224 protein-coding genes, 1 tRNA gene and 2 pseudogenes (2 of these 227 only partly in view) are annotated in these 225,487 nt (G+C 70.0%); 89 read left to right on the top strand and 138 right to left on the bottom strand.

What is annotated here, in order from left to right:
- Window positions 1–358 carry the 5' portion of an SCO1664 family protein gene (locus tag AB0A63_RS22375; RefSeq protein WP_360394443.1) on the bottom strand. 431 nt of this gene lie to the left of the window's left edge, so 358 of the gene's 789 nt are visible here — the first part of the coding sequence; it begins with the start codon at window positions 356–358; its stop codon lies off the left edge, out of view.
- Window position 359: 1 nt separating this feature from the next.
- On the bottom strand, window positions 360–926 hold the full coding sequence (locus AB0A63_RS22370; protein ID WP_360394440.1) for a DUF3090 domain-containing protein: 567 nt from the start codon (window positions 924–926) through the stop codon (window positions 360–362).
- Window positions 927–1,004: 78 nt separating this feature from the next.
- On the opposite strand from AB0A63_RS22370, the gene AB0A63_RS22365 reads away from it, so the two are divergent.
- Together AB0A63_RS22365 and AB0A63_RS22360 are read left to right on the top strand one after the other, a co-directional pair.
- The gene (locus AB0A63_RS22365) at window positions 1,005–2,897 is read left to right on the top strand and encodes a prolyl oligopeptidase family serine peptidase (RefSeq protein ID WP_360394437.1); all 1,893 of its coding nucleotides are present in this window, start codon (window positions 1,005–1,007) and stop codon (window positions 2,895–2,897) included.
- A 19-nt stretch (window positions 2,898–2,916) separates the two neighbouring features.
- The gene (locus AB0A63_RS22360; RefSeq protein ID WP_360394435.1) at window positions 2,917–3,765 is read left to right on the top strand and encodes an LD-carboxypeptidase; all 849 of its coding nucleotides are present in this window, start codon (window positions 2,917–2,919) and stop codon (window positions 3,763–3,765) included.
- 71 nt (window positions 3,766–3,836) lie between these two features.
- Here the strand turns inward: AB0A63_RS22360 and AB0A63_RS22355 are convergent, their stop codons facing one another.
- The 3 genes from AB0A63_RS22355 to AB0A63_RS22345 are packed head-to-tail and all read right to left on the bottom strand — an operon-like array spanning window position 3,837 to window position 6,850.
- Window positions 3,837–5,354 (bottom strand): tripartite tricarboxylate transporter permease, encoded by a 1,518-nt coding sequence (locus AB0A63_RS22355; protein WP_360394433.1) that lies wholly within the window; start codon window positions 5,352–5,354, stop codon window positions 3,837–3,839.
- Entirely contained in the window at window positions 5,355–5,885 is a 531-nt protein-coding gene (locus AB0A63_RS22350) for a tripartite tricarboxylate transporter TctB family protein (protein WP_360394431.1), read from the bottom strand. It lies immediately after the preceding gene.
- A complete protein-coding gene (locus AB0A63_RS22345) occupies window positions 5,882–6,850 on the bottom strand; it encodes a tripartite tricarboxylate transporter substrate-binding protein (RefSeq protein WP_360394851.1) in 969 nt (322 codons plus the stop codon). Before AB0A63_RS22345 ends, AB0A63_RS22350 begins: the two co-directional genes overlap by 4 nt.
- A gap of 130 nt (window positions 6,851–6,980) precedes the next feature.
- Between AB0A63_RS22345 and AB0A63_RS22340 the strand changes: the two genes are divergently transcribed.
- Window positions 6,981–8,510: an ATP-binding protein gene (locus AB0A63_RS22340; protein WP_360394428.1), complete on the top strand. Its 1,530-nt coding sequence runs from the start codon at window positions 6,981–6,983 to the stop codon at window positions 8,508–8,510.
- Window positions 8,507–9,178 (top strand): response regulator, encoded by a 672-nt coding sequence (locus AB0A63_RS22335; RefSeq protein ID WP_360394425.1) that lies wholly within the window; start codon window positions 8,507–8,509, stop codon window positions 9,176–9,178. Before AB0A63_RS22340 ends, AB0A63_RS22335 begins: the two co-directional genes overlap by 4 nt.
- On the opposite strand, the gene arfB is transcribed toward AB0A63_RS22335, so the two are convergent.
- The 6 genes and pseudogenes from arfB to AB0A63_RS22305 form a co-directional block, all read right to left on the bottom strand.
- The gene (gene arfB, locus AB0A63_RS22330; protein WP_360394422.1) at window positions 9,161–9,583 is read right to left on the bottom strand and encodes an alternative ribosome rescue aminoacyl-tRNA hydrolase ArfB; all 423 of its coding nucleotides are present in this window, start codon (window positions 9,581–9,583) and stop codon (window positions 9,161–9,163) included. The genes AB0A63_RS22335 and arfB overlap by 18 nt on opposite strands.
- A gap of 696 nt (window positions 9,584–10,279) precedes the next feature.
- Window positions 10,280–10,741: pseudogene (locus AB0A63_RS22325) on the bottom strand (SigE family RNA polymerase sigma factor); the annotation flags it as partial.
- 61 nt (window positions 10,742–10,802) lie between these two features.
- Window positions 10,803–11,864 carry a phosphoribosylformylglycinamidine cyclo-ligase gene (purM, locus tag AB0A63_RS22320; protein WP_360394420.1) on the bottom strand — a complete coding sequence of 354 codons (1,062 nt, stop codon included), beginning with the start codon at window positions 11,862–11,864 and terminating at the stop codon, window positions 10,803–10,805.
- Between the two features lie 29 nt (window positions 11,865–11,893).
- Window positions 11,894–13,399 carry an amidophosphoribosyltransferase gene (gene purF, locus AB0A63_RS22315; protein WP_360394417.1) on the bottom strand — a complete coding sequence of 502 codons (1,506 nt, stop codon included), beginning with the start codon at window positions 13,397–13,399 and terminating at the stop codon, window positions 11,894–11,896.
- Between the two features lie 180 nt (window positions 13,400–13,579).
- Complete coding sequence (locus tag AB0A63_RS22310) at window positions 13,580–13,903, bottom strand: hypothetical protein (protein WP_360394415.1); 324 nt, start codon at window positions 13,901–13,903, stop codon at window positions 13,580–13,582.
- Window positions 13,903–14,649: a maleylpyruvate isomerase N-terminal domain-containing protein gene (locus AB0A63_RS22305; RefSeq protein ID WP_360394412.1), complete on the bottom strand. Its 747-nt coding sequence runs from the start codon at window positions 14,647–14,649 to the stop codon at window positions 13,903–13,905. The genes AB0A63_RS22310 and AB0A63_RS22305 overlap by 1 nt, the downstream gene beginning before the upstream one ends.
- 95 nt (window positions 14,650–14,744) lie before the next feature.
- Here AB0A63_RS22305 and AB0A63_RS22300 point away from each other — a divergent pair, with 95 nt between their 5' ends.
- Together AB0A63_RS22300 and AB0A63_RS22295 are read left to right on the top strand one after the other, a co-directional pair.
- The gene (locus AB0A63_RS22300) at window positions 14,745–15,068 is read left to right on the top strand and encodes a type VII secretion target (RefSeq protein ID WP_360394409.1); all 324 of its coding nucleotides are present in this window, start codon (window positions 14,745–14,747) and stop codon (window positions 15,066–15,068) included.
- Entirely contained in the window at window positions 15,065–17,050 is a 1,986-nt protein-coding gene (locus tag AB0A63_RS22295; RefSeq protein WP_360394407.1) for an alpha/beta hydrolase, read from the top strand. Before AB0A63_RS22300 ends, AB0A63_RS22295 begins: the two co-directional genes overlap by 4 nt.
- On the opposite strand, the gene AB0A63_RS22290 is transcribed toward AB0A63_RS22295, so the two are convergent.
- Complete coding sequence (locus AB0A63_RS22290) at window positions 17,047–17,436, bottom strand: sterol carrier family protein (RefSeq protein ID WP_360394405.1); 390 nt, start codon at window positions 17,434–17,436, stop codon at window positions 17,047–17,049. The two genes, AB0A63_RS22295 and AB0A63_RS22290, sit on opposite strands and share 4 nt — an antisense overlap.
- Before the next feature lie 58 nt (window positions 17,437–17,494).
- Between AB0A63_RS22290 and AB0A63_RS22285 the strand changes: the two genes are divergently transcribed.
- Window positions 17,495–19,048, top strand: coding sequence for a hypothetical protein (locus AB0A63_RS22285; protein ID WP_360394402.1), 1,554 nt, complete (start codon window positions 17,495–17,497; stop codon window positions 19,046–19,048).
- Window positions 19,049–19,193: 145 nt separating this feature from the next.
- Here the strand turns inward: AB0A63_RS22285 and AB0A63_RS22280 are convergent, their stop codons facing one another.
- The 5 genes from AB0A63_RS22280 to AB0A63_RS22260 form a co-directional block, all read right to left on the bottom strand.
- Window positions 19,194–20,837: a glycosyl hydrolase family 28-related protein gene (locus AB0A63_RS22280; RefSeq protein ID WP_360394399.1), complete on the bottom strand. Its 1,644-nt coding sequence runs from the start codon at window positions 20,835–20,837 to the stop codon at window positions 19,194–19,196.
- Between the two features lie 56 nt (window positions 20,838–20,893).
- Entirely contained in the window at window positions 20,894–21,700 is an 807-nt protein-coding gene (locus tag AB0A63_RS22275; protein ID WP_360394396.1) for an ESX secretion-associated protein EspG, read from the bottom strand.
- The gene (locus tag AB0A63_RS22270) at window positions 21,697–22,977 is read right to left on the bottom strand and encodes a PPE domain-containing protein (RefSeq protein WP_360394393.1); all 1,281 of its coding nucleotides are present in this window, start codon (window positions 22,975–22,977) and stop codon (window positions 21,697–21,699) included. Before AB0A63_RS22270 ends, AB0A63_RS22275 begins: the two co-directional genes overlap by 4 nt.
- A 17-nt stretch (window positions 22,978–22,994) precedes the next feature.
- Window positions 22,995–23,294 (bottom strand): transcriptional regulator, encoded by a 300-nt coding sequence (locus tag AB0A63_RS22265; protein WP_360394387.1) that lies wholly within the window; start codon window positions 23,292–23,294, stop codon window positions 22,995–22,997.
- A gap of 178 nt (window positions 23,295–23,472) precedes the next feature.
- On the bottom strand, window positions 23,473–24,066 hold the full coding sequence (locus AB0A63_RS22260) for a DUF3558 domain-containing protein (protein WP_360394384.1): 594 nt from the start codon (window positions 24,064–24,066) through the stop codon (window positions 23,473–23,475).
- Between the two features lie 151 nt (window positions 24,067–24,217).
- Between AB0A63_RS22260 and AB0A63_RS22255 the strand changes: the two genes are divergently transcribed.
- Window positions 24,218–26,860, top strand: a complete 2,643-nt coding sequence (locus AB0A63_RS22255) for a glycoside hydrolase family 2 TIM barrel-domain containing protein (protein WP_360394381.1) — start codon at window positions 24,218–24,220, stop codon at window positions 26,858–26,860.
- On the opposite strand, the gene AB0A63_RS22250 is transcribed toward AB0A63_RS22255, so the two are convergent.
- From AB0A63_RS22250 to AB0A63_RS22240, 3 genes are read right to left on the bottom strand one after another with little or no spacing between them, the layout of a single operon-like run.
- On the bottom strand, window positions 26,853–28,646 hold the full coding sequence (locus AB0A63_RS22250) for a glycoside hydrolase family 15 protein (protein ID WP_360394379.1): 1,794 nt from the start codon (window positions 28,644–28,646) through the stop codon (window positions 26,853–26,855). The genes AB0A63_RS22255 and AB0A63_RS22250 overlap by 8 nt on opposite strands.
- Before the next feature lie 20 nt (window positions 28,647–28,666).
- A complete protein-coding gene (locus AB0A63_RS22245) occupies window positions 28,667–30,832 on the bottom strand; it encodes an EAL domain-containing protein (protein ID WP_360394376.1) in 2,166 nt (721 codons plus the stop codon).
- A 60-nt stretch (window positions 30,833–30,892) separates the two neighbouring features.
- Window positions 30,893–31,717 carry an SAM-dependent methyltransferase gene (locus tag AB0A63_RS22240; protein ID WP_360394373.1) on the bottom strand — a complete coding sequence of 275 codons (825 nt, stop codon included), beginning with the start codon at window positions 31,715–31,717 and terminating at the stop codon, window positions 30,893–30,895.
- A gap of 455 nt (window positions 31,718–32,172) precedes the next feature.
- On the opposite strand from AB0A63_RS22240, the pseudogene AB0A63_RS22235 reads away from it, so the two are divergent.
- A pseudogene (locus tag AB0A63_RS22235) lies at window positions 32,173–32,655 on the top strand (pentapeptide repeat-containing protein); the annotation flags it as partial.
- A 117-nt stretch (window positions 32,656–32,772) separates the two neighbouring features.
- Here AB0A63_RS22235 and AB0A63_RS22230 read toward each other — a convergent pair.
- Window positions 32,773–33,666, bottom strand: coding sequence for a LysR family transcriptional regulator (locus AB0A63_RS22230; RefSeq protein ID WP_360394371.1), 894 nt, complete (start codon window positions 33,664–33,666; stop codon window positions 32,773–32,775).
- 78 nt (window positions 33,667–33,744) lie between these two features.
- Between AB0A63_RS22230 and AB0A63_RS22225 the strand changes: the two genes are divergently transcribed.
- Both AB0A63_RS22225 and AB0A63_RS22220 read left to right on the top strand, forming a co-directional pair.
- Window positions 33,745–34,584 (top strand): aldo/keto reductase, encoded by an 840-nt coding sequence (locus tag AB0A63_RS22225; protein ID WP_360394368.1) that lies wholly within the window; start codon window positions 33,745–33,747, stop codon window positions 34,582–34,584.
- 42 nt (window positions 34,585–34,626) lie between these two features.
- A complete protein-coding gene (locus AB0A63_RS22220; RefSeq protein WP_360394365.1) occupies window positions 34,627–35,415 on the top strand; it encodes a lysozyme in 789 nt (262 codons plus the stop codon).
- 70 nt (window positions 35,416–35,485) lie between these two features.
- Here the strand turns inward: AB0A63_RS22220 and purL are convergent, their stop codons facing one another.
- From purL to AB0A63_RS22200, 4 genes are all read right to left on the bottom strand, one after another.
- On the bottom strand, window positions 35,486–37,747 hold the full coding sequence (gene purL / locus AB0A63_RS22215) for a phosphoribosylformylglycinamidine synthase subunit PurL (RefSeq protein WP_360394363.1): 2,262 nt from the start codon (window positions 37,745–37,747) through the stop codon (window positions 35,486–35,488).
- Window positions 37,744–38,418, bottom strand: coding sequence for a phosphoribosylformylglycinamidine synthase subunit PurQ (gene purQ / locus AB0A63_RS22210; protein ID WP_360394360.1), 675 nt, complete (start codon window positions 38,416–38,418; stop codon window positions 37,744–37,746). The genes purL and purQ overlap by 4 nt, the downstream gene beginning before the upstream one ends.
- A complete protein-coding gene (gene purS, locus AB0A63_RS22205; RefSeq protein WP_053739663.1) occupies window positions 38,415–38,654 on the bottom strand; it encodes a phosphoribosylformylglycinamidine synthase subunit PurS in 240 nt (79 codons plus the stop codon). Before purS ends, purQ begins: the two co-directional genes overlap by 4 nt.
- Window positions 38,655–38,887: 233 nt before the next feature.
- A complete protein-coding gene (locus AB0A63_RS22200) occupies window positions 38,888–39,427 on the bottom strand; it encodes a hypothetical protein (RefSeq protein WP_360394357.1) in 540 nt (179 codons plus the stop codon).
- A 115-nt stretch (window positions 39,428–39,542) separates the two neighbouring features.
- Here AB0A63_RS22200 and AB0A63_RS22195 point away from each other — a divergent pair, with 115 nt between their 5' ends.
- Window positions 39,543–40,523, top strand: coding sequence for an NAD-dependent epimerase/dehydratase family protein (locus AB0A63_RS22195; RefSeq protein WP_360394354.1), 981 nt, complete (start codon window positions 39,543–39,545; stop codon window positions 40,521–40,523).
- Here AB0A63_RS22195 and AB0A63_RS22190 read toward each other — a convergent pair.
- A complete protein-coding gene (locus tag AB0A63_RS22190; RefSeq protein ID WP_360394351.1) occupies window positions 40,507–41,433 on the bottom strand; it encodes a serine protease in 927 nt (308 codons plus the stop codon). The two genes, AB0A63_RS22195 and AB0A63_RS22190, sit on opposite strands and share 17 nt — an antisense overlap.
- A 267-nt stretch (window positions 41,434–41,700) precedes the next feature.
- On the opposite strand from AB0A63_RS22190, the gene AB0A63_RS22185 reads away from it, so the two are divergent.
- Window positions 41,701–42,324: an MBL fold metallo-hydrolase gene (locus AB0A63_RS22185; protein WP_360394348.1), complete on the top strand. Its 624-nt coding sequence runs from the start codon at window positions 41,701–41,703 to the stop codon at window positions 42,322–42,324.
- Here AB0A63_RS22185 and AB0A63_RS22180 read toward each other — a convergent pair.
- On the bottom strand, window positions 42,287–42,922 hold the full coding sequence (locus AB0A63_RS22180) for a DUF2334 domain-containing protein (protein WP_360394345.1): 636 nt from the start codon (window positions 42,920–42,922) through the stop codon (window positions 42,287–42,289). The genes AB0A63_RS22185 and AB0A63_RS22180 overlap by 38 nt on opposite strands.
- Before the next feature lie 65 nt (window positions 42,923–42,987).
- Window positions 42,988–43,863 carry a phosphoribosylaminoimidazolesuccinocarboxamide synthase gene (locus tag AB0A63_RS22175; protein WP_360394343.1) on the bottom strand — a complete coding sequence of 292 codons (876 nt, stop codon included), beginning with the start codon at window positions 43,861–43,863 and terminating at the stop codon, window positions 42,988–42,990.
- 86 nt (window positions 43,864–43,949) lie between these two features.
- On the opposite strand from AB0A63_RS22175, the gene AB0A63_RS22170 reads away from it, so the two are divergent.
- On the top strand, window positions 43,950–44,387 hold the full coding sequence (locus AB0A63_RS22170; protein ID WP_360394340.1) for a hypothetical protein: 438 nt from the start codon (window positions 43,950–43,952) through the stop codon (window positions 44,385–44,387).
- Here AB0A63_RS22170 and AB0A63_RS22165 read toward each other — a convergent pair.
- From AB0A63_RS22165 to AB0A63_RS22135, 7 genes are read right to left on the bottom strand one after another with little or no spacing between them, the layout of a single operon-like run.
- Window positions 44,384–45,199 carry an MOSC N-terminal beta barrel domain-containing protein gene (locus AB0A63_RS22165; protein WP_360394337.1) on the bottom strand — a complete coding sequence of 272 codons (816 nt, stop codon included), beginning with the start codon at window positions 45,197–45,199 and terminating at the stop codon, window positions 44,384–44,386. The genes AB0A63_RS22170 and AB0A63_RS22165 overlap by 4 nt on opposite strands.
- A gap of 2 nt (window positions 45,200–45,201) precedes the next feature.
- Window positions 45,202–46,620, bottom strand: coding sequence for an adenylosuccinate lyase (gene purB / locus AB0A63_RS22160; protein WP_360394335.1), 1,419 nt, complete (start codon window positions 46,618–46,620; stop codon window positions 45,202–45,204).
- A gap of 25 nt (window positions 46,621–46,645) precedes the next feature.
- A complete protein-coding gene (locus AB0A63_RS22155; protein ID WP_360394332.1) occupies window positions 46,646–47,410 on the bottom strand; it encodes a hypothetical protein in 765 nt (254 codons plus the stop codon).
- Window positions 47,407–47,940 carry a SigE family RNA polymerase sigma factor gene (locus tag AB0A63_RS22150; protein WP_360394330.1) on the bottom strand — a complete coding sequence of 178 codons (534 nt, stop codon included), beginning with the start codon at window positions 47,938–47,940 and terminating at the stop codon, window positions 47,407–47,409. The genes AB0A63_RS22155 and AB0A63_RS22150 overlap by 4 nt, the downstream gene beginning before the upstream one ends.
- Before the next feature lie 57 nt (window positions 47,941–47,997).
- Window positions 47,998–48,582: a TetR family transcriptional regulator gene (locus AB0A63_RS22145; protein ID WP_360394327.1), complete on the bottom strand. Its 585-nt coding sequence runs from the start codon at window positions 48,580–48,582 to the stop codon at window positions 47,998–48,000.
- A gap of 38 nt (window positions 48,583–48,620) precedes the next feature.
- Window positions 48,621–49,307: a hypothetical protein gene (locus AB0A63_RS22140; protein WP_360394324.1), complete on the bottom strand. Its 687-nt coding sequence runs from the start codon at window positions 49,305–49,307 to the stop codon at window positions 48,621–48,623.
- A gap of 26 nt (window positions 49,308–49,333) precedes the next feature.
- Complete coding sequence (locus tag AB0A63_RS22135) at window positions 49,334–49,852, bottom strand: SigE family RNA polymerase sigma factor (RefSeq protein ID WP_360394322.1); 519 nt, start codon at window positions 49,850–49,852, stop codon at window positions 49,334–49,336.
- Window positions 49,853–49,975: 123 nt separating this feature from the next.
- On the opposite strand from AB0A63_RS22135, the gene AB0A63_RS22130 reads away from it, so the two are divergent.
- On the top strand, window positions 49,976–50,977 hold the full coding sequence (locus AB0A63_RS22130; RefSeq protein ID WP_360394848.1) for a GntG family PLP-dependent aldolase: 1,002 nt from the start codon (window positions 49,976–49,978) through the stop codon (window positions 50,975–50,977).
- A 1-nt stretch (window position 50,978) separates the two neighbouring features.
- Window positions 50,979–51,566, top strand: a complete 588-nt coding sequence (locus tag AB0A63_RS22125) for an HAD family hydrolase (RefSeq protein WP_360394319.1) — start codon at window positions 50,979–50,981, stop codon at window positions 51,564–51,566.
- Here the strand turns inward: AB0A63_RS22125 and AB0A63_RS22120 are convergent.
- The 10 genes from AB0A63_RS22120 to AB0A63_RS22075 form a co-directional block, all read right to left on the bottom strand.
- Complete coding sequence (locus AB0A63_RS22120) at window positions 51,510–52,235, bottom strand: ion channel (RefSeq protein ID WP_360394316.1); 726 nt, start codon at window positions 52,233–52,235, stop codon at window positions 51,510–51,512. The genes AB0A63_RS22125 and AB0A63_RS22120 overlap by 57 nt on opposite strands.
- A gap of 39 nt (window positions 52,236–52,274) precedes the next feature.
- Window positions 52,275–52,424, bottom strand: a complete 150-nt coding sequence (locus tag AB0A63_RS22115; protein ID WP_360394313.1) for a hypothetical protein — start codon at window positions 52,422–52,424, stop codon at window positions 52,275–52,277.
- A 29-nt stretch (window positions 52,425–52,453) separates the two neighbouring features.
- Window positions 52,454–53,599: a pyridoxal phosphate-dependent aminotransferase gene (locus AB0A63_RS22110; protein ID WP_360394311.1), complete on the bottom strand. Its 1,146-nt coding sequence runs from the start codon at window positions 53,597–53,599 to the stop codon at window positions 52,454–52,456.
- Window positions 53,600–53,965: 366 nt separating this feature from the next.
- Window positions 53,966–55,129: a transglycosylase SLT domain-containing protein gene (locus AB0A63_RS22105; RefSeq protein WP_360394846.1), complete on the bottom strand. Its 1,164-nt coding sequence runs from the start codon at window positions 55,127–55,129 to the stop codon at window positions 53,966–53,968.
- Between the two features lie 10 nt (window positions 55,130–55,139).
- Window positions 55,140–55,445: a hypothetical protein gene (locus tag AB0A63_RS22100; RefSeq protein WP_360394308.1), complete on the bottom strand. Its 306-nt coding sequence runs from the start codon at window positions 55,443–55,445 to the stop codon at window positions 55,140–55,142.
- A gap of 21 nt (window positions 55,446–55,466) precedes the next feature.
- A complete protein-coding gene (locus tag AB0A63_RS22095) occupies window positions 55,467–55,928 on the bottom strand; it encodes an ESX secretion-associated protein EspG (RefSeq protein WP_360394306.1) in 462 nt (153 codons plus the stop codon).
- Window positions 55,929–56,021: 93 nt separating this feature from the next.
- Window positions 56,022–56,759: an ESX secretion-associated protein EspG gene (locus tag AB0A63_RS22090; RefSeq protein WP_360394303.1), complete on the bottom strand. Its 738-nt coding sequence runs from the start codon at window positions 56,757–56,759 to the stop codon at window positions 56,022–56,024.
- A gap of 23 nt (window positions 56,760–56,782) precedes the next feature.
- Entirely contained in the window at window positions 56,783–58,090 is a 1,308-nt protein-coding gene (locus AB0A63_RS22085; RefSeq protein ID WP_360394301.1) for a hypothetical protein, read from the bottom strand.
- Between the two features lie 10 nt (window positions 58,091–58,100).
- Window positions 58,101–58,694 (bottom strand): DUF3558 domain-containing protein, encoded by a 594-nt coding sequence (locus tag AB0A63_RS22080; RefSeq protein WP_360394300.1) that lies wholly within the window; start codon window positions 58,692–58,694, stop codon window positions 58,101–58,103.
- Entirely contained in the window at window positions 58,691–59,146 is a 456-nt protein-coding gene (locus tag AB0A63_RS22075) for a hypothetical protein (protein WP_360394298.1), read from the bottom strand. Before AB0A63_RS22075 ends, AB0A63_RS22080 begins: the two co-directional genes overlap by 4 nt.
- Before the next feature lie 218 nt (window positions 59,147–59,364).
- On the opposite strand from AB0A63_RS22075, the gene AB0A63_RS22070 reads away from it, so the two are divergent.
- On the top strand, window positions 59,365–60,213 hold the full coding sequence (locus AB0A63_RS22070) for an AraC family transcriptional regulator (RefSeq protein WP_360394295.1): 849 nt from the start codon (window positions 59,365–59,367) through the stop codon (window positions 60,211–60,213).
- Here the strand turns inward: AB0A63_RS22070 and AB0A63_RS22065 are convergent.
- The 4 genes from AB0A63_RS22065 to AB0A63_RS22050 are packed head-to-tail and all read right to left on the bottom strand — an operon-like array spanning window position 60,203 to window position 65,237.
- Entirely contained in the window at window positions 60,203–61,111 is a 909-nt protein-coding gene (locus tag AB0A63_RS22065; protein ID WP_360394292.1) for an ADP-ribosylglycohydrolase family protein, read from the bottom strand. The two genes, AB0A63_RS22070 and AB0A63_RS22065, sit on opposite strands and share 11 nt — an antisense overlap.
- Entirely contained in the window at window positions 61,108–62,364 is a 1,257-nt protein-coding gene (gene purD / locus AB0A63_RS22060) for a phosphoribosylamine--glycine ligase (RefSeq protein WP_360394289.1), read from the bottom strand. The genes AB0A63_RS22065 and purD overlap by 4 nt, the downstream gene beginning before the upstream one ends.
- Window positions 62,365–62,380: 16 nt before the next feature.
- Entirely contained in the window at window positions 62,381–63,358 is a 978-nt protein-coding gene (locus tag AB0A63_RS22055) for a TAXI family TRAP transporter solute-binding subunit (RefSeq protein ID WP_360394287.1), read from the bottom strand.
- On the bottom strand, window positions 63,348–65,237 hold the full coding sequence (locus AB0A63_RS22050; RefSeq protein WP_360394843.1) for a TRAP transporter fused permease subunit: 1,890 nt from the start codon (window positions 65,235–65,237) through the stop codon (window positions 63,348–63,350). Before AB0A63_RS22050 ends, AB0A63_RS22055 begins: the two co-directional genes overlap by 11 nt.
- Window positions 65,238–65,412: 175 nt before the next feature.
- Here AB0A63_RS22050 and AB0A63_RS22045 point away from each other — a divergent pair, with 175 nt between their 5' ends.
- On the top strand, window positions 65,413–66,960 hold the full coding sequence (locus tag AB0A63_RS22045; RefSeq protein ID WP_360394284.1) for a Na+/H+ antiporter: 1,548 nt from the start codon (window positions 65,413–65,415) through the stop codon (window positions 66,958–66,960).
- Window positions 66,961–67,026: 66 nt separating this feature from the next.
- Window positions 67,027–68,124 carry a glycerophosphodiester phosphodiesterase gene (locus AB0A63_RS22040; RefSeq protein WP_360394281.1) on the top strand — a complete coding sequence of 366 codons (1,098 nt, stop codon included), beginning with the start codon at window positions 67,027–67,029 and terminating at the stop codon, window positions 68,122–68,124.
- Here AB0A63_RS22040 and AB0A63_RS22035 read toward each other — a convergent pair.
- The 5 genes from AB0A63_RS22035 to AB0A63_RS22015 all read right to left on the bottom strand — a co-directional run bounded on the left by AB0A63_RS22035 (window position 68,114) and on the right by AB0A63_RS22015 (window position 73,010).
- Window positions 68,114–69,238, bottom strand: coding sequence for an LLM class flavin-dependent oxidoreductase (locus AB0A63_RS22035; protein ID WP_360394278.1), 1,125 nt, complete (start codon window positions 69,236–69,238; stop codon window positions 68,114–68,116). The genes AB0A63_RS22040 and AB0A63_RS22035 overlap by 11 nt on opposite strands.
- The gene (locus AB0A63_RS22030; protein WP_360394275.1) at window positions 69,235–70,203 is read right to left on the bottom strand and encodes an ABC transporter substrate-binding protein; all 969 of its coding nucleotides are present in this window, start codon (window positions 70,201–70,203) and stop codon (window positions 69,235–69,237) included. The genes AB0A63_RS22035 and AB0A63_RS22030 overlap by 4 nt, the downstream gene beginning before the upstream one ends.
- On the bottom strand, window positions 70,184–70,885 hold the full coding sequence (locus AB0A63_RS22025) for an ABC transporter ATP-binding protein (protein ID WP_360394273.1): 702 nt from the start codon (window positions 70,883–70,885) through the stop codon (window positions 70,184–70,186). Before AB0A63_RS22025 ends, AB0A63_RS22030 begins: the two co-directional genes overlap by 20 nt.
- Window positions 70,870–71,637: an ABC transporter permease gene (locus tag AB0A63_RS22020; RefSeq protein ID WP_360394271.1), complete on the bottom strand. Its 768-nt coding sequence runs from the start codon at window positions 71,635–71,637 to the stop codon at window positions 70,870–70,872. The genes AB0A63_RS22025 and AB0A63_RS22020 overlap by 16 nt, the downstream gene beginning before the upstream one ends.
- Before the next feature lie 83 nt (window positions 71,638–71,720).
- A complete protein-coding gene (locus tag AB0A63_RS22015) occupies window positions 71,721–73,010 on the bottom strand; it encodes an adenylosuccinate synthase (protein ID WP_360394269.1) in 1,290 nt (429 codons plus the stop codon).
- Window positions 73,011–73,120: 110 nt separating this feature from the next.
- Between AB0A63_RS22015 and AB0A63_RS22010 the strand changes: the two genes are divergently transcribed.
- A complete protein-coding gene (locus AB0A63_RS22010) occupies window positions 73,121–73,729 on the top strand; it encodes a hypothetical protein (RefSeq protein WP_360394266.1) in 609 nt (202 codons plus the stop codon).
- Between the two features lie 115 nt (window positions 73,730–73,844).
- Window positions 73,845–74,474, top strand: a complete 630-nt coding sequence (locus AB0A63_RS22005; protein WP_360394263.1) for an HNH endonuclease family protein — start codon at window positions 73,845–73,847, stop codon at window positions 74,472–74,474.
- A 159-nt stretch (window positions 74,475–74,633) separates the two neighbouring features.
- Here the strand turns inward: AB0A63_RS22005 and AB0A63_RS22000 are convergent, their stop codons facing one another.
- Together AB0A63_RS22000 and AB0A63_RS21995 are read right to left on the bottom strand one after the other, a co-directional pair.
- The gene (locus tag AB0A63_RS22000; RefSeq protein ID WP_360394261.1) at window positions 74,634–75,794 is read right to left on the bottom strand and encodes an FUSC family protein; all 1,161 of its coding nucleotides are present in this window, start codon (window positions 75,792–75,794) and stop codon (window positions 74,634–74,636) included.
- A 221-nt stretch (window positions 75,795–76,015) separates the two neighbouring features.
- On the bottom strand, window positions 76,016–76,423 hold the full coding sequence (locus AB0A63_RS21995) for a DUF3151 domain-containing protein (protein WP_360394259.1): 408 nt from the start codon (window positions 76,421–76,423) through the stop codon (window positions 76,016–76,018).
- A 250-nt stretch (window positions 76,424–76,673) separates the two neighbouring features.
- Between AB0A63_RS21995 and AB0A63_RS21990 the strand changes: the two genes are divergently transcribed.
- Window positions 76,674–77,789: a hypothetical protein gene (locus tag AB0A63_RS21990; RefSeq protein ID WP_360394256.1), complete on the top strand. Its 1,116-nt coding sequence runs from the start codon at window positions 76,674–76,676 to the stop codon at window positions 77,787–77,789.
- On the opposite strand, the gene AB0A63_RS21985 is transcribed toward AB0A63_RS21990, so the two are convergent.
- Complete coding sequence (locus AB0A63_RS21985; RefSeq protein ID WP_360394253.1) at window positions 77,782–78,171, bottom strand: helix-turn-helix domain-containing protein; 390 nt, start codon at window positions 78,169–78,171, stop codon at window positions 77,782–77,784. The genes AB0A63_RS21990 and AB0A63_RS21985 overlap by 8 nt on opposite strands.
- An 84-nt stretch (window positions 78,172–78,255) precedes the next feature.
- On the opposite strand from AB0A63_RS21985, the gene AB0A63_RS21980 reads away from it, so the two are divergent.
- On the top strand, window positions 78,256–79,095 hold the full coding sequence (locus AB0A63_RS21980; RefSeq protein ID WP_360394251.1) for an NAD(P)H-binding protein: 840 nt from the start codon (window positions 78,256–78,258) through the stop codon (window positions 79,093–79,095).
- A 68-nt stretch (window positions 79,096–79,163) separates the two neighbouring features.
- On the opposite strand, the gene fbaA is transcribed toward AB0A63_RS21980, so the two are convergent.
- Both fbaA and AB0A63_RS21970 read right to left on the bottom strand, forming a co-directional pair.
- Window positions 79,164–80,198 (bottom strand): class II fructose-bisphosphate aldolase, encoded by a 1,035-nt coding sequence (fbaA, locus tag AB0A63_RS21975; RefSeq protein WP_360394248.1) that lies wholly within the window; start codon window positions 80,196–80,198, stop codon window positions 79,164–79,166.
- 57 nt (window positions 80,199–80,255) lie between these two features.
- Window positions 80,256–81,053 (bottom strand): LLM class F420-dependent oxidoreductase, encoded by a 798-nt coding sequence (locus AB0A63_RS21970; RefSeq protein ID WP_360394245.1) that lies wholly within the window; start codon window positions 81,051–81,053, stop codon window positions 80,256–80,258.
- A gap of 10 nt (window positions 81,054–81,063) precedes the next feature.
- Between AB0A63_RS21970 and AB0A63_RS21965 the strand changes: the two genes are divergently transcribed.
- The 3 genes from AB0A63_RS21965 (at window position 81,064) to AB0A63_RS21955 (ending at window position 83,242) form a co-directional block, all read left to right on the top strand.
- Window positions 81,064–81,348: a DUF427 domain-containing protein gene (locus tag AB0A63_RS21965; RefSeq protein ID WP_360394242.1), complete on the top strand. Its 285-nt coding sequence runs from the start codon at window positions 81,064–81,066 to the stop codon at window positions 81,346–81,348.
- Window positions 81,349–81,418: 70 nt separating this feature from the next.
- Window positions 81,419–82,345, top strand: a complete 927-nt coding sequence (locus tag AB0A63_RS21960) for an aldo/keto reductase (RefSeq protein WP_360394239.1) — start codon at window positions 81,419–81,421, stop codon at window positions 82,343–82,345.
- Between the two features lie 45 nt (window positions 82,346–82,390).
- A complete protein-coding gene (locus AB0A63_RS21955; protein WP_360394237.1) occupies window positions 82,391–83,242 on the top strand; it encodes an SDR family oxidoreductase in 852 nt (283 codons plus the stop codon).
- On the opposite strand, the gene AB0A63_RS21950 is transcribed toward AB0A63_RS21955, so the two are convergent.
- Window positions 83,232–83,516: a YciI family protein gene (locus tag AB0A63_RS21950; RefSeq protein WP_360394234.1), complete on the bottom strand. Its 285-nt coding sequence runs from the start codon at window positions 83,514–83,516 to the stop codon at window positions 83,232–83,234. The genes AB0A63_RS21955 and AB0A63_RS21950 overlap by 11 nt on opposite strands.
- A gap of 39 nt (window positions 83,517–83,555) precedes the next feature.
- Here AB0A63_RS21950 and AB0A63_RS21945 point away from each other — a divergent pair, with 39 nt between their 5' ends.
- From AB0A63_RS21945 to AB0A63_RS21925, 5 genes are all read left to right on the top strand, one after another.
- Window positions 83,556–84,122, top strand: a complete 567-nt coding sequence (locus tag AB0A63_RS21945; RefSeq protein WP_065915671.1) for a SigE family RNA polymerase sigma factor — start codon at window positions 83,556–83,558, stop codon at window positions 84,120–84,122.
- Between the two features lie 128 nt (window positions 84,123–84,250).
- Window positions 84,251–85,159, top strand: a complete 909-nt coding sequence (locus tag AB0A63_RS21940) for an ROK family protein (RefSeq protein ID WP_360394231.1) — start codon at window positions 84,251–84,253, stop codon at window positions 85,157–85,159.
- Complete coding sequence (gene nagA, locus AB0A63_RS21935) at window positions 85,159–86,310, top strand: N-acetylglucosamine-6-phosphate deacetylase (protein WP_360394228.1); 1,152 nt, start codon at window positions 85,159–85,161, stop codon at window positions 86,308–86,310. The genes AB0A63_RS21940 and nagA overlap by 1 nt, the downstream gene beginning before the upstream one ends.
- Window positions 86,311–86,348: 38 nt before the next feature.
- Window positions 86,349–86,519, top strand: coding sequence for a hypothetical protein (locus tag AB0A63_RS21930; RefSeq protein WP_360394226.1), 171 nt, complete (start codon window positions 86,349–86,351; stop codon window positions 86,517–86,519).
- A 23-nt stretch (window positions 86,520–86,542) separates the two neighbouring features.
- On the top strand, window positions 86,543–87,259 hold the full coding sequence (locus tag AB0A63_RS21925; protein WP_360394840.1) for a VTT domain-containing protein: 717 nt from the start codon (window positions 86,543–86,545) through the stop codon (window positions 87,257–87,259).
- Between the two features lie 37 nt (window positions 87,260–87,296).
- Here AB0A63_RS21925 and AB0A63_RS21920 read toward each other — a convergent pair whose 3' ends face one another.
- Window positions 87,297–88,715, bottom strand: coding sequence for an FAD-linked oxidase C-terminal domain-containing protein (locus tag AB0A63_RS21920; RefSeq protein ID WP_360394223.1), 1,419 nt, complete (start codon window positions 88,713–88,715; stop codon window positions 87,297–87,299).
- A 153-nt stretch (window positions 88,716–88,868) separates the two neighbouring features.
- Here AB0A63_RS21920 and AB0A63_RS21915 point away from each other — a divergent pair, with 153 nt between their 5' ends.
- Complete coding sequence (locus AB0A63_RS21915; RefSeq protein ID WP_360394220.1) at window positions 88,869–89,528, top strand: DedA family protein; 660 nt, start codon at window positions 88,869–88,871, stop codon at window positions 89,526–89,528.
- Between the two features lie 21 nt (window positions 89,529–89,549).
- Here AB0A63_RS21915 and AB0A63_RS21910 read toward each other — a convergent pair whose 3' ends face one another.
- Window positions 89,550–90,125 (bottom strand): nucleoside/nucleotide kinase family protein, encoded by a 576-nt coding sequence (locus tag AB0A63_RS21910; RefSeq protein WP_360394837.1) that lies wholly within the window; start codon window positions 90,123–90,125, stop codon window positions 89,550–89,552.
- Window positions 90,126–90,148: 23 nt separating this feature from the next.
- Window positions 90,149–90,994: a PfkB family carbohydrate kinase gene (locus AB0A63_RS21905; protein ID WP_360394217.1), complete on the bottom strand. Its 846-nt coding sequence runs from the start codon at window positions 90,992–90,994 to the stop codon at window positions 90,149–90,151.
- Window positions 90,995–91,027: 33 nt separating this feature from the next.
- Between AB0A63_RS21905 and AB0A63_RS21900 the strand changes: the two genes are divergently transcribed.
- A complete protein-coding gene (locus tag AB0A63_RS21900) occupies window positions 91,028–92,002 on the top strand; it encodes a LacI family DNA-binding transcriptional regulator (RefSeq protein ID WP_360394215.1) in 975 nt (324 codons plus the stop codon).
- A complete protein-coding gene (locus tag AB0A63_RS21895) occupies window positions 91,996–92,730 on the top strand; it encodes a TIM barrel protein (protein ID WP_360394212.1) in 735 nt (244 codons plus the stop codon). Before AB0A63_RS21900 ends, AB0A63_RS21895 begins: the two co-directional genes overlap by 7 nt.
- Here AB0A63_RS21895 and AB0A63_RS21890 read toward each other — a convergent pair.
- From AB0A63_RS21890 to pyrE, 4 genes are read right to left on the bottom strand one after another with little or no spacing between them, the layout of a single operon-like run.
- Complete coding sequence (locus AB0A63_RS21890) at window positions 92,712–93,794, bottom strand: glycoside hydrolase family 76 protein (protein ID WP_360394210.1); 1,083 nt, start codon at window positions 93,792–93,794, stop codon at window positions 92,712–92,714. The genes AB0A63_RS21895 and AB0A63_RS21890 overlap by 19 nt on opposite strands.
- A 25-nt stretch (window positions 93,795–93,819) precedes the next feature.
- Window positions 93,820–94,485, bottom strand: coding sequence for an RNA methyltransferase (locus AB0A63_RS21885; protein ID WP_360394207.1), 666 nt, complete (start codon window positions 94,483–94,485; stop codon window positions 93,820–93,822).
- Window positions 94,486–94,495: 10 nt separating this feature from the next.
- Window positions 94,496–94,864 carry a DUF2784 domain-containing protein gene (locus AB0A63_RS21880; protein WP_360394205.1) on the bottom strand — a complete coding sequence of 123 codons (369 nt, stop codon included), beginning with the start codon at window positions 94,862–94,864 and terminating at the stop codon, window positions 94,496–94,498.
- A 58-nt stretch (window positions 94,865–94,922) separates the two neighbouring features.
- Entirely contained in the window at window positions 94,923–95,471 is a 549-nt protein-coding gene (gene pyrE / locus AB0A63_RS21875) for an orotate phosphoribosyltransferase (protein WP_360394835.1), read from the bottom strand.
- 71 nt (window positions 95,472–95,542) lie between these two features.
- On the opposite strand from pyrE, the gene AB0A63_RS21870 reads away from it, so the two are divergent.
- Window positions 95,543–96,118 carry a hypothetical protein gene (locus AB0A63_RS21870; protein ID WP_360394202.1) on the top strand — a complete coding sequence of 192 codons (576 nt, stop codon included), beginning with the start codon at window positions 95,543–95,545 and terminating at the stop codon, window positions 96,116–96,118.
- A 4-nt stretch (window positions 96,119–96,122) separates the two neighbouring features.
- Here AB0A63_RS21870 and AB0A63_RS21865 read toward each other — a convergent pair whose 3' ends face one another.
- The 7 genes from AB0A63_RS21865 to clpB all read right to left on the bottom strand — a co-directional run bounded on the left by AB0A63_RS21865 (window position 96,123) and on the right by clpB (window position 102,659).
- Window positions 96,123–96,569, bottom strand: a complete 447-nt coding sequence (locus AB0A63_RS21865; RefSeq protein ID WP_360394199.1) for a hypothetical protein — start codon at window positions 96,567–96,569, stop codon at window positions 96,123–96,125.
- A complete protein-coding gene (locus tag AB0A63_RS21860) occupies window positions 96,566–97,513 on the bottom strand; it encodes a hypothetical protein (RefSeq protein ID WP_360394196.1) in 948 nt (315 codons plus the stop codon). Before AB0A63_RS21860 ends, AB0A63_RS21865 begins: the two co-directional genes overlap by 4 nt.
- Window positions 97,513–97,863 carry a hypothetical protein gene (locus tag AB0A63_RS21855; RefSeq protein ID WP_360394194.1) on the bottom strand — a complete coding sequence of 117 codons (351 nt, stop codon included), beginning with the start codon at window positions 97,861–97,863 and terminating at the stop codon, window positions 97,513–97,515. Before AB0A63_RS21855 ends, AB0A63_RS21860 begins: the two co-directional genes overlap by 1 nt.
- A 37-nt stretch (window positions 97,864–97,900) precedes the next feature.
- On the bottom strand, window positions 97,901–98,674 hold the full coding sequence (locus tag AB0A63_RS21850) for an SDR family oxidoreductase (RefSeq protein WP_360394191.1): 774 nt from the start codon (window positions 98,672–98,674) through the stop codon (window positions 97,901–97,903).
- Between the two features lie 88 nt (window positions 98,675–98,762).
- Window positions 98,763–99,479, bottom strand: coding sequence for a hypothetical protein (locus AB0A63_RS21845; protein ID WP_360394832.1), 717 nt, complete (start codon window positions 99,477–99,479; stop codon window positions 98,763–98,765).
- A 108-nt stretch (window positions 99,480–99,587) separates the two neighbouring features.
- Entirely contained in the window at window positions 99,588–99,971 is a 384-nt protein-coding gene (locus AB0A63_RS21840; RefSeq protein ID WP_360394189.1) for a hypothetical protein, read from the bottom strand.
- Between the two features lie 102 nt (window positions 99,972–100,073).
- Window positions 100,074–102,659 carry an ATP-dependent chaperone ClpB gene (gene clpB / locus AB0A63_RS21835; protein ID WP_360394186.1) on the bottom strand — a complete coding sequence of 862 codons (2,586 nt, stop codon included), beginning with the start codon at window positions 102,657–102,659 and terminating at the stop codon, window positions 100,074–100,076.
- Window positions 102,660–102,806: 147 nt separating this feature from the next.
- On the opposite strand from clpB, the gene AB0A63_RS21830 reads away from it, so the two are divergent.
- Window positions 102,807–103,190, top strand: coding sequence for a VOC family protein (locus tag AB0A63_RS21830; RefSeq protein WP_360394183.1), 384 nt, complete (start codon window positions 102,807–102,809; stop codon window positions 103,188–103,190).
- Here AB0A63_RS21830 and AB0A63_RS21825 read toward each other — a convergent pair.
- The 3 genes from AB0A63_RS21825 to AB0A63_RS21815 form a co-directional block, all read right to left on the bottom strand.
- Window positions 103,088–104,758, bottom strand: coding sequence for an MDR family MFS transporter (locus AB0A63_RS21825; RefSeq protein ID WP_360394180.1), 1,671 nt, complete (start codon window positions 104,756–104,758; stop codon window positions 103,088–103,090). The genes AB0A63_RS21830 and AB0A63_RS21825 overlap by 103 nt on opposite strands.
- A gap of 325 nt (window positions 104,759–105,083) precedes the next feature.
- Window positions 105,084–106,154 (bottom strand): serine hydroxymethyltransferase, encoded by a 1,071-nt coding sequence (glyA, locus tag AB0A63_RS21820; RefSeq protein WP_360394829.1) that lies wholly within the window; start codon window positions 106,152–106,154, stop codon window positions 105,084–105,086.
- 58 nt (window positions 106,155–106,212) lie between these two features.
- Window positions 106,213–107,316 (bottom strand): FAD-binding oxidoreductase, encoded by a 1,104-nt coding sequence (locus tag AB0A63_RS21815; protein ID WP_360394178.1) that lies wholly within the window; start codon window positions 107,314–107,316, stop codon window positions 106,213–106,215.
- Between the two features lie 456 nt (window positions 107,317–107,772).
- Here AB0A63_RS21815 and AB0A63_RS21810 point away from each other — a divergent pair, with 456 nt between their 5' ends.
- Window positions 107,773–108,243 carry a pyridoxamine 5'-phosphate oxidase family protein gene (locus AB0A63_RS21810; RefSeq protein ID WP_360394175.1) on the top strand — a complete coding sequence of 157 codons (471 nt, stop codon included), beginning with the start codon at window positions 107,773–107,775 and terminating at the stop codon, window positions 108,241–108,243.
- Between the two features lie 4 nt (window positions 108,244–108,247).
- Here AB0A63_RS21810 and AB0A63_RS21805 read toward each other — a convergent pair whose 3' ends face one another.
- Window positions 108,248–108,814 carry a helix-turn-helix domain-containing protein gene (locus tag AB0A63_RS21805; RefSeq protein WP_360394172.1) on the bottom strand — a complete coding sequence of 189 codons (567 nt, stop codon included), beginning with the start codon at window positions 108,812–108,814 and terminating at the stop codon, window positions 108,248–108,250.
- Window positions 108,815–108,897: 83 nt separating this feature from the next.
- Here AB0A63_RS21805 and AB0A63_RS21800 point away from each other — a divergent pair, with 83 nt between their 5' ends.
- The gene (locus tag AB0A63_RS21800; RefSeq protein WP_360394169.1) at window positions 108,898–109,794 is read left to right on the top strand and encodes an SDR family oxidoreductase; all 897 of its coding nucleotides are present in this window, start codon (window positions 108,898–108,900) and stop codon (window positions 109,792–109,794) included.
- A 1-nt stretch (window position 109,795) separates the two neighbouring features.
- On the opposite strand, the gene AB0A63_RS21795 is transcribed toward AB0A63_RS21800, so the two are convergent.
- From AB0A63_RS21795 to AB0A63_RS21760, 8 genes are all read right to left on the bottom strand, one after another.
- Window positions 109,796–110,224, bottom strand: a complete 429-nt coding sequence (locus AB0A63_RS21795; RefSeq protein ID WP_360394166.1) for a helix-turn-helix transcriptional regulator — start codon at window positions 110,222–110,224, stop codon at window positions 109,796–109,798.
- A gap of 6 nt (window positions 110,225–110,230) precedes the next feature.
- Window positions 110,231–111,397, bottom strand: a complete 1,167-nt coding sequence (gene dnaJ / locus AB0A63_RS21790; RefSeq protein ID WP_360394164.1) for a molecular chaperone DnaJ — start codon at window positions 111,395–111,397, stop codon at window positions 110,231–110,233.
- A gap of 17 nt (window positions 111,398–111,414) precedes the next feature.
- Window positions 111,415–112,041 (bottom strand): nucleotide exchange factor GrpE, encoded by a 627-nt coding sequence (grpE, locus tag AB0A63_RS21785; RefSeq protein WP_360394161.1) that lies wholly within the window; start codon window positions 112,039–112,041, stop codon window positions 111,415–111,417.
- Window positions 112,038–113,906, bottom strand: coding sequence for a molecular chaperone DnaK (gene dnaK, locus AB0A63_RS21780; protein ID WP_360394159.1), 1,869 nt, complete (start codon window positions 113,904–113,906; stop codon window positions 112,038–112,040). The genes grpE (AB0A63_RS21785) and dnaK overlap by 4 nt, the downstream gene beginning before the upstream one ends.
- A gap of 188 nt (window positions 113,907–114,094) precedes the next feature.
- A complete protein-coding gene (locus tag AB0A63_RS21775) occupies window positions 114,095–114,931 on the bottom strand; it encodes a DUF4097 family beta strand repeat-containing protein (protein ID WP_360394156.1) in 837 nt (278 codons plus the stop codon).
- 83 nt (window positions 114,932–115,014) lie between these two features.
- Window positions 115,015–115,569: a hypothetical protein gene (locus AB0A63_RS21770; protein ID WP_360394153.1), complete on the bottom strand. Its 555-nt coding sequence runs from the start codon at window positions 115,567–115,569 to the stop codon at window positions 115,015–115,017.
- Window positions 115,570–115,574: 5 nt separating this feature from the next.
- A complete protein-coding gene (locus tag AB0A63_RS21765) occupies window positions 115,575–116,150 on the bottom strand; it encodes a TetR family transcriptional regulator (RefSeq protein ID WP_360394826.1) in 576 nt (191 codons plus the stop codon).
- Window positions 116,147–116,470, bottom strand: a complete 324-nt coding sequence (locus tag AB0A63_RS21760) for a multidrug efflux SMR transporter (RefSeq protein WP_360394150.1) — start codon at window positions 116,468–116,470, stop codon at window positions 116,147–116,149. Before AB0A63_RS21760 ends, AB0A63_RS21765 begins: the two co-directional genes overlap by 4 nt.
- A gap of 144 nt (window positions 116,471–116,614) precedes the next feature.
- On the opposite strand from AB0A63_RS21760, the gene AB0A63_RS21755 reads away from it, so the two are divergent.
- Window positions 116,615–118,876, top strand: a complete 2,262-nt coding sequence (locus AB0A63_RS21755; protein WP_360394147.1) for a (Fe-S)-binding protein — start codon at window positions 116,615–116,617, stop codon at window positions 118,874–118,876.
- 61 nt (window positions 118,877–118,937) lie between these two features.
- On the opposite strand, the gene AB0A63_RS21750 is transcribed toward AB0A63_RS21755, so the two are convergent.
- Window positions 118,938–119,318 carry a phage holin family protein gene (locus AB0A63_RS21750; protein WP_360394144.1) on the bottom strand — a complete coding sequence of 127 codons (381 nt, stop codon included), beginning with the start codon at window positions 119,316–119,318 and terminating at the stop codon, window positions 118,938–118,940.
- A gap of 311 nt (window positions 119,319–119,629) precedes the next feature.
- Here AB0A63_RS21750 and AB0A63_RS21745 point away from each other — a divergent pair, with 311 nt between their 5' ends.
- Window positions 119,630–120,604 carry a cation diffusion facilitator family transporter gene (locus AB0A63_RS21745; protein ID WP_360394141.1) on the top strand — a complete coding sequence of 325 codons (975 nt, stop codon included), beginning with the start codon at window positions 119,630–119,632 and terminating at the stop codon, window positions 120,602–120,604.
- On the opposite strand, the gene dcd is transcribed toward AB0A63_RS21745, so the two are convergent.
- The gene (gene dcd, locus AB0A63_RS21740; RefSeq protein ID WP_360394139.1) at window positions 120,601–121,182 is read right to left on the bottom strand and encodes a dCTP deaminase; all 582 of its coding nucleotides are present in this window, start codon (window positions 121,180–121,182) and stop codon (window positions 120,601–120,603) included. The two genes, AB0A63_RS21745 and dcd, sit on opposite strands and share 4 nt — an antisense overlap.
- A 94-nt stretch (window positions 121,183–121,276) precedes the next feature.
- On the opposite strand from dcd, the gene AB0A63_RS21735 reads away from it, so the two are divergent.
- Window positions 121,277–121,350 (top strand) — tRNA-Gly (locus tag AB0A63_RS21735).
- Window positions 121,351–121,414: 64 nt separating this feature from the next.
- Here AB0A63_RS21735 and AB0A63_RS21730 read toward each other — a convergent pair.
- The 5 genes from AB0A63_RS21730 to AB0A63_RS21710 form a co-directional block, all read right to left on the bottom strand.
- The gene (locus AB0A63_RS21730) at window positions 121,415–122,701 is read right to left on the bottom strand and encodes a DUF4407 domain-containing protein (RefSeq protein ID WP_360394136.1); all 1,287 of its coding nucleotides are present in this window, start codon (window positions 122,699–122,701) and stop codon (window positions 121,415–121,417) included.
- A gap of 13 nt (window positions 122,702–122,714) precedes the next feature.
- On the bottom strand, window positions 122,715–123,587 hold the full coding sequence (locus tag AB0A63_RS21725; protein WP_360394134.1) for a hypothetical protein: 873 nt from the start codon (window positions 123,585–123,587) through the stop codon (window positions 122,715–122,717).
- Between the two features lie 123 nt (window positions 123,588–123,710).
- Window positions 123,711–125,795, bottom strand: a complete 2,085-nt coding sequence (locus AB0A63_RS21720; protein ID WP_360394131.1) for a hypothetical protein — start codon at window positions 125,793–125,795, stop codon at window positions 123,711–123,713.
- 2 nt (window positions 125,796–125,797) lie between these two features.
- Entirely contained in the window at window positions 125,798–126,481 is a 684-nt protein-coding gene (locus AB0A63_RS21715) for a hypothetical protein (RefSeq protein ID WP_360394128.1), read from the bottom strand.
- Window positions 126,482–126,592: 111 nt separating this feature from the next.
- Entirely contained in the window at window positions 126,593–127,276 is a 684-nt protein-coding gene (locus AB0A63_RS21710) for a Crp/Fnr family transcriptional regulator (protein ID WP_360394126.1), read from the bottom strand.
- A 353-nt stretch (window positions 127,277–127,629) separates the two neighbouring features.
- Here AB0A63_RS21710 and AB0A63_RS21705 point away from each other — a divergent pair, with 353 nt between their 5' ends.
- Window positions 127,630–128,097: a Pycsar system effector family protein gene (locus tag AB0A63_RS21705; protein WP_360394123.1), complete on the top strand. Its 468-nt coding sequence runs from the start codon at window positions 127,630–127,632 to the stop codon at window positions 128,095–128,097.
- Here AB0A63_RS21705 and AB0A63_RS21700 read toward each other — a convergent pair.
- The 3 genes from AB0A63_RS21700 to AB0A63_RS21690 all read right to left on the bottom strand — a co-directional run bounded on the left by AB0A63_RS21700 (window position 128,092) and on the right by AB0A63_RS21690 (window position 130,807).
- Window positions 128,092–128,715 (bottom strand): Crp/Fnr family transcriptional regulator, encoded by a 624-nt coding sequence (locus tag AB0A63_RS21700; protein WP_360394121.1) that lies wholly within the window; start codon window positions 128,713–128,715, stop codon window positions 128,092–128,094. The two genes, AB0A63_RS21705 and AB0A63_RS21700, sit on opposite strands and share 6 nt — an antisense overlap.
- A gap of 50 nt (window positions 128,716–128,765) precedes the next feature.
- Window positions 128,766–129,182, bottom strand: a complete 417-nt coding sequence (locus AB0A63_RS21695) for a hypothetical protein (protein ID WP_360394118.1) — start codon at window positions 129,180–129,182, stop codon at window positions 128,766–128,768.
- A gap of 122 nt (window positions 129,183–129,304) precedes the next feature.
- Window positions 129,305–130,807, bottom strand: coding sequence for a sodium:solute symporter family protein (locus AB0A63_RS21690; RefSeq protein ID WP_360394115.1), 1,503 nt, complete (start codon window positions 130,805–130,807; stop codon window positions 129,305–129,307).
- A 243-nt stretch (window positions 130,808–131,050) separates the two neighbouring features.
- On the opposite strand from AB0A63_RS21690, the gene AB0A63_RS21685 reads away from it, so the two are divergent.
- Window positions 131,051–131,689 carry a response regulator transcription factor gene (locus AB0A63_RS21685; RefSeq protein ID WP_360394112.1) on the top strand — a complete coding sequence of 213 codons (639 nt, stop codon included), beginning with the start codon at window positions 131,051–131,053 and terminating at the stop codon, window positions 131,687–131,689.
- On the opposite strand, the gene AB0A63_RS21680 is transcribed toward AB0A63_RS21685, so the two are convergent.
- On the bottom strand, window positions 131,651–132,229 hold the full coding sequence (locus tag AB0A63_RS21680; protein ID WP_360394109.1) for a helix-turn-helix domain-containing protein: 579 nt from the start codon (window positions 132,227–132,229) through the stop codon (window positions 131,651–131,653). The two genes, AB0A63_RS21685 and AB0A63_RS21680, sit on opposite strands and share 39 nt — an antisense overlap.
- 82 nt (window positions 132,230–132,311) lie before the next feature.
- Here AB0A63_RS21680 and AB0A63_RS21675 point away from each other — a divergent pair, with 82 nt between their 5' ends.
- Together AB0A63_RS21675 and AB0A63_RS21670 are read left to right on the top strand one after the other, a co-directional pair.
- Window positions 132,312–133,346 (top strand): NAD(P)/FAD-dependent oxidoreductase, encoded by a 1,035-nt coding sequence (locus AB0A63_RS21675; protein ID WP_360394106.1) that lies wholly within the window; start codon window positions 132,312–132,314, stop codon window positions 133,344–133,346.
- Between the two features lie 163 nt (window positions 133,347–133,509).
- Window positions 133,510–135,345: an acyl-CoA dehydrogenase gene (locus tag AB0A63_RS21670; RefSeq protein WP_360394103.1), complete on the top strand. Its 1,836-nt coding sequence runs from the start codon at window positions 133,510–133,512 to the stop codon at window positions 135,343–135,345.
- 86 nt (window positions 135,346–135,431) lie between these two features.
- On the opposite strand, the gene AB0A63_RS21665 is transcribed toward AB0A63_RS21670, so the two are convergent.
- The 5 genes from AB0A63_RS21665 to AB0A63_RS21645 all read right to left on the bottom strand — a co-directional run bounded on the left by AB0A63_RS21665 (window position 135,432) and on the right by AB0A63_RS21645 (window position 140,953).
- On the bottom strand, window positions 135,432–136,160 hold the full coding sequence (locus AB0A63_RS21665) for a DUF1206 domain-containing protein (protein ID WP_360394823.1): 729 nt from the start codon (window positions 136,158–136,160) through the stop codon (window positions 135,432–135,434).
- Between the two features lie 110 nt (window positions 136,161–136,270).
- A complete protein-coding gene (locus AB0A63_RS21660; protein WP_360394820.1) occupies window positions 136,271–138,244 on the bottom strand; it encodes a VanW family protein in 1,974 nt (657 codons plus the stop codon).
- Window positions 138,245–138,356: 112 nt separating this feature from the next.
- Window positions 138,357–138,650 (bottom strand): co-chaperone GroES, encoded by a 294-nt coding sequence (locus tag AB0A63_RS21655; protein ID WP_360394817.1) that lies wholly within the window; start codon window positions 138,648–138,650, stop codon window positions 138,357–138,359.
- A 36-nt stretch (window positions 138,651–138,686) separates the two neighbouring features.
- The gene (locus AB0A63_RS21650) at window positions 138,687–140,552 is read right to left on the bottom strand and encodes an NHL domain-containing thioredoxin family protein (RefSeq protein ID WP_360394814.1); all 1,866 of its coding nucleotides are present in this window, start codon (window positions 140,550–140,552) and stop codon (window positions 138,687–138,689) included.
- Window positions 140,552–140,953 carry a DUF4259 domain-containing protein gene (locus AB0A63_RS21645; RefSeq protein ID WP_360394101.1) on the bottom strand — a complete coding sequence of 134 codons (402 nt, stop codon included), beginning with the start codon at window positions 140,951–140,953 and terminating at the stop codon, window positions 140,552–140,554. The genes AB0A63_RS21650 and AB0A63_RS21645 overlap by 1 nt, the downstream gene beginning before the upstream one ends.
- Before the next feature lie 194 nt (window positions 140,954–141,147).
- On the opposite strand from AB0A63_RS21645, the gene AB0A63_RS21640 reads away from it, so the two are divergent.
- Complete coding sequence (locus AB0A63_RS21640; RefSeq protein WP_360394098.1) at window positions 141,148–142,191, top strand: NAD(P)-binding domain-containing protein; 1,044 nt, start codon at window positions 141,148–141,150, stop codon at window positions 142,189–142,191.
- A 6-nt stretch (window positions 142,192–142,197) separates the two neighbouring features.
- Here AB0A63_RS21640 and AB0A63_RS21635 read toward each other — a convergent pair whose 3' ends face one another.
- The 3 genes from AB0A63_RS21635 to AB0A63_RS21625 form a co-directional block, all read right to left on the bottom strand.
- A complete protein-coding gene (locus AB0A63_RS21635; protein WP_360394095.1) occupies window positions 142,198–142,791 on the bottom strand; it encodes a DUF6801 domain-containing protein in 594 nt (197 codons plus the stop codon).
- Window positions 142,792–142,926: 135 nt separating this feature from the next.
- On the bottom strand, window positions 142,927–144,000 hold the full coding sequence (locus AB0A63_RS21630; protein ID WP_360394093.1) for a helix-turn-helix domain-containing protein: 1,074 nt from the start codon (window positions 143,998–144,000) through the stop codon (window positions 142,927–142,929).
- 166 nt (window positions 144,001–144,166) lie between these two features.
- Window positions 144,167–144,838: a dienelactone hydrolase family protein gene (locus tag AB0A63_RS21625; RefSeq protein ID WP_360394090.1), complete on the bottom strand. Its 672-nt coding sequence runs from the start codon at window positions 144,836–144,838 to the stop codon at window positions 144,167–144,169.
- A 97-nt stretch (window positions 144,839–144,935) separates the two neighbouring features.
- Here AB0A63_RS21625 and AB0A63_RS21620 point away from each other — a divergent pair, with 97 nt between their 5' ends.
- Complete coding sequence (locus AB0A63_RS21620; protein ID WP_360394087.1) at window positions 144,936–145,709, top strand: HAD family hydrolase; 774 nt, start codon at window positions 144,936–144,938, stop codon at window positions 145,707–145,709.
- Window positions 145,710–145,712: 3 nt separating this feature from the next.
- Here the strand turns inward: AB0A63_RS21620 and AB0A63_RS21615 are convergent, their stop codons facing one another.
- Window positions 145,713–146,057, bottom strand: coding sequence for an NTP pyrophosphohydrolase (locus AB0A63_RS21615; RefSeq protein ID WP_360394084.1), 345 nt, complete (start codon window positions 146,055–146,057; stop codon window positions 145,713–145,715).
- Window positions 146,058–146,072: 15 nt separating this feature from the next.
- Window positions 146,073–147,446, bottom strand: coding sequence for a S28 family serine protease (locus AB0A63_RS21610; RefSeq protein ID WP_360394081.1), 1,374 nt, complete (start codon window positions 147,444–147,446; stop codon window positions 146,073–146,075).
- 135 nt (window positions 147,447–147,581) lie between these two features.
- Between AB0A63_RS21610 and AB0A63_RS21605 the strand changes: the two genes are divergently transcribed.
- Window positions 147,582–148,763 (top strand): hypothetical protein, encoded by a 1,182-nt coding sequence (locus AB0A63_RS21605; protein ID WP_360394078.1) that lies wholly within the window; start codon window positions 147,582–147,584, stop codon window positions 148,761–148,763.
- A gap of 5 nt (window positions 148,764–148,768) precedes the next feature.
- Window positions 148,769–149,905: a hypothetical protein gene (locus tag AB0A63_RS21600; RefSeq protein ID WP_360394075.1), complete on the top strand. Its 1,137-nt coding sequence runs from the start codon at window positions 148,769–148,771 to the stop codon at window positions 149,903–149,905.
- Here AB0A63_RS21600 and AB0A63_RS21595 read toward each other — a convergent pair.
- Window positions 149,902–150,756 (bottom strand): NAD(P)-dependent oxidoreductase, encoded by an 855-nt coding sequence (locus AB0A63_RS21595; protein ID WP_360394073.1) that lies wholly within the window; start codon window positions 150,754–150,756, stop codon window positions 149,902–149,904. The two genes, AB0A63_RS21600 and AB0A63_RS21595, sit on opposite strands and share 4 nt — an antisense overlap.
- 229 nt (window positions 150,757–150,985) lie before the next feature.
- Window positions 150,986–151,132 (bottom strand): hypothetical protein, encoded by a 147-nt coding sequence (locus AB0A63_RS21590; RefSeq protein WP_167969512.1) that lies wholly within the window; start codon window positions 151,130–151,132, stop codon window positions 150,986–150,988.
- Between the two features lie 360 nt (window positions 151,133–151,492).
- Between AB0A63_RS21590 and AB0A63_RS21585 the strand changes: the two genes are divergently transcribed.
- The gene (locus AB0A63_RS21585) at window positions 151,493–152,101 is read left to right on the top strand and encodes an SIMPL domain-containing protein (protein WP_360394070.1); all 609 of its coding nucleotides are present in this window, start codon (window positions 151,493–151,495) and stop codon (window positions 152,099–152,101) included.
- 56 nt (window positions 152,102–152,157) lie between these two features.
- Here the strand turns inward: AB0A63_RS21585 and AB0A63_RS21580 are convergent, their stop codons facing one another.
- On the bottom strand, window positions 152,158–153,129 hold the full coding sequence (locus AB0A63_RS21580) for a serine hydrolase domain-containing protein (protein WP_360394067.1): 972 nt from the start codon (window positions 153,127–153,129) through the stop codon (window positions 152,158–152,160).
- A 58-nt stretch (window positions 153,130–153,187) separates the two neighbouring features.
- Window positions 153,188–154,393 carry an acetyl-CoA C-acetyltransferase gene (locus AB0A63_RS21575; protein WP_360394064.1) on the bottom strand — a complete coding sequence of 402 codons (1,206 nt, stop codon included), beginning with the start codon at window positions 154,391–154,393 and terminating at the stop codon, window positions 153,188–153,190.
- Window positions 154,394–154,446: 53 nt separating this feature from the next.
- Here AB0A63_RS21575 and AB0A63_RS21570 point away from each other — a divergent pair, with 53 nt between their 5' ends.
- Window positions 154,447–155,682 (top strand): 3-oxoacyl-ACP reductase, encoded by a 1,236-nt coding sequence (locus tag AB0A63_RS21570; RefSeq protein ID WP_360394062.1) that lies wholly within the window; start codon window positions 154,447–154,449, stop codon window positions 155,680–155,682.
- Window positions 155,682–156,443 (top strand): MaoC/PaaZ C-terminal domain-containing protein, encoded by a 762-nt coding sequence (locus AB0A63_RS21565; RefSeq protein ID WP_360394811.1) that lies wholly within the window; start codon window positions 155,682–155,684, stop codon window positions 156,441–156,443. Before AB0A63_RS21570 ends, AB0A63_RS21565 begins: the two co-directional genes overlap by 1 nt.
- On the opposite strand, the gene AB0A63_RS21560 is transcribed toward AB0A63_RS21565, so the two are convergent.
- Window positions 156,432–157,067 (bottom strand): TetR/AcrR family transcriptional regulator, encoded by a 636-nt coding sequence (locus AB0A63_RS21560; RefSeq protein ID WP_360394060.1) that lies wholly within the window; start codon window positions 157,065–157,067, stop codon window positions 156,432–156,434. The genes AB0A63_RS21565 and AB0A63_RS21560 overlap by 12 nt on opposite strands.
- Before the next feature lie 101 nt (window positions 157,068–157,168).
- Between AB0A63_RS21560 and AB0A63_RS21555 the strand changes: the two genes are divergently transcribed.
- Both AB0A63_RS21555 and AB0A63_RS21550 read left to right on the top strand, forming a co-directional pair.
- Window positions 157,169–157,798 carry an SCP2 sterol-binding domain-containing protein gene (locus tag AB0A63_RS21555; protein WP_360394057.1) on the top strand — a complete coding sequence of 210 codons (630 nt, stop codon included), beginning with the start codon at window positions 157,169–157,171 and terminating at the stop codon, window positions 157,796–157,798.
- 12 nt (window positions 157,799–157,810) lie between these two features.
- Window positions 157,811–159,025 carry an acyl-CoA dehydrogenase family protein gene (locus AB0A63_RS21550; protein ID WP_360394054.1) on the top strand — a complete coding sequence of 405 codons (1,215 nt, stop codon included), beginning with the start codon at window positions 157,811–157,813 and terminating at the stop codon, window positions 159,023–159,025.
- Between the two features lie 142 nt (window positions 159,026–159,167).
- On the opposite strand, the gene AB0A63_RS21545 is transcribed toward AB0A63_RS21550, so the two are convergent.
- The 4 genes from AB0A63_RS21545 to pdhA all read right to left on the bottom strand — a co-directional run bounded on the left by AB0A63_RS21545 (window position 159,168) and on the right by pdhA (window position 163,841).
- On the bottom strand, window positions 159,168–160,091 hold the full coding sequence (locus AB0A63_RS21545; protein WP_360394052.1) for a MerR family transcriptional regulator: 924 nt from the start codon (window positions 160,089–160,091) through the stop codon (window positions 159,168–159,170).
- Window positions 160,092–160,207: 116 nt separating this feature from the next.
- On the bottom strand, window positions 160,208–161,605 hold the full coding sequence (locus AB0A63_RS21540; RefSeq protein WP_360394050.1) for a dihydrolipoamide acetyltransferase family protein: 1,398 nt from the start codon (window positions 161,603–161,605) through the stop codon (window positions 160,208–160,210).
- 14 nt (window positions 161,606–161,619) lie between these two features.
- Complete coding sequence (locus AB0A63_RS21535) at window positions 161,620–162,645, bottom strand: alpha-ketoacid dehydrogenase subunit beta (RefSeq protein ID WP_360394047.1); 1,026 nt, start codon at window positions 162,643–162,645, stop codon at window positions 161,620–161,622.
- A complete protein-coding gene (pdhA, locus tag AB0A63_RS21530) occupies window positions 162,645–163,841 on the bottom strand; it encodes a pyruvate dehydrogenase (acetyl-transferring) E1 component subunit alpha (protein ID WP_360394044.1) in 1,197 nt (398 codons plus the stop codon). Before pdhA ends, AB0A63_RS21535 begins: the two co-directional genes overlap by 1 nt.
- A gap of 355 nt (window positions 163,842–164,196) precedes the next feature.
- On the opposite strand from pdhA, the gene AB0A63_RS21525 reads away from it, so the two are divergent.
- The 13 genes from AB0A63_RS21525 (at window position 164,197) to AB0A63_RS21465 (ending at window position 180,950) form a co-directional block, all read left to right on the top strand.
- Window positions 164,197–165,618 (top strand): M20/M25/M40 family metallo-hydrolase, encoded by a 1,422-nt coding sequence (locus AB0A63_RS21525; protein ID WP_360394041.1) that lies wholly within the window; start codon window positions 164,197–164,199, stop codon window positions 165,616–165,618.
- Between the two features lie 75 nt (window positions 165,619–165,693).
- Window positions 165,694–167,391, top strand: coding sequence for an ATP-binding protein (locus AB0A63_RS21520; RefSeq protein ID WP_360394038.1), 1,698 nt, complete (start codon window positions 165,694–165,696; stop codon window positions 167,389–167,391).
- 63 nt (window positions 167,392–167,454) lie between these two features.
- Window positions 167,455–170,109, top strand: a complete 2,655-nt coding sequence (locus tag AB0A63_RS21515) for a glucosidase (protein WP_360394036.1) — start codon at window positions 167,455–167,457, stop codon at window positions 170,107–170,109.
- Window positions 170,110–170,367: 258 nt separating this feature from the next.
- Window positions 170,368–171,189, top strand: a complete 822-nt coding sequence (locus AB0A63_RS21510) for a transporter substrate-binding domain-containing protein (protein WP_360394033.1) — start codon at window positions 170,368–170,370, stop codon at window positions 171,187–171,189.
- A gap of 74 nt (window positions 171,190–171,263) precedes the next feature.
- The gene (locus AB0A63_RS21505; protein WP_360394031.1) at window positions 171,264–172,061 is read left to right on the top strand and encodes an amino acid ABC transporter permease; all 798 of its coding nucleotides are present in this window, start codon (window positions 171,264–171,266) and stop codon (window positions 172,059–172,061) included.
- Window positions 172,058–172,819, top strand: coding sequence for an amino acid ABC transporter ATP-binding protein (locus AB0A63_RS21500; protein ID WP_360394028.1), 762 nt, complete (start codon window positions 172,058–172,060; stop codon window positions 172,817–172,819). The genes AB0A63_RS21505 and AB0A63_RS21500 overlap by 4 nt, the downstream gene beginning before the upstream one ends.
- Window positions 172,820–172,877: 58 nt before the next feature.
- A complete protein-coding gene (locus AB0A63_RS21495) occupies window positions 172,878–174,989 on the top strand; it encodes a hypothetical protein (protein WP_360394025.1) in 2,112 nt (703 codons plus the stop codon).
- 72 nt (window positions 174,990–175,061) lie between these two features.
- Window positions 175,062–175,958: an ROK family protein gene (locus AB0A63_RS21490; protein WP_360394023.1), complete on the top strand. Its 897-nt coding sequence runs from the start codon at window positions 175,062–175,064 to the stop codon at window positions 175,956–175,958.
- A gap of 106 nt (window positions 175,959–176,064) precedes the next feature.
- On the top strand, window positions 176,065–176,757 hold the full coding sequence (locus tag AB0A63_RS21485; protein ID WP_360394020.1) for a GntR family transcriptional regulator: 693 nt from the start codon (window positions 176,065–176,067) through the stop codon (window positions 176,755–176,757).
- A 107-nt stretch (window positions 176,758–176,864) separates the two neighbouring features.
- Window positions 176,865–177,131 (top strand): DUF3311 domain-containing protein, encoded by a 267-nt coding sequence (locus tag AB0A63_RS21480; RefSeq protein ID WP_360394018.1) that lies wholly within the window; start codon window positions 176,865–176,867, stop codon window positions 177,129–177,131.
- Window positions 177,131–178,765 carry a monocarboxylate uptake permease MctP gene (gene mctP, locus AB0A63_RS21475; RefSeq protein ID WP_360394016.1) on the top strand — a complete coding sequence of 545 codons (1,635 nt, stop codon included), beginning with the start codon at window positions 177,131–177,133 and terminating at the stop codon, window positions 178,763–178,765. Before AB0A63_RS21480 ends, mctP begins: the two co-directional genes overlap by 1 nt.
- 80 nt (window positions 178,766–178,845) lie before the next feature.
- Window positions 178,846–180,111: a hypothetical protein gene (locus tag AB0A63_RS21470; RefSeq protein ID WP_360394013.1), complete on the top strand. Its 1,266-nt coding sequence runs from the start codon at window positions 178,846–178,848 to the stop codon at window positions 180,109–180,111.
- Window positions 180,108–180,950, top strand: coding sequence for a septum formation family protein (locus tag AB0A63_RS21465; protein ID WP_360394010.1), 843 nt, complete (start codon window positions 180,108–180,110; stop codon window positions 180,948–180,950). Before AB0A63_RS21470 ends, AB0A63_RS21465 begins: the two co-directional genes overlap by 4 nt.
- A 296-nt stretch (window positions 180,951–181,246) precedes the next feature.
- Here the strand turns inward: AB0A63_RS21465 and AB0A63_RS21460 are convergent, their stop codons facing one another.
- The 3 genes from AB0A63_RS21460 to AB0A63_RS21450 form a co-directional block, all read right to left on the bottom strand.
- Entirely contained in the window at window positions 181,247–181,459 is a 213-nt protein-coding gene (locus AB0A63_RS21460) for a hypothetical protein (RefSeq protein WP_360394007.1), read from the bottom strand.
- Window positions 181,460–181,574: 115 nt separating this feature from the next.
- Window positions 181,575–183,386, bottom strand: a complete 1,812-nt coding sequence (locus AB0A63_RS21455) for a phosphoenolpyruvate carboxykinase (GTP) (protein WP_360394004.1) — start codon at window positions 183,384–183,386, stop codon at window positions 181,575–181,577.
- A gap of 303 nt (window positions 183,387–183,689) precedes the next feature.
- Entirely contained in the window at window positions 183,690–184,376 is a 687-nt protein-coding gene (locus AB0A63_RS21450; protein WP_360394001.1) for a hypothetical protein, read from the bottom strand.
- A gap of 97 nt (window positions 184,377–184,473) precedes the next feature.
- On the opposite strand from AB0A63_RS21450, the gene AB0A63_RS21445 reads away from it, so the two are divergent.
- Window positions 184,474–184,854: a hypothetical protein gene (locus AB0A63_RS21445; protein WP_360393998.1), complete on the top strand. Its 381-nt coding sequence runs from the start codon at window positions 184,474–184,476 to the stop codon at window positions 184,852–184,854.
- Here the strand turns inward: AB0A63_RS21445 and AB0A63_RS21440 are convergent.
- Genes AB0A63_RS21440 through AB0A63_RS21430 form a run of 3 tightly spaced genes read right to left on the bottom strand, consistent with a single transcriptional unit; the run spans window position 184,851 to window position 188,532 of the window.
- Window positions 184,851–186,671: a dynamin family protein gene (locus AB0A63_RS21440; RefSeq protein ID WP_360393995.1), complete on the bottom strand. Its 1,821-nt coding sequence runs from the start codon at window positions 186,669–186,671 to the stop codon at window positions 184,851–184,853. The two genes, AB0A63_RS21445 and AB0A63_RS21440, sit on opposite strands and share 4 nt — an antisense overlap.
- Window positions 186,668–187,033, bottom strand: a complete 366-nt coding sequence (gene grpE, locus AB0A63_RS21435) for a nucleotide exchange factor GrpE (RefSeq protein ID WP_360393992.1) — start codon at window positions 187,031–187,033, stop codon at window positions 186,668–186,670. Before grpE (AB0A63_RS21435) ends, AB0A63_RS21440 begins: the two co-directional genes overlap by 4 nt.
- Window positions 187,030–188,532, bottom strand: a complete 1,503-nt coding sequence (locus AB0A63_RS21430; RefSeq protein ID WP_360393989.1) for a dynamin family protein — start codon at window positions 188,530–188,532, stop codon at window positions 187,030–187,032. Before AB0A63_RS21430 ends, grpE (AB0A63_RS21435) begins: the two co-directional genes overlap by 4 nt.
- A gap of 52 nt (window positions 188,533–188,584) precedes the next feature.
- Here AB0A63_RS21430 and AB0A63_RS21425 point away from each other — a divergent pair, with 52 nt between their 5' ends.
- The 3 genes from AB0A63_RS21425 (at window position 188,585) to AB0A63_RS21415 (ending at window position 191,051) form a co-directional block, all read left to right on the top strand.
- Window positions 188,585–189,022: a hypothetical protein gene (locus tag AB0A63_RS21425; protein WP_360393986.1), complete on the top strand. Its 438-nt coding sequence runs from the start codon at window positions 188,585–188,587 to the stop codon at window positions 189,020–189,022.
- 184 nt (window positions 189,023–189,206) lie between these two features.
- The gene (locus tag AB0A63_RS21420) at window positions 189,207–190,385 is read left to right on the top strand and encodes a sensor histidine kinase (RefSeq protein WP_360393984.1); all 1,179 of its coding nucleotides are present in this window, start codon (window positions 189,207–189,209) and stop codon (window positions 190,383–190,385) included.
- Between the two features lie 9 nt (window positions 190,386–190,394).
- Window positions 190,395–191,051, top strand: a complete 657-nt coding sequence (locus tag AB0A63_RS21415) for a response regulator transcription factor (protein WP_360393981.1) — start codon at window positions 190,395–190,397, stop codon at window positions 191,049–191,051.
- Here the strand turns inward: AB0A63_RS21415 and AB0A63_RS21410 are convergent.
- From AB0A63_RS21410 to AB0A63_RS21400, 3 genes are read right to left on the bottom strand one after another with little or no spacing between them, the layout of a single operon-like run.
- A complete protein-coding gene (locus AB0A63_RS21410) occupies window positions 191,048–191,965 on the bottom strand; it encodes an SDR family oxidoreductase (RefSeq protein WP_360393978.1) in 918 nt (305 codons plus the stop codon). The two genes, AB0A63_RS21415 and AB0A63_RS21410, sit on opposite strands and share 4 nt — an antisense overlap.
- On the bottom strand, window positions 191,946–192,422 hold the full coding sequence (locus AB0A63_RS21405; protein WP_360393975.1) for a pyridoxamine 5'-phosphate oxidase family protein: 477 nt from the start codon (window positions 192,420–192,422) through the stop codon (window positions 191,946–191,948). The genes AB0A63_RS21410 and AB0A63_RS21405 overlap by 20 nt, the downstream gene beginning before the upstream one ends.
- Window positions 192,423–192,950, bottom strand: a complete 528-nt coding sequence (locus AB0A63_RS21400; protein WP_360393973.1) for a helix-turn-helix domain-containing protein — start codon at window positions 192,948–192,950, stop codon at window positions 192,423–192,425.
- A gap of 48 nt (window positions 192,951–192,998) precedes the next feature.
- Between AB0A63_RS21400 and AB0A63_RS21395 the strand changes: the two genes are divergently transcribed.
- A complete protein-coding gene (locus AB0A63_RS21395) occupies window positions 192,999–193,787 on the top strand; it encodes an HAD family hydrolase (protein WP_360393970.1) in 789 nt (262 codons plus the stop codon).
- Window positions 193,788–193,813: 26 nt separating this feature from the next.
- Here the strand turns inward: AB0A63_RS21395 and AB0A63_RS21390 are convergent, their stop codons facing one another.
- Entirely contained in the window at window positions 193,814–194,248 is a 435-nt protein-coding gene (locus AB0A63_RS21390; protein ID WP_360393967.1) for a PPOX class F420-dependent oxidoreductase, read from the bottom strand.
- A gap of 131 nt (window positions 194,249–194,379) precedes the next feature.
- On the opposite strand from AB0A63_RS21390, the gene AB0A63_RS21385 reads away from it, so the two are divergent.
- From AB0A63_RS21385 to AB0A63_RS21375, 3 genes are all read left to right on the top strand, one after another.
- On the top strand, window positions 194,380–195,291 hold the full coding sequence (locus AB0A63_RS21385; RefSeq protein WP_360393964.1) for an ATP-binding cassette domain-containing protein: 912 nt from the start codon (window positions 194,380–194,382) through the stop codon (window positions 195,289–195,291).
- A gap of 5 nt (window positions 195,292–195,296) precedes the next feature.
- Window positions 195,297–196,046 (top strand): hypothetical protein, encoded by a 750-nt coding sequence (locus tag AB0A63_RS21380; protein WP_360393961.1) that lies wholly within the window; start codon window positions 195,297–195,299, stop codon window positions 196,044–196,046.
- A 90-nt stretch (window positions 196,047–196,136) separates the two neighbouring features.
- Window positions 196,137–197,039 (top strand): ABC transporter ATP-binding protein, encoded by a 903-nt coding sequence (locus AB0A63_RS21375; RefSeq protein WP_360393959.1) that lies wholly within the window; start codon window positions 196,137–196,139, stop codon window positions 197,037–197,039.
- On the opposite strand, the gene AB0A63_RS21370 is transcribed toward AB0A63_RS21375, so the two are convergent.
- A complete protein-coding gene (locus tag AB0A63_RS21370; RefSeq protein WP_360393956.1) occupies window positions 197,005–198,156 on the bottom strand; it encodes a S8 family serine peptidase in 1,152 nt (383 codons plus the stop codon). The genes AB0A63_RS21375 and AB0A63_RS21370 overlap by 35 nt on opposite strands.
- Before the next feature lie 260 nt (window positions 198,157–198,416).
- Here AB0A63_RS21370 and AB0A63_RS21365 point away from each other — a divergent pair, with 260 nt between their 5' ends.
- From AB0A63_RS21365 to AB0A63_RS21350, 4 genes are all read left to right on the top strand, one after another.
- Window positions 198,417–198,821 carry a hypothetical protein gene (locus tag AB0A63_RS21365; RefSeq protein WP_360393953.1) on the top strand — a complete coding sequence of 135 codons (405 nt, stop codon included), beginning with the start codon at window positions 198,417–198,419 and terminating at the stop codon, window positions 198,819–198,821.
- A gap of 68 nt (window positions 198,822–198,889) precedes the next feature.
- The gene (trmB, locus tag AB0A63_RS21360; RefSeq protein WP_360394809.1) at window positions 198,890–199,534 is read left to right on the top strand and encodes a tRNA (guanosine(46)-N7)-methyltransferase TrmB; all 645 of its coding nucleotides are present in this window, start codon (window positions 198,890–198,892) and stop codon (window positions 199,532–199,534) included.
- Between the two features lie 132 nt (window positions 199,535–199,666).
- Window positions 199,667–200,773, top strand: a complete 1,107-nt coding sequence (locus AB0A63_RS21355; RefSeq protein WP_360393950.1) for a nitric oxide synthase oxygenase — start codon at window positions 199,667–199,669, stop codon at window positions 200,771–200,773.
- A gap of 294 nt (window positions 200,774–201,067) precedes the next feature.
- Window positions 201,068–202,225 (top strand): histidine kinase, encoded by a 1,158-nt coding sequence (locus AB0A63_RS21350; protein ID WP_360393948.1) that lies wholly within the window; start codon window positions 201,068–201,070, stop codon window positions 202,223–202,225.
- Between the two features lies 1 nt (window position 202,226).
- On the opposite strand, the gene AB0A63_RS21345 is transcribed toward AB0A63_RS21350, so the two are convergent.
- Window positions 202,227–202,358: a hypothetical protein gene (locus AB0A63_RS21345; RefSeq protein WP_360393946.1), complete on the bottom strand. Its 132-nt coding sequence runs from the start codon at window positions 202,356–202,358 to the stop codon at window positions 202,227–202,229.
- 295 nt (window positions 202,359–202,653) lie between these two features.
- Here AB0A63_RS21345 and AB0A63_RS21340 point away from each other — a divergent pair, with 295 nt between their 5' ends.
- Window positions 202,654–203,967: an amidohydrolase family protein gene (locus AB0A63_RS21340; RefSeq protein ID WP_360393944.1), complete on the top strand. Its 1,314-nt coding sequence runs from the start codon at window positions 202,654–202,656 to the stop codon at window positions 203,965–203,967.
- Window positions 203,968–203,998: 31 nt separating this feature from the next.
- On the opposite strand, the gene AB0A63_RS21335 is transcribed toward AB0A63_RS21340, so the two are convergent.
- Window positions 203,999–204,676: an SDR family oxidoreductase gene (locus AB0A63_RS21335; RefSeq protein ID WP_360393941.1), complete on the bottom strand. Its 678-nt coding sequence runs from the start codon at window positions 204,674–204,676 to the stop codon at window positions 203,999–204,001.
- 12 nt (window positions 204,677–204,688) lie between these two features.
- On the opposite strand from AB0A63_RS21335, the gene AB0A63_RS21330 reads away from it, so the two are divergent.
- Window positions 204,689–205,864: an MFS transporter gene (locus AB0A63_RS21330; protein WP_360393939.1), complete on the top strand. Its 1,176-nt coding sequence runs from the start codon at window positions 204,689–204,691 to the stop codon at window positions 205,862–205,864.
- Here the strand turns inward: AB0A63_RS21330 and AB0A63_RS21325 are convergent.
- The 4 genes from AB0A63_RS21325 to AB0A63_RS21310 form a co-directional block, all read right to left on the bottom strand.
- Window positions 205,837–206,376, bottom strand: coding sequence for a DUF3455 domain-containing protein (locus AB0A63_RS21325; RefSeq protein WP_360393936.1), 540 nt, complete (start codon window positions 206,374–206,376; stop codon window positions 205,837–205,839). The genes AB0A63_RS21330 and AB0A63_RS21325 overlap by 28 nt on opposite strands.
- Before the next feature lie 104 nt (window positions 206,377–206,480).
- The gene (locus AB0A63_RS21320; protein ID WP_360393933.1) at window positions 206,481–208,583 is read right to left on the bottom strand and encodes a PhoX family phosphatase; all 2,103 of its coding nucleotides are present in this window, start codon (window positions 208,581–208,583) and stop codon (window positions 206,481–206,483) included.
- Between the two features lie 129 nt (window positions 208,584–208,712).
- Entirely contained in the window at window positions 208,713–210,761 is a 2,049-nt protein-coding gene (locus AB0A63_RS21315) for a PhoX family phosphatase (protein ID WP_360393930.1), read from the bottom strand.
- Window positions 210,762–210,818: 57 nt separating this feature from the next.
- Window positions 210,819–211,985, bottom strand: coding sequence for an MFS transporter (locus tag AB0A63_RS21310; RefSeq protein ID WP_360393928.1), 1,167 nt, complete (start codon window positions 211,983–211,985; stop codon window positions 210,819–210,821).
- 64 nt (window positions 211,986–212,049) lie between these two features.
- On the opposite strand from AB0A63_RS21310, the gene AB0A63_RS21305 reads away from it, so the two are divergent.
- The 4 genes from AB0A63_RS21305 to AB0A63_RS21290 all read left to right on the top strand — a co-directional run bounded on the left by AB0A63_RS21305 (window position 212,050) and on the right by AB0A63_RS21290 (window position 215,054).
- Window positions 212,050–212,676, top strand: coding sequence for an HAD family phosphatase (locus AB0A63_RS21305; RefSeq protein ID WP_360393925.1), 627 nt, complete (start codon window positions 212,050–212,052; stop codon window positions 212,674–212,676).
- A gap of 106 nt (window positions 212,677–212,782) precedes the next feature.
- Complete coding sequence (locus AB0A63_RS21300) at window positions 212,783–213,676, top strand: DNA-processing protein DprA (RefSeq protein WP_360393922.1); 894 nt, start codon at window positions 212,783–212,785, stop codon at window positions 213,674–213,676.
- Between the two features lies 1 nt (window position 213,677).
- Window positions 213,678–214,253 (top strand): phosphoribosyltransferase, encoded by a 576-nt coding sequence (locus tag AB0A63_RS21295; RefSeq protein ID WP_360393920.1) that lies wholly within the window; start codon window positions 213,678–213,680, stop codon window positions 214,251–214,253.
- Window positions 214,254–214,319: 66 nt separating this feature from the next.
- Complete coding sequence (locus AB0A63_RS21290; protein ID WP_360393918.1) at window positions 214,320–215,054, top strand: SDR family oxidoreductase; 735 nt, start codon at window positions 214,320–214,322, stop codon at window positions 215,052–215,054.
- Between the two features lie 58 nt (window positions 215,055–215,112).
- Here AB0A63_RS21290 and AB0A63_RS21285 read toward each other — a convergent pair whose 3' ends face one another.
- Together AB0A63_RS21285 and AB0A63_RS21280 are read right to left on the bottom strand one after the other, a co-directional pair.
- On the bottom strand, window positions 215,113–216,195 hold the full coding sequence (locus tag AB0A63_RS21285) for an inositol-3-phosphate synthase (RefSeq protein ID WP_360393915.1): 1,083 nt from the start codon (window positions 216,193–216,195) through the stop codon (window positions 215,113–215,115).
- Between the two features lie 30 nt (window positions 216,196–216,225).
- Window positions 216,226–216,762 (bottom strand): PadR family transcriptional regulator, encoded by a 537-nt coding sequence (locus tag AB0A63_RS21280; protein ID WP_360393912.1) that lies wholly within the window; start codon window positions 216,760–216,762, stop codon window positions 216,226–216,228.
- A 164-nt stretch (window positions 216,763–216,926) separates the two neighbouring features.
- Between AB0A63_RS21280 and AB0A63_RS21275 the strand changes: the two genes are divergently transcribed.
- The 3 genes from AB0A63_RS21275 (at window position 216,927) to AB0A63_RS21265 (ending at window position 221,947) form a co-directional block, all read left to right on the top strand.
- On the top strand, window positions 216,927–217,325 hold the full coding sequence (locus AB0A63_RS21275; RefSeq protein WP_360393909.1) for a DUF5318 domain-containing protein: 399 nt from the start codon (window positions 216,927–216,929) through the stop codon (window positions 217,323–217,325).
- Window positions 217,326–217,771: 446 nt separating this feature from the next.
- Window positions 217,772–220,213 (top strand): transglycosylase domain-containing protein, encoded by a 2,442-nt coding sequence (locus tag AB0A63_RS21270; protein ID WP_360393906.1) that lies wholly within the window; start codon window positions 217,772–217,774, stop codon window positions 220,211–220,213.
- 132 nt (window positions 220,214–220,345) lie between these two features.
- Window positions 220,346–221,947 carry a glycosyltransferase 87 family protein gene (locus tag AB0A63_RS21265; protein ID WP_360393903.1) on the top strand — a complete coding sequence of 534 codons (1,602 nt, stop codon included), beginning with the start codon at window positions 220,346–220,348 and terminating at the stop codon, window positions 221,945–221,947.
- On the opposite strand, the gene AB0A63_RS21260 is transcribed toward AB0A63_RS21265, so the two are convergent.
- Genes AB0A63_RS21260 through AB0A63_RS21250 form a run of 3 tightly spaced genes read right to left on the bottom strand, consistent with a single transcriptional unit; the run spans window position 221,859 to window position 225,074 of the window.
- Window positions 221,859–222,866, bottom strand: coding sequence for a GDSL-type esterase/lipase family protein (locus AB0A63_RS21260; protein WP_360393900.1), 1,008 nt, complete (start codon window positions 222,864–222,866; stop codon window positions 221,859–221,861). The genes AB0A63_RS21265 and AB0A63_RS21260 overlap by 89 nt on opposite strands.
- Before the next feature lie 19 nt (window positions 222,867–222,885).
- On the bottom strand, window positions 222,886–224,280 hold the full coding sequence (locus AB0A63_RS21255; protein ID WP_360393897.1) for a hypothetical protein: 1,395 nt from the start codon (window positions 224,278–224,280) through the stop codon (window positions 222,886–222,888).
- A gap of 23 nt (window positions 224,281–224,303) precedes the next feature.
- Complete coding sequence (locus tag AB0A63_RS21250) at window positions 224,304–225,074, bottom strand: deoxyribonuclease IV (RefSeq protein WP_360393894.1); 771 nt, start codon at window positions 225,072–225,074, stop codon at window positions 224,304–224,306.
- A gap of 143 nt (window positions 225,075–225,217) precedes the next feature.
- Here AB0A63_RS21250 and AB0A63_RS21245 point away from each other — a divergent pair, with 143 nt between their 5' ends.
- Window positions 225,218–225,487, top strand: the 5' portion of a protein-coding gene (locus AB0A63_RS21245) for a hypothetical protein (protein ID WP_360393891.1). Its footprint extends 666 nt past the window's final position; the window shows 270 of its 936 coding nt (coding positions 1–270); the start codon lies at window positions 225,218–225,220; its stop codon lies off the right edge, out of view.

The raw sequence follows: 225,487 nt of genomic DNA, 5'->3' as shown, positions 1-225,487 counted from the left end.
AGCCCGGTTTCACGTCGTCGACGCCGACGATGTCGACGAGCTCGTCCTCCTCGCGGGTGTCCACCCACAGCTGCACCATGCCCGAGCCGAACGGGCCGGGCCGCAGCACCGTGGGCGGCACCACGCCGACACCGGAGGCCGCCGAGATCAGGTAGGTGGCGACCTCGCGGCCGGCGAGGGTGCCGTCGGGGAAGTCCCACAGCGGCCGTTCGCCGCGCACCGGCTTGTACACGCACTGCGCGTCGAGCCCGTTGTGGGAGATCTTGCAGAACAGCGTCGCGTTGGAGGCGTCGACGAGCCTGCCCTCGACCTCGATGCGGCCGTGAGTCAGCAACTCGATGGCCGCGGCGGTGTCCACGTCAGTCTTCCTCGGTGCGGCGGTAGCCGTTCTGGCGCGGGCAGATGTGGCCGTCGGGGTCGAGCGGTTCGGCGCACAGCGGGCAGGGTTTGCGGCCGGCGTTGACGACGCGGTCGGCGCGGGCGGCGAAGGCGCGGGCAGCACCGGGTGAGAGGAACACCCGCACGGCGTCGGGGCCCTCCTCGGTGTCGTCGAGCACCACCGCCTCGTCGACCTCCTCCTCGGAGATCGCGAGCAGCTCGATCACGACGGCCTTGGACTCGGCGTCCCAGCCCAGTCCCATGGTGCCGACGCGGAACTCCTCCTCGACGGGCACGTCGAGGGGTTCGGTGTCGACGTCGTCGGGTGGCGCGTCGTCGGGCACCTCGGTGCCGAAGCGGCGATGCACCTCCTCCAGGAGCGAGCCGATGCGTTCGGCGAGGACCTGGACCTGCTGCTTCTCCAGCGCGACGCTGATCAACCTGCTCTGCTCGGAGGCCTGCAGGTAGAAGATGCGGTCGCCGGGCTGCCCGACGGTTCCTGCGATGAACCGGTCGGGTGCGCGGAATACGTGAATGACGCGAGCCATGGCACCTACGACCCTAGGCCACGCGGAGATCGTCGGCAGGTCCTCCCCCACCAAACACTCCGCGTATAGGGTCGGGTTGTGGTGAAGATCGCTTCGTACGGGACGTGGACCTCGCCGATCAGCGCCGGCGACACCTCCAAGCCGGGTGGTGGGTTCCAGTGGGCCGACCTGCACGGTGAGCAGGTGTGGTGGGCCGAGAGCAGGCCGGCCGAGGGTGGGCGGGTCGCTCTGGTGCGCGACGGGGTGGAGGTGCTGCCCGCGCCGTGGAACGCCCGCAACCGGGTGCACGAGTACGGCGGGCGGCCGTTCGTGGTGCTCGCCGAGGACCGGGTGGCGTTCACGCACTGGGCCGACCAGCGCGTCTACGTGTTCAACCCGGACACCCCGCAGGTGCCGCCGGTGCCGTTGACGCCGGAACCGCAGCGCCACCACGGGCTGCGCTACGCCGACCTGTCCGCGGGACCGGACGGCGAGGTGTGGTGCGTGCGCGAGTCGATCACCGGGGACGCGCGCACCGACGTGCGCCGCGACCTGGTGGCGATCACACCGTCGGGTGAGGTGCGGGTGCTGGGGTCGTCGCACCACTTCATGACCGGCCCGAAGATCAGCCCCGACGGCACGAAGTTCGCGTGGATCGGCTGGGACCACCCGCAGATGCCGTGGGACGGCTCCGAGCTGTGCGTGGCCGACATCGGCGAACCCGGTCACCGGGTGCTCACCGGGTCGACGACCGAGGCGGTGTGCCAGTTCGAGTGGGAGGGTGACTCGCTGCTGGCGCTGACCGACCCGCACGGCTGGTGGAACCTGTTCCGCGTCGGGCTGGACGGCTCGCGCACGAACCTAGCCGAGTGCGCGGAGGAGCTGGGCGGCCCGATGTGGCGGCTGGGCAACCGCTGGTTCGCCACCCTGGCGCCGGGCCGCTACCTGGTGGTGCGCTCGGGTCACCTGGCGGTGCTCGACGAGCGCAGCGGCACGGTCACCGACGTGGAGACCGACCTGCCGATGTGGGCGGCGGACCTGTCGGTGCGCGACGGCGTGGTGATCGACGGGGCGGCCGGGCCGACCTCGGAGTTCAACGTCGTGCGGCTGGACCTGTCCAACGGCGAGCTGACCTACCTGACCGGCGGTGAGGAACCGGCGCAGGCCGCGTACCTGCCGGTGCCGGTGGAGCGGGTGTTCGGGGAGGTCCCCGCCTACGTCTACCCGCCGACCAACCCCGACTTCGCCGCTCCCGAGGGTGAGCTGCCGCCGTACGTGGTGCACGTGCACGGCGGGCCGACCGGGCGGGCGCTGCCCAAGCTCGACTCCGACATCGCCTACCTCACCAGCCGCGGCATCGGCGTGGTGGCGGTGAACTACGGCGGCTCGACCGGCTACGGGCGGGCGTTCCGGGAACGGCTGCGCGAGCAGTGGGGTGTCGTGGACGTGCAGGACTGCGCGTTCGTGGCCCAGGAGCTGGCGAAGGAGGGCACGGCGGACCCGCAGCGGCTGGCCATCCGCGGTGGCTCGGCCGGTGGCTGGACCTCGGCGGCGTCGCTGACCTCCACCGACGTCTACCGGTGCGGCATGGTGGCGTTCCCGATCCTCGACCTGGCGGGCTGGACCTCGGAGGGCGGGGAGACCCACGACTTCGAGTCCCGCTACGTCGAGGGCCTGGTGGGCACGCTGCCCGAGGCCGCTGACCGCTACCGGGACCGGTCGCCGTCGAACAAGGCGCGGTCGGTGTCCGGTCCGGTGCTGCTGCTGCAGGGCCTGGAGGACGAGATCTGCCCGCCCGAGCAGGCCGACCGGTTCGCCGCGGACCTGGACGGTTCGGGCATCCCGCACGCCTACCTCACCTTCGAGGGCGAGCAGCACGGGTTCCGCAAGGCCGAGAACATCAAGGCCGCCCTGGAGGCGGAGCTGTCGTTCTACGGGCAGGTGTTCGGGTTCACGCCGCCGGGTGTGCCGGTGCTGGACCTGCGTTCGTGACCCTGCGCGCGGTGCGCTCGTGAGCGTTCTGGAGCGCGGGGACCGGGTCGCGCTGGTGTCACCGGCCGGCCCGGCTCTCGCGCCGCTGGTCGCCGCGGGTGTGGCGGTGCTGCGGTCGTGGGGGCTGACGGTCACCACACCTGTGGTGGACGCGTGGTCGTTGCCGTACCTGGCCGGCTCCGACGCCGACCGGGCGGCGGAGTTCGTGGACGCGTGGTGCTCGGACGTGGCGGCGGTGTTCTGCGTGCGCGGCGGGTACGGGTGCCTGCGGATGACGGACCTGGTGCCGTGGCGGTCGCTGCCGCCGCGGGTGTTCGTGGGCTCCTCGGACGTGACGGTGCTGCACGCGGAGCTCAACGCGGCCGGGCAGCCGACGGTGTTCGGGCCGATGCCGGGCACGCGGGACTTCGTCGAGGACCCGGTGGCGCAGGAGCGGCTGCGGCGGTTCCTGTTCGAGGGCGTGTCGTCGTGGACCGCGGGAACGCCCGTGGTGCCCGGTACCGCCCGCGGGGTGCTGGTGGGCGGGAACGCGGCGCTGCTGGCGGCGTCGGTGGGCGGGCCGCGGTGGTCGGTGCCCGCGCCGGGGGCGATCGCGTTGCTGGAGGACGTCGGTGAGGAGCCCTACCGGCTGGACCGGATCCTGACGCAGCTGCTGCGGGCCGGGTGGTTCGAGCCGGTGTCGGGGATCGTGCTGGGGTCGTGGACCGGGTGCGGTGACCCGTCGGCGGTGCTGCTGGACCGGCTCGTGCCGCTGGGGGTGCCGGTGCTGGGCGACTTCGGGTTCGGGCACTGCGCCGGGCAGTGGACGTTGCCTCTGGGCGTGGCGGCGGAACTCGACGCCGCCGCCACAACACTCCGCCTCCTCTGACCCCGTCTGTTCAGGGCACGCGGGGACCTTTCGTACCCCAGGAGGGTACGAAAGGTCCCCGCGTGCCCTGGTCAGGCGTCGATTTTCTCGTGCTGGGGAGAGGGAGCAGCAGGAGGGGTTGGGGTGGGGAGGAGGCGGCGGAGCAGCGGGAAGAACACGATCAGCAGGATCACGACGTAGACGACGATCGCCATCGGCGTGTTGACCAGGCCGGTGAGCGAGCCGTCGGAGAGCTGCAGTGCACGGCGCATCTGCTGTTCGGCCGCCGGACCGAGGATGACGCCGATGATCGCCGGCAGGACGGGCAGGCCGTAGCGGCGCATCGCGAAGCCCAGCAGGCCGATCACGAACATCAGCAGCAGGTCGAAGATGTCCGCGTTGACCGCGTAGGCGCCGACCGAGGCGAAGAACAGGATGCCCGCGTAGAGGTACGGCCGCGGGATGCGCAGCAGCTTCGCCCACACCGGTGCCAGCGGCAGGTTCAGCACCAGCAGCAGGGTCAGGCCGATGAACAGCGACGCGATCAACGCCCAGACCAGGCCGGACTCGCGTTGGAACAGCAGCGGGCCCGGCTGGATGCCGTACTGCTGGAACGCGGCGAGCATGACGGCCGCGACCGCCGTGGTGGGCAGGCCCAGGGTCAGCATCGTGACGAGGGTGCCGGCGGCGGAGGCGGAGGCCGTGGACTCCGGGCCCGCGACGCCCTCGATGGCGCCCTTGCCGAACTCGTCCTTGTGCTTGGAGAGGCGCTTCTCCGTCACGTACGACAGGAACGTGGGGATCTCCGCGCCGCCGGCCGGGATCGCGCCGAACGGGAAGCCGATCACCGGGCCGCGCAGCCACGGCTTCCAGGTGCGCTTCAGGTCGGCGCGGGACAGCCACGGGCGGCCGACCGGGATCGGTTCGAACGGCTTGCGGCGCAGGTGGGCGGCCACCCAGAGGGCCTCGCCGACCGCGAACAGGGCGACCGCGACCACGATGATGTCGATGCCGTCCGCGAGGTGCAGCGAGCCGAACGTCAGGCGCTGCTGGCCGGTCATCTCGTCCAGGCCGACCAGCCCGAGGGTGAGGCCGATCAGCAACGACGCCACGCCGCGGATGCGCGAGGCGCCCAGCACCGAGGTCACCGCGATGAACGCCAGCACCATGATCGCGAACAGGTCCGGTGCACCGATGTCGACGGCGTGCTTGGCGACGAACGGGGCCAGCAGCACGATCAGCAGCGTGCCGACGATGCCGCCGGTGAAGTGGCCGATCGCGGCCGCGGCAAGCGCTTGCGCGCCCCTGCCCTTGCGGGCCATCGGGTTGCCTTCGAAGGCGGCGACGACCGCGGCGCTCTCACCCGGTGTGTTCAGCAGGATCGACGTCGTCGAGCCGCCGAACATGCCGCCGTAGTAGATGCCCGCGAACATGATGAACGCGCCGGTCGGCTCCATGCCGTAGGTGACCGGCAGCAGCAGTGCCACCGCCATGGCCGGGCCGATGCCCGGCAGGACGCCGATCGCGGTGCCCAGGAGCACGCCGATCGCCGCGAACAGCAGGTGTGTCGGCGTCAGCGCGGTCGCGAAGCCGTCGAGCAGTTGTTCCACCTAGAACACCTCCATCAACGGGCCACCGGGCAGGGGGACGCCGAGCAGGTTGTTGAACACCAGGAAGGTCGCGACCGACATGCCGGCCGCGATCAGCGGGTCGCGGACCAGGTTGCGGCTGCCGAGCGCGTAGGCCGCGCCCCAGAACAGGACCGCGCCGGAGATCGGGAAGCCGACCACGCCGATGAGCGCGGCGTTCGCCAGGAAGGCACCGCACAGCAACAACACCGTGCGCCAGTCGGCGGGTGCGGTCAGGTCGACGTCCTCGCCGCCCTCGGCCTCACCGCGGCCGCCGCGCAGCACGTCGCGGGCCAGCAGCACCGCCACGACCAGCAGCAGCGAGCCGACCAGGACCGGCACCGCCTTCGGGCCGACCGGGCCGCGCTGGGCGAAGTCGGTCGGGATCTGCACGGCGTCGGTCAGCACCAGCGCGCCGAGCACGACCAGCAGGGCGCAGATGCCCAGCTCGGACCGTTCGCGGAGCCAGGTCCCCGGCCGTGCCCGAGGCCGCTCCTCCGTCTTCGTCGTCATGCGAGCCCCAAGTCCTTGAGCACCGTTGCCACCCGCTTGTTCTCGTTGTCGAGGAAGGTCCCGAACTCGTCGCCCGGTGCGAACGCGTCGGTCCACCCGTTGCGCTGCAGGGCTTCCGACCACTGCGGCGTCTTCTGCATCCGCTCGAACAGGTCGACGAGCTTGTCGCGGTCGGTCTGCGCGATGCCCGGCGGTGCGACGACGCCCCGCCAGTTGGTGAACTCGACGTCCACCCCCGCCTGCCGCAACGTCGGCGCGTCGATGCCCTGGATGCGGTCCTTGCTGGTCACCGCGAGCACGCGCAGCGTGCCGGCCTGGATCTGGTCGCGGTACTCACCGACGCCGGAGACGCCGAACGCGACCTTGCCGCCGAGGACGCTCGCGAGCAGCTCGCCACCGCCGTCGAACGGGATGTAGTTGACGGTCCTGGGCGGCAGCCCGACGGCCTTCGCGATCAACATCGGTGCCAGGTGGTCGGGACCGCCCGGCGCCGACCCGCCGCCGACGGTGACCGTGCCGGGGTTGGCCTTCCACGCGTCCACGAGCTGCTGCATCGACGTGTACGGCGAGTCCTTCGCCACCACGACGATGTCCGGTTCCTCGATCAGCTTCGCGATCGGGGTGGTGTCCAGCAGCGAGTTGGGCGACTTGTTCGTGTAGACCGCGCCCACCACGCCCAGACCCATCGACATGATCAGCTTGCCGTTGCCGCGCTCGCCGACCGTGCGGCCGAGCCCGACCGTGCCGCCGGCGCCGGGAAGGTTGAACACCTCGGCGTTGCGCAGCAGGTCGGCGTCCTCCATGGCCTTGGCCGCGGTGCGCGCCGTGATGTCGTAGCCGCCGCCCGGTGCGTTCGGCACGAGCACGCGCAGCGCCCGCACCTGGTTCGTGTCGCCGCTGTCCGCACCCGGCGTCAGCAACGGCGGCACCAGCAGGACGGCGAGCAACGCCGTCGCCACCGCCACCCACACCTTCACCGACACTGTGATCCCCGCCTCTCGTCCGCGTGGTTGGACATGTTGCTCTGGTGTAAACCTGGATGTCGCTCTTGCGCTTCTAAGGTTTCTTTCGGTCTTTCTGGTCACGGGAGGTTTCATGCGCCGCCGCCGTTCCCTGGCCAGCCAACTGCTCGTGTGGCAACTCGTAGTGGTCCTGTGCCTGCTGTTCGCGGTGGGCGCGCTGACCGTCGTCCAGACGGGCCGCAACTTCCGCTCCAACGAGGAACGCCGGATGCTCTCCGTCGCGGAGAACGTGGCCGCCACGGACGTCGTGCAGACGCAGATGGGCAACCGCGACCTGCTGGCACCGGCCGCGGAGACCGCGCGGGGCCTCTCCGGCGCCACCTACGTGCTGGTCGTCGACCTCCAGCGGCGCGTCCTCACCTCACCCGACCCCGCCCAGGTCGGGTCCACTCTGGACACCACGACCACCGCGTTCGACGGCAGGGCGTGGGTCGGCACGGCCGGAGGCTCGATCGAGGCGCACGTGCCGGTGTTCGACCCGCAGACCCGCGGGGTCAACGGGATCGTGGTCGCGGGCGTGCGCGAGCCGGGCATCTGGGCGGGCGCCCTCAACCAGCCGGTCGACGCGCTGCGCTACCTGCTGATCGCGCTCGTCATCGGCGTCACCGGGTCGCTGCTGCTGGCCAGGCGGGTGAAGAACCAGACGCTCGGACTGGAACCGCACGAGATCACCGCGCTGGTCGAGAACCGCGAGGCGTTGCTGCACGGCATCAGGGAGGGCGTGGTCGGCCTCGACGCGCAGGACCGGATCACGCTGGTCAACGACCACGCGCGGGAGCTGCTCGCGTTGCCGGGCGACGCGGTCGGGCGGGCGGTGGAGGAGCTGGAGCTCAACGACCGGCTGCGCGACGTGCTCACCGGGCGGGCCACCGGCGTCGACCAGCTCGTGCTGCGCCAAGGCGTCGTGCTCACGTTGAACCGCATGCCGATCGAGGGCGCGGGTGCGGTCGTGACGCTGCGGGACCGCACGGAGCTCCTCGCGCTGCAACACGAGCTGGACGCCTCGCAGCACGCGACGGACACGTTGCGGGCGCAGGCGCACGAGTTCGCGAACCGGCTGCACACCATCGCCGGGCTGATCTCGCTCCAGGAGTACGACGAGGTCACTCACTACATCCACCGGATCAGCTCGGCGCAGGACCAGTGGCGGGCCGAGGTCAGCTCGTCGATCGGCGACCCCGCCGTGGCCGCGCTGCTGATCGCCAAGGCGTCGCTGGCCGCCGAGCGCGGCACGGAGCTGCGGATGGCGCCGGACAGCGTGCTGGGCCGCACCGACGAGGCGTTGTCCGCCGATCTGGTGATGGTGCTGGGAAATCTCGTCGACAACGCGTTGGATGCGCTGAGCTCGTTGAACGGCGACCGGAAGTGGATCGAGGTGGGTGTGGTGCAGGTGGACGACGAGGTCCAGGTCGTGGTCCGCGACTCCGGCCCGGGAGTCGCACCGGAGCTGGCCGAGGAGGTGTTCCGGCACGGGTTCACGACCAAGGCGGCATCGCACGGGGAACGCGGCCTCGGGCTCGCGCTGATCCGGCGGGCGTGCCTGCGGCGTGGCGGGTCGGTGAGCGTGTCCGGCTCGGTGTTCACGGCAAGGCTGCCCTGGTGAAGCGGGTGCTGGTCGTCGACGACGACTTCATGGTGGCCAAGGTGCACAGCGGTTACGTCGCGCGCACCGGCGGTTTCGAGGTCGTCGGCGTCGCGCACACGGGCGCGGACGCGTTGCGGCTGGTGGCGACGCTCAAACCGGACCTGGTGCTGCTCGACGTCTACCTGCCGGACATGAGCGGACTCGACGTGCTGAAGTCGTTGCGCGCCAACGAGGACGTCGACGTCATCGTGATCACGGCCGCGACCGACGTGGACACCGTGCGCGGTGCGATGCGCGGCGGCGTCCTGCACTACCTGATCAAGCCGTTCGACTACGACGCGCTGCGCGACCAGCTCGCGCACTTCGCGTCGCTGCACGAGAAGCTCGACCGGCTCGGAACGGCCGGGCAGGCGGACGTGGACCAGGTGTTCGGTGCACGACCGTCGTCGAAACCGTTGCTGCCCAAGGGGTTGACGCCGGAGACCGCGCGGCTCGTGGAGAACGCGCTGAGGGCGCACCCGGAGGGGTTGTCGGCGTCGGAGTGCGCGTCGTCCACGGGGGTCGCGCGGGTGAGCGCGCGGCGGTACCTGGAGCACTTCGTGTCGGCGGGGCGGGCGGAGGTGCGGTTGCGGTACGGCGGAACCGGCCGACCGGAACGGATCTATGCACTACTCCCAGGAGCCTGAGCGGCCGCGTTTGGTCTGTGCCCGGCGCTTCTTGCCCGCGATGCGGCGTTCCTTCGAGCCCCTGGTGGGCTTGGTCGGCTTGCGCATCGGCGGCGGGGGTGCGGCCGCAGCGCGCAGGATCGCGGCGAGGCGTTCGCGGGCGGCGGCGCGGTTCTGCAGCTGGGCGCGGTGCTCGGAGGCGGCGATCGTGAGGACGCCGTCGACCAGCCGACCGGCCAGGCGGTCGAGCATGCGGCGCCTGAGGTGCTCGGGGATCGTGGGCGAGCCGGCGACGTCGAAGCTGAGCTCCACCCGGCTGTCCGCCGTGTTCACGCCCTGCCCGCCAGGGCCACCCGACCTGGAAAAACGTTCGCGCAACTCGGCCGCCGGCAGCACCAGCGTCCGAGTCACGGTCACGTCGTTCATGCCTCCAGGTTAGAAGGTCAGGCCCGGAAGTGTCGCGATCTTTATCAGCGTCTCGCGGTCGGGCAGCGGCGCCGGCCGGGACGTCGGGGCGTCCAGCTTCGGCGCGCCGGCCACGTTGGTGCGGAACTCGCCCACGTTGACGCTGATGACCTTGACGAACGTGCCGTCCGGCCGGAGCGCCTCCACCTGGTACAGGTGGACGCCGTCCGGCCTGCCCGCGATGCTGGACCGGACCTTGATGCCGCCGACCTCGCGCAGTTCGCACGGTGCGACCTCGGGCTCGAAGCACGTGCTGATGTCCGTGGCGTTGCCGCGGGTGAGCTCGATCGTCAACGCGCCGGTGCCCTGGGCGTCGTCCAGCAGCGCCACGGCGCGACGGCTCTTGTCCAGGTCGAAGAACTGCAGCGCACGTCCCGGCACCCCGGGGACGTCCCGCACGGTCACCCCGGCCGGGATCACGTCCGCGGCGCCCAGGACCGCGGTGAGCTGGGCGTTGCGGTCGATCGTGCCGGAGACCGCGCTGCCCGCGCTGTCGCTCGCCGTGAGCTGCGGCCGGAGTGCGACGACCACCCCGCCCAGGCCCGCGACCAGCACGAACGCGAGCGCGCCCGCGATGGCGGTGCGGCGGCGGGCGAGCTTCGTCCTGCCCGCCCGGATGACCTCGCTGCGGCGGATGCCCGACTGCGGTTCGTCGACCAGCAGGTCGCGCAACGCGGCGAGTCCCTTGGCCGCCTGGCTCTTCACCGTGCCCTCCGTCCTGCCGAGGATGCGGGCGGTCTCGGTGATGCTCAGGTCCTCCCAGTACCGCAGCACGACGACGGCGCGTTGCCCCGGTGGCAACGCGTCGAGCGCCTGGCGCAGGTCCAGGTCGGCGGTCGACGGTTCCGGTGCCGCGCGTTCGGGCACGGCGTCGACGGACCGCTCGCGCTGGAAGAACCCGCGCCGGGACTCGTCGATCGACGTGCGCACGAGCACCTTGCGCGCGTACGCGTCCACGCTGTCCCTGCGCACCCGCGGCCACGCCACGTAGAGCTTGATCAACGCGTTCTGGACGATGTCCTCGGCACGGTGCCAGTCGCCGCACAGCAGGAACGCCGTGCGGCGCATGACGAGCGCGCGTGCGTCGACGAACTCCCCGAACTCGCGGTCCCGGTCCAAGTGCCCCTCCTCGGTCGCCGCCTAGTACGCGGCGGCGACCCCGGGAGGTTGCCTCGGTAGATCAGAAACGCGGGTGGTCCCCGACGAGCGAGGCGCCGCTCTCTTCCGACCTGGTGACCTCGCCGAGCACCCACGACGGCACGTGGCGCGCGGTCAGCACGGCCAGCGCGCGGTCGACGTCCTCCGGCGCGACGACGGCGACCATGCCGACGCCCATGTTGAACGCCTTCTCCATCTCCTCGCGCTCCACCCGGCCGCGCTGGGCGATGAGCTGGAAGACCGGGGCGGGCGTCCAGGTGCCGCGGTCGAGCTTCGCGTGCAGGCCCTCCGGCAGCACGCGGGCCAGGTTCGCGGCCAGGCCACCACCGGTGACGTGGGAGAACCCGCGAACCTCGGTCTCGGCGATCAGCGCGAGGCAGTCCTTCGCGTAGATCTTGGTCGGCTCCAGCAGCTCCTCGCCGAGGGTGCGGCCGAACTCCTCGACGTGGCCCTCCAGCGGCATGCGGGCGATCTCCAGCAGCACGTGGCGGGCCAGCGAGTAGCCGTTGGAGTGCAGGCCGGACGAGCCCATCGCGATCACGACGTCGCCGTCGCGGACCCGGTCGGGGCCGAGCAGCTTCGACTGCTCGACCACGCCGACGCCGGTGCCGGAGATGTCGTAGTCGTCGTCGCCCATCAGGCCGGGGTGCTCGGCGGTCTCGCCGCCGAGCAGCGCGCAGCCGGCCTGCACGCAGCCCTCGGCGATGCCCTTGACCAGCGCCGCGATCTTGTCCGGCACGACCCGGCCGACCGCGATGTAGTCCTGCACGAACAGCGGCTCCGCACCGCACACGACCAGGTCGTCCACGATCATGGCGACCAGGTCGATGCCCACGGTGTCGTGCTTGTCGAGCGCCTGCGCGACCGCGATCTTGGTGCCGACGCCGTCCGTGGAGGAGGCGAGGACCGGCTCCTTCCAGCGGTCGAGCTTGAGCTGGAACAGGCCGGCGAACCCGCCGATGCCACCGAGCACCTCGGGCCGGTGCGCCTTGGCCGCCCACGGCTTCAGCTTCTCCACCGCCTCGTCACCTGCGGCGATACTGACTCCGGCTGCGGCGTAGGTGGCCTTGGCGCTGTCGGTCACGTCAACTTCTTCCACTTGTTCTGGAGGCCTCAGGGGCGACGCAGTGCGTCCTCGGCACCATAGCCGTTGGGCAGGACGGGAGCGGCCGAGCCCGCCACGCCCTTGAGGCCCTCCAGCAGGTGCTTGCCGATGAGCGCGTCCGCCGGGAGCTCGATCGGGTACTCGCCGTCGAAGCACGCCGAGCACAGCCGCGTCTTGGGCTGCTCGGTCGCCGCGACGAGCTGTTCGAGCGACACGTACCCGAGCGAGTCGGCGCCGACCGAGCGGCGGATGCCGTCGTCGTCCAGGCCGTTGGCGATCAGCTCGGCCCGCGAGGCGAAGTCGATGCCGTAGAAGCACGGCCACTTCACGGGCGGTGACGCGATCCGCACGTGCACTTCAAGCGCACCGGCCTCGCGCAGCATGCGCACGAGCGCGCGCTGGGTGTTGCCGCGCACGATCGAGTCGTCCACGACGACCAGGCGCTTGCCGCGGATGACGTCGCGCAGCGGGTTCAGCTTGAGCCGGATGCCCAGCTGCCGGATGGTCTGCGACGGCTGGATGAACGTCCGGCCGACGTAGGCGTTCTTGACCAGGCCCGAGCCGTACGGGATGCCGCTGGCCTGCGCGTACCCGATCGCGGCCGGCGTGCCGGACTCCGGCACCGGGATCACCAGGTCGGCCTCGACCGGGTGCTCCTTGGCGAGCCTGCGGCCGATCTCGACGCGCGTGGCGTGCACGCTGCGACCGGAGATCGTCGTGTCCGGCCGCGCCAGGTAGACGTACTCGAAGATGCAGCCCTTGGGCTCGGGGTTCCCGAACCGGCTGGACCGCAGCCCGTCGCCGTCGATCGCGATCAGCTCACCCGGCTCGACCTCGCGCACGAAGCTCGCGCCGACGATGTCCAGCGCCGCGGTCTCGCTCGCGACGACCCAGCCGCGCTCCAACCGGCCGAGGACCAGCGGCCGGACACCGTGCGGGTCCCGTGCCGCGTACAGCGTGCTCTCGTCGGAGAACACCAGGCAGAACGCACCGCGGACGGTCGGCAGCAGCTCCATGGCCGCCTGCTCGATGCCCTTGTCCGCCGCCGCGTGCGCGAGCAGCGCGGTGAGGATGTCCGAGTCGGTGGTGGCGCCGTTGCGGCTGGTCAGACCCAGCTCCCGCGCCTTCTCCCGCAGCTCGGCGGTGTTCACCAGGTTGCCGTTGTGCCCGAGGCTGAGCCCCGACCCGGCGGCGGTGGTGCGGAACGTCGGCTGCGCGTTCTCCCAGGTCGTGGACCCGGTGGTGGAGTAACGGCAGTGGCCGACGGCCACGTGGCCCTTCAGCGACTGCAGGACCTGCTCGTCGAAGACCTGGCTGACGAGCCCGAGGTCCTTGAAGACGACCACCTGCGCGCCGTCACCGACCGAGATGCCCGCTGCCTCCTGACCGCGGTGCTGCAGGGCGTAGAGGCCGTAGTAGGTGAGCTTCGAGACGTCCTCGCCAGGAGCCCAGACGCCGAAGACGCCGCACTCCTCACGAGGTTCCTGTTCGGGCTGGGAATGGTCGGCGACCACCGAGTTGGCTCCCTCACGACGGGGCTGGCTGCTACCCGAGTGTATGTGGAGCAGGGGCCTGTTCACCCCCATCGCACCCCCGTTGAGGTGATGAAACTCATGCCTTCCGGCACCCGGCGACCTCGGTTCGCACCGAGTTCGCCGGGACGACACCCCGATCGTGTACTTCCCGGCCGCGCGTCAGGCCTTCCGGCACCCGCTCAGCTCGGTGCCCTTCTGCCAGTCCGCGAACGGGCTGCCCTTCTTCTGGGTGCCCGTGCAGACCACCTCGTCGCCCACGGCCACGTCACCGCTGACGTTGCTCGGCATCAGCGACTTGGGGGTGAGGCCGTCCTGCCACAGCACCCCCTCGGGTGCGTCGCCCACCAGTTCGAGGTCCAGGAACTCGGTGGGGGTCGACCTGTCGATCGAGGCGATCCGGTAGCGCAGCTGGCCCTCCCAGCCGGACGCACCGCACCCGGACAGCAGCAGGCAGCCGAGCAGGACCGCGGTGAGCTTGCGCATCAGTGCCCCCGTCCGACCTGCAGGACGTCCAGCACGGCCCGGTCGCCGGTCATGTCCTGCAGGTTCATCCGGTTCCACAGCCAGAAGTAGACGAGCTCGGCCTCGCCGGTGACCCCGGCGTCACCCTCCTCGCCGGGGGCGGCCGCGCGGACGTCCGGCACCCCGCCCGGCGTGAAGGAGATCAGCCACGACTCGGGCACGTCGGTGGGCCGGACCACGGCGGTGCCGGACAGGACGGCAGGCGAGTCGCCGTCGAGCTTGGCGGCGACGATCGTGGTCAGCACCTCGTCGATGCCGTCGGCGCACAGGTCGGCGTCCGTGCCCACGAGCGTGCGGACGACCGTCTGCGCGTCGAACCGGCGCAGCACCGTCTCGTGCGCGATCCGGCGGTGCCAGACCCATGCGAGGTCGGGGGCGGACGGCGAGAAGGTCCACACCGGGCGGTTGCCCGGCACCGCGGTGAGGATCTCGTTCGCGGCCACGAGCTGGAGGTCGAGGTACTCGAGCGGGGACAGCCCGGTCGGCGCGGGCGGCGGCGCCATCGGGTTGCGGCTGCCGGTGCGCAGGTAGGCGGTGGAGGTCTCGAGGAAGCGCGCGAGGTGGATGACCAGGTCCTGCACGGTCCAGCCGGGCCTGGTCGGCACCTCCGCCGCCGGGTCCGCGTCCGCCACTGCCTTGCGGAACATCTCCGCCTGCTCGATGAACACAGCGGTCCACCGCTGGGCCGTCCACCCTGTCTGCACCATGCGCGTCATCGTGCCCGAAACGGTCTTCGCATGAGTGGGGAACCGGTCATGATGCTCCTGCGTCGCATGGATCGACGACCAACCAGGGGGTGGCGATGTTCGGCGTTGAGCCAGAGCTGCTGCGAACCGCGTCGAAGGAGTTCGGCAACGGCTCCGACGCGGTGCGGGAGGCAGCGGAGATGATCTCGATGCTCCAGCTCGACGCCGGTGCGCTCGGCGAGGTGGACGCGGCCGCCGAGTTCGCGGACGCCCTGTCGCGGTTCGTCGGCACCCACTCGCAGGACCTCCAGCGCGGCTCGGCCTGGTTCACCGACGCCGCCGAGGGCCTGGTGTCGAACGCGGAGGCCTACCAGCGCACGGACGACGACCACGCGTCGTTCCTGACGAAGATCATGAACGGACTGGGGGGCGGCCGGTGAGCTACACCGATCCGGAGGGCCTGTACGGCCGGCTCGCCTCGGGGGACGTCAGCCGCATCGCCGCCGCCGCGGACCCGATCACCGGTGCGATCAGCGCCGTCGGCAGGGCCGGGGAGTCGGTCGTCAACGGCGGCAGGACCGCGGTCAGCAGCTGGGTCGGCGAGAGCGCCGCGAAGTTCACCGCGCGTGCGGAGCTGTCCTCCACCGCCACGAAAGCCGTCCGCGAACGCCTCGGTGCCGGCGTGGACATCGTGCAGGCCGCCTCCCGCGCCTACGGGCAGATGCGCGGCGCCGCCGACCAGGCGATCAGCGTGTGGCGCAGCCGCCCACCGGGTCTCGACGAGCAGCAGACGCGCCAGCTGGCCAACCAGGTCAACGCCGCACTGGACCGGGTGCGGACCGGCTACGACGCCGTGCTGCGCTCCTACGCGGGTGCGCTCGCCAAAATCCCGCCGGGCTTCGAGGAGTCCGCGCGGACCGACGGCGGCTGGAGCCGGGCGGCCCAGCGCGCTGGCGGTGCGGGTGGACCGCTGCCGCCGGTGCCGCCGCCGGGAACCGACCCGAAGGCGGTCGCCGCCTGGTGGAACTCGCTCAGCGAGGACCAGCGCAAGGCGTTGCGGGACACCAGGTACCAGGAGCTCGGCCAGCTCCGCGGCCTGCCGGCCGACGTGCTCGACGAGGCCAACCGCAAGCGCATCCCCGAGGACCAGGCCCGGTTCAAGCAGCAGCGCGAACAGCTCGGGCAGCAGCTCGCCGACCGCGCGCGGGAGCTCGGCGTCGACCCGAAGTCGGCGGAGGGCCAGCGCGCACTGCGCAACGACCCGCAGGGCTCCCAGCTGATGGCGCAGTACGACGAGGCGGCCCGGCGGGAGAAGAACTCCAACGACGCGGCCAAGGCGTTGACCGACGCCAGGGACCTGGGCAAGGCGAACGGCAAGCAGCCCTACGTCCTCTACTGGAGCCCGGACGGCGCCGGTGCCAAGGAAGGCGCCCTCGCGGTGTCCTACGGCAACCCGGACACCGCGAAGAACCTCGCGGTGTGCGTGCCCGGCACGACGTCGACGCTCACGTCCTTCAGCCAGCACCAGGCCGCGCAGCTCAGCGCGGCGATGGGACCGGACGGCGCCGCGATCCAGTGGCTCGGCTACGACGCGCCGGAGTTCGCGATCGGCCAGGTCAACGACCCGGCGCAGGCCCAGGAGGGCGCGGCGATCCTCGCGAAGGACGTCGAGGGCTACCGCACCACGAACCCCGGCGCCCACGTCACGGTGATCGGCCACAGCTACGGCAGCACCGTCGTCGGCTACTCGGCCATGGACAACGGGCTCAGGGCCGACGACATCGCGTTCGTCGGCTCGCCGGGCGTCGGCGCCTCCACCGTCGACCAGCTCTCCGCCGGCCGCGGCCACGTGTACGTCGGCGGCACCGAGCACGACCCGGTCGTGCAGGCCACCAGCGGTGACTGGTTCACCAAGGACGGCTCGTCCACGGGTCCCTACGACTCGTCGTTCGGCGCCCAGACGTTCGGCACCGCCACGGACGCGAAGGTCGACTACGCGCACTCGGCCTACTTCGACAAGAACTCCGAGTCACTCGACAACCTCGCGAAGATCGCCACCGGTCGCGGCGACGAGATCAGCTCGCAACGCTGGCAGGACTCGCCCACCCCGGTCGAGGTGCCCGGCTCCGACCTGCCGGTGGCCGGTCCGATCATCGACTGGGGCGTCAACACCGGCAAGGAGGTCGCCGACATGGGCGAGGACCTCTGGAACGGCGGCGGCCGGGTCGTCGAGGACGTGTCGAACGGCAACTGGGGCGGTGCCGCCGGGCACGCCTGGGACACCGCCAAGGAGGTCGGCAGCGACGCCGTCGACGTCGTGGCGGACACCGTGGGCAACGCGGTGGAGCTGGGCCGCGACGTCGTCGAGGGCGGCGTCGGGATCGTGAAGGGCATCGGCAACACGATCGGGTCGTGGTTCTAGACCGGGTCCTGGAACTTCACGACCGGGAGCAGCGCGGACAGGTCGGCCCGGGTGCCGGACGCGGTGACCCGGGCGGTGTCCACCGCGTCGGGCCAGGTCAGGGCGCCGGTGGCCAGTTCGAGCCAGGTGCGGGCGTCGGTCTCGACGACGTTCGGGGGCGTGCCGCGGGTGTGGCGGGGGCCCTCGACGCACTGCACGGCGGCGAACGGCGGGACGCGGACCTCGACGCTGCGGCCGGGTGCCACCTGTTCGAGGGTGCGCAGGCTCAGGCGCACGGCGGCGGCGAGCACGGGGCGTTCCGGCTGGTCGGCGGTGCCGTGCAGCCAGGGCAGGACGGCTTCGACCGCGGCGCGCATCTGCGCGGGGTCGACGGGTTTGGCTGGCACGCGGGCCAGATTAGCGAAGTGCGAGCAGCCGATTTGGTGCTGTTGGTATATCTGGGCGGTGATCAGGAACTTCGCCGTCGTGGGCCCCAGGCCGGCGACGAGGGAGCGGCTGGCGGCGGCGCTGGCGGCCGCGCCGAACCTGTCCGTCTACCGGATCGGCCGGGGCGCCGACCCGTTACCGGTCTCGGCGAGCTTCGACCCGGCCGACCAGTCGGGGTGCCGCAGCCTGCTCGACTGGTTCGAGCGGGGCGCGCCGTCGGGTGCGGTGCTGCTGGTCGACGACTGGGCGCTGTGCGCGGAGATGGACCCGGAGCTCGACCGGACGGTGGAGTGGGTCGCGGCCTTCGGTCCAGGGCGGGGCGTGCAGACCGTGGTGACGGCGCGGGACTGGGACACGCTGCCCCGGCGGCTGCGCAGGCACCTGCACGGCGAGGCGACGGACTTCCTGGCGCTGCACGGGGTTTCGGCCGACCTGCACGACAAGTGGCAGCGCAGTGACTTCAAGACCGCTCTCGGCACGGATGAGCACGGCTGGCCCGTGTACCTCGACATCAGCGTGGACGGACACGGCTACAGCGGCACGTACCTCGGCCCGTTCGAGCAGCGCTCGCAATGGTTGCAGAGCGCGCTCCTCGGCCTGATGGTCACGCATTCGCCGGCAGACCTGAACATCGCGTTCCTCGACATGCAGGACAACGACGTGTTCGGCGAGCTGCCGAACGCGGGCCACACGACGTTCGAGCTGACCGGCCAGGACGACGACGAGTGGTTCGACCGCTTCACCGCAGGTCTGCACGGCGAGCTCAACCGCCGCCAGGAGCTGATCCACCGGGTTGCCCGGTGCCGCAACAGCCTCGACTACCGGGCCGCACGCGCGGCGGGTGCCGGCCTCGAACCGCTGCCGGACCTGCTGATCTGCGTCGACACCGCGGAGATCCTGATCGAACGCGGCTACCGCAACGTGCTGGAACCGCTGGTCAGGGCCGGGCGCACCCTCGGCATCCGGATGCTGTTCTCCGGCGACGCCTTCCCGCCGCAGCTGGCGCTCCAGCTCCCCGAGTGGCCGCACGCGACCCCCGCGTTCGACCTCGACGAGATGGCCGCGGCACTGCCGCATGTGCTGGTGGGCGGCCCGCCCGCGCACGAGATCGTCCTGGCGCCGCTGCACACCACCGGCGACACGCCCACCCTGGGCATGCTGCCGCCGGGCGCGATCGGCGTGCTCGACCTGCCCTACGAACAACGCCGCGGCGTGCTCGTCCCGTCCTTCACCGACGAGCTGCGGCACGGCGCGATCGTCGGCGGACCCGGCACCGGCAAGACCACCACGCTGCGCACCCTCGCGACGGTGCTCGGCGACCTCACCGGCTTCCAGCTGCTCGACGGCCCCGGCGAACCCCTCGACCCGGACCGCCACGTCGTCGTGACGGCCCGGACCTGGGACCAGGTGCCGCAGTTCGTCCTCGACAGCCTCGCGTTCGGCGTCGAGCTCCGCCTCGACGACCCGGCCACGTCACTGGTCGGGGCGCGCGAGGCCGGCCGGGTGCCGGACCGGCCGGGCTTCGGCCTGTCCGTGCCCGACCGGCTGCACGTGCAGATCGCGCTGCCGTGACCCACCGCGCCCTCATCGGCCCGCCCCACCTGACCGGACCACGAGCGCTCGCCGACGGCGGGTGGCGGAGGACGGACCCGAGTGCACCGAGCTGCGGCAGCGGACCGGTCGTGACGCGGCACCGCCCGACCGGCCCGGCCCGGGCTCAGCGGCCGCGCAGGCGCCGCTGCGCGTCGTAGAGGTTGCGCGGCACCACGTCCGTCGTGCCGTACAGCTCCAGCCGCGAGTTCAGCGGCCCGGTGAAGTCCGGTTTGTCCACCTGGCCGAAGTCGCGGACCTCGGAGATCGCCACCGTCGCGCTGCACGGGGCGACCTGGTCGATGCGGACGTTGCCGGCGCGCTGGTTGGTCACGGTGACGTTCCAGTGCGCGAACCGGGCGCCGTACAACGGGCCCGCGTCCGCGCTGCCGCCGTGGGCGCCGACGTTGTTGATGGTGATCTCGGTGCGGACGTTGCCGAACGGCAGACCGCGGTGCGTGTCGAACACGTCGTGGTCCATCCTGCCGCGGGTCCAGACGTTGCCGCAGGACAGGCCCTCGACGTTGAGACCGTGGTTGCCCGCTCCCGCCTGGGACGGTTCGGACGGGGCCTCGATCACGAAGCCGTCGGTGAGGTTGTCGTGGGACTGCTCGCGGGTGGCGTAGGCGTGGTGGTGGCCGCGGCCGGAGACACGGGTGTTCAGCAGCGAGATGCCCTTGGCGGACACCAGGAGGAAGCCGTTGTCGACGTCGTGGACGTGCACGTCGTCGGCCCAGCAGTCCCAGGCGCACTGGAACGCCACCCCGTTGTAGCCCTTGTCCTGCAGGTGCTTCGGGGTCGGCACCCGGAACATCTCGATCTTGATGCCCTCGACGCCCGCGCCGGTGACGACGGGTGCCATGGTGGTGAGCCGCGGCTTCCACTCGGGCCGGAGCTCCAGCGGCAACGGCTGCGCGAGCTTGACCCTGTTGCCGCGCACCCACTCCACCCGCACCGGCCACAGGAAGGGGAAGTAGGACAACAGCTTCGTCTTGTCGTCCCAGCGGTAGGACGTCGTGCCGGGCACGTCGCCGCACATGTGCCTGGGCAGCGAGTAGTCGGAGTCGTCCAGTCGCAACAGCACCCGCTGTCCCGCGTGGATCGACCGTCCATCCGCGACGGTCACGACGAACGCACCGCGCGGTGCGGAGCCGGTGATCCCGGTCAGCACCGAGCCCTGCTCCAGCTCGTTGCCGGTCCAGCCCTCGAACGGCCACCTCTTCGCCTGGATCGCCTCGACCAGCGGCCGGTAGCGGTCGCGGTGGCAGACCCACACCAGACCGCCCGCCCAGCTCCACGCCGAGTTCTCCGAGCCGTAGCGGCTGCGGTTGATGCCGATGATCTGCTCCAGCGACCGGGTCGCGTAGAACGTCGTCTTCGCACTGCCCGCGCCGCGCAGCACGACGTTGTCGTAGCCGATGCGGATGATGTCGTCGATGCGGTAGCGGCCCGGCGGGACGAGGACGGTGCCGCCGCCCAACCGGCCCACGAACTCGACCGCCCTGTTGATCGCGGGCGCGGCGTCGGCGGAACCGTCGCGGCGTGCGCCGAAGAACAGGACGTTCGCCAGCACCGGGCGGCGGGGCGGGCGTTCACCGGTGCGGTGGCCCGCGTAGGCGACGTTGGGGAGCTGCGGGTGGTCGTACGGGTTGGCGACGAACTCCTGCCACAGCGAGGCGGAGGACTCGGCGGCCGCCGTCCCCGTCAACGCCGGTGTCCCTGCCACCGCAATCCCCGCAGCCACCAGGAACTGCCGTCTGTCGATGTTCATTTCGCCGTCTCCAAGGGGTCTTGGCCACGGCGGCGGTGGTCAGATCAAACCAGAGATCAGTCTGCTGCGGAACGCACTGCTTCCGCGACCAGCTCGTCCACCTGGTGCATCAACCGGCGGGCGTCGGTCGGCGTGAAGGTGCTCCACGGCGGCTGGCCGTTGGTGGAACGGCGTTGCTGCAGGTAACGGCCCTCTTCGGTGTCGAAGAACGAGATCACGCGGTCGGGCCGGCAGCGCTTGCCGTACCTGTCGCGGGCCGCCGCGCCGAAGTTCCCGGTCCGCACGACGCCGGTGAACATCGTGACGAGCGCCTTCGCGTCGTCCTCGCGCAGGCCGATGCCGCGGAACGCGGCCTCCATCGACTTCGGTGAACCGTCGGTCCGCGCGGCCGCCTTCTCGATGTCCGCACTCGGCAGCGTGACCGAGAGGCCGGTGCCTGCGGGGTGCTGGGGCAGCACCGACAGGACCGCGGCGGCCAGGCCGGAGCCCGCCCACGGCTGGAACGTCAGCTGGTCGTCCCGCAACGTCGCGAGCGCGCCGTGGTCGCCGTTCGCCACGGCGAGGACGCGCAGGCCGTGACCGAGCCAGAGGCGGCCGTCCGCCTCCCGCTCGGGCTTCACGAACATCCGCAGCAGACCGTCCAGCTCGGCCGACAGGCCGCGGGAGTTGCCGAGCCGGCGGTGGTCCAGCTGCTGGTGGACGCGGTTCTCCAGCGCGATGCGCTCGTCCCGCGTCCGGCCAGGTGAGGGGACCTTGAGCACGAGCGGCATGGGACCGACGTTCAGCCGCTCCCACACCACGTCGAACTCCTCGGCGGACAGGGTGATCGGCTCCCTCTCCGCCGGGCCGCCGAACAGGCTCACTCCGACAGGCCTCCGATGACCGGGGGCGCGATCATGCGGTCGTCGCCGAACACGTCGTCGGTCTCGACCAGGTAGTCGGCCACCTTGTGCTCGATGTCGTCCTCGCCCTCGCCCTTGGCACCGTGCGCGCCACCGGCGCCCATGCCGGCTCCACCGGCGGCACCGACCTTGCCCGCGGCACCGCCGGGTCCACCGGCAGCGCCCATGCCGCCGGGGCGCAGCGCGTCGGGGCCCATGCCGGGCACGCCGGCCTTCAGGCCGCCCTGACCGGCGCCGACGCCCTGGCCGGAGGCACCGAGCGACCCGGACATCGGGCCGAACGCCTTGCCGCCACCGAGCTGACCACCGCGCACGCCACCGGTGCCACCGGGACCGCTGCGGCCGCCACCGGGCACGCCCGTGGCCGGGCGGGTGAAGACCGGACCGGGCCCCGGCGTCGGGGTCTGCTTCGGCTCGGGCGTCGGCAGGGTCGTCGGCGGGAGGTGGGTCGTGGGGGGCGTCGTGGTCGTCGACGGCGTCGTCCACGACGTGTGCGTGGTGTCACCGGGCGGCGTCCACGTCGGCGTCGGCGTCGGGGAGACCGTGCCGGTGGGCGGCGCGGTCCACGACGGCGTGGTCGTGCCCGTGTTCGTGCCGGTGCCCGTCGGCGAGCTCACGCCCGTCGGGGTGTAGCCGACGTGCTGGTTGTGCGTGCCCGTCTGGCCGGGCGGCGGCGTGTCGATGACGATCTGCGGCGGGTCCGGGAACTCGCCCAGCGTGGAGGAGTTCCACCGGCTGTCGGCCTGGTAGTCCTCCATGACCTTCACGGCCTGGGCGGCGGCGTTGTCGGCGGCCGCCTCCTGGCGCTCGTGGTCGCGCTGCTGGCCGATGACGTGCGCGATGCCGGCCGGACCGGTCAGCGCGCCACCGGCGAAGTCGAGGAAGCCGGGCTTCTCGGCGGTGATCGGGACGACCTCGGGCATCTTCTTGCGCGCCTCGGCGATGAACTCGCCCTGCAGGCGTGCCGAGCTCTCCATGGTCGTGGCGCCCTGGTTCGCGAACCCGGCCCACTCCGCCAGCGGCGACAGCGCGGCGTTCGCGGCGTCGGCGGCGTCGGACTCCCAGTCCGCGCCCATCTTCGCCAGCGCGGCGTGCAGGTTCTCGTTGATCTCCGCGAGCGAGGCGGCGATCGTCTTCCAGCCGCCCTCGACCGGGATGGAGGCGGAGACGCCGGGGCCGGAGTTGATCATCTTGTACAGCTCGGGGTGTGCGTACCCCTGGAAGCGGTGGTCGCTCATCGGTCAGTCCCCTCCTCTCAGCCCTGCAGGTGCTTTCCCCAGAGGGCGGTGTTGTCGCCCTCGACCATGCGGTACTGCTCCTCGATCGCGCGGAGCTGGTCGATGACCCCGATGAGCTGCTTCTTGTAGAACACCAGCGCGGCCAGGGCCTTCTCGCTGGTCTGCTCGTTGAACGCCTTGGAGGTCTCGCTGCTGATCGGGTCACCGGCCCAGGGCCTGGTGGGCAGCGCGTCCGACGAACGTTCGATCTTGGCCTCGAACTCGTCCAACGCGCGCTCGAACGCCGCCCTCGCCTGGGGAATGGCGGACGGGTCCACCTTCAGCCTGCGTTGACCGAACTCCGGAGGCGACGAAGTACCCCCACCATCCGCGAGATGCACGGCACACCCTCCTCAGTACGGCCCTCAGGATCGGGGCCGCGTGTGCATTTGGAACGACTTTAGCTCTGATGCATGACGCGGGTGACCGGTTCCCGGTAAAAGCGAGTAGTTCTGCTCACTTCGCCCGGAGCGCCGACCCCGCTGCCTCCGCGAGCGGCTTGGCCCTCTCACACGCGCTGTCCGCCGTGGAGTCATTACCCAGACCGGCGGTCACCGCAACCCTCAACAGCTGCCCTTCGTTGGCGTCGAGGAAGACCTCGCACTGGGCCGTCCTGTTCCCGGACCGGCCGGTGGCGAGGTAGGCGGGGTACCCGGCGACCTCCAGCTCGGTCAGCCCGGTCGCCTGGCCGACCGTCCTCTTCAGCCGGTCGGCGCCACCGTTGACCACGGTGTCGATGCTCCAGAGGAACTTGCGGTCCTCGTAGCTCGTGCCGCACCCCCTGCTGCCTTCGCCGTAGTCGGCGTCGGGCGTGCCGGGCTGCACGCTGCGGATGCCGAGCGCGGTCCTGGTCTCGGGGGTCACCAGCGTGCACGGGTCGAGCGCCAGCAGGTCGACGGCCCTGGGGCGGTTCACCGGTGCGCTCTTCGCAGACGTCCCGGTCTGCGTGCCGGTCGAGGTCTGCCCGCCCGCGGAGGGGGTGCCGGGTTCGGTGGAAGAACACCCGGTCAGGACCGCTGCCAGCAGGAACGGGACCACCACGCGACGCATGACGGTCAACGTATCGGATCGCCGAACGCGGAGTGTCGCGATTGCGGTGAGCCGAGTCACCCGCACGGCCCATTGCCGGTGACCCCCACTGAAAGGAAACCTTCTTTACGATAACCCGGAGCGCCGCCGCCCCGATGCGTCGAGGAGCGACATGCTGCGCAACCGACCACTACCGGCACTGGCCGTGGCGGCCCTGGGGCTGGCACTGCTGGTGCCCACCACGGCGGCCGCGGGTCCGGTGCCCGGCACGGGAGCGGCGCTGACCGTGACCGCACGGCCCGGTACCGCCTCCACCGTCCCCGACTGGCGCATGCAGAGCAGCGCCAGGGCCGCGCAGGCCGGTGACGTGATCTCCGGACCGGCCTATTCGGACACCGGGTGGCTGACGGTGCCCGCGCGGTCCACCGTCATGGCCGGCCTGGTGGCCAACGGCCGGTACCCGGACGTCCGGTTCTCCGAGAACATGAAGCAGGTCGACGCCGGCGACTTCAAGGTCGCCTGGTGGTACCGCAAGGTGTTCAGCGCCGACCCGCAGCCGGGCGTGCACACGTTCCTCCGGCTCAAGGGCGGCATCATCGCCCGCGGCGAGATCTGGTTGAACGGCAGCAAGGTCGCCGGCACCGACCAGGTCGTCGGCGCGTACCCGACGCACGAGTTCGACGTGACGCCGTTGCTGCGCAAGGGCGACAACGCGCTCGCGATCAAGGCGACGCCGGCCGACCCGCAGAACGAACTGCTGATCCACTTCATCGACTGGGCGCAGCTGCCGCCCGACCGCAACCAGGGGATCTTCCGCGACGTCACGTTCGAACCGAGCGGCCCGGTCTCGCTGCGCAACCCGCGCGTCGACACCGACCTGCCGCTGCCGGCCCTGACCAGCGCGAAGATCACCACGAAGGTCGACGCGCGCAACAACACCGGCCAGCCGGTCACCACCGAGGTCACCGCCGCGGTCGCCGGTCAGGTCCTCAAGCAGCGGGTGCAGCTCGCGGCCAACCAGACCAGGACCGTGACGTTCACCCAGGACCTGCGGGACCCGCGGGTGTGGTGGCCGTTCCAGATGGGCGCGCAGCCGCTCTACGAGGCCGTGCTCACCGCGAACGTCGGCACCACCGCGTCCGACAGCGCGAAGACCACCTTCGGCGTCCGCGAGGTGTCGTCGAGCCTCCGCGGCACCGGACGGCAGTTCACCGTCAACGGCAAGCCGTTCCTGGTGCGCGGCGGTGGCTGGGCCTCGGACCTGTTCCTGCGCACGGACGTGCGCTACGTCGAGGACCAGCTCGACCTCGTGAAGGCCATGGGCATGAACACCCTCCGGCTGGAGGGCAAGCCGGAGAACGACGAGCTCTACGACCTGGCCGACCAGCGCGGCATCATGATCCTCACCGGCTGGGAGTGCTGCTCGAAGTGGGAGCGGTACGACTCGTTCGACGCCGAGGACGACCGGGTCGCCGGCGAGTCCGCGGAGAGCGAGGCGCGGCGCATCCGCAACCACCCGAGCATGATCGGGTTCATGATCGGCTCCGACGCCGCACCCGGCGCCGGCCTGGAGAAGACCTACCTCGACGCATTGCAGCGGGCCGAGTGGAACCTGCCGGTCATCTCGTCGGCCAAGAACATCGGCTCGCCGCAGCTGGGCAAGCCCGGCATGAAGATGGACGGCCCGTACTGGTGGGAGCCGCCGGTCTACTGGCACACCAAGCAGCTCGGCGGCGCGGCCGGGTTCGCCTCCGAGATCGGCCCCGGCGCGACCATCCCCGAGATGGACGAGCTGAAGAAGTTCCTGTCCGCCGCCGAGATCAACAGACTCACCGACTACAACGCGACGCAGTACCACCTGTCGCCGTCGGCCACGTTCGACAAGCTGACGTTCTGGGGCACCGCGCTCGACAACCGCTACGGCAAGCCGGCGAACGCCGAGGACCTGGTCCGCAAGGCGCAGCTCGCGAACTACGAGACGAACCGCGCGCAGTTCGAGGCGTTCGGCGACAACTTCAGCGACGCGACCAACCCGTCGACCGGTGTCATCTACTGGATGCTCAACAACGCCTGGCCGACGCTCTACTGGCACCTGTACGACTACTACCTCGCCACCGCGGGGTCGTACTTCGGCGCCAAGGCGGGACTGCGGCCGTTGCACGCCCAGTACTCCTACGACGACAAGTCGCTGTCCGTCATGAACACGAGCCTGCACCCGGCCACCGGCCACCGGCTGCAGATCACCCTGTTCAACCTCGACGGCACGCAGAAGGCCGACGAGACCCGGACCGTGACCGCGGCGGCCAACGGTCCCACCAAGGCCGGCGCGCTGCCGCAGCCGTCCGGGCTGTCCACCACGTACTTCGTGCGCCTGCTGCTCAAGGACGCGGCCGGCCAGGTGGTGGACCGCAACGTCTACTGGCTCTCCACCAAGCCCGACACGCTGAACTACGGCGGTTCCACCTGGTACCACACGCCGCAGTCCGGGTACGCGGACCTCAAGGGCCTCAACGCGTTGAAGCCGGGCACGGTCACCTCGACCGTGTCGACCGCACCCGCCGGTGACGACAGGCAGGTCACCACCGTGACGCTGAAGAACACCGGCAGCACCGTGGCGTTCTTCGTGCGGGCGTCGCTGCGCAAGGGCACCGGCGGTGCCGAGGTGCTGCCGACGCGGTGGAGCGACAACTACGTGACGTTGTGGCCGGGCGAGACCCTGGCGCTGAAGGCCGAGTACCGGTCCTCGTCGCTCGGGTCCGCCCGGCCCGTCGTGGAGGTCTCCGGCCACAACGTGGCGAAGAAGTCGGTCAGCTGAGGTACCGCTCAACCACCACGGCAGGTCGCTCGACCGGTTCGCCCCGGTCGAGCGACCACGCCAGCCGCACGTACTGGGCGTGCGTCCAGGCCAGCGGGGTCGCCGACTGCGTGCCCCGGCCGTCCCACACCTGTTCGGGCAGCATCAGGCCGCTGTTCGCCGTCGCCGCGACCTCCCGCAACCGCTTGGCTGCACTCGCCTTGTCGCCCGCGAGCAGCTCGTACTCGCCGCGTTCACCGCTGAGCAACGGCCACAGCCGCCCGTACGTGCGGGTCGGCTCCGGCCAGTTGATGCCCCACGGGCGGCCGTCCGCGGTCTCGCCGTAGCCGTCCTGCGTGAACCGGTGCCAGTAGCCCTGTTCCTTCAGCTGGGCGTCGACCACGGCGACCGTGTTGCGGATGACCGGGTCGTCGGCGCGCTTCACGCCGAGCCGCACCAGTTCGAGGAAGCTCGGGTCGACGACGGCCCGCTGGTCGATGTCGGTCGGGTTGTTGTCACCGAGGTTGTACTTCGTGCCCTGGTCGGGCTTCCCGTCCTTGGTGACGCGCAGGTAGTACGGCTTGGGCGCGTACGGGCCGGTGCTCGTCGCGGTCCAGCCCTCGACCTGCCGCTGCCACGCGTCGGCCGCGGCGAGGTAGCGGTCGGCGTTCTCCCCGTTGCGCCGCAGGAGGTCCGCGAAGCACACCAGGCCCGCGACCGCGGACGCGATCGTCGCCGGCGAGTACCCGCTCTGGTTCTCCCACCGCTCCTGCTCGCTGAACGGCGCGTCCGGGTAGCTCAGCAGGTAGTCGGCCGAACGGCGCAGAGCGTCCACTGTGGACCTGTCGCGCCGGTCCAGGTGCCACGCCAGCAGCAGCGGTGCCGCGGTCTGGTCGAGCTGGACCTTCAGCCACACCGGGGTGCCGTCGACCCGCGTGTTCTGCGGCAGGTGGCCGTCCGGCTCCTGCTGCTCACGCAGCATGAAGTCCAGCGAGCGCTCGGCGAACCCGCGGTCGCCGGCGGCGATCATGGCGGTGGACACGTGGTAGAGGTCGCGCGGCCACACGAGCGCGTACGGGCCGAGCTCCGGTGCCAGCTCCCGATCGGACCCGAAGGCCCACGGGAAGCTCGGCGACGCGATGGACGCACCGGGGTGCGTCTTGTCCTCGGTCGCCGCCAGCACCATCACGGACATGTCGTAGAGCCGCCGGTCCGCCGACCTCGGCCGCTTCAACCCGTCCAGGTACTGGTGCCAGCCGCGTGCGTACTCCCGTGCCACCACGCGGAAATCGCGGTTCAGCGCCGCCCGTGCGACGCCGTCGCCGAACCCGACGGCGAACGTGCCACGAGCGTGCCGCACGGGTTCGGCGGGCAGCGTGCTCTCGACGGTGCTCGCGCCCTTCATCGGCACGTGGTCGATCGTCAGCTTCATCGGCCGCTTGGCCCAGAACTCCACGTCCGCCAGCACGGCCGGACGCTGCGGATCGGTGACGTAGGTGAGCACGGCGTGCCAGCCCTCACCGCGCAAGCGTTGCCGGAACGTCAACGACCGGTCGTCGGCGGGTTCGGTCCGCGCCTGACCGGGCCTGCCGTCGACCAGCAGCCGGGTCTCACGGGTCGCCGGGGTGCTCAGGTCGGGGTGGAAGACCTCGGACAGGCCCTGGTGGCCGAGGGTGAACCACACCGGGCTGCCACCTCTGGCCGTGCCGAACCCCTGTTTGTCCGCGGGGAGGGGGACGACCTCAGCGGCGTGCACGACCGGTGTCACCGCCACGAGAAGGAGCACGACGAGCGCCAGGATCTTCATGGCACTCGGAGTTCCCCGACCTAGAGATCACCACGCAGCAGGCTGTCGATGTCCTCGGGCGGACCGGGCCGCGCGAAGAACCAGCCCTGGCCGGTGTCGCAGCCCAGCCGCAGCAGCCGTGCGGCCTGAGCAGGCGTTTCGACGCCCTCGGCGGTGACGCCCAACGACAGCGCGTGCGCCAGCTGCACCAGCGTGGCCACGATCTGCGCGTCGACCGGGTCCTCCTCGTTCTCGGCGCGCAGGCCCTCCATGAACGAACCGGCGATCTTCAGCTCGTGCACGGGCAGGTGCTTGAGGTACGCCAGGTTGGAGTAGCCGGTGCCGAAGTCGTCGATCGCGATGCGCACACCCATGTCGCACAACGCCCGCAGCGCCTCCAACGGCTCGTCGGCGGTGCCCATGATCGCCGACTCGGTCAGCTCCAGCTGCAGGTGGTGCGGCGGCAGCGCGCACTCGTCGAGGATGCGCTTCACGTCCCGCACCAGCTCGGGGTCGCGGGACTGGCGCACGGCGAGGTTCACCGACACGAACGGTGCCGCGTCACCGAACTCGACCAGCCAGCGCCGCGCCTCCTCGCAGGCCTTGCGCAGCACCCACCGTCCCAAGGGGACGATCAGCCCGGTCTCCTCGGCCAGCTCGATGAACCGGTCCGGCGCGAGCCGCCCGAACTCCGGGTGCTGCCAGCGCACCAGCGCCTCGACACCGACGACCGTGGAGTCCTCCAGCCGCACCAGCGGCTGGTACTCGACGTAGAACTCGTCGCGTTCCAACGCGCGCGGCATCGTGGCGGACAACGTGAAGCGGGCGACCTCGCGGGCGTTGCGCTCCGGGTCGTACAACGCCCAGCGCGCCTTGCCGTCGGCCTTCGCCCAGTACAGCGTGATGTCCGCGTCGCGCATCAGGTCGGCGGCCGTGGTGCCGGACAGCTGCCGTTCGACGATGCCGATCGAGGCCGACACCGACAGCTCGTGGCCGGCGATGCGGATCGGTGCCTCCAGCTCGGTCAGCACCCGGCCGGCCACGTCGACGATGTCCTGTTCACCGGACGAGCCCTCGACCAGGATCACGAACTCGTCGCCGCCCATGCGGGCGACCAGCTTGCCCTCGCCGGACACCGAGTGGTCGAGCCTGCGCCCGACCTCGACCAGCAGCTGATCGCCGACGTCGTGGCCGAGCGAGTCGTTGATGACCTTGAAACCGTCGAGGTCCAGGTAGCAGAGGCCGGCCCGCTGGTGCTTGCCGCGGTTGTTGAACACCCGGCCGAGGCGTTCGAGGAACAGCGCCCGGTTCGGCAGCCCGGTCAGCGGGTCGTGCAGCGCCTGGTAGCGCAGCCGGTTCTGCAGCAGGTGCCGGTCGGTGACGTCCTCGATCATCGCCACCTGGTACTGCGGCTCGCCGTGGTCGTCGCGGACCAGCGACAGCGTCAGGTGCGTCCACACCTGCTCGCCGTCGGCGCGGTGGAAGCGCTTCTCGGCCCGGTAGTGGTCGCACTCGCCCGCGATGAGCTGGTCGTAGAGCCGCCACACGCTGCCCGCGTCCTCGGGGTGCATGAGGTCGCGCACGTTGTACTGGCGCATCTCCTCGACGCTGAAGCCGAGCATGTCCTGCAACGCCTGGTTGACGTCCAGTATCCGGCCGTCGATGGCGGCGATGCCGATGCCGATCGCGGCCTCGGTGAACATGGCGCGGAACCGGGCCTCCGAGGCCCGCAGCGCCGCCTCGGCTTGGTCGCGGGCGTCCAGCACGGCCGCCCTGATCGCCTCCTGCTCGGCGAGCGTGCGTTCCCGCAGCGCGCGGGCGTACCCGGCGGACAGGGCGCCCTGCAGCGCGGCCAGCCGGGACCGCAACCGCGTGTCCCCGGCCGCGCCCAGCTCGGCCAGCAGGTCGTCACCGAGCAGCTGGACCGTGCGGCCGAGGGTGTCGGTGCCGGTGAAGTGCGCGTCGACCAGCCGGGAGCCGATCTCGTAGCCGGGCTCGGTGCGGAACGGGCTCGCGTAGAGCGCCTCGACCAGCAGCACGGTCAGGTCCTGCAGGTGCTGGGCGACCTCGGCCCTGGTCATGGGGACGTAGCTGGACCCGATGACGGCCGTCGCCCAGCTGCGCGCGAACGACTCGGCACCGGCCAACACGGCCGGGTCCGAGGGAGAGCGGTCGTCGCGCACCCGGTGGTCAACCCGTTCGGTCATCGTCTCGGCCCTAACGCCACGAACGCGCAGCATACGGGCGGTTGCCGTGCGCAGTCACCTTTACGCCTTCCGGCCCAGCGCGCCGAACGCCGGGAAGGGCGTTCGCGAGCCGTTCAGGTCGTCCGGCGACTCGGGCCGCCAGACCGGCAACCGCACCACACCCGGCTCCACCAGGTCGAACCCGTCGAACAAACGGGTGAACTCAGCCTCGTTGCGGTACGTCATCGGGGTGACGTCGCGGTCGTACACGCTGCGCACGGCCCGGTACGAGCCGGTCTCCTCGTCCGCCTCGTACCCGGCGTGGGAGATGGCGAGGTGGCTGCCCGGTGCGAGCCGGTCGCGGTACCCGCCGATGATGCCCAGCGGGTCCTCCTCGTCGGACACGAAGTGCAGCAGCGCGATCATCAGCACGGCGATCGGCTCGTCGAAGTCCAGCAGGCCGCCGACCTCGGGCGAGCCCAGCACGGCCGCCGGGTCGCGCACGTCGGCCTGCAGCACGGCCACCCGTCCGTTGCCGTTCAGCAGCGACCGGCTGTGGGCCACGGCGACCGGGTCGACGTCGACGTAGACGACCTTCGCGGCCGGGTCGGTGCCCTGCGCGATCTCGTGGACGTTGCCCACGGTCGGGATGCCCGAGCCCAGGTCGAGGAACTGCCGGACGCCCGCGCCGAGCAGGTGGCGCACGACCCGGCGCAGGAACGCGCGGTGGTTGAGGATGACGTCGCGCAGCTCGGGCATGACCTCCAGGGCCCGCTGCCCGACCGCGCGGTCGGCCGCGAAGTTGTGCGCGCCGCCCAACCAGTAGTCGTAGACCCGTGCGACGCTCGGCCGTTCCAGGTCGATGTCCCCCGGTGCCCAGTTCGGCCGCTCCACCGCTACCTCCACGTCGGATCCGCGCACCCACGTCATGGGCCGATCCGCCAGCGTTGCACATCGCGCCGTTGGCAGAATGCGGACCTCGTGAGGTTCCTGCGGCTTGCCGATCGGCGCAAGCACCACCAGAAGACCGTGCTGCTCCCCACCCTCCCCGCCTCCCTCGTGGCGTTCCCACGAGCCCGACCTGCCGCTGACGTGGAGGAACTGACGTGAAGTGGCTCTTCGCCGTCATCTCGGCCGCTCTCGTCACCGCGGGCACCGCCGTGGCGCTGTGGTGGCTCAAGGCACCCGCGGTGGAGGTCGTGAAGACCGCCGGTGTCGCCGGTGGTGCCGTCATCGCGGTCTACGCGTTGTGGCTCAACGACCGCAAGCACCTGCTGGAGAGCGACAAGGTCGCCGACGAGCGGTTCGCGCGCTCGGTCGAGCTGCTCGGCAACGAGGCCGACCAGGTGCGCGTGGGCGCGATGCACGCGCTGGTGTGGCTCGCGAACTCGACGCCGCGCTACACGCAGACCGTGCTCGACGTGCTGTGCGCGTACCTGCGCCGCCCGTTCACGCACCCGTCGTGGGAGCACGACCGCGCGGACCCGGACACGGTGTTCGTCACGGTCGACCCGGAGGTCCAGCGCGAGCAGCAGGTCCGCCGCACCGCGCAACGGCTGATCCGCGACCTGCTGTCGTGGGGGGACAGGAACAGGAAGGACTTCTACGACCTCGACCTGACCGGTGCCGCGCTGGAGTACTTCCAGCTCGACGGGCGGCGGGTGCACCGGTTCGTCTGCCGGCGCGCGCAGTTCTACGGCATCACCGAGTTCCGCGAGCTGCACGTGCGCAGCCGGGCGTTGTTCTCCGGTTCGACCTTCCACGGCCGGCTCTCGGTACCGGAGGCGCGGTTCGAGGGCGGGCTCGCGTTCACCGAGTGCACGTTCCACGGCAGGGTGGACTTCCGCGGTGCCACCGTCGGCACGTTCCTGGCGCTCGTCGACCCGCCACCGCCGGAGCAGGTGGGCGAGCTGAGGTTGTTGCCCGGCACCGCTCTGCGCACGCCGGTGGAGGGCTGGTCGCTATCCGGCGGCGCGCAGGCGCCCCGCCCGCGCCTCGGCGACCACGTCCAGCAGGACGCGCGCGGCGGCGCTGACCGCGTGGCCGGTGACGACCGCGGTCTCGGCAACGGGCACGTCCCCGCGCAGGCCGACGAAGTGCGCCCTGGTGGGCTTGACCGCGAAGGACTGCGGGACGAGCGCAACCCCGAGACCGAACCCGACGAAGTCCAGAAGTGAGTGCACGTCGTTGACCTCGACGGCGACGTGCCGCTCGACCCCGGCCGCGGTGAGGGTGCGGTCGACCTCGTCGCGCGTGCCCCAGTCGGCGTTGAAGTCGACGAACGCCTGCCCCCTCAGCTCGGTCAGCTCGACGCTTTCTTCACCGGCGAACGAACTTTCCGGCGCACACGCGAGCACGAGCGGTTCACTGGCCAAAGTGGACACCCGGAGGTCGTCGGGCATCCTCGGCCGGCGCGTCACGAAGGCGAGGTCGAGCCGCCCGGCGCGGACGTCCTCGACCAGCTCGGCGTTGCCGGACTGGCGCATCCGGATCTCCACGCCGGGGTGCAGCTCGTGGAACCGCGCCAGCACGGCCGGCAGGTGCACCACGTGCAGGCACTGCAGGCTGCCGACGGACAACGTGCCGCGCAGCAGCCCCTGCACGGCGGCCACGGCGTCGCGCGCCGACTCGACGGTGCCCAGCGCGCGCCGTGCCTCCGGGAGCAGCGCGCGGCCGGCCTCGGTCAGCTCGACCTGGCGGGTGGTGCGCAGGAACAGCGGCGCGCCGAGCTCGACCTCCAGCGCGCGGATGGACGCCGACAGCCCCGACTGGGCGATGTGCAGGCGCCGCGCGGCCCTAGTGAAATGGGATTCCTCGGCGACCGCGACGAAGTGCTCCAGCTGCCGGAGTTCCACGATTCATCACCTGCGGTGCTCAATGAGATCACTTCTCTGCGTTGGACAGCTTAATGCAGGTGGAGCAGAGTGGAGGGCATGCAGAAGCGCCGAATCGGAGAAGTCGAGGTCAGCGCCATCGGACTGGGCGGCATGCCCATGTCGGTCCAGGGCCGGCCGGACCGCGCACAGGCCATCGAGACCATCCACGCCGCGCTCGACGCGGGCGTGACGTTCATCGACACCGCCGACGCCTACTCGCTCGACGACAGCGACTTCGGGCACAACGAGGAGCTGATCGCCGAGGGGTTGCGCGGTCGTTCCGAGGAGGTGTTCGTCGCGACGAAGGGCGGTCACACGCGCGTCGAGGGTGGCGGCTGGGCGCTCGACGGACGGCCCGAGTACCTGCGCAAGGCGGTCGACGGGTCGTTGCGGCGGCTGGGTGTAGACCAGATCTTCCTCTACCAGTTCCACCGGCCGGACCCGAAGACGCCGATCACCGAGTCGGTCGGGGCGCTCGCCGAGCTGCTGGACAACGGCAAGATCCGCTACGCGGGCGTGTCGAACTTCAACCCCGAGGAGATCGTGCAGGCCAACGAGGTCCTGGGCGGTCGGCTGGCCGCCGTGCAGAACCAGTTCTCGCCGTCGTTCCGGTCGAGCGAGCCGGAGCTGGAGCTGTGCGACAAGCTCGGCATCGCGTTCCTGCCGTGGAGCCCGTTCGGCGGCATCGGCAAGGCGGGCGCGCTGAGCGGGCCGTTCAAGGAGGTCGGCGACGCGCACGGGGTCAGCCCGCACCAGGCGTGCCTGGCGTGGATGCTGGCCAAGTCCGAGGTCGTCATCCCCATCCCGGGTGCTTCCCGGCCGGCGAGCACCACGGACTCGGCAGCGGCGACCCACCTGGAGCTGACCGCGGAGGAGCTGACCCGCCTGGACGGGTGAAGCCGGTGGCCGACTGAGCCGAATGGTCGCACGATCTAGTGCATGCGGACCTTGATCAGCATTGCGGCGATCGTCGCCGGGATGACCCCGGCCCCCGCGTCCGCGGTGCCCTTGCCCGAGGGCTCCGCGGACCACTTCGCGGGTTCACAGATCCTCCGGCACGAGGGGGTGGGGACCCGGACGGCCGCAGCACCACCGGCAGACGGCAAGGTGCCCGGCATGGACGTCAGCAGCCACCAGGGTGACGTCGACTGGGCGGACTCGTGGGCCAAGGGTGCGCGGTTCGCCTACGTCAAGGCGACCGAGGGCACCGACTACAAGAACCCGGACTACGCCCAGCAGTACAACGGCTCGCTCGGCGTCGGCATGATCCGCGGCGCGTACCACTTCGCGCTGCCCGACCGCTCCGACGGCGCCGAGCAGGCGAACTTCTTCGTCGACAACGGCGGGGGCTGGACGCCGAACAGCAAGACCCTGCCACCCGCGCTGGACATGGAGTACAACCCGTACGGCGACACCTGTTACGACATGTCCCAGGCGGAGCTGACGACGTGGGTGCGCTCGTTCAGCGACACGGTCTACGCGCGCACGAAACGGTATCCGGCGATCTACACGTCCACGAACTGGTGGAACAAGTGCGTCGGCGGCTCGTACAACTTCGGCGAGCACCACCCGTTGTGGATCGCGCGCTACGCCGACGAGCTCGGACCGCTCCCGGCCGGCTTCACCTTCCACACCATCTGGCAGTGGCAGGCCGCCGGCTTCTTCCCCGGCGACCAGAACCTCTTCAACGGCAAGTACGACCAACTGGCCCGCCTAGCCGCCCGTTGACCGCTCAACGCACGCGGGGAGCTTTCGTACTCTCCGAGAGTACGAAAGCTCCCCGCGTGCGGTTGAAGCGTCAGTCGAACAGGGCTGGGAGGGTGGCTTCCCAGGCCTCGCGGAGCTCGGTCAGGGGCAGCGAGCCGAGGTCCTGGATCTCCAGGGCGCCCGACTCCGGGTCGACGACGCCGACCTTGCGCCACGGCAGAGCGCGCGCGGTGCACATGTCGGTGAAGCGCTGCTCCTCGGTGCGAGGAACGGCCACGAGCACACGGCCGGCCGACTCGCTGAAGAGCTCGGTGAACAGGTCGCCCTCCAGGAAGACCCGCGCACCCGTCTCGCCGATGAGGCACGTCTCGACCAGGGCCTGGGCCAGACCGCCCTCGGACAGGTCGTGCGCGGCGGAGACCATGCCGTCACGGGAGCCCGCGACGAGGACCTCGCCGAGCAGCTTCTCGCGCTGCAGGTCGACCTTCGGCGGCAGACCGCCGAGGTGGCGGTGGACGACGTGCGCCCACTCCGACCCGCCGAACTCGGCGCGCGTCTCACCGAGCAGCAGCAGCGTCTCGCCGGCCTCGGCACCGATCCCGGTGGGGATGCGGCGCCGCACGTCGTCGATCACGCCGAGCACGCCCACGACCGGCGTCGGCAGGATCGCCGTGGAACCGGTCTGGTTGTAGAAGCTGACGTTGCCGCCGGTCACCGGGATGCCCAGCTCCACGCAGCCGTCCGCGAGGCCCTTCACGGCCTGCTCGAACTGCCACATGACACCGGGGTCCTCCGGCGAGCCGAAGTTGAGGCAGTTCGTGACCGCGACCGGCGTGGCACCGGTGGCGGCGACGTTGCGGTAGGCCTCGGCCAGCGCCAGCTGCGCACCCGCGTACGGGTCGAGCTTGGTGTAGCGGCCGTTGCAGTCGGTCGAGAGCGCCACACCGCGGTGCGTGTCCTCGCCGATGCGGATCATGCCGCCGTCGCTGGGCTGCGCCAGGACCGTGCCACCGCGCACGTACCGGTCGTACTGCTGGGTGACCCACCGCTTGGAGGCCAGGTTGGGGCTGGCCGCCTGGGACTTGATCAGCTCCAGCAGCTCGTCCTTCGCGGGCTTCGCGAGGGCGTCCGGCGTGTTCGCCTGCAGCTCGTCCTGGTCGGCGGGCCGCTGGATCGGCCGGTTGTAGACCGGGCCCTCGTGGGCGACGGTCCGCGGCGGCACGTCCACGACGACCTCGTCGTGGTACGTGATGACCAGGCGGTCGCCTTCCGTCACCTCACCGATCTCGGTGGCGATGACGTCCCACTTGCGGCAGACCTCCATGAACGCGTCGACGTTGTGCGGCTCGACGACCGCGCACATGCGTTCCTGGGACTCGCTGGACAGGATCTCCGCCGGCGTCATGCCCGTGGCCCGCAGCGGAACGCGGTCGAGCCACACGTGCATGCCGCCGTCGCCCGCGGACGCCAGCTCGCTCGTGGCGCAGGACAGGCCCGCGCCGCCGAGGTCCTGGATGCCGACGACGATGCCCTTCTCGAAGAGCTCCAGGGAGCACTCGATCAGCACCTTCTCGGTGAACGGGTCGCCGACCTGCACGCTCGGCAGCTTCTTGCGCTTGCCGGCCGTGTCGTCGAACGTCTCGCTCGCGAGCACGGACACGCCACCGATGCCGTCGAGGCCGGTGCACGCGCCGTAGAGGATGACCTTGTTGCCGGCACCGGACGCGTGCGCCAGGTGCAGGTCCTCGACCTTCATCGCGCCGACGCACAGCGCGTTGACCAGCGGGTTGCCCTGGTAGGTCTCGTCGAACACGACCTCGCCGCCGATGTTCGGCAGGCCGAGGCAGTTGCCGTAGCCGCCGACGCCCGCGACGATGCCGGGCAGCACGCGCCTGGTGTCGGGCGCGTCCGGCGCGCCGAAGCGCAGCGGGTCCATGACCGCGAGCGGCCGGGCACCCATCGCGAGGATGTCGCGCACGATGCCGCCGACCCCCGTCGCCGCACCCTGGTAGGGCTCGACGTAGGACGGGTGGTTGTGGCTCTCGGCCTTGAACGTGACCGCCCAGCCGTCACCGATGTCGACCACACCGGCGTTCTCGCCGATGCCCGCGAGCATCTTCGACTTCATCTCGTCGGTCGTGGTCTCGCCGAAGTACTTCAGGTGCACCTTGGACGACTTGTAGGAGCAGTGCTCGCTCCACATGACCGAGTACATGGCGAGCTCGGCGTCCGTCGGCCTGCGGCCGAGGATCTCCTTGATGCGCGCGTACTCGTCGTCCTTCAGGCCCAGCTCTTTGTAGGGCTGCTCCTGGTCGGGGGTGCTCTCGGCGTTCTTGACGGTGTCCACGGTCATGCCTTCACCTGCACTGCGTCGAGGAGGGACAGGAACATCCCCAGTCCGTCGTCCGTCGGGCCGGTGAGCGCGTCGATCGCGTGCTCGGGGTGCGGCATGAGGCCGACGACGTTGCCCCTGGCGTTCGTGATGCCCGCGATGTTGTTGCGGCTGCCGTTGGGGTTCTCGCCGACGTACCGGAAGACGACGCGGCCTTCACCTTCGAGCTCGTCGAGGGTCCGGTCGTCGGCCTGGTAGCCGCCCTCACCCGACTTCAGCGGCACGAGGACCTCGGCGCCGGCGTCGTAACGGGTGGTCCACGCGGTGCTGTTGTTCTCGACCTTCAACCACTGGTCGCGGCACACGAAGTGCAGCTTGTGGTTGCGGACCAGCGCACCCGGCAGCAGGTGGGCCTCGGCGAGGATCTGGAAGCCGTTGCAGATGCCCAGCACGGGCATCCCCTTGTTCGCGGCCTCGACCACCTCCTGCATGACCGGCGCGAACCGGGCGATGGCACCGCAGCGCAGGTAGTCGCCGTAGGAGAACCCGCCGGGGACGATGACCGCGTCAACGCCCTTCAGGTCGTGGTCGCCGTGCCAGAGCGGCACGGCCTCCCCGTCCGCGTACCTGACGGCTCGCTGTGCGTCGACGTCGTCGAGGGTGCCGGGGAAGGTGATGACCCCGACCCTCATGCGTCGACCCTGCGCACGGTCCAGTCCTCGATCACGGGGTTCGCGAGGAAGGTCTCAGCGATCTTGGCGAGCGTGGCGTCGTCGACGTCGTCGGCGACCTCCAGCTCGAAGTGCTTGCCCTGGCGGACAGCGGTGATGCCGTCAAAACCGAGGCGCGGCAGCGCGTTCGCCACCGCCTGGCCTTGCGGGTCGAGAATTTCGGGCTTCGGCATGACGTCGACGACGACTCGGGCCACGACAGACTGCTCCCGGGATTCGAGGGGGCTGGCGGTACCCGGAGAGCCTACCTGACCTGGGTGTTCATCAACTCGACAGGTGTTCGGGGGCACATCTTCACCGGGTTCCACCATCGGGTGAAGCAGCTTGTCCGGGCCACGGGTCCTGCTATTCTTGACTCAGCTTCGGCCCGTAAGCCGGAGAAGTGAGCACGGTGCCCGTCCGGACGGTCGGCCGCCGTGCTTCGCGCTTTCTAGGGCCTTCGCGTGTCGATGACGGTCCCGATCAGCGGTCGTGACCGGCGTAGCCAGTCACCGCCCGCGCCGTAACACCAAGCCACGATGTCCGCGATCCACAGCAACGGGTCGTTCTCGCTGGGCAGGTGCTCGTAGAACAACCCCGTGCCCCACGCGGACTTGCCGAGCGTCGTTCGGATGGTCAGCAGGTCGTGGTCGTCGCGGATCTCACGGCTGTCGAACACCAACCGCGTCACGCCGGCTTTCAGCACGTCGTCCGTCAGGCGGGAGACGCACGTCTGCCGCGCCCGCTCCTCACCCTTCCGGCAGCAGGCGAGGTAGATGTCGACCTGGACCAAGGCCGGTCCCAGAGCGGACAGGATCTGCTTGCGCCGAGCCGGTGTCTCCTTCTTGAAGTGCAGCTCGCGCTGGTTCGGCATGCGCAGGCCCATGAGCAGCTTGCGCAATTTGGTCAGTTGGCCGGGCGAGACCAGTGCGACGGCCAGCAGGTAGGTGTTGTTTCGCCGCGACTCGTCGACGAAGGCGTGCAGACTCACGGAACGTTCATCGGCCGGGGCCGAACGACACTGCAGGAAGTCCAGCCGATCGAGCGCGTTTCGCCGTCAGCGGAGTGCGCTGGCGTCCGCGGTGTTCCGGACGGATGCTGGGATCATGAAGATCCTGGTGCTCGGCGGAACCGTGTTCCTCAGCAAGGCCGTCACGGCGGAGGCGGTCCGCCGGGGCCACGACGTGGTGTGCGGCGCTCGCGGCGCCTCGGGCGAAGTACCCGAAGGTGCGCGCCTGGTCTCGATGGACAGGAACCGGCCCGGCGCGTTCGACCAGCTCGCCGGGGAGCGGTTCGACGCCGTCATCGACGTGTCGAAGTACTCGGTGACCTGGGTGCGGGACGCGTTGGAGGCGTTCGGCGCGACCACGCCGCACTGGACGTTCGTCAGCAGCATCTCGGTCTACGCCGACCACGCGTCGGGCAGCGACGAGCTGTTGCCGCCGCTCGAAGACGATCCGGCGCAGGAGTTCACGTCCGAGCGGTACGGCAGCGTCAAGGTCGCGAGCGAGAACGCGGTCAGGGAGGCCGTGCAGGGCAAGGAGTTCATCGTCAGGGCCGGGCTGATCACCGGGCCGGACGACCCGAGCGACCGGTTCGGGTACTGGCCCGCCAGGCTCAGCAGAGGTGGCCGGGTGGTGGTGCCGGACAGCCCTGAGCTGGGGTTCCAGCACATCGACGTGCGGGACCTGGCGCGGTGGATCGTGTTCGCGGCCGAGGAGCGGGTGACCGGCACGTTCGACTCGACCGGGCCGGTCATGCCGTTCCAGATGGCCATCGGGGAGATCGCCGGGGCCACGGCGGCGCCGGGGACGCAGCTCGTGCCGGTGGCGGAGAGCGTGCTCGAACAGCTCGGGGTCAACCCGTGGGCCGGGCCGCGGTCGTTGCCGCTGTGGTTGCCGCGGGAGTGGGCGAAGATGGTCGGCCGCGACGTCAGCGCCGCGCTGGCGAACGGGTTGCGGACCAGGCCGCTGGCCGAGACCGCGCTCGACTCGCTGGAGTACGAGCGCGGCCTCGGCGTGGACAGGCCCCGCAAGGCGGGACTGACGCCCGACGAGGAGGCGGAGGTCCTTACAGCAGCGGGTTGACCTGCGCGGCGACGAGGTCGATGCGCACGCCCTGGTTCGGGCAGCCGCCGAAGTGGTGCAGCCCGATCACCTTGTGCGTGCGCCTCGACAGCACCGGCGAACCGGACGAACCGCCCTCGGTGTCGCACATGTAGCTGATGTCGGACTGCGACGAGCTGCCGTTGACCCGTACGGCCCGCACGGCGCAGTAGCCGCCGCCGTTGCTGTCGTCGCGCAACGACAGCTTCTTCAGCTTCCCGGCCGGGTGGCCGACGATGTACATCTCCTCACCCACGGCCGGAACGCGCGCGTCCAGTTCGAGGTAGCCGAACGAGCTGATGGCCGCGAAGTTGTTCACGGTGAAGAGGGTGTAGTCCAGCGCGGCGCTGTACTTCAGGACCTGGGCCGCCAGCACCTTCGTGACGGTGGCCGTGGCCGTGCCGCCGCAGGTGGGGCACTGGTAGTTGAACCACACCTCGATGCCGGTGGTGCTGGTGAAGCAGTGCTCGTTGGTCAGCATGCGGTTGTTGGGGCCGACCCGCCACGCGGTGCACAGCGAGCTGCCGTTGCGCAGCAGCTTCGCCACGGCCGGCGTCTTGCCCCACTCGGTCGGGTTGCTGGACTGGTAGCAGACGGCGTCCTTGTAGTCGTTCGTGCCGCAGATGCTCTGCACGGACGGCTGCGCGGACATCTCCGCCTCGGTGTAGCCGCGGGTGAGCTTGTCGACGCGGGCGCGGCTGAGCGGGCTGCTCACCGACACCACCGCCCTGTCGCCGGTGATCGACATGGCCCAGAAGCCGGTCGCGTCGACGGTGGCGGTCAGCGAGGACTTCAGGTCGCGGGTGTAGGTGTACTTCTCGGTGCCGTCAGGGTTCGACACCGTGAGCACGTCACCCGGCAGAATGCGCAGATCCGTGAAATGCAGCTTCACGTATCCGGATCCGGGCCGTTCGACGGTCGTCGAACGGCTGAGGCCGCCCACGCGGACCGAGACGGATTCCTCGGTGCCGATTTCCTGTGACTGCGGCGATTGCGCCTGAGCAGGTGTAGACGTGGTGGTGGTAGCAGGGACAACGGTCGTCATCGGCAGGGCCAGCGCCAGTGCCGTGAGGAGTTGCAGGGTTTTCCTCATGCCCTTTGATACTTCCGACGTCACCTGACCGTGTCAGCCCGCCGAACGTCGGTAATGGAGGAATCCATGCAAGTTGTCCATTTCGGTCATGCCTGTGTGCTGCTCGACACCGGCAGCACCCGCATCCTGATCGACCCCGGCACCTTCTCGTCCGGGTTCGAGGACCTGGTGGACCTGGACGCGATCATGATCACGCACCAGCACGCCGACCACGTCGACGCCGAGAAGCTGCCCGCGCTGCTCAGGTCGAACCCGCGGGCGTTGCTGGTCGTGGACGAGGGCACCGCGCCGAGCGTCGAGCACCCGACCGTCGCACGGCCGGGTGATGTGCTGAAGGTCGGCGACACGACCCTCAAGGCCGTCGGCGGTCAGCACGCGGTCATCCACCAGGACATCCCGGTCGTCCCGAACACCGGCTACGTCGTCGGCGACGGTGCGTTCTACCACCCCGGCGACGCCCTGTTCGTGCCCGACGAGGACGTCGACGTGCTCGGCCTCCCCTCCGGCGCGCCCTGGATGCGCACCGGTGAGGCCGTCGACTTCATGCGCGCCGTGAAGCCGCGCGTGGCCGTGCCGATCCACGAGGCGGTGCTGGCCATGCCGCAGATGGCCTACCACCACTTCGAGAACCTCAAGCCGGTCGGAACCGAGGTCAGACCACTGCAGCGGGGCGAGGAGACGGAAGTCTGACGTAGGTGGTCGGCACGGCGTCGTGGGCGAGGGCCACGTCCACGGCGTCGAGCACGGCCTGCCGCGCCCCCGCACGGTGCAGGTCGCGCGCGTCCACGGTGATCCGCGTGAGCCCACCGCGCCGCGCGGACCTGGCCGCCGCGTAGACCAGCGCCAGCGACCGCAGCTCACCGAAGTTGCTGCGCTCGGTCAGCGCGTGCAGCCGCCCGAGCGTCGCGAGCCCGGTGCCGACGTCCCGCACGGCGTGGGCGTCGGCGCAGAGCTTGAACTTGTGCTTGGCCAGCGCGATCAACGTCCCCGGCGACGCCACACAACGCCGTGGCGCGAACGTGTCGACGTTCAACCCGATGGCGTCCATCTGCACACGGGCGCCCGTCAGCAGAAGCCCCGCCTCGTACGCGGGGAGCCTGCGTTGACCGAGGCCGTGCAGCACGACGGCGTCGCCGAGCGTGGCGCGCTGCCGCACCCAGTCCTGCGCCGTGGCGAGCTCGCGGGGGACCACGAGCAGCGACAACGGCACCCGCCGCGACTGGAGGGCCGCGGCCAGATCAGCGCACCGGTCGAGGGTCTGCGGACCGATGCCGGACAGTGAGACCACGAGCTGTGAGTGCACCCGACGAGTGCGCCATGCCGTGGTGACGTCCGCGTGACACCGGAGCTAACTCACGCGAGCCAGTCGGCGAAGGACCGGCCGGTCAGCAGCTCGTAGGCCTCGACGTAGCGCTCGCGGGTGGCTTCGACGACCTCGTCGGGCAGCGGGGGCGGCGGGGTGTCCGAGCGCCGGTCCCAGCCGGACGCGTCCGAGGTCAGCCAGTCGCGCACGTACTGCTTGTCGAACGACGGCTGCACCCGGCCCGGCGCGTAGCCCTCGGCGGGCCAGTAGCGCGACGAGTCCGGCGTGAAGACCTCGTCGGCGAGGATCAGCTCGCCCTGCTTGTCCAGCCCGAACTCGAACTTGGTGTCGGCGAGGATCAGGCCGCGCGTCTTGGCGTACGCGCGCGCTTCGCTGTACAGCTCGATGGTGCGGTCACGCAGCTTCGTGGCCAGCTCGACACCGTGCTTGGCGGCGATGACGTCGAACGACACGTTCTCGTCGTGCTGCCCGATCTCCGCCTTGGACGCCGGCGTGAAGATCGGCGGGTCCAGCTCGTCGGCCTCGACCAGGCCCTCCGGCAGCTCGATCCCGCACACCGCGCCGGTCTGCCGGTAGTCGGCCATGCCGGAGCCGGTGAGGTACCCGCGCGCCACGCACTCGACGTCGACCATGGCCAGCTTGCGCACCAGCAACGCCCGTCCGCGCACCTCGGCGGGAATCCGCGGGTCGTCGGCGGCGACCAGGTGGTTCGGGCCGAGCCGCTCGAACCAGAACACGCTCATCGCGGTGAGCACGCGGCCCTTGTCCGGGATCGCGGTGCTCAGGACGTGGTCGTAGGCCGAGATCCGGTCGGACGCGACGAACAGCAGCAGCTCGTCGTCGACGTCGTACAGGTCGCGGACCTTGCCCCTGGCGACGTGCTGGTAGTCAGCGAGCGTTGGCACGCCGGTCAGCCTAGCCGGGCGGGTCGGCCGGCTTCCGGCCACCGCACCACTACAGATCGGGCGTCCGGCCATTTAAGGTGCACCCCGTGCTCACCCGAAAGGCCCTGTTGATCCCGGCAACCGCCAGTGCGGGACTGCTCGTCGTGCTCGCCGTCGCGGGGTGGGGCGGCGACTCCGGTCCGCAGTCGTCCGCACCGGCCCCCGGTCTGGGCGCGAGCACGACCCAGCAGGTCAGCCTCGTGCCGACGCCCGAGCTCGCCGAGATCACGGTCAAGACCACGACCACGACGACCACCACCACGACGACCACGACCACCACGCGCAGGCCGGCGCCGCCGCCCGTGCAGCCGCCGCCACCCGCGCCGGTGGTCACCACGACGGAGCCGCCGCAGCGGGGTCTCCTCGTGAACGAAGGTGCGCGCTGTGCTCCCGAGGGTGCCGGCGGTGTCGACCTGCGCGGGCAGGCGCTCGTGTGCCGCAAGGACGACCGGCGGGCCGACCGCCTCCGCTGGCAGCAGGCCTAGGCCGGGGAAGCCGGAGGGGCCGGAGGGGCCCACTCCAGGACGTCGACCTCGTCGCCGACGGCGAGCGATCCCGCGCGGACCACGGCCGCCTTCATCCCGAAGGTCACGCCGCCGTCCGGGTCGCGCCGGTAGGAGGCGAGCGTGCGGATCGGCTCCGGGCCCGCGCGCAGACCGGTGTCCTGGTCGACCAGCGGCACCGAGCAGCGCACGCAGTCCTTGGCGTAGCCCAGCTCCACGTCGCCGATGACCGCGCGCCGCACCCGGTCCTCGGTGTGCGGCTCCGGCCAGCCGGAGATCACCACGTTGGGGCGGAAGCGGTCCATCGGCACCGGTTCGCCGCCGCGGTCCAGGACGCGTTCGTTCAGGCCGTCCAAAGAGGACAGCGACAGCACCAGCAGCGGGTGCGCGTCCGCGTAGCCCACCAGGCCCTCGGTCTGCCCGCCCGACTCCCTGCGCACGTCCTGCGGCATCCGCACCAGCCGGACCGCCTGACCGAGCACGTCGGAGAAGTACGCGGCGGCGTCGTCGCCCTGGTCGACGCCGAAGCCGTCCCACTTGTGCACCACGACCGGGATGCGCGGCCCGTCGGCGACCACCGGGAACGACTCGCCGCCGACTCGCAGCGCCGAGTCCACGAGGGACGGTCGCAGTGCGGCGAGCGCGGGCGTGTTCCGCTGCGACAGGAACACGCCGTCCTCGGCCGACACCAGCATCATCATCCGGTCGTCGCGCAGCCCGGTGAGGTCCACGGCGGACGACGTGACGGCGACGCCGCCGCACCCCTTGACCGGGTAGGCGAACAGCCCGGACACGATCACAGGATCGGCTCCGGCTCGTACGCCGGGTACTTCTCGACGACCGCGGCCACCTGCTCGACGACCGCGGCGACCTGCGCCGACGCCACGCCGGTGAACGACAGCCGGTCCGCGAGCAGCGCGTCCAGGGCCGCGCGGTCGAGCGGCAGGCGCTCGTCGGCGGCGAGGCGGTCCAGCAGGTCGTTCTGCGCCAGGCCCTCCTCGCGCATCGCGAGCGCCACGGCGACGGCGTTCTCCTTGATGGCCTCGTGCGCGGTCTCCCGGCCGACACCCGCGCGCACGGCCGCCATCAGCACCTTCGTCGTGCCGAGGAACGGCAGGTAGCGGTCCAGCTCACGGGCGACGACGGCCGGGTACGCGCCGAACTCGTCCAGCACGGTCAGGAACGTCTCCAGCAGCCCGTCGAACGCGAAGAACGCGTCGGGCAGCGCCACCCTGCGCACGACCGAGCAGGACACGTCGCCCTCGTTCCACTGGTCGCCCGCGAGCTCGCCGACCATCGACAGGTAGCCGCGCAGGATCACCGCGAAGCCGTTCACGCGTTCGCACGACCGGGTGTTCATCTTGTGCGGCATGGCGCTGGACCCGACCTGGCCGGGCTTGAAGCCCTCGGTCACCAGCTCGTGGCCCGCCATCAGCCGGATGGTCTTCGCGAGCGACGACGGCGCCGCCGCGAGCTGCACCAGCGTCGACACCACGTCGAAGTCCAGGGAGCGCGGGTACACCTGGCCGACCGAGGTCAGCACGCGCTCGAAGCCGAGGTGGCCCGCGATCGTGCGTTCCAGCTCGGCCAGCTTCTCACCGGAGCCGAGCAGGTCGAGCATGTCCTGCGCGGTGCCGACCGGGCCCTTGATGCCGCGCAACGGGTACCGCGAGATCAGCTCGTCGAGCCGGGAGAACGCCACCAGCAGCTCGTCGGCGGCCGTGGCGAACCGCTTGCCCAGCGTCGTGGCCTGCGCGGCGACGTTGTGCGAACGGCCGGCCATCACCAGGTCGGTGTGCTCGGCGGCCAGGCGCGCCAGCCGGCCCAGCACCGCCGCGGTCTTGCCGCGGACGAGCTCCAGCGACCGCAGCACCTGCAGCTGCTCGACGTTCTCGGTGAGGTCGCGCGAGGTCATGCCCTTGTGCACGTGCTCGTGACCGGCGAGGGCGTTGAACTCCTCGATGCGCGCCTTCACGTCGTGCCGCGTCACCCGCTCGCGGGCCGCGATCGACTCCAGGTCGACCTGCTCCAGCACGCGTTCGTAGTCGGCCACCGCGCCGTCCGGCACGTCGATGCCGGCGGCCGCCTGCGCGCGCAGGACCGCGAGCCACAGCTGGCGCTCCAGCACGATCTTGTGCTCGGCCGACCAGAGCGTCGCGAGCGACGTGGAGGCGTAGCGACCTGCGAGGACGTTGGCGATGCGCGGCTTGGTCACGCCGCCAGGTTAGTGCACGTCGGACTCACTCCCAGCGGATGCGGCCGTCGGTGAGCATCGTTGTGAGCACGTCCACAGACACCGGCAGCTGCGCCCGCAGACCGCTGCCCGTCGCCGGGTTCGTGGTGAACGCCGACAGCTTCACGGTGTAACCGCTCTCGAAGACGCGGGTGGACACGGCCCTGACGACCGTCGAGGTCCCGTCGAGGTACTCGGCCTCGATGATCTTCGACCCGTCGTCGACGGGCATCTCCTTGCACGTGACCGCGCCGATGCACTCCAGCCGCGAGCTCTTCGGGGTGCTCGTGGTCGTGAGCAGCAACGCGGTCGGCCCGATGTCGTCGGTCAGGTACACGTAACCGCTCAGGGACGGGTCCGGCGCGGAGCCGGGCGAGGGCGGCTTCGTCGTCGAGGTGCCCTGGACCACCTGCATGCCCGGCTGGACGTAGGCGGAGACGTCGCGCAGCTCCCGGCGCACGGTCTGCAGCTTCGCCGCGAGGGCGTCGCCGATGCGCACGCTGCGGGCGTTCGGCGACTCGGTCGACGTGGGCGCGCTGCTCTCGGTGCGCCGCGCCGCGATCTGGTCGTCGTCACCGGTCTTGGGCAGCAGCCCCGGCAGTGCGAAGGCGGACACGACGATCAGGGCGGTGGCCACTCCCACGCTGACCAGTGCTCGCCTGCGACTTTTTTTCTGCTCGGCCCGCCTCATCAGGGCGTCCGGGTCGAAGTCGAGGGGCGGCTCGTCCCAGACGGCCAGCAGCATCCCCTCGCGGATCTCCTGCTCACTCACGACGCGACCCTCCCCGAACTGCTGTCGAGCTTCTCCACGATGGTGCGCAGCGTCGCGAGGCCACGCGCCGTCTGGCTCTTGACCGTTCCCTCCGAGCACCCCATGGCCACCGCCACCTCGGCGACCGAGAGGTCCTCGAAATAACGCAGCACGAGCACCGCCCGTTGCCGTGGCGGGACCTGGAGCAACGCGGTGTGCACCAGCTCACGCGCCCACAGCTTCGCGCTGGTGTGGTCGGGGTCGACCCGCTCGTCGGCGGCGTCGGGCAGCTCCCCGTCGCGCTGCTCGGCCCTGCGCCACGGCCTGCGCTTCTCGTCCAGCCAGGTGCGCAGCAGCACCTTGCGGGCGTAGGCGATCAGGTTGTCCAGGCCCTTGATGCGCTTCCAGGCCAGGTACATCTTCATGAGGCTGGACTGCATGAGGTCCTCTGCGGTGTGCCAGTCCCCGCAGAACAGGTACGCGGTGCGGCGCAAGCTCGCGGCATTGGCTGCCGCGAACTCGCGGAAGCCCTGTTCATCGGCCTTGCGCATGCGATCCCCTCTCGCGTCCTCATCCAGGGGAACGCACCGGGGTAACGCGGGGTTGCATCACTCGTGACGCGAAAGGGCCTTTCGGAGCATTCTCGCCGCGACACCGCGTGGATCGGACTTCAGCTCGATGAACGCGTTCACCATCGTGCCGTCCACGAGCGCGATCAGCTCCTCGACCCGGTCGGCGGGCAGTGCGCGGCCGGAGCGGGCGAAGATCGCGGAGATCAGGTCCTGCAGCTCGGAGCCCATGACCCGCATCAACGGCCGCAGGTAGGGGCGGCGGCCGGTCGCGACGAGGCGTTCGTAGCGCAGCAGCATCGTCTCGGTGTCGGTGACGTCCGGGCCGACCAGCAGGTCGAGGACCAGCTGGATCAACGCGTCGTCGTCGACGGTCCCGTGCGGCAGCGCGGCCAGCTTCTCCCTGCTGCTCGCGAGCTCGGCGCGGCCGTGCAGCTCGACCGCCGCGGTCACGAGCTCGTCGAGCGAGTCGAAGTAGTACGTGGTGGACGCGAGCGGCAGACCTGCGCGTTCGGCGACCGCGCGGTGCCGGACCGCGTCGAACCCACCCTCCACGAGCAGTTCGGCCGCGGCCTCCACGAGCGCCTGCCTGCGGCGCTCCCCCTTGGGAGTTGCTGCGGTCATAGTCGGGCCAGAGTACTGGGCGAGCGGGCGCGGCCTGGTCAGAACCGGGACGCGAGTGCGTCCGCGACCCGCGTTGCCTGCCCCTTCAGCTCGCCGTCGCCCTGCGTGAAGACGTAGAGGTCCTGGCCCTTGCCGGTCTTGACCACCGCGGTGTCGGCGCGGTCGGGTGCCGTGAACTCGCTCGGGGTGACGATGGCCGTGATCGTCAGCCCGTCGACCTTGAACGCGGCCGAGCGCGACGACGGCGCGCAGCTGACGGTCGGCGGGACGGCGTCAGCGGGTGGGACCGAAAGCTCTCCGGCGAGGGCGACGGCGAGCTCCCGGTCCACCTCCGCGCAGCCCTGCACCGCGCGTTCGCCGACACTGGGGTCGGCGCTTCCCGGCGTGGCCGTGTCCCCCTGCGTGGACACGTCACCAGGGAAGTTCTTCGTCTGCATGTTCGGCGGGTCGACCGGAGCGGACAGCGGCGATTGTGCCGAGTTGTCCCCCGCCTGGCCAGCACCGGCGACGGACTCGGCGCCTTTGTCCTGGTTCACCCAGTTCGTCCCGGCCAGGACGCCGCCGAAGCCGAGCACCACGACCAGCGCGGTCCCGCCGGCGATCGCGCTGCGCCTGCGCTGGGTGGCCCTGCGCGACGCGGTGCGGACGTCCGACACGTCGAAGGCCGCCGGTGGTGCGTCGTGCGCGGCGTCGCGGAACAGGTCCGCGAGCTTGTTCTCGTCCACCTACAGCCTCCTTCCGCTGGTCGCCGTCATGACGCCGGTCGCAGGTCGTCGATCGCGCTGCCGAGCGCTTCCCGCAGTGCGGTCAGCCCGCGGGCGGTCTGACTCTTCACAGTTCCTTCCGAGCACTTCAGCACCTCGGCGGTGGCCGTCACGTCGAGCCCTTCGAGGAACCGCAGCACGAGCACCGCCCGTTGCCGCGGCGGAACCCTGCGCAGGCCCTTCACCAGCGCCTCGCGCGTCGCGACCGTGTCGCCGACCTCGTGATCGAGGGCCGGCGTCTCCGGCAGCTCGTCGGTGAACTTCTCGCGCCGCCACGGACGCCGTGACTCGTCGATCACCGCGCGCACGACGCTGCGCCGGACGTAGGCGTCGAGGGCCTGCTTGTCCCGGATCTTCCGCCACCTCCTGTGCAGTGCCACGAACGCGGTCTGCGCGAAGTCGTCAGCGCGGTGCCAGTCGCCGCACAGCAGGTATGCCGTTCGGCGCACGGCCTCACGGCGAGCCACGAAGTACTCCGCGAACTCCTGCTCGTCGCGCTGATCCACGCGGACTGCTCTCCGCTCGTTCCTCGAGTTGCACTGACCGGACGGAATCCGGGGGCCCCACGGTTGCACGAACCCGCGAGGAGAGCCACATCACCCCCTCGGTCGTGAGCCGGATGTGATGTGATCGGGGTCGTGACCCCCATTGACCTGCGCTCGGACACCGTCACCCGCCCGGACGAGGAGATGCGCCGCGCGATGGCCGCGGCCGAGGTCGGCGACGACGTGCTCGACCACGACCCGACGATGGCCGCACTGGAGGAGCGCGTCGCCGGGCTGCTCGGCGTCGAGGCCGCGCTGTGGGTGCCGTCGGGCTCGATGGGCAACCTGATCGCGTTGTTCCTGCACCTGGACCGCGGTGACCGGTTCCTGGCCCCGCTCGGCGCGCACGTGCTGGACGCGGAGCTGGGCACGGCGGCGTGGCTGGCCGGCGGCATGCCGCACGCGTTGCACTCGATGACCCCGGAGGCCGTGGTCGCGGCAGGCGGCGGCGAGTCGCCGTACTACGGGCTGCGGTCGACCCTGCTGTGCCTGGAGAACACCCACAACGCCGCCGGTGGCGCGCTCACCCCGGTCGCCGGTCATGCCGCCCTGGTGGCGGCGGCGCGGTCGGTCGGGCTGGCCGTGCACCTGGACGGGGCGCGGCTGTGGAACGCGTCGGTGGCGCTCGGGGTGCCGTTGACGGCGCTGACCGCCGGGGTGGACACGGTGCAGGTGTGCCTGTCGAAGGGGCTGGGCGCGCCGGTCGGGTCGGTCGTGGCCGGGTCGGCGTCGTTCGTCGTCGAGGCGCGGCGGGTGCGGAAGATGCTCGGCGGCGGGGTCCGGCAGGGCGGCGTGCTGGCCGCGGCCGGGCTGGTGGCGCTGGACCGGATCGCCCGGCTGGCCGACGACCACGCGAACGCCGCTGCGCTGGCCTCCGGGCTGCGGTCGATCGGCTGGGAGGTCGCGGAACCCGCGACGAACATCGTGCTGGCGGCGGTGCCGGACCTGGACAAGACGCTGCTGTCGTTGCGGGAGGCCGGCGTGCTCGCGAGCCCGATGTCGGGCAAGGTGCGGTTCGTGACGCACGGCGACGTGACCGCAGCGGACATCACCGAGGTGCTCCGCCGGGTTCGGGAAGGTGCCTGAGATGCGCTGGGTCGTGTTCGACTTCGGTGAGGTCATCAGCCAGCGCAACCCCGGGATTCCCGGCATGGCCGCGCGGCTCGGGGTGTCCGTGGAGGCGTTCGAGGCCGTGTACTGGGACCGCGACGCCTACGACCGCGGCGGCTCCGACGCGGACTACTGGGGCCGGATCGGGTCGCGGCTGGGCGTGCCGGTGGACGTGGAGGAGCTGACGGCCCTCGACAACGCGGGCTGGCTGGCCGACCCGGTGCCGGACACCGTCGCCCTGATCGCGGACCTGGCCGCCGCGGGGGTGCCGCTCGCGTTGCTGTCGAACGCGCCGGTGACGTTCGCGCGCCTCGCGGAGGAGGAGCCGTGGACCGAGCACTTCCGGCACCTGGTCTTCTCCGGTGACCTCGGCTGCGCCAAGCCGGACGCGGTGATCTGGCAGCGGCTGAAGGACGTCGTGGGCAGCTCGGACCTGGTGTTCTACGACGACCGCCAGGTCAACGTCGACGGCGCCCTGGCCGCGGGCATCGACGCGCGGCTGTGGACGTCAGCCGCCGCTGCGCGCGTTGAGCTCCGCGCGGAGCTCGGCGATCTCGGCGCGTAGGTTCCTGAGCTCCCGCACCGTCTCCAGCTCCGCCTCCTCGACGCCGCGCAGCTTCTCGACCAGCCAGCTGGCGATCGTCCCGGTGATGACACCGAGCAACGCGATGCCGCCGATCATGAGCAGCCCGGCGACGAGCCGCCCCTCGGTCGTGACCGGGTAGCGGTCGCCATACCCGACCGTCGACATCGTGGTGAGCGTCCACCACAACGCGTCACCGAACGTCGTGATACTCGCGTTCTCGGCGTGCCTTTCCGCGTCGAGCACGGCAAGGCTCGCGCAAAAAGCGACGATGGCCGTGACCCCCGCGACGTAAATGCTGACGCGCCGGCGGATCTTGTGCTGGAACTTCTTGTTCAACAGCGTGATGACGGTGATCAACCGCAGCACGCGCAACTGCCTGATCATCGGCAGCAACACCGCGGCGAGGTCGAACAGGTGCGTTTTCAGGAACCGCGGTTTGTCGACGGCGAGCGTGAACCTGACCGCGAACTCGACCGCGAACACCGCCCAGATCAGCCACAACACGACCTCGACCGGAACGTGCAGGAACACGTGGTCGTCGAGCACCTGGAACGCGTAAACGACGAGGAACAGCACGGCGAGCGCCGTCAACGGCCACTCCGCCTTGCGCTCCCACCGTTCCAGGCGGGCCTCGCTGGACTGCAACACCGCTCCATGGTGAATGTTGCGGCGGCATTGTTCCAGGGGCTAGCGCCGCGATTTCACCGCGCCATAAGCCACCGTGCCCACGAGGAGTAGCACTCCGATCACGGCGAGCCAGAAAAGGCCCTTCACGACGGCGCCGACGACGGCGAGAACGACCCAGATCGCGACGAGCCAGCCGATGATCGCCCACATGTGGTGTCTCCCCTGTTCTTCTGGTTGCTCTACAGCCAGGCCTTCAACCGCCTCAACGCTTCCTCGACGTCGTTCGTTGAACCCGCGAACGACATCCGCACGAAGTGGTGCCCGTCGACCGGGTCGAAGTCGATGCCCGGCACGATCGCGACCCCCGTGTCGTCCAGCAGCCTGCGGCAGAACCCCATCGAGTCGTCGGTCAGGTGCCGCACGTCCGCGTACACGTAGAACGCCCCGTCGGCCGGCGCGAGCTCCCCGATCCCGAGGCTGGTGAGCCCGTCGACCAGCAGGTCCCGGTTGACCCGGTACCGCTCCAGGTGCCCCGCGGTCTCCGCGTACGAGTCCGGGTGAAACGCCTCAATCGCCGCAAACTGCGACAAAGCGGGCGGACACAGCGTGAAGTTGCCGGTCAGGCAGTCCACCGCCCGCCTGAGCCGCTCCGGCAGCAACATCCACCCCAGCCGCCACCCGGTCATCGCGAAGGCCTTCGAGAACGAGTTCACGACCACCGCGTCCCGCGACGTCTCCCACGCACACGCCAACGGCTCCCCGTAGCTGATCCCGTGGTAGATCTCGTCACTGATCAACTGCACGCCGTTGTCCGCACACCACCGCGCGATCGGCGCGATGTCGGCCACCGTCCCGGTGGGATTCGCGGGGCTGGCGACGATGACCCCCTTGAGCGCCGCAACAGCGTGCTCCGCGGCAAGCATCTCCACCGTCGGCTGGAACCGCGTCGCCGGCCCGCACGCCAACTCCACCACCGAACACCCCAACGCCCTCAGGATGTTCCGGTAAGCCGGGTACCCCGGCCGCGCCAACGCCACCCGGTCCCCGACGTCGAACGCCGCCAGGAACGCCAACGTGAACGCCCCCGACGACCCGGTCGTCACCACCACGTCCTCAGCCCCGACCGCCAGGCCGTACTGCCGCCGGTAGTGCCCGGCGATGGCGGCCCGCAACTCCAGCACCCCCAACTGCTCGGTGTACCCCAGCGCCTGCTCGCCCAGCACACGCACCGCGGCATCCCGCACCGGCCGCGGCGCCGGACTCGACGGCTGCCCGGCGGCCAGCGACACCACGTCCCCGTGGGTGCGCTGCCGTTGCGCGGCGGCGGACAGCACGTCCATGACGTGGAACGGCGGGACGTCAGCGCGAGCAGCCACGGTCAGCATGGCGCCAGGCTAACTCGCCTGCGGGCCGGTGGGGCCTGAGACCTCGGGCGCACACCCACACATCTGCACACACGCACATCCACCACCGGGTCCAAACGCCACCACCTGCGCTAGCCAGGCCTCACCGGCTGCCCCCTCCGATGATCCCCATCAACCTCGCCGCGAGCCGCACCCAACCGACCATTTCCCCGTTCACCTCCCGGCCGCCCTCCCCGCGTTTCCCCTTTGCGGGCGAGCGAGCGGACGAATCAGGACAAAGCCCACTCGATCGGGTGAGCACGAACGAAACCCGGCGCATTTCCGTCATGCGAACACAGACGGAGATGCGCCGGGTCCCGGACAAAGCTCACCCGGTCGAGTGACGAATCAGTAGCCCTGGTACCCGCCGCCCTGGGACATCGCCTTCAGGCCGGGGTGGCCTTCGAAGCCGCCGTAGCGCGAGAACGTGTAGCGGACGCCGGCGATGATGTTGTCGATCGGGTTCCAGATGTCGTCGTGGCCGGGCAGCTTGTGGGCGTTGAACGTCGAGTCGATGCACTGCATGAGGCCCTTGGACGGGGTGCCCTTCTGCGCGTTCGAGTCCCAGAGGTTGATGGCGTGCGGGTTACCGCTGGACTCCTTCTCGATGATCTTCCAGATCTCGTCGATGTTGTCCTCGGTGACGGGGATGCCGTTGGCCTGCAGGATCTTGATGGCCTCGCGGATCCACTCCTCGACGTTGCCGGGCGGCGGGCTGCCCGACGGCGGACCACCGCTGGGACCCATGCCACCAACACCTCCGCCGCCACCACCGCCGCCGCCGCCGGAAGCACCACCGCCACCTCCACCGGAAGCACCGGAAGCACCACCCCCGCCACCGCCGCGGTCCTCGACGGGCGCCGGTTTCGCGTCCGAGCTGGACGTGGTCGTGCTGTCGTCCGGCGGCGGGGTCGCGGTCCACTCCACGGGCTTGCCGGGCGCGGGCGTGAAGGTCTGGGTGTTCGGGTCCTCGACGGCCGAGAACTTCGGTGCCAGCGCGCCGGGGCGGCCCTTGAGGGTGCCGGCGGCTGAACTCAAGGAGCTTTCTGCTTGTGCGACAACGGGTTGTGCGTCGGCGACGGCTTCGGCGCAGTAGCTGCGGATGATGCTGTCGACGTCTTCCTGCGGCTGGCCGTGCAGTTGCCGGCGGACCTGGCGGGCACGGCTCAGCAGGTTCTCGCAGATGCGGCTCATGGTGCTCTTCGCCGTTTCCAACGCGTTCGCGGCCGCCTCCAGGTCGGCCGCGGCGCCGTTGAGCGCGTCCGTCATCGCGGTGCCGCACCTGGTGATGTTGCCCATGTAGGCCACGAAACCGTCGGCCGACGTGCCCTCCCAGGCGCCGTCGAGCTGGGAGACGGACCGCTGCAGCACGTTCGACTGGTCGCCGCACTTGCCGGCCGCCTGCTTCCAGCGGGTGGCGATGTCGCGCACGGCTTGCGGTTGGGCGTTCTCGACCTTGTCGGCGAGCTCGGCCAGCGGTGCGCCGCCGGGCAGGCCCGCGACCTCGTCCATCGCGCTCACGTCACACCGCCCTGAAGGAGTTCCGGTTGGCGTCCTCGACGGCGGCCACGTTGGACTGGATTGCGTCGAGTGTGCTCTCCACCTTGCGCAGCACCTTCTCCGCCGCCTCGAACTCCTGCGCGCCCGCCTGCTCCATTGCACTGACCGCGCTGAAGATCGCCGCGGAGGCGCCGAACTTTCCGAAGATGTCCGAATTGCCGTGTTGATTGGAAAAGCCGTCACCGATCGCGCCGAATTGTCCGGCCTGACTGCTCACGGTTGTCCGGCACTGTTCCATGGCTTCGCTGTTGAACTTCGCCACAGCCATGCGCACGTACCCCCTCGATGTCTACTCGGAGACCTTAGAACGAATTGAGTCGAGCAGGGCGTCGATTCGCCCTTTCAACGCCGGTCGGGTGATGTCCTCGTCCACGATCACGTCGAGCCGGCACCGGCGCCCGCCATGTGTGGCGATGGCACCGATCCAGGCGCGAACACCTTGCTCCGGAACGAGTTCGACGAGTGCGGCCGCCATGTCGGCCACCTCGTCGACCACGACCTCGTCGCGGGTGAGCACGGCCCTGACCCCGCCGGCGACGACCATGGCGCGCGTCGACGTGCTGCCGATGCCGAGGCGGAGGTCGAGGGCGAGTGCGGGGGTCGCGAGCTGGTGGAAGGCCTTGGCGAGCCACGGGTCCAGCTCGTCAGACTCCACAGTGGACTCTGGCGCGTGCAGCACGATCGGCATCGCGCCCAGGTCGAGGTGGTCCCACGCCGCGCGGAACGCGGACGGGGTGAGTGCTGCTCTCACGGCGGAACTCTCCCGGCATGTCGCGGGCGACGTCCCCTGGCCCCCCAGGCCCGCGTGCGTTACGACGCACGGGCGAGCGCGGGGGTTCCGTGGTCACACTTCCTGGAGGAGCTCCCAAACGGCGGCGGCGAGCCGGTGGTTGTCGACCGGCGTGATGGTGCACCACTTGCGGCCGTCGCTGCTGGGCTTGAGCTGCCGCAGGTAGCGGCCGTTGTGCGTGTCGTGGAACGAGACCACGCGTCCCGCGCGCTGTCCGTTGCGCTGCGCACCGAACTGCCCGCGGGTGGAGGTGCCGTCGAGCATGGCGGCGAGCTCCTGCGCGTCGCCGAGGCGCATGCCCTGGCGTTCCAACGTGGTGATCATGCGCTGGGCGTCCTGCCCGACGTCCTTGGCCGCGGCCACGAGGTCGTCGTACGGCAGGCTGATCGAACGCCCGTACCCGGCCGGCATCTCACCGGCCACGGACACGGCGGCCTCGGCCAGCGCCGTGCCGCGTGCCTCGATCAGCCACATCTCGTCGCGGTCCTGCACGGCGAGGATGGCCTCGTCGCCCACGGCAGCGGCGAGCCCGCTGATCTGCCGGTCGGCCCAGACCCACAGGTCGATCGACATCGGCGCGTTCGCCAGCAACGCGAACCCGTCGGCGAGCTCGGGCACGACCCGGCCGTTGCCGGCCAGGCCGCGCGCTTCGAGCGACTCCCAGGCCCGTTTCACCACCTCGGCCTTCTCGGTGTGGGTGATGGAGGGAATCCGCGTGTCGAGCGCGACGTGGGCGGCCGGGAGGCGTTGCGCCTCCCAGACCACGGCGAACTCCACTGTGGACAGAACCACGGAACCTGGTGAGCTCAAGGGATCTACTTGTCCTTCGGTTCTTCGCCGATCACCGACTGCACCACCATGCGCTCGTCGCCGAACACGTCGTCGGAGTCGACGCCGTACTTGCGCACGTGCTCGCTGTCCTCGTCGCCCTCGCCCTTGGCCGCACCGGCCGCGGGGGACATGAGCGAGCCGGACCCCTTGCCGGCGACGGCGCCACCCTTCCCGGCGGCCGCACCGGGCCGGTTCGCGTCGGGACCGACACCCGTGGAGCCACCCGGCGTCATGCTGCCCGGCACACCCTTGCCGGCCGCACCCGTGCCACTCGCGCCGGCACCCGCGCCACCGGGGCCGCCGCCCGCGCCGGGACCACCCTTGCCACCACCGCCGATGGTGCTCGGAGCACCCTTCGGTCCGGTCGAGGCGATCGGCGTCTTGGGCGCCTGGCTGGGCCCGCGCCCACCGCCGACGACCTGCGGCCCGCGCGCGTTGCCCGCGGCACCCGCCAGGCCGGCGGCCGCTGCGGTGGCGGCGGTGGCCGCGACCGGGAGCGGGGAGCCGAAGGGCTTGGGGAGGCCGGGGCCTGCGGCGATCGTGCCCGGCGTGGAGGTGCCGGGGAGGATGCCGGTGGTGCTGCCGGGGATGTTCGGGGTGGGGCCGACGGGGACGCCGGGGGAGCCCGGTGAGCCGGGGGTGCCGGTGAAGCCGGGACCGCCGGTGACTCCGGGCGGGGTGGAGTGGGGCATGCCGACCGCGTGGCCGACGGAGGTGGAGGACGGGGCGCTGCTCACCACGATCTCCGGTGCCTGAGGCGGCGGCCGGAAGTCGTTCAGGGAGCCCTGGCTGCCGCCGACGTACCCGTTCAGCGCGTCGATGGCCTGCTGGCGCGCCTTGTTGGTCGCTGCCACCTCGGCGGCGTGGTCGGTTTCATAGCCGACGAGACCGCCGAGCTTGTCGCCGAGGTTCCGCTCGGTGTCACCGTGCAGCTTCTCCTCCTCCGGCGACCGGTAGCGGGCCTGGCTCGTGCTCTCCTGCTGCCGCGCCATCGCGTCGGAGTTCTGCGTCGTCGCCTCACCTGCCTCGGCGACGACCTTGGTGGAGGCCTGGGTCTTGTCCTGGGCGTGCTGGCCGGCCGCGCCGTCCCAGTTGATGCCGAGCTCCTTGAGCTGCAGCTGCAGCTCGTCGTCGACCGACTTCAGCGTGCCGGCCAGGTCGCGAAGCGCATCGGAGGCCGTCGAGAACTTCCGGCCGAGATCACCGTTGTTGAGGCGGTTGACCTCTGCGGCCAGCTCACCGTTCGACCAGCCGTCGAAGTTCCAGTCGGTCAGATCGTGATATCCAGACATTGCCTCCCCCTCACTTCAGCGTCTTGAGCGTGTCCAGCGCGAGGCCGGCGGCCTTCTTCGCCTTGTCACACAGCTGCTGCTGGGTCTCCTTGACAGCGCTGTCCGGCTTGTAGTCCACGATGAGCTGCTGGCCCTCGGCCACGTCCACGGCGACCGCGCAGTCCACGGCGTCGACACCGACGAGCTTGATCTCAGCAGCGCCGTACCCGGCGACGTCGATCACGTCGGCGGTCACGTTCCCACCTTCGGTCAGCCAGTAGTCGACGCCCTTGTTGGTGGCGAGGACGGCGAGGTACGAGTAGGTGAGGTTGTTGCTGAAGAAGCAGGCGGGCATGGGCGTGCTGTCGACCATCTTCGACTGCTGGGAGGACCCCTCCGCGATCTTGACCTGCTTCATCTGATCAGCGGTCAGGAGCTTGCAGGGCTCGACGCCGGTCACCTTGAGGTCAGCGGGGCGTGCGGGGAGCTTCTTCGTCGCCTGCGAAGTCGCCGTCGTCGTGGGCGGCTCCGGGTTGGGCTTGCCCGCTTCCCCGGTGCCGGTGCACGCCGAGGCCGTCACCAGCAGCAGGGCCGCGACGACTGGTCCGATGTACTTCTTGCTCACGCCTTCGGTCCGAACGTCGCGGTGATGTCTTCCTCGCTGATGTTGTACTGCGTGGCCGCGTCTCGCAGCTGGTCCGACAGAGCTTTCAGGCTCTTCACATATGCTTCGACCCGTCCCGCATAGGTGTCGGAGCCTCCGACCAGCCGGCTGTTCCACGCCTTGGCGATGTCGGCGCCCACTCGCCCGCCGGTGCCCGCGTCGGCGGGGATCTTGAGATCGCTCTGCACGAGCCCGAGCTTGGTCTCGAGCACCTTGGCCTGGTCGTGGATGAGCGCGCCGGCCTTCAGGACATTCTTCTCGTTGACCTTGAAGTGCTGTGTCGCGGGACCTGCGGACATCTTGTCCAACGCAGCAGAGGCGACCTGGAAGGCGCCCACCGCGGCCCCGATAGCGCCACCCATTGCCGCAGCGGCACCGAGAACGGCATCCGCCCCCGCGTTCTCCTGTGTCACGACGTCCTACCCCCGTACGGTTGGTGACGGTTCGGTCTCGCTTCGCAGGCTACCAACGCCCGCGTAAGACGCACCTGTAGTTCGACGAAGACCACCCCCAGTTGGTTCCACGTCACTCAGCGTTCGTTTGCGCTGGCAGAACGTGCCAAGAACCGGGGCGACCGAACCGGGCACAGGAAGTCGGGTGCGCCGGCGGGAGAGCCCATAGCGTTGGTCGCGTGCTGGAACGACTCAACCAGGCCATGGCCCACATCGAGGACAGCCTCGACCGCGAGGTGGACGTGAAGCAGCTCGCGCGGATCGCGGGCAGTTCGGAGTACCACTTCCGGCGGATGTTCTCGGCGCTCGCCGGGATTCCGCTGAGCGAGTACATCAGGCGCAGGCGGCTCACCAGGGCGGCGAGTGAGGTCCTCAGTGGACAGATGTCGTTGCTCGACGTGGCCGTCAGGTGGGGTTACGGGTCCAACGAGGCTTTTGCGCGGGCGTTCAGGGCCATGCACGGGGTTGGGCCGCAGGAGGCGCGCAGCACCAGGAAGCCGTTGCAGTCGCAGCAGGTGCTGACGTTCAAGTTGATCGTGGAGGGGAGTGCGAGCATGGAGTACCGGGTCGTCGAGAGGGACGGGTTCCGGGTGGTCGGGCGGGGGACGCGGGTGCCGTTGGTGCACCTGGGGATGAACCCGGCGATCGTGGAGTTCGTCAAGGGCATCGGGATGCCGGTGCTGGAGCGGATGAAGGAGCTCAGCGACAGCGAACCGCGTGGGCTCGTGGCGTTGACCAGCAACCAGGAGGGCAACGAGGAGGGTGACCACCTCGACTACTTCCACGGTGTGGTGACGACCGCGGAGGCACCGGAGGACATGGAGACCGTCACGGTGCCGAAGGGCACGTGGGCGGTGTTCACGACCGAGGGGCCGTACCCGGAGAGCATCCAGTACATGTGGCGGGACGTCTACACGCAGTGGTTCCCGTCGAACAGCTACGAGAGCGCCGAGGGGCCGACGATGCTGCGGACCGAGATCCACGGGGACACGGCGAAGGCCGAGCTGTGGGTTCCGGTCACCAGCTGAGGCAGAGGCGTTCGATGACGTCCCGCAGTTCCAGGACGGCGAGCCACTGGTCGGGCACCACCTCGGCGCCGTCGCGGGCGCCGAGGAGGTTGCCGCAGATGGAACCGGTCGAGTCGCTGTCGCCGGAGTGGTTCACGGCCAGGCGCACGGCCGTGGCGAAGTCGGGGGCCACGAGGGCCGCGTGCAGGCCGATGGCGAGGGCCTCCTCGCCGACCCAGCCGCCGCCGAGCTCGGACTCGACCTGCTCCGGTGTCAGGGGGCCGAGGCCGACCACCTTGTCCAGCAACGTGGTCTGCTCTTCGTGGCCGTCCCAGCGGACCAGTTCCGCGCGGGCCACGGCCACGGCCGACAGGAGGTCGGCGCCGTCCAGCAGGGAACGCACGACCGCCGCCAGCACGCCCGCGGACAGGTAGCCGCTCGGATGGTGGTGGGTCATCCGCGCCGTCCCCACCGCCAGGGTGAACACCTCGCGCACGTCCGGGGACCACACGGCGACGGGGGCGGCGCGCATGACGCCGCCGCAGCCCTTCGAGTCGTTCTTCTCGCCGTGCTTCAGCGCGGTGATGCACGTGTGGCCGGGTGCGCGGCGTGAGTGCAGGCGCCGGTCGGACATCAGCCAGCCGTCGTCGGCCACCGGCGGGCCGCCCTGGGTGTGCAGCCACCGGCCGTAGGCGGCACGCACCGTCAGCAGCGGGTCCACGCCGTACTGGCGGGCCAGCAGCAGGCCCTCCAGCGTGAACAGCACCATCTGGGTGTCGTCGGTGATCTCCAGCGACGGCAGGTCGACGACACCGTCCGGGCCGTGCCGGCGGCGGATCACGTCGATCGAGGAGAACTCGATCGGCGCACCGAGACCGTCACCGACGGCGCCTCCCAGGACGCACCCGAGCAGGCTCACGGCACCGTGATCTGGTCGTCGACGGCCTTCAGCGCGATGTCGGTGCGGTGGTGCGAGCCGGTCAGGTGGATGTCGGCCACCCTCTTGTAGGCGCGCTCACGGGCCTTCGCCAACGACTTGCCGGTGCCCACGACGGACAGCACGCGGCCGCCTGCGGACACCACGGCGCCGTCCTCGCGACGGCGGGTGCCCGCGTGCAGCACGCCGTCGGCGTCGGAGCCGGTGATCACGTCACCGGTGCGCGGGCGGCCGGGGTAGCCCTCCGCGGCGACCACGACGGTCACGGCGTAGCCGTTCTCCCACTCCAACGGCTCCAGGGACCCCAGGGTGCCGGTGGCCGCGGCCAGGAACAGCGCGGAGATCGGCGACTTCAGCAGCGCCAGCACCGACTGGGTCTCCGGGTCGCCGAAGCGGCAGTTGAACTCGATCACCTGCACGCCGTTCGACGTCAGCGCCAGGCCCGCGTACAGCAGGCCGACGAACGGCGTCTCCCGCGCGCGCAGCTCGTCGACCACCGGCTGCACGCACCGGGCGACGATCTCGTCGACCAGGCCCTCCGGGGCCCACGGCAGCGGCGCGTAGGCGCCCATGCCGCCGGTGTTGGGGCCGGCGTCGCCGTCGCCGACGCGCTTGAAGTCCTGCGCCGGGATCAGCGGCACCACGGAGACGCCGTCGGTGACGCAGAACAGCGACACCTCCGGACCGTCCAGGAAGGACTCCAGCAGCACCGGGTGGCCGCCGTCGAGCAACGTCATCGCGTGCGCGCGGGCCGCGGCCAGGTCGGACGTGACGACCACGCCCTTGCCGGCCGCGAGACCGTCGTCCTTCACGACCCACGTCGGCCCGAAGCGCCCGAGGGCGGCGTCGAGGCGGGCGGGGTTGTCCACGACCTCGCTGTGGGCCGTCGGCACGCCCGCGGCGTTCATGACGTCCTTGGCGAACGCCTTCGAGCCTTCGATGCAGGCCGCCGCCTTCGAGGGCCCGAAGCACGGGATGCCGAGCTCGCGGACCGCGTCGGCGGCCCCGACGACCAGCGGTTGTTCGGGGCCGATGACGACGAGGTCGGCCTTCCACTCACGGGCGAGGCCGGCGACCGCCGAGGCATCTGCGACGTCCACGCCGTAGATCTCGGCGTGTCCCGCGATGCCTGCGTTGCCCGGCGCGCACGCCAAGGCAGTCAGCTGCGGGTCGCGCGACAACGCGAGGACAAGGGCATGCTCACGGGCTCCAGACCCGATGACCAGGACGCGCACGGTGCCTGAGCGTAGTTCAGCCGAGGGCCTGCTTCGCTCCAGGGTGCAGCGGGACCGGGTCGGACGCCGACGCCTTGGCCCTGTCGACGTCCTTCACGGCCGGGTGCACCTTCTCCAGGTCGGCCTTCTTGTCGAAGATCAGCTTGGTCACGGCGCACGCGTTGTTCGCGGCGAAGTCGTCCCGGACGAGGAGCAGGTTCGGCACCACGATCGTGGACACTTCGGCCACGCCGTAGGTCGCGGCGGGGATCTTGGCCGTGTCGTACACGGGGCTGATCTTCTTCATCTCCGGCAGCAGCGGGGTGATGTCGATGAACTTCACCCGGTCCTTCATGGAGGTGGTGATGTCGGTGATCTGCGGCGTCGGCAGGCCGCCGGACCAGATCAAGCCGTCGATGCTGCCGTCCTTCATCCCGTCCGCGGTCTTGGTCAGGTCGAGGCGCTGGGCGGAGACGTCGGAGTCGATGTTGAGCCCGGCGGACTTCAGCAGCCGGCCCGCGATCACCTCGGTGCCCGACTTGGGCGAGCCGGTGGAGATCCGCTTGCCCTTCATGTCCGCGATCGAGTTGATCCCGGAGTCGGCCCTGACGAGCACCTGCGTGTAGTTCGGGTAGATCCGGGCCAGCGCGGAGACCTTCTGCTTGGTCGTGAACGCGCCGGTGCCGTTGACGGCGTCCGCGGCGGTGTCGGCGAGCGAGAACGCGATGTCGTACGTGCCGCCGACGAGCTGCTGGACGTTCTGCACGGACGCGCCGGTCTCGGCCGCTGACGCCTTGAGCTTCGAGTTGTCGCTGATCAGCTTCGCGAGACCGCCGCCGACGACGAAGTAGACGCCGCCGGAGTTGCCGGTCGCGATCGTGATCCGCCCGTCCGACGCCTCGCACGACGCCTGCGAGCCGCTGCCCGCGTCCGGTGTGGTGGGCGTGCGCTTGCCGCCGCACCCGGAAACCACGAGCGCCAGTGCGATCGCACCGATCGCGTACCTACGCAGCATCAGGAACCCTCCTACGAGTGACCAGGTGGACCGCCACGGCCACCACGAGGAACCCGGCCCCGATGGCGATCGTCAGCGGTTGCAGGTAGAGCAGGAACAACGCGGCCGGCACGCACAGCAGGCGCTCCGGCCAGCGCGCAGGGCCGAACAGCCAGCCGCCCGTCAGCACGGCGAGGGCGGCGACCCCCAGCGCGGACGCGGCGAACGTCCACACCGAGTCCAGCAACGAGCCGCGCAGCAGCAGCCCGGCGCCCTCGTCGGTCAGCACGAACGCGAGCGGCACCAGGAACGCGGGCAGCGTGTACTTCCACGTCTGCCACATCGTCTTCATGACGTCACCGCCGGTCAGCGCGGCCGCGGCGACGGCGGCGAGCGCGGTCGGCGGCGTCACCTCCGACAGCACCGCGTAGTAGAAGATGAACATCGCGGTCTCGGCCGGTTCGACGCCCAGCGTGATCAGCGCCGGTCCGATGACGACCCACGAGATGATGAACGACGCCGTGACCGGCACCGCGAGCCCGAGCACGGACACGGCGACGGCCGCGAGCACCGCGGTGAGCATCAGCACGACCGCGGGTTCCGAGGTCAGCGCCGACGCCAGGTCCACCAGCGAGCCCGCAAGCGCTTGCCCCAGGCCGGTCTTGGTGATCGTCGAGGTGATCACACCCGCTGCCGCGCAGACCGCGATCACCGGGAACGCCGAGCGCACGCCGGCCGACAGCGAGTCGGCGACCATCCGCGGCCAGTCGCGCCGGTGGTTGACCAGCGCGAACAGCGCGGCCACGCCCGTCGCGTACACGACCGCCCTGTAGACGGGGATGTCCAGCGCCAGGAACACGATGATGATCCCGAGCGACAGGAAGTGGTACCAGCCGAGCTTCAGCACGTCGAGGAACCGCGGCGCGTCCACGTCGACCGGCCGCGCGCCGAACCGGCGGGCGTCGGCCTCGACGGCCAGCGCGATGCCCAGGTAGTACAGCAGGGTCGGGATGATCGCCCAGATCAGCACCGACAGGTACGACACCTGGAGGTACTCGGCGATGATGAACGCCGCCGCCCCCAGCGTCGGCGGCGACAGGATCGCGCCGATGCCGGACGCCGCGAGCAGCCCGCCCGCGTTCTCCCTGGGGTACCCGGCCTTCTGCAGCATCGGCCACGTGACGGCGCCCAGCGACACCGTCGTCGCGGTGCCCGAGCCGGACACCGTTCCGAGCAGGAACCCGGCGGTCGCGGCGGTGCGGCCCGGTGCCGTGCGGGACTTGCGGAACGCGGCGAAGCTGATGTCGACGAAGAACCTGCCGGCGCCGGACGCGTTCAGCACCGCGCCGTAGATCGTGAACAGCACGATGTAGGTCGCGGCGACGTCGAGCGGTGTGCCGTAGAACCCGCTGGCGTCGTTGAAGAAACCGTTGATGATCTGGGAGAAGTCGACACCGGAGTGCGCGATCGACCACGACGGCGGCAGGAACCCGCCGTAGTAGGCGTAGGCGATGAACGCCAGGCACACCACGGGGAGCACCCAGCCGGTCGTGCGCCGGCAGGCCTCCAGGACCAGCACGAGCAGCACGGCGCCCGCGGCGACGTCGAGCGCGGTGAGCTGCCCCTGCCGGTCGAGGAACGCGTCGAAGCCCCCGAACAGCGGGTAGGCGCCGACGACGAACGCCAGGGCCGCCAGCACCCAGTCCCACCACGGCGGCTGGTGCCCGCGGCCGTAGGACAGGAACACCAGCGGCAGCGTCACCGCGAGGAAGATGATCAGGTAGTACTGGCTTCCCTTGGCGAACGGGAAGAACACCTGCTTGAGCACCAGCAGTGCGATCAGCAGGCCGGCGATCCACAGCGCCCGCTCCCACCGGGGTGAGAGCGAGCGCGACGGCATCTCCTCGTCGTGCTCCGCGACGATGCGGGCGAGGTCGGGGGTGGCCACGGACCGACCGTACTGTGGGGCCGATCACAGCCCCAGGGGATCAATCCAAAGGAACTGCAAAGAGTCACCGCGACCGTCCACACGGCACGCGCAGGACAGCGCTCCCGCCATTGCGCAGAATGAGCGCATGGTCGGGCCTGAAGTCTTGCTGTTGCTGCTCGGGGCGTTGGTCGTCACGTCCATCGCCCGTCGGCTCAACTGGTCGGCACCGCTGGTGCTGGTCGCCGTCGGGCTCGTGGTGTCGTTCATACCCGGCGTGCCGGAGTTCGAGATCGACCCGCACCTGATCCTGCTGGTCGTGCTGCCGCCGCTGCTCTACAGCGCCGCGCTGGACAGCTCCTACCTCAACATCCGCGCGAACCTGCGGCCGATCGGGCTGCTCGCGATCGGCCTGGTGCTGTTCACGACGCTCGTGGTGGGGCTGACGGCGAAGCTGGTGTTCCCCGACCTGCCGTTCGCCGCCGCGCTGGTCCTCGGTGCCGTCGTGGCACCGCCGGACGCCGTCGCCGCGGTCGCCATCGGGCGCAAGCTGGGCCTCCAGCGCCGCGCGATGACGTTGCTGGTCGGCGAGAGCCTGATCAACGACGCCACGGCGCTGACCGCGTTCAAGGTGGCGGTGGCCGCCGCGGCCGGCGCCGCCATGCACCCGGTCGAGGGCGTCGGGTTGTTCCTGCTGGTCACGGCGGGCGGCATCGCGGTCGGCCTGGCCGTGGGCGTGGTGGTCAGGTTCCTGCGCAAGCGGCTCTGCGAGGGTGTGCTGGAGAGCGCGCTGGGCCTGCTGGTGCCGTTCGGCGCCTACCTGCTCGCGGAGGAGGTCGCGCACGTCTCCGGTGTGCTCGCGGTCGTCGTGGCCGGCCTGTACGTCGGTCACCACTCGCCGCGCGGCACCTACACCACCCGGTTGCAGGACGCGGCGGTGTGGCGGGCCTTGGACGTGCTGCTGGAGTCGTTCGTCTTCGCGCTGATCGGCCTGCAGCTGTCCTCGATCATCGGTGCCGCCGACCTCAACGCGAGCCTGCTGCTGGGTGCCGCTGCGGTGCTGCTGGCGACGGTGCTGGCCCGGTTCGCCTGGATGTACCCGGCCGCGTGGATCCCGTACCGGCTGTCGAAGAAGCTGCGGGAACGGGAACGGCCGCCGCACACCGGTCAGCTCACGGTGATCTCGTGGGCCGGCATGCGCGGTGTGGTCACGCTCGCCGCGGCGGCCGCGATCCCGCCGGACGTGCCTGGCCGCGACATCATCGTGTTCTGCGCGTTCGTCGTGACGGTCGCCACGCTGCTGCTGCAGGGCACGACGCTGCCGTGGCTGATCGGCAAGATCGGCTTCGAGGGCGACGACGCGCGGCAGGACGCGCTGGCGGAGGCCCAGGTGCAGCACCGGGCGGCGCGGGCCGCGGTCGACCGGCTGGACCAGGAGGTCGACGAGGTGCCCGACCACGTGCGCGACCAGCTGCGGTCGCTCGCGGAGCACCGGGGCAACGCCGCGTGGGAACGCCTGGGGCGCCAGGACGAGGAGAGCCCGGCCGCGGCGTACCGGCGGTTGCGCCGGGTGATGCTCAAGGCCGAGCGCGACGAGTTCATCAAGGCCAGGGACTCCGGCGAGATCGACGACGAGGTGCTGTTCCGGGTGCTGCGCGAGCTCGACCTGGAGGAGGCGGCACTGTCCCGTGAGTAACCGTTCACCTGCTTTTCGTGTTGCGATGCTTGGGTGCGCTCTCAACACGAAATGGGAGGTCGAACGATGGATCCCAAGAGGGGTCGCGGCCGTGGCCTGGCCGCCGTGGTCCTCGTGTTCGCGGGTGCGGTGGTGGCGTCACTGCCCTCCGCGTCCGCACACGACGACAAGGGGCCGATCGTCATCGGGCACCGCGGTGCGTCGGCGTACCGGCCGGAGCACACGCTCGCGGCGTACGAGCTCGCCGCGCGCATGGGAGCCGATTACATCGAGCCGGACCTGGTGCCCACCAAGGACGGCAAGCTGGTCGCGCGGCACGAGAACGAGATCGGCGGCACCACCGACGTCTCCGCCAAGCCGCAGTTCGCCGACCGCAGGAAGACCAAGACGATCGACGGCGTCGCGGTCACCGGCTGGTTCACCGAGGACTTCACGCTCGCCGAGCTGAAGACGTTGCGCGCCAAGGAACGCATCCCCGCGATCCGCCCGCGCAACACGCTCTACGACGGCCGCTTCGAGGTGCCGACGCTGCAGGAGGTCATCGACCTCTCCCAGCGCCTGTCCCGGGAGCTGCACCGCGAGATCGGCATCTACCCCGAGACCAAGCACCCGACGTACTTCCAGTCGATCGGGCTCGCGCTGGAGCCGAAGCTCGTCGACGTGCTCAACCGCAACGGCCTCAACCGCCGCGGCGCCAAGGTGTTCGTCCAGTCGTTCGAGGTGGCGAACCTCAAGGAGCTCAACCGGTCGCTGCGCGTGCCGATCGTGCAGCTGGTCAACGGTTCCGGCGCGCCGTACGACTTCGTCGTGGCCGGGGACAAGCGCACCTACGCCGACCTGGTCACGCCGGCCGGTCTGCGCGAGGTCCGCTCGTACGCCGACGGCGTGGGCCTGACCAAGGACATCATCATCCCCAGGGACGCCAACGGGTTCCTCAAGGCGCCGACGACCGTCGTCAAGGACGCGCACAGGCTCGGGCTGGCCGTGCACTCGTGGACGTTCCGCAACGAGAACTCGTTCCTGCCGGCGGACTTCCGTTCCTCGACCGACCCGGCCGCGTACGGCCGGGCCTTCGAGGAGTACGACCTGTTCTTCAAGCAGGGCATCGACGGCGTGTTCGCGGACAACCCCGACACGGCCGTCGAGGCCAAGGTCAAGCGCTAGCGAGTGAGAGCGTGCGGTCCCCGTCGAGCAACCCGCGTTGCTCCAACAGGGGCCGCACGCCCTCCCCGAACCAGTAGGCCTCTTCCAGGTGCGGGTAGCCGGAGAGGATGAACTCGCTGATCCCGATGGAGTGGTACTCCTCCACGAGATCCGCTACCTCCGCGTGCGAGCCCACCAGCGCCGTCCCTGCGCCGCCGCGCACCAGTCCGACCCCGGCCCACAGGTTCGGGTGGATCTCCAGACCCCGCACACCGCGGCTGAGGTCTCCGCCGTGCAGGGCCACCATCCGTTGCTGGCCAACGGACTCCGACTTGCCCAGCTGCGCCTGCGCCTGTGCGACGGCAGCCGGGTCCAGCGCGTCGAGCAACCGCGCCGCGGCCGCCCACGCCTCGGCCGAGGTGTCGCGGCTGATCGTGTGCAGCCGGATGCCGAACCGGATCGGCCGGTCCGTCAGCGCCCGCACCCGTGCGATCTTCGCCGCGACGTCGGCGGGCGGCTCGCCCCACGTCAGGTACACGTCGGCCCTGGCGGCGGCCACCGGCAGCGCGGCGTCGGAGGAGCCGCCGAAGTAGATCGGCGGCACCGGGTCCGGTGCGCGCAGCACGGTCGCGCCCTCGACCTGGTAGTGCCTGCCGTGGAACGAGTAGGGCTGCCCGCTCCACACCCCGCGCACGACCTCCAGGAACTCGTCGGTGCGCGAGTAGCGCTCGTCGTGGTCGAGCCAGTCGCCGAACCGCTGCTGCTCGACGGAGTCGCCGCCGGTGACGACGTTGAGCAGCAACCGGCCGCGGGAGATCCGCTGGTAGGTCGCGGCCATCTGCGCGGCCAGCGTCGGCGACAGCACGCCCGGCCGGAACGCCACCAGGAACTTGAGCGTCGAGGTCTGGCTGATCAACGCGGCCGTGGTCAGCCACGCGTCCTCGCACCACGTGCCGGTGGGCGTGAGCACCCCGGTGAACCCGACCTGCTCGGCCGTCCGCGCGATCTGCGCCAGGTAGTCGATGTCCGGTTCACGGCGGGCGCCGGCGGCGGGGGCGCGCTGCGCGTGGAAGTGCTCCACGACGGTGCGGCCGTCACCGGAGGTCGGCAGGAACCAGTGCAGCGTGATGCTCATGTGAGATCTCCCTGGAACCTCGTGTCGACGAACTTCGCGAAGTCGACCTTGCCGGGCAGCGTCCCGTCCTCGGTGAACGCGTCGGCGAGCTCCTGCTCCGACCTGATGAGCGTGTCGTCGATCTTCACCGGCAGGTCGCCGTTGCGGTTGACCGCGGCGAGCGCGACCTCGTGCTTGAGCCCGGTCTCCGCGGCCCACGCCTTCGCCCACTCCTCGCGGTGCGTGTCGGCCCACTTCTGGGCCTTGTAGTAGCGGATCAGGTACTCCTTGAGCGCCGGGGCCTTCCCCTTGTCGTCCAGGGCTTTCCGGCCCGCCACCTGGAACCCGTACCCGTTGGACCTGCCCTCACCGGTGGTGAGCACGCGGGCCTTGGCCTCCTGCTGCGCCTGCGCCGTGTAGGGGTCCCACACCGCCCACGCGTCGACCTTGCCCTGGGTGAACGCGCTGTAGGCGTCGGAGGGCTGCAGGAAGTTCAGCGTCACGTCCTTGGTCGTCAACCCGTTGGCGCGCAACGTGAGCAGCACCTGGCCGTGGGCGGAGCTGCCCTTGGCGACCGCGATGTTCCTGCCCTTCAGCTCGCTGACGCTGCGCAGCGGCGAGCTCTCCGGCACGAGGATGGCGTCGGCCTCGACCTGCCCCTTCGACGCGCCGATGGCGGCGATCTTGGCGTTCGCGGCGGCGGCGAAGATCGGCGGGGTGTTGCCGACACCGCCGATGTCGATCGCACCGGCCGACGCGGCTTCGAGCAGCGGCGGACCGGACGTGAACGTCGACCACTCCAGCTCGTGCGGGAAGTCCTTCAGCAGACCGGCGGCCGTCAGCAGCGCCTTCGCCCCGCCCTTCTGGTCGCCGACCTTCAGCACGACCTCACCGGCCGGGGTGTCCTGCGCGGTCGCGGCGCACCCGGTCGTCAGCAGGATCGCGGCGAGCAGCCCGAGCAACTTCCTAGGCAGCTGTCTCAACATCCACTCCCAGGTCGGCGAGCACGCGGGTGCGTTGCTCCACAACGGAGGCCCGGCGGCGCGGGCGGGACTCGGTGACGCGGTGCTCGGCGACGATCCGGCCCTCGTCGAGCACGAGGACCCGGTCGGCGAGCAGCAACGCCTCGTCGACGTCGTGCGTCACCAGCAGCACGGCGGGGCGGTGGCGGGCCCACAGGTCCTCCACCAGGTGGTGCATGGCCAGGCGGGTCAACGCGTCCAGCGCGCCGAACGGTTCGTCCAGCAGCAGCACGTCGGGTTCGCGGACCAGCGCCCGCGCGAGCGACACCCGTTGCGCCTCTCCGCCGGAGAGCGTCAACGGCCACGCGTCGGCGTGGTCGGGCAGCCGCACCTCCTCCAGCGCCTTCAGCGCCACCGGGCGGCCGTCCGGCCGGTGCAGGCCGAGCGCGATGTTGCGCCAGACCTTGCGCCACGGCAGCAGCCGCGGCTGCTGGAAGGCGACCGACACCGTGCCGGGCACCTGGGCCGTGCCGGAGAAGTCGTCGTCCAGGCCGGCGAGGATGCGCAGCAGCGTGGACTTGCCGCAGCCGCTGCGGCCCAGCAGCGCCACCAGCTCACCCGGCGCGATCTCCAGGTCGATCCCGTCCAGCACCGTCCGCTGCCCGAAGGCCTTGCGCAGACCGCGCACCGTCACCGCGCTCGCCATCGCAGCACTCTCCTCTCCAGCAACCGCACCAGGGCGTCGGTGGACAGGCCGAGCAGCGCGTAGACCACGAGGCCGACCACGACGACGTCGGTGCGGAGGAACTCACGGGCGTTGTTGATCAGGTGGCCGAGGCCGGCGTCGGCGTTGACCTGCTCGCCGACGATCAGCGACAGCCAGGCGGTGCCGAGCGAGATCCGCAGCCCCACCAGCGTCTGCGGCACGGCCGAGGGCAGGACGACGTGCACGACGCGTTCGAACCGGGTGTAGCCCAGGACGCGGGCGGCCTCGACGAGACCGGGGTCGGTCTGCCGGATGCCGGAGTGCAGGTTCAGGTACAGCGGGAACGCGACACCGGCCGCGACCAGCGCGAGCTTGGGTTCCTCGCCGATGCCGAACCAGAGGATGAAGAGCGGGATCAGGCCCAGGTGCGGGAGCGTTCGCAGCATCTGGACGGGCGGGTCCACCAGCGTCTCGCCCCACCGGGAAAGACCCGCCGCGAGCCCCAGCGCGACACCGACCACGCCGCCGATGAGAAATCCGAAGAAAACGCGGCCCAGCGAAACGAGAAATGCGTCGACCAATTGGCCGTCGGCGATGAGCTCACCGGCCGACTCCGCCACCGTCAGCGGCGACGCCAGTTTCTCAGGCGAGAGCACACCCGTTGAGCTGGCCAGTTGCCACAGCAGAACCAGCGCCGCCGGGCTGATCCAGCGCAGCGGCAGCGTCGGTTTTCGAACAACGGAAAGGGCCACGGCGCTGAATTACAGGCGAGCCGTGGCCCTTCGTCAACGACGCCCAAATCGTGAAAACGCGTCGTACTTCGAGATAGTCGGTGTCAGCCGAGAACGTCGTGGCGGACGATCGTCTGGTCGCGGCCCGGACCGACGCCGATCGCGGAGACGCGGGCGCCGATGATGCTCTCCAGGTGCTCGACGTACGCCTTGGCGTTGGCCGGCAGCTCGTCGAACGTGCGGCAGTGCGAGATGTCCTCGAACCAGCCCGGCAGCTCCTCGTAGACCGGCACGGCGTGGTGCACGTCGGTCTGCGTCATCGGCATCTCGTCGACCCGGCGACCGTCCACTTCGTACGCCACGCAGACGGGCACCTTCTCCAGGCCGGACAACACGTCCAGCTTGGTGAGGAAGTAGTCGGTGATGCCGTTGACGCGCGAGGCGTAGCGGGCGATCACGGCGTCGAACCAGCCGGTGCGGCGCGAGCGGCCGGTGGTGACGCCGAACTCGCCGCCCTGCTTGCGCAGGTACTCGCCCTGGTCGTCGTTCAGCTCGGTCGGGAACGGACCGGAGCCGACGCGGGTCGTGTAGGCCTTCAGGATGCCGATCACGGTGCTGATGCGGGTCGGGCCGACACCGGAGCCGACCGTCGCGCCACCCGAGGTCGGGTTCGACGACGTGACGAACGGGTAGGTGCCGTGGTCGACGTCGAGCAGCGTGCCCTGCGAACCCTCCAGCACCACGATCTCGTCGCGGTCGAGCGCCTGGTTCAGCAGCAGGCGGGTGTCGGCGATGCGGTGCACGAAGTGCTGACCGTGCTCCAGCACCTGGTCGACGACCTGCTCCGGGTCGAGCGCCTTGCGGTTGTAGACCTTGACCAGCACCTGGTTCTTGAAGTCCAGCGCGGCCTCGACCTTCTGCCGGAGGATCTTCTCGTCCAGCAGGTCCTGCACGCGCACGCCGACGCGGGCGAGCTTGTCCTGGTAGGCGGGGCCGATGCCGCGACCGGTCGTGCCGATCTTCGCCTTGCCCAGGTAGCGCTCGGTGACCTTGTCGATGGCCACGTGGTACGGCATGATCAAGTGCGCGTCCGACGAGATCAGCAGGCCGCTGGTGTCGACGCCCTTCTCCTCCAGGCCCGCGAGCTCGGTGAGCAGCACGCCGGGGTCGACCACGACACCGTTGCCGATCACGTTCTTCACGCCGGGCGTGAGGATGCCGGACGGGATGAGGTGCAGGGCGAACTTCTGGCCGTCCGGGAGGACGACGGTGTGACCCGCGTTGTTGCCGCCCTGGTAGCGGACGATCCACTGGACACGCTCACCGAGGATGTCGGTGGCCTTGCCCTTGCCCTCATCGCCCCACTGGGCACCGATCAGCACGACGGCCGGCATGTGAAACTCCAAGCGCTTGGACTGGTTCGAGCGAACGCCGGTAAGCGAGGGTAGACCAGGAGATGACCGTGCACGGAATCGTGTTGGCCTGCGGAAACGCGCAGTTGCCAATGATCACAGAACGTGACGACGTGCAGGTGGTGCCCACCCGCCCCGGCAAGGAGCACGTCGACCCCTGCCTGGACGCGGAACGGCTGGTCGTCGTGGGCACCGACGCCGACCTCGCCGCCGTCGGGGTTCGGTTGCTGCGCAAGGAGAAGCTCGCGTCCGTGGCCCTCGGGTTCGTGCCCGTCGGACCGTCGGCGGTGGCCGCCCTGTGGAACCTTTCGACGGACCCGGCGCGGGCACTGGACATCGCCCTGAACGGTGACGTGGATCCCGTGCCGTTCGTGCGTGACGACGTCGGCGGTGTCCTGATGGGTCTGGGCGTGCTTTCCCCCGTTCGTGGCGTCGGTTACAGCGATGCGGAGAACGTGCTGCGCGGTCAGGCGTCGCGGATCGAGTGCACGCCCGACACCGAGGGTGGCCTGGGCCTCACCGTCCGGATCGTGAACAAGCGCCTGTTCGGGTCACGGGTGCGGGAGAGCAAGCCGCGGGCGTTCCAGCTGGGCTGCCTGCCCACCACCGCCGTGCTCGACGGGCACAAGCACCCGCGGCCGGTCGACAAGTGGACCTGGTACCGCCACACGGAAGACCTGAGGCTGGTTCGCGGTCTTTAAAAACAGGGCTTGTTCGGCGTTTGTCGTTCACTCGTGTGTCACTCGAAGGCATTGCCTAATTGCACAATGTGACCGAGGGTGGTTCCGATCACTTCCAACCAGGAAGGTCGGGACGATGTCAACAGTTAACCGGATCATCGGTGTCTCCGTCACCGCGGTGGCGCTCACCCTTGGTTTCGTCACCCCTGCACTCGCGACACCGCCGAACATCCCCAGCGCCGCCACGGCGACCGCCGAGCTCGCCGGGCTGACCGTTCGCGCCGACAGTTCGATGACGGGCTACTCCCGCGACAAGTTCCCCCACTGGATCACCCAGTCGGGTACCTGCAACACCCGTGAGGCCGTGCTGAAGCGGGACGGCACCAACGTGGTCACCGACTCCTCCTGCGCCGCCACCTCCGGCAGCTGGTTCTCCCCGTACGACGGCGCGACCTGGTCCGCGGCCTCCGACGTGGACATCGACCACGTCGTGCCCCTGGCGGCCGCCTGGAGGTCGGGAGCGGCCTCCTGGACGACGGCGCAGCGCCAGTCGTTCGCCAACGACATGTCCGGCCCGCAGCTCATCGCGGTGACCGACAACGTGAACCAGGCGAAGGGCGACCAGACGCCGGCGACGTGGAAGCCTCCGCTGACGTCCTACTGGTGCACCTACGCCAAGATGTGGGTACACACCAAGTACCGCTGGAGCCTCAGCGTGAACTCGTCGGAGAAATCGGCTTTGTCGGACATGCTCGGAAGGTGCTGATGGCGTCACTCTCCTCGCTGTTCGTGGCGGGTCCCGGCGGCGTGATGACCGACGAGGTCGGCGTTGTGACCGGCGACCTGGAACTGCGCACGGACCTTTCCGACGACGGGAAGTTCCAGGCGCTGGTCCGCTATGAAGGCGCGGAAGAGTGGTACGCCGTCACGGGCGCTGCGTCCGCCCTGACCGATCCTCGCGACCACGAGCCGGTCCACTCCCTGCTCCTGGCTCTTCTGCACCGGCCGGAGGGCTGAGCGGCGGCAACGCCTCCATCGCCTCCGCCCGGTTCAGCCCGGTCGCCTGCAGCAGGTCCACGGCGATGCTGCGGATCTGCGCCAGCACCACCTTGGACGAGAACCCGTCCCCACCGAGGCGCCGCGCGGTCAACGGCCGTGCGGCGTCCCGCACGGCCTCCCTGGTCAGCTGCGGCGTCCTGCCCCTCTCCAGCTCACCCCTGAGGCAGTCGACGGCGTCGGCGTAGCGCTGCAGCACACCGGACACGCCGTCCGGAATCCGTTCCTCGGCCTTCAGCGCCGCCATCGTCCTGCGGGCCAGCACGCGCGTGTTGCGGATCGCGTAGTCCACCGGCCCGGCCGCGGTCTGGTAGCGCTTGAGCTCGTCCTTGGACCGCCACCGGATCGGCGCGATCTTCGCGATCTCGCTGCCGGTCTGCAGCGCGGACTTGTAGTCGTCGATCGCCGACTGGCTGTTGCGCAGCTCCGCGAGCACCCCGGCCGCCTTCACGGCGTCGCGCTGGTCGATGGCCTCCGCGATGCTCCGCAGGGCCGTGCTGAGGGTGCCCGTGAGCGCTTTCGCCTGCCGGTGGGCGACCATCACCGGGTTCGCCGGGATCAGCGCGGCGACCGCCAGCCCCACCAGCCCGCCGGTGAGCGCGTCGATCATCCGGTCGAACCCGCCGCCCGCGCTGGGCGGCAGCAGCGTGGCCACCAGCACCGCGCTGCTCCCGGCCTGCAGGGCGATCACCGACCCGCCGTCGAGCAGCACGGCCGTCGACATCGCCAGCGCCACCACGAGCGCGATCTGCCAGGGTCCGCTGCCGATCCAGCCGATGAGCGCGTCGCCCACCCCGACCCCGACCGACACGCCGACGACGAGCTCACCGACCCGGCGCAGCCGTTGCCCCAGCGACACCCCGAGGCACACGACCGCCGCGATGGGCGCGAAGAACGGGTGCTGGTGCCCGATGACGAGCGTCGCCACCACCCACGCCAACCCGGCCGACAGGGCACATTGGACGATCGGCAACGCGGTCGCGCGCCACCGCGTCAACCCCCGTCCGACCGCGTCCCTGACCACGCCCACCACTGCCACCCCGTCTTCCGCCGCACCTGCCACCGTCAGTCTTCGTCCCACGGCCACCAGGCACAACCTGCGGGGACCCGGATTCGATCCGCGATGGCGAGCAGCCTCACACCGCGCGCAGCGGGACGGCGAACCGCCCCGTGCGCGAGTTGGGTGCAGTCAGCGGCGTCTCGATCAAGGGTTGGTGGTACTCGCAGACGCCTGGACAGCCAGGGGTGGGATCAGAGGCCGAGGGCGGCCGGGGCCTGGGGGTCGGACTCCGCGAGGAACTTCGAGCAGCGCTCCCACTCCTCGTCCTCCCCGATCTCCCGCGCGGCCAGCGCCAGCGCGGCGAGCGCCCGCAGGAAGCCCTGGTTGGGCCGGTGGTCCCACGGCACGGGCCCGAAGCCCTTCCAGCCGGAGCGGCGGAGCTGGTCCAGCCCGCGGTGGTAGCCGGTGCGGGCGTAGGCGTAGGCGGCGACCGGGTCGCCGGCCTGCAGCGCCCGTTCCGCGAGCAGGGCCCACGCCTCGGAGAAGTCCGGGTACGCGCGCACGATCTTGGCGGGGTCGGTCCCGCCGTCGGCCGCGGCCTGCGCTTCCGGACGGTCGGGCAGGTGGGTCGGACCGGGGCCCAGGAGGTTCTCAACCATGCGGTCCATCCTGCCGCACGGCGCGCGGCTAGGAGAGGAACAGCCGCATGACCGCGGCCACGACGGCCAGCAGCAGAGCAGTGACGAGCACACCGGCGACGATCTTCTTGCCCATGGGCGTGCATGGTGCCGTTCTGGACCAGGCGGAGCAATGACACTCACTCGTCCGTGCACACGAATTGGAAACATCAGGGTAAAACCAGGGGCGTTTCGGCAACATGATCACCCACTGTCACCTCATGATGGGCGGATGATCCAGGGGGTTAGGCAGTTCCGGGACACGTACTGGGAGCGGGGTGTGCCCGGCAGGGAGACGCCGGCGGCGCTGACCAGGCAGCTGTACCAGCTGTGGCTCGTGGGGCTGCTGCTGAAGCTGATCGGCTCGTCGTGGGACGTCTCGTGGCACTTCAAGTGGCTGCGCGACGACTTCGCACCGCCGCACCTGATCAACACGGTCGGCACGGCGATCGTGGTCGGCCTCACGCTGTTCCACACGTTCACCGGCTACGGCGCCGACAAGGCCGCGCTGCGGCTGATGCAGGTCGGGTGCGGGATCTTCCTGGTCGCGCTGCCGATCGACGTGATCAACCACCGGATCAACGGGCTCGACATCACCAGCTGGTCCGGTTCGCACGCGCTGCTGTACCTGGGGACGGCGGTGATGCTGGCGGGCGCGATCCGCGGGTGGATCAAGTACTTCCCCGCCGGCAACTGGCGGACGTTCGGGCTGGTGGCGCTGTGGTTCTTCGTCCTGGAGAACGTCTGGTTCCCCAACCAGCACCAGGAGTACGGCGTGCGCGCGTTGCAGGCCTACGACAGCGGCAAGCCGGAGGCCGAGCCGATCCTGCTGCAGTTCGCCGCCGACCAGCTGGGCGTCCCGGTCGGCCGGGAGGCGGTGGTCAACTTCGCGCTGCCCATCGCGGACTGGGTCTACCCGGTGTGGGGGCTGGTGGCCGCGGCCGTCGTGCTCGTGATCGCGCGCCGCACGACCGACCGGGTCTGGGCTGCGACGGCGGTCGCGGGCGGGTACGTGGCGTACCGGTGCCTGATCTGGCCGTTGCTCGCGGGCATCGACTTCCCGAAGTCCGCCGTGCCGCTGTTCCTGGTCGTCGTGGGGCTCGTGATCGACGCGGTGCACGTCGTGAAGATGCCGACGCCGGCCGCCGCGGTGCTCGGGTCGGCCGCGGTCACCACCATCGGGTACGTGGGGATCTGGGCGCAGCAGGAGTACCTGTGGGCGCCGCCCATCTCGTTCTCGTCCGCGGCGGTCACGGCCGTGCTGCTGGCGGTGCTGTGGACCGTGGGCGACCTGGTGATCCACCGGCCGGAGGCGCACCAGCTGGCCGCGCGGCTGAAACTCAGCTGACCGGCTGCGGCCGGGTCAGGCCGGACGCCGTGAGGTGCCGCGTGATCCGGCCGAACAGCTCCTCCAGCGGTTCGCCGAGGTCCCGTCCGAACCCCGTCAGCCCGTAGGTGACCTGCGGCGGGGTCGTCGGTTCGACGTGCCGCCACACGAGACCGTCCTCGACCAGCCCGCGCAGGGTCTGGGAGAGCATCTTCTCGCTGATGCCGCGGATGCTGTCGCGCAGCTCGAAGAACCTCAGGTCGCCGCCGCGCAGGGAGATCAGCACCCAGATGCCCCACCGGCTGGTGACGTGGTCGACCATGTCGCGCGCCGGGCAGTCGGTGTGAAACACCTCATACCGCGCCTTGACCTCGGTCTGGTCCACCTGGACACCTCCCGTCACGTCTTGAGCTTACCTCCAGGTACGTCCTTACCAGGAGTTAGCCCGGTTCCTAGCGTCGTGCCGACAACGACGAAGGAGCTGTTCATGATCGTGGTGACCGGGGCTACCGGGAACGTGGGCCGACCGTTGACGCGGGCGCTGGCCGAGGCCGGTGAGCAGGTGACGGCGGTGTCGCGGCACTCGGCGGAGGTACCGGACGGCGTGCGGCACGTGGTGGCCGACCTGGCGGAGCCGGCGGGTCTGGAACCCGCCCTGGCGGGCGCGAAGGCGTTGTTCCTGCTGCTGTCGGGCGACCTGCACGCGGTCGGCGCCAACCCGGCCGACGTCATCGGCACGGCGGTGGCGAGCGGGGTCCGCCGAATCGTCCTGCTGTCCTCGCTGGGCGTGGTGACCAGGCCGTTCGGCACGACGCGGGTCCAGCTGCGGGCGCTGGAGGACGGGGTGCGGGAGTCCGGGGCCGACTGGGCGCTGCTGCGGCCGGGCGGGTTCGCGTCCAACGCGCTGTGGTGGACGGAGTCCGTTCGCGCGCAGCGGCTCGTCGCGGCACCGTTCGGGGACGTCGGCGTGCCCGTCGTCGACCCGGCCGACATCGCGGCGGTCGCCGCCGCCTGCCTGACCGACGACCGGCACAGCGGCGGGGTGTACGAGCTGACCGGCCCGGAGGTGGTCACGCCGCGGCAGCAGACCGCGGCCATCGCCGCCGCGCTGGGCGAACCGGTGCGGTTCCACGAGCTCACCCGCGCCGAGGCGAAGGCGGGCATGGAGCGGATGATGCCGGGTGAGCTCGCCGACGACACCCTCGACATCATCGGCGCCCCGACCGAGGCCGAGCTGCGCGTCAGCCCGGACGTCGAGGCCGTGCTCGGCCGCGCCCCGCGCCCGTTCGCCGACTGGGCCACGCGCAACGCCGAGTCCTTCCGCTAGCCGCAAACGCACGCGGGGACCTTTCGTACTCTCCGAGAGTACGAAAGGTCCCCGCGTGCGGTCGGAAATCAGCCCGCGATCATGCGGCCCGACGACTTGAGGTGCTCGCACGCCTGGGCGATGCGGGCGGCCATGGCCTGCTCAGCTGCCTTGAGGTAGCTGCGCGGGTCGTAGGCCTTCTTGTTGCCGACCTCGCCGTCGATCTTCAGCACGCCGTCGTAGTTCGCGAACATGTGCGCCGCGATCGGACGGGTGAACGCGTACTGCGTGTCCGTGTCGATGTTCATCTTGATGACGCCGTACGACACGGCTTCGTGGATCTCCTCCAGCAGCGAGCCGGAGCCGCCGTGGAAGACCAGGTCGAACGGCTTCGAGCCGGCCGCGAGGCCCAGCTTCTCCGCCGCGACGTCCTGGCCCTGCTTGAGGATCTCCGGGCGCAGCTTCACGTTGCCCGGCTTGTAGACGCCGTGCACGTTGCCGAAGGTCGCGGCCAGCAGGTAGCGGCCCTTCTCCCCGGCGCCGAGCGCGTCGACCGTCTTCAGGTAGTCCTCGGGCGTCGTGTAGAGCTTGTCGTTGATCTCGTTGTCGACGCCGTCCTCCTCGCCGCCCACGACGCCGACCTCGATCTCGAGGACGATCTTCGCCTTGGCGGACAGGTCGAGCAGCTCGCTCGCGATCTGGAGGTTCTCCTCCAGCGGAACAGCAGAGCCGTCCCACATGTGCGACTGGAAGAGCGGGTTGCCGCCCTTGTCGACCCGCTCCTGGCTGATGGCGATGAGCGGACGCACGTACCCGTCGAGCTTGTCCTTCGGGCAGTGGTCGGTGTGCAGCGCGATGTTCACCGGGTACTTCGCGGCGACCACGTGCGCGAACTCGGCGAGTGCGACAGCGCCGGTCACCATGTCCTTGACCTTGGTGCCCGAGGCGAACTCGGCACCACCGGTCGAGACCTGGATGATGCCGTCGCTCTCGGCCTCGGCGAACCCGCGGAGAGCCGCGTTGAGAGTCTCCGAAGAAGTGACGTTGATCGCGGGGTAGGCGAACTCGTTCGCCTTGGCCCGGTCAAGCATCTCCGCGTAGACCTCGGGAGTTGCGATGGGCATCGGTCGTCCTCCTCAGGTGCCCTGAACGCCGTATCACCGGCATCCTACGAGGCTGGGTCACAGGCCCAACGCGGCGGCCAGTTCGGCGTAGTGCCCGTTCAGCGACTGGATGGCGACGTGGTCGGCTCCCGCGTCGACGTGCGCGCGCAACTTGGCGGCGACCTGGTCCGGGGTTCCCCACGCCACGAGTGCATCGATCAAGTGGTCAGAGCCGGTGCCGGCGACGTCCTCGGCCGAGAAACCCCACCTCAGCCAGTTGTCCGTGTAGTTGGTGAGCGTGAAGTAGAACGCGAGCTGCTCGCGTGCGATCGCCCGCGCCCGGTCCGGGTCCGCCTCGACGACGACGGTCACCTCGGGAGCGAGGACCTTGTCGCCGAGCACCTCGCGCGCGTGCGCCGTGTGCTCGACCGGGACGAGGTACGGGTGCGCGCCGCCGGTGCGGTCGGCGGCGAGCTGGAGCACCCGCGGGCCGAGCGCGGCGAGCACGAGCGACTCGGTCGGCACGTCCAGGCGGTCCAGGTACGCCACCAGCTTGTCGTAGGGCTTCTCGTACGCCTGGTCCAGCTGCCGGTGGCCCACGCCGACGCCGAGCAGGAACCGGTCGCTCGCGAGCCGGTGGAACTCGGCGGCGACCTCCTCCGGCTCCGACTGCCAGACGTTGACGATGCCGGTGGCGATCGTCATCGACCCGGTCGCGGCCAACGCCCTGCCGACCAGCCCGACGTCGGGCGAGCCACCGATCCAGAAGGTGCCGTAGCCGAGCTGTTCGAGCTCGGCGATCCGATCGACCCCGTCGGCCCACTGCACGTGCGAGCCCCACACACCGAACGTTCCGAGCGACGCTTTCGAAGGCATAGTGGAGACCATGGCAACCGCTGAGTGGAACGGCAAGATCATCGCTTCGAGCGACGACACGGTCGTGGTCGAGGGCAACCACTACTTCCCGCTGGACTCCGTGGACCCCGCGGTGCTCACGCCGACCGACCACACCACCGTGTGCCCCTGGAAGGGCACCGCGAACTACTACTCGCTGCAGGTCGACGGCGCCGAGAACACCAACGCCGCCTGGTACTACGCCGAGCCGAAGGACGCCGCGAAGGAGATCAAGGGCCGCGTGGCGTTCTGGAAGGGCGTCGAGATCACGGCCTGAGCCGGTCGGCCCGTGTTCCACCCGCCGATCTCGTCACGTGTCCCCGGCCACGGCGGACTACCGTCGGAACATGGGGATCTTGAGCACCACTGACCTGAACGTGTCCCGGCTCTGCCTGGGCGGCAACGTCTTCGGCTGGACCGCCGACGAGGACACCTCGTTCGCCGTGCTCGACGCCTACGTCGCGGCGGGCGGGAACTTCGTCGACACCGCCGACGTGTACTCGGCCTGGGCGGACGGCAACTCCGGCGGCGAGTCGGAGACGATCATCGGCAGGTGGCTCGCCAGGCGCGGCGACCGCGACGACGTCGTGGTCGCCACCAAGGTCGGCATGCTGGCCGGTTTCAAGAACCAGAAGCGCGACACGGTCCTGACGGCGGCCGAGCGGTCGCTGAAGCGGCTCGGCGTCGACCACATCGACCTCTACTACAACCACCTCGACGACCCGGACACGCCGCTGGAGGAGACGCTCGCCGCCTACGACCAGCTCGTGCGGGACGGCAAGGTCCGCTACGTCGCCGCGTCCAACTTCTCCGCCGAACGGCTCGCGGCGGCGCTGGAGGTCCAGGAGCGCGAGGGCTTCGCGAAGTTCGTCGCGTTGCAGCCCGAGTACAACCTGGTGAGCCGCGACCGGTTCGAGGGCGAGCTGCAGGCGGTCGTGGCCGAGCACGGCCTCGCGACCGTGCCGTACTGGTCGCTCGCCAAGGGCTTCCTCACCGGCAAGTACCGGCCTGGCGTGGAGGTGCGCAGCGAGCGGGCGGGTGCCGCGTCGAAGTACCTCGACGAGCACGGCCTGCAGGTGCTGGAGGTGCTCGACGAGCTGGCCGAGACGCACCGGACGACGGTTGCCGCGGTGGCGCTGGCGTGGCTCGCCCAGCAGCCGACGGTGGCGGCACCGATCGCGTCGGCCAGGACGTTGGAGCAGCTCAGCGACCTCACGCCGGCGCTGGAGCTGGAGCTGTCGCAGGCCGAGGTGGACCGTCTGAGTGCAATTTAACTTGCCAGTAGCTTACTGGGAGTAGGTTGCGTTACCGTGGCGGTCATGGACGTCACGGGCAAGGTGGTACTGATCACCGGCGCGGCCAGGGGCATCGGCGCCGAGGTGGCGAGGCAGCTGGCCGCACGCGGGGCTCGGCTCGCGCTCGTCGGGCTCGAGAAGGCCCAGCTGGAGGAGGTCGCGCGGGAGACCGGCGGCAGGGCGTGGGAGGTCGACGTCACCGACTGGGACGCGCTCGAACGCACCTTCCACGAGGTCGCCGGGCACTTCGGCGGCATCGACGTGGTGGTCGCGAACGCGGGCATCGCCGCCACCGGTTTCGTGCGCTCGATGGACCCCAAGGCGTTCGAACGGGTCATCGAGGTCAACCTGCTCGGGGTGTGGCGCACGGTGCGCACGGCGCTGCCGCACCTCATCGAGAGCCGCGGCTACTGCATGGTCGTGTCGTCGCTGGCGGCGATCGTGCACATCCCCGGCAACGCGGCCTACTCGGCGGCGAAGGCGGGCTGCGAGGCGTTCGCGGACAGCCTGCGCGCGGAGGTGCGGCACCTCGGCGTGGACGTCGGCACCGCGTACTTCTCGTGGATCTCCACGGACATGGTCAACAGCGCCGACGAGCACCCGGTGTTCGGCAAGCTGCGCCAGGGCATGCCGGGGGTCGCGGGCAAGAAGTACCCGGTCCGCAACGTCGGCAGGGCCGTGGTCAAGGGCATCGAGAAGCGGTCGAAGGCGGTCCACGTCCCCGGCTGGGTCGGCGCTCTGAAGTACTTCCGCGCGTTCACGCCGGTGGTCGTGGACCGCCAGGCGGTCGCTGAGGTGGCCGAGGCCGACCGGCAGATGGCCGCGAACGACACGTCCGGCCTGGTCGGGCCCGGCGGGCAGGCCGCTAGCCGTTGAGCCAGGAGCCGAGCAGGGCGTTCCACGGGCGGACGTCCCACTTGGTGACGACGTTCGCGGGCGTGTACGGGTCGGCGGCGATGATCTCCTGGAGGGCCGTCTCGTCCGCGGCCTCGTAGATGATCAACGCGCCGGTGTCGTCCGAGTACGGGCCGGCGGCGAGCACCACGCCCTTCTCGGCGAGGGAGGCGATGTACTCGCGGTGCGCCGGGCGCGCCGCGAGACGCTCGTCACGGTTTGAACCGAACACCAATTCGACTGCAAAGCGGGCCATGGCACCACCGTAGCGACGTGACCGGTACCGTCCTACCTCGTGGCTGGCGACGAAACCCCGCGCAGCGTGCAGGACACCCTGACCAACCTGCGCATCAAGGACGGCGTCGCAGGACCTCCCGCAGGGCCTCTGACGCTCGAAGACCTGTACAAGCAGCACCGCATGCGCCTCATCAGGCTCGCGCTGCTGCTGGTGGACGAGCCGGCGACGGCGGAGGACGTGGTGCAGGAGGCCTTCACGGGCCTGCACCGCAACTGGAAGGGCCTGCGCGACGCCCAGGCCGCCGTGGGCTACCTCCGCACGGCCGTGGTCAACGGTTCGCGCAGCGTGCTGCGCCGCCGCAAGACCGCCCGCGACTACACCCCTCCGCACGTGGCGAACGCACGTTCGGCCGAGTCGCTCGCGATGCTCACCGCGGAGCACCAGGCCGTGGTCAAGGCGCTCCAGCAGCTGCCGCCGCGCCAGCGCGAGGTGCTCGTGCTGCGCTACTACGGCGACCTGTCGGAGGCCGAGATCGCCGAGGCCACCGGCATCTCCAAGGGCACGGTCAAGTCGACCGCGTCCCGGGCCCTCGACGCGCTGCAGAAGCTCATGGCCGGCCGCTGAGGCAACGTCACACCGCCCACCGGACACCCCTTTTGCCCGATGAAGGCGATTTCCGGTCGCAGGAACACGCGCCCAATCCGGTGCTTGGTATAGACCAATAGGGCTCCGATGCCGCAGGATCACACCCCGTGGCACGCAGACACGTGGTCGCCGTCGACATCGGTGGCACCGAAACCAAGGCGGCGCTGGTCACCGGCACCTCGGAAGCCGTGGTGGCCCAGAAGCACGCGCGCAGGGCGACTCCGGCACAGCTGGAGCCGCTGCTGGACGTCCTCGCCGAGCTCGTCGACGAGCTCCGCGGGGCCTCCGAGCACGAGATCGACGCCGTGGGCATCGTGGCGCCGGGCATCGTGGACGAGGCCAACGGCGTCGGCGTGTACACGACGAACCTGCCGTGGAGCGAGTTCCCGTTCAGCGAGGTCCTGACCGAACGGCTCGGCGTCCCCGTCGCGTTCGGCCACGACGTGCGCGCCGCGGGTCTGGCCGAGTGCCGGATGGGTGCCGCGAAGGGCCTGCGCAACGCGGTGATCATGCCGATCGGCACCGGGATCGCCGGCGCGCTGCTGCTGGACGGGCAGATCTTCAGCGGCGGCGGGTACGCGGGCGAGATCGGGCACGTGGACGTCGGCCACGGCGTGCCGTGCGCCTGCGGGCAGGTCGGCTGCGTGGAGACCGTGGCGTCCTCCGCCGCCATCGCCCGCCGCTACACCGCGCGCACCGGACGGGCCGTGCACGGTGCCGCCGAGGTCGCGGACCTGGTGAGAGCCGGGGACGAGGACGCCGTCGCCGTGTGGCACGAGGCCGTGGACGCGCTCGCCAGGGGAGTCCTGGTGCTGGCGACGCTGCTCGGCCCGGAGGCCGTGGTGCTCGGCGGCGGGCTCGCACTGGCGGGAAACCTGCTGGTGGAGCCGCTCGAGGACAGGCTGGACGGCCTGATCGCCTTCCAGCGCCGACCGGAGCTTCGGCTCGCGGCGCTCGGCGACGAGGCGGGCTTCCTCGGCGCGGCGCTGCTGGCCATCGACACGCTGGAGGCGTGATGAGCACGTGGGGTGGACCGGTCGACGTGACCCTGACCGGTGGTCGGGTCGTCACGCCGGACAGGGTGCTCGAGAACGGGTGGGTGAGCGTCCGGGGCGGTCGCATCGCCGGGGTCGGTGTGGGAGCGGTACCGGACGGCCCCACGACCGACGTCGGCGGCGGCACGATCGTGCCCGGCTTCGTCGACATCCACTGCCACGGCGGTGGCGGTGACGCGTTCACCAGCAGCGACCCGGTGAAGGTCCGCAAGGCCGCGACCGCGCACCGCAGGCACGGCACCACGACGCTGCTCGCGTCGCTGGTCTCGCGCCCGGTGCCGGAGCTGGCCGACCAGGTCTCCGCGCTGGCAGAGCTGGTCCAGGAGGGCGTGGTCGCGGGCATCCACCTGGAGGGCCCGTTCCTGTCCGCGGCCCGCTGCGGCGCGCACGACCCGGCGATCCTGTGCCCACCGGAGCAGAGCGCGGTCACGAAGCTGCTCGACGCGGGCAAGGGCACGGTCCGCATGATCACCGTCGCGCCCGAGCTGGAGGGCGCGGTCCAGGCCGTGCACCAGCTCGTTGACAACGGTGTCCTCGCCGCCATCGGCCACACCGACGCGACCGAGGCGCAGGTCCGCCCAGCCGTGGACGCCGGTGCCAGCGTGGCCACGCACCTGTTCAACGGCATGCGGCCGCTGCACCACCGCGAGCCCGGCCCGATCGGCGCGCTGCTGGACGACGAGCGCGTGACCGTCGAGCTCATCTGCGACCTGGTGCACCTGCACCCGACCGCCGTCCGGCTGGCCGCCCGCCACGCCGGCCTGCAGCGCACCGTCCTCATCACCGACGCCATCGCGGCGGCGGGCGTGGGCGACGGCGTGTACGACGTCGGCGGCCTCGAGGTGCGCGTCGTCGACGGCGTTCCAACGTTGGCAGGAGGCGCCGCACTGGCCGGCAGCACGCTCACGATGGACATGGCGTTCCGCAACGCCGTGAACGCGTGCGGGCTGTCGCTCGTGGAGGCCGCGTACGCCACCGCGACCCGCGGCGCCGAGCTGCTCGGCCTGGAGACCGGCAAGCTGCAACCGGGCTGCGCCGCCGACCTCGTCGTCCTCGATGCAGAATTGAAGCCGAGGGACGTGATGAGCAAGGGCGAGTGGGTCCAGGACTGAGCTGAGGGCGGGGCATGGCGGAGGATCCGGAGCGACTGGTGACCAACGCACTGCGCGCGCAGGCGACCAGCACGAATGCCGGATTTGTCGCATCTGCCCCGGTTGTTCCTGAGCGCCCCGCACCCATGTCCACGTGGTGGGTGCTGGGCCTCGCCCTGCTGTTGGGCCTGGCAGCGGGCACGGTGGCCGCAGTGATCACGCTCGGCTGACCTGTACCGTTGTCGCCGTGACGATTGCATTGGGCCCTGACTGGCTGGACCCCACCGTGCTGCTGAACGGGCTCGGCCCGTACATGCTCATCGGGCTGTGCCTCATCATCTTCGCTGAGTGCGGGCTGCTCGTCGGTTTCTTCCTGCCCGGCGACTCGCTGCTGTTCACCGCAGGCCTCTTCGTCGCGGCGGGCACCATCGACACCCCGCTCTGGCTCGTCTGCGCGTTGCTGACCGTGTGCGCGTTCGTCGGCAACGTCGTGGGCTACTACATCGGCGCGAAGGCCGGTCCGGCGTTGTTCAGCAAGCCGGAGTCGAAGATCTTCAAGAAGGAGTACGTCGACAAGACGCAGGAGTTCTTCGACAAGTACGGGGCGCGCGCCATCGTCCTGGCCCGGTTCGTGCCGATCGTCCGCACGTTCATCACGGCCATGGCCGGCGTCGGCAGGATGGACCCGAAGAAGTACTTCACGTACTCCGCGATCGGCGGCGTGGCGTGGGCGGCGGGCCTGACGGTCCTCGGCTACTTCCTCGGCCAGGTCTCCTTCATCAGGGAGAACCTCGAGATCACCCTGCTCGCCATCGTCTTCCTGTCGATCGTGCCGATCATCATCGAGGTGTTGAAGGCGCGCAAGGAGAAGAAGTCGCTCGTGCAGGAGGAGGCGGACGACATCACGCAGGTGATGGAGGCGCAGCTGCAGGACGACTCGACGCAGATCATCCCGCGCGTCGAACGCTGAGCCCAGGACCGGGCGGCAGCCACCGGGCCGATCCCGGTCACCGCCTGCGCGCCCTGCCTCTGCCGGCATCTGCAAGGGGGTTAGGGGTGAACATCGAACCGGGGTTGAACAGGTTTTCCGGGTCCAGTGCGCGTTTGATCTCGCGGTGGACGCGGAGGCCGACCGGGCCGATCTCCTTCGCGAGCCACTCCCGCTTGACCTTGCCGACGCCGTGCTCGCCGGTGATCGTGCCGCCGAGCGCCAGCCCGAGGGCGAGGATGTCGTCGAACGCCTTGCGGGCGCGGGCGAACTGGTCGGCGTCCGCGGGGTCGTAGACGATCGTCGGGTGCATGTTGCCGTCACCGGCGTGGCCCACGACGGCGATCTTGAGGCCGGTCGCCGCGGAGATGTCCTCACAGCCCTGGATGAGTTCGGCGATGCGGGTGCGGGGCACGCACACGTCGTCGGTGAGCCACGAGCCGTAGACCTCCAGCGCCGTGAGCACGGCCCGGCGCGCGGTCAGCAGGTCACGGCCCTCGCTCACGTCGTGCGTGGCGTACACGAGGTCGGCCTCCAGGCAGATCTCCTCGATCTTGCGCAGCTCGTGGCGCGCCTGCTCGCCGCCCGCGTCCGACTGGCAGATCAGCAGCGCCGCACAGCCGGGACCGGCGCCGAGTTCGGTCCTGAGGTACTGCTCGACGGCCTCGATCGAGGTGCGGTCCATGATCTCCATCAGCGACGGCACCAGGCCCTCGCGGACGATCCGGCTGACCGCGGCACCGGCCGTCGCGGTGCTGCTGAACGCGGCGACGAGCGTGGCGGGGGCCTGCGGCAGCGGTTTCAGCGCCAGCGTGGCCTTCGTGATCACGCCGAGGGTGCCCTCGGAGCCGATGAAGAGCTTGGTCAGGTCGTAGCCGGCGACGCCCTTGACGGTGCGGCGGCCGGTCCGCAGCACCTCGCCGTCGGCCAGCACCACCTCCAGCCCCAGCACGGAGTCGGTGGTCACGCCGTACTTCACGCAGCACAGGCCGCCCGCGTTGGTGGCGAGGTTGCCGCCGATCGTGCACCAGTCGTAGCTGCTCGGGTCCGGCGGGTAGAACAGCCCGTGCTTCTCCACCGCGCCGCGCAGGTCGAGGTTCACGACACCGGGTTCCACGACGGCGAGCCGGTTGTCGGTGTCGACCTCGACGATCGCGTCCATCTTCGTGGTCACGAGCACCACGCAGCCCTCGACCGCGTTCGCGGCACCGGACAGACCGCTGCCGGCGCCGCGCGGGACGACGGGCACGCGGTGCCGCGCGCACGCCCGCACCACGGCCTGGACCTGCTCGGTGTCCGACGGGAACACCACCGCGAGCGGACTGCCGAACGGGGCGAGCGGCATCATGTCCCGCTGGTAGCCCGCCGTGACATCGGCGTCCGTGAGCACGCCCGAGTCGCCCAGTGCGGTGCGGAGTTCGCCGAGCAGGGTCTCCATGTCCGCCACGCTAGCGGGACCGGCCGGTTCCTTCGAGGGTGAACGGGCACGGGCGAGTTCACCCGGTGACCGGGCGTCCTCAACCCGGATTTGGCCGGCCCGTCGCACCGATGTCGCCGCCCTGCCGGCGGGCACGACGTAGGCTGGTTCACCGTGGCGCACGCATTCGCCTCGCTGGAGACCGCAGGTCCGGTGGCCGTGTGGCTGATCGTCCTGAGCTTCATCTTCATCGAGTGCGCATTCATCTTCGGGTTGTTCCTGCCCGGTGACTCGCTGCTCTTCGCGGCCGGGGTGGTCCTGGCGGCACACGGCAGCGAGGTCTCGGCGTGGGCGCTTTCGGCGGTCGCACTGGTCGTGGCCGTGGTCGGCAACCAGGTCGGGTACCACATCGGCAAGCACACCGGCACCCGCGTGCTGGCCCGCAAGGACGGGAAGGTGCTGAACCGGCAGAACCTGGAGAAGGCCCGCCGGTTCCTCGACCAGCGCGGGTTCTGGGCCGTCGTGCTGGCCCGCTGGCTGCCGTGGGTGCGCACGCTCGCGCCGATGATCGCCGGAGCGGCCCGCATGGACGTGAAGCGGTTCACGCTGGCCACGACCATCGGTGCCGTCGCCTGGGTGCCGACGCTCGTGCTCGCCGGCTACTACGGCGCCGGCGTCCTGGAGCAGCTGCCCTGGCTGGAGACGGCGGCACTGGTCGTCAGCGTCGCGTTCTTCCTCGTCGGCACCGGGTGGGGCGTCTGGCGCTACCGGCAGGAGATGCGCAAGCCGATCGACGAGGCGGCCGAGCTGGAGCCCTCCGCCCGCCGGAGCTGACGGCGGGGGCCCGCGGCCCGGTCAGAGCACCTCGGTGATCAGCAGGTCCGCCGAGCCCTTGGACGAGTTCACCATCAGCGCGTTGACGTGGTCGGTGCCGTGCAGCACGCGTTCCTCGGCCTCGGACAACGTGCGCCCGTACCGCAGGTGGCGGTCGATGAGCCGCTGCACCCGCACGTCCTCGTCGATGAACAGGAACCACGCCTCGTCGAGGATGATCCGGACGCGCTTCCACTTGTCGTAGTTGAGCAGCAGGTAGTTGCCCTCGGTCACGACCAGCGGGACGTCCGGGTGCACCGGCACCGCGCACGCGATCGGTTCCTCGACCTCCCTGCGGAACTCCGGCGCGTAGATCATGTCCGGCCCGCACGCCTTGATGCGGCCGAGCAGGTCGACGTAGCCGGGGATGTCGAACGTGTCCGGCGCGCCCTTGCGCTCGACCAGCCGCAACCGCTCCAGCTCGCTCTGCGCGAGGTGGAAGCCGTCCATCTCGACGAGCACGGCCTGCCCGTCGAGCGCCTCGACGAGCCTGCGCGCGAGTGTCGACTTGCCGGAGCCGGGAGCTCCGCCGATCCCGAGGATCTTGCGTTCACCCATGTCGGTGAGCGCCTTGGCCCGCTCTAGCAGCTCTTCGAACCTGACCTGCTGTCCTGCCACCGTGCCAGCTCCTCAACCCAGTCCCCGATCACACCGACCCGAACGGCGGCGGCCTGCGACGCGAAGCCTATGGCCGCGACCGGGTCGGCTCCTGACGCCAGCGCGTAGGCGTACGCGCCGTGCCAGACGTCACCGGCACCGTTCGTGTCCTTCACCTGCACCGCCGGCACGGGCACCGCCCCGGTCGAGCCGTTCCACGACCAGGTCACGGGTGCGGGGCCGTTGGTGCGAACCACCAGCGGGACCCCGTACGAGTGCACCTCGGCAGCGGACCGCTCGAACCCCGAAGCGCAAGCGGCCACGTCGACCAGCGGCAACAGGTGATCGAGGACAGGTTTCCAGCTCCCGGCGTCGAGCACCACAGGCAATCCCGCCGCTTTCGCCGCACGGGCGGCGGGCAACGCCAGTCCGTCGTGGTGCCCGTCCAAGAGCACCACGTCCGCGGCGGCCACGAGATCGGACAAATCCGGCGCGATGACCGGCACCGAGGCGTTGCGCGACACGACCGTGCGCTCCCCATCAGCATCTCTGACGACGACCATGCTCACCGGCGTCGTCCCCTCGACGGCGACGACGTGGACCGGCTCCAACCCGGCCCGCACGAATTCACCCAGTGCGTCGGCGCCCAGGGCGGTGAGAAGTGACGAAGATCCGCCCAGAGCGGCCACCGCCCGCGCCGCGTTGGCCGCCGGACCGCCGGGGGCGAGGTGCGCCTCGGCCGACCTGACCTTCTCGCCGGGAGCGGGGAACACGGCCACTCGCTGGGTGACGTCGAGAGTTGTGAGCCCGACACACAGCACGGCTGCCATCTGGCCTTCCTCCAAACGGGTAAGGTCCCGGCCATGGTCACCATGCGGGATGTCGCGGCTCTCGCGGGGGTCTCCATCACCACGGTGTCACACGTGATCAACGAGACCAGGCCGGTCGCCGGGGACACGCGCGAGCGCGTGCAGAAGGCGATCGACGAAACCGGGTACACCGGTGACGCCATCGCGCGGTCGCTGGTCATGGGTGGCACGAAGTCGCTGGGCCTCGCGGTGTCGCTGGTCTCCCACCCGTACTTCGCCGAGCTGATCGCGGCCATCGAGTCGGAGGCGACGAGAGCGGGCTACTCGCTCGTGCTGATCGACACCAGGGACACGCCCGAGTCGGAGCAGGTCGCGGTGCGGATGCTGCGGTCGCGCCGGGTCGACGGGCTGCTGCTGACGCCCTCCGCCGGTGCGGGCAGCCAGGTGCTGCCGGAGCTCAAGCGGCTCGGCATCCCGACCGTGCTGGTGGACCGCCTGACCGTGGCGAAGGACATCGACCAGGTCGGCCCGGAGAACGTGCAGGCCACCTCCGGCCTGGTCACGCACCTGGCCGAGCTCGGCCACCGCCGCATCGGCATCGTCTGCGGCAAGGCCGGCGTGGCCACGACCGAGGAGCGCGTCCTCGGCCACCGCCTCGGCCTCGGCCGCGCGGGCCTGAAGTGGGACGAGTCCCTGGTCTCGCAGAGCGGCTGGCTCGCGCCGCTGATCGACCAGGACGACCCGGTCACCGCCGTCGTCGCGGCCGACCACCTGGTGACGGTCGGCATGCTGCACGAGGCCCGCGCCCGCGGCCTGAAGCTCGGCACGGACCTGGCCGTCGTGGCCTACGACGAGGTGGAGTGGGCGACGTTGATCGACCCGCCGCTGACGACACTGGCCCAGCCGGTCGAGGAGATCGGCCGCACCGCCGTGAAGCTGCTGCTGTCGCGCATCGCCGACCCGTCCCGTCCCGCGGAGACCATCCGGCTGGCCCCGTCGCTGCTGCACCGGCAGTCCTGCGGGTGCTGATCCCCGGCCTGGTCTCGGTGACGTTCCGGCAGCTGTCGGTCGGCGAGATCGGCGAGCTGGCGCTGGACTGCGGTCTGCAGGCGGTCGAGTGGGGTGCCGACGTGCACGTGCCGCCCGGTGACTTCACGGCGGCGCGGCGCGCGGTGGACACGGGCCTGAAGGTGGCCGCCTACGGCTCGTACTACCGCGCAGGCGTGACGGACCGCGCGGAGCTCGCCGCCGTGCTGGAGACCGCGGCCGAGCTGGACGCACCGCTGGTCAGGGTGTGGGCCGGCACGGCGGGCTCGGCCGAGTGCGCCGACCGCGGCGCCGTGGTGGAGGCCCTGCGGCACGCCGTCGAGCACGCCGACGCCGCAGGCACCCGGATCGCGCTGGAGTACCACCGCAACACGCTGACCGACACGCTCGACTCGGCCGTGCGGCTGCTGGACGAGGTCGACGGCGTGGTGCCGTACTGGCAGCCGAGCGGCGGCCAGGACGTGTTCTCGGCGGTGCACGAGGTCCGCACCCTGGAACCGGTGACCGCGCACGTCTTCTCCTGGGGCCCCGGCGGCTTCACCGACCGCCTGCCCCTGTCCGCCCGCCGCGACCTGTGGAAGCCGGTCCTCGGCGAGCTCGCACGCGACGGCGTCGACCGCAACGTGCTGCTGGAGTTCGTGCGCGACGACTCCGCCGACCAGTTCCGCGAGGACGCCAAGACCCTGCTGGGCTACCTCGCCGCGTCGTGACGTTCGAGCAGGGCCGCCGCCTCCAGGCACATCCACCCGCCCAGCTGCACCGACAGGTCCCTGCTCTGCGCCTCCTCGGCCGGCACGCTCCACTCCGGACCGAACAGCGGCCCGCTGACCGCCACCGTCCGGTTGGCCCACGCCGCCTCCGCCGACTCCACCACCAGCTGACGGGCGAGCTCGGCGGCCCCCTGCTGCGCGGGGTCGAGCCGCGGCATCTCCACCGCCGCCAGGGCGAGGTAGCGCACGAGGATGCCCGCGAACAGGCCGCCGTCGCCTTCGCCCTGCCCCTTGACCACCCCACCGATGGCGAGGTCGTCGTACACGGCCGTGATGGTGCGCGCGGCCTTCTCCAGCCACTTCTGCTGCTGCCCGTGCTTGGCCAGCTCCACGCACGCACCGATGAGAACACCTTGGCAGTACGTGTAGATGTTCTTCTCGACCTCGCGGACCTCCCCGTCGGGGTGCACGTGCAGCCCGTCCCACGCGAGCCCGGAGGGGTCGACCAGGTGCTCCTCCACCCAGTCCACGATGGACCGCGCCTTGGCGAGGTCGGTCCCCTCGTTCTGCCGCGCGAGGAAGATGGCCGCGGGCCCGTTCGCCGGCACGTTCTTGAAGTCGTCGCCGCGCTTCCACCAGATCCCGCCACCGGCGTGGTCGGTCCACCCGTCGCGCAGCTGGTCCGCGATCTGCCGCACCGCCCTGGGCCGCCCGACCCCGATCTTCTCCGCCCGCTGCAGCGCCAGCCCCAGCCACGCGACGTCGTCGTAGTAGTCGTTGGTCCACCCGCTGACGTTGCGCACCCGGATGCCGCGGACCACCCGCACGATCGCCTGCCTGCGCGCCTCCAGCGGGTTGCGCTCGTACCCGTCGACCATGCAGTCGAGCAGGTGCGCCTGCCACCAGTAGTTGAACGGCGCGAAGACCTTGTCCCTGAACCTCGGCGGCCACCCGCAGGCCCCCAGGCTCGTGCCCGGCACACCCCACACCCGTCGCAGGTGCCTCGAATGCACGGCACGCTCCGCAACACCCGCCCGCGCGGCCAGCAGTTTCGCGATCACCACCCTGCAATGGTGAGTTCTTGACCGGTCAAGAAGCTCGGTGAACCGCCCAGTGGTAGAGACCCATGGCGACAGAAGTCGTCAGGTTGTAACTGCTCACCTTGGCGCGCATGGGAAGGCGGACGACCTTCGCCGCGCGCTGCCTCACCTCGTCGCTCAGGCCGTGCCGCTCGGAGCCGAACGCCAGCACGGCGTTGTCGGGGATCGGCCCCCTGAGCGGTTCGCCGTCGGCGTCGAAGGCGATCAGCGGGCCCGCGAGGTCGAGGGTGGTGGCCTTGGCGACGGGCAGGGCGAAGTGCAGGCCCGCGGATCCTCTGAGGACGTTCGGGTGCCAGGGGTCGACGTCACCGGTGGACAGGACGCCGCCGGCGTCGAGGCCCGCGGCCACCCGGATCGCGGCGCCGAAGTTGCCCAGGTTGCGCGGGTTGTCGAGGAGGACGACCGGGGCGTCGCGGTCGAACGGGAGGTCAGGGCGGTCGGCGAAGCCCGCGACACCGGTCGGGTGGGTGCGGCCGACCCGGCGGACGAACTCCTCCTTCGTCACCTCGGTCGCCCGGCAGAAGGCCTCGACCAGGTCCGGTGCGTGCGACTCGGCGAGCCCGACGGCGACGGGCCTGCTGGTGGTGACCAGCGACGTGACGTTCCCGCCGAAGCGCAGGGCGTGTTTGACGGCGTGGAACCCTTCGAGCAGCACGGACCAGACGTTACTGAACGCCCACCCGCCGGGCCGTCCTGGCACTCGCCGCGAACCCGACCCAGGACACGACCACGACCGCCCCGAGCACCAGCTGCACCACCGTCGACGCGCTCTCCGGGTACCAGACCCCGTCGATGTAGTGGTCGATGAACCCGGTCTCCAGCACCGGCATCCCGGCGGCGGCCCGCAGGTCGTTCTCCCAGGTGGTCAGCGGGCACACGGTGGGCACCACGAGGCTCAGCACGGCCCACGCGGCGAGGGCGAGGTGAGGGTAGATCAAGCGGCGCCAGTGCCACGCGAGGAAACCGCCGGCCAGCAGGAACGCCAGCACGGCGAAGTGCAGGAGCACAACGGCTCCCGCGAGGAACCCGGCCATTCGCACCACCCCGTCCTCCAGCCCAGGACGGGGTAGCTCGAACCGCGCTCGACGAAACTCAGGCGAGACCGAGGTCGTCGAGGTCCAGCAGGTAGCGGTACTGCAGGCCCTCCGCCTCGATGGCCTCGCGGGCGCCGGTGCCGCGGTCCACGACGGTCGCGACGCCGACGACCTCGGCGCCGGCCGCGCGCAGGGCCTCGACCGCGGTGAGGACGGAGCCGCCGGTGGTGGAGGTGTCCTCGACGGCCAGGACGCGCTGGCCGCGGACCTCGATGCCCTCGATCTGGCGCTGCATGCCGTGGGCCTTGGCGGCCTTGCGGACGACGAAGACGTCCAGCACGTCGCCGGCGGTGGCGGCGGAGTGCATCATCGCGTAGGCGACGGGGTCGGCGCCGAGGGTGAGGCCGCCGACAGCCACGAAGTCCCAGTCGGCGGTGAGCTGGCGGAGCAGCTTGCCGATCAGCGGGGCCGCGGCGTGGTGCAGCGTGGCGCGGCGCAGGTCGACGTAGTAGTCGGCTTCCTTGCCGCTCGAGAGGGTCACCTTGCCGTGCACCACGGCCAATTCGCTCACCAAGCGGGCGAGTTCCGACTTCGCGTTCGCGTCCAAGACCTGTTCAGTTCGCACAGGTCGCAAGCTTCGCACACGCGCCGCCGAGACGCCGCATACCCTGCATCACCGTGAACCTGTTGAGCGCGGACTCCTTCGTGGTGGACCAGCCGTGGACGCCGGTGCGGCTGATGCTGGGGTCGAGGTACTCGGTCGAGGCCTATGACGAACGCAACACCCTGCTGGGGTCGGTGCGCGAGACCAGGCGCGGGTTCGTCACCGCCCGCCTGCGCAACCTGAGCCTGTCCCGGTGGACGCCGTTCCGCCTGCTCGCCACCGGACCGGACGGCCGGCCGCTGCTCGTGATCACCAAGTCGGCCGGCGTGGGCAGGCGGCCGACGAAGGTGGCGTGGCCGGACGGGCGGCCGGTCGGCTCGATCGTGCCGCAACCGGGCCGGTACGCCCTGCTCGACGCCAACGGCACGCACCTCTGCCTGCTCGGCGACGTGCTGAAGCTCCACATCGGACAGATCACGAAGCGCAACGGCAAGCGGGTGCGCCGGGACGTCGCTCAGCTCCGCCCCGGCACCGCCGACCCCGTCCGGTCGCTCGCGGTCGCGGCCGTGGTGGCGTTCGACGTCGTCCGCGGGGTGGGGACGAACCACCTCGGCACCGGCGACGTCATCCCGGACTTCCTGTCGAGCTAGCGGCTCACCAGACTCGTTCCTTGAACACGGGCGGGCCGTCGTCGTCGCCGTCGTCACCGCGTGCGGGACGGGCCGGCGGCCGCGACGGGTTGCCCGACTCGATGATGTCGTCGAGGTCGTGGCCCTCCTGGATGGCCGTGTAGGCGCGTCGCAGGTCGGGCACGCCGGTGGCGAGCGCCTTCTGCACGCCGTCGTCCATCACGCGGCCGGCCGCGACGTCCTGCCAGCTGAACTCGCCGGAGTCGATGCGCCGCTGGAGCTCCTTGAACTCCTTGGGCGCGTTCGGGCCCTTGGCGTACCGCTCGATCGCGGCGAGGTCCTGTTCGGTCACCCCACGCGAACGCGGCTGGAACTGGGCGGCTTCCCTGCCGGTCTTCTCCACCGCGGCCGTCGTGGCGTCGAACCCGTCGACGAGCGCCTGCAACCGGGCCTGGTCGTAGGGGAACGTCACTGCTGTCCTCCGCCCTGGCCGCCGGAGGCCGACGAGCTGCCCGCCGCGGATGACGAGCTGCTGCCCGCTGCCGACGAGCTGCTCGACGCGGCGCTGGACGCGCTGCTGGTGTCGTAGCGGGTGGTGGCCTTGCCGATGTCCTTGTTCAGCTTGTAGCCGTTGAGCGCGACGCCCAGCGCCCCGGACTTGGCCGCGGACTTGCCGTCGTCGAACTTCTCCTTGCCGTCCTGGTAGCCGTCGACGACGTCGAGCAGGTCGTTGACGTCGCGGACGTCCTTCAGCTTCATCAGGGCGGTGCCCATGTCCTTGATGCCGTTGATCATGCCCTGCACGCCCTCGATCAGCGTCTGCACCGCGATGATGATCTTGCGGATGCGGTCGACGATCTGGATGCAGTCGTAGACGACCCACACGGCCTTGCCCCAGCCGACCACGGGGATCGGCGCGAGGATCACCGCTTCCATCAGCTTCTGGCACAGGTAGTCGAGCAGCGACAGCGCGAGGCCCGTCAGCGTGCGGCAGGTGTTCGCCGTCGACTTGAACTTGTCGCCGATGATGCGGGCGACCTGCGAGTCCGCCTCGATCGCGATGACCCACATGGTGTCCATGCGGCGCTCGAACGCCTGCGCGGCAGAGCCGTTCCAGTGCGGGTTCAGCTGGTCGACGCCCGCGTCGACGTTGTGCCGCACGGAGTCCAGCGCCTTCGCGACGTTGTCCCACGCCTTGGCGTTGGCGTCGATCTTCTCGAAGTCGCCGAGCAGCGGGTTGATCAGCGACTCGACCAGGTTCTCGCCGGTGACCTTCTCGTAGATCCAGTTGACGCCCTGGATCTTCCAGCCGGCCTTCTCGATGAGCTCCTTGGTGGACTGCCGGCCCGGCCGGTCCTCCGCCGCCTTGTTCAGCGCGACCGAGGGGTCCTCGACGTCCGCGTACGCCGTCGTCATCAGTTGCCCCCGACCTGCGGCGCCTTCTGGGCGCTCGCCAGCTTGTTCTGGACACCGTCGAAGAGCTTGAGGCCGATGGCGTCGGCCTTCTCGTAGTGCTCCGCGGTCTTGCGCAGCGCCTCCGAGTCCTTGAGCAGCATCTTGTTGGCGAAGTCCAGGGTCTCCCCGTACAGGCTCGCCACCCCGGTCACGACGGGGTGCAGCAACGACAGCAGGCCGGTGAACCCGCTGGTGTCACCGCCCTTGGAGATCGCGTGGTCTTTGATGGTCAGGAAGTGCTGGGCGTTGCGGTCCAGCAGCTCGCTGTACCCGCGCAGCTCCTCCGGCACGACGTGGAACTGTTCACTCACGGCTGCTCCGACGCTCGGTTGGTCTGAATGGTTCCGCTCACGTCCGGCCGCGCCCGCCGGCGAAGCGCGAGGCCATCTTGCGGACCAGCGCCCTGGGGAGCAGCTTCGTCGCGCCGACGATGCCCTTGTACTGGGAGCCGGGGATCGACAGGACCCGGCCGCGGCGCAGGTCGCGCAGCGCCTCGTGGACCAGGCGGTCGGCGTCGACGTACAGCCAGCCCGGCGTCTTCGACATGTCGATGTTCGCGCGCTTGTGGAACTCGGTGCGCACGAAACCGGGGCACAGGGCCAGGACGCGGACGCCCGAGCCGGCCACGGCGAGCGACATGCCCTCGGAGAACGCGATGACCCACGCCTTGTCGGCGCTGTAGCTCGTGCCGCGGCCGGGCAGGAAGCCGGCGACGCTGGCCACGTTGATGACGTCGCCCTTGCCGCGCGCGACCATCGGCGGGACGGCGGCCCTGCTCAGGCGCAGGACGGTGGCGACGTTGACGTCCAGCTGGGACTGGAGCTTCTCCACGTCGGTCTGGAAGAGCTCGCCGCTGGTGGCGAAGCCCGCGTTGTTCACGAGGAGGTCCACAGCGGACTCGGAGAGTCGGGCCTCGACCTTGAGGCGGTCAGCGCGGTCGCTCAGGTCGGCGGGCAGGGTGTCGACGTGCACGCCGTGGCGGTCGTGCAGCTGCTTCGCGAGCTCGTCCAAAGCGGACGCCGTCCGTGCGACGAGGACGAGGTCGTAGCCCTCGGCCGCGAGCCTGCGCGCGAAGGCGGCCCCGATCCCGACGGTTGCTCCGGTCACCAGTGCGGTTGGCATGGCTCCGCACGCTAGTCGGAAAACCGCCGAGGCCGAAGCACGCGGTTCCACGCAGAGTGAGGTATGACGTGAGTCACACCCGAACCAGCTACGTCTGCTTTCGCCCGAACGTCGGCCGGTAGACCTCTCCGCCCTCGTCCTCGGCGTCCGCGACGGGCTCGTCCCGCGCCGGGTCCGCATCGAACGGGTCGATCACGTCCGCGAGCTCGCCGACGTCGCGCAGCAGCCGCTCCAGGCGCGCGGGCGACGAGTTCGGCGGCGCGGAGGCCAGTACCCAGTCGTTCTCCAGCCAGACGACCGTGACGTCGCCACCGATCTCCTCGGCCGCGTCGATCAGGTCCGGCGTGATGAGCTTGCGCGCCGCGGGCACGTCCGTCACGAACGCGTAGCGCGACCCGACCGGTCCGAGCAGGTCCGGCATCTTGTCCCGCTGGAACGGCACAGTCGACAGCCACAGCTCGATGACCACGGACAACGCGCGGCGGCACCGCACGCCGACCAGCACCGAGTTGACCTTGCCGCCGGTCTCGTGGTCGAGCACGTAGACCTGGCGCCGCCCGTCCGCGGTGAAGGTCGAACCGGCGACCACGTCACGGGCGAGCCCGGTGCCGTAGTAGGCGATCGCGCCCGCTTCCCAGCGTGTCGGCAGCACGTGGTCTGTCTCTTCGAACTGCCAGCCGCGCAGGGCAGCCCAACGGCGCCGTTCACGATTACGCGCGGTTCGTTGCGCCCGGTCGGTCGCGAGCAGGGCGAACCCCGCCACGCCCGCCACAGCGGCGACGGTGAACCAGACCCACGCCGGTATGCCACCCACAGCTGAAGCGTAGTGGGTCGGCAGCCGAGAACGAAGATCACTTCCGCGCGTCGTGGGCCGGGGGCCGTGTTTCCACGTCGGCGGGGGTCCCGCGACCGGTCACCGGGGCACGACGACGACCTGGTCCGCGTCCTCGTAGACGACGCGACCGGGGTCGTCGGACTCCACCCTGCGCCACCGCACGCCGTGGGCGTCGAGGATGTCCAGGTAGCCGGCCACGCGCTCGACCAGGTGCGTCGCCTCGACCTTGAACCACGCGGCGGCACCGGGGTTGAGCTCGCGGTCGTACACGGCCGGGTCGACCGTCGACGGGTCGGTGTAGGCGGCGTTGAACCAGTCACCGTTCACACGGCAGTACGACTCCTGCTCCGCGGTCAGCCGACCGGCCCTGCGCAGGCCGTTCACCAGCCCGAAGACACCCGGCCAGGTGCCGCGGGCGGTCGGCTCGACCCCTTCGAACCGCACGAAGCGAAGATCCCCCATGGCGGTCAACCTATCGACCGCGGGGGATCGGGCGGGCTGGAACGGCGTCGCGGGTGTGGGTTGACCACACCCGCGACGACACCTCAGCCCAGCTCGGTGGAACTAGACGCCGCGGCCCACGATCAGGCCGGACTGGTCGTCCACCACGTCGACCTTCACCGCGTCACCGTCGCGCACCTCGCCGGCCAGCAGCTCCTTGGCCAGCTGGTCGCCGATCGCCGACTGCACCAGCCTGCGCAGCGGCCGGGCGCCGTACACCGGGTCGAACCCGTTGAGCGCCAGCCAGTCGCGTGCGGCCGTCGTGACCTCCAGCGTCAGCCTGCGCGCGGCGAGGCGCTCGGCCAGGCGGGCGATCTGGATGTCCACGATGGACGTCAGCTCCTCGGTGGCGAGGGCGTGGAACACCACCACGTCGTCGAGCCGGTTCAGGAACTCCGGCTTGAAGTGGCGCTGCACCACCGCCAGCACCGCGTCCTTGCGCTCGACCTCGGTGAGCGACGGGTTCGCGATGGCCTGCGAGCCCAGGTTCGAGGTGAGCACCAGGATCGTGTTGCGGAAGTCCACGGTGCGGCCCTGGCCGTCGGTCAGGCGGCCGTCGTCGAGGACCTGCAGCAGCACGTCGAAGACGTCCGGGTGCGCCTTCTCGACCTCGTCGAGCAGCACGACCGAGTACGGGCGGCGGCGGACCGACTCGGTGAGCTGCCCGCCCTGGTCGTAGCCGACGTAGCCGGGAGGGGCACCGACCAGGCGGGCCACCGAGTGCTTCTCGGAGTACTCGCTCATGTCGATGCGGATCATCGCCCGCTCGTCGTCGAACAGGAACGACGCCAGCGCCTTCGCGAGCTCGGTCTTGCCGACACCGGTGGGGCCGAGGAACAGGAACGAGCCGGTCGGGCGGTCCGGGTCGGCGACGCCGGCACGGGTGCGGCGCACGGCGTCCGAGACGACGCGCACGGCCTCGGCCTGGCCGACGACGCGGCGGGTGAGCTCGTCCTCCATCCGCAGCAGCTTCGCGGTCTCGCCCTCCAGCAGCCGGCCGGCGGGGATGCCGGTCCACGCGGACACGACGTCGGCGACGTCGTCCGAGCCGACCTCCTCCTTGAGCATGGCGGACTCCTGGGTGGACGCCTCCGCGGCGGCCGCCAGCTCCTTCTCCAGCGCCGGGATCCGGCCGTAGCGCAGCTCGGCGGCCCGGCCGAGGTCGCCGTCGCGCTCGGCGCGCTCCGACTCGCCGCGCAGCGACTCCAGCTGCTCCTTCAGGGTGCGGACCTTGTCGATCGAGCCCTTCTCGTTCTGCCAGCGGGCGGTCAGCGCGGACAGCTCCTCGCGCTTCTCGGCCAGCTCGGCGCGCAGGGCGGAGAGCCGTTCCAGCGACGCCGGGTCGGACTCCTTGGCCAGCGCCATCTCCTCGATCTCGAGACGGCGGACCGAGCGCTCGACGGTGTCGATCTCGACCGGACGCGAGTCGATCTCCATGCGCAGCCGGGACGCGGCCTCGTCGACGAGGTCGATGGCCTTGTCCGGCAGGAAGCGCGCGGTGATGTAGCGGTCGGACAGCGTGGCCGCGGCGACGAGGGCGGCGTCGGTGATGCGCACGCCGTGGTGCACCTCGTAGCGCTCCTTGAGGCCGCGCAGGATGCCGACGGTGTCCTCGACCGAGGGCTCGCCGACCAGCACCTGCTGGAAGCGGCGCTCCAGTGCGGCGTCCTTCTCGATGTGCTCGCGGTACTCGTCGAGCGTCGTGGCACCGACCATGCGCAGCTCGCCGCGCGCCAGCATCGGCTTGATCATGTTGCCGGCGTCCATGGCGGACTCACCGGTCGCGCCGGCGCCGACGATCGTGTGCAGCTCGTCGATGAACGTGATGACCTGGCCGGCCGAGTCGGTGATCTCCTTGAGGACGGCCTTGAGCCGCTCCTCGAACTCACCGCGGTACTTGGCGCCCGCGACCATCGAGCCGAGGTCCAGCGACACGACCCGCTTGCCGCGCAACGACTCCGGCACGTCACCTGCCACCACGCGCTGGGCCAGGCCCTCGACGATGGCGGTCTTGCCGACGCCGGGCTCGCCGATCAGCACCGGGTTGTTCTTGGTGCGCCGGGACAGCACCTGCACGACGCGGCGGATCTCGGAGTCGCGGCCGATCACCGGGTCGAGCTCGCCCTTGCGGGCACGTTCGGTCAGGTCGACGCCGTACTTCTCCAGCGCCTTGTAGGTGCCCTCGGGGTCGGCCGAGGTGACCCGCGCCGAGCCGCGCACCTTCGTGAAGGCCTCGGTCAGCGCCTCGGGCGTCGCGCCGTTGCGCCGCAGCAGGTCGGCCACCTGGCCACCGTGCTGCGCCAGGCCCACGAGCAGGTGCTCGGTGGACACGTACTCGTCGCCCATCTCGGTGGCGAGCTCCTGCGCCCGGCTGAGCACCCGCACGGCGTCGCGCGAGAACTGCGGGGCGGACACGCTCGCACCGGAGGCGCTGGGCAGCGCGCGGGAGAGCTGCTCCAGCTCCTTGCGCACCAGCGTCGGGTCGGCGCCCACCGCGGAGAGCAACGGCGCGGTCAACCCGTCCGCCTGCGCCAGCAGGGCACCGAGCAGGTGCACGGGTCCCACGTCGGGGTTCCCGTTGAGGGTCGCTGCCTGCACGGCCGCGGACACGGCCTGCTGGGTCTTGGTCGTCGGGTTGAAAGCGTCCATTCCTCCACCTCGTGGTCAGCCTGCGGCACGGACCATCATCCCGCACAACGTCAGAAAAGTTGAGCCTGTTCCGCTCAACTACGAGAACGTGACGGAGGTCGCGAAAATCGCACGTCGGTGGAGCGGGGATGGGCGAAGATCAGCGCCATGACCTCAATCATCCACAACGTCACCGTCGACGCGCGCGACTCCTACGAGATCGCGTCGTGGTGGAGCAAGGTGCTCGGGCTGCCGCTGCACCCCGACGACAACCCCGGCGACGACGAGTGCCTGATCGAACTGCCGAACGGCATCCGCTACCTGTTCGTCGCCGTTCCCGAGGACAAGGCGGTCAAGAACCGGGTGCACATCTGCCTGCAGCCGGCCGACCTCTCCCGCGACGAGGAGGTCGACCGGCTGCTGGGGATCGGTGCGACGGTCTACGACGATCAGCGCAGGGCAGACGGCACCGGCTGGGTCACGATGCGCGACCCCGAGGGCAACGAGTTCTGCGTGGAACGCAGCGCAGCCGAACGTGCCGCGACCTCATGATCGCCGTCACTCGTTCGGATCAACCGCTTGTCCACACCAGGGGTTGAGTTGTCCACAATCCGCTGGTCAGTATCCACAGGTGAGGCAAGTTCGGTGGCGACCGTCTGTGCGCCAGAACCCGTTGGGGTGATCTCCGCCGTCACGTCCACGGAGTCCCGCAGCGGCTGTTCCTTGATCAGCAGCACTGCGATGACGGTGAAGACCGCGAGCCCGGCGGCGATCAGGAACAGCTCGCCCATCGCGTCGCCGTAGGAGTTGCGCACGGCCGGGGAGAGGGAGCCGCGGTCGAGCGACGTGGTGCTCACGTGGGCGGCCAGCACCGCACCGAGCACCGAGACGCCGGCCGTGCCTCCCAGCGACCGCAGGAACGTCGCCGTGGAGCTCGCCGCGCCCAGGTCGGCCATGCCCACGCCGTTCTGCACGGCCAGCACCAGGTTCTGCATGGTCAGCCCGACGCCCACGCCGACCAGCAGCAGGTAGGCGCCCATCAGCGTGAGGTTGGTGCCGTGGTCGATCGTGCCGAGCAGCGCCAGTCCGATGACCAGCGAGAACGCACCCCAGACCAGGTAGCTCTTCCACCGGCCGCTCTTCGCGATCAGCTGGCCGCTGACGGTCGAGGAGATGCTCAGCCCGAGCACCAGCGGCACCGTGAGCAGCCCCGCCTTCGTGGGCGAGAACCCGCGCGCGATCTGGAAGTACTGCCCCATGAACACCGAGGCGCCGAACATCGCCGTGCCGACCGCGATGCCACCCAGCATCGCCAGCACGACCGTGCGGTTGCGGAACAGGTGCAGCGGGATGACCGGGGCAGAGGCCCTGCGCTCGACGAAGTAGGCGGCGGTCAGCGCGAGCACCACACCGCCCACGTACAGGGCGCTCTCACCGGAGAACCAGGCGAAGTCCTTGCCGGCGAACGACACCCACATCAGCACCAGGCTCACCCCGCCGGTGATCAGCGTGGCGCCCAGGTAGTCGATCTTCACGTGCTGCTTCTGCACGGGCAGGTGCAGCGTCTTGTGCAGCACGGCGAGGGCCACGAGGGCCAGCGGCACGCACACGAAGAAGCACCAGCGCCAGCCGGGCCAGTCGACGAGGAACCCGCCCACCAGCGGTCCGCCGACGGTGCCCGCCGAGATCACCATGCCGGTGTAGCCGCTGTAACGGCCGCGTTCACGCGGGCTGAGCAGCGCGCCGACCACGACCTGGCCGAGCGCCTGCACACCGCCCATGCCCAGGCCCTGCACGACCCGGAACGCGATGAGCTGCTCCATGTTCTGGCTCAGGCCCGACAGCACGCTGCCGATGACGAACAGCACGATGCCCGCCTGCAGCAGCTTCTTCTTGTCGAAGAGGTCCGCGAGCTTGCCCCACAGCGGCGTGCTGGCCGTGGAGGCCAGCAGCATCGCCGTGATGACCCAGGTGTACTGGGTCTGGGTGCCCTTGAGCTCGGCCAGGATCGTCGGGAGAGCGTTCGAGACGATGGTGGAGCTGAGGATCGCGACGAGCAACGCCACCCAGATGCCGGACAGCGCTTCGAGGATCTCCCGATGCGACGAGGGCCGGTTCAAGCACACCTCCAGTAGTTAGTTGATGCCATACAACTATATCGGGAAATAGTTAGCTAGAACAACTTTCCCACGGTCTCCTGCGTCACTCCTCCAGGAGTGGAGGGCACGCGGGGACCCCGCGTGCCCTCTGGGGGTACGCGGGGTCCCCGCGTGCCCTCCCAGAGGGGTTACGAAAGCTCCCCGCGTGCACTCCCGAGGGTTACGAAAGCTCCCCGCGTGCCCTCTGGGGGTACGAAAGGTCCCCGCGTGCACTCCCGGGGTACGAAAGGTCCCCGCGTGCCCTCCCAGGGGTACGAAAGGTCCCCGCGTGCACTTACGGCGGGGGTTAGAGGGAGGTGAGCAGGTCCTCGACCTCGGTGGCGATGCGTGCGAGTGCGGGTTCGTCAGCGACGGCGGTGGTCGCCCGGTCGATCCAGTCGGCGATCTGCGGCATGTGGGACGGGCGGAGGCCGCGGGTGGTGACGGCGGGGGTGCCGAGCCGGATGCCGGACGGGTCGAACGGCGTGCGGGAGTCGTACGGCACCGCGTTGTAGTTCAGCTCGATGCCCGCCCTGTCCAGTGCCCGCGCGGCCGGCTTGCCGCCGATACCCCTGGACGTCAGGTCGATCAAGATCAGGTGGTTGTCGGTGCCACCGGAGACCAGGTCGAAGCCCCGATCCAGCAACGCGGCCGCGAGCGCCTGTGCGTTGGCCACGACGGTGTGCGCGTACTCGCGGAACGCCTCGTGCAGGGCCACGGCGATGGCGGCGGTCGTGTGGTTGTGCGGGCCGCCCTGCAGGCCAGGGAAGACCGCGCGGTCGACGGCCCTGGCGTGCTCGGCGTCGCTGAGGATCATGGCGCCACGCGGGCCGCGGAGCGTCTTGTGCGTGGTCGTGGTGATCACCGGGACGTGACCGACCGGGGACGGGTGGGCGCCGCCCGCGACGAGACCGGCGATGTGCGCGATGTCGGCGACCAGGACGGCGCCGACCTCGGCTGCGATGGCGGCGAACGCCGGGAAGTCGATCGTGCGCGGGATGGCCGTGCCACCGCAGAAGATCACCTTCGGGCGTTCGGCGAGCGCGAGGGAGCGGACCTGGTCCAGGTCGACGACGCCGGTGTCCTTGCGCACGTCGTACTGCACCGCGTGGAACCACCTGCCGGTCGCGGACACGTTCCAGCCGTGGGTCAGGTGGCCGCCCATCGGCAGCGACATGCCCATCACCGTGTCGCCCGGCGACAGGAACGCGAGGTACACCGCGAGGTTCGCGGGCGCGCCGGACAGCGGCTGAACGTTGGCGTGGTCCACGCCGAACAGGGCCTTCGCACGGTCGATCGCGAGCTGTTCGACCTGGTCTACGACCTGCTGGCCAGAGCACGGCTCAGCTCCACACCGGTGCACCCGGGCGCTCGGCAGTCGCTTCCCGGTGGTCGGTTCCACCCTCGGCACGCCAGTCGCTTTCGACGTGCCGAGCCTAGTCCAGCGTGAACGGGTCGTACTTGATCCGGTCGAGCGGAGTTCCGGCGACCAGCATGCGGGACACCGTCGACCTGATCATCGCCGGGCTGCCGCAGACCAGGACGTCGCGTTCCTCCCACGCGCCGTAGCGGGTGACCACGTCGGCCAGGGTGCCCTGCTCGACACCGCGGACGCCGGGGTCCGACTCCAGCACCGGCACGACCGTGAGCCACGGGTTCGTGGTCGCGATGCGCTGCAGGTTGTCCAGGTCGTAGAGGTCCTCGCGGGTGCGGCCGCCGTAGAACAGGTGCACGCGCGGGTTGTCGCCCCACTGCGCCATCTCGTCGATGATCGCGTGCATCGGCGCGACGCCCGTGCCACCGGCCACCATCAGGATGTCCGACCCGGACGTGCGGTCGACCGAGAGGCGTCCCATCGGCGGTCCGATGCGCCACGTGTCGCCGGCCTGTGTGTGGCCGACCACCGAGCGCGACACCCAGCCGCCGTCGACGGACCGGATGTGGAACTCGATGATGCCGTCCTCGCGCGGCGCGTTCGCCGGCGTGTAGTAGCGCCACAGCCGCTTGCGCTGCGGCGTCTCGACGGACACGTACTGCCCGGCGCGGTAGTTGACCGGGTGGTCGGGCTGCAGCCGCACGACCGCCAGGTCCCACGACACGCGCTGGTGCTCCAGCACCGTCGCGTGCCAGTACGCGGGCCCGTTGTCGGCGTCGGCCGCCTCCTGCATCGCGCGGGCCATCAGCGTGTACGCCTCGGCCCAGGCCATCTCGACCTTCGGCGTCCAGGCGGCACCGGCGAACTTCTTCACCGCCGACAGCAGTGCCGTGCCGACCGCCTCGTAGTGGACGTTGATGACACCGAACTTGCGGTGGTCGCGGCCCAGCTGGCGGAGGAAGGGGATCAGGTCGTCCGGGCGGTCGACCATCTGCACCACGTGCACCAGGGCGCGCAGCAGACGGCTCCGCTGCACCTCCATGTTGGCGGGGAACATCTCGCGTGTGGCGGGCGAGAGCGAGAAGAGCATCCCGTAGAAGAACTTCGCCACTTCTTCGGAATGCGGCTCCACCACCGCGAAGCTCTCCCGGATCATCCGCACCATCGCGGTGACGCCAGGCGGGGGTTCACGGTGTGGCGGGGTAGGGATGGGGCTCAGCACAGCGTTCGCAGTCATGGTCCGCGCGCAGTCTCCACGTTCTTCGTCCTGGCACCGGTGAGGCGCCGTGCTCGTCAAACATCCGTCCCCCGACGGGGTGGACACTAACCTCTGTTCTGGCCTTCCGACTCCTTGATGCCACCTTCGAGCGAAGCATGACTACGGTACGCAACTGCTTGTTACCGCAACAGTGTGAATCTGAGGGTCCCTCCGTACCGAGTTGCGCGCTTGCGTGCAACGGTGTGGCGCGTGTCCTTGCCTGAATTGACTGGAACCACCTCACCCAACCGTGTCGAACATCCCGGCTCCCGCGGCGAGCACTTCCTCCAATGTGCCCTGGAGACCTCCGATCGCGCCACACGCTTCTACTCGGACCAGGTACTGGACCACCTCAACCCCGCGATGGCCGAGTTCGTCGGCCGGATGGAGATGGCGTTCATCTCGACCTCCGACGCCGACGGCGAATGCGACTCGACGCTGCGCGCCGGACCCGCGGGCTTCATCCGGGTGGTCGACCCGAGGACCGTCGCGTACCCCGAGTACCGCGGCAACGGCGTCATGGCCTCGCTCGGCAACATCATGGAGAACCCGCACGTCGGCATGCTGATGGTGGACTTCACCGAGGACCTGATCGGCCTGCACGTCAACGGCAGGGCCCGCATCGCGCCGCGCGAGGAGTTCCCCACCGAGGACCGCAAGGTGGAGCGCTGGGTCGTCGTGCAGGTGCAGGAGGCCTACGTCCACTGCCGCAAGCACATCCCCCGCATGGTGCCGGTGGACCGCATCCGCGACTGGGGCACCGACGACGCGAAGCGCAAGGGCGGCGACTACTTCGGGGTGAAGGCCGGCAAGGGGTCTGGCGAGGAGTCGTGAGCGGCTAGCCGAGCGTCGCGGCCGCGGTCCGCACCTCGGCGACCGACCGCCGGACGACGTCGGACCAGTCTCCGGTGGTCGTCACCCACGTGCCGTACGCGCGTTCGAAGGCGAGCACGCCGAGCTCGGCGGCCACCGCTGCCGCCAGCTCGGCGACGCCGCGGCGTTCGAGCGCGTCCTTCATGGCCACGCCGAACCCGACCATCTTCAGCGCCGACCGCTCACGCAGTTCCAGGTGGTCCTCGATCACCGCCTGCCGCTGCGGGCCGTGCGCCCGGTGCTCGTCGGTGAACCAGGTGCCGACCGCGACCAGCGCCGCCTCGACCGCGGCCAGCGGTTCCGCCTGCTCCGGCGCGCAGGCGATGCCGGTGGTGAGCACCTCGGCGAGCTGGTCCTGACCGCCGAACAGCACCTCGCGCTTGTCCCGGAAGTGCCGGAAGAACGTGCTCTTGGTGAGCCCGGCGCGTTCGGCGATCTGCGCGACCGCGGTGTTGTCGTACCCCTGCTCGCCGAACAGGTCGAGTGCGGCGCGCACCAACCGCTCCCGCGCGTCCGGCTCCCATCGACCCATGACCCCATCCTAAGTGATGCGATTAAGTCCCATCACTCTGCTACGGTTGATGAGACCAAGTCCCATCACCTTGAGGAAGTGCGATGAAGGTTTTCGTCACGGGCGCCAGCGGTCACGTCGGTTCGGCGCTGGTCCCGGAGCTGCTGGGAGCCGGGCACGAGGTCGTCGGCCTGGCCCGGTCCGACATGTCCGCCGCCAGGCTGGAGGCCTGGGGCGCCCAGGTCCGGCGCGGTGACCTCGACGACCTGGACGGGCTGCGCAAGGCCGCCGCCGAGGCGGACGCGGTGGTCCACCTGGCGTTCAAGCACGAGGAGATGTTCGCCGGCGACTACGCGGGTGCCGCCGGAGCTGACCTGGCGGTGGTCAAGGCGTTCCTCGACGAGCTCTCCGGCACCGGCAAGGCCCTGATCGGCACCAGCGGCACGCTGTCGTACGCCGACCTGGGCCGCACCGCGACGGAGGAGGACCGGGTCACCGACACCGACAGCCGCGGTGCCGCCCGCAACGCGATCGTCGACGCCGCGGACGTGCGCGGTTCGGTGGTCGTGCTGCCGCCCACCGTGCACAGCCCGCTCGACACGGCCGGGTTCATCCCGATCCTGGTCAGGACCGCGCGGGAGAAGGGCGTGTCCGGCTACCCCGGTGACGGCACGAACCGCTGGTCCGCGGCGCACACCCTGGACGCGGCGCGGCTGTACCGGCTGGCGGTGGAGGCGGCGCCCACGGGCGCGGTGCTGCACGCGGTGGCCGAGGAGGCCGTGCCGATGCGCACCATCGCCGAGGCGATCGGGCGCAAGCTCGGCCTGCCGGTCGAGAGCATTCCCGCGGAACGAGCGCAGGAGCACTTCGGGCCGTTGGCGTTCATGGTGACGCGGGACGCACCGACGTCCAGCGCGCGCACGAGGACGCTGCTGGGGTGGGAACCGCAGGAACCCGGCCTCCTGGCGGACCTGGAGACCGGGTTCTACTTCGAGCGGTGAGCTACTTGCGCGGCTTGGGCTTCCACACCACGAGCGCCGTCTCCTGCCGCACCGGGACCAGGTCCCTGCGGTAGGAGGCGTGCACGGCGGCTGCCGCGGAGTCGGCGGCGGCCAGTGCCTGGGCCAGCTCCTGGGACAGCTCGGTCACGCGGGCGCGCAGGGCGTCGACCTGGTGCTCCAGGTCGATGATGCGCTTGATGCCGGCGAGGTTCACGCCCTCCTCCTGGGAGAGGCGCTGGACCTCGCGCAGCAGCACGATGTCGCGCATCGAGTAGCGGCGGCCGCCGCCGGAGGTGCGGCCCGGCGACACGAGGCCCATCCGGTCGTAGGACCGCAGGGTCTGCGCGTGCAGGCCGGAGAGCTGTGCTGCCACCGAGATGACGAAGAACGGCGTGTCCTCGTCAGTCCCCGGCGGGAACGGAAAACTCACCGGAACTCACCGCCCTTCCAGCAGCGCGTTCAGCTCACCTCGCGGGTCGTGCTCCTTGGTCACGTCCGCGTAGCCCTCCAGGGCCGTGCGCGCCTCGGAGGACAGGTTGTTCGGGACGGCGACCTCCAGCGTGATCAGCAGATCGCCCTGGCTGCCGTCCTTGCGGGTGATGCCCTTGCCGCGCGCCCTCAGCACGCGCCCGGAAGCGGTGCCGGCCGGCACCTTCAAGGTCACCTTGCCGTCCAGCGTCGGCACGGTCAACGTCGTGCCCAGCGCCAGCTCGGGGAACGTCATCGGCGCGGTCAGCGTCAGGTCGTTGCCCTGGCGGCCGAACACGCTGTGCGGGTTGACGTGCACGCGGACGAACAGGTCGCCCGACGGGCCGCCGTTGCGCCCCGGTTCGCCCTGTCCCGCCAGGCGGATCCGCTGGCCGTCGTCGACCCCCGAGGGGATTCGGACGGTCAGCGTGCGGGTGCGGGTGCTGACGCCGTCGCCACCGCACTCGACGCACGGGTCGTCGATGATCCGGCCGGTGCCGCGGCAGTCGCGGCACGGCTCGCTGAACGCGAACGCGCCCTGCGACCGCGTGACCAGGCCGGAACCCGAGCAGGTCGCGCAGGTGTGCGGCGTCGTGCCCGGCTTGGCGCCGGAGCCGCCGCAGGTCGTGCACGCGGCCGGTGAGGACAGCCGCAGTGGCACCTGCGCGCCCCTCACCGCCTCGGTGAAGTCGAGCCGGACGTCGGTCTCGACGTCCTCGCCGCGACGGGGACGCGTGGCCGAGGCCGCACCGCCGCCACCGCGCCGGTTGAACAGGCCGCCGAGCAGGTCGCCCAGGCCACCGCCACCGCCACCGGTGCCCTGCGCCGCCCGGCCGAACAGGTCGTTGACGTCGAAGCCGCCGGCACCGCCGAAGCCGCCGGGGAAGCCCCCTCCGCCCGCGAACAGGCGACGAGCCTCGTCGTACTGCTTGCGCTTCGCCGCGTCGGACAGCACCCCGTAGGCCTCGGAGACGGCCTTGAAGCGGGCCTCCGCCTTGGCGTCGCCGGGGTTGGCGTCGGGGTGCAGCTCACGGGCGAGCTTGCGGTACGACTTCTTGATCTCGTCCGCCGAGGCGTCGGAGGAGACGCCCAGTTCGCGGTAGAAGTCCTTCTCGATCCAGTCCCTAGCACTCACCGGACGTCTCCCTCCCTTCAGCTCTCTTCAGCGGGTGCTGCCGGCTCGTGGTCCGTCACGGCGACGAGCGCCGGGCGGACGAGCTTCTCGCCGAACCGGTAGCCGCGCCGCAGCACGGCGGTGACGGTCGGGCCCTCGACGTCCGGGGACGTGCTGTGCTGCACGGCCTCGTGCACCGACGGGTCGAACGCCTCGCCCTCGTGCGCGAACGGCTCCAGGCCGGTCTTCTGCAGCGTGGACACGAGCTTGTCCGCCACCGCCTTGAACGCGCCGGTCAGGTCGCCGTGAGCGGCGGCCCGTTCGACGTCGTCCAGCAGCGGCAGGAGCTCGGCGGCCACGGACGCCTTCGCGTTGTTGATCACCGCTTCCCGGTCGCGTTCCACCCGCTTGCGGTAGTTCGCGTACTCGGCGGTGAGCCGCTGCAGGTCCGCGGTGCGCTCGTCGAGCTGGGCCTTCAGCTCGACGGCGGCGTCGTCCACGAACTCGGCGGCGACCACGGTCTCGTCGGTCTCCTGGGCTGCGCCCTCCTCCGCCGGAGCGGCCGGCGCGCGGACCTCGCCCGTTTCGGGGTCGATCCGGCGCCGGTCGTTCACGACGAGGGGAGGCTGCTGCTCGTCAGGAGCTGCGTGCCTCGGCTCGGTCACTTCTTCTCGTCCTCGTCCACGATCTCGGCGTCGACGACGTCGTCGTCCTTGTCGGACTTGGCCTGGCCGGCACCGGCCGCACCGGCGCCCGCACCGGGGGCCTCGGCACCCGCCGCGCCCGGTGCGTTGGCGTAGATCGCCTGGCCGATGGCCTGCGACTCGGTCGCGAGCTTCTCCACCGCGGCCTTGATGGCGTTGATGTCGGTGCCCTTGAGCGCCTCGTTCGCCTCGGCGACGGCGGCGTTGACCTTGTCCTTGATCTCCGCCGGGAGCTTGTCGTCGTTCTCCTTGACGACCTTCTCCGTCTGGTAGACCAGCGTCTCGGCCTGGTTGCGGACCTCGACCTCCTCGCGGCGGCGCTTGTCCTCCTCCGCGTGGGCCTCCGCGTCCTTGACCATGCGGTCGATGTCGTCCTTCGGCAGCGCGGAGCCACCGGTGATCGTCATCGACTGCTCCTTGCCGGTGCCCAGGTCCTTCGCCGACACGTGGACGATGCCGTTCGCGTCGATGTCGAAGGTGACCTCGATCTGCGGCACGCCGCGCGGGGCCGGGGGCAGACCGGTCAGCTCGAACATGCCGAGCTTCTTGTTCTGCGACGCGATCTCGCGCTCGCCCTGGAAGACCTGGATCTGCACGGACGGCTGGTTGTCGTCCGCCGTCGTGAAGGTCTCGGACCGCTTGGTCGGGATCGTGGTGTTGCGCTCGATCAGCTTGGTCATGATGCCGCCCTTGGTCTCGATGCCGAGGGACAGCGGGGTGACGTCGAGCAGCAGGACGTCCTTGACCTCGCCCTTGAGGACACCGGCCTGCAGGGCGGCGCCGACGGCGACGACCTCGTCCGGGTTCACGCCCTTGTTGGGCTCACGGCCGCCGGTCAGCTCCTTGACGAGCTCCGCGACGGCGGGCATGCGGGTCGAGCCGCCGACGAGCACGACGTGGTCGATGTCGCCGACGGAGACGCCGGCGTCCTTGATCACGTTGTTGAACGGCGCGCGGGTGCGCTCGAGCAGGTCGGACGTGATGCGCTGGAACTCGGCGCGCGACAGCGTCTCGTCGAGGAACAGCGGGTTCTTGTCCGCGTCCACCGTGATGTAGGGCAGGTTGATGGACGCCTGCGCCGAGCTGGACAGCTCGATCTTGGCCTTCTCAGCGGCCTCGCGAATCCGCTGCAGGGCCATCTTGTCCTTGGTCAGGTCGATGCCGTTGGCCTGCTTGAAGCGCTCGACCAGCCAGTCGACGACGCGCTGGTCCCAGTCGTCGCCACCGAGGTGGTTGTCACCGGAGGTCGCGCGGACCTCGACGACGCCGTCGCCGAGCTCGAGCAGCGAGACGTCGAACGTGCCGCCACCGAGGTCGAAGACCAGGATGGTCTGCTCCTTCTCGCCCTTGTCGAGGCCGTACGCCAGAGCGGCGGAGGTCGGCTCGTTGACGATGCGGAGCACGTTGAGACCCGCGATCTGGCCGGCCTCCTTGGTGGCCTGCCGCTGCGCGTCCTCGAAGTAGGCCGGGACGGTGATGACCGCGTCGGTGATCTCCTCGCCCAGGTACGCCTCGGCGTCGCGCTTGAGCTTCATGAGCACGCGCGCGCTGATCTCCTGCGAGGTGTACTTCTTGCCGTCGACCTCGTCGGTCTTCCAGTCGGTGCCGATGTGGCGCTTGACCGAGCGGATGGTGCGGTCGACGTTGGTGACGGCCTGGTTCTTCGCGGGCTGACCCACGAGGACCTCGCCGTTCTTGGCGAAAGCGACGATGGACGGGGTCGTCCTCGAGCCCTCCGAGTTGGCGATGACCGTCGGCTCACCGCCCTCGAGAACGGCGACGACGGAGTTGGTCGTCCCCAAGTCGATGCCGACTGCACGCGCCATTGGAGTTCCTTCCGCTAGTACTTGTTGAGCGTTGCTGGCTCAAGTTTGCCACCTTGCTCAACCTTGAGCCTACCCGACTCAAGCTTTCTGACTGGCACAACGGCCGGGAAGCTCCCGTTGTTCCCTCAGAACGCCACGAGGGCCACCCCTTGTGGAGTGGCCCTCGACACAGTCCCCCTCGGACGGACTCAGATGGCGAGCACCCGGACCTCGCCGGAACCGGTGGTGAGGTTGAGCTCGAGCGGTGCGTCCGGCGCGGTCGCGACCTGGATGTCGCGGTCACCGCTGCCCGACACCCCGGTGATCCGGTACGGACCGCCCGGCACCCGTACGTCCACGTCGCCGGAGCCGGAGTTGACCCGCACCGACCGCGGCTCCGCCATGATCAGCTCGACCCGTCCCGAGCTGGCGTCGGCGATCACCTCGCCGCTCAGGGACGAGCCGTCGATGTCACCGGACCTCGTGACGGCGAGCAGCTTGCCCTTCACCGTGTTCAGCTCGATGTGCCCGGACCCGAGGTCCGCGGTCACGGTGCCGCCGACCCTGGTGGCCCGGAAGTTGCCGGACCCGGTGTTCACCTTGACGTCCCCCGAGATGTCCAGGGTGGTGATGTCCCCGGAGCCGGTCGCGTACTCGACCGACGCCAGGCCCTCGACGACCGCGTCGCCCGAGCCCACGTCGCCGACGACCCTGATGCCGGCGGCGGGCACGAGCACCTCGTAGTTGGCCTCGCAGTTGTCGCCGCAGGTGTCCAGCACCAGCGTGTCGCCCTCGACCCGGTGCGTGGTGCCCCCCGGCTTGTTGTTCTTGGCGTGCTCCACCCTGCGGTGGACCTTCGTCCCGGTCAGGCCCTCCTGGTACCTGATCGTCACGTCACCCGACCCGTTGCGCGCACGCACCGACGTGAACGTTTCCGAGACGACGTAGTCATCGGAGAACTCGTACTTCACGATGCGGATGCCACAGCCCGTCAGCGCCGTGAGCACCGTCCCCGCCACCAACGCCACCAGCGCTGCCCTCATCATGGGCACAAAAGTAGAGGCGGCCGGGGTCCGGCCACACGGCAGTCAGCCCCCGGAGGCGGGGTGGGGTTCTCCCTACCCCGTGCCTAGACCAGGTCTTCGAGCACCGCGCGCAGGGCCGGTGCGGTCCGCGCCGGGTCGTTGAGGAACCGCGACGACGCCAGCACGTGCGCGGGCGCGATCCGCTCCCAGAGCAGGCCCTCGACCGGCACCTCGGCGATGTGCAGCTCCACGCTCTGCGCCCACCGCCCGATCCGCGACTCGATGCCGCGCAGCACGTCGCCGATCGGCAGCGCGGCCGGGCTCTGCACCCGGTGCAGCTCCTGGATGCCGGACTTGAGCGCGAGCACCGCCGTCCGGCTGGCCGGCCGGGTCAGCAACGCCTCCGCGTCCTCGGGCACGGCCGGTTCGGCACCGCGGGTGCACGCGTCCAGCGCGTCGGCCCACCAGCCAGGCCACTCGGCGGTCACGGCGGCGCGGTCGACCCCGGCCGGCACGTGCACCGGCAGCGACGGTTCCAGTCCCGGCACGTGCGGTTCGACGTCCACCGACAACGCCAGGCCGTCGCGCACGTAGAGCGCGGTCAGCAGCCCGAGGCTCACCCCGTGGCTGATGCCGGACACCTCTCGCGCGAACCTCATGCCGCTCATTCTCCCCGTGCGGCGGGCGTGGGATCGTCGCGACCGCGGATCAAGAAGGACACGATTGGCTCCAGCTCGTCCACGTCCGGGGCGACGTCGGCGATCAGCCCCTGGATGAGCAGGCCGTCGATCGCGGCGAGGAACGCGCGGAACGCCACGGGGTCCGCGGGCGCGGCCACCTCGGCGGCCAGGTCGAGCCAGCGGCGAGCGGCGGGCTTGAGCTCCGGTCGCCGCCCTGCCAGCAAGTACAGCTCGTACTCGGCGAGCGTGCGCGCCCGGTGCTCGTCGACCGCCCTGGCCAGGCTGCGCGCGATCTCCCGCGGGGTGCCGACGGCGATGATCTTCAGGACCTCGTCGCACATCGCCTCGGCCGACCACAGCAGCGTGGCGGTCAGCAGGTCGTCGAGCGTCGCGAAGTAGTAGGTCGGCGCCGTGGTCGGCACGCCGGCCTCGCGGGCCACGCTGCGGTGCGTCACCCCGGCGACGCCCTCGCGTTCGATGACCCGCAACGTGGCCTCGACGATGGCGCGCCGCTTCTTCTCGCCGCGCGCCTTGCGCCCGTCGACTGCCGTCGCGCTCAGTGCGTCCTCCCGAGCTCCAGGGTCACCACGCCCCCGATGATCAGGGCCAGCCCGACGACCATCGTGGGGTTGAGCGCCTCGCCGAGGAACCGCCAGCCGATGAGCGCCACGGCGGCGACACCGATCGCGGACCACACGGCGTAGGCGACGCCCACGGGCATACCCAACTTCAACGCGCGCGAGAGCGCTGTGAAGGCGATCGTGTAGCCGGCGACGACGACCACCGAAGGCCACAGTTTGGTGAATCCGTCGGAGACCTTCAGGGAGACGGTGGCGGCGATCTCCGCGACGATCGCCGCGGCCAGGTACAGGTACAACACGGCGGCCTCCGGATGCCTCGCAGAACTATCTGAACAAGTGTTCCACAAGTTTTCGATCACATTCCGGGTACTTGACCGGTACGTGACGAGACACCGGCCACGTCCAAGTGGTTACTCAGCGGTAACCTGGCCTAGACTCCCGCCATGACCCTCCAGCTGGTTCTCGGACTCGTCGCCGTAGTGGTGAGCGTCGTCGCCTGGGGCGTGTTCGTCGCCGGCGTCTGGAAGATGATCAAGATCATCCGGCTCGGCCAGCCGGACGGCACCCGCACGGGACCGTTCTGGCCGCGCCTGAAGACGATGGTCGTCGAGTTCGTCGCGCACACCAGGATGGCGAAGTTCCGCTCGGTCGCCCCGTGGCACTGGATGGTGATGTGGGGCTTCCTCATCGGCTCCGCGGTGCTGTTCGAGGCCTACGGCGAGGTGTTCGACCCGCACTTCCACTGGCCGGTCATCGGCACGTGGTCGATCTGGCTGCTGCTCGTCGAGCTACTCGGCCTCGGCACCGTCGTCGGTGGTGTGGCCCTCGCGGTCATCCGCCAGCGCAACCACCCGCGCCGCGCCGACCGCATCTCGCGCTTCGCGGGCTCCAGCTTCAGGTCGGCGTACTTCGTCGAGGCCGTCGTCATCGTCGAGGGCCTCGGCATCCTGCTCGTGAAGGCGTTCAAGCAGTCGAGCGGCCTCGAGTCCGCGCCGCTGTGGACGTCGTTCGTGACGCAGCCGCTCGCGCAGATCCTGCCGGCCGCCCCGATCTGGGTGTCGGTGATGGCGCTGGTCAAGCTGCTCAGCGGCATGCTCTGGCTGGTCGTGGTCGGCCGGAACCTGACGATGGGCATCGCCTGGCACCGGTTCTCGGCCTTCTTCAACATCTACTTCAAGCGCGAGGACGACGGTGGCGTCGCGCTGGGCGCGCTGAAGCCGATGATGTCCGGCGGCAAGGTCCTGGACCTCGAAGAGGCCGACCCGGACAAGGACGTGTTCGGCGTCGGCAAGGTCGAGGACTTCAGCTGGAAGGGCTGGCTCGACTTCTCCACCTGCACCGAGTGCGGTCGCTGCCAGTCGCAGTGCCCCGCCTGGAACACCGGCAAGCCGTTGTCCCCGAAGATGGTCATCACGCAGCTGCGCGACCACGCGTTCGCCAAGGCGCCGTACCTGCTCGCCGGTGGCTCGCGCGACATGGCCGGTGACGAGGTCGGCCTCACCGAGGACAAGTACGAGGACTACAAGAAGCGCCTCGAGTCGATCGACGTGCTGGCGATGGCCGAGTCGGAGCGCCCGCTGGTCGGCGGCCCCGGCGAGCTGGGCGTGATCGACCCCGAGGTGCTGTGGTCGTGCACGACCTGCGGCGCGTGCGTCGAGCAGTGCCCGGTCGACATCGAGCACGTCGACCACATCGTCGACATGCGCCGCTACCAGGTGCTGATCGAGTCGAACTTCCCGACCGAGCTCGGCGGGATGTTCAAGAACCTGGAGAACAAGGGCAACCCGTGGGGCCAGAACGCCAAGGACCGGCTGAGCTGGACCGAGGGCCTCGAGTTCGAGGTGCCGGTGTTCGACGGCGAGCTGGGCGACGCGGAGTACCTGTTCTGGGTCGGCTGCGCCGGTGCGTTCGAGGACCGCGCGAAGAAGACCACCCGCGCCGTGGCCGAGCTGCTGCACACCGCGGGCGTCAAGTACGCGGTGCTCGGCCCGGAGGAGACCTGCACCGGTGACCCGGCCCGCCGCGCCGGCAACGAGTTCCTGTTCCAGATGCTGGCGCAGCAGAACGTCGAGGTGCTGAACGCGGTGTTCGAGGACCGCCCGGCAGGCCAGCGCAAGATCGTCGTGACGTGCGCGCACTGCTTCAACACGCTGGCCAACGAGTACCCGCAGGTCGGCGGCACGTACGAGGTCGTGCACCACACGCAGCTGCTGAACAAGCTGGTGCGCGAACGCCGCCTGGTGCCGGTCGCGCCGGTCACCGAGGACGTGACCTACCACGACCCGTGCTACCTGGGCCGCCACAACAAGGTCTACGAGGCCCCGCGCGAGCTCATCGGCGCGTCCGGCGCGAAGCTGCGCGAGATGCCGCGCCACGAGGAGCGCTCCATGTGCTGCGGTGCCGGTGGCGCCCGCATGTGGATGGAGGAGCGGATCGGCAAGCGCATCAACATCGATCGCGTCGACGAGGCGCTGGGCACCGCGCCGTCGAAGATCGCGACCGGCTGCCCGTTCTGCCGCGTGATGCTGACCGACGGCGTGACCGCGCGGCAGTCCGACGGCCAGGCCGGTGCGCACGTGGAGGTCGTGGACGTGGCGCAGATGCTGCTGGCGTCGGTGAAGCGCAGCACGGAGAAGGCCGACACGCCGACCGACGAGGTCCCGACCGGCACGCCGCTGCCGAACGAGGACAAGGCGAAGGCCTGAGCCTGACGCGCAACGAGAAAGGCCCTCGGTCCATCGGACCGAGGGCCTTTCTCGTTGCGCGTCAGTCGTTGTCGGTGACCTTGTCGTAGACCACGTTCAGCAGCCAGCTCGCGAGCGCCACGATGATCGCGCCCCAGAAGGCGGGCCAGAACCCGTCGACGCGGAACGGCAGGTCCAGCTGCTCGGCCAGCCAGCCGGTGAGCATGAACAGCAGCGCGTTCACCACGAGCCCGATCAGACCGAGCGTCAGCAGGTAGAACAGGCAGCCGAAGAACTTCACGAGCGGCTTCACGACCGCGTTCACCAGGCCGAAGATCACCGCCACGCCGATCAGCGTGAGAATCCGCGACCCGGTGCTGCCCTCGCCCAGGTCGATGCCGGGAATGGCCGTCGAGACCCAGACCGCCACGGCAGTCAGCAGCACATGCACCAAGATGCCCATGCCGCAGACTAACCACTTCGGTCCTAAGTGGCCGGGAGCGCCGGCGTGGTGCGCCGGACGCAGAACCGCCCGCGTCCTCTCGCTGGACGCGGGCGGTTCCGTCTTACCCCCTTGGTGATCAGCGTCTCCCCCCGGAGCAGATCCCGTCCCTAAGACACCACAGCCCCCGGTGATGTTGCCCGGTTCCCCGAATGTCACTCGAATGAACCAATGAACGCCTGTGGTTCAGGGCGGTTTGTCCGGTTGCCGGGGTTCGGATCGTGCCAGGTCACAACCGGTGGAGCGGCCCCGCCGGGCCTACGCTGATCACCATGAGCGACAAGCCGCAGGGCTCTGGGGAAAGCACGCTGACCGTCGTACTCGCCCTGCTGGTGAACCTGGCGATCGCCATCACCAAGGCCATCGCGGGCGTGCTGACCGGTTCGGCCGCGATCCTCTCCGAGGCCGCGCACTCGGTGGCCGACACGTTCACCGAGGCCCTGCTGCTCACGGCCCTGCGCCGCTCCGACCGCCCGGCCGACCGCCGCCACCCCTTCGGCTACGGCAAGGAGCGCTACTTCTGGTCGCTGCTGGCCGCCGTCTCGATCTTCGCCTCCGGCGCGATGTTCGCGTTCTACGAGGGCTTCCGCACCGTCTTCGGCGAACCGGAGGAGCAGACCCGCCCCCTGGTCGGCTACATCGTGCTGGCACTGGCGTTCCTGCTGGAGTCCGTGTCGTGGACGCAGGCGTTCCGCCAGGTCCGCTCCCAGTCCGCCGAGCACGGCAAGAGCTTCTGGGCGTTCCTGCGCGAGTCCGACGACCCCACCGTGAAGACCGTGTTCCTGGAGGACTCGGCGGCCCTGATCGGCCTGGTCCTCGCGTTCACCGGCCTCGGCCTGCACCAGCTGACCGGCTCGTCGGTGTGGGACGGCCTCGCGTCACTGGCGATCGGCGTGCTGCTCGCCCTCGTCGCCTACACCCTGGCCCGCACCAACCGCGGCCTGCTGATCGGCCGCCAGGCAGACCAGGTGGTGGTCAAGGCGATCTGGAAGTGGCTCGCCGACCTGCCCGAGGTCGACGCCGTGGTGGACGTCCTGACGATGCTCATCGGCACCGACCGCGTCCTGCTGTGCGCCCGACTGGACTTCGACGACTCCATGACCGCCCACGAACTGGAACTGGCCTGCGTGCGCATCTCCGCGGACCTGCACTCGGAGTTCCCCGATCTGGACGAGATCTTCCTCGAACCGGTCCCGCGCACCGATCCCGAACTGCGCCGCCGCGTGCTGGAGCGCTACGGCTTCTAGCGGCGCGTGTCCGTCCGGTGGAAGTTCAGGTACGCGCGGCTCGGCGTCGGTCCCCGCTGCCCCTGGTACCGGCTGCCGGCCTGCGTCGAACCGTACGGGTGCTCCGCCGGGCTCGACAGCTTGAACAGGCACAGCTGGCCGATCTTCATGCCGGGGTGCAGCGTGATCGGCAGGTTCGCGACGTTCGACAGCTCCAGCGTGATGTGGCCGGAGAACCCCGGGTCGATGAACCCGGCCGTGGAGTGCGTGAGCAACCCGAGGCGCCCCAGGCTGGACTTGCCCTCCAGCCGGCCCGCCAGGTCGTCCGGGAGCGTCACCATCTCGTAGGTGCTGCCCAGCACGAACTCACCGGGGTGCAACACGAACTGCTCACCCTCCGGCGTCTCCACCAGGCTCGTCAGGTCGTCCTGCTGCTGTGACGGGTCGATGTGCGTGTACTTCGTGTTGTTGAAGACCCGGAAGAACCGGTCGAGCCGCACGTCGATGCTGCTCGGTTGGAGCATCTCGGCGTCGAAGGGGTCGAGGTGGAGACGGCCGGACTCGACCTCTTTGCGCAGATCCTGGTCACTCAGCAGCACCTGGGCAGGGTAACCGAGTTGGTCCGGCTCGCCGACGAGGACGGTGAGACGTCACGTTGCCGGGCTGTGTATGATCGGCTGCGAGCTTGCTCCTGCGGGTGTAGTTCATTGGTAGAACGACAGCTTCCCAAGCTGTAGAGGCGGGTTCGATTCCCGTCACCCGCTCCACCCGAAGGGCCCCCTTGGTCGACCACCAGAGGGGCCCTTCGTCCGTGAAACGGCAGGGTCAGCTTCAGAGCCGATGCCCGTTGACCAGCGTTTCCTGCCGCTGCGGCTGCTTCAGGAGCAGATTGGCGAGCTGATCGACTGCCCTCTCCTCCTGTTGACTCATCGTCACCTTGTGCTTGCGGAGCTCGACGTCGATCTCCGAGAACTTCTTCTGTTCGGCGACCTCGATCTCGTGCAGGGCGATCCGCGTCGCGCTCAGGCGACGTGCCTCTAGTACTCGCAGCTCGTCGCCATCGACCTTGACCGCGCTCGTGAGGCGCTCCTCCACCAGCCGGTCATAGGCGCTGACACCGCCGAAGAGCTTGACCAGCACCGGCAGGCAGTCGATCACGATGAGGAAGAACCGGATGAACCACAGGGCAGCGACGAGGAAGCCGCTGCTCCGGGTCAACTCGTCGAGCGCCTTGAAACGTTCGAGCAGGCCGATACCGTCATAGGTCTCGCGCTTGCCCCGTACCCGCTTCTCGATCTCTTCGTTGATCGCCCGCTCGTAGTCCGCCTTGACGGTGCCGGCCTGTGCTTCGAGTTCGTTGATCCGGTTGGTGACCTCGGCAAGCTGTGCTTTCGCCGGAGCGATCGGGTGGGCTGCGGCGTAGTCGTCTGCCTGCTTGCGCAGCCGGAGGCACTCAGGCCCCGCACCGGGCACGCCTGTCAGCCCTTCACCACTGCCACCGGTGCATTCGCGCCGAGCAAGGTCCTCCAGCTTGCCGTGCTCCTCGGAGTCCCGCACGATGGCGCTCTGGAGGGTGTTCGCATCGGCTCGCCGGGCGGCCAGTTCCTGTTCCACAGCGGCCGGCGTCGTGCCCGTTCGAATGCGGTCAGCTTCAGTGCAGTCACCCGATGGTGCTGCACCCGAAACGGGGTTGCAGCCTGCAAGCCTCTTCTCGAACCTCTCGATCTCCGTACGGCGCTCCTCGTTGATGTGCTGTTCGATCGCCTTCCCGAAGATGCCCAAAACCAACGGCTCAGCAATGATCACACCAAAGAAGCAAGCGAGCAGGAGCCGCGGCACGAGCAACCAGGCCCGCCTTGTCCACTTCGACCCGGTCGAGCTCGACACCAGCCACCGGTCGAGGTTCAACACGAAGAGGCCCCAGATCAGCATCGGCACTGCCAGCAGGAGGTGCCAGCCGTCAAAGATCTGGGAGAGCGCGAGGCCGAACGACGCGGTGGCGATGGTGGCCGTGCCGAGCACAGCCCCGCCGACACCCGTGTAGCGAGCGCGTTCCTGCGGAACCCTGGCCAGCACCTCTTCGTCGACACCCGCGAAGACGCGGAGTCGCCTACTCATCGACTTCTCGTGTTCAGGCAAGGTCGTCCTCACTCGGGACGAAGCCGGGCTTCTGGTCGTCGGCCGCAGTCACGGCACGGCGGCGCTGAGATGGTCCCACCTCCCTCGCGGGCTGGATGCCCAGCTGGGACCTGGTGACCTGATTGATCAGCTCGACCGGGTCGTAGCCAATCCTGTTCAGCGCGTTGTTCTCGCTCAGCTGCTGGAGCACCGTCAGCAGGTTCTGGTCGTGTCGATGCCGGTCGTTGCGGATCTGGTCAGCCACTTGAGATGCCGTGGTCTCACCTCGGTTGAGGGCGAGCGCGTCGGCCATCTCCGGTCCGCGGCTGATCAGCTCGTACAGGAACTCCGTAGACGCCTTCTGCCCGCTGAGGCTCAACGCTTCGAGCTGCTGTTCCCAGCTCAACGCCTGAACCTTCTTCCCGTGGCTGCGGAGCTCACCTGGTGTCAGGACGTCCACCGTGGACAAATCGGCGGTGAGACCGGGAATCCGGGGTGGTTCGAGCGTGCAATATGCGGTCACCCGCGCGTGGGCCTGGCTCCGCACCTCGTTCAGCTGGTCGATGTCGCGCCCGACGCCCAGTTCCAGCAACTTCCGATCACGGCGGAGGTGCTCGCTCAGCACCGCTGCCACGTTCGTCAGCCTCCTGGCCACGACCGTCTCAGGATTCGTCACCGCACAGACGAATCGAACGCGCACGTAGAAGTCGTTGCCGGGGTTGGAGGAAGGGATGGGGAGCTCAACCGTGACCAGTCGCGGGCCCATGTCGACCACGCTGACGGTAACGGCTTCGAGCACCGCCTCCTCTGCACCGGTCAGGTGCCTGCGTTCGGTGAAGGCCTCATACCTGCCCCCCACCTCGAACACGAGGACCGTCCCGGGCACCTGGGCCGGGAGCTCGGCGACGTCGCGTCGGCGGGACAGGAAACGACGGTTGACCGGCGCCAACGCCCGTTCCTCACGAACGGGATAACTGCTGTGGTCGTTGCTGTTCATCGGTGGGTCTCCTCAACGAACGTTCGTGATCAAGAAAGCGGCCAACAGAGCGGAGGTGACCTGTTCGGTGAGACCCGCGCCATCAGCAGAGGTGAACTCGTACTCAAGGGATCTGTGCAGAAGATCGATCTCCCCGTCGGACAGGGACGCCCGCACGGCATCACCGAGACGTCCGGTGATCTGGCGAGCCCTCTCGTCTCCGCCGAGTGCGACGAGGGTGTTGCGCAGCGCGTCGATCGCTTTGCCACGGTGAAGACCGCTGCGCAACGCCTCGGCCCACAGTTCGCCTGCGACTTCCACGTTCTGCGGCTGGTTGCGCAGCACCGCGGCCATCGCCGCTTCACCGGAGTCCGGTTGCCTGGCAGCCAGTACGTTGATCACCGCATCCAGCGCGGGCAGGTCGCGACCGCCGTCGATCGCGGTGTCCAGTCCGCGTTGGACAAATCGGAGCAGGCCGCCGGCATCTTCGCCTTCGGCCGTGTTCGCGCAGAACAGCAATGCGATCGACTGGCGGGCGACCTTGGTCTGGACGCCGCCGCGCGCAGCGAGGTGCCACAGCCAGGTCAGCGCGGAGAGTTGATAACGGATGCCCAGCGTGCTGCCCAGCGCTGCCGCGGCAGTCGTCTTCTGCCGGGTTCGACCGTTGCGAACCCACTTCAGAGCCAGGTCGAGGGCAATCGGCGCCAACGAGTCGTCGATGCACATCCAGGAAAGCAGGTACGCCGCGGTGGCGCGTTCCGGTCTGGTGCCGTTCGACCACGGGGTGAGGAACGACTCCTCAACCTCGCCCCAGGAGTCGCGGCACAACAGCGCCAGACCGAGCGCAACCTGGACCTGCACCTCCGACACCGGAGTCGAAGCGGCGATCTCCCGTGCCCATGTCCGCACAGGCGCCCAGAGCTCAAGCCCATAGCGCTCGGACAACTCAGCGATGACGTGCTCGCGGTAGTCATCCGAACGGAACACGACCGTGCGCTCGCGGTCAGACTCATCTGAGCCGGCTGCGAGGTCGCGCGTGACGGTGAAAAGTCCCTCCACGTTCGCCCAACTCACCCGCCGTTGCACCAGCTTCTCGCCGAGTGGACGCGGTTGTTGTGCGGGCACTTCACCGCCTCCCGACGTGCCCAGGTCGAGCAAGCGCTGAAGCAGGACCTCGAACTTCCGCAGCGGCACACCGTGCGCGAAGACCACAGCCGCTGCCGACAACACGTCCGCCAACGTCCGGCTTTCGTCGTCGAACCACTCGCGCACGTTGTCCTTCGACGAACCGTCGAGCGCGCGAAGTGCGGCCTGGCAACTTCCCGTCGCTGCCTTGGCGATGGCAACGATGGTTCTCGGGAACACGAGGTCGGCGACTCGCTTGCGCACCAGCTCCAGATCTGGGTCGTCCAGCGCGGCGTCGTCGAGGTACCGGTCGAGCAGCAGTTGCGGATCGGGCGGTTGCCACTCCACGACGAGGTCGCGTACATGCCTGCGAAGAGAGCCCGCTGAATTCAGCGTGATCACCAGGTACGATCCGTTGCGCTTCAACTCATCGCGGACGCGTTCGATCTCGAAGCGCTGTTGCACCGACGCAGTGCCGCTGTCCAACCGATCCGCGATCAGGTAGCCCTTGCCTGGCTTGATCGTGAGTTCGCCCAGGCTCGTCGAGGGTGCGAGCGCCGTGATCCGGCCACCGGGAGGAAGCACTGAGTGCAGGCCAGCAATGGCACCAGTCCGCTTGCCGGTGCCGTCCGTTCCTACCGCCAACGCGATGTGGTTGGTCCTCAACAACTCGATCAAGTTGTCGAAACACTCAGAACCGACGTAGCGCTCGACGATCGCGTTGATCTCATCGGTGCTGACCGGGCCGGTCGACCTCCTCGTCGACGCCGAGATCGACACTCCGAACCTGGCGTTGTCAGCGTCTACGCGGCCGTAGAAGTTGTTGATGACCTGGCTACCGCGCAACTCTTCGACCGGCAGAAGGTCGTCGTCCTGGTCCTCGCCCGTCTCACCCTGTACGACCTGCAGGTCGTTCGCCGGGTTTGATTGCGGAGACTGCTCAACCACCGGTTCGTCGACGCGTCCGTCGTCCCCGGTATCCCCCTCGCTCACGTTCATCCTCCTTGGAAACCGAAGTTCGCGTTGTCCGCGTGGACGACGTCGTGGAACTCGTTGTGCACGGCTCGGTTGTCCCCGACCGCCCTCGCACGGGCAGCCGGCGGTTTCGCAGGCTGGAGGTTCAGTGAGTGCACATCCGCACCCGGCACCCGAAGCCAGCCAGATGTCGTGATTTCCTTGTTCACCACGGCAACCTTGCGGAACTCGCTGGGTGACAGAGATGTGTGTCCGGTCTTGACGACGTGGTCGAACACCTCCGCGGAGAGGATGACGGCGAGGTTCGCATCAGGTGCGGCGATCAGTGCTTGCTTCACCACGTCGCCGTTGACGAGCCTGCTCACGTGCACGACTGCCTGCCCACCGAACCCCATGGCTGACGGAAAAGCGTTGCCGTGGTGCAACGCCGCTCTGAGCCTCAGGCGCTTGCTCGGTGCGACACCGAGGTTCACGACGCTGAGGTGGCGGTCAACCGCAGCGATGAAGGGGTCGACGACCTGTGGCTCGAACTCTTCGCTCGGGATCACGGCGAGCTCCTCGTCGCCCTTGGGCTGGCGCAGCCAGCGGTCCCGCTGCAGACCGACGTCTTCGGCCGCTTGCCGCAGGACCGCCGCAAGCTCTTCCTGCGCCGCCAGCTTCTCGGGATCGCTGCGTCTTCCGTACGCCTCCACGTCGGCGGTCATGCAGAGGGCGCGACTGAATGTTCCATGCATTCCGACTACCTTTCTGGACAGGACGCGCGACCTGGGCAGCGCCCTGCTGAACTTTCCACCGGAACAGACGAACGACATTCCCTACTGGCAGGGATTCTCGTCCATGTTTTCGGCTCGTCGACTCAGCGCAGCCTCGTCCAGCACGACGCAGCCGCGGTAACCCCACCTGATGATCCCAGCACTTTCGAGATCACTCAGTTCCGATTCTGCCGATGAGAGCGACACGCCAGCCAAAGAAGCCAGCTCTCGCTGCGTGAGCGCCACCACGAGCTCGACACCTGCTTCGACAGGCCTTCCGTGAATCGCAGACAGCTCTTCCACAATCCGCGCAACTCGAACCGACACGCGGCGAGAACCGGCAACGTCCAGACGACGTTCGTTCGCCCACCTCAGCCTGGATGACAACATTCGACCGAACTCGATCGCAGCTGACGAGTGGAGAGCGAGAAAGCGTTCCCACTCGCCCCACGCGATCGACCTGAACCTGATGGGCGTACAGGCCCGGACGCTGGCGCTCCTCGGCTTGCCCTCCAGCGGACCCATCTCTCCGACGAGGTCGCCACCTGTGCGAACAGCGATCAACACCTGCTTCCCGCTGGGCAGATCGACCTCTACTTTCACGTATCCCGACAGCAGGAGGATGACTTCGCTACCCACTTCGCCCTGCCGGAGAAGCGATTCTCCTGACGAACGCAAGCGCTCGGTCCCCAACTGCAGCGCGCGATCGCACACCGATGACGGCAGCCTGCCGAGCAGGGTTCGCACAGGCCAGCCACCACCATTGCCAGTCACCTGACCTCCTGGTGCACCGTTGAGGGCATCCGTTGTCGCGAGACAGTCCGAGCGAGCGCGGCGACGAAAGCACCGAAACAATAGCGGGTGAATCAGGAGTAAGCGAAACAGGCCAAAAGTTGATCTATGCCAATCGACGTGTCCTCGATTCACCTCGCCACCTCCGCAAGAAGTTTCAGCATCCATTCCGCCACCTGGAGTAATACCATCCGCACTACGCGAAGTCTGCGACAAATGACCCAGAAAGTGGCACAAGTCCGCACTCGAACAGCCGTTTTCCATGATCCAGTGATCAGGAAAGGTGGATGCTGAAGGACGGAGGAGACATGAGTGACGCTGAATTGGCGATCGAACAGAGCACGACGTGGATCAAGAACGCCGACGTGAAGGCAGGGCTGTGCGCCACGGCGGTGGCCGGGGTGGCGACTGCCGTGGCGAGTCAGCGCCCGATCCTGGGCACGGTGGCGAAGTCGGCTGGAGTGGTGAACGTCTTGGCGCTCGTCGCGTTAGGACTGTCCGCCGCAGCGTTGATCGCCTCGGCCTTCTTCCTCGTGAAGGTGCTCCTACCGCGCACGGCGCCAGGAGCGCACAGTCGCTACTCATGGCCGTCCCTGGCTCAATTGCCGTTGGACGACCTCATGAGCAGGACTCCAGCGGGTGAGGAAGCCGGCTGGGCCTACGCACAGACCCTCGCACGCATCGCTCAGGCGAAATACCGATCGCTGCGGTGGGCTCTGATGCTGTGGTTCGTCTCGGCCACACTTCTCATCACATGGCTCGTCGTCGCATCATGACTCAGCGCATTCGGCGGCCAGCAGGTCAGGGCGGCGCACGATGAGCGTGCGCCGCGAGGTGCTGACCACGCCATCTTCCCTCATACCCCGTAGGGCACGGACGACCGATTCACGGGTCGCCCCGATCGCGTGCCCGAGTTCTTCCTGGGTCAGCAACGATCCGACATCGCTGCCGTGAGTCGCGACCAACTCTTGGAGCAATCGGGCAAGTCGCTGCCTCGTCGGCAGGGTGCCCAGGTCGACGCGCTTGCTGTTGGCTTGCTCCACCCTCAGGACGAGCCGCCGCATCAGCTCGCGGCTCACGGCGGGGTCGTCCTCGGCGAGCCGCTCGAATCTCTCCGCCGGCACCACCAAGCCGACCACCTCGGTCACCGCTGTCACCATCGCCGATCGTGGACGCTGAGCGAGAACGCCGAAATCGCCGATCAGCTCACCGGCACCACGCAGCGCCAGCAGGCTCTCCTTGCCGTTCGCCGACAGATGAGCGACTCGGCAGATTCCACGCTCGACGAAGACCACCGACACAGCTACCTCGTGCTGCCGGACGATCACACTGCCAGGCGGGAATGCCTTCCTGACTCCGACATGGGCCAATGCTGCGTGCAACTGTGCGCTCACGAACTCAGTCTGACGCGAAGCGCGGCATCCAACCTAGCTGCGAGGGTCTGTCAGTCGACCGGTAGGCCCCACGGTCGGCGGTCCAGTTCCACCCACCCGCCACCACGGGCCAGCGCCGCACGCACCCCCGCGACGTGCTCCGCGAACGAGGCCAGGTCCCCGTGCAGCAGCTCGGCGCGTTCCACGTCCAGCGGATGGACGTCGTCGTGCCACAGGTCGACCGGGAACGACGCCACGAAGGTCATCGACTGCAGCAGCTGCAGCAGCGCGGCGGAAGGCGACGGTGACTCGGTCAGGTAGTCGGTGCGGATCGAGTCGCAGGCGGCCAGCAGGTCGCGGACCTGGCGGATGGCGTCGGCCGGGGTGCCGTCCCAGGACGGGCCGGGGTAGACGCGGTCGGCGAGCTCCAGCCAGAGTCGCCAGCCTGCGGTCAGTTCCGCGTCGTCCGCCGGACGCCATGCACCCATGACCTCCACTGTGCATGCGGACGAAGCGGGAGTCTCGTGACGATGACGCACGCCACGGCAACCAACGGGTGATCTGCGCGTCTCGCGGCGGCGTGGCGTGGCGCCGCGAGACGCGCAGGAAATCAAGCCCTGACGCGCTCGCGCTCGTCGGAGTTGAGCGAGTCGAGCAGGGCGTCGCGCTCGGTGGAGGGCTCCTTCTTCAGGAAGCCGATCGACAGGTACAGCACCAGCGAGAGCAGCAGGGGCCACGAGACGAGCACGCCCTTGGTGACCCACGCGGCCTTGCTCATCTGCTCGACGTAGAGGAACGCCCACATGCCGAGGCCGCCGACGACCGAGGCGATGGCGGCTGTTGAGCCGATCTTGCGGAACCACGGGAGCAGGCCCAGCATCAGCGGGATCGCGATCGGGCCCATCGTGGCGGCGACCAGGTCGACGACCACCTTGAGCACGAAGCCCTGGCCGCCGGAGGCGATGGCGATGATCATGCTGATGCCGATGAAGAGGAACGTCGTGACGCGGGCCAGGACGAGCTGGTTGTCCGCGGAGAACGTCTTCACCTTCTTCCAGATGTGCGGCAGCATGTCGCGGTTGATCACGGCGGCGATGACGTTCGCGTCCGAGGACACCATGGCCATCGTGTGCGAGAAGAAGCCGGCCAGGACGAGGCCGATCATGCCGGCGGGCAGCATCTGCTTGCCCATCTCGATGTAGGCGTTCTCCGCCTGCGCGCCTTCGAGGCCGGGGACGATCAGCGGCGCTGCCCACATCGGGAAGAACAGCACCAGCGGCCACACCAGCCACAGCGCGGACGACAGCAGCGCGGACCGCTTGGCCGCGAAGCCCGACGGCGCGGCCATGTAGCGCTGCGCCAGGTTCCACATGCCGCCGTTGTACTCCAGCGTCTTGATCAGGAAGAGCGCCATGAGGAACGTCGAGGTGTACGGGCCGGCGAGCGGGTCGCTGTGGCTGTCGGGGAGCCTGTCCCAGATCGTCACGGGGAAGCCCCAGCCGAGGGTGTCGGCGACGGCGATGAACATCGCGAAGCCCGCGGCCGCCTGGATGATGAACTGGCCGAAGTCGGTGAGCGCGTCCGCCCACAGGCCGCCGAGCACCGAGTAGACCATCGTCACCAGGCCGATGATCACGATGCCCCAGGTGATCGGGACGCCCGCGAAGCCGCGGAGCAGGATCGAGACGGCCGCCCACTTCGCGGCGATGTCGACGACCTTGAGCAGTGCGCCCGCGTAGGCCATGACCTGCTGGGTGGGCAGGTTGTAGCGCTTGGCCAGGTACTCGAGCGGCGACTTGACGTCGTGCTTGGAGCGCAGCCGGTTCCACCGCGGTGCGAACAGGAACGCGCCGATGCCGACGCCGATGCCGATCGTCAGCGACCACCACACGTAGACGGTGAGACCGAGCCGGTACGCCTCGGACGCGAACGCCACGAACATGACGGCGCTGTAGCCCGACATGTGGTGGGAGATGCCGGACAGCCACCACGGCATCTTGCCGCCCGCCGTGAAGAAGTCGGCGATGTTCTGGACCCGCCCGCGCGACCAGAGCCCGATCGCGACCATCACGAAGAAATAGCCGACAACCACGATCCAATCGAGGGTGCCCATGTGACCTCCTTGCGTGCACACACGTGTGCCCGCGAGAGCACCAGGCCTCATGGCGGCGGGAACCTGGCACATCCGCACGGGATATGTGACGTAGGTCTTACGAGACCGTTGCCCCCGGGTGGAAGACCTTGGCCAGTCTTGAATCACATTCGTGACCCTTGTTCACCTACATGAACGGCACTTTCCACGTCATGCGGCCGGGGGAACGACGTCATTCCTCTGGAAGCACGAACGGAGGTGCTGATGCTCCCGCCAGGCCGGCCTGCTCCCGGCGTCGCGCTGATCGACCCCGTACCGCTCTACCGCGAGGGCCTGTCCTCGCTGGTCCGGCGGACCGCCGGCCTGCGCTGGCTCGGGTCGACGGGGCACCCGGAGGCCGCCGCGCGCCTGCAGGAGCACCTGAACCCGGACGTGCTGCTGGTCGACTCGATGCTGGACCCGGTGGGGCAGCTCGCGCGGCAGCTCCTCGAACGCGACAGCCGGCTCGTCGTGATCGGGCTGGCCAGGGACGCGCACTCGCACGCGAACTACGTCACGAGCGCGCTGGAGGCGGGTGTTCGCGGTGTGGTGCCGCGGTCGGCGGAGCCGGAGCAGATCGTGCGGGTGATCTCCGAGACGCTGCGCATCCGCGGGTACGTGCACCCCGACCTGCGCTGCCGGGAACGGCCGGCGCTGACCCGGCGCGAGTACGAGGTGCTCACGCTCATCGCGGACGGGATGGAGAACCGGCAGGTCGCCGACGCGTTGATCGTGTCCGTGGAGACCGTGCGGACCCACGTGAAGGGCATCCTCCGCAAGCTGAGCGCGCGCGACCGGACGCACGCGGTGTCGCTCGCGTACCGGTCAGGCCTGCTGCTGAGCCTGCCAACCGTGTTCGAGTAGGCCGAACAGCTCCGCCGCCGCCCGCTCGCGGTCCGGCCGGCTGAAGATCACGTCACGGGCCTCCAGCGCGAACCGGGCGAGGCCCGCGCACCGGACGTCGCCGGGTGGCGCGCCGATCTCCGCGGCGATGGCCTCGGCCAGCGCCTTCTCGTGGCGGAGCCACATCGTGCGCTGGTAGGCGCGCAGCGACGGGGTGCTTTCGACCAGCCGGGCGAACGACTCGAACAGCGGGTGGTCGACGTGGCCCTCCGCGGCGCCGATGAAGTGGTCGCGCAGCGCGGCCGGGATCGACGTCCCGGCCGGGCGGTCCCGCACGGCGCCGATGAGCGAGGACTCCATCTCGGCGTCCTCGTCGAACAGCAGCGCCTCCTTGCTCGGGAAGTGCTTGAACAGCGTCGTCACCGACACGTCGGCACGGTCGGCGACCTCCTTCACGCCCACGTCGTCGAACCCGCGCGCCAGGAACAGCTCCAGCGCCGCGTCGGCGATCGACTGGCGGGTCTGCAGCTTCTTGCGCTCACGGCGGCCGAGTTCGGTCACGCCGGCAGCCTACCCTGCGAGTTGAGCCACTTCAAAAGTGTAGTGATTGCACTTTTTGAGTCAGTGCGCTTTCATCGGTGGCATGACCACACCACGCATCGCCATCGCCGGAGCCGGTCTCGGCGGCCTCACCTGCGCCCGCGTCCTCCAGCAGCACGGGTTCACCGACGTCACCGTCTTCGAGCGGGAGAGCTCCCCGGACGCCCGCCAGCAGGGCGGCACGATCGACCTGCACGCCGACAGCGGCCAGCAGGCGATCCGCGCCGCCGGCCTCTACGACCAGTGGCGCGCGCTCGCCCGGTTCGAGGGCCAGGAGCAGCGCAAGGTCGACCACGCCACGGCCGCGCTGGTCGAGCACGAACCGGCCGAGGGCGACTTCCGGCCGGAGATCGACCGAGGGCAGCTGCGCGGCCTCCTGCTCGACTCGCTCGCGCCAGGCACCGTCGCGTGGGGCCTCGGCGTCACCGGCGCCGCCCCGCACGAGGTCACGCTCACGGACGGCACCACCGCGACGTTCGACCTGGTCATCGGCGCGGACGGCGCCTGGTCACGGGTGCGCGGCGCGGTCTCGGCCGCCGTGCCGCGGTACACCGGCGTGCTGTTCGTCGAGGTCCGGCACGACGGCGACGAGGCGCTGCTCGACCTCACCGGCCAGGGCACCATGGTCGCCGACCACGACGGCCTGATGCTGTGGTCGCAGCGCAGCAGCGGCGACCACATCCGCGCGTACGCGTGCCTGCGTGCCCCCGAGGACTGGCAGCCCTCCACCGCCGACCTGCTGGACGTCTACGCCGACTGGCACCCGTCGCTGCGGGCGTTCCTGCGCGGCGAGCCCGTCCACCGGCCGCTGTACGCCCTGCCCGTCCCGCACCGGTGGGACCCGACGCCGGGCGTGACGCTGCTCGGGGACGCCGCCCACCTGATGCCCCCGCTGGGCGTCGGCGCGAACCTCGCACTGCAGGACGCCGCCGAACTGGCGCTCGCGGTCGCCCGCGACGGTGTCGACGAGGGCGTGCGGGCCTACGAGTCCGTCATGGTGCCGCGTGCGGTCGACTTCGCCGAGCGCACGGAGGCCGGACTGCTCGACATGGTTCCCGCACGCCCCGTACGCGTCTGACCTGCTCTCATGTCCGACCTCATGTCCGATTCAGGCCGCGCGGAGGACTGTCTGCTTCGCCACCGGTGGGTGGTCGCCCTTGCCGGGGTTACTGTCGGGTAATACTCTGTTGTTACCGGTCAGTAGGCGACCCCGCCGCGACCCTGAGGAGTGAGCTGACGAGATGGGCCACTACAAGAGCAACGTCCGGGATCTCGAATTCAACCTGTTCGAGGTCTTCAACGTGCAGGACCACCTCGGCAAGGGGCCGTTCGAGCAGTCCGACGAGGACACCGCGCGCGGCGTTCTGGCCGAGATGAAGACCCTGGCGGAGGGTCCGCTCGCGGACTCGTTCGCCGACGCCGACCGCAACCCGCCGAAGTTCGACCCGGCGACGCACTCGGCGACCCTGCCGGAGTCGCTGAAGAAGTCGTACCAGGCCGTGTGGGACGGCGAGTGGTACCGCATGTTCCTGCCGGAGGAGCTGGGCGGCTTCGGCACCCCGCCCTCGGTGGCGTGGGCCGCGTCCGAGCTGATCCTGGGCGCCAACCCGCCGATCTACATGTACCTGGCGGGCCCGAGCTTCGCGACGGTCGTCTACAACAACGGCACCGAGCGCGACCAGCACTGGGCGCAGCTGATGATCGACCGCGGCTGGGGCGCCACGATGGTGCTGACCGAGCCGGACGCCGGTTCCGACGTCGGCGCCGGCCGCACCAAGGCGATCAAGCAGGACGACGGCACCTGGCACATCGAGGGTGTGAAGCGGTTCATCACGTCCGCCGACCAGGACCTGACCGAGAACATCATGCACATGGTGCTCGCCCGTCCCGAGGGTGAGGGCATCGAGGCGAAGCCCGGCACCAAGGGCCTGTCGCTGTTCCTGGTGCCGAAGTTCCACTTCGACCCGGAGTCCGGCGAGCTGGGCGAGCGCAACGGCGCCTTCGTCACCAACGTCGAGCACAAGATGGGCATCAAGGCGTCCACGACGTGCGAGCTGACGTTCGGCCAGCACGGCGTCCCGGCCAAGGGCTGGCTGCTCGGCGAGGTGCACGACGGCATCGCGCAGATGTTCGACGTCATCGAGTACGCCCGCATGATGGTCGGCACCAAGGCCATCGCGACGCTGTCGACCGGCTACCTGAACGCGCTGTCCTACGCCAAGGAGCGCGTCCAGTCCGCCGACCTCACGCGGATGACGGACAAGACCGCCCCGCGCGTCACCATCACCAACCACCCGGACGTGCGCCGCAGCCTGATGCTGCAGAAGGCGTACGCCGAGGGCCTGCGCGCCGTGTACCTGTACACCGCGACGTTCCAGGACAAGGTGATGCTCGGCGGCGACGACGCCAAGCTCGCGGCCCAGGTGAACGACCTGCTGCTGCCGATCGTCAAGGGCGTCGGCTCCGAGCGCGCCTACGAGCAGCTCGCGCAGTCGCTGCAAACCCTGGGCGGCTCCGGCTTCCTGCAGGAGTACCCGATCGAGCAGTACATCCGGGACTCGAAGATCGACTCGCTGTACGAGGGCACCACGGCCATCCAGTCGCTCGACTTCTTCTTCCGGAAGATCATCCGCGACAAGGGCCAGGCGCTCGCGTTCATCAACGGCGAGATCCAGTCCTTCCTCGACAACGAGGGCGGCAACGGTCGCCTCAAGGAGGAGCGCGCTCTCCTGAAGCAGGGCCTGGAAGACCTGCAGGGCATGCTCGGCGCCCTCGTCGGCTTCCTGACCTCGTCGCAGGAGGACGTCCGCAACCTCTACAAGGTCGGCCAGAACTCGGTCCGCCTGCTGATGACCGCGGGTGACGTGCTCGTCGGCTGGCTGCTGCTGCGCCAGGCCGAGGTCGCGCTGGAGAAGCTCGGCGGCACCCCGTCGGCCAAGGACAAGGCGTTCTACGAGGGCAAGATCGCGGTGGCGTCGTTCTTCGCGAAGAACGTGCTGCCGGAGCTGACCGCGCGCCGCAAGGTCACCGAGCAGACCGACAACTCGCTGATGGACATCGACGAGAGCGTCTTCTAGGACGCGATCACGACGACGGGTCCGCGCACCTCCTGCCCGAGGTGCGCGGACCCGTTTTCAGTCGGTCTCCGTTTTCCGGCTCCTGCTCACTCCTTGAGCGCCCGCGCGGCGACGAAGCAGTAGACGCCGAACGCCGCGATGCCCACCGCGACCGCCGACAGCAGGAACATGCCGAACGGCTGCGCGGCCAGCGTGTGCAGCGCCTTGTCCATGCCGCCGGACTGCTCGGGGTCCGCGTTGATCGCGGCCAGTCCGACGAGGACGCCGATGACGCCGTACGCGACGCCCTTGCCGATCCAGCCGATCCGGCCGACGGGCTCGACCCACGACGGCGCACGGCTCATGTCGAGGTCCTTCTCGAACGACTTCTTGAAGCCCTTGTAGGCGATCACGCCGGCGGTGACCAGGATGCCGATCGCGATCGCACCCACGATCAGCTGGCCGCCCGGCCACGCGAGCACCTGCGCGGTCAGCTCCTGCTGCTGTTGTGTGGAGTCACCGGTGGCACCGCTGGTGGCGTACTTGAACGCACCGAACGCGATACCGCCCGCAGTGATGGCACGTGCCGCGGAGCCGACGCGTTTGGAGATCCGCTTGCGCTTCTTGCTCACGTAGGTGTAGCCGACGAAGGCCAGGATCAGCTGCCACACGGCGAAGAACACCAGACCGATGCCGACGGCCCACAGCAACCAGGCGCCGTTCTTCGCGAGCTCGCTCAGCGCTCCCTTGGAGTCCGTCCGCTCGGCGTCCGTGCCGAACGCGACCTGGAGCGCGAGCCACGCGATGAGCACGTGCACCGCTCCGTACACAACCATCCCCACCCGCCCCAGCGTCTGGACGACGGGGTGTCTTCGCGCCTCATGCGCAACAGTGGCCACGAACGGGTGAATACCCGCTCGTGGCCACGGCAAATCCCGGGTTCGGGTCAGCCGCCCGCAGGCGGCGGACCCTCACAGATGATCTTGAACTGCGGGTCGTAGCGGACCGTGCGCGACTCGCTGCGGGTCTGGCCCGTGCGGCGGTCCTTGATCGTGCGGGTGTCCGTCACGGAGAAGCCGGGGGCGCCGTTGCTCGGCGTGCACCCCTCCTTGGTGATCTTCTTCTCCTGCGGCTGGGTCGGGGCGAACTCACCGCTGGTGGAGCCGGTGACGTCGTAGTTCTTGGTGCCCCAGAGCACGATCTTGATCGACGAGGGGGTCCAGATCGTCTGGATGGCGACGCCCGTGTCGTCCGGGTTCGTGAACGCGATGTCGATCAGGCTGTTGCCTGCGCCGTCCATGAACACGGTGGCCTCGCGGCCCTTCGGATACCGCGTGATCCAGTAGCTGTGCTCCTTGTGGCCCGCGTCCTTCATGCCCGCGTAGTAGGACGCGTTGTAGAGCGTGGTCGCGAACTGCGAGATGCCACCGCCGACCGCCTTGCCCGGGATGCCGTTCTCGATGATGCCCGCCTCGACGTAGCCCTGCGCGGTGCCGCGCGGGCCGGTGTGCTTGTTGAGGCTGAACGTCTCCTTGGGCTTCACGATCGCACCGTTGACCTTCTCGGCCACGACCCGGATGTTCACGCCCGACGTCGCGGCGAAGCCACCGGTCTGGAACTCGCCGATGACCTCCTTGATGCCCATCTTGTTCGCCTGCTCGGTGGTGACCTTCGCGGGCGTGTGCTTGTACTCGAACTTCAGCTCGCGCCCGTCGGTCTTCTTGAGCGTGTCGAAGTAGGGCTGGATGTTCTTGTCCCAGTCGACGTCGAGCCCGTCGACGGACGGCTTCACGGTCGGCCGGCCGCCCTCGAACACGATCTGGGCGTCCTTGCCCTCCTTGACCGTCTCCTTCAGCGGCGGAGCGGCCACCTCGACGAGCTTGTCCTTGTTCACGCCGACGTCGAGCGCGCCCCCGTCGAGGGGCACGAAGTTCAGCGTGGCGGCGATCTGCTCGGGTGCGAGGACCGCGTCCTTGCCCTCGCCCTTGATCGTGACCGGGGCGGAGACGGCGGTCTTCACGACCTCGTTGAGCGCCTTCTCGACGCCCTCCTTGGTGGTCTTGACCGGGGTGAAGTCCATCGGCACGTCGACCGGGTCACCGGAGGCCCAGTTGGCCACGACGGTGCGCGCCGCGTCCTCCGTGCGCATCTTCTGACCGGCGTGCGGCTCGACGGCGACCGGGGCGGCACCCTCGAACCTGATGGTGCCCTCGATCAGCTCGTGGTCGAGCTCGGGGCGCAGCGCCTCGAGCGCGCCGGCGACCTTCTCGTCGTCCGCCTTCGTCGCCACGCCCACCTCGCGGCTGGTGAAGAACGACGTCACGCGGGTGATCGGGGAGAGCGGCTGGCTGCCCGCGCGGTCGATCGTGGCGTTCCAGTCGAGCTCCAGGCCCGCCGCCTTCGGGTCGAGCTCGCCCGTGACGTCACCGGCCTTCAGCGCGACCGGCTTGCTCAGCCGCGGCTCGATCGCCTCGCGCAGCTTCCCCTCGGCCTCGGAGTGGCTCATGCCGCCGACGTCGACGCCCGCGACGGTGACGCCGCGGGGCACGTTGCCGCTGGAGACGAGCATGTCGAGGCCGTACAGCAGACCGAAGGCGCCGACCACGGCCGCGGCCACGATCAACGCCTTCTTCTTCGTGTTCTTCGGCTCTGCCCCGTCGTCCTCGTCGCCCGGTTCGATCATCACGGGCCCGTAGACGCCGGAGTCCTCCGGCAGGGGCTGCGGCGGGGTCACCGGTCGCATGTACTCGGTGGCGTCCTCGCCGGCGGGAAAGCCGACACCGGGCACGGCGGCCGTGACGGTCGGCTGCTCGGTGTCCGGTTCCTCCGACGGCCAGGCCTCGGTGGACGCGTTCACGTTCACGGGCGCGATCTGGGTGGTCTCCTCGGAGGCGGTGCCTCTCGGGTTGACCGGTGGCATCGCCCTCGTCTTGTCAGCGTCGTACGGCACAGCTCTCCCCGTTGCCCTGTCTCTCCACTGAGGCGGCGTATACGTGTGTACAGCTAGCAGTTCACCATCTCGAACCGGCGGCTCACAGGTATAGGCCGGTGCCGTGCTCGGTGAGCTCGCTGGCCACAGCGTGCAGATCGCGTTCCCTCAGCACGAGGTACGTGGTGCCCTGCACCTCGACCTCGAGCTGATCGTCCGGGTTGAACAGCACCCGGTCTCCCACCTTCACGTGCCGCACGCTGGTACCGACTCCGAACACGCTGCCCCACGCCAACCGCTTCGCCATCTGGGCCGTCGCGGGGATCACGATGCCACCGCTGGACCGCCGCTCGCCGTCCTCCGGCGAGATGCGCACCATCACACGGTCGTACAGCATCTGGATCTCGAGCTTGACATCAGGCACCCGCAGAGTCTACGTGGCCTGCGGAGGTGCCTCGTCCATGCCGCCCATCAGCAGCGGGAGCCGGGTCGGTGCATCGGCAACCACTCGAACGGGGACGCCCCAGTCCTGCCTGGTCAGGCGGCAGACCGGGTGTTCGTCGGCAGGATCGTCACTGCAACTGGCCGCCTGCGCTACGACGTGCAGAACGCCGTTCGTGACCTGATCGTTGATCCGCAACGCCCGTACCAGTTCGGTGCCGACACCCGCGCCCTCCAGGATCAGCTCCGGGGGTGAGCTGGTGATCTCCAGGCGGGTGGACGGTCCGTACCGTTCGTCCAGTTTCGTCCCGGTCGGCGGGGTGAAGACGACGGCGAGCTCGACCGCACCGGCCGCGATGTCGGTGCTCGGCCGCTTCACCCGGTGCGCCTCGCCGTCGACCTTGACGGCCGCGGCGGTGAACCGCTCAAGCCGGTGCGCCGCGCTCGCCACGACGACGAGCTCGCCGTCCACGACCAGCGCGTCACTCGGCTCGGCGAGGTCGGTCGCGATGGTGCTGACCGTCCGCGTCTCCGGGTCGTACCGGCGGATCGCGCCGTTGTAGGTGTCCGAGACCGCCACCGACCCGTCGGGCAGCACCGTGACGCCGAGCGGGTGCTGCAGCAGCGCCTCATCCGCGTCGCCGTCCCTGTGCCCGAACGCGAACAGCCCCTTGCCGACCTCGGTGCGCACCTCGCCGTTCTCGAGGTAGCGCAGCGCGGAGGTCTCCGAGTCGACCATCCACAGCCGGTCGCCGGCCGCGGCCAGCCCGCTGGTCTGCGCGAAGAACGCCCCCTCCGCCGGACCGTCGTTGATGCCCTCGACGGTCGTGCCGGCGAGCCTGCTGACCTGGTTCGTCCCCGGGTCGAAGAACCCGAGCGTGTGGTTGCCGGCCATGGCGATGGCGACGCCGCCGTTCCACCACGCCACGTCCCACGGGCTGGTGAGGTCGATCTTGTCTGCCGGTCCGTCGGTCTGGCCGTCCCGCCACTGCTCACCGGTGCCCGCGATGGTCGTGACCTCGCCGGTCTCCAGGTCGAGGCCGCGGAGGAGGTGGTTGACCGTGTCCGCGACGACCACGTCGTAGCCGTGCGTGTTCGGCACCAGCGTGAGCCCGGCGGGCTCGGAGAAGGTGGGGTTCAGCCCGTCCGCGCGCCCGCGCTCACCGGTGCCGATGCGCCGGACGACCGTCTCGCCGTCCGCTTCGAGCTCGACGAGGCTGTGGTGGGCGCTGTCGCTGACCAGGATCGTGTTCCGCGGCGTGACGATCGCCTTGGCGGGGAACCGGAGCGTGGTGCTCGGCGGTTCCGGCGCGACGTACGGCCCGCTGCCGCGGTGCAACGTGCCCTTCGCCGCGTGCTCGGCGACCAGCTCGCCGATGATCGTGTCGAGCGCGTCGACGTGCCCCTCACCGGCGGCGACGTGCACGACGTACCCCTCCGGGTCGACCAGCGCGAGCGTCGGCCACGCCTTGACCGCGTACTGCTGCCACATCTCCAGCTCGGGGTCGTCGAGCACCGGGTGGTGCACCTCGTAGCGCTCGACGGCGGCCTTCAACGCCTCCGGGTCCGCCTCGTGCACGAACTTCGGCGAGTGCACGCCGATCGTGACCAGGACGTCGGAGTACTTGGCCTCCAACGGCCGCAGCTCGTCGAGGACGTGCAGGCAGTTGATGCAGCAGAACGTCCAGAAGTCGAGCAGCACGACCTTGCCGCGCAGGTCCCTGAGGCTGATCGCGGCGTCACCGGTGTTCAGCCAGCCGCGGCCGTGCAGCTCGGGGGCACGGACACGGGCACGGCGCTTGGCAGTCGTCACGGCCGTATCCAACACTGTGGACGGTAGTGGTGTTCCGACGTCCATCATGTGGACTGGGCCAGTACCGCGCGCAGGTCGCCCACGCCCTGGCGCCACAGCGGTCCGTGCCCGGCGTCGTCCCAGAGCACGGCGAGCTCGGAGTTCGCCAGCACGCGGTCCAGCGCCCTCACCGCCAGCGGAGGCAGGTCCGCCGGGAACGCGGGGAGGGGCTCGCGGGGGCCATAGGCGGTGGTGACCGGCTTCCCACCAGGACACTGCGCGGCGACCAGCGTGGCTGCCGCCACGGCTTCGCTGCCGTCATCGGCCTCGACGTCGTCCGCTTCGGCCGCGCCGGCCAGGACGGCCCGGACGATGCCCTCGCGCTCCTCGGCACGCGCCTTGTCCAGCCTGCCGGCGAAGTCCGCTGCCGCGTCGTTGTCGAACGACCCGATGTCCCAAGTACCCAAGGCGATCTCCCGGTGCAGGTGGAAAGGCAGCGTGGCGCTGGCCAGCGCTGATCATGCGCGACCGCGCGGCCCCCGCGAGCAGCAACCCCGGCCACGCGCCCGCCGAGCCGGGCGCGACCGGCCGAACCTGTCGACGTCGACAGGTTCTGAACCGTTTACGTGCCGTCGGCGTAGAGGTCGCCGGGAGGTGCGCGATGGTGGAGTACCTGGTGATCGGCGCCGGTCCGGCGGGTCTGCAGATGGGGCACTTCCTGCACGAGGCCGGGCGCGACTACGTGATCCTCGAAGCGGGGCCGTCGGCGGGCACGTTCTTCCGCGAGTTCCCGCGGCACCGGGTGCTGGCGACGGACGACAACTCGTTGTTCGGCACGCCGTTCGAGCGGTACAGCAAGCGGGCGTTCCCGCCGGCGGACGAGCTGGTGCGGTACCTGGAGGACTTCGCGCGGCCGTTGCACGTGCGGTACCGGACGCGGGTCGAGGGCATCCGGGGCAACGAGGTCCGGCACGCGCACGGGCGGATCGAGGCGGAGCGGATCATCCTCGCCACCGGGCGGGCGAAGGAGCACCTGCCGCGGATCGAGGGGATCGGGCTCGCGGAGACGTATGCGACGGCCAGCACCGACCCGACGGTGTACGCGGGGCAGCGGGTGCTGATCATCGGGCGGGGACACAGCGCGTTCGAGACGGCGGACCTGGTGTCGTCGACGGCGGCGGTCACCCACACGGTGGGGCGGACCGTGCGGCGGATCGCCAGGCACGGCAAGGGGTTCAAGGCGGTGCTGGACACCGGGGAGCTGTACTACGACCGGGTCATCGCGTGCACCGGGTTCAAGCGGGACACCACGCTCGACGTGCCGCACGTGCACCTGGCGGCGGGTGACTCGATCAGGGCGATCCGGCACTCGACGAGGGCGCTGCACCGGACGCTGGAGGCCGAGCACCACGGGGTGCCGTGGCCGCACCGCAAGCTGCGCAACCGGCCGGACGCGCTGGCGGCGGCGATCGCGACCAGGGCTCGGGAGATCCCGGAGGGGCTGGCGGATGTCGTTGTGCCGCAAGGGCAGAACGCACTGCTCTACGACGAGATGCCGGCCAGGCGGCGCACCGGGTTCGTCGTCACCAACGCGCAGGTCGAGCACTACCGGCACAACGAGCTGATCGCCGTGGAACGCAGGCTGCACCGCAAGCCGCTGGAGAGGTTCTTCTCCACGCAGCTCGCGGTGCCTTGTATCGCCTGAAAGGCCTTACACCACCGGGAACTCGTGCAGCTTGGTGTTCTGGCCGGCCTTGACGGTGCACGGCGAGGTGAAGGTGCCGAGGAACGTCGTCGAGCCGTCCGCGTGGCGCGGGGTGAGCGTCAGCGAGGCGTTGCCGAGGTTGACCGTGGTGGTGCCCGCCTTGGTCAGCGTCAGCGACGGGAACGTGCCGGTGCCGGTCACGTTGAACGTCCCGGAGGAGGCGACGTTCGTCTTCGGGATCGCGAGCGTCGCCGTGACCGACGAGACGCTGCCCGCGTTGTTGATCGTGTTCGTGGTGCTCAGCGTGCCCTCGACGGTCGCGGCGCCGAGCCAGTTCAGCACGCCCGTGGCCGCGGCGGAGACGGTCGAGACGACCTGGGTCTGACCGCCCGCGGTGGGCGTGCCGACGGTGGCGGAGTCCGGCAGGTTCGTCGCGGTGACCGTGGACGGCTGGTCCTGCAGGCCGATCAGGGTGAACGTGCAGGAGTACGTGATGTTCAGGGTCACGTCGGCGGCCTGGCTGGTGCCCGCCGCGACAATGCTCGTCGCTCCGGCGAACAGGACGACCGCGGCGGCACGTGCGATGATTCCGAGTTTCATGGCAGGGTTCTCCTGAGTGCGGCATCGAACTGCAGGGAATGGAGCTACTGGTCAGTAAGGTAGCGACGCCGACAATGCAAAGCAAGCATTAGCGCGTTTTTGTCATCCGCGTAATAATTGCCGCGGTGCGATTTGTCAGTCGAGACCCAAAAACGCGCGGACCCGCAGTGCGAGTTCGAGCGTGAAGCGTTCGCCGGCGTCCTGCAAACGGTCGCCGAACAGTTCCTCCAACTGGTTCACCCGGTATCGCACGGTCTGCGGGTGGACCGCCAGCCTGGCCGCGATCTCCGGTGCGCCACCGCGGGCGGAGAGCCAGGCGAACAACGTCTCGGCGAGCTTCGTGCGTTGCCGGGCGGTCAACGGCGCGAGGGGCGCCAACGCGCGTTCGGCCAGCTGACGGGCCAGGAACTCGTCGGCGAGCAGGGTCAGCTCGACCAGGTGGTCGGCGCAGTCGAGCACCTGGTCACCGGGCAGCACCCCGGCGTTCGACAGCGCCAGCACCCGGCGGGCGCAGGCCAGCGACCGGCGCGCCTCCCGCGGTGGCACGGCCAGCCCCACCACGGCCCGCCAGCCCACCGCGCGGACCATGCGCGGCACCTCGACCGGGTTCGGGACCAGCACGTACGGCGTGGCGTCTTCGAGGTTGACCAGCACGTCCTGCGGCAGCAGCAGCTCGTCGACGTGCCCGGACGACGGCTCCAGCGCCACCGCGCACAGCGAGTCCGGCATCGGCCACGCCGCCACGTCCGCCGCGTCGACGACCGACTGCCACGGCACCGGTGGGTCACCGACCAGCAGCTCCGTCAGCCGCCGGCGCTTGCGCTCCAGCGTGCCGGCGGCACTGGCCTGAGCCGCGGCGTACCCGTCGACCGACAGGCTCACCAGCTCGTCGACGTGCGCGATCATGGCTTCGCCGAGCACGCTCATCAGGTGCAGCGACAGCGTCCGCCGCTCCGCGAACGCGCACACGTGCCGCCACGCCACCCGAGCGCCGATCCGGTAGGCCGCCTGCAGGCTGTCCAGGCTGCGGCCGGACTTGAACTCCCAGGCGCCGAGCTTGCGGTGGATGTCGTGCGGGTAGACCAGCGCATCGGGTGCCGCGATGTGGTCGACGAACTTGTCCAGCGCCTGCTGAATGCCTTCGATGACGTTTTCCCGGAAATGCTGGTACTCCGGAATCGATTTCTCGATCGCCTCGAAGATGCTCACGGCGAGCGGCGGTATCTCCCGACGCAGAAGTGGCGCGAGTTCGCGGGGCACCGAACTGCGTGGATCGTCCGGTTGGCTCATTCACCCTCCCACTGCCCGGAGCGTACGGGGCAGGTGAAAGGACGTCGTCAGCCAACCGGACGAAGCCGCAGTCGGGACAACCGCACTACGCCACGGGCAGGGTGCGGTCCAGGAACGCCGTCGTCAGGTCCCACGCGCGGTCGGCGGCGGCCTTGTCGTGGAAGTGGCCGAGGTGGTTGTGGAACGCGTGCCCGGCCGGCTGCAGGTGCACCTCGGCGCCCTCGTGCGAGTCGGACGCGTCGACCACCTTCTGGTAGCCGGGGATGAAGTCGTCCTCGGTGCCGAAGTGGAAGATGATCGGGCAGGACACCTGGTCCAGCAGCGCGACCTGGTCCGGCACGCCCGAGCCGTAGAACGACACGGCGGTGTCCGGGTCGGAGACCGCGGCGGCGTTGAACGCGAGCGTCCCGCCCAGGCAGAAGCCGAACACGCCGACCCCGCCGGAGACCTCGGGCAGCGAGCGCAGGTACTGCACCGACGCGACCACGTCCTGCACGGCCTGCGGGAAGTCCAGGCCCTGCACGACCTCCATGGACCGCGCGACGCCGGCCTCGTCGTGCTCGCCGACCCAGCCCGGCTGGAAGCGGTGGAAGAGCTCGGGGATCGCCACGACGTACCCGCGCGCGGCGAGGTCGGCGGCGACCCCCTGCAGGTAGGAGTCCAGCCCGAAGATCTCCTGGATCAGCACGATGCCGGGGCCGGTTCCGCTCTCCGGCAACCAGACCGGGAGCGGGATGTCGTTCACGCGGTGAGTCATGGGGTGATCCTGCCGGAAGGTCGACTTCGCGCCCACGCCCGCCCGTGCGACGGGAAAACCCGTCCCGCACGCGCGGCCGGTGCCCGATAATCGGCCGATGATCAGGCTGATCGCCACCGACCTCGACGGCACCCTGCTGCAGCCGGGCGGTGTGCTCAGCGACCGCACGCGCGCCACGCTGGAGGCCGTCGACGCGGACGTCGTCGTGGTGACCGCCCGGCCGCCGCGGTTCGTGGCGGACCTCGGGTTCACCGGGACCGCGGTCTGCTCCAACGGGGCGATCGTCTACGACCTGGCCGGCCAGAGCGTCACGCACGCGCAGACGGTGCCGCTGGACGTCGTGCGGACGGTGTCGGAGGCGCTCGCGAACGTCATCCCGAACGTCGGCATCGCGGTCGAGACCGGCCTGGAGGTGTTGTGCGAGCCCGCTTTCCGCGGGTTCAGCGCCAACAACCCGCACCGGACGCTGGAGCTGCTCGACCACGTCCTCGACGAGGCGCACCAGGTGGTGCAGATGCTCGCGTGGGCGCCGGACAGCGAGTCCGACCACATGATGGAGATCGCCAGGGAGGCGGTCGGCCAGCACGTCTCGGTCACGCACTCGGGCGGGCTCGGGCTGCTGGAGATCAGCCCGCCGGGGGTGTCGAAGGCCGCCACGCTCGAAGCCCTCTGCGCGACGCGCGGCATCGGTCAGCACGAGGTCGTCGCGTTCGGGGACATGCCCAACGACCTGTCGGTGCTCGGCTGGGCGGGCACGGCGTACGCGATGGGCAACGCGCACCCGCTCGTGAAGCAGGCCTGTGCGAACCACGCGCCGCCGAACACGGAGGACGGCGTCGCACAGGTCCTCGAACGGCTCTTCCGCCTCTAGGGACTAACGGCGCGGCACCGAGGTGGGTCCGGCCACCTCGGCACCGAGCTCCGCCACCCGCCGCCGCAGCTCGCGGTCGGCGGTCACGACCGTCACCGCGCGGCCGGCGCCCTCGGTGCGCACGACCTCGACGACGGTGTCGTCACCGGAGTGCTCCGCGGCGACGACCCGCACGTCGTCGACGCTGGACACGGTGCGCGCCTTGCCTTCCACGACCAGGACGACCTCCTCGTCCCGGCCGCGCAGCGCGTCGCGCAGGCGTTCGGCCGCGCCCGCGCGGTCGCGCCACCACCCGTCGGGCACCGAGCCCACGACGTTGGCGGCGTCGACCACGAGCAACGGCTTCACGCCCGTCAGCCTGCCTCAGCCGCGGCGGGCCCGCAGCGCGTCCAGCGAGTCCGGGTCGGGGCCGGTGTCGGACAGCGCGGCCGAGACCGGGGAGGACACGCCGGCCCACCGCAGCACCGCCGCCGTGGCCGCCGCGCGCCGGTCCTCCGGCAGCTTCGCGATGTTCGCGCCGTGGTTGCCGGCGGGCACCTCGAACGACAGCGAGTCACGGGTGCCGGGCCCGAGCCGGAACGGTTCCGCGCTCCACGGGTCGTTCTGCCCGTACACGAACAGCAGGCGGTTGCCCTGGTGGCGCACCCAGCGGTCGACGTCCTTCATGGCGTGCCGGTCGAAGCGCGGGAACCTGATGTCGGGGGACACCATCGTGCGCGGCACCGAGACGCCGGGGTGGCGCAGCAGGTCCGCCACCGCCGACTCGTCCGCCTCCGGCCAGCCGAGCTGCGTGCCCGCCTGGTAGTAGTACGCCGCGTAGGGCGCGACGCCCGCGTCGTTGTAGAAGTCCCAGCCGACGGTCTTGTCGATGAACGTCCAGAGGTCGTCCACGGACGCGCCGGCGCCCGGAACCAGCGCGCACTGCTCCTGGGTGCCGTACTGCCAGAACGTGAACGGCGTGTCGAGCACCAGCACCTCCAGCGCCCGGTGCCCGCCGCCGAACTGCTGGAACGTGTAGCCCCGCGCGGTCAGCCTGGCCACGATCTCGTCGCGGTGCTGCAACAGCTGCCGCTGCACGCCTTCGAGCCGGCGGTTGCAGGACGGGTCGGTGCCCACCTCGCGGATGAACTCGCCGTAGGTGTCGCGGTCGTTCACCACGTCGTTCGGCGTGACGTAGGCGATGGTGGCGTCGACGTCGCGCGGGAAGAACCGCCGGTGGTAGATCGACGTCATGCCGCCCTTGCTGGCACCGGTCGACAGCCACTTCGCGCCGTAGAGCTCCTTGAACGCCGTGACGATCCGGTGGTGGTCGTTGGCCGCCTGCCAGATGGTCAGGTCGTCCCAGTCGGCCGGTGACGGGCGCGAGGGCGCGAAGAACCGCTGTTCGACGCTGAGCTGGTTGCCGTCGACGAGCCGGGCCGGTTCGGAGGCGCCGATCGTGCCGGGCAGGTTGTAACCCGTGGTGTGCAGCACCATCGGGCGGGAGACGTCCTTGTGCAGCAACGAGAACCGCTGCTCGAACCGCTGGCCGCGCGGCTTGCGGTGGTCCGCGGGCTGCTGGATGCCGAGCACGAACGTCCTGGCGGTGCCGGACGTGCCCTCGCTGATGATCCGCACACCGGGGATGGCTGCGATGCGGTCCTTGATGTCGGTGGCGGCGGTCGCGACCGCCGCTGTGGCCGTGACCTGCGCTGATACCAGGCCGAACGCCAGCAGGGAGCGTACGAGTCTGTTCACGCTCCGACGCTAGCCAGCGGCGGGCGGGCGGCGGACCGGCCGATCGGCGGGACTGCAGGTGGCTTGCAGCGGACTTGGAGACGCCTTGCAGACCGGCCCCCGAACCTGGGTCCACGTCCGAAGAGGGGGACTGACATGAAGGTTCGAGAACTGCTCGGCACGACAGCCGTGGCCGTCGCGCTCGTCATGGGGACGGCGAACGCGAACGTGGCCACCGCCGACGAGATCGGCGTGATGTTCAACTGCGGCAACTACCCCGCGGGCAAGCAGACCGCGAGGGACGAGGCGCTGGCCAGGTCGACGACGTGGCTCCAGGCGCGGGTGCCGTACAGCCAGAGCGCCTGCCACAACAACCAGTTCGGCTCGTACCGCACCGACTGCAGCGGCTACCTGTCGATGATCTGGGGGCTGGCCCACTCCTACACCACGTCGACGCTGCACCAGGTGTCGCACACGATCAACCGGGCAGACCTGCAGCCGGGTGACGCGCTGAACTGGCCGGGCCAGCACACCGCGTTGTTCCTCGGCTGGGCCGACGCCGCGCGGACGATGCCGCGGGTGCGCGAGCAGGCCGGTCCGAACGGCTCGCCCACGGTGGAGCGCAACTGGTCGGCCACGACGGCCGCCAAGTACACGCCGATCCGCTACAACAACATCGTCTCGTACAACGTCGCCGGCGACATCGGCACGAAGTGGCGTGCGATGGGCGCGGAGAACAGCGTCGTGGGCGCCCCGGTCAACAACGAGCAGGACGGCGCTCCCGGCGGTCGCTGGCAGGGCTTCCAGCACGGCAACATCTACTGGACCCCTGCGCTCAACGCCCACCCGGTCTACGGCGACATCCTGACCCGGTTCATGGACACCGGTGACGAGCACCGCTGGGGCTACCCGGTCAACGACGAGTCGCCCGGCGCGCACGGTGGGCGGTGGCAGCAGTTCCAGACCGCGCACTTCTACTGGACCGCGGCGACCGGCGCCTTCCCCGTGTACGGCGAGATCCTGACCAACTTCATGAACGCGGGCGACGAGCACCGCTGGGGTTACCCGCTCATGGAGGAGGCGGCCGGCGCCAACGGCGGTCGTTACCAGAAGTTCCAGAACGGCATCTGGTACTGGAGCGCGCGCACCAGCGCGTACCCCGTCTACGGCGACATCCTGACCAAGTTCCTGTCGACCGGCGACGAGCACACCCACGGCTACCCGAAGGAAGCCGAGAAGGACTGGGCCGGCGAGACGGGCGGTCGCATGCAGACGTTCGAGAACTCCACCTTCTACTGGACCCCCGCCAAGGGCGCCTGGTCCGTCCGGAACGGGTGACGGCGATGAGGAAGGCAGTTCTCGCTCTCGCAACGCTGTCCCTGCTCCCGCTGGCGGGCGTCGCCCAGGCCGAACCCGCGCACATCTCCAACGCCGAGATGCAGGCGGCGTGCGCGGTGCCGGCCAACCGCGACATCAACGTCACCCGGACCGTCCACGACGTCGGCGTCCGCCGCGGGGTGTCGGCGAAGGTGATGCTCGCCGGGTTCGAGGCGGGCTGGGTCGAGTCGCACATGAACAACCTGGGCTGCGGCGACCGCGACTCGCTCGGCGTGTTCCAGCAACGGCCTTCGCAGGGCTGGGGCACGCCGGAGCAGATCATGAACGTCGCGTACGCCGCCGACCGCTTCTTCGCCGAGGCGCAGCGGGTGGAACCGAAGTACCCGAACCTCACCGCGGGTCTGCTCGCGGACAAGGTGCAGCGCTCGTGCTGTCCCGCCCGCTACGACCAGGCCGAGGCCAAGGCGCGGCAGATGCTCGACGAGGTCAGGATCGCGGTCGGCGGCGACATCGGCGTCAAGTGGCGTGCGATGGGCGCGGAGAACAGCGTCGTCGGCGCGCCTGTGAACAACGAGCAGGACGGCGCTCCCGGCGGTCGGTGGCAGGGCTTCCAGCGCGGCAACATCTACTGGACGCCCGCGCTCAACGCCCACCCCGTGTACGGCGACATCCTGACCCGGTTCATGGACACCGGCGACGAGCACCGCTGGGGCTACCCGGTCAACGACGAGTCACCGGGCGCGCACGGCGGCCGATGGCAGCAGTTCCAGGTGGCGCACTTCTACTGGACAGCGGCCACCGGGGCGTTCCCCGTCTACGGCGAGATCCTGACCAACTTCATGAACGCCGGTGACGAGCACCGCTGGGGTTACCCGCTCATGGAGGAGGCACCGGGGGCGAACGGCGGTCGCTACCAGAAGTTCCAGAACGGCATCTGGTACTGGAGCGCACGCACCAGCGCGTACCCGGTGTACGGCGACATCCTCTCGAAGTTCATGAGCACCGGGGACGAGCACACCCACGGCTACCCGAGGGAGGCCGAGAAGGACTGGGCCGGCGAGGCAGGCGGCCGGATGCAGGTCTTCGAGGGCTCGACCTTCTACTGGACGCCCGCCAAGGGTGCCTGGTCGGTGCGGAACTAGTTCTTGAAGCTGGCGTAGTAGGCGGCGGCCAGGTCCTCGTCGCCGTGGCCTCGGGTGACCGCGCGGTTCAGGCGGGCGCCCGAGGCCTGCGCCACGTCCAGCTGCACCCCGGCCCGCGTGGCCGCCTCGTTCACGAGCAGCGCGTCCTTGAGGGCGTTCTGCACGGTGAACGCCAGCGGGAAGGAGCGTTCGATGATCGCGTTGCCCTTCGTCTGCAGGTACGCGCAGTCCAGCGGGCCACCGGAGACGGCCTCCAGGAACAGCCTCGGGTCGAGACCGGAGGACTCGGCCAGCGCCACGGCCTCACCGACCGCGGCGGTCAGCGAGAGGACCCAGCTGTTCGCGACGAGCTTCAACCGCGTCGCCGCACCCGCCTCACCGACCCACATCGTGCGGGCGCCGATCACGTCGAACACCGGCTGCACCCGTTCGCGCAGCTCCTCGACACCCGCGGCGAGCACGACGAGGGTGCCGTCCTGGGCCGGTTTGGTGCTGCCGAGGACCGGGGCGTCCACGAACTCCAGCCCGAGCGACCGGGCGAGCGCGATGTGGTCCTCGGTCGACTCGATGCCGACCGTGGAGGCCTGGACCCACACCGCGTCGTGCGGCAGCGAGGGGGCCGCGTCCTGCATGGTCGTGGTGACGGCGGGGCCGTCGTTGAGCATCGTCAGCACGACCTCGACGCCGTCGACGGCCCCCGCGGGCGTGTCCACGACGGTGACGCCCTGCGCGGCCAGCGGTTCGGCCTTGGCGCGGGTGCGGTTCCAGACCCGGACGTCGTGTCCGGCGGCGGCGAGGTTGGCTGCGATCGGGGCACCCATGAGGCCGGTGCCGAGCACGGCGATCTTCATGCCCCCAGCAAACAAGAAACCTCGCGGTGCTGCCAGGTCGGGGGTCCGACAGCACCGCGAGGTCATCCGTGACATCGGCGGACCGATGCGCTCTGTTACACGGCCAGCATACTGTGGCGTGTATCACGTTTAACAGAATGAAACCCCTGGAGCGCGGGAGGTGCTCCAGGGGTTCCCGTTGGGGAGGCACTCGCGCCGGGGCGCCGTGCGAGTGCCGGGTTCTCGAGTGTCAGCGCAGGGTGGTGACCTGAGCCTGGGCGATGGCCATCAGCTCGTGACGCATGGCCGGGGTGGTGGCCATGTCGATCGCGCGAGCCACGGCCTTCCGGTTGCGCGCCTCGGCACGACGGGCGCGGAGCTTCGCTGCGAAGTTCATCTCGGTCTGCACTTCCCTCTCGGAGATCTGTTGGGCTGGTGACTCAAGTATGCACCCTGAGCCCGCCGAAAGCACGCGATTATCCGGTGAGGTGGGGCACACGCCGATGAATCGCCGGTGGACAACGTGAACGACCGGACAACACCGGTCATCCCTCACGCCCGGGCAGAGACCGGCCGACGTACGGCCCGGCGGCCCGCTCCGGGCACGCTCCGAGGGGCACGCGGGGACCCCGCCGTGCCCCAGGGGAGTACGAAAGCTCCCCGCGTGCACTCGCGAAGTGAGGATTGGGGGTGCTGGTGGGAGAGCTGCAAGAGGTAGTGGTTGCGGATGGAGTGGGGTGGCGGTTGGGTGGGTGGTGTGGCTGAAGTGGTGACGAAGGGGACCGGCGAGGTCGAGCGGACCGCCGACCGCGCCCAGGTGGACGTGACGTTCGAGGCGCTCGGCGCCGAACGGTCCGAGGCGGTGAGCACGCTCAACCAGCGCATTTCCGCCGTGGAACCGCTGCTGGCGGACTTCGAGGTGCGGTCGCGCCAGCTGTCCGTGCACGACAACTGGGACAACAACCAGCGCATCGGCAGCCGCGCCACCCAGCAGTACGTGATCTGGGTGTCCGACCTCGACAAGCTCGACGGCCTGCTCGCCGAGCTGGTGCAGGCCGAGCCGTCGTGGGTCAACGGACCGTCGTGGACGCTCGTCGACGACACCGAGGCGGTCCGCGAGGCGCAGAAGGAGGCCGTGGCCGACGCGTTGCGCCGCGCCGAGGGCTACGCGAACGCGCTGGGGCGGCGGCTCGGGCCGTTGCTGCGCATCGGCGACACGGACGGCGGCGGCTACTCGCCGAAGATGATGCGCAGCGCGTCGTTCGAGATGGCCGGCCCGGCCGGGATGGTCGACCAGCTGAACCTCAAGGCGCAGCAGATCACGGTCACCGCGTCCTGCACCGCGGCCTGGGCGTTGCTCGACTAGCTCCGGCCCGCCCAGCGCTCCAGGGCAGCCGTGGGCAGTGTGCGCGACGGAGGGTGCTATCCGGCAGCGAGTTCCCAGAAGTCGCGCATGACCGGCGCCGGCTCGGGACTCGTCATGGCCGTGCGCGTGAGCAGCACGGTCACCTTCCGCTGCGCCGGGACGACGTGCAGCGCTGTGCCCGACCCGCCGACCCAGCCGTAGCGGCCGGGGACGTTCCACGGGTCGACGTCCGCTACGTCGACGCTGCCGCCGCAGCCCCAGCCCTGCCCCTCCAGGAAGATCCGCGCGGCCGCCCGCTCGGCCGCCGAGGTCGTGTCGGTCGCGAGCACCGGCAGCAGGTCGCTCGCGAGCAGACCGCGGCCGAACGCCAGCAGGTCGTCCGCCGTGGAGCTCAGGCCACCGGCGCCGGACGGGAAGACGGGGCTCACGAAACCCGTGGCGGTCATGCCGAACGGCGCGAAGACGCGTTCGGCCAGGAAGTCGGGCAACGAGCCGGTGACGCGGTCGAGCAGCACGCCGAGCACGTCGTAGGAGGTGTTGTAGGTCCACCCGGTGCCCGGCTGGTGCAGCAGCGGCACCTCGGCGAGGCGCGGCAACCACTCGTCCGGCGTGGGCAGCTCCGGCACGCCGTGCAGGTGCGCCTTCTCGAACAGCACCCGCGTGGCGGGCAACGAGAAGTCCGCCGTGAAGCCCCAGCCGGACCGCGAGGTCAGCAGGTGCCGGACGGTGATCGGCGTCGTCGCGGGCACCACGTCGTCGGCAGGCCCCTGCGGCGTGCGGACGACCTTCGGCTCGGCCAGTTCCGGCAGCCACCGCGCGACCGGGTCGTCCGGCGCGATCCGGCCGTCGTTCACCAGCAGCTGCGCGGCGTACGCGACGACCGGCTTGGTCACCGACGCGACCGCGAACGCCGAGTCGCGGGTCTCGCCCCCGACCGCCGCGACCTCCACGTCGTCACCGCGGGCGACGAGCGCCACGGCGTTCGGGGTGGTCCCGCGGTGCTTTTCCAGCACGTCCTGCAAGGTCATGGTCGTCATCCTTCTCCGTGAACGGGTCGGATGTGCTGACCTCGGGACCGCGCGGAACTCATCGCTCCAGGATCGCCGTGATCCCCTGGCCGCCGGCCGCGCAGATCGACACGAACCCGCGCCCGCTGCCCTTCTGGTGCAGCAGCTTCGCGAGCGTCGCCACGATCCGCGCACCGGTCGCCGCGAACGGGTGCCCCGCGGCGAGCGACGAGCCGTTGACGTTGAGCTTGGCGCGGTCGATCTCGCCGAGGTCGGTCTCCCAGGCCTTCAGCGTCGCGAGGACCTGGGACGCGAACGCCTCGTGCACCTCGTAGAAGTCGAACTCCTGCAGCTTGAGCCCCGCCTTGTCGAGCATCCGCGGTGCGGCGTGCACCGGGGCCATGAGCAGGCCTTCGCCGCCGTGCACGTGGTCGACGGCGGCGGTCTCGGCGAACGTCAGGTACGCGAGCACCGGGAGGTTGCGGGCCGCCGCCCACTCCTCGGTGGCGAGCAGCACCGCGGAGGCGCCGTCGGACAACGGGGTGGAGTTGCCCGCGGTCATGGTGTCGCCGAAGACCGGCTTGAGCTTGGCGAGCTTCTCGACGCTGCTGTCCGGGCGCAGGTTCTGGTCGCGGGTGAGGCCGAGGTAGGGCGTGACGAGGTCGTCGAAGAAGCCCTCGTCGTAGGCGCGGGCGAGGTTGCGGTGGCTGCGCGCGGTCAGCTCGTCCTGGTCCTCGCGGGTGATGCCGTACTCGGCGGCGGTCAGCGCGGCGTGCTCGCCCATCGACCTGCCGGTGCGCGGTTCGCCGTTGCGCGGCAGGTGCGGGACGACGTGGCCGGGCCGCAGCTTGGCGAGCAGACCGACCTTGCGGGTGCGGTTGAACTCCAGCAGCAGCTTGCGGAAGTCCTCGTTCACGCCGATCGGCGCGTCGCTGGTGGTGTCGACGCCGCCCGCGATGCCGGACTCGATCTGGCCGAGCGCGATCTTGTTGGCCACCGCGATGATCGCCTGCAGGCCGGTGCCGCACGCCTGCTGGAGGTCGTATGCGGGTGTCTGCGGGCTGAGCCTGCTGCCCAGCACCGACTCGCGGACGAGGTTGAAGTCGCGCGAGTGCTTGAGCACGGCGCCGGCGACCACCTCGCCGAGGCGTTCGCCCTGCAACCCGAAGCGGCTCACCAGGCCGTCCAGCACCGCCGTGAACATGTCCTGGTTCGACGCGGTGGCGTACGGGCCGTTCGAGCGGGCGAACGGGATGCGGTTGCCGCCGATGATCGCTACTCGCATGCCGCCATACTACCTACTAGCGGGTAGACTTACTAGCGAGTAGGTTGTGTGACGTGGACAGGTACCAGAAGTTCGCCTCGTCGGGACTCGGCCGCCAGCTCGTGCGCAGGCTCGGCCTGCCGAACCCGCATCCGCTCCGCCGCGACGCCGCACTGGCGACACCGGTCCTGGTCGGTGGCACCCCCCGGCTGCCCTTCCTCAAGACGCTCGAAACCGGCTCGGCGCCCTACGGCGCGCTGGTGTTCGACGCCTCCGGCATCGAGACCGTGGCCGACCTGCGGCAGCTGCACGACTTCTTCCACCCGGTGATCACGCAGCTCGGCCCGTGCGGGCGGGTGGTCGTCATCGGGCGGTCGCCGGACTTGGTGGCGCAGCGGGCCCTCGAAGGGTTCGTGCGCTCGGTCGGCAAGGAGCTGCGCCGCGGCGGCACGGCGAACCTGGTGTACGTGGCCGACGGCGCCGAGGACGGTGCCGAGTCGACGCTGCGGTTCCTGCTGTCCGGGCGGTCCGCGTACGTGTCCGGCCAGGTCGTCCACGTGTCGGGAGCCGCGTCGACCGGCACGCTGGAGGGCAAGGTCGCGCTGGTCACGGGTGCCTCGCGCGGGATCGGCGAGGCGATCGCCACGACGCTGGCCCGCGACGGCGCGCACGTGGTGTGCCTGGACGTCCCGGCGGCCGGCGAGGACCTGTCGAGGGTCGCGAACGCGGTCGGCGGGTCGGCGTTGCAGCTCGACATCACCGGCGACCCGGCTCGGTTGACCTCGTACCTGATGGAACGGCACGGCGGCGTGGACGTCGTCGTGCACAACGCGGGCATCACCCGTGACAAGACGTTGGCGCGCATGGACTCCGACAAGTGGGACGCCGTGCTGGAGGTCAACCTGGCCTGCCAGGAGCGGATCAACGCGGCCCTGTTGGACGGCGACGTGCTGCGGACCGGCGGGCGGATCGTCGGGGTGTCGTCGATCGCCGGGATCGCGGGCAACGTCGGGCAGACCAACTACGCCACCTCGAAGGCAGGCGTGATCGGGATGGTCACGTCGCTGGCACCGGTGCTCGCCGAGCGCGGCGCCACCATCAACGCCGTCGCGCCCGGTTTCATCGAGACGAAGATGACCGCGGCCGTGCCGCTCCTGACCCGCGAGGTCGGGCGGCGGATGAACAGCCTGTCGCAGGGCGGGCTGCCCTCTGACGTCGCGGAGACCGTCGCGTGGTTCGCCGCGCCCGGATCCGGTGGTGTCAACGGGAACGTCGTGCGGGTGTGCGGCCAGATGCTGCTGGGGGCGTGATGTTGCTGAAGGCGGCGCTCACGGCGTTCCGACGCGGTGACTCCCTTGCCGCACAACCGGTCTCGGCCACCTACGACGTCTCGCTCAAGCACCTGGCGGCGTACAACGAGGTGTGCGGGTTCGGGCTGCGCGACGCGTTGCCGTTGACCTACCCGCACGTGCTGGGTTTCCCGTTGCAGCTGGAGCTGATGACGGGGGCCGGTTTCCCGTTCCCGCTGCCCGGTCTGGTGCACGTCGCGAACCGGATCACGCAGTCGCGGCCGTTGCGCCTGGACGAACCGCTGGAGGTCACGGTGTCGGCGCGCGACCTTCGCCCGCACCCGCAGGGCAGCCAGCTCGACGTGGTGACGGCGGTGTCCGGTGTTTGGGAAGGGGTGTCGACCTACCTGCGGCGCACCGGTTCCGGCTCGTCCTCCGGTGAGGAGCTGCGGCGGCCGGCCGGGTCGGCGCAGTGGCGGGTGCCCGCGGACATCGGGCGGCGTTACGGCGCGGTGTCCGGCGACCGCAACCCGATCCACCTGCACCCGTTGAGCGCCAAGCTGTTCGGGTTCCCGCGGGCGATCGCGCACGGGATGTGGACCAAGGCGCGGTGCCTCGCGGCGCTGGAAGGCCGGTTGCCCGAGGCCGTGACGGTGGACGTGAGGTTCAAGAAGCCGTTGCTGATCCCGGGGCGCGTCGAGTTCTCGGCGCGCGAGGACGAGAACGGCTGGGAGTTCGCCGTCTGGGGCAAGGGACCTCACCTGCTCGGCTCAGCGACGTGACGGTGGGTGCCAGACGTTGCCGTCGACGAGGTCGCCGAAGCCCATCCACACGAGGTTCATGAGCCGGGCGGCGACCACGCCGGCCGGTTCCTCGGGGTGGTCGAGCCACCAGTCCGCGAGCGACTCGCCGGCACCGACGAGCGCGGCCGCCAGCGACTCGGCCTCCAGGGTGGTCGCCGGCGCCTTCGTCGACTGGGTGAGCAGCGCCGCGACCAGCGACACCGCGCGCCCGCGCATGTCCGCGAGCTCGGCCGCGAACGGCCCGCCCTGCGAGGACGCCTGCCGGTGCAGCACCTGCCAGCTCGCCCGGTTCTCCCCGACGAACCCGAAGAACGCCCGCAGCCCGCTCCACAGCTGCACGTCTGGTTCCTGGTCGGGCTCGACGCCGGTCGCGATGGCCTCGATCATCCTGGTGGCCTCGCGCCGGATGCAGGTCGCGAACAGCTCCTCCTTCGACCCGAGGTAGGCGTAGAGCATCGGCTTGGAGATGCCCGCGACGTCGGAGATCTCGTCCATCGACGCCGCGTGGAAGCCGAGCCGCGAGAACACGTCGACGGCGGCATCCATGATCTGCCGCTCCCGCACGGCGCGCGGCAAGCGCTTGGCTCGACCTTCTGTGCGCATCACTACCCCTCGGTTCGGAGGTGCAAGATTATCCGATCGGCTTGCCGCTCTATCTACTCGCCAGTAGTCTTACTCGCGAGTAGGTACCAGGAGGTGTCTCGATGACGCACGACCTCACGACCGAGGCGATCGCGAAGCTCAGCCCCGCCGAGCTCATCAGCACGTTGCAGCAGATCTCGCCGGACGACCCCGCGCTGAAGGACGTCGACATCGACGTCATCGCACGCGGCATCGACCCGAAGAAGCTCGGCAAGGACGACTTCGCCGCCCTGCTGAACGCCCTCGGCGCCCTGGCCGACGGCGGCGCGGACCTCGACCTCTCGAAGATGGACCCGTCGAACTTCGCCCGCATCATCTCGCGCGCCTCCAAGGACCAGATCGAGGCGGTCGTCGCGGACCCGGCGCTGCGCGTGCGCGTGCTGGACGAGGTGTTCCGCCGCATGGAGGTCCACTTCCGCGCGGACCGGGCCGGTGCCACCCGCGCCGTCGTGCACTTCCACGTGCTCGAAGACGTCTACGAGGCCATCATCGAAGACGCGACGTGCACCATCAACAAGGGCGTGACCCGCGAGGCCCGCGCCATCGTGACCTTGACGCCGGCCGACTTCCTGAAGCTCGCGACCGGCAACGCGTCGGCCCCCGTGCTGTTCATGACGGGCAAGCTGAAGGTCAAGGGCGACCTGGGGTTCGCGGCCGGGTTCATGAGCCTGTTCAACATCCCGAAGGCGTAGGAAGGTTCTCCCGTGGGTGGCTTCTCGCTCGAACTGAACGAAGACCAGACCGACCTGCGCGACTGGGTGCACGGTTTCGCTCGCGACGTCATCAGGCCGGCGGCCTCGGAGTGGGACGAGCGCGAGGAGACGCCGTGGCCGGTCATCCAGGAGGCCGCGAAGATCGGTCTCTACGGCTTCGAGGCCCTCGCGACCTGGTTCGCCGACCCGATCGGGCTGTCGCTGCCCATCGCCACCGAGGAGCTCTTCTGGGGTGACGCGGGCATCGCGCTGTCGTTGATGGGCACCGGTCTCGCGGTCGCCGGCATCTTCGCGGGCGGCGAGCCGGAACAGCTGGCCGAGTGGGTCCCGGAGTGCTTCGGCGACGAGTCGGACCCGAAGCTGGCGGCGTTCTGCGCCTCCGAACCCCAGGCGGGCTCGGACGTGGCGGGCTACCGGACGCGGGCCCGCTACGACGAGGCCACCGACGAGTGGGTCCTGAACGGCCAGAAGGCCTGGGCCACCAACGGCGGCATCGCGAACGTGCACGTGGTCACCGCAGTCGTCGACCCCGCCCTGGGCTCGCGCGGGCAGGCCGGTTTCATCGTTCCCCCCGGCACCCCCGGCCTGTCGTCACCGGGCAAGATCAAGAAGCACGGCATGCGCGCGTCGCACACCGCCGACGTGTTCCTGGACGACGTGCGGGTGCCGGGCCGTTGCGTGCTGGGCGGTAAGGAGCGGTTGGACGCCCGGCTGGCACGAGCTCGTGAGGGCCTGAAGGCCGGCGGCCAGGCGGCGATGGCGACCTTCGAGACCACCCGCCCGACCGTGGGCGCGATGGCCGTCGGTGTCGCACGGGCCGCCTACGACTACGCGTTGGAGTACGCGAAGGACCGCGAGGCGTTCGGCCGCAAGATCATCGAGAACCAGTCGATCGCCTTCGACCTCGCGAACATGCGGATGGAGATCGACGCGTCACGCCTGCTGGTGTGGCGGGCGGCGTGGATGGGCCGCAACAACGTGCCGTTCACCGCGGGCGAGGGCTCGATGTCGAAGCTGAAGGCGTCCGAGGTGTCGGTGTGGGCGACCGAGCGGGCGATCCACATCCTCGGCGGCGCCGGCTACACGCGGGAGCACCCGGTGGAGCGGATGCACCGGGACGCGAAGATCTTCACCATCTTCGAGGGGACGTCGGAGATCCAGCGGCTGGTGGTGTCGCGGATGATCTCCGGGATGCAGATCAAGTGAGTTGATCACCCCAGGCCGTCCTCAGGCCGTCTGAGGGGCGGGGTCTTGCGAGGCTTGAAGACCCCGTCCACCGCGAGCCGTCCCCTTCGTCGCCACGGGAACGAGCTGGGCGCCCAGCTGATTCCCGCGTCGTGCGCAGGGTCTAGCCCAGCGGCACCCCGGCGGCGCGCAGCCACTCGCGCTCGCGGGTGTTGTCCGGCATGGCGGGCCAGCCGTTGACGCGGCCGATCAGCACCCAGTACCGCTCGGCCCGCGGGTCCGCGAAGTCGGCGAACTCGCGCAGCCGCCGCACGACGGTCTCGTCGTTCGGCACGTCCAGCGCCTCCGCCCACTTCGCGTTGACGCGGGCGACGACCTCCGCGGCCTCCGCCGAGTCCGGTGCGATGCCGGCCTCGATCGCCTGCCGTGCCTGGTCGATGGAGTAGGTGAACGTCTCCATCTGGTTGCCGCCCGACGGCGGGGTCATGTTCACGTTGTCGCGGCGGTACTGCTCGTGCTGCCGGGACATCCGCTTGATCGACGCGCGGAAGTCCGGGTCCTGCACGAGCTTCGCGAGCTCGACCCAGGCCTCCAGCTGTTCCGGCGACGGGTCGTCCGGCAGCTCGATCCGCACGGACCGCATGTGCTGCTCGAACTGCGGGTCCAGCTCGTACGGCCCGAACACGTCCTCGAAGAAGTCGTCGAGGATGCGCTGCCGCTCCTCGTCCGACATGCGGGCCAGCTCGTTCATCAGTTCCATCTCCCCTCCCTTGGCGACGGCGCGCAGCACGGCACGGCGGAGCCGCAACGTCCTCATCTGCGCGTCGATCGCATCAGCGTGTGCACGCGCCACGTCGGTCACCGACACCTCCTTGGCGAGCACCCGCCCGGCCGTCGGCAGGTCCACACCCAGGTCGCGCAGGGTGCGGACGAGCTTGAGCCGGGCGACGGCCTCCGCGTCGTAGGTGCGGTACCCGCCGGCGGTCCGGTCCGTGGGCGGGATGAGGCCCGAGTCCGAGTAGAACCGGATGGTCTTGACGGTCAGGCCGGTCATCCTGGCCAGCTCGCCGATCTGGTAGCGCGTCACGGGGACAACTGTGCAGTCTCCAGTGGCTGGAGGGTCAAGCCGGATTGGCCGAACAGGTGGCTGAACAGCGAAAAGGCCCCCGTGCCGCAGCACGGGGGCCTTTCACGGACCTGGGATCAGTAGGTCAGCGCGATGCCCGGCTCGGCCAACAGCGCGCCGACGTCGGCCAGGAACTGCGAGCCCTGCTGGCCGTCGACCACGCGGTGGTCGAACGACAGCGCGAGCTGGCAGATCTTGCGGACCTTGATCTCGCCGTCGACCACCCACGGCATGTCGCGGATCGCGCCGAGGGCGAGGATCGCGGACTCACCGGGGTTGAGGATCGGCGTGCCGGTGTCGACGCCGAAGACGCCGACGTTGGTGATCGTGATGGTGCCGTTCATCATGTCGGCAGGCGCGGTCTTGCCCTCGCGGGCCACCGTGGCGAGCTCGTCCAGCGCGACGGCCAGTTCCTTCAACGACATGCGGTCGGCGTCGCGGACCTTCGGGACCACCAGGCCGCGCGGCGTGGCGGCCGCGATGCCGAGGTGGACGTAGTCCTTGTAGACGATCTCGTTGGCCGCCGCGTCCCACGTGGCGTTGACGTCCGGTGTGCGGCGGGCCGCGAGGATCACGGCCTTGGCGCAGAACGCGAGTGGCGTCAGCTTCACGCCGCGGAACTCCGGGTGGTTCTTCAACCGGGCCCGCAGCTCCATCATCGGCGTCACGTCGACCGTCAGGAACTCGGTGACGTGCGGTGCGGTGAACGCGCTGTCCACCATCGCCTGCGCGGTCGCCTTGCGGACGCCCTTGATCGGCACCCGGCGTTCCCGCGTGCCGTTGTCCACAGTGGACGCAGCAACGGGTGCGGCGGCCGGTGCGGACACCGCGTTCTCCACGTCGGACCGGGTGATCACGCCGCCGGGGCCGGAGCCCGTGAGCGCGCGCAGGTCGACGCCGAGGTCCTTGGCGAGCTTGCGGACCGGCGGCTTGGCCAGCGGCACGTACCCGCCGGGGGCCGAGACCGGAGCCGCCGCAACGGGTTCCGGGACGACCGGAGCCGGAGCCGGGGCGGGGGCCGGCGGTGCCGCTACGGCGGCCGGGGTGACCGCGGCGCCGGCCACGGCCGGGGCGTCCTTGCGGGCACGGCGCTTGGCCGCACCGGACTTCGGGCCGTAGCCGACGAGCGTCGCGATGCGCCCGCCCGGCATCTCCTCGCCGATCTTGCCGGACGAGGTGCCGTTCGCCTCTGCCGCGGCAGGAGCGGGGGCGGGCGCGGCCGCGCCACCGGGGTCGGTGTCGATCGTGATGATCGGGACGCCGACCTCGACGGTCTGACCGGGCTCCGCGAGCAGCTCGGTCACGACGCCGGCCCACGGGCACGGCAGCTCGACGGCAGCCTTGGCCGTCTCGATCTCGACGATGATCTGGTTGACCGTGACGGTGTCACCGGGCTTCACGTGCCAGGTGAGGATGTCGGCCTCGGTCAGCCCCTCAGCCGTGTCCGGCAGGGGGAACTGCTTGTACTGCGGCATTTCCGGTTGTCCCCTTACCAGGCGAGAGAGCGGTCGACGGCGTGCAGCACCCGGTCGAGGTCGGGGAGGAACTCCTCCTCGAGCTTCGACGGCGGGTACGGGGTGTCGAAACCGGTCACCCGCAGCACCGGTGCCTGCAGGGAGTAGAAGCACTCCTGCTGGACCTTGGCCGCAATCTCGCTGGCGATCGAGGACTCGGACGGCGCCTCGGACACGACGACCAGCCGGCCGGTGCGGCGCACCGACTCGAACACCGGCTCCAGGTCGAGCGGCGACAGCGTGCGCAGGTCGATGACCTCCAGCGACGTGCCGTCCTCGGCGGCCGCGTTGGCGGCGTCGAGCGAGGTGCGGACCATCGGGCCGTAGGCGACCAGCGTGGCGTCCGTGCCGGAGCGCAGCACGCGCGACTCGAACAGCTTGCCGGGCTGGGTCGTGGTGTCGACCTCGCCCTTCTCGTAGTAGCGGCGCTTCGGCTCGAAGAACAGCACCGGGTCGTCGCAGTCGATCGCCTGCTGGATCATCCAGTACGCGTCGGCCGGGTTCGAGCACGAGACGACCTTGAGGCCGGCGGTGTGCGCGAAGTACGACTCCGGGGACTCCGAGTGGTGCTCGACCGCACCGATGCCGCCACCGAACGGCACGCGGATCACGATGGGCATCTTGATCTTGCCCTGCGTGCGGTAGTGCAGCTTCGCGACCTGCGACACGATCTGGTCGAAGCCGGGGAAGATGAAGCCGTCGAACTGGATCTCGCACACCGGGCGGTAGCCGCGGATCGCGAGGCCCACGGCGGTGCCGATGATGCCGGACTCCGCGAGCGGCGTGTCCAGCACGCGCTGCTCACCGAAGTCCTTCTGCAGGCCGTCGGTGATGCGGAAGACGCCACCGAGCTTGCCGATGTCCTCGCCCATCATGATGACCTTGGGGTTGGCCTCCATGGCCGCCCGCAGGCCCATGTTGAGCGCCTTCGAGATCGTGAGCGTCTGCACCGGGGTCGCCGGGGCGGCAGCGGTGGAGCGGTCCATCGTCGGAGCAGCCATCAGTGCTCACCTCCAGCAAAACCCGAGACGTAGTCGAGGAACTCATCGCGCTGCGCGTCGAGGTTGGGGTTCCCCTCCGCGTAGACGTTGCTGAAGATCCGTTCAGCCGGCGGGTCGGGCATGTTCGTGCAGAACTCCCGCAGCTCCTCGCCGAGCTTGTCGGCGTCCGCCTCGACACCCTCGAAGAACGCGCTGTCGGCCCACTGCTGCTTCACGAGGTAGACCTTGACCCGCTCGATCGGGTCCTTGAGCTTCCACATCTCCAGCTCGTCCGACAGCCGGTAGCGGGTCGGGTCGTCGGAGGTGGTGTGCGCGTCCATCCGGTAGGTGAACGCCTCGATCAGGATCGGGCCGTTGCCGTGGCGGCACTCGTCGAGCGCCCACTTCGTCACGGCGAGCGTGGCCAGCACGTCGTTGCCGTCGACCCGGATGCCGGGGAAGCCGTAGCCGCGAGCGCGCTGGTACAACGGCAGGCGCGACTGGCGCTCGGTGGGTTCGGAGATGGCCCACTGGTTGTTCTGGCAGAAGAAGACCAGCGGCGCGTCGTAGACCGCGGCCCACACGAAGCCCTCGTGCACGTCACCCTGGCTGGTCGCGCCGTCGCCGAAGAAGCACATGGTGGCTTCTCCCTCGTCGTCGCCGACCTTGCCGTCGAACTTCTGGCCCATCGCGTACCCGGCCGCGTTGAGGACCTGGTTGCCGATGACGATCGTGTACGGGTGGAAGCGCTTCTCGACCGGGTCCCAGGTGCCCTGGTCGGTGCCGCGGAAGATGCCGAGCAGCTCCGTCGGGTTGATCCCGCGGGTCCACGCGATGCCGTGCTCGCGGTAGCTCGGGAAGGCCATGTCGGTCGGGCGCATCGCGCGGCCGGCACCGATCTGCGCGGCCTCCTGGCCCAGCAGCGGCACCCAGATGCCGAGCTGGCCCTTGCGCTGCAACGCGTTCGCCTCGCGGTCGACGCGGCGGATCAGGACCATGTCGCGGTACAGGCCGCGCAGCTCCTCCGCCGAGATGTCGATGTCGAAGTCGGGGTGCTCGACCCGCTCGCCCTCGGGGGTGAGGAGCTGCACCAGGTCGGCGCCGCCCTCGTCGGTCGCTCGCAAGCCCGCGATCACCTGTTCCGCCGTCGGTTTCGCGGCAGTGGCGGCCGGCGCTGCGTCCGGCTCAGGGTGCGTCCATTGCTCAGGGGACGACATGCGCCTTCTCCTCTGTCTTCTCCGACCGCCCGATCGCTCGTGACGACCTCGTGCGGCGACGTCGGCGGTCGCCGCCAGCCCTGTGGGGCCGGAGGCAGCCGTCGACGGTGACGGTGGCTTACGACCACATCCTGACACGGCCTCACCCGAGTTGGTGAGACCCGTCCCACTTCGTAACACACGAGTCAACGTTCTGATCAGCGACAACAGTCGGAGGTTCGACCTTTTGTCCTCCGAGTAGGCCGTCCGACTACCGGACGCCGCTGTCCCGGTTACCGATCGTTAACTTCTGTGCGGGCCTCCTGGTAAGAGTCTGACGACGCGGGCAGAGGCGGAGTCGTGACAGGATCGAGAGGTGGACCGCTCCGTTGTGACCAGCACCGTCCGGACGCTCTGGGACTCCGAGATCGTCCCGAGCCTGTCTCGGCTCGTGGCCGTGCCTGCCGTTTCCCCCGCCTTCGACCCGGCGTGGGAGGAACACGGCGAACTGGCCGCCGCCATCGACCACGTGCGCGCGTGGATCGCCTCGCGAAACCTGCCCGGCGCGACCCTGGAGGTCGTCCAACTGGCGGGACGCACGCCGCTGCTCGTGGTCGACGTGCCGGCCTCCGGCAACTCCGGCGACGACACGGTGTTGCTCTACGGACACCTCGACAAGCAGCCCCCGGTGGGCGGGTGGGGCGAAGGACTCGGCCCCTGGACCCCTGTGCTGCGTGACGGACGTCTCTACGGGCGCGGCGCTGCCGATGACGGTTACTCCGGTTATGCCGCAGTTGCCGCAATCGAGGCCGTGCGCGCGTCGGGCGGTTCGCACGCCCGTTGCGTCGTGCTGCTGGAGACCGGTGAGGAGTCCGGTTCGCCCGATCTGCCGGCGTACCTGGAGCACCTGTCCGACCGGCTGGGCCGCGTGTCGCTGGTCGTCTGCCTCGACTCGGGCGGCTCCGACTACGACCGCATGTGGCTGACCACGTCGCTGCGCGGGTTGGTGCAGGTCACGGTCACCGTGCGGGTGCTGGAGGGCGGCCTGCACTCCGGCATGGCGTCGGGCATCGTGCCGTCGTCGTTCCGGATCGCCCGCACCCTGCTCGACCGCATCGAGAACTCCGAGACCGGCGAGGTCCTGGTGCCGGAGATGCACGTCGAGATCCCCGCTCACCGGCTGGCGGAGGTCCGCGAGGCCGTCGAGGCCGCACCAGGTGCCCTGTGGGACCCGGTCCCGCGCGTCGGCGACCTGCGGCCGATGTCCCCGGACGAGGTCGAGCTCGCGCTGAACTCCGGTTGGCGGCCCACCCTGTCCGTGACCGGTGCCGAGGGCCTGCCGCTGCCCGACGACGCGGGCAACGTGCTGCGCCCGTACACCTCGCTGGTCCTGTCGTTCCGCCTGCCGCCGACCGCGTCCTCCGCGGCCGCGCTGGAGGCGGTGCGCACGCTGCTCACCACCGACGTGCCCTACAACGCGACCGTGGAGCTCTCCCGCGTCGAGGCCGCCGACGGCTGGAACGCGCCCGAGCTGGCCCCGTGGCTGTCCGCCGTGCTCGACGAGGCGGGCAAGGACGTCTTCGGGGCACCGTGGCGGACCGTGTCGCTGGGCGGCTCGATCCCGTTCATGGGGCTGCTGCACGAGGCGTACCCGGAGGCGCAGTTCGTGGTCACCGGCGTGATCGGACCGGACTCGAACTGCCACGTGCCGGACGAGTGGCTGCACCTGGCGCACGCGGCCAGGGTCACCGAGGCGGTCGCGCTGGTGCTGGACGCGCACGCGGCACAGGAGTCATAACCCTCCGCTACTCCCCACTACTCTCAAGTACTCTCCACCCAGTTGGAGAGTACTTGAGAGCAGAGAGTGGTGCCGGTGGACACCTCAGCGTTGACCTCACTCGTCGACCGCCTGCGCCGAGCAGGCGCGGAGATGGCCGACGTCGAGGTGAAGGCCGCTGCGGGCGGCCTGCCGAAGAGCACGCTCGAGACGCTGTCCGCGTTCGCCAACACCCACGGCGGCACCCTCGTCCTGGGCTTGGCCGAGAACGAGGGGTTCCGGCCGGTTGAGCTCACGGCTCCGGCCAAGTTGCGCGACGACCTGGCTTCGCAGGCGAGCGACTCCCTGCACCCGCCGCTGCGCATCGCGGTGGACGTCCTGGACTTCGAGGGCGCACCGGTCGTGGTCGCCGAGATCGACCCGCTCCCAGCGGACCAACGGCCTTGCTACGTCGAGGCGAAGGGCATCGCGTCCGGCTCCTACGTCCGCGTCGGTGACGGCGACCGCCGGATGACGCAGGTGGAGATCGGTCTGGCGATCGCCAACCGCGGCCAACCCCGCTACGACCTGGAGGCCGTGCCGGACGCCGTCGTCGGCGACCTGGACCGGGTCGCCTTCGGTCGCACGATCGAACGCGTCCGCCAGACCACCCGCGCGTTCCGCGACGTGGACGAGGTCACGGCATTGGAGCGCATGCGCGTCCTGGTCCGTGCCGACAACGGTCACCTGGTCCCGTCCCTGGGCGGGCTGTTGACGTTCGGCACCTACCCGCAGCAGTACTTCCCCCAGCTCACCGTGTCGGTCGTGGTCTACGGCGGTGACGACACCGAAGCGCGTTTCACGGACAACCCGGTGATCCGCGGCCCGATACCCGAGCTGGTGGCCGAGACCATGGCGGTGCTGCGCCGCCACATGCGCACCCGTTCGTTCGTCGACGGCTCCGGCAGGCGCGAGATGCCGGACTACCCGATGGAAGCGGTTCGCGAGGCCGTGGTCAACGCCGTGCTGCACCGCGACTACAGCGGTGGCACGAGGGGTGTCCAAGTACAGATCGAGCTGCACCCGGACCGGCTGGTCGTCCGCAGCCCAGGCGGCCTCTTCGGTCCGGTCCTGCTCGAGGACCTCGGCGCCGAGGGCGTCAGCTCGTCGCGCAACGCGTTCCTCGCCTCGCTGCTGTCGGACACCTTCCTGCCGGGCAGCGATCGGCTCGTAGCGGAGAACAGGGCGTCCGGCATCCCCGCGATGATCAGGGAGTTGCAGCGCTCGGGACTGGCGCGACCGATCTTCCGCAGTCCGTTGAGCCGGTTCGAGGTGGAGTTCAGCCGGTCCGAACTGCTCGACCTCAGAACGCGGCGGTGGCTCACCGGGCTCCGGCAGTCGGGACTCACCCAGCTGCACGAGCTCGCACTCGCCACCATGTTCCACGGCCGGCCGATCAGCAACGCGGCCCTCCGGCAGTTCGGGGCGAGTCGGGCGGAGGCCACGACCGTGCTCCGCGACCTGGTCACCAAGGAGCTGGCGGTCCGCACAGGCGGCCGGCGGTACGCGACCTATTCGCTGGGCGTGACCGCCGAGACGCCCGATCTGTTCACCGTCGACCAACCCCGACCAGAGGTTGCCGACGCACTCCGCGTGAGGGGGGTGGCGCGCGCGGCCGAGCTCGCCGCCGCCACCGGCTACTCGCGGCAGACGGTGCTGACCAGACTGGACGAGTTGGTCAAGGCCGGTCTGGCGCGGGTCGAGGGCGCACCCAACAGCCCCAAGCGCAGGTACTTGTGGGCAGGGCTCGAGTGAGGAACGACTCAGCGCTGACCAGGAGGTGACCGGACCTCCGAATCCGTGACGCACACTGGGCCGATGGGCGAAGAAGCGGAACGGGCGCGTCTCGCGGAGTCGGGCACACCGACTTCGCCGTGGCGGCTGTGGGGGCCGTACCTCTCCGGCCGGCAGTGGGGCACGGTCCGCGAGGACTACTCGCCCGGCGGTGACGCCTGGGCGTCGTTCCCGTTCGACCACGCCCGGTCGCGGGCCTACCGGTGGGGCGAGGACGGCATCGCGGGCATCTGCGACGTGCACGGGTTCCTCAACCTCGCCCTGGCGCTGTGGAACGGCAGGGACCCGATCCTCAAGGAGCGGTACTTCGGTCTCGCCAACGAGGAGGGCAACCACGGCGAGGACGTCAAGGAGCACTGGTGGGTGACCGACGGGACGCCCACCCACTCCTGGATGCAGGTGGTCTACCGCTACCCGCAGCGCGAGTACCCGTACGAGCAGCTCAGGGAGATGGCGCGCACCGCGGGGCGGGAGAACCGGGAGCCGGAGCTGTCCGACACCGGGGTGCTCGACGAGAACCGGTTCTTCGACGTCGTGGTCACGTACGCGAAGGCGGAGACCGACGACATCTGCGTCGAGATCAGCGCCACGAACTGCGGGCCGGAGGACGCGCCGCTGCACCTGCTGCCGCAGCTGTGGTTCCGCAACACCTGGGCGTGGGGGCGGGACGGGCGGCCGTGCCGGCTGGTCGCGAGCACCACGACCGGGCGCAAGGTGACCGCGGACCACGGCAACCTCGGCCGGTACACGCTGCACCTGGACGACTCGCCGTCGTTGCTGATGACGGACAACGAGAGCAACGAGGTGGCGCTCTTCGGGGCCGAGCGCAACCCGTCGCCGTGGGCCAAGGACGGCATCTGCGAGTACGTGGTGCGCGGCTCGACCAGCGCGTGCCAGGTCGTGGGGCCGGACGACCCCGGTGCGGCGGGCACGAAGTTCGCGGCCTGGTACTCGTTCGACCCGGTGGAGCCGGGCGAGACGGTGACGGTGCGGCTGCGGCTGACCGGCGGCGACGGGCACGTGGACCCGTTCGGGCCGAGCTTCGCCGAGACCATGGCCGCCCGCAGGCGGGAGGCCGACGAGTTCCACGACGCGATCGCGCCCGAGGCGGGGCCTGAGCAGAGGCACGTGCTGCGGCGCGCGCTCGCCGGTCTGATGTGGACGAAGCAGCACTACCGCTTCCGCACCCGCGACTGGCTCGACGGCGACCCGACGAAGCCCGAGGCGCCCAGCTCGCGGCGCACCCCCGAGGCGCGCAACGTGCACTGGCGGCACCTCGACGTGGCCGACGTGATCTCGATGCCGGACGAGTGGGAGTACCCCTGGTTCGCGGCGTGGGACCTCGCGTTCCACACGATCCCGTTCACGCTGGTCGACCCGGCGTTCGCGAAGGAGCAGCTGCTGCTGTTCTGCCGCGAGTGGATGATGCACCCGAACGGCCAGATCCCCGCCTACGAGTGGGAGTTCGGCGACGTCAACCCGCCCGTGCACGCGTGGGCGGCGCTGCAGGTCTACCGCGCGGACGGCAGCAGGGACCGCGGGTTCCTCGCCAAGGTCTTCCACAAGCTGCTGCTGAACTTCTCCTGGTGGGTCAACCGCAAGGACGCCGGCGGCAGCTACCTGTTCGAGGGCGGCTTCCTCGGCATGGACAACATCGGCCCGGTCAACCGGTCGGAGCCGATGCTCGGCGAGTGGCGGCTGGAGCAGTCCGACGCCACGTCGTGGATGGCCGCCTACAGCCTGCACCTCATGCAGATCGCGCTGGAGCTGGCGCGCGACGACGAGTCGTACGAGGACGTGGCGACCAAGTTCGTCGAGCACTTCCTGTCGATCGCGGAGGCGTTCACGCACTTCGGGTCGTCGGGCAGCGGCATCTGGCACGACGAGGACGGCTTCTGCTACGACCGGGTCTCCCGGCGCGCCCACGACGGGTCAGTGGAGTCCGAACCGGTGCGGGTGCGGTCGATGGTGGGCCTGATCCCGCTGCTGGCGTCCGCGGTGCTGGAACCGTGGGTGCTGGAGGAGCTGCACGGCTTCACGTCACGCCTGGAGCACCTGCTCAAGCGGCGGCCGGAGCTGCGGCAGTTCATCACGTTCCACTACGAGCGCGGCGCGTTCGCGTCGTTGCTGGACGAGCACAGGCTGCGGCGGGTGCTGCACCGGATGCTCGACGAGCACGAGTTCCTCTCGCCGCACGGCATCCGGTCGCTGAGCGCCGCGCACCGCGAGGGCCTGGAGGTCAAGGTCGCCGGACAGGACCACCGGATGGGCTACGAGCCGGGCGAGTCGCACACCCCGATGTTCGGCGGCAACTCGAACTGGCGCGGCCCGGTCTGGCTGCCCACGAACGCCCTGCTGGTCGAGGCGCTGCGGACGGTCGAGGCGTTCCACCGCGGCGAGTTCCAGGTGGAGATGCCGACGAACTCCGGGCGGGCGCTGACGGCCGGTCAGGTCGCGGACGAGCTGAGCGACCGGCTGGTCGGGCTGTTCCTGCCCGACCACGACGGGCGGCGGCCGTCGGACGGCAAGCGGATCGAGGCGTCGGAGTCACCCCTTTGGCGGCGGCACGTGACGTTCAGCGAGTACTTCGACGGCGACACGGGCGAAGGGCTCGGGGCGACGCACCAGACGGGGTGGACGGCGCTGGTGGCGGGGCTGCTCGCGGAACGGAGCAGCTGAGGCGGAACCGGACCGACCTGCGGCCCCCGTGATCAAATCCTGATCAAGGACGCGCTCTCAGTTCGTCACCATTCGTGTGCAATACGTGAAGACGTTGTGTGATCTAGGCCAATTTGCGCAACATCCTGCGGCCGATTTGCCTATGTCACGCAAAATTGTTGCAACGGAGTGGCCTGTAACACGCACGTGCTGTCCACCACGTCACCCGGGTGGCAGTATCCCGTTCACTCGTCCGCAACAGTTACGAGGAGTGACGCAGTGGCTCGTCGAACCAGGCACGTGCTCGCCCTGCTGCCCGCAGCGGCCCTAGCGCTGACCGCGCTGACCGGCTGCGCGACGAGCACCAACAGCGGTGGCGGCACCAGCAGCGACAGCGGGGTGAAGCTCGTCAAGGACGGCAAGCTCGTCACCTGCACGCACCTGTCGTACAAGCCCTTCCAGTACAGCGAGGGCGACAAGACCATCGGCTTCGACGTCGACCTCGTCGACCTGGTGGCCAAGAAGCTGAACGTCCAGCAGGAGATCCTCGACACCGCGTTCGAGGGCATCCAGAACGGCCAGAGCCTCAACGTCGGCGACTGCGACGTCGCCGCCGCGGCGATGACGATCACCGACGAGCGCAAGAAGGCGCTCGACTTCTCGGACCCGTACTTCGACGCCGAGCAGGCCCTGCTCGTGAAGAAGGGCACCGGTTACAAGGACCTGGCCGCGCTGAAGGGCAAGAAGCTCGGCGTGCAGCAGTCCACCACCGGTGAGATCTACGCGAACGAGAACAAGGAGAAGTACGGCTACGAGGTCGTGCAGTTCGAGGACCTGACGTTGCAGGAGACGGCGGTCCGCACCGGATCCGTCGACGCCGCGATCAACGACAACGGCCCGCTGTACGACTACGCCAAGGAGTTCCCCGACACCGAGGTGACGACGGAGTTCCCGACCGGCGACAAGTACGGCATCGGCATCAAGAAGGACAACAAGGCCCTGCTCGACGTCGTCAACCAGGTGTTGAAGGACGCGAAGAGCAGCGGCGAGTACGACAAGATCTACGAGAAGTGGTTCGGCAAGAAGCCGGCGTCGAAGTAAGCGGCTTCCCACGGGGTCGGCAGAGGACCTGCCGACCCCGTCTCACGTCCGGACCGATCCGCTAGGAGCCTCACATGGCGCTGTCCAAGCGAAAGCGCGCCACATACTTCAGGTACGCGCAGTACGGCCTGCTGGTGCTGGTCGCACTGGTGGTGGCGTTCACCGCGAACTGGTCGGAGATCGCGCACACGTTCTTCGACGTGGATACCGCGGGGGCGATGTTCCCCGAGCTCATCACGGTCGCGTTCAAGAACACCGTCATCTACACGCTGTTCGGGTTCGGGCTCGCGTTGGTGCTCGGCCTGCTGCTGGCACTGATGAAGCTCTCGTCGGTGGCACCGTACCGGTGGATCGCCACCGTCTACATCGAGTTCTTCCGCGGTGTCCCCGCCCTGCTGGTGTTCCTCGCGTTCACCGTCGCGGTGCCGCTGGCGTTCCAGCTGAAGTTCGACATCTACTCGATCGTGATGATGGCGCTCGGCCTCGTCGGCGGTGCCTACATCGCGGAGACGGTCCGCGCCGGCATCCAGGCGGTGCCGAAGGGCCAGGTCGAGGCCGCGCGCTCGCTCGGCATGTCGCGGGGCCGCGCGATGATCACGATCGTGATCCCGCAGGCGTTCCGGATCATCCTGCCGCCGCTGACCAACGAGCTGATCCTGCTCACCAAGGACTCGTCGCTGGTCTACGTCATCGGCCTGGCGCGCGACGACTACGAGCTGCTCAAGTTCGGCCGCGAGTTCCTCAGCCGCAGCCCCACGCTGACGCCGATCCTCGTGGTCGGCCTGTCCTACCTGGTGATCACGCTGCCGCTGGGCTACCTGTCGCGGTACCTGGAACGGCGCTCCGGCGGGAAGAAGGTGGCCGTCGTATGAGCGACGTCAGTGTCGAGATCAGCGGGCTGAAGAAGTCGTTCGGCCCGCTCGAGGTCCTGAAGAACATCGACCTCCAGGTCAACCGCGGTGACGTGGTCTGCATCATCGGTCCGTCCGGTTCCGGCAAGTCCACGTTGCTGCGCTGCATCAACCTGCTGGAGGAGCCCCAGGGAGGCCGGATCGTCGTCAACGGCGTCGAGCTCACCGACCCGGACGTCGACATCGACCTCGCGCGCACGAAGATCGGCATGGTCTTCCAGGGCTTCAACCTGTTCGCGCACCTCAACGTCATGAACAACCTGACCGTGGCGCAGCGCAAGGTGCTCAAGCGCAGCGAGCAGGCGGCGAACGAGATCGCGTTGCGCAACCTCGAACGCGTGGGGCTCAAGGAGAAGGCCAACTCCATGCCCGCGGAGCTGTCCGGCGGGCAGCAGCAGCGCGTGGCGATCGCCCGCGCGCTGTCGATGGACCCCGAGGTGATGCTGTTCGACGAGCCGACCTCCGCGCTCGACCCCGAGCTCGTCGGTGACGTGCTCGGCGTCATGCGGCAGCTCGCCGACGAGGGCATGACCATGCTGGTCGTCACGCACGAGATGCAGTTCGCCCGCGAGGTCGCCGACAAGGTGATCTTCATGGACGGCGGCTACATCGTCGAGGCGGGCCCGGCGGCCGAGGTGATCGGCAACCCGCAGGAGGAGCGCACCAAGTCGTTCCTGTCGCGCGTGCTCGACCCGACGCACCAGGGGCCGTCCGCGTAGCCGCGCCGGTTCCCCGTGATCGACCTCGAAACGCGGCGCGGCCGGTCACACTGGTGCGGTGGCCACGCAGAAGAGGCTCCCTGCGGCTGACGTACTGCGCGGCCTGGGGGAGAACGAGAACAGCACCGGCGGTGGCGGGTGGCGGTTGCCGCGGCGCAAGCCGAGCACCCCACCCGTCATCCGCGTGGTGGACCACGTCGTCACCGGCGTGCTCGACCTGCGCGCGGTCGAGGTGCCGTACGTGCTGGAGTTCGAGCGCTGCCGGTTCGAGGCGACACCGGACCTGCGGCAGGCGAACCTCGCCGGCATCTCCTTCACCGACTGCGACCTGCCCGGTCTGCAGGCGCGCAACCTGCACAGCAGCAACGACGTCTCGCTGCTCGGCTGTCGCGTCGGCGGGCTCGTCGACCTGACCGACGCCGACATCGCGGGCTCGGTCCTGTTGCGCGACAGCGAGTTCAGCGTTCCCGGCGGGCTGTGCGTGCACGCCGACCGGGTGACGCTCGCCGGCGCGTTGCTCGGCTTCGGCATCCGCACCGAGGGCGAGATCCGGATCGCCGGTGCGCGGATCGGCGGCAACGTCAACCTCGTCAGCGCGGTGCTGAGCAACGCCGACGGGTTCACGTTGAACGGCAACGGGGTGCAGGTCGGCGGCAACTTCCTCGGCACGTTCACCTCGCACGGCGTGGTGTTCCTCGCGAACGCCCGGATCAGCTCGGCGTTGTCGTTGCGCGGCGCGGTGCTGTCGCGCGGCGCGGAGTTCGACGAGACCACCGACCCGCACGCGGACCCGTCGGCGACGCTGGTCCTCGACCGCGTGGACGTGTCCGGTGACGTCGAGCTCGACCGCGGTTTCACCAGCGCGGGCACGATCCGCGCGGTGAACGCGAAGATCGGCGGCACGCTGTCGTTCGCCGACGCCGTGCTGGACGCCGTGTCGCCCCCCGCCGTCGGCACCGAGCCGACCGGCGCCGGGCGCGCGTTGCACGTCGACGGCGCGGAGATCGGCGGTGACGTCGTGGGCCGCGGCGTGCACATCCAGGGCCAGCTGCGGATGGTCGACACGCACGTGCGCGGCAGCATCACCGTGGAACGCGCCGTTGTGGACAACCCGTTCGCGGACGCCGTGCTGGCGAACCGGACGCGGGTGGGCAGCAACTTCGTGGTGCGCGAGTCGAACGTCTCCGGCGGGCTGGAGCTGCGCGCCGTGACCGTGGGCGCGAACCTCGACCTGCGCGGCAGCCGGTTGACCAAGCCGGGCAAGTACCGCCACCAGCCGCGGGAGAAGCCGTCGCTGGACATCGGCGGTGCCACCATCGGCCGCGACCTCATCTGCGCGCGCGGCGAGAAGGAGTTCGTGGCGCACGGCGGGGTGCGGTGCCGGCGCGCGGTGATCGGCCGCATGGCGAACTTCAACGGCGGCGTGCTCGGCTACAAGCTCGACAGCCACGCGTTGAACGGCATGGGCATGCAGGTCCAGGAGCTGATGCTGAACGTGGTGTCACCGCCGAAGGGTCTCGTGACGCTGCGGCAGGCGCGCTGCAACTCGTTGGACGACAACGAGAACTTCTGGAACGCCACCGGTTTCATCGACCTCGACGACTTCCGCTACGACTCGCTGGCCCACCCGATCGACCTGCGCGACGACGCCCAGGTCGAGCAGCGGCTGCGCTGGCTGCGGCACGCGATGCGGCGCAGCTACCACCCGCGCCCGTACGACCAGTTCGCGGAGATGCTGACCGCGGCCGGCAACGAGGAGCACGCCTCCACCGTGCTGATCGAGAAGCAGCGCCTGCGGTACCGCGCGGTCGCCGAGGGCATGCGGTTCTTCGGGCCGCTGGTGCTGCTGTGGAGCTTCCTGCAGCGCTCGATGGTCGGCTACGGCTACCGCCCGGCGCGCGCGTTGGGGTGGCTGATCACCGTGTGGCTGATCGGGAGCATCTGGTTCCAGCACAAGGGCCCGCTGGTGCCGATCAACGAGGACGACCACCTGCCGTGGAACGCGTGGCTCTACACGATCGACCTGGTCGTGCCCATCGTGGACTTCGGCAACAAGAACCGCTGGCAGACGCCCGGCACGTCGATGTGGATCGCGTCCGGCCTGATCGTGTCCGGCTGGGTGCTGGCGACGACCGTGGCCGCCGGTCTCACCCGGATGCTGAAGCGCTGACCCCGCCGCCACACCGTCCACTGTGATCGGTGTGGAGCCGCTGCCGGGGTGCGCGGATTAGGATCGGCGACCGTGACTGATCTGGTGCTGGCACTGGACTTCGGCGGCACCAAGATCGCCGCCGCCCTCGTCGACCCCTCCGGCGCGGTGGTGCGGACCACCCGCGTCCCCACTCCCGCTGCGGACCCGTGGCCCGCGGTGTCGTCGCTGGTCACGTCGGTGGTCGCCGACGTGGCGGTGGCCGGTGTGGGCATCGCCTCGGCCGGCCCGGTCAACACGGTGGACGGCACCGTGTCGCCGATCAACGTGCCGTCCTGGCGGAACTTCCCGCTGCGCGACTCGGTGGCGTCCCTGCTCCCCGGCGTGCCGGTGGAACTGGCCGGCGACGGCGTCTGCATGGCCCTCGGTGAGCACTGGCGCGGCGCCGGCCAGGGCAGCCGCTACCTGGTCGGCCTGGTCGTCTCGACCGGCGTCGGCGGCGGCCTGGTCCTCGACGGCCGTCCGTTCGGCGGTCGCACCGGAAACGCCGGCCACATCGGCCACGTCGTCGTGGACCCGGACGGCACGCCGTGCACGTGCGGTGGCCGCGGCTGCGTGGAAACCGTGGCCGCAGGCCCCCGCATGGTCGCCTGGGCGCGCCACGCGGGCTGGCAGGCCCCGGACGACGCCGACGCCGCCCTGCTCGCCGCCGCAGCGCTCGCCGGTGAGGAGATCCCGCTGGCCGCCTTCGACCGCGCTGGCCAAGCCGTCGGGATGGCCATCGCGGGGGCGGCTGCGGTGTGCGACCTGGACGTGGCGGTGATCGGCGGCGGGGTGGCGCAGGCCGGTGAGCTGCTGTTCGAGCCGGTGCGGCGGGCGTTGAAGTCGCACGCCGGTTTGTCGTACCTGGCGGGTCTTGAGGTGCGGGCGGCGGAGCTCGGTGGGGAAGCGGGGTTGGTCGGGGCGGCGGCGCTGGTCCAGGCACGGTGAGGCGGGGCAGGCGCGATCCGGTGCGGCGATGCGTGGGCACCGGCGCGCGATTGTAGAATTGTTGAACGATACTGCAATCGAACGATCCCGCAAATAGACTGGCGCGGTGACCGAGACGTGGGTGTCGACGCTGGCGCAGGGCAAGGGCGGCCTGGAGCGGGCCAGCACCGCGCAGAAGGTCGCCGACATGCTGCGCGAGCGCGTGCTCGACGGGGAGCTGGCACCGGGCCTGCGGCTCAGCGAGGAGGCGATCGGCGGGGCGCTCGGGGTCAGCCGCAACACGCTGCGGGAGGCGTTCCGGCTGCTCACGCGGGATCGGATCCTCGTGCACGAGCACAGCCGCGGGGTGTTCGTGCGGACGCCGACGGCCGAGGACGTGCGCGACCTCTACGCGGCGCGGCGGGTGATCGAGTGCGGTGCGCTGCAGAAGTGGGCCGACGTCGACGAGGCGCGGCGCAACGCGGTGCGGATGCCGGTCGAGGAAGCGCTCTCGCACGGGTCCAGGAAGGACTGGGGGCGGGTCGGGACGGCCAACGTGCGGTTCCACCGCGGGATCGTGGGGCTGGCGGGCAGCAGCCGGCTGAGCGAGGAGTCCGACCGGCTGTTCGCGGAGCTCATGCTGGCGTTCCGGGTGGTCAGCGATCCGAAGCGGCTGCACCTGGCGTACCTGCCGCTGAACCGGGAGATCGTCGAGCTGCTCAACGCGGGTGACGTGGACCGCGCGACCGGCAAGCTGCGGGAGTACTTCGACCTCGCGGAGGCCGACCTCGTCGAGCAGCTCGGGGAAGCGCGGAGCTGACCGCCCAAAGAAAGTGTTAAGCGGAGTGCAACGATTCCGATCAGCGTGCTGACGAGCCGTGTCGTCAGGCCTAACATCCGCGCAACACCGCGTACACGGAGGGCCCCATGCCGTCGGAACCCAGGACCGGCTTGCGCTGGAGCAACTGGAACCTGTTGCTGATAGTCCCGCTGCTGATGCTCATCACACCGTGGTTCAACATGGACGAGCCCCGCCTCTTCGGGCTCCCCTTCTTCTACTGGTACCAGTTCGTGTTCGTGCCGGTCGGCGTGCTCGCCGTCGGTCTGGTCTACGTGAAGACCAAGGACGCGCCGGTCGTCACCGGTAAGCCGGACGAGCTGGGTGTCGACGACCTGGACGAGGGAGCGAACTGATGCAGTGGACTGAGCTGATCGTCTTCAGCGTCCTCTTCCTGCTCGTCACGGTCATGGGTTTCGTGGCGGCGCGGTGGCAGAAGGGCGAGACCCTCGACCACCTCGACGAGTGGGGTCTGGGCGGCCGGAAGTTCGGCAGCTGGATCACGTGGTTCCTGGTCGGTGGCGACCTCTACACCGCGTACACGTTCGTCGCTGTGCCGGCGCTGATGTTCGGTGCCGGTGCGCTCGGCTTCTACGCCCTGCCGTACACGGTGGTGCTCTACCCGATCGTCTTCCTGCCGCTGGTGCGCATGTGGTCGGTCAGCCGCGTGCACGGCTACGTCACGCCCGCCGACTTCGTGAAGGGCCGCTACGGCTCGCACTGGCTGGCACTGATCATCGCCGTCACCGGCATCGTCGCGACCATGCCGTACATCGCGCTGCAGCTGGTCGGTCTCGAAGCGGTGCTGCGGTCGATGGGCCTCAACGGCTCCGGCATCCTCGGCCACCTGCCGCTGTTCATCGCGTTCGTGATCCTCGCGCTCTACACCTACCAGTCGGGCCTGCGGGCGCCGGCGCTGATCGCGTTCGTCAAGGACATCCTGATCTACATCGTCATCCTCGTGGCGATCGTCTACCTGCCCGCGAAGTTCGGCGGCTGGGGCGAGATCTTCAACGACGCGCAGGCCAAGTTCGACGCGACGCCGGCCAAGACCGACGGCATCCTGTTGAACAGCAACAACCAGCTGCAGTACGCGACGCTGGCGCTGGGCTCCGCGCTGGCGCTGTTCATCTACCCGCACTCGCTGACCGGCATCCTCGCGAGCCGCGGCCGCAACGTCATCAAGCGCAACATGGTCGCGCTGCCGGCGTACTCGCTGGTGCTGGGTCTGCTGGCGCTGCTGGGCTACGTCGCGATCAGCGCGGGCACCAAGCCGATCGTCAACCAGGCGACCGGCCGCCCCGACACGAACACGATCGTTCCCGAGCTGTTCGGCCAGAACTTCCCGTCGTGGTTCGCGGGCATCGCGTTCGCGGCCATCGGCATCGGTGCGCTGGTGCCCGCGGCGATCATGTCGATCGCGGCGGCGAACCTGTGGACGCGCAACGTCTACAAGGAGTACGTGAAGAAGGACGCGACGCCGGCGCAGGAGGCGAAGCAGGCCAAGCTCGCGTCGCTGGTCGTGAAGTTCGGCGCTGTCGCGTTCATCGTGTTCGTCGACCCGCAGTTCTCGATCGACCTGCAGCTCATCGGCGGCGTGATGATCCTGCAGACGCTGCCGGCGGTCGCGATCGCGCTGTACACCCGCTGGTTCCACGTCTACGGCCTGATCGCCGGCTGGGTCGCGGGCATGGGCTACGGCATGTGGCTGCTCTACAACATCGGCAACCCGGCCATCGGCAAGGCGCACTTCGCCGGGTCGGCGCTGCCGCTCGGCAAGCTGTCGATCTTCGGCTGGCACCCGTTCGGCGCCTCTACCGTGCAGATCTACGTCGGCATCGTGGCGCTGGTGGTGAACCTGCTGGTCGCGGTGATCGCCACGCTGATCGCGAGGAAGGCCGGGGTCTCCAACGGCGTCGACCACACCGACCCGTCGGACTACCACGTCGACGAGGACAGCCCGCGGGTCAAGCCGGTGGCCGCGCACTGACACCTGTCGAGACGCAAGGCTGACGACAACGGGCCACCTGGCGGGTTTGCCGGGTGGCCCGTTGCGCTAAGCATCTAGGTGTGAAAACCATCGCCGGTCTGGTCGGACTCATCGCGACGGCGTCGCTCGTCGTGGCGCCGGGGGTCGCGCAGGCCCAGGACGCGCACTGCTACGACACCACCGCACCGCTCACGGTCGAGGAGCAGCGGCTCGACGACGTGCTCGTGCCCGGCGGGCCCGCGGTCGGTCCCGCACTGGTGGCGCTCGGCGGGTTCGACGGCAGGGTCGGGGACTTCACCGCCAAGCTGTGCCGCCAGATCGTCGCGAAGCAGGCGCGGCAGTTCGTCGTGAACGAGGGCAACGCGCTGTGGAAGGCCGCCGTCGCCCGCGCGCAGAGCGCGAAACCGCTCGCGCACGACGCCTACGACGACCGCCCGCTCTACTGGGCGCGCTTGCAGCTCACCAGCGCGCTGCGGCAGTGGAAGCCGCGGTTCGCGTTGTCCGTCAACGACCGGGCGAAGCTGATCCAGCAGTTCGACTGGGCCTCGCGCGGGCTGAGCGACGCGGCGTTCCCGGTGAGGCCGGGGGTGCGGCGGATCGCGGTGACCGGCTTCGACCCGTTCCAGCTCACCGGCACGAACGTCCGGCGCGCCAACCCGGCCGGTGCGGCGGCGTTGCAGCTCGACGGCCGTGAGATCGACACCCCCGGCGGCAAGGTCGTGGTGCAGGCGGCGGTGCTCCCGGTGCTGTGGGGCGGTTTCGACGAGGGGATCGTCGAGCAGTTCTACGGTTCCGCGTTGCAGCAGCGGAACCGGCCGGACGGGTTCGTGACGATCAGCCAGGGCCGGCCGGACCGGTTCGACGTCGAACGGTGGGCGGCTCGCTGGCGGGGCGGCTCGCCGGACAACAACGACGTGCGCACGTTCGGCAGCGTTCCGGACGCGGCCGGGTGGCCGCAGCCGGCGACCGAGTTCATCGAGACCTCGTTGCCGCACCAGAAGATGATCGACGCGGGCACCGGTCCGTACCCCGTGGTGCTCAACCGCAGCTTCTGCGAGTGGAAGGTCGGCACGCCGGTCGGTTCGCAGCAGGACTGCCGCACGGACGAGCCCACCCCCGGTGCGGTCGCGGCGGTCGGCGGTGGCGGCGACTACCTGTCGAACGAGAGCATGTACCGCGCGAACCGGCTGCGGATCGGTTACGGGGCAACGGAAGTCCTCGGTGGACACCTGCACACGCCGGTCCTCGGGCAGCCCGCCGACCCGGCCGCGCTGACCGATGCGGCCTTCGAAAACCAGCGCCGGGCCATCGCCGATCAGGTCAAGGCCCTAGTCTCTGCGGTGTGACTCGTGTGCGGCTGGCGGTGGGCATCTTCTTGAGCGCGTGGGCGGTCTCGGCCTGCACGATCAACGTGGGCGGGCAGGCGGTCCCCGGACCGATGCCGTCCACCGCCAGCGCGTCCGCGCCGACGCTGCCGAAGGCGGGGCAGTGCATGAACGCCTTCGACCTCAAGGTCCTCGACTGCGCCGGGGCGCACGAGGCCGAGGTGATGAGCGTCGGTGAGCTCTCCGGTCTCGGCGCGAGCTACCCGGACACGCAGGCGCTGCGCAAGGTCGCGCTGCCGCCGTGCCGTTCGGTGCTGACCGAGTACCTGGGCAGTGGCGACGCGGACTCGACGCGCCTGCGGGTGTGGGCCTTCTGGCCGAACGAGCAGGGCTGGAAGGACGGCCAGCGCTGGCGGCTGTGCACCGTCGTGGAGATCAGCCCCGACGAGAAGCCGCTGGCGCGCAAGGGTTCCGTGAAGAACATCCTCGGCCAGAACGGCTTCTCGACGTTCCAGACCTGCACCAGCGGCTCACCGTCGAAGGACGCGGAGGTGAAGGTGACGGCCTGCAACGGCGCGCACCTCGCCGAGGCCGTGCCCGGCGGTGTGGTCTCCCTCGGCAAGCCGAGCGACCCGGCTCCGTCCAAGGAGCAGATGAACGCCATCGCGACGGACAAGTGCACCAAGGCCGTGCACGACTACCTGGGTTCGTCCAAGCGCACGGACGTCTTCCCGGCGTGGCGGAACCCCGGTTCGCAGGCGTGGTCAGAGGGTTGGACCAACGCCATCTGCTACGCGGAGGCCACCAGGGCCTTCAGCGGCACTCTCCTCGGCATCCGCGACAACCCGCTGCCCAACTGATCCGGCGATCACGACCATCAGCACGGCGGCGAGGGACAGCACCAGCATCGCGACTCCTGCGATTCCCACGGCACACCTCCCTTTCCGTCCCCGGTGACGATCTTGGTGATCGCCATCACATGTACAAGACGTTCCCGGGAGGGGCCGGGTTCATTCCTGGAGCGGGACCGCTTCTCCCGATAGAGACCGCGCCCCGGTGTGCCCACAGGGCTGTCCACAACCATCCACAACCTGTGCACAGAGCCGTCCACAGCTGTGGACAACTTCGTCCGCAATGGACGATGAGCTGCGCGGACTCAGAGGAATTCGCTGCACAGGACCACGCCGGCGGCAACGCCTAGTGCGAGGCCGACGAGGAACACGAGGGCGTAGCGCCACCACGGCGTGCGGGCCGGTGGTGCGGGCGGCACGGGGTAGTAGCGGACGATGCCCGTGGAGGGACCGACCGCGACATCGCGGCTGGTGCCGTCGTAGTGGAGTCCGCCGAGGAAGTCCTCGTCCTGCGTCACCCCTCAGTGATACCCCACCTCAGCGACCCAGTCACTCCCCGCCTCCGCTGAAAACGCACGCGGGGACCCCGCGTTCCCTCTGGGGGAACGCGGGGTCCCCGCGTGCCGTGAAAGGTCAGCCGAGGCGCTGCTTCAGAGCGGCGAGCTGGTCGCGGAGCGTGGTCGGCACCTTCTCGCCGATCTTGTCGAACCACTCCTCGACCAGCGGGATCTCGGCACGCCACTCGTCGGCGTCGAACGCGAGCGAGGCCTCGATGTCCTCGATCGGCGCGTCCAGGCCCTCCAGGTCCAGGTCAGCGGCGGTCGGCACGTAGCCGATCGGCGTCTCCTGGGCGGCGGCCTTGCCCTCGATGCGCTCGATGGCCCACTTCAGCACGCGCGAGTTCTCGCCGAACCCGGGCCACAGGAAGCGCTTGTCGTCGCCGCGGCGGAACCAGTTGACGTAGAAGATCTTCGGCAGCTTGTCGGCGTCGGCGCGCTTGCCGAGGTCGACCCAGTGCTGGAAGTAGTCGCCGGCGTTGTAGCCGATGAACGGCAGCATCGCCATCGGGTCACGACGCACGACACCGGTCTTGCCGACCGCGGCGGCCGTGGTCTCCGACGACAGCGTGGCGCCCATGTAGGTGCCGTGCTGCCAGTCGCGCGACTCGGTGACCAGCGGGATCGTCGTGGCGCGACGGCCACCGAAGAAGATCGCGCTGATCGGCACGCCCTTCGGGTCGTCCCACTCGGGCGCCTTGATGTCGCACTGCTCGATCGGCGTGCAGTAGCGGGAGTTCGGGTGCGAGGAGAGCTCCTCGCTGTCCGGCGTCCAGTCCTGGTGCTTCCACGAGGTGAGGTGGGCCGGGGGCTCGCCCATGCCCTCCCACCAGATGTCGCCGTCGTCGGTCAGCGCGACGTTCGTGAACAGCGAGTTGCCCTTGGCGATGGTGCGCATCGCGTTCGGGTTGGTGTGGTAGTCGGTGCCGGGCGCGACGCCGAAGAAGCCGTTCTCCGGGTTCACCGCGTACAGGCGGCCGTCCTCACCGAAGCGCATCCAGGCGATGTCGTCGCCGAGCGTCTCGACCTTCCAGCCCGGGATGGTGGGCTCCAGCATGGCGAGGTTCGTCTTGCCGCAGGCCGACGGGAACGCGGCGGCGACGTAGTACGCCTTGTTCTCCGGCGAGGTGAGCTTGAGGATCAGCATGTGCTCGGCGAGCCAGCCCTCGTCGCGCGCCATCACGGACGCGATGCGCAGCGAGTAGCACTTCTTGCCGAGCAGGGCGTTGCCGCCGTAGCCGGAGCCGAAGCTCCAGATCTCGCGGGTCTCCGGGAAGTGCGAGATGTACTTGGTCTCGTTGCACGGCCACTGCACGTCCTCCTGGCCGTGCTCCAGCGGAGCGCCCAGCGAGTGCAGCGCGGGCACGAAGTCCGCGTCGTCACCGAAGACCGCGAGGGCCTTGCTGCCCATGCGGGTCATGATGTGCATCGAGACGACCACGTACTCCGAGTCCGTGATCTCGACGCCCAGCATCGGCTTCTCCGCGTCGAGCGGGCCCATGCAGAACGGGATCACGTACATCGTGCGGCCACGCATGCAGCCCCGGTAGAGCTCGGTCATGATGGCCTTCATCTCGGAAGGGTCCATCCAGTTGTTCGTCGCGCCCGAGTCCTCCTCGCGCACCGAACAGATGTACGTGCGCTCCTCCACGCGGGCCACGTCGCTGGGGTCGGAGGCGGCCCAGAACGAGTTCGGCTTCTTCTTCAGCGGCACGAACGTGCCGGCGTCGACGAGCTTCTTCGTGAGGCGGTCCCATTCGGCCTGGGACCCGTCAGCCCAAACAACCTCGTCGGGGCAGGTCAGCTCTGCGACTTCCTGAACCCATGCGAGCAGACGCGCGTGGTTGGTAGGTGCGTGGTCGAGACCGGGAATGGTCACTGCCGTCATCTCGTCTCGTCTCCTGACTGAACGCCTCGGCCGCCCGAGGACGTGGATCGTCCGGTGTGCGGGACTTCGTCGTCCTCGGGAATAGCTCCACAACGCCCGGTGGAGCCGGGCGCACGTGGAAGGGGATGGACCGAGGTTAGCCCGGTGAATGGCAGGTAACGCACCCCCAGCCTGTCGCTTGCCTCACAAAACCGATTCTGGAATCGATTCAGCACACGGACGGAGTTAAGGCGTCCACGACGGGGGAAAAACACAAGAGGCCCCGATGCGGTTCTCACCACATCGGGGCCTGTGAGCTGCGCTTCAGTTGGGGCTGATCCACTGCCCGGTCGTGGAATCGATTCGGACGACCCCGTTGAACCGTTCTTCCTCGAACCACTCGTCCGAGTCGTCCAGAACGCCGCTCTTGGAGTCCGTCACGTACCGGCCGTCGGACTCGATGTGCCCGTGCTCGACCTCGACCCAGTCGTCACCGCGCTGCTCGGACATCGTGACCTCGCCAGACCGTGTGATCTCGGTCGCCACGTCGGCACGCCCGTCACCGTTCTTGTCGGTGAACAGCCAGGTGTCGCCCTCGTCGTCCTTGACCACCGCGGTGTCGGCCTTGCCGTCGCCGTCGGTGTCCTCGGTCGCCGGACCGACCTTTCGCTCACCTTCGTCGGTGTCCACGACAATCGTCTGCGAAGCACCGGAATTCGTCTTTTGTTGCGTCTGGTCGTCCGGGTGGACGGCAACCCACTCACCGGAATTCTCCTCGAACCGCGCTTGGCTCAGGAGATTGCCGTCCTTGTCGAACGTGCTCATCAGATCGGCGTCACCGTCGCCGTTCGTGTCGGTGAACGCCAGATGGCCGCCGTCGTCCGTCTCGACCACGGCGGAGTCGTTCACGCCGTCGTCGTTCAGGTCGAAGGTGACGTCGGCGGTGTACTCCTCGTCCTCGACGGTCACCTTCAGCTCGGCGTCGGCCGCACCGTTCTCGTCGATGTACACCGGGACACACCTCCTACACCTTCTGCGTACCGGTCTGACCTACGTTATGCCGGTTTGGTTCCACCGCCAACCACACCCGCCGACCGGAGGAACAGTCATGGCAGTCGTGTTGCGCTGCTCGTCGCGTACGCGGGAGGTCGACCTGTCGGGCTCCCGAGGGTCGGTCGCGCAGGCCGCCGACCTGTTCTTCTGCACGGGCGGGCGGGTGGAGACGGAGCTGACCGACCCGGCCCCGTACGAGACGTGCCTGCGGGCACTGGAGGTCCGGGTGACCGGGGGCGAGGTCGTGGTCGACGTGGTGGACCAGGAGCTCGTGGTCAGCGGTGGGGCCGAGCACCTGGCGGTGCTGGGCGAGGTGCTGCGCGATCTGGCCGAGGAGGCGGACTTCGACCACCACGTGCACGTCGACCACTTCCCGGGCCACCACCACCTCGCCGAGGAGTCGTGGCCGCTGGTCGTGCAGGTCACCGAAGCCTAGGTGCGGTCGCGGACCTGGCGGATGCGGCCCAGCAGCTCCTCCGCCTTGGACCGCCCCGACTCCACCTCCGCCAGCTGACGCGTCACGGCCTGGAGCTCGCGGCCGCGTTCACCGGCCTCCATGCGGAGGGCCTTGTCGACCTCGCGCAGCTCGGCCTCGATGGCCTCGATCCGCTTGGCCAGCGCCTCGTCCAGCGCCAGCGACAACGCCTGTTCGGCCTCGATGAGCTGTTCGGCGGCGAGCTGGTCGACCATCGACCGCGCGTCGGCGATGGCGTCGGAGAGCCACTGCTTGACGTGTTGCTTCTCGGCGGTGTGGGTGCGGGTCCTGGCCATCCACCAGCCGGCGCCCAGGCCCAGCGCGATGGTCACCGGCAGGACGATCGGGTTCAGCGCGGCGATGCCGAGGCCCGCCAGCGGCATGACGGCGAGCTTGCCGGCGCCGAGGCCGCCGGAGACGCCCATGAACACCAGCAGTTTGTCCTCTGCCGTGGGTGGGCGTTTCTCCTTGGGGCGCAACACGACCGGGGGGCGCTCGCCGCGGGCGAACTGGCCGCGGATCAGGGTCAGCTCGTCGGGGCTGAACAACGAGGACAGCACGGTGTCGGCGATGGCGGCCAAGCGCACCGACAGCACGGTGGAGATGCGGCTGGAGACGACCTGCAGTGCCGTGTCGACCTGGGCGGGCAACGCCGCCAGTGCCGTGCGGTCGGCGGTGTCGATGGCCTGGCGGTACCAGGTCTGCAGGTCGCGCATCTGGCGGGAGATCTCGTGGGAGTTCTCGACGCGGGCGCGCTGGACCTCGCCGCGCAGGCGGACCTGCCAGCCGCGGGTGGAGGAACGGCGCTCGGTGACGAGCTCCTCGCGGCGGGCGCGCAGCACCTCCGCCTCGTCCTCGCCGACGGACAGGGCGCGCTTCTCGTGGTCGAGGCGGATGGTCAGCTCGGCGAGCACCGTCGTCAGTGCGCGCAGGGCGTTGGCCTCGGCGAGCATCCCGGCGCGGCCGGAGACCAGCTCCTGCAACGAGGTCTGCAGCGCGGCGACGCCGGAACGCTCGCGGAGCATCGCGGCGGCGTCGGGGTTCGGGGCCTGGGCGGCCATCTCGAACATGCGGGAGGAGACCGGGAACCACGCCGCCTCGGCGAAGCGCGGGGCGTGCTCGGCCAGCAGGGCCGTGTTCGCGTCCTGGACCTGGCGCCAGCCGCGGTACCGGTCGGTCTTCGTCAGGGCGAAGACGACGGTCTCGACCCGGTCGCCGACGCGCTTGAGGAAGTCCAGCTCACCGCGGGTGAACGGGGAGGAGGCGTCGACCACGAACACCAGCGCGGTGGCGGAGGTGACGGCCTCCAGGGCCAGCTCGCCGTGCACGGACTCCAGCCCGCCGACCCCCGGAGTGTCCACAACGGACATCCGCGAGAGCAGCGGGATCGGCGCGTCGACCTCGACGTAGCGCGGTGGCAGCTCGCCGGGCGGCAGCTCGTGGGCCGCGGACACCCAGTTGATCAAGGCGGGCAGCGGGAACGACACGGGCGCCAGCACGCCGGGGTAGCAGGCGCGGGCGGCCCAGTCGGGGCCGTGCTGGAAGACCAGGTAGGTCGAGGTGGCCACGTCGGCGTCGACCGGCGACAGGCCCGGTGCGGCCAGCAGTGCGTTGACCAGCGACGACTTGCCGCGGTTGGTCTCGCCGACGACCACGACGGACGAGGTCTCCGGCACCGAGCGGCGGGAGACCCAGTCGGCCATCGCCGGGTCGAGGTCGCGGACCACCGCCGTGAGGCGTTCACGGGTCGCGCGGACCGTCTGCGGGAGGTTGCTCATCGGGGCGTGTAGACCGTCACGATCGGTGCGCGCAGGACCCGGCCGCGGTCGCAGAAGCCGGGGACCTCGGTCTCGGCGACCAGGCCGAGCAACGACACGTCGTCCGTCGGCACCGTGCCGCCCGCCTCGTGCTGCGCGGGGTCGAACCGCTGGCCGTCCGCGCGGACCGCGACCACTCCTATGGACGACAGACCTTCCTCGATGCGCTGCACCACGCCGGAGCTCGCGCGGTCGAGCGCGTACAGGCAGAGCTGGACCAGTGCGCGGCGTTCGGCCAGCGCCTGGTCGAGCAGCTCGTCGGCAATGGTCTCCACACCAGCGTCCGACGCCAGGTCCGCCGGATCGGTTCCACCCACGCTCATCGGTGCCCCCCAGCACGTAGTTGCTGCCAAATGAGGAAATACGCCCTGTGGACGACGTGCGCCACCCGGGCCTGCGCCGGCGTCGCGCCGAAGGAGGCGAACGAACGCCACCAGCCGGCCCGTTCCAGCGCGAACGCCTGCAGCTCCGCCACCGGACGGCCGGGCAGTCCCAGCCGGCCGGACACGCCGGGGGTGCTGCCCAGCCGCAGCACCTCCTCGGTCAGGTCCGGCGCCAGCACCACCGCACCCGACGAGACCAGCGTCAACGCCTCCAGCAACCGCAGCTGGTGCGCCTCCGGCCGGGCCAGCAGCACCTCGATCGCGTCGTGCACGCGCTGCCGTTCACCGGGGTCGGCCGCGGCCAGCGACGTCACCGACGCGAGCGCGGCCGCCGCCTTGATGCCGTCGGCACGGGAGCGGAACACCGCGTCGAGCCGCGCCCGCACGGCGGCGAACCCCGACGCGTCGAACAGCACCCGCCGCAACGCGCCGGCGGTGAGACCGGGCTCGGCGTCCAAGGCGGCCAGTGCGCGGCCGATGCCGTACAGGTCGAGCTTCTCCAGCAACCGCGACCGCACGCCCGCCGGCACCGCGCAGTCCCACGACGTGAAGAGGTCGCCGGACATCAGCATCATCGTGCGGGTGTCCGCGTCCAGCGCGGCCAGCTGCCGCAGCGCGTCGGCGTCGGCGGAGGTGAACTCGCCGGTCTCCGCGGACTCGGCGAGCAGGCTGATCACCGGCAGCACGTCGGCCACCCGCGGCTTGAGCAGCTCGGCCTGCTTCGCCGCCAGGATCTCGGCGGCGCGCCACACGTCGCCGTCCGACCCCGCGACCGACTCCGGGGCGACCGCGTCGACCTTGTTCAACGCCGCCACCGCGTTGACCGGCCCCGCCTCCCGCGACGCCGTGGCGGCCGTGAAGGCGGCCAGCGTCTGGTGGTCGTCGGCGCGCACCCCCTGCGTCACGACGTACAGCACGGCCTCGGCGCCGGCGACCGCGTTGCGCGACACCGGGTCCAGCAGCTCCTCGGTCCGCGCTACCGAGCTCGCGTCCAGGGAGCCCAGGCCGGGCGTGTCGATGACGGTGAAGTCGCGCAGGACCGCGTTCGTCAGGTAGGCCTCGATGTGCGAGACGCCGTCGAGGCCGAGCGAGGCGGGGATCATGCCAGCCGCGTCGAACGGCAGCACCTGCCGCCGCCCGTCCTGCAGCACGACCTCGATCCGGTCGACCGTCCCGTACTGGTACCGGGTCACGAGCCGCGTGCACTCGCCGACGTCGGTGGGTGCGACCCGGCGCCCGATCAAGGCGTTGACCAGCGTCGACTTGCCGGACTTGATGCGGCCGGCGACCGCGACCTGCAACGGTGCGTGCAGCCGGCGCAGGACCTCCTGGAAACCGGCGGCCGTGGCGGGGGAGACCTGCTGTTGCAGCGCGACGCACAGGTGGGCCACCGCCGCGCAGAGCGGGCCGGCCAGTTGTCGTCCCTGCAACGCCGTCACGTCCGAATCCTGCCACGGTTTGTGCACGTACGTACTCGGGTAGCCACCGTGCATGGGTGACAGCTACGTGACGTTCCTAGTGCTGGGGATCGTCCTGGTCGTCGTAGACGGCCAGCTGATCTACCGCAGTGGCAAGGAATACCTGAAGCGCGCGGCGTACGACGACGACCAGGCCGGCGGCATGATGAAGCTGACGGCCGTCCTGTTCCACCTCGTCGTGCTCGGCCTGCTCGCGTTGGTCTCGACGATTGGCATCGAGACCGGTGACGCGGTGAAGAACGTGGTCGTGAAGCTGGGGATCGTGCTGCTGCTCCTGGCACTGGCCCACGGCGTCACGATGGCGATCCTGGCCAGGATCAGGGATCGCCAGGTGCAGCAGCAGCTCGCCGACCAGATGGCGGAGGAGCACCGCATCTACGAGGAGCGCCACGCACATGTGAGCGACCCGCGACCCGCACCGAAGATCGAGTCGCCCTACTCCGCGAAGTAGTGCGCGCGGACGGCGTCCAGTGCAGATGAAGGCAGGGCAGCTACCACGGTGCCCTGCCTTCGTCCTGTCGTGAGCACGCCTGCGGTGCATCAACCCCTCGACACAGGAACTCACTCCGAGGTAGTACCCGGTGTCAGCCCGTGGCGCGACGCGCGGAAGTTCGACTCGCACCTAACCTTGTCCGGTGCGGCGATTCAGCCTGTGGATGAAGGCACACCCGGCGTTCGGGGACTCCCTGATCGCCGGGATCTTGGCGTTGTTCGACCTGGCAGCGGGTGTCGCAGGCGTCGACCGCGGCCTGTCCGTGTCCGCGTTCCTCGCCGTCACGCTGCTGCTGCTCGGCCCGCTGCCGTTCCGGCGCTACCACCCGGTCGGCTCCAGCTACCTGATCCTCGCGGGCGGGTTCCTGCAGCTGTTCACGCACGGCGGGTGGGAGACCGGGCTGCCGGTGCGGATGGCCGACTTCGCAATGGCCATCGCGCTGTACACGCTCGTCGCGTACATGGGCCGCAAGGCCGGGTTGATCTACCTGGCCTGGCTGATCGCGGGCACGCTGCTCTGGGCGGTCTTCCAGGTCGGCCAGCCAGAGGCCGTCCTGTTCGTGTTCATGATCTTCGTGATCTTCGGCTTCAGCTGGGCGATGGGCGAGTTCATCGGGGCCCGCCGCGCCTACCAGAACGAACTGGAGCAACGCCTCAAGCTGCTGGAGACCGAGCGCGACCAGCAGGCGCGGCTCGCGGTCGGCGAGGAGCGCTCCCGCATCGCCCGCGAGCTGCACGACGTGGTCGCCCACGCGGTCAGCGTCATGATCGTCCACGCCGACGGCGCCGCGTACACGATCCGCAAGCAGCCGGAGGTCGCCGAGAACGCCGTGCGCACGATCGCCGAGACCGGCCGGCTCGCGCTGACCGAGATGCGGCGGCTGCTGGGCGTGCTGCGCAGCGAGGACTCCGAGACGCAGTGGGAGCCGCAGCCCGACGCGCGCGGTGTGGTCGAGCTCGCCGAGAACGCCCGCGCGGCCGGGGTCCCGGTCCGCCTGGAGATCACCGGCGACGTCGACGACCTGCCCGCCGGTGTCGGCCTGAGCACCTACCGGATCGTGCAGGAAGCACTGACCAACACCATCAAGCACGCGGGCACCGGTTCGACGGCGACCGTCCGGCTGGCCCGCACGCCGGAGCAGCTGCACCTCGAGGTCGTCGACGACGGCTTCGGCACACCGCACGACGTGGTCAAGGTGTCCGGCGGCAACGGTCTCATCGGCATGAGGGAAAGGGCGGCGGTGCTGGGCGGTGAGTTCGAGGCGGGCCCCAACCCCGGTGGTGGCTGGCGCGTCCGCGCGGTCTTCCCGCTCGCCGCATAGGGTGATCACGTGATTCGGGTGCTGCTGGTCGACGACCAGGAACTCATGCGCATGGGCTTCCGCATGGTGCTGGGGGCGCAGGAGGACATCGACGTCGTCGGCGAGGCCGCCGACGGCCTGGACGCCGTGCAGATGGCCGACAAGCTGCGGCCCGACGTCGTGCTGATGGACGTCCGCATGCCCGTGCTCGACGGGGTCGAGGCGACCAAGCGCATCACCGAGGCCGACACGGCCAAGGTGCTGGTCATGACGACGTTCGACATGGACGAGTACGCGCTGTCGGCGTTGCGCAACGGCGCCAGCGGGTTCCTGCTGAAGGACACCCCGCCCGGCGACCTGGTCTCCGCGCTGCGGGCCGTGGCCTCCGGTGACGCGGTGGTCTCGCCGTCGGTGACGAAGCGGCTGCTCGGCCGGTTCCTCGGCGACGGCGGCGGTGAGCTGCGCGACGCGACCGTGCTGGACGTGCTGACCGAACGCGAGCGCGAGGTGCTCGTGCTGATCGCCAAGGGCCTGTCGAACACCGAGATCGCGCGCAAGCTCTTCCTGTCGGAGGCGACGGTGAAGACGCACGTCGGGCGGATCCTCGCGAAGCTGGAGCTGCGAGACCGGGTGCAGGCCGTGGTACTGGCCTACGAGACCGGTCTCGTCCGCCCCGGTGACGCCTAGCGGTAGTCCTCCGGGTCCGCCTCCACGGTCTGACCGGCCCTCCGCGGCTTCGCCACCTCGTCGTACCAGCGGCCCCAGTCGGGCTGCGAGCCGTCGAGGTCGGTGAACCCGTACTCGCGCATCAACTTCCACGACGACAGGCACCGCCCGGCGAACCGGCGCCGGTCCGGGTCCGCGGCGAGGTGCGCGAGACCGCGGCCGAGGTAGTGCGGTGTCTCGGACAACGCGTAGTCCGGCACGTCCTTGACCGCGTCGCGCCAGTTCGCCTCGGTGACGCCGAAGCCCTCCAGCATCTGCTCGGACCGCAGGAACCCCGGCGTGGCCGAGAGCGCCGTGACGTTCGGGTGGTCCTCCAGGTCCTTCGCCAGCACCTCGCCGAACCGCCGCACCGAGCTCTTCACCGCGTCGTACGGCAGGTTCACGAAGTAGGCGTCGCCGTCCTCGCCGTCGGTCACCTCGACGACGAGCCCGTCGTCGGACTTGAGCACCAGCGGCACCAGCCGGTGGATCGCGACCAGGTGCGACTCGACGCCGTTGCGCCACATGCGCAGCTGCCGGTCGAGGTCGTGCTCCCAGAACTTGCCCCACTCGACGAGGTTCTCGCCGCCCCAGGCGTTGTCGACGAACACGTCGAGCCGGTCGATGCGCGCCGCCAGCGCGGCCACGTCGGACGGGTCGGTCAGGTCGCACCGGACCGCGATCCCCCTGCCCCCGGCGGCGTCGACCAGTTCCGCGGTGTCCTCGATGGTCTCCGACCGCCCGACCTCCGACTGCCGCGTGCGCGTGGTCCGGCCGGCGACGAACACCGTGGCCCCCGCGGCGCCCAGTTCGACCGCGATCGCCCGGCCGGCACCGCGCGTGGCGCCGGTGACGACGGCGACCTTCCCGCTCAGGTCAGGGCTTCTTCGCGACACGACGAGCTCCCCTTCCCTCGTGCCAGGACACGACGACCATCTCGTCGCCCTCGACAGTGATCGACACGACCTCGGTGACGTTCATCCGGAACAGGTCCAGGGCGTCCGGCATCCAGCCGGTGCGGTCGTACAGGTCTTTCAGGTAGTCCTCCTTGTCCGTCCAGAACTCCGCGGTGCCGCTGATCTTCGCGTCACCGGCCTCCGCCATCGAGGCGGCCGTGGTGGTGCAGTGCAGCGAAAATCGCGGGTCACGCCGCAGGTCGCGCGACTTCAGCGAGTCGAGCATCATGCCCGTCCACAGTTCGCCGCGCGCGAAGTCCGGTTCCACACCGCTGAGCCGCGGTGCGCCGTCCCTGCGCAGGGTGGCGATCAACGCGTGCCGGTCAGCGGCGAACCGGCCCTCCACGAACGCGGCCAGCTCGGGCTCCTCGGCCGCGAACTCCGCCCAGGTCGCCATTCAGCGCATCCCTTCCAACACCAGGTCGACGTCTTCCTCCATGCGTGCCATCAGCTCTCCGCGCGGCCGGATCGACCAGTCCATGGCGATCCCGTACACCAGCGCGGCCAGCACGCGCGCCGCGTTCGGTGGCAGCCCCTCGGCCGCGCACAGGACCTCCAGCTCGGCCTCCATCGCCGCGTAGTGCCCGGCCAGCAACGCCCGCAGCTCCGGGTCGATCAGGTCGACCCCCAGCTGTGCCAGGTTGTTCGTCGCCACGACCGGGTCGGCCAGCCGGTCGAACCAGGTCAGCAGCGCCGCCCGGACACCGCCCGCCTCTCGCGTCCTGCGGACGACGTCCTCCGTTCCGGCCCTGGTCAGCGCCTGCAGCAGGCCGCTCTTCGAGCCGAACCGCTTCGCCACCGCACCGACCGACACCCCGGCCTCGGCGGCGACGTCCGCCACCGTGAACTCCGGGCCGCGCCGGTCGATCACGGTCGCGACCGCGGTGAGGACGCGTTCGTCGGAGATGGTGCGAGGCCGTGCCACCGCGTTAGTGAACCACAGTTCACTAACCTTCGCCTAGGGTGGCTCCACGTGAACTGGAGACCGCACCTGGTTGCGCTGGACATCGACGGAACCCTCACCGGAGTCGGCTCGAACGACGTCTCACCCGCCGTGAAAGCCGCCGTCACCCGTGCGGCAGGCCACGGCACGTACGTGGTCCTGTGCACCGGCCGCAGCCTCATCGGCACCACCCCGGTCGCCCCGCAGCTGCCGGTCTCCCTCGCGCTGTGCTCGAACGGCGCGGTGTGGTGGGACCCGGCGACGGCGGAGATCACCCGGCGCACGACGTTCGAACCGGGCCCGACGATCAGGACGTTGCAGGCGCTGCTGCCCGGTTCGGTGTTCGCGGTCGAGCAGACCGGTGTCGGCAACCTCTCGCTCGGCAGCTTCCTGCCGCACGACCTGTGGGGCGAGACGACGCAGGCGACCTTCGAGGAGCTCGCGGCCACACCGACCCCGCGGCTGGTGATGCGCTGGCTCGACCACACCCCGGCCGAGCTGGCGTTCGCCGTGCGGGAACTGGAGCTGCCCGGCGTCTCGTGGAGCGTCGACCACACCGAGGCGTGGCTGACCGCGGTGCCACCGGGCGTCACGAAGGGCTGGGCGCTGGAGGACCTGCGGAAGTCGCTGGGGGTCGACGCCGCGGACACGCTGGCGATCGGGGACGGCTCCAACGACGTCGAGATGCTGCGGTGGGCGGCACGCGGGATCGCGATGGGCCAGGCACCGGCGGTCGTGCAGGCGGCGGCCGACGAGGTGACCGGCACCGTCCTGGAAGACGGTGCCGCACAGGCGCTGACCCGCTTCTTCCCGGCCTAGCTTCCACGGCATCTGCGAGCAAGGGGTCAGGTTGCCACGTTCGTCTTGGCCACGACCTTGTCGACCTTCACGCGGACGACCATCTCGCCGGGCACTCCGTTGCGCTCGGCGTAGGCGTCGGCCTGGTCGTCGCCCATGTAGCGGGCGGCGGTCCGGCCTGCCCAATACCTCAGCTGCTCGGGGTCCTCGTCGGTCACGGCGCGGCCGGTGATGGTGACGAAGTTGAACGGCGGCGTCTCGTCGTCGAAGCACAGGGCCACCCGGCCGTCGCGCAGGATCGACTTGCCCTTGACCGTGTCGCGCGCGGTCAGGAAGACGAGGTCGGGGCCGTCGAGGTCGACCCACACCGGCGCGATGTGCGGTGAGCCGTCCTTGCGGGTGACCGCGAGCTTGCCGGTGCGGGCCGGCGTGGCCAGCACGAACTCACGCCACCAGCCTTCGGGAGCATCCGTGTATCCCATGTGGCTCATTCAACTACGACCGAGGTAGCGCCACCGGACGACGGAAGTTGACGCACGCGCAGACCGCAGGGCGATGTGGTGGCACCCCTCGCCGCAGGAGAGTTGTCCCATCACGAAGAGGGGACGACACCATGATCGAGGCAATCGGCCTCACCAAGAGATACGGCAGGACGGTCGCGGTCGACGACCTGTCGTTCACCGTCCACCCTGGACGGGTGACCGGCTTCCTCGGTCCGAACGGTGCCGGCAAGTCGACCACGATGCGCATGATCCTGGGGCTCGACCGTCCGACGGCAGGCCGCGTGCTGATCGACGGCAAGCCCTACGCGGAGCTGAACCGTCCACTGCGGACGGTCGGGGCGCTGCTCGACGCGAAGTGGGTGCACCCCAACCGGAGTGCGCGGGCTCACCTGCGCTGGCTCGCGAAGTCCAACGGGCTGCCGGACGGGCGCGTGGACGCGGTGCTCGACGCCGTGGGCCTGACGCAGGTGGCGGGCAAGAAGGCCGGTGGGTTCTCGCTCGGCATGTCGCAGCGGCTGGGGATCGCCGGGGCACTGCTCGGTGACCCGGGGGTGCTGCTGTTCGACGAGCCGGTGAACGGCCTGGACCCCGAGGGCATCCTCTGGATCCGCACGTTCATGCAGAACCTGGCCGCCGAGGGCCGCACGGTCCTCGTGTCGAGCCACCTGCTGTCGGAGATGGCCCTGACGGCCAGCGAGCTCGTCGTGATCGGCCGGGGGAAGCTGATCACGCAGAGCACCACGCAGGAGTTCATCGACCGCTCGACCGGCAACTCCGTGCTCGTGCGCAGCCCGCAGCTGTCGAAGCTCGGCCCGCTGCTCGTGGACAAGGGCTTCACGGTTCGTGACGGCGCCGACGGGGCGTTGTCCGTATCGGGTGCCACCAGTGACCAGATCGGTGACATCGCGGCGGCGAACGGTGTGGTGCTGCACGAGCTGAGCCCGCAGCGCGGTTCGCTCGAAGAGGCGTTCATGCAGTTGACCGGCGATGCTGTCGAGTACCACGCAGAGATCGGGAAGTGAGTCTGATGACCCTGTTGGCAGTCGAACGGATCAAGCTCTTCTCGACCCGCTCGCCGTACTGGTGCAGCGCACTCGCAATCGTGCTGGGCGTGGGCCTCACCGCGATCATCGCCGCGGCCAGCGAGGGCCAGGTGTCGCTCGGTCTGACCCAGATCGGCAGCGCCCAGCTCGCCATCGCGGTCGTGCTGGTGATGGCGGCGATCGCGGTCACCACCGAGTACCGCTTCGGCACCATCCGCTCGACCTTCCTCGCGGTGCCGAACCGCACGTCGGCGCTCGTCGCGAAGACCGTCGTGGTCGCGTTCATCGCCGGTGTGCTCGGCGAGGTCATCGCCTTCGGCTCGGTGGGCATCGCGAAGCTGCTGTCGTCGGGCTCCGACCTGGCGATCAACACGGCCGCGGAGTGGCGGCACGTCGCCGGGGTCGGCCTCGTCTACGCCATCGGCGCGGTCATCGCGATCGCCGTGGGGATCATGGTCCGCCAGACCGCCGGTGCGGTCTCGATCCTGCTCGTCTGGCAGATGGCCGCGGAAGGCCTGATCGGGTTCATCCCCAAGGTCGGCACCAAGATCCAGGCCTGGTTGCCGTTCACAAACGCCACCCACTTCCTCTCCATGGGCGCGGAGAGCCCGGAGCAGGGTGGGGCGGGCATCGACTTCAAGCTCAGCCAGTGGGGGTCGCTGGCCTACTTCGCCGGCATCGCGGTCGCGTTGCTGGTGGTCGCGCTGATCGTCGCGAAGCGCCGGGACGCGTGACCGGTTCCAGGTAAAGGGGGAGCGGGACGCAGGTCATCCGTCGGGGGCGACCTGCGTCCCGGTCAGTTCTTCCAGCGAACAGGAGAGGCCATGATCGAGGCAGTGCGGTTGCGCAAGCACTACGGCAGCACCAAGGCCGTCGACGACCTGTCGTTCACCGTCCGACCGGGCCGCGTGACCGGTTTCCTCGGACCGAACGGCGCGGGCAAGTCCACGACGATGCGGATGATCCTCGGCCTCGACACCCCCACCGGGGGCGACGTCACGATCGACGGCAAGCACTACGCCCAGCTCAAGCAGCCGCTGCGCAAGGTCGGCGCGCTGCTCGACGCGAAGTGGGTGCACCCCAACCGGTCCGCCCGCTCGCACCTGAAGTGGCTCGCGGTCTCCAACAAGATCCCGGTCAGCCGGGTCGGCGAGGTGCTGGAGGTCGTCGGCCTCACCGAGGTCGCGCACAAGAACGCGGGCGGCTTCTCGCTCGGCATGTCGCAGCGGCTCGGCATCGCGGGCGCGCTGCTCGGCGACCCCGAGGTGCTGCTGTTCGACGAGCCGGTCAACGGCCTGGACCCCGAGGGCATCCTGTGGATCCGGCAGTTCATGCACCGGCTCGCGGACGAGGGCCGCACGGTGTTCGTGTCGAGCCACCTGCTCTCGGAGATGGCGCAGACCGCGCAGGACCTCATCGTGATCGGCCGCGGCCGGCTGATCGCGCAGACCACCACCGAGCAGTTCATCGCCGACGCGACCCAGGACACCGTCCGGGTGCGGTCGCCGCACGCCGCGAAGCTGCGCGAGGTCCTCGCGGCGCACGCGACGGTCACCGACGCCCCGGCGAGCGGAGCGCTGGTGGTGCAGGGCATCCCGGCGCAGCAGATCGGTGAGCTCGCCGCGGAGCACCAGGTCGTGCTGCACGAGCTCAGCCCTCAGCGCGGGTCGCTGGAGGACGCGTTCATGCAGCTCACCAAGGAGTCGGTGGAGTACCAGGCGCACTGACCCGTTCCGGCTGCGGGCGGCGGCGCGACCGGGCGGTGGGCAGCGCGATCAGCAACGCCGTGAGCAGCGCGACGCCGCCGGCGGTGCCGGCGACGAACGGCAGCCGGTCCTTCACGACGACCTGCTGCGCGACCCGTTCCTGAGCCACCGCGGCCGGCGCCGGGTCGGTCGACGGCGCGGGCGGCGGCAGCAGCGGGTTGCGCTCCACCGGCGGCAGCTGGGCCGCGACGGCGGCGGCCGGGTCGACCAGGCCGAAACCGGTCCGGTCGTCGCGGCCGGGCACGTCGACGTCCTTCGCGGTCCTGATCAGCGCGTTGACGACGTCCTTGGCCGCCATGTCCGGGTGCTTGGCCCGCACCAGCGCCGCGGCACCGGCCACGATCGCCGACGCCGCGCTCGTGCCGTCCATCTCGGCGTAGCCGCTGGAGTACACGCTCTCCGGCGCGGCGGTGACGATGCCCTCGGCGGGTGCGGCGAGCACGGTGCCCGCACCGACGTTGGAGGACTTCCACGGCTGACCGGTGCGGTTCGTGCCCGCGACCGCGATCACGCCGCCGATGTTCGCGGGCGCCGAGACCGCCTTGCCCTCGTTGCCGGTCGCGGCGACGAGGACGACGTCCTTCTCCACCGCGTAGTTCACGGCACGGACGAGGCCCGGCGTCGTCGAGCCGGTGAAGCCCAGCGACAGGTTGATCACCTTGGCGCCGTGGTCGGTGGCCCACCGGATGCTCTCGGCCACGACGTCGAGCGCGAACTGCGTCTTCTCCGCGCTCGCGACGGGGAGGACCTTCGCGCCGGGCGCGATGCCGAGGGCCCCGCCGTTGCGACCGGTCCCCGCGATGATCGCGGCCATGGCGGTGCCGTGCCCGTCGGTGTCGGTGGTGCCGTCGGTGCCCTTGGAGCTGCCGAAACCGGTGCCCGGCAGGACGCGTCCGACCAGGTCCGGGTGCCTCGCGTCGACACCGGAGTCGATCACGCCGACGATCACGCCGTCACCGCGGGTCTGGGCCTGCGCGCCGTAGACGTCGAGCGCGTCGAGGTGCCACTCCTGCTCCTCGATCGTCTGCGCGGCGAGCAGCAACGGCAGCACGACGGCGAGAGCGGGGAGCAGTGGCACGTCGGGTACATCGTGTTTCCGCTGCGCGGCGCAACGTGCCCGGGGTCACACTCAGCGTAATAGTGGTGTTAACAACCCGTGAAACACCACTATTCGGACATCCCTCACGTTTGAGTTGGCGTTCAATGGGGTTATCCCGAGGCCGGAGGTGGCCAGTGGTTCGTGTCGAAGCAATGCTCGGCCTCGAATGGGCTAGTGCGCTCGAGGCGCCCAACTCTCTTGATCTCGCTCTGTCCCCTGCAGACGCACGCAAGTCGTGGGTGAACAAGGGCGACGAAAACCAGGTCCTCGCGATGTACCGGTCCGTTCGAGACGTCGAGGACGCACCTGCACCCTGGTGGCTGCGCGCGCTCGACCGGGGCAGACTCCGGTCCCGCGCCGAGGGTCACGCCGTCGAGGACGCCGTCACCGAGCTCCTGTCGTCCCGCCCCGGCTGGGTGTACGTGCCGTGGGCCGACTTCGGCGAGGTCGGTTACTGGGAGTACGTCCCCTCCGAAACCGGTGTCTACGGTCCGGCGACACCCACCACCGTCCAGTTCACCGACTCCCACCGCGGCTGGATCCACCTGGTGCCGGCGCACCGGGGTCCCGGTCAGGCCCAGCCGATCGACTTCACCGTCGCCGACCTGCGTGCGCAAATCGAGGACATCGAGCTCATCGCCTAGGCTGTCCGGTCGTGACCAGGCCTGAGCACCACCGTTCCATCGTCAGCTTCGTGCAGCGCGGCGAGCGCATGACCGTGGGGCAGGAGCGCGCCTGGGACACCCATTGGGAGAAGCTCGGCCACGACGTGAAGACGCTGCCCGAGGGGCCGCTCGACTTCACGTCGTGGTTCGGTCGTCCCGCACCCGTCCTGCTGGAGATCGGTTCCGGCATGGGCGAGACCACCTCCCAGCTCGTGGCCGCCGCGCCCGAGCTGAACTACGTCGCCGTCGAGGTCTACAAGCCCGGTCTGGCCCAGCTGCTGCTGCGCGCCGAGCACCTGGGCGGGCTCGACAACCTGCGCGTGCTGCGCGGTGACGCCGTCGACCTGCTGACCGACCACGTGGCACCCGCGTCGTTGCACGGTGTGCGGATCTTCTTCCCGGACCCGTGGCCGAAGAAGAAGCACCACAAGCGCCGCCTGGTGCAGCCCGAGTTCGTGGCGCTGCTGGCCTCGCGGCTGGAGCCGGGTGGCGTGCTGCACCTCGCCACCGACTGGGAGAACTACGCGGAGCAGATGCTCGCGGTGTGCTCCGGCGAGCGGCTGCTGACGAACGTGTACGACGGCTGGGCGCCGCGGCCGGACTGGCGGCCGGTCACGAAGTTCGAGCAGCGGGCCGTGAACGAGGGGCGCGTGTCGCACGACCTGATGTTCAAGCGGAACGACCTCACCTGATCGAGGTCTCAAGCTGCGGCGTTCACCACTGCGGGTCCTGCTGTCACCCGATCAGGTGGCAGGTGTTGATCACCCGATGTGCCCCGAGTGGCAGTGACGCGTGAGGCCGCCGCGGAATTAGGTTCTCGCTCCGTGACCCCCGACGTCCTCCCCGTCGCGGAGGAGTTCGTCCGCATGTTCCACGCGGCGCACTCCGACGCAGGCTCGCTGTCCGCCCGCATCGCTCAGGTGCGCGCCGAGATCGCCGAGACCGGAACCTACCGCCACACCACCCACGAGCTCGCCTACGGCGCGCGGATCGCGTTGCGCGACTCCGGCTGGTGCACCTCCGGGGTGCCGTGGCGGCGGCTCAAGGTCCGCGACCTGCGCGGATACCGCAACGCCGCCGCGGTGGCGGGCGAGTGCGTGGAACACCTGCGGCTGGCGACGAACGGCGGTGAGATCCGGCCGCTGGTGACCGTCTTCGCGCCGGACGCGCCCGGCTCGCCGGGGCCGGTGATCTGGAACGAGCAGCTGATCCGGTACGCCGGGTACGCCGACGGCACCGGCGACCGGCGCTACGCCCAGTTCACCGAGACCGCGCAGGGCATGGGGTGGCGGCCGCCGGCCCGCAGGTCGCGGTTCGACGTGCTGCCGCTGGTGGTGGAGACGCAGCACGAGGGGCCGCGGCTGTTCACGTTGCCGCCCGAGGTCGTGCACGAGGTGCCGCTGGAGCACCCGACGCTGCCGTGGTTCGGCGAGATGGGGCTGCGCTGGCACGCGGTGCCGGTGATCTCGAACATGCGGCTGTCGATCGGCGGCGTGCACTACCCGGCGGCGCCGTTCAACTCGTGGTTCGTCGGCGCGGAGATCGGCACCCGGTCACTGGCGGAGGAAGGCGCCTACGGGATGGCGCGCGTGGTGGCGGAGGCGATGGGCCTCGACACCTCGTCCGAACGCACGCTGTGGCGGGACTTCGCGACCGTTCACCTGAACGCGGCAGTGCTGCACTCGTTCGACCAGGCGGCCGTCACGATCACGGACCACCACGCGGAGGCGCTGCACCGGCTCGCCTGGCTGCGCTCGCGCCAGCGCCCGTCCGCGGCCCGTCCGGCCTTCCGGCTGGACCCGGCTGCCGCGGCGCGCGCACGGACCGGTGCTCCGGCGCGCTTCACCGCCGCGGTGGACGAGACGCGTCCGCAGCCGACCAGCAGGCTGGCCGAGCTGCTGCGCCAGCAGAACTCCCTGACCAGCGTCTGACTTCCCCACCACACGCTGGTCGCGCACCTAGTGCTTGGAGTCGATCAGCACGCCCGACAGGGCCATGAGGGCAAGGACCAGCAGACCGACCACAGCGGCGGCCCAGGTGAACACGACTGACAACACGACGTCCTCCGTTCCCCGACTTCAGCTCCTCCAGAGTCCGTGACCGGGGCGTGATCCGGCATCCGCCGTGAGGGTATTTCCGCAGGTCGCCCACTCAGCCTTCTGGCTGATGGCGTCCCAGACCCCGGTCGGACGCGGGATCAGACCTCCGGCTTTACCGTGTACCGGGTGGAGAGCACGGATCTGAACTGGCGGTTGCTCGCCAAACGCCAGTGGCCGCTGGCGCTCTCGCTCACCGGCATCGTCATCGCCGAGACCGGCTCGATCACCACCGACCTCGGCTGGTGGCAGGTCCCCGGCGTGCTGGTCGTCTGCGCGATCGCGGTGCTCGCGCCGCGCCGGCCGTTCGACGCGGCGCTGGCGCTGGCCTTCGCGGTCGTCTGCACCGCCCTGTACCTGCGGTTCCTCGGTGTGGCGTTCGAGCCGCACTTCTTCGTCAGCGGCGTGAACATCTCGGTCACCGGTGCCGCGATGGCGACCATCGCGATCCTCGTGCGGGAAGGCTCCTCCTGGCGTGTGGTCGCGGGCACGCTGCTGGTCATCGCGGCGGTCATCACGGCGGAGGTGCTGGGGTGGCCGGTCGTGTCGGCCACCGAGTACCGCGAGTGGCGGCCGGACCCGACGTCGTACCTGTTCGGCGCCACCATCATGCTCGTCCTCGCGGTCGGCACCGGCCTGTACTTCCGCGCCCGCGACAACGAACGCGCATCCCAGCTGGCGGCCTCCGTCGCCGCCGCCCAGAACGCCGAGCGGATGGCGTTGGCGCGCGAGCTGCACGACGTGGTGGCGCACTACGTGACGGCGATCGTGGTGCACGCCCAGGCCGGGCAGGTGAACCGCGAGGTCGACGTGCTGCCGTCCATCGCCGCGTCCGGCGCGGAGGCGTTGACGGCGATGCGGCGCCTGGTCGGGACGATGCGGGACGGGACGTCCACCGGACCGGCCGCGTCCTCGTCGCTGGAGGACGACGTGCGCGCGCTGGCGGAGGAGTCGGAGCTGCCGGTGCGGCTGTCGTTCGACCTGCGGGACGCGGTGCCGCAGGAGCTCGCGCGGTCCGTGCTGCGGCTGGTGCAGGAGTCGTTGACCAACACCAGGAAGCACGCCGCCGCTGTGTCCTCAGTGGACGTGGAACTGTCCTCTGGCGACGGTGTGCTGCGGCTGGGCGTGGCGGACGACGGCGTCGCCTCCGGCGTTCCCGTCGGGGGGTCGGGCGGTTACGGGATCGTGGGGATGCGCGAGCGGGTGGAGCTGCTCGGCGGGACGTTCTCCGCAGGCCGACGCGAACCGACGGGGTGGACGGTCCGCGCCGAGCTGCCGATCAGCTAGCTCAGCTGTCGTCGCGGATGACGTCGAACTCCTGCGTCATCTCGACATCGGTGAGCTGGTCGTCGTTCTGTGGGTCGATGTCGGCCACTGATGCCTCCGCATGATCACGCCCGTACCCGTGCGAGGTGATCATGCCAACTCAGCGCCGGGTGGGCGGCTTGGGGGTGGCGGGCTTCTGTGCGCGCCGGAGGTCTCCACGGGACGTGCACGGCTTCTTCGACATGATCAAGTGACGCCGGGGCCGCACCCGCGGTTGCGCGGGATGCACAAAAGGCCCGTCGCGCGACGCGACGGGCCCCTTGGATGGGGTGAAGTTTTTGGTCGGGGCGGACCCTGGGGGTCGGCCCGCGCCCGACAGGGACGGGATTCCCCCACTTCGCCCACCTATGCATGTTTGTGATCGGCATCACAATGGCAGGATCCTCCGCATGTCACTGCGTCTGCACGCCCCCGTGGTCCTGCCCTGCGACCCGTCCTGCTCCGTCCTGCGCGACGCGGTCGTGGACGTGGTCGACGGCCGCATCACCCACGTGGGCCCGCTCTCGGACGCGCCCGCCTTCGACGGCGAGGTCCGTTCGTTGTCCGGCATCCTGATGCCCGGTCTGGTGAACACCCACGCGCACAGCCCGATGACGGTGCTGCGCGGTCTGGGCTCCGACCTGCCGCTGCTGCGCTGGCTGCAGGAGCAGATGTGGCCGAACGAGGCGCGGATGACGCCGGCGGACATCGGCACCGGCATGCTGCTGGGCGCCGTGGAGATGCTGCGGCACGGCGTGACGACCTCGGCCGAGATGTACTTCCACGGTCCCGAGCTGGTGTCGTCGGTGCTGGCGGCCGGCTCGCGGGTGGTGTTCGGCGGGGCGATCCTCGACGTGCCCGGCATGGACTGGAAGGCGCTGACCGGCGAGATCTCCGCCTGGATCGACGCCGACGGCCTGCGCTTCGGCCCCGGTGAGCGGGTCGAGCTGGCCTACGGGCCGCACTCCGCGTACACGCTGTCGGCCCCGCAGCTGACGGCCATCGCGCAGGAGGCACGGGCCCGCGGCGCGCTGTTCATGGTGCACGTGGCCGAGTCGCCGTTCGAGGACGAGGCCGCCCGCGCGGAGTTCGGTTCGGTGCCGGCACTGATGAAGGCCTCGGACGTGCTCGGCGGCCGCGTGCTGTCCGCGCACTCCGTGCACCTGTCCGACGACGACATCGCCCTGTACGCGTCGTTCGGCGTCGGCGTGGCCCACTGCCCCGCCTCGAACGCGAAGCTCGCCTCGGGCATCGCACGGGTCCGCGACCTGCTGACCGCCGGCGTGCACGTCGGCCTCGGCACCGACGGCCCCGCGTCGAGCGACGACCTCGACCTCCTCGCCGCGGCCCGCCTCGCCGCCCTCTTCGCCCGCGCCTCGGCCATGGACGCCACCGCACTCGGCGCCGCCCAGGCGCTGCTGATGGCCACCCGCGGCGGCGCCGACGCGTTGAGCCGCGACGACATCGGCGCGCTGGAGACCGGTCGCTGGGCCGACGTCGTGCACGTCGACGCCGACGACCCCGCGTTCGCGACCGGTCTGGACGCGTCGGACGACCAGCTGCTGGCGAACCTGGTCTGGGCGGCGGGCTCGCGCCGGGTCACGGACGTGTGGGTGGCGGGCGACCACGTCGTCACCGGTGGGGAGTCGACGCGGGTGGACCGGCAGGAGGCGCAGGCCGGCGTGACGGCGGTCGCGCAGCGACTCCGGAGCGTCAGCCACTAGCCACAGGCTGTTGACAATCCTGTGGACAACTTCAGCGGGGCTGTGGACGGAGGACCAGCTCGGTGATGTGGGCGTCCGGCGTGGCCAGCACGGCCGACGCCACCGCCCGCCCCACCGAGGCCGCGTCCAGGTACTGGGTGGCGTCGTAGTCGCCGCCCTCCTGGCGCCGCACGCCCTGCTGCATCGGCGTGTCCGTGCGGCCGGGGAAGACCGAGGTCACGCGCAGTGCGGGCTCGTCGGCGCGCAGGGCGTCGGCGTAGGCGCGGAGTGCGAACTTCGAGGCCGCGTAGACGCCCCAGCCCGGGTTGACGCGCAGACCGGCGCCGGAGTTGATCAGCACGACCTGGCCGGAGGCTTCGCGGAGCCGGGGCAGCAGCAGCTGCGTCAGCGCGGCGACGGCGAAGACGTTGACCTCGAAGGTCTTGCGCCAGTCGTCCTCCGTGGCCTCGGCGAGCGGGCCGAGGACCGCCACGCCGGCGCTGTGGACCAGCACGTCCAGGCGGGGGAGCGCGCCGAGGTCGGCGGAGGCGGTGTTCGTCAGGTCGAACGGCCAGGCCTGCGCTCCTGGGAGCTCGGCGGCGAGCAGCGAGAGGGACGTTTCGTCGCGTCCGCCTAGCAACAGGTCGTGGGTCGGGGCCAGACTTCTGGCGATGGCCGAGCCGATTCCGCTGGAGGCCCCGGTGACGAGGGCGACCGGACGATCAGTCATGGGGGAACTGTAGTGCCGAAGAAGCTGATCCTGCCGTACCTGTGCCTGCTCTACTTCATCAACTACCTGGACCGGGTCAACATCGGGTTCGCCGGGCCGAACGGCATGTCGGAGGAGCTCCAGCTCACCGCGACGGTGTTCGGGTTCGCCTCCGGCGTGTTCTTCCTCGGCTACCTGCTGCTGGAGGTGCCCAGCAACCTGGCGCTGCACCGGTTCGGCGCCCGCAGGTGGATCGCGCGGATCATGATCAGCTGGGGTGTGCTGGCGAGCGCGATGGCGTTCGTGCCCAACGGGACCGTGCTGATCGTGCTGCGGTTCCTGCTGGGTGTGGCGGAGGCCGGGTTCTTCCCCGGGATCATCCTGTACCTGACGTACTGGTACCCGCAGGAGGACCGGGCGAAGGTCGTCGCGATGTTCATGGTCGCGGTGCCGATCTCGACGGCGCTGGGCGCCACGCTCAGCGGGCTGCTGATCCAGTGGACGGACTGGCGCACGATGTTCCTGGTCGAGGGGCTGCCCGCCATCGCGCTGGCGTTCGTCACCTGGTTCTGGCTGCCGGACAAGCCGGAGGAGGCCGTCGAGCAGCCCGCGGAGGAGCACTGGCCGCTGCGCAAGGCGCTCACGCACCCGCGAATCCTGGCGTTGAGCTTCGTGTACTTCGGCATCGTGTACGGCCTGTACACGCTGGGGTTCTTCCTGCCGACGATCATCAAGGGCCTCGCGCCGGGTGCGGGCGTCGTCGAACGCGGGCTGATCAACGCCATCCCGTACGTCCTCGGCGCGGTCGCCATGGTCCTGTGGGCCAGGCACGGCGACCGCACCGGGGAGCGGAAGTGGCACGTCGCCGCGCCGATGCTGCTCGGTGGCGCGGCGATCCCCGTGGCGCTGCACCTGGAGCACCCCGTCGCGGCGATGGTGGCGGTCTCGGTGTGCGCCATCGGCGTCTGCGCCGCCCTGCCCACGTTCTGGGCGCTGCCCACGAGCTTCCTGGGCGGCACGGCGGCGGCCGGCGGGATCGCGTTGATCAACTCGCTGGGCAACGTGAGCGGGTTCGCCGCGCCCTACGTCACCGGGTGGCTGCGCGACCTCACCGGGACGCAGAAGACCGGCCTGTGGGTCGTCGGCATCACGATGGTCAGCGCAGCGGTGGTGGCGCTGGTTCAGCGGGCGGGCACGGAGAAGGTGTAGAGCGCCTCGTAGTGCACGGACGTCTGGGCGCCCTCGGTGCAGCCGCCCGCGGGTGCGACGCCGCCCTTGGTGGCGAGCCGCTGCACGTAGCTGACGCCGGAGAACACGCCGGTGCCCCTGGTGGACTTGGCCTGCAGCAACAGTTCGGGAACAGCGCCCTGCACCTCGTTGCGGGCACCGTCGACCGGGGCGGCCTCGACCGCGCTGCCGTCCACGGTGGACACCCAGATCGGGCCGCGGCTGTGCAGGCCCACGGCCCGGCCGAGCCGGTCGGCCAGGGTGGCGGCGGGTTCCAGGCCCTTCCACGCACCTGCCGTGCAGCTGTAGGTCTGCACGCCCTTGGCGTAGAACTTGGCGGCGAGCCGGTGACCGGGCGGGACCTGGACCGCGGGTGCGGTCCGCACGGCGGAGTCACCGAGGAGGTCCGGGGTCGGCGCGGCGGTGGAGCCCACGCCTCCCGCGAGGATGCCCAGGAGGGTCGACGAGACCAGGACCAAGCCAGCACGTTTCATCACACCGTGGGCTACGGGCCGGTTTCCGGGCCGGTTCAGTACCGTCTCAGCCGGTGGCACGGCCACCCGTCACGGGACGGGTGGCCGCACCGGTCGGCCTCGGGTCAGTCGCAGATCTTGCGACGGTCCTTGCGCCACACCACCGCGACGGACGGACGCGGCTGGGACGTGCCGCCGTCCGGCCAGTGCGACAGCGGGTTGTTCGCCGACGCCCCGTCGATCTCACCGGGGTGCTGCACCGACACCAGGACGAAGTCCTCGGTGATGACCGGGCCGCAGGTCTCCGCACCCCGCGGCACGGTGAGGAACTGCTTCACCTGACCGCGGCGCTTGCCCTCGACCGGCACCGCGAACAGGCCGTCGTTGGAGCCCAGCGCGTTGCCGTCCGTGGAGATCCACAGGTTGCCGTGCGTGTCGAACGCGACGTTGTCCGGGCAGGAGATCGCGCTGACCTGGGACTTGTCGAACCCGCCGAAGTACGTGCCGGGGTCGTTGGGGTCACCGCAGACCAGCAGCAGCTTCCACGAGAACGTGGTCGCCGTGTTGTCGCTGCGGCGCTCCTCGATCTCCAGCACGTGGCCGTGCTTGTTGCCGTTGCGCGGGTTGATCTCGGTCGGGCCCTCCTTGCCGGCCTTGCCGCGGTCGGTGTTGTTGGTGAGCGCGGCATAGATCCGGCGGTTGTGCGTCGAGGGCTCGACGTCCTCCGGGCGGTCCATCTTCGTGGCGCCCACCTTGTCGGCGGCCAGGCGCGTGAAGACGTAGACCTCCTCGGCGGTGAAGCCGGGCACGAACGACCTGTCGTTGTGCGCCAGCGGGATCCACTCGCCGGTGCCGTCGAACTCGCCGTCTGCGGGGAGCTTGCCGGTGCCGTCGATCTCGGCGGCCGGGCTGTCGCCGGAGAAGCGCGCGACGTAGAGCGTTCCCTTGTCCAGCAACTGCTTGTTGTGCTCGCGGGCGCGCTTCGACTGGCCCTTCTGCATCTTCTCGTCGGAGACGAACTTGTACATGTAGTCGAAGCGCTCGTCGTCGCCCATGTACGCGACCACGCGGCCGTCCTTGGCGACGATGACGTTCGCGCCCTCGTGCTTGAAGCGGCCGAGCGCGGTGTGCTTGACCGGCGTCGAGTTCTTGTCCAGCGGGTCGATCTCGACGATCCAGCCGAAGCGGTTGGCCTCGTTGGGTTCCTGGGCCAGGTCGAAGCGCTTGTCGAAGCGCTCCCACTGGCGCAGGGTCGCGCCGCCGCTGATGCCGTAGCGGGCGAACTTGGCCTTCGTGTCCGGGTCGGTCACGGTGCCGCCGTTGGCGAAGTACTGGTTGAAGTTCTCCTCGCCGGACAGGATCGTGCCCCACGGCGTGACGCCACCGGCGCAGTTGTTCTGCGTGCCCAGCACCCTGCGGCCGGTCGGGTCGGCGGAGGTCTTCAGGTGCTTCGAGCCGGCGGCCGGGCCCTTCACCTCGAACGGCGTGGTGAGGGTGATGCGGCGGTTGTACTTCTTCTTGTCGTCCGGGCAGACGAAGAGCCGGCCGGTGCGCGGGTCGCGGTCGACCATCACGACCGACAGGCCGTGCGCGGCCCACGCGATCTTGGCGTGCTTCTCGGTGATCGTCGTGGACGACCAGTCCTTGAACATGAACGACTCGGTCGTGTACTCGTGGTTGCTCACCATGAGCCAGCTGTTGGGGTCGCCCGGCACCGGGACGAGGCCGCAGAAGTCGTTGTTGAAGCCGAACTGCTTGGCCTGCGCCTCCGGCGTCTGGTTGTCGAAGTCGAACTTCGGCGCGTCGTCCAGCACCGCGTCACCCCAGCGGATGACGACGTCCTGCTGGAACCCCTGCGGAACGCTGAGCTGGTCGAGGGTGTTGGGCGCCACCGGCTCGAAGTTGAGACCGCCGGGGTCCTTGCCACCGCCGTGGCCGCGGCCGAGGGCCTCGGCGCCGGTGTGCGCCGGGGCAGCGGCAGCCGCACCGGAGAACGCCAGCGCGCCGGCACCGGCGGCGGCGACGACCGCACCCGCCTTCAGCATGCCGCGGCGGCTCACGACCTCCTTGACGACGTCGCCGAAGTAGGCGTTGCGCGACGAGTTGGGCGCCTCGTGCGCACACGCGTTGCCGCAGCGGAACTCGCAGGTGACGGCCTGACGCCCGAGCGGGTGGTTCGTCGGGAGCAGGGGCAGCAGGCGGCGGCCCCGATCGGTGGGTGAGGACACGCAGGCCTCCGAGATCGGTCAGTGTGGGAACTGGCCGAACCTAAGAGCCCAACGAGATCGCCCGCCGTCCAGCAGGTGAACGGCAGGCGAACTCGTACTACTCCCGAAAGACCACGGCACGCAGGGTGATCAGCCGATCTCACCGAGCTGACGACGGCCCTTGCGCCACACAGCGACGACCGACGGGCGCGGCCGGCTCGTACCGCGGTCCGGCCAGTTCGAGACGGGCTTGTCGGCGCTCGCGCCGTCCACCTCACCGGGGTGCTGCACGCACACGGTGATGACCCGCTCGCCGATCACCGGGCCGCACGTCTCGGCGCCGCGCGGGACCGTGAGGAACAGCTTGAGGTGACCGCGTTCCGGACCCTCCAGCGGCACGCCGTAGAGGCCGTCGTTCAGCCCGTTGAGCTTGCCGTCGGCGTCCGTGGAGATCCACAGGTTGCCGAAGCGGTCGAACGCCACGTTGTCCGGACTGGAGATCGGGCTGACCTGGGACTTGTCGTACCCGCCGAAGTACGTGTTCGGGTCCTCGGGGAAGCCGCAGACCAGGAACAGGTCCCAGTCGAACGTCAGCGCGAGCGCGTCGCCCTTGCGCTCGGTCAGCTCCAGCACCTGCCCGTGCCGGTTGTTCACGCGCGGGTTCGGCTCGGTCGCGCCCTCCCTGCCGGGGGTGACGCCGCGTTCGACGTTGTTGCTGAGCGCGCAGTAGACGGTGCCGGTGCGCGGGTGGCATTCGATGTCCTCGGGGCGGTCCATCTTCGTCGCGCCGACCTTGTCCGCCGCGATGCGCGTGAAGACGTACACCTCCTCGGCGGTCATGCCCGGCACGAACGACCTGGTGCCCGCGGCCAGCGGAATCCACTCGCCGGTGCCGTCGAACCTGCCGTCGCTGGGCAGCTTGCCGGTGCCGTCGATCTCCGAGACCGGGCTGTCGCCGGTGAACCGCGCGACGTAGAGCGTGCCGTCGTCGAGCAGCGTCATGTTGTGCCGGCGCGCGGCCTTGCTCTTGCCGGGCTTCATCTTCCCGGTGGAGACGAACTTGTAGATGTACTCGAACCGCTCGTCGTCACCGGAGTACGCGACCACGCGGCCGTCCTCGGCGACGCGGATGTTCGCGGTCTCGTGCTTGAAGCGGCCGAGGTGCGTGTGCTTGACCGGCGTCGAGTCCGGGTCGTGCGGGTCGAGCTCGATGACCCAGCCGAACCTGTTGACCTCGTTGGGTTCCTGCGCGAGGTCCCAGCGCTTGTCGAAGCGCTCCCACTTGCGCGTGGTCGCCGTGCCGGTGACGCCGTAGCGGCTCAGCCGCGGGTCGTTGCGGGTGGCGGCGTTGGCGAAGTACTGGTTGAAGTTCTCCTCGCCGGACAGGATCGTGCCCCACGGCGTGACGCCTCCGGAGCAGTTGTTGATCGTGCCGAGGACCTTCCTGCCGGTGGGGTCGGCGGAGGTCTTCAACAGGTCGCTGCCGGCGACCGGGCCGCGCACCTCGAACGGCGTGTTGAGGGTGATGCGGCGGTTGTACCTGCTGAACCGCGGCCGGTAGTGGCCGGAGAAGTACGACCGCTTGATCATGAACACCGACAGGCCGTGCGCGGCCCAGGCGATCTTGACCTGCTCCTCGGTGGGGTTGTTCGGGTCGTAGCCGCGGAACATGAACGGCTCGCTGGTGTACTCGTGGTTCGTGACCATGATCCCGCTCAGCTCCAGCGGGTCCAGCGGCAGGATCGCGGCGAAGTCGCAGTTGAAGCCGAACTGCTTCTCCTGCTTGGCGGCCGTCTGGTCGTCGAAGTCGAAGTCGGGGACGCCGGGGAACAGCGGGTCGCCCCAGCGGATCACGACCGCCTGCTCGTACCCCTCCGGGACGACGACCTCGTCCTTGGTGTTGACCTCGACCGGCGTGAAGTCGAGGCCCCTGGGCGGGCGGTGTCCCTGCGCCTCGGGCTGGGCGGCGGTGGTGACAACGTCGTCAGCGGCGGCGGCAGCGGTCGCGGGCAGTGCGACCGTCGCGGCGGCGGCGACCACGGCACCGGCCCTGAGGGCGGTGCGGCGGCTGACGAGGTCGCCGAAGTAGGGGTTGCCGGAGGTGTTCGGGACGTCGTGGAAGCACGCGTCCCCGCAGCGGTACTCGCATGTCACCGCTGCTCTGCCGATCCGGTGGTTGACGAGCGGCAGAGGGATCATGGTGGGGGCCTCCTACGGTCGGTTCGGGAACCGCGACCGACCGTAGTTCACCCTTCGTTAACCGACTAGCTGCTCACCGGCAATCACGACTTCCGTCGGTACCTCGTGCGTGTCCGTGCGGTTGAACGCCAGCAGCACCGCCGCGCCTGCGCACAGCACCGCCGCGACGACGAACGGCTGCGCGAGGTGGCTGACGAACGTCGCCGCCAGCGCGCCACCGAGCCAGCGCAGGAAGTTGTACCCGGCGCTCGCCACCGGCCGCGGCGCGTCGCTGACGCTCATCGCGGCGCCGGTGAACAGCGTGTTCAGCAGCCCGCTGACGACACCGCTGACGATCACGGCGACCACCAGCAGCGGCTTGCTCGGCACCGCCATCAGCAGCATCAGCGCGGCGAACGCGAGCACCGACCCGATGACCGCGCTCTTCTCACCGAAGCGGTCCGCGAGCCGCGGCGCGAGGAAGACGCTGGAGACGGCGACGCACACGCCCCAGCCGAAGAAGATGAGCCCGATCTCGACGGCACCCCACTGCAGCACGAACGGCGACCACGCCAGGACCGTGAAGAACGCGGCCGTGTAGAGCGCCGCGCCGATGGAGGTGCGCAGCAGAACGGGGTGCCGCAGCGCCTTGAGCGGGTCGAGCACGCCGATCTTCTGGCGTTCGTGGTGCGCGTCCCGAGCCAGGAACGTTGCACAAAGGACCAGTGCGACGGCCATGAGGACGGCGGTGCCGAGGAACGGCCCGCGCCACGAGAAGCTGCCGAGCAACGCCCCGAGCAGCGGCCCGACGCTCAGACCGAGCCCGAGCGCGGCCTCGTAGAGCAGGATCGCCCCCTTCTGCCCGCCGCTGGCCGCACCGACGATGACGCTGAGCGCGGTCGCGATGAAGAACGCGTTGCCGAGCCCCCAGACCGCGCGGAGACCGACGAGCTGACCGATGCTCCCCGCCGCCGAACACGCCAGCGTGGCGACCACGATCAGCGCGAGCCCGCCGACGAGCGTGCGCTTGGCCCCGAACCGCGCCGTCGCCGCGCCCGTGAAGAGCATCGCCACGACCTGCACGCCGAGGTAGGAGGAGAAGAGGAGGGTGACCTGCGACGGTGTTGCGTGCAGACCCTCTGCGATGGACAACAGGATCGGGTCCACGAGCCCGATCCCCATGAAGGCGATCACGGCTGCGAAAGCAGTGATCCACACCTGTTTGGGCTGAGCCTTGAAATTCACTTAGCTACCCTAACAGATTTACTTAGCATAGCGAAGTACAACGCGTCACAGTACGGTTCTCGTCGTGGAAGCGGTGATCTTCGACCTCGACGGCGTGCTGATCGACTCCGAGCAGGTGTGGGACGAGGTGCGACGGGCATTCGCGGCGGCGCACGGCGGCACGTGGACCGCCGAGGCGACCAGGGCGATGCAGGGCATGTCGACACCCGAGTGGGGCGCCTACCTGGTGTCGCTGGGCGTCCGGCTGTCGGCGGACGAGGCCTCCGCCGGGGTGATCGCGGAGATGGAGAAGGCCTACGCGGCGCACCTGCCGGTGATCCCCGGCGCCGTGGACGCGGTCCGCTCGGTGGCGTCCCGTTTCCCGGTGGCGATCGCCTCGTCCGCGCCGGCCGTGCTGATCAGGGTGTTCCTGGACGTGACCGGGTTGCCGGTGCCCGTGGCGGTGTCGTCGGAGTCCTGCGCCGCCGGGAAGCCGTCGCCGGACGTGTACCTGCTGGCGGCTTCGCGGTTGGGCGTCGACCCGGCTCGTTGCTATGCCGTGGAGGACTCGACGAACGGGTTGAAGGCCGCGCTGGCGGCCGGGATGACCGTGCTGGCCGTGCCGAACCCGCACTTCCCGCCCGCGGAGGACGTGCTGGCCCAGGTGACGGTGCTGGAGTCGATCTCCGACCTGCCGGACGCGCTCGCGTAACCGGCCGCGGCGAACCCAGCGGTGACCGGCGCCCACCCGGCTAGACTCGCCCACTTTCAGGCAATTCGACCCGGCGTGTCGAACCTGTGTTCGATAGGATGTGACCGTGGTGGACCGGCGTGAACAGGCGGCGCTCCTGCTCGCACTGCGCGACAGCGGGCGTGGCTGGGCCGACGTCACGACCGCCGTGGAACAGGCCGGTTCCGCGCTGTCCGTCCTGGACGCGTTGCTCACCCCCGACCAGCCCACGCTGGACCACGTCCTCCCCGACGTGGCGGGCCGGCTGGAACTGGTCGAGAAGGAGATCGAGTCCTGGGCGGACGAGGGCATTCACCTCGTCACCGTGCTGGACGAGCAGTACCCGGCCCAGCTGCTCATGGTCCACCAGCGCCCGCCCTTCCTGACCTGCAGGGGTTTTCTCGATCCCGCCGACCAGCTCGGCGTGGCCGTCGTCGGCAGCAGGACCGCCGGCGCACGAGGCCTGCACATCACCCGCGAGATCGCGACGACCCTGACCAAGCACGACATCACCGTCTTCAGCGGTCTGGCCGCGGGCGTCGACACAGCAGCGCACCGGGCCGCCGTCGACGCCGGCGGGCGGACGGTGGCCGTGGTCGGCACGGGCCTGCGCCACTGCTACCCGGCGGAGAACGCCGGACTGCAGCACGAGATCGCCAGGACCGGAGCGGTGCTGTCCCAGTTCTGGCCGGACGCGGGCCCGGCGAAGCACCACTTCCCGCTGCGCAACGCCGTCATGAGCGGCTGCAGCGTCGCGACGGTCGTCGTGGAGGCGGGCGAGCACAGCGGCACCCGGATCCAGGCCAGACTCGCGCTGGAGCACGGCCGGCACGTGTTCCTCCTGCCCGAGGTCGTGTCCGGCACGACGTGGGGCCGGGACATGGCGCAGCGCCCGAACACGACCGTCCTCGAAGGTCCCGACCACCTGCTGCGCGTGCTGGACGAGCTGCGCGCCGGAGTCCCGGACCTGATCGACCTCTGACGTGAGCCCGCTCAGCCGCATCCTCGACCGCTACCGCAACCTCCTCGTCCCACCTCCTGCCCGCGGGGCGAACGTGTGCACGACGTGCCGGCGCTCGACGGAGGGTTACGAGCGGTGCTGGCAGTGCAACCAGCACTTCAGGCATTACGGGAACCAGCTCGCCTACGTCCTCGCGACCTTCCTGAGCCGGCACGAGACCTGCTGGGGCGTGCTCGACCTGGTGACGGTCGTCCCCAGTTCTCAGGGGCGGACATCACCACTGGTCGACGCCCTCGGCCGGCGCATCACCCGGACACGGGGACGGTTCGCCGAGCTGCTCGTCTCCCGGTGCGAGAACGACCGGAGGATGCGGCCGGACTGCTACGAGGTCCTCACCGAGGTCGAGGGCCGCAGTGTCCTGCTGGTCGACGACACCTGGACGTCGGGAGCCAGCCTGCAGTCCGCGGCGGTGGCGTTGAAGCGCTCCGGCGCTGTCCGCGTGGTGGGCCTCGTCATCGGCAGACACCTCGACAGGCCGGCCCCGGCGGCACCGGCCGCGTTCGACTGGGACACGTGCGTGCTCTGCCAGCAGGTCTGATGCTCAGCACCAGAACCGGGCGCGGGTGTCTCGCACCGGTCGCCCGCGATGCCTAGCCTCGCGCTCATGACGCAACGAGTGGCTGTGGTGACCGGCACGGCGCAAGGCATGGGCCGGAGCATCGCCGAGGTGCTGCGCGCGGACGGGTTCACCGTCGTCGGGTTCGACCTGCGGGAGAGCGAGGGCGGGATCGTCGGCAACGTCGCCGACGCCCAGGACGTGCAGCGCCTCACCGAGCACGTCACGAGCACCTACGGGCGGGTGGACGTGCTGGTCAACAACGCGGGGATCGCCGGCATCGTGCCGTTCGAGGACACCACGCTGGAGCAGTGGCAGCAGATCATGGCGGTCAACCTGACCGGACCGTTCCTGCTCACGCAGGCGCTGGGCAAGGTGATGCTCGCGCAGCGCAGCGGCAGTGTCGTCAACATCGCGTCCGTCGCCGGGTTGCAGGGGGTGGCGGACCGGGCGGCGTACAACACGACGAAGCACGGGTTGATCGGGTTGACGCGCACGCTCGCCGTCGAGTGGGGCGGGCGGGGGATCAGGGTCAACGCGGTGTGCCCCGGCTGGGTCAAGACGGAGATGGACGTCGAGTCGCAGGCCGGCGGGTACTACGTGGACGACGACATCACGGACCACGTGCCGATGGGGCGGTTCGCGGCGCCGGACGACATCGCGCAGGCCGTGCGGTTCCTCGCGGGTGACGGCTCGAAGTACGTCAACGGGGTGGCGTTGCCGGTGGACGGCGGCTGGACCGCGGACGGCACCTGGCAGAGGCTGCGCCTCTCGAAGCGCTGAACGGCGTCTGCAAGTACCACCAACACCCGTGTTGGTGGTACTTGCAGACGACCGGACATCACTCGCCGCGGATGAAGGCCTCGACGGCCGCGTGGGCCTCGGAGTCCGAGTACTGCACGGGCGGGGACTTCATGAAGTACGACGACGCCGAGAGGATCGGGCCGCCGACACCGCGGTCCAGGGCGATCTTCGCGGCGCGCACGGCGTCGATGATGATGCCCGCGGAGTTCGGGGAGTCCCAGACCTCCAGCTTGTACTCCAGGTTCAGCGGCACGTCGCCGAACGCGCGGCCTTCGAGGCGCACGTACGCCCACTTGCGGTCGTCGAGCCACGCCACGTAGTCGGACGGGCCGATGTGGACGTTGTCCTTGCCGATGTCGCGGGACAGCTGCGAGGTGACGGACTGGGTCTTGGAGACCTTCTTGGACTCCAGGCGCTCCAGCTCCTTCATGTTGAGGAAGTCCATGTTGCCGCCCACGTTCAGCTGCATGGTGCGGTCGAGCTGGACGCCGCGGTCCTCGAAGAGCTTGGCCAGCACGCGGTGCGTGATGGTGGCGCCGACCTGCGACTTGATGTCGTCACCCACGATCGGCACGCCGGCCGCGCGGAACTTCTCGGCCCACTCCGGGTCCGAGGCGATGAACACCGGCAGGGCGTTGACGAACGCCACACCCGCGTCGATCGCGCACTGGGCGTAGAAGCGGTCGGCCTCCTCCGAGCCCACGGGCAGGTACGAGACCAGCACGTCGACCTCGGCCTCGCGCAGCGCCGCGACCACGTCGACCGGCTCGGAGTCGGACTCCTCGATCGTCTCGCGGTAGAAGCGGCCGAGACCGTCGAACGTGTGCCCGCGCTGCACGACCACGCCCAGCGGCGGCACGTCCGCGATCTTGATCGTGTTGTTCTGGCTGGCCACGATCGCCTCGGCCAGGTCGACACCGACCTTCTTCGCGTCGACGTCGAACGCGGCGACGAACTCGACGTCGCGCACGTGGTAGTCGCCGAACTGCACGTGCATCAGGCCGGGCACGCGGGTGCTCGGGTCGGCGTCCCGGTAGTAGTGGACGCCCTGCACCAGCGACGCCGCGCAGTTGCCAACCCCGACGATGGCCACGCGAACGGTGCGGCGATTTCCGCCCATTGCCCAGTCCTCCTTGATCAACGGTGAGTACTACTCGTCCTGCTCGGACTGTTCGTGCGCGATGAGCTCGTTGAGCCACCGCACCTCGCGCTCCGTGCCCTCCAGGCCCAGCCGGTGCAGCTCACGGGTGTAGCGGTCGATCTGCTCACCCGTACGCGTGAGCCGCTCCCGCAGCCCCTCCCTGCGTTCCTCGACACACCGCCGCCGGCCTTCCAGGATTCGGATCCTGACGTCGGCCGGCGTCCGCGAGAAGAACGCCAGGTGCACGCCGAACGAGTCGTCGTCCCAGGTCTGCGGACCCGCGTTGACGAGCATGTCGGCGAACCTCTCCTTGCCTTCCGGAGTGAGCTTGTAGACCTTGCGTGCCCGACGTCCCCAAGCAAGGGCCGACTCCTCCGGCCCTTCCTCCACGATCAGGCCCGCACGCTGGAGTCGCCGCAGTGTTGGGTACAGCGATCCGTAGGAGAACGCGCGAAACGCTCCGAGCAGGTCGTGCAAGCGCTTGCGCAGCTCGTAGCCGTGCATGGGCGCCTCGTGCAGCAGGCCGAGCAGCGCGAACTCGAACACGAGTCACCTCCTCGCACCTGCACCGATAGGTGAGGTGATTATATCGACGCGATACATCGCGGACCCCTCTTCGTTGTGGGATGTGGCACACCGTGATACCGCCCCGGACCCTGCTGCCCTGAACGGCCCATCATCGGAAAGGACTCGGCACGTACTCTGGTCACGTGTTGACCCAACGGCAGGTCGTGGACTACTCGCTGCAGCGGCGTGCGCTGCTGGCCGAGGTCTACTCCGGCCGGACGGGCACCATGGAGGTCTGCGACGCGAGCCCCTACCTGCTCCGAGCTGCGAAGTTCCACGGCACGCAGACGGACGTGCCCTGCCCGGTGTGCCGCAAGGAACCGCTGACCCACGTGTCGTGGGTCTACGGTGACGAGCTGAAGCACGCGACCGGCTCGGCCCGCACAGCTGAAGAACTCGCGCGCATGGCAACCCTCTTCGACGAGTTCACCGTGTACGTGGTGGAAGTCTGTCGCACATGCAGTTGGAACCACCTGGTGCAGTCATACGTCCTGGGGAAGCGTGGGCTGGAAAAGCCACGCAGGAGGACTGCGGCGGAGTGAACCACCGGTGAGCCTGCTGCGAACGAAGTACGACCACCGAACCGTGTGCTGATGCACGCCGGTCTGGGAGGCCTTTTCACGTGAACGACCAGCATGATGACAGGCAGCGCGGCGGCGAGCCGCAGTGGCCGACCGGGGACGACCCGGACGGCGGCAGGCGCGATGCCCCGAATCAGCCGCGACCGGGCACTCCGCCCGGCGGTTTCGCACGCCCTCCCCAGGGTGGCACGCCGCCCGGTGGTTTCCCACAGCAGCAGCCCCCACGCCGCCCGAACGGACCAGGCGGACCCCAGGGCGCCCCTGGCGGGCCCCAGGGTGGTCCCGGCCGTCCGCAGGGCGGTCCCGGTGCACCTGGTCCCGGCAGCCCCGGTGGTCAAGGTCCCGGTGGTCCCGGTGGTCAGGGTCCCGGCGGTCCCGGCGGTCGCCCGCCCACGCCGCCCGGTGGCATGCCGGTCCCACCGCCTCCCGGCGCCCGCCGCCCCGGTGGCCCTGGCGGCCCCGGTGGTCCCGCCGGCCCGCAGGGTGGTCCCGGCCGCCCCGGCGTTCCCCCGCGCAAGCCCGGTGAGGAGCGGACCACGCAGCTACCCCCGGTCAACCGGCCGCCGGCGCAGCGCGAACCCGACCTGCTGACCCACCGCGAGCCCGACGACGAGTTCCTGCTCGCCGGCGCACCGGTCGACGACGACGAGTACTACGACGACGACGAGCCGGAGCTCACCGAGGAGGAGGAGCGCCGCCTGCGCAAGAAGAAGATCTGGAAGCGCGTCCGGATCGGTGCCTTCGTCGCGCTCGGACTGATGATCCTCGGTCCGGTGATCGCCGTCGCCGTGGCGTACCCGCTCGTGAACTGGCCGCGCCCGGACGAGATCGCGGCCGACCAGGACAAGACGATCACGCTGAAGTACTCCGACGGCTCGGAGATGGGCAAGATCACCTCGCCCGGTCAGAACCGCACGATGCTGACCTACGAGGAGATCCCGGACAACGTCAAGCACGCGGTGCTCGCCGCGGAGGACGCGAACTTCTACGAGAATCCCGGCTTCGACGCGAAGGCCATCGTCCGCGCCGTGTGGATCCAGGCGACCGGCGGCAGCTCGGGTGGTTCCGGCCTGACCCAGCAGTACATCAAGAAGGCCACGGGCAAAGAAGAAGCGACGCTGACCCGCAAGTTCACCGAGCTCGTCAAGGCCTACAAGATGAGCAACGAGTCGGACCACAACACGATCCTCACCGCGTACCTCAACACGGTGTACTTCGGTCGTGGCGCGAACGGCATGAAGGCCGCCGCCCAGGTCTACTACAAGAAGGAGATGAAGGACCTCACTCCTTCCGAGGCCGCCTACATCGCGGGCATGATCCAGCTGCCGTCGTACTCCGAGGACAAGGACCACGCGCAGGGGCGCTGGGAGTTCGTGATGGGGCAGATGCTCCAGAAGGGCTGGATCGACCAGGCCTACTACGACGCCCAGAAGGTCCCGGTCCCGCTGCCGTTCGAGGAGACCCAGCCGCAGAGCCTCGAGGGCCCGCTCGCCCGCGTGAGCCAGCAGGTCCAGAACGAGATCGACAGCGACATGGTCGGCCTGACCATGGAGCGCGCGCAGAAGGTCGGCGTCACCGTCCACACGACGGTCGACCCGAAGATGCAGAACGCCGCGGTCGAAGCGGTCAACGCCGTGATGAACGGCGAGGACCCCGAACTGCGCACCTCGCTCAGCGCGATCGACCCGACCACGGGCGCGGTCCGGGCGTACTACCCGGGCAAGGACGGCCTGAAGGGCATCGACTACGCGAAGGGCACGATCCAGGAGGCCGGCTCGTCGTTCAAGCCGTTCGACCTCGTGGCGGCCCTGAAGATCGGCAAGGGCATCGGCGACACCTACGACGGCACCTCGCCGCGCAAGATCGCCGGCGTCGAGATCCGCAACGCCTCCAGCAGCACCTGCGGCCCGCAGTGCCCGATCAAGCAGGCCATGAAGGAGTCGCTCAACACCGTGTTCTACGACATGGTGGCGAACGACACCGGCCCCAAGGCGGTCGCGGACGCGGCCCACGCGGCCGGCATCCCGGAGACGGTGCCGTACGACGGCAAGCCGTTCCAGACGCTCGTCGGCGAAGGCGGCGGTCCGCCCAACACCGGTATCTCCATCGGCGCGGACAACGCCCGCGTCCGTCCGTTCGACATGGCTTCGGCGTACGCGACCTTCGCCGCCCGCGGCATGTACCGCCCGCCGTTCTTCGTGACGAAGATCGAGGCGCCGAACGGCGACCTGCTCTACCAGCACGTGGACAAGAGCACGCCGGCGTTCGACCCGGTCGAGGAGAAGAGCCGCGACATCGCCGACAACGTCACCGAGACGTTGAAGGAGATCCCGACCGGCAAGATCGCGTGCGCGGCGAGCCGCCCCTGCGCCGGCAAGACCGGTACGCACGAGCTCCCCGAGAGCAAGGACCAGAACTCGAAGGCCTGGATGGTCGGCTACACGCCGCAGCTGTCCACCTCCGTGTGGGTCGGCAAGGACAAGGGCGACCAGCCGATCAGGGACCGGTCGGGCAAGCCGGTCTTCGGCTCGGGCCTGCCCGGTCTGATCTGGAAGAAGTTCATGGACGCCGCGCTGGACGGCTACCAGAAGGAGTCGTTCGCGAAGCCCAGGCCGCTCGGCAACTTCAACCCGCCGCCGCCGTCCAAGGCGCCGGTGTCGAACACCGCTCCGAGCACGCAGACGAACACGACGACCACCGAGCCGACGCGGACGCCGCCGACCAAGACGACCGACCCGGACAACGGCAACTGCGGCATCCTGCCGTGCCCGCCGTCGGGCACCAAGCCGACGACCACGAAGCCAGGACCCGGCAACCCCACGGGTGGCCGAGACCCTGGTGACACGTAGCAGTTCCGCTGTCCGACAGGAAGCGAAGGGGCCCGACGCACCGCCGTCGGGCCCCTTCGCCGTGAAGGGCGCGGTGTGCCCCGGCCCGGATGTTGACCACGGCGAAACGGTCTTGGCCGTAACATCCCGCCCGTGCCCAGCCCTGTTGAGCCCAACCAGGTCGAGCTCCCCGCAGAGGACACCGACTCGCTCACCCCGCAGCAGCGGGTCGCGCCCACCTGGACCGAGTCGCTCGCCCGCACCCTGAGCAGACCGTTCGGCGGTCCGCTGGGCCGGCACGCGCAGGTCGGGCGGCACTGGTTCTGGTCGGCGCTGCGGGTGGTGCTGCTGCTCGCTGTGCTGACGCTGCTGCTCGGGTACCTGCAGAAGTCGCCGTGCATCCAGCAGTACGTGGACGAGAAGGGGCAGGTGCAGCTGGATTGGCGGGGGAGCAAGCAGTTCACGGCGCTCTGCTACTCCGACACCGTGCCGCTCTACACGGCGGAGCGGCTGGACCAGCGCGGGTCGTTCCCGTACATCACCTCGTGGAAGGACGACGAGGGCAAGCCGACCGAGCACGTCCGCTACATGGAGTACCCGGTGGTCACGGGGCTCTTCCAGTGGCTGAACGCGCGGGTGGCGCAGGGGCTCGCGGTGCTGGTGCCGGGGCTGCCGATGACGGTGATCGTGTACTTCAACGTCACGGCGTTCTGGCTGGCGGTGGCGTGGTTGATCACGGTGTTCTCGGTGGCGCGGATCGCGCGGCGGCGGATGTGGGACGCGGCGATCGTGGCGGTGTCACCGCTGGTCGTCGTGCACGCGTTCACGAACTTCGACACGATCGCGACCGCGTTCGCCACGGCCGGGTTGCTGGCGTGGGCGCGGAAGAAGCCCGTGCTGGCCGGTGTGCTGCTCGGGCTCGGCGGTGCGGCGAAGCTGTACCCGTTGTTCCTGCTGGGGCCGATCCTGCTGCTGTGCTGGCGTTCGCAACGGCTCAAGGCCGGTTTCGCCGCCACCGCGGCGGCCATCGGGGCGTGGGCGCTCGTGAACGCGCCGATCGCGTTGAACCCGGCGTCGCACACGGGCTGGAAGGAGTTCTTCCGGCTCAACACCGAGCGCAACGCCGACCCGGACACGCTCTACAACGTGCTGGTGCAGTGGACCGGGTGGCAGGGCTTCGACCCCGGCCTCACGCAGGGGCAGGCGCCGACCGTGCTGAACACGGTCAGCATGGTGCTGTTCATCGTCTGCTGCGCCGGGATCGCGTACGTGACCCTGTCGGCGCCGACGCGGCCGCGGCTCGCGCAGCTGTCGTTCCTGGTCGTGGCGGCGTTCCTGCTGACGAACAAGGTGTGGAGCCCGCAGTACTCGCTGTGGCTGGTGCCGCTGGCGGTGCTCGCGCTGCCGCGGTGGAAGCTGCTGCTGGCGTGGATGACGGTCGACGCGCTCGTGTGGGTGCCGCGGATGTACTTCTACCTGGGCACGGAGAACAAGGGGCTGCCGATCGACTGGTTCCTCGGTGCCGTGCTGCTGCGCGACGCCGCGGTCATCGGGTTGTGCGTGCTGGTCCTGCGGGAGATCTACCACCCGGAGCGCGACCGGGTGCGGATGGCGGGCGACGACCCGTTGGCGGGCGTGCTGGAGGACGCGCCGGACCGGCAGCTCGTCACACCCGCACGAGGCGAGCCATCGCACCGAATGCGGACGCGTTCGGATGCAGGTGATCACCGGAGTCGAACTCCGGACGCAGTCTGAGCGGGTCGGCGGGGTCGCGCAGCGCGGCGTCGAAGTCGATCACGCCGGGGACGTTGGCGCGAATCCACGCATTGGTCCTCAGGCGCTGCTGCTCGCGTTCCTCCGTCCAGTTGACCCAGCCGCGCCACGGCGTGATCGTGCCGACGACGACGGGCACGCCCTCGTTGCGGCACCGCAGCTGGACGGTGCGGATGCCGGCGATGACGTTGTCCGCGCTGATGCCGTTCTGGATGTCGTTGATGCCCGCCAGCAGCACGACCTTGCGCACCTCCGCGCTGAACAGGACGTCCCGCTGGAGGCGGGTGATCATCGGGGCGTCCCCGGTCAGCAGGCCGTTGCCGCTGATGCCCGCGTTCAGGACGGCGTAGTCGGTGCGCACCATGGACGGCCACGTGCCGGTGGAGTTCCCCTCGGTGATCGAGTCGCCGAACATCACCACGGCGCCCGGTGCGGTGAACCCGGCGACCTCGACGGCCGACACGAGGCAGACGTGGTCGCGTGCGGAGGTGATCGTGCGCAGTGCGCGCGCTTGGCACGGCGTACCCGCCGGTGCGTAGGTGGTGATCTCCAGCGTTCGCGTGACGGCCAGTTGCACGGGATCGCTGTAGACCTCGGATCGGGCCCTCATCAGCACGCCGCGCGCGCCGCGGAACGTGAGCTCGCGCGTCTCGCCGTTCGCGGTGACGGCGACCCGGTCGACCCGGACCGGCTTGATGCCCATGAGGTTCGACAGCCGCACCCGGACCGCCGTTCCGCCCGCGGTGAGGTCGACGGTCGTGCGCACGACCTGGTCCGGTGTGGCCGCCGAGAGGGTGGGCACCGCCTGCCACACCGGCAGCCAGCGCACCGGCGTGCCCCGGTCGTGCGCGCCGGAGGCACCGCAGACCAGCAGCAACGCCAGCACGATGATCACCCTCACGGGTGCAGTGTGCGGCTGATCAGCGTTCCGCGGCTACGGCTCCGCGGAGGAACTTCCGGTCGTCGGGCTGTTCGTCCTCGGTCACGTCCCTCGCCCTGAGGAACACGATGAACAACGCCACCAGCAGCGCGGCCCGGCCCCACACGCCGATCATCACGGCCTGCGCGGAGAAGCTGTCGTAGATCCCGGCCGGCTGCCCGAACTCGATCGCCCAGAACCAGCGGAAGATCCCGATCCCCATCGCCAGGTCGACGACGAAGTAGGCGAACGACCAGACCAGCGGCACCCGCATGAGCACCAGGAACGGCACCAGCCACAGCGTGTACTGCGGTGAGTGGACCTTGTGCAGCAGCATGAACCCGCACATCATCGCGGCCGACACCGCGATCCACGGGTAGCTGCCCTCGCGCCGGAACCGCAGCCAGCCGTACCCGGCGGCGACGCCGAACGAGACGAGCATCAGGATCGGCGAGATGACGCCGACCAGCGACTGCATCGCGTCGTCGCCGATGAACGGCCGCAGGCCCCAGTACCAGATCGAGTTCGTGGTGATGTCGACCCGGCGCTGGCCCTGGAACTCGAACGACGCGAGCCAGCCGTCGTAGCCGGCGATGGCGAACGGCAGGTTGACCAGCACGACCGTGCCGATCGAGGCCAGCGCGACCCTGACCGCGCCGGCGACGTCGACCTTCTTGCCCGCGCGCAGGACGCGTTCCGGCAGCTCCTGGCCGCGCAGGCCGCCGGTCGCGACGAACAGCATCAGCGGCAGCACGAAGATCGCCGGGTAGACCTTGAACGCGAACCCGAGCCCGAGCAGCACGGACGCCACCGTGGCGCGTTCGACCAGCGGCCGGTTCCAGCGGTGCACCACGTAGACCGCGGCCACCGAGCACAGCACGACCGGCAGGTCCCAGTTGTGGAACGCGTACAGCACGAGCGGCGGCCCGATCGCCCACAGCAGGGCGCGCCAGCGCGCGAGCTTGCCCAGCAGGTAGCCGGTGAGCAGGCCGAACGGCGCCATCAGCAGCGACGAGTAGAGCAGGTACTCCGCGTCGTTGTGCGCGAAGATCGCGCCCGCCCAGATCAGCAGGCCGCTGAGCACCGGGTACTCGACGGAGCCGCCGATGAGGATGCCCTGCTCGTTGATCGCGCCGTCGACGTAGGGGAAGACGTGCCGGTCGATGTCGCGCCCGATCCAGAGGTGCTGGATGTCGGAGTAGCAGACCTCTTCCTTGTTGCGCTCGTCGTAGTCGGGCTGCGTGCGGCCCCACTGGTCGAACGCGGGACCGGTGCAGCGGTCCTTGTTGGCGAAGCCCAGCAGCAGCGTGAGGCCGCAGAGCAGCACGAGCACGGCCAGTGCCGCCCTGCCGAAGCGGTGCGCGGAGCCCGCGGCATCACCTCGGTCGGGCGTCACGCTCACCACCTCGTGCACGCTGTTCACCGGCCGGCGCGGTCGCGCAGGAACGCGATGTCGTCGGCTTGGCCCTCGTCCGGCGTCTCCACCACGACCGGGCATCCGGCACTGGCGACCACGGCCACCAGTTGATCTGCGTCGATCGTGCCAGTCCCGATGTTGTCGTGCCGATCGCGGGACGAGCCGAACTCGTCGCGCGAGCTGTTGAGGTGCACCAGGTCGATCCGCCCGGTGATCGCTTTCACCCGTTCGACGATGCCGACGAGGTCCTCACCCGCGGCGAACGCGTGGCAGGTGTCCAGGCAGAAGCCCGCGCCGAACTCGCCGACCGCGTCCCAGAGCAGCTTCAGCGAGTCGAACGTGCGCGCCATCGCACCGTCGCCGCCGGCGGTGTTCTCGATCAGCACCGGCACGGCGAACCCGCCCTCCGCGACCTGCCGCTCGAAGAACTTGCGCCAGTTCGCGAAGCCCTCTGCCGGGTCCTCGCCCTTGGTGACGTGCCCGCCGTGCACGACCAGGCCCTTCGCACCCACGGCGGCGGCGGCCTCCGCGTGCTGGACCACGTTCTTGCGGCTGGGAATCCGGATCTTGTTGTTCAGCGACGCGACGTTGATCAGGTACGGGGCGTGGACGAACACCTCGAGGTCGGAGGCGAGCAACGCCTCCGCGTGCGGATGAGGCTTCGGCTTCTTCCACCCCTGCGGGTCGGACAGGAAGAACTGGACGACCTCGGCACCGCGTTCGGCCGCGGCGCCGACCGGGTCGTCGTCGCGGACATGTGCCCCGATGCGCATGACCACGAGGGTAGTCGGCACGCCTGACGCCATCGCAGCCGCCGCCGATAGGAGTAATTGCGAAAACCGGGGGTGGCTCGCGTCACCACCAGGACCTACGGTCGTTACTTGAGAGTAGGTAACGAGGTGAGACAGGGGTGCACATGCGACTGCTGAGCGTCACGACCGCGACGCTGCTGGCGCTGGCCTCCGCTTCGGTGGGCCTGGTCCCGGCGACGGCGGCGGAACCCATCGTCGTGGGCAGCTGCGCGACCTCGGTGCAGGGCGTGCCCGGTCAGCCCGTCTCGCTGAGCCCGGCCGCGGTGGTGCAGCCGGTGACCGACCTCGTCCGCGCCGTGCCGGTGCTCGGCCCGCCGCTGGTCAAGCCGTTCCAGGACGGCTTCGCGCAGGCCAAGCCCATGCCGATCGGCGTC

The sequence above is a fragment of the Lentzea sp. NPDC042327 genome (genome assembly GCF_040647275.1).
Taxonomy (GTDB): domain Bacteria; phylum Actinomycetota; class Actinomycetes; order Mycobacteriales; family Pseudonocardiaceae; genus Lentzea.
Note: the sequence above shows the minus strand (reverse complement) of the source record. Positions and strands in the feature narration are given on the sequence as shown.

Bases quoted from the DNA above. Each gene is read 5' to 3' on its own strand.
- AB0A63_RS21535 (WP_360394047.1), bottom strand. From the start codon at position 162,645: ATGGCTGCTCCGACGATGGACCGCTCCACCGCTGCCGCCCCGGCGACC.
- AB0A63_RS21540 (WP_360394050.1), bottom strand. From the start codon at position 161,605: ATGCCGCAGTACAAGCAGTTCCCCCTGCCGGACACGGCTGAGGGGCTG.
- AB0A63_RS21335 (WP_360393941.1), bottom strand. From the start codon at position 204,676: ATGACTGATCGTCCGGTCGCCCTCGTCACCGGGGCCTCCAGCGGAATC.
- AB0A63_RS22245 (WP_360394376.1), bottom strand. From the start codon at position 30,832: ATGACCGAACGGGTTGACCACCGGGTGCGCGACGACCGCTCTCCCTCG.
- AB0A63_RS21815 (WP_360394178.1), bottom strand. From the start codon at position 107,316: ATGGTGCGGATGATCCGGGAGAGCTTCGCGGTGGTGGAGCCGCATTCC.
- AB0A63_RS21750 (WP_360394144.1), bottom strand. From the start codon at position 119,318: ATGGGCATCTTGGTGCATGTGCTGCTGACTGCCGTGGCGGTCTGGGTC.
- mctP (WP_360394016.1), top strand. From the start codon at position 177,131: ATGCAGTGGACTGAGCTGATCGTCTTCAGCGTCCTCTTCCTGCTCGTC.
- AB0A63_RS21770 (WP_360394153.1), bottom strand. From the start codon at position 115,569: ATGAGGTTCGCGCGAGAGGTGTCCGGCATCAGCCACGGGGTGAGCCTC.
- arfB (WP_360394422.1), bottom strand. From the start codon at position 9,583: ATGAACGACGTGACCGTGACTCGGACGCTGGTGCTGCCGGCGGCCGAG.
- AB0A63_RS21715 (WP_360394128.1), bottom strand. From the start codon at position 126,481: ATGACCGCCGACGTGGAGGCGTACGGAAGACGCAGCGATCCCGAGAAG.
- AB0A63_RS21950 (WP_360394234.1), bottom strand. From the start codon at position 83,516: ATGGCCCGCTTTGCAGTCGAATTGGTGTTCGGTTCAAACCGTGACGAG.
- AB0A63_RS22115 (WP_360394313.1), bottom strand. From the start codon at position 52,424: ATGTGGGCGATCATCGGCTGGCTCGTCGCGATCTGGGTCGTTCTCGCC.
- AB0A63_RS22310 (WP_360394415.1), bottom strand. From the start codon at position 13,903: ATGCGCAAGCTCACCGCGGTCCTGCTCGGCTGCCTGCTGCTGTCCGGG.
- AB0A63_RS21620 (WP_360394087.1), top strand. From the start codon at position 144,936: ATGATCAGGCTGATCGCCACCGACCTCGACGGCACCCTGCTGCAGCCG.
- AB0A63_RS22045 (WP_360394284.1), top strand. From the start codon at position 65,413: ATGGTCGGGCCTGAAGTCTTGCTGTTGCTGCTCGGGGCGTTGGTCGTC.
- AB0A63_RS21385 (WP_360393964.1), top strand. From the start codon at position 194,380: ATGATCGAGGCAATCGGCCTCACCAAGAGATACGGCAGGACGGTCGCG.
- AB0A63_RS21830 (WP_360394183.1), top strand. From the start codon at position 102,807: ATGACCTCAATCATCCACAACGTCACCGTCGACGCGCGCGACTCCTAC.
- AB0A63_RS21635 (WP_360394095.1), bottom strand. From the start codon at position 142,791: ATGAAACTCGGAATCATCGCACGTGCCGCCGCGGTCGTCCTGTTCGCC.
- pdhA (WP_360394044.1), bottom strand. From the start codon at position 163,841: ATGTCGTCCCCTGAGCAATGGACGCACCCTGAGCCGGACGCAGCGCCG.
- AB0A63_RS22050 (WP_360394843.1), bottom strand. From the start codon at position 65,237: ATGCCGTCGCGCTCGCTCTCACCCCGGTGGGAGCGGGCGCTGTGGATC.
- AB0A63_RS22145 (WP_360394327.1), bottom strand. From the start codon at position 48,582: ATGACCGCAGCAACTCCCAAGGGGGAGCGCCGCAGGCAGGCGCTCGTG.
- AB0A63_RS21560 (WP_360394060.1), bottom strand. From the start codon at position 157,067: ATGCGCACAGAAGGTCGAGCCAAGCGCTTGCCGCGCGCCGTGCGGGAG.
- AB0A63_RS21555 (WP_360394057.1), top strand. From the start codon at position 157,169: ATGACGCACGACCTCACGACCGAGGCGATCGCGAAGCTCAGCCCCGCC.
- purQ (WP_360394360.1), bottom strand. From the start codon at position 38,418: ATGAGGGTCGGGGTCATCACCTTCCCCGGCACCCTCGACGACGTCGAC.
- AB0A63_RS21345 (WP_360393946.1), bottom strand. From the start codon at position 202,358: ATGATCACCTCGCACGGGTACGGGCGTGATCATGCGGAGGCATCAGTG.
- AB0A63_RS21600 (WP_360394075.1), top strand. From the start codon at position 148,769: ATGAGGAAGGCAGTTCTCGCTCTCGCAACGCTGTCCCTGCTCCCGCTG.
- AB0A63_RS21880 (WP_360394205.1), bottom strand. From the start codon at position 94,864: ATGGCCGGGTTCCTCGCGGGAGCCGTTGTGCTCCTGCACTTCGCCGTG.
- AB0A63_RS21375 (WP_360393959.1), top strand. From the start codon at position 196,137: ATGATCGAGGCAGTGCGGTTGCGCAAGCACTACGGCAGCACCAAGGCC.
- AB0A63_RS22250 (WP_360394379.1), bottom strand. From the start codon at position 28,646: ATGAAGATCCTGGCGCTCGTCGTGCTCCTTCTCGTGGCGGTGACACCG.
- AB0A63_RS22305 (WP_360394412.1), bottom strand. From the start codon at position 14,649: ATGGTGCAGACAGGGTGGACGGCCCAGCGGTGGACCGCTGTGTTCATC.
- AB0A63_RS22270 (WP_360394393.1), bottom strand. From the start codon at position 22,977: ATGAGCGACCACCGCTTCCAGGGGTACGCACACCCCGAGCTGTACAAG.
- purL (WP_360394363.1), bottom strand. From the start codon at position 37,747: ATGACCGTGGACACCGTCAAGAACGCCGAGAGCACCCCCGACCAGGAG.
- AB0A63_RS21970 (WP_360394245.1), bottom strand. From the start codon at position 81,053: ATGCCTTCGAAAGCGTCGCTCGGAACGTTCGGTGTGTGGGGCTCGCAC.
- AB0A63_RS21660 (WP_360394820.1), bottom strand. From the start codon at position 138,244: ATGCCACCGGTCAACCCGAGAGGCACCGCCTCCGAGGAGACCACCCAG.
- AB0A63_RS22035 (WP_360394278.1), bottom strand. From the start codon at position 69,238: ATGAGCATCACGCTGCACTGGTTCCTGCCGACCTCCGGTGACGGCCGC.
- AB0A63_RS21290 (WP_360393918.1), top strand. From the start codon at position 214,320: ATGACGCAACGAGTGGCTGTGGTGACCGGCACGGCGCAAGGCATGGGC.
- AB0A63_RS21250 (WP_360393894.1), bottom strand. From the start codon at position 225,074: ATGCGCATCGGGGCACATGTCCGCGACGACGACCCGGTCGGCGCCGCG.
- AB0A63_RS21810 (WP_360394175.1), top strand. From the start codon at position 107,773: ATGGCCGAGTTCGTCGGCCGGATGGAGATGGCGTTCATCTCGACCTCC.
- AB0A63_RS21625 (WP_360394090.1), bottom strand. From the start codon at position 144,838: ATGACTCACCGCGTGAACGACATCCCGCTCCCGGTCTGGTTGCCGGAG.
- AB0A63_RS21270 (WP_360393906.1), top strand. From the start codon at position 217,772: ATGCCGGTCCCACCGCCTCCCGGCGCCCGCCGCCCCGGTGGCCCTGGC.
- AB0A63_RS21860 (WP_360394196.1), bottom strand. From the start codon at position 97,513: ATGACGACGGCGTACGCGGACGTCGAGGACCCCTCGGTCGCGCTGAAC.
- AB0A63_RS21325 (WP_360393936.1), bottom strand. From the start codon at position 206,376: ATGAAACGTGCTGGCTTGGTCCTGGTCTCGTCGACCCTCCTGGGCATC.
- trmB (WP_360394809.1), top strand. From the start codon at position 198,890: ATGACCGTGGGGCAGGAGCGCGCCTGGGACACCCATTGGGAGAAGCTC.
- AB0A63_RS22340 (WP_360394428.1), top strand. From the start codon at position 6,981: ATGCGCCGCCGCCGTTCCCTGGCCAGCCAACTGCTCGTGTGGCAACTC.
- AB0A63_RS21500 (WP_360394028.1), top strand. From the start codon at position 172,058: ATGAGCGACGTCAGTGTCGAGATCAGCGGGCTGAAGAAGTCGTTCGGC.
- AB0A63_RS21690 (WP_360394115.1), bottom strand. From the start codon at position 130,807: ATGGGCACCCTCGATTGGATCGTGGTTGTCGGCTATTTCTTCGTGATG.
- AB0A63_RS21980 (WP_360394251.1), top strand. From the start codon at position 78,256: ATGATCGTGGTGACCGGGGCTACCGGGAACGTGGGCCGACCGTTGACG.
- AB0A63_RS22300 (WP_360394409.1), top strand. From the start codon at position 14,745: ATGTTCGGCGTTGAGCCAGAGCTGCTGCGAACCGCGTCGAAGGAGTTC.
- AB0A63_RS21405 (WP_360393975.1), bottom strand. From the start codon at position 192,422: ATGGCGACCTGGGCGGAGTTCGCGGCCGAGGAGCCCGAGCTGGCCGCG.
- AB0A63_RS22055 (WP_360394287.1), bottom strand. From the start codon at position 63,358: ATGCTGCGTAGGTACGCGATCGGTGCGATCGCACTGGCGCTCGTGGTT.
- AB0A63_RS21695 (WP_360394118.1), bottom strand. From the start codon at position 129,182: ATGGGTGCATGGCGTCCGGCGGACGACGCGGAACTGACCGCAGGCTGG.
- AB0A63_RS21425 (WP_360393986.1), top strand. From the start codon at position 188,585: ATGGGTGACAGCTACGTGACGTTCCTAGTGCTGGGGATCGTCCTGGTC.
- AB0A63_RS21675 (WP_360394106.1), top strand. From the start codon at position 132,312: ATGACCACACCACGCATCGCCATCGCCGGAGCCGGTCTCGGCGGCCTC.
- nagA (WP_360394228.1), top strand. From the start codon at position 85,159: ATGAGCACGTGGGGTGGACCGGTCGACGTGACCCTGACCGGTGGTCGG.
- AB0A63_RS21840 (WP_360394189.1), bottom strand. From the start codon at position 99,971: ATGGGGGATCTTCGCTTCGTGCGGTTCGAAGGGGTCGAGCCGACCGCC.
- AB0A63_RS21505 (WP_360394031.1), top strand. From the start codon at position 171,264: ATGGCGCTGTCCAAGCGAAAGCGCGCCACATACTTCAGGTACGCGCAG.
- AB0A63_RS22225 (WP_360394368.1), top strand. From the start codon at position 33,745: ATGCAGAAGCGCCGAATCGGAGAAGTCGAGGTCAGCGCCATCGGACTG.
- AB0A63_RS21990 (WP_360394256.1), top strand. From the start codon at position 76,674: ATGATCCAGGGGGTTAGGCAGTTCCGGGACACGTACTGGGAGCGGGGT.
- AB0A63_RS21965 (WP_360394242.1), top strand. From the start codon at position 81,064: ATGGCAACCGCTGAGTGGAACGGCAAGATCATCGCTTCGAGCGACGAC.
- AB0A63_RS22185 (WP_360394348.1), top strand. From the start codon at position 41,701: ATGCAAGTTGTCCATTTCGGTCATGCCTGTGTGCTGCTCGACACCGGC.
- AB0A63_RS21650 (WP_360394814.1), bottom strand. From the start codon at position 140,552: ATGGACGTCGGAACACCACTACCGTCCACAGTGTTGGATACGGCCGTG.
- AB0A63_RS21995 (WP_360394259.1), bottom strand. From the start codon at position 76,423: ATGGTTGAGAACCTCCTGGGCCCCGGTCCGACCCACCTGCCCGACCGT.
- fbaA (WP_360394248.1), bottom strand. From the start codon at position 80,198: ATGCCCATCGCAACTCCCGAGGTCTACGCGGAGATGCTTGACCGGGCC.
- AB0A63_RS22100 (WP_360394308.1), bottom strand. From the start codon at position 55,445: ATGGCTGTGGCGAAGTTCAACAGCGAAGCCATGGAACAGTGCCGGACA.
- AB0A63_RS21670 (WP_360394103.1), top strand. From the start codon at position 133,510: ATGGGCCACTACAAGAGCAACGTCCGGGATCTCGAATTCAACCTGTTC.
- AB0A63_RS21665 (WP_360394823.1), bottom strand. From the start codon at position 136,160: ATGGTTGTGTACGGAGCGGTGCACGTGCTCATCGCGTGGCTCGCGCTC.
- AB0A63_RS21440 (WP_360393995.1), bottom strand. From the start codon at position 186,671: ATGAGCAACCTCCCGCAGACGGTCCGCGCGACCCGTGAACGCCTCACG.
- AB0A63_RS21285 (WP_360393915.1), bottom strand. From the start codon at position 216,195: ATGGGCGGAAATCGCCGCACCGTTCGCGTGGCCATCGTCGGGGTTGGC.
- AB0A63_RS21705 (WP_360394123.1), top strand. From the start codon at position 127,630: ATGAGTGACGCTGAATTGGCGATCGAACAGAGCACGACGTGGATCAAG.
- AB0A63_RS21605 (WP_360394078.1), top strand. From the start codon at position 147,582: ATGAAGGTTCGAGAACTGCTCGGCACGACAGCCGTGGCCGTCGCGCTC.
- clpB (WP_360394186.1), bottom strand. From the start codon at position 102,659: ATGGACGCTTTCAACCCGACGACCAAGACCCAGCAGGCCGTGTCCGCG.
- AB0A63_RS22255 (WP_360394381.1), top strand. From the start codon at position 24,218: ATGCTGCGCAACCGACCACTACCGGCACTGGCCGTGGCGGCCCTGGGG.
- AB0A63_RS22370 (WP_360394440.1), bottom strand. From the start codon at position 926: ATGGCTCGCGTCATTCACGTATTCCGCGCACCCGACCGGTTCATCGCA.
- AB0A63_RS21455 (WP_360394004.1), bottom strand. From the start codon at position 183,386: ATGACGGCAGTGACCATTCCCGGTCTCGACCACGCACCTACCAACCAC.
- AB0A63_RS22280 (WP_360394399.1), bottom strand. From the start codon at position 20,837: ATGAACATCGACAGACGGCAGTTCCTGGTGGCTGCGGGGATTGCGGTG.
- AB0A63_RS21315 (WP_360393930.1), bottom strand. From the start codon at position 210,761: ATGATCCCTCTGCCGCTCGTCAACCACCGGATCGGCAGAGCAGCGGTG.
- AB0A63_RS21755 (WP_360394147.1), top strand. From the start codon at position 116,615: ATGACCCTCCAGCTGGTTCTCGGACTCGTCGCCGTAGTGGTGAGCGTC.
- AB0A63_RS21685 (WP_360394112.1), top strand. From the start codon at position 131,051: ATGCTCCCGCCAGGCCGGCCTGCTCCCGGCGTCGCGCTGATCGACCCC.
- AB0A63_RS21900 (WP_360394215.1), top strand. From the start codon at position 91,028: ATGGTCACCATGCGGGATGTCGCGGCTCTCGCGGGGGTCTCCATCACC.
- AB0A63_RS21775 (WP_360394156.1), bottom strand. From the start codon at position 114,931: ATGATGAGGGCAGCGCTGGTGGCGTTGGTGGCGGGGACGGTGCTCACG.
- AB0A63_RS21640 (WP_360394098.1), top strand. From the start codon at position 141,148: ATGGTGGAGTACCTGGTGATCGGCGCCGGTCCGGCGGGTCTGCAGATG.
- AB0A63_RS22105 (WP_360394846.1), bottom strand. From the start codon at position 55,129: ATGGACGAGGTCGCGGGCCTGCCCGGCGGCGCACCGCTGGCCGAGCTC.
- AB0A63_RS21910 (WP_360394837.1), bottom strand. From the start codon at position 90,125: ATGGGTGAACGCAAGATCCTCGGGATCGGCGGAGCTCCCGGCTCCGGC.
- AB0A63_RS21445 (WP_360393998.1), top strand. From the start codon at position 184,474: ATGGCAGTCGTGTTGCGCTGCTCGTCGCGTACGCGGGAGGTCGACCTG.
- AB0A63_RS22195 (WP_360394354.1), top strand. From the start codon at position 39,543: ATGAAGATCCTGGTGCTCGGCGGAACCGTGTTCCTCAGCAAGGCCGTC.
- AB0A63_RS21580 (WP_360394067.1), bottom strand. From the start codon at position 153,129: ATGACCTTGCAGGACGTGCTGGAAAAGCACCGCGGGACCACCCCGAAC.
- AB0A63_RS21800 (WP_360394169.1), top strand. From the start codon at position 108,898: ATGAAGGTTTTCGTCACGGGCGCCAGCGGTCACGTCGGTTCGGCGCTG.
- AB0A63_RS21565 (WP_360394811.1), top strand. From the start codon at position 155,682: ATGTTGCTGAAGGCGGCGCTCACGGCGTTCCGACGCGGTGACTCCCTT.
- dnaK (WP_360394159.1), bottom strand. From the start codon at position 113,906: ATGGCGCGTGCAGTCGGCATCGACTTGGGGACGACCAACTCCGTCGTC.
- AB0A63_RS21380 (WP_360393961.1), top strand. From the start codon at position 195,297: ATGACCCTGTTGGCAGTCGAACGGATCAAGCTCTTCTCGACCCGCTCG.
- AB0A63_RS21575 (WP_360394064.1), bottom strand. From the start codon at position 154,393: ATGCGAGTAGCGATCATCGGCGGCAACCGCATCCCGTTCGCCCGCTCG.
- AB0A63_RS21850 (WP_360394191.1), bottom strand. From the start codon at position 98,674: ATGCCAACCGCACTGGTGACCGGAGCAACCGTCGGGATCGGGGCCGCC.
- AB0A63_RS22150 (WP_360394330.1), bottom strand. From the start codon at position 47,940: ATGCGCAAGGCCGATGAACAGGGCTTCCGCGAGTTCGCGGCAGCCAAT.
- AB0A63_RS21390 (WP_360393967.1), bottom strand. From the start codon at position 194,248: ATGGGATACACGGATGCTCCCGAAGGCTGGTGGCGTGAGTTCGTGCTG.
- AB0A63_RS22005 (WP_360394263.1), top strand. From the start codon at position 73,845: ATGTCAACAGTTAACCGGATCATCGGTGTCTCCGTCACCGCGGTGGCG.
- AB0A63_RS21595 (WP_360394073.1), bottom strand. From the start codon at position 150,756: ATGAAGATCGCCGTGCTCGGCACCGGCCTCATGGGTGCCCCGATCGCA.
- AB0A63_RS21920 (WP_360394223.1), bottom strand. From the start codon at position 88,715: ATGGAGACCCTGCTCGGCGAACTCCGCACCGCACTGGGCGACTCGGGC.
- AB0A63_RS21745 (WP_360394141.1), top strand. From the start codon at position 119,630: ATGAGCGACAAGCCGCAGGGCTCTGGGGAAAGCACGCTGACCGTCGTA.
- AB0A63_RS22125 (WP_360394319.1), top strand. From the start codon at position 50,979: ATGCGCTGGGTCGTGTTCGACTTCGGTGAGGTCATCAGCCAGCGCAAC.
- AB0A63_RS22040 (WP_360394281.1), top strand. From the start codon at position 67,027: ATGGATCCCAAGAGGGGTCGCGGCCGTGGCCTGGCCGCCGTGGTCCTC.
- AB0A63_RS22030 (WP_360394275.1), bottom strand. From the start codon at position 70,203: ATGTTGAGACAGCTGCCTAGGAAGTTGCTCGGGCTGCTCGCCGCGATC.
- AB0A63_RS21960 (WP_360394239.1), top strand. From the start codon at position 81,419: ATGGGGATCTTGAGCACCACTGACCTGAACGTGTCCCGGCTCTGCCTG.
- AB0A63_RS22025 (WP_360394273.1), bottom strand. From the start codon at position 70,885: ATGGCGAGCGCGGTGACGGTGCGCGGTCTGCGCAAGGCCTTCGGGCAG.
- AB0A63_RS21590 (WP_167969512.1), bottom strand. From the start codon at position 151,132: ATGAACTTCGCAGCGAAGCTCCGCGCCCGTCGTGCCGAGGCGCGCAAC.
- AB0A63_RS22010 (WP_360394266.1), top strand. From the start codon at position 73,121: ATGATCACAGAACGTGACGACGTGCAGGTGGTGCCCACCCGCCCCGGC.
- AB0A63_RS21730 (WP_360394136.1), bottom strand. From the start codon at position 122,701: ATGAGTAGGCGACTCCGCGTCTTCGCGGGTGTCGACGAAGAGGTGCTG.
- AB0A63_RS22015 (WP_360394269.1), bottom strand. From the start codon at position 73,010: ATGCCGGCCGTCGTGCTGATCGGTGCCCAGTGGGGCGATGAGGGCAAG.
- AB0A63_RS21655 (WP_360394817.1), bottom strand. From the start codon at position 138,650: ATGCTGTACGACCGTGTGATGGTGCGCATCTCGCCGGAGGACGGCGAG.
- AB0A63_RS22110 (WP_360394311.1), bottom strand. From the start codon at position 53,599: ATGCTGACCGTGGCTGCTCGCGCTGACGTCCCGCCGTTCCACGTCATG.
- AB0A63_RS21340 (WP_360393944.1), top strand. From the start codon at position 202,654: ATGTCACTGCGTCTGCACGCCCCCGTGGTCCTGCCCTGCGACCCGTCC.
- AB0A63_RS22260 (WP_360394384.1), bottom strand. From the start codon at position 24,066: ATGCGTCGCGTGGTGGTCCCGTTCCTGCTGGCAGCGGTCCTGACCGGG.
- AB0A63_RS22085 (WP_360394301.1), bottom strand. From the start codon at position 58,090: ATGTCTGGATATCACGATCTGACCGACTGGAACTTCGACGGCTGGTCG.
- AB0A63_RS21515 (WP_360394036.1), top strand. From the start codon at position 167,455: ATGGGCGAAGAAGCGGAACGGGCGCGTCTCGCGGAGTCGGGCACACCG.
- AB0A63_RS21480 (WP_360394018.1), top strand. From the start codon at position 176,865: ATGCCGTCGGAACCCAGGACCGGCTTGCGCTGGAGCAACTGGAACCTG.
- AB0A63_RS21805 (WP_360394172.1), bottom strand. From the start codon at position 108,814: ATGGGTCGATGGGAGCCGGACGCGCGGGAGCGGTTGGTGCGCGCCGCA.
- grpE (WP_360393992.1), bottom strand. From the start codon at position 187,033: ATGAGCGTGGGTGGAACCGATCCGGCGGACCTGGCGTCGGACGCTGGT.
- AB0A63_RS22220 (WP_360394365.1), top strand. From the start codon at position 34,627: ATGCGGACCTTGATCAGCATTGCGGCGATCGTCGCCGGGATGACCCCG.
- AB0A63_RS21955 (WP_360394237.1), top strand. From the start codon at position 82,391: ATGGACGTCACGGGCAAGGTGGTACTGATCACCGGCGCGGCCAGGGGC.
- AB0A63_RS21905 (WP_360394217.1), bottom strand. From the start codon at position 90,994: ATGGCAGCCGTGCTGTGTGTCGGGCTCACAACTCTCGACGTCACCCAG.
- AB0A63_RS22350 (WP_360394431.1), bottom strand. From the start codon at position 5,885: ATGACGACGAAGACGGAGGAGCGGCCTCGGGCACGGCCGGGGACCTGG.